The sequence below is a fragment of the Pseudomonas capeferrum genome (assembly GCF_000731675.1).
GTDB classification, from domain to species: Bacteria; Pseudomonadota; Gammaproteobacteria; order Pseudomonadales; family Pseudomonadaceae; genus Aquipseudomonas; species Aquipseudomonas capeferrum.
The window spans coordinates 448,341-637,391 of record NZ_JMIT01000001.1 but is presented as its reverse complement, the minus strand read 5'-3'; the positions used below and the strand labels follow the sequence as shown (position 1 = coordinate 637,391).

Genomic DNA, 189,051 nt, shown 5'->3' with positions numbered 1-189,051 from the left:
CCCTTTCGCGACGCAAGGCCGCTCCTACAAACCCCGCCGGGCCTGGATGAGGAACACGATCAGCGCCACCCCAGGCAACCCGGCGCCCACCAGCGCTACCCCGTGCCAGCCGAACTGGGCAAACAGCGCACTGGCCACCGCCGAGCCCAACGCCCCGCCCAGAAAGATGCTGGTCATGTACACCGCGTTCAGCCGCCCACGGCTTGCCGGGTCCAGGGCATACACTTCACGCTGGCCTATGACCATGTTCATCTGCACCGCGAAGTCCAACAGCACGCCTGTCAGCGCCAGGCCGATCACGCTGAAGCCAGGCGAAGTCAGCCCGATCAGCAGCGCCACCGGCGCCAGCAGCAAGGCCGCCAGCGAACCGGCACGGGCATGCCCGGCATCGGCCAGGCGCCCGGCCAAGGGCGCGGCCACAGCGCCCACCGCACCGACCAGAGCAAACAGCGCGATCTGGCTCTGCGACAGGCCGTACTGCCCTGCCAACGCCAGTGGCACCGCGGTCCAGTACAGGCTGAAGGCCGCGAACATCAATGCCTGATACAGCGAACGCTGACGCAGCACCGGATAACGGCGCAGCAGCGCGATCAGCGACATCATCAGCGCGGCATAGCTGGCCTTGTGCTCGGGCACTCGCCGCGGCAGGGTCAGGGCCAGCAGCACGATGATCGCCAGCATCACCCCTGCCGCGCCGATGAACACGGTTCGCCAGCCGAAATGGTCGGCCACCAGGCTCGACAACGGCCGCGCCAGCAGAATGCCCAACAGCAGCCCGCCCATGATGTTGCCGACCACACGCCCACGCTGCTGCTCGGGTGCCAGGTGCGCCGCCAGCGGTATCAGCATCTGCACCGCCACCGAACTGAACCCGATCAACAGCGCATAGCCCAGAAACAGCTGGCCCTGGCCACTGCCGCTGGTGCCTGCCAGTAGCAGGCTGATGCAGGCCAGCACCGCAGTGGCGATCATCAGCCAGCGGTTTTCCAGCAGGTCGGCCAGCGGTACCAGCAACAGCAGGCCCAGCGCGTAACCCAGCTGGGTCAGGGAAACGATCAGGCTAGCGTGCTCGTTGGAAAGCCCCAGGTCTGGCGCGATCAGCCCGACGATGGGCTGGGCATAGTAGATATTCGCGACGATGGCGCCGCAACAAAACGCCAGCAGTGTCACCAGGGCCCGGCTCAGGCCGATGGCCGAGGGCTGCTCTGCAGCTAGGGAGGGGTTCATGCGATGTACCTCGACAAGGGACGGAATATGCCGCACACCTTACCCAGGCGTGCCGCAGGCGAGAATCCGGCCAGCACGCAACAGGGCTTTGCACCCTGCGCAACGCTGGTGTTTCAGGGGGCCAGCAAGCCTTCACAGAAGCCGATGAACGCCTGCACCCGACGCGAGCCGCGGTGGTTGGGCAAGTACAACGCATTGATGCTGTCATTGGCGGTGCCGGGGCTGACCTGCCAATCAGCGAACACGCGCTGCAGCGCGCCGCCAGCCACATCCTCACGCACCAGCCAGTCGGCCAGCAGGGCAATCCCGCTACCCGCCAGCGCGGCTTCACGCAACAGGTCGGCATTGGCGCTGCGCAGCGGCCCGCTCACGTCCAGCTCCAGCACCTGCTGCCCGCGGGACAGGCGCCAGGGGCGAGCTTTTTGCCCATAGCGAAAACGCAGGCAGGCGTGCTCCATCAACTGTTGCGGGTGGGCCAGCGTTTCGCGACCGCGCAGGTAGGCGGGGCAGGCCACCAGCCAACGCTCGAACCGACCCAGAGGGCGGCACACCAGCTCATCATTCGGCGCAGGGTCGCCCAGGCGGATCGACAAGTCGTAACGGCCATCGAGCAAGTCATCCAGGCGATCGCTCAGGTCGATGTCCAGCTCCAGGGCCGGGTGCCTGGCCAGAAACGCCCCCAGGTGCGGCGCGATCACCCGGCGCCCGAATTCCACTGGCAGGCACAGGCGCAGTACGCCGACCGGCTCCTCGCCCCGGTCGGCGACACTGGCATCGGCTTCGTCCAACGCTTCGAAGATGCCCCGGGCACGCGCGTAGTAGCGGGCGCCCGCCTCGGTCAGGCTGACCTGGCGGGTCGAGCGGTTCAACAAGGTCGCCCCAAGCTCCGCCTCCAAGGCATCGACCAGGCGTGTCACCGACGATGTCGCCAGCCCGAGCTTGCGCGCTGCTGCAGAAAACCCCTGAGCATCGACGGTCGCCGCGAACATCTTCATGGCCAGGAGTTTGTCCATTTTTCGTCCATCGTTGAAAACTCGGAACGGTCCTACAATCTAGTGGGCGGGTCAAGAAGCGCGCGGCCCGGCAATCACGTCCATATTGGAAGCACCTCCCTTTGAACGAGATGACACATGGTGCCCCTCAACGTGCTCAGCCCCCTCCCGCCCTGCGACCCGACCTCTGCCGAGCGGGTCGACGAGCTGCTCAGCCGCCCCGGCGTGCGGATAGAGCGCATTGTCTCGAGCGGCCAATGCAGCCCGCCGGGGTACTGGTACGACCAGGCCGAAGGTGAATGGATCGTGCTGCTGAGCGGCGCAGCCGGCCTGCGCTTCGAGCATGAAAAGCATACCCGGCTGCTGGAGCCTGGCGATTGTTTGGACATCCCGGCGCATTACCGCCACCGCGTGGAATGGACCGCACCCGGTACCCCGACTGTCTGGCTCGCGGTGTTCTACAGCAGCACCAACCCGTGGCCCGACTGAGGCTGTGCGGTGCAATCGGGGCCTGCAGGTGCTGCAGGCTTTCGCGGGTAGCGACTCGACCAAAGTATGAGTACCGATTGCATAGCCCGCATGAACGCCTTGTTTACTGCAATTTTCAGCGCCTGATCTAAACTTTTGCCGACACCTTGGCAAGTTCAGCCCTGCGACAATCAGCCTCACAAAACTTTGTACTAACTTGTTAATTAGCTTGCTAAGGGCTTAAACTGCGCACATTCCACCTGCTGAGATCCCTGGCATGAAAGAAACACCGCGCGCCTCTGGCGCCACAACCCTCATTCTGGTCGGCCTGGGCGTTATCGTCGCCCTGCTCGGCCTGCTCCTGGCCGCTGGCGGCATCAAACTGGCCGGCCTCGGCGGCTCCTGGTATTTCCTGGTCGGCGGGCTGGCCATGGCCATCGCCGGTATCCTCATCGCCCGTCGCAAGGTCGCTGGGGCCTGGCTGTATGCCGTGTTCCTGATCGGCACCGCGATCTGGGCACTGATCGACGCGGGCCTGGTGTTCTGGCCGCTGTTCTCCCGCGTGTTCATGTTCGCCGCGATCGGTATGGTGGTGGCGCTGGTCTACCCGCAGCTGGTCCGCGCCAACGGCGGCACCACCGGGCGTGGCGCCTACGGCATCGCCGGTGTGCTGGCGGTGGCGCTGGTGGTTGCTGCAGGCAACATGTTCGTCGCCCACCCAAGCGTCGCCCCTACCGGCAAAGGCCCTGGCATGACCCCGGTCGAAGCGGGCAAGGAGCAGAAGGACTGGGCCCACTACGGCAACACCGAAGGTGGCAGCCGCTTCGCTGCGCTCGACCAGATCAACCGTGACAACGTCAACAAGCTGAAGGTGGCCTGGACCTACCACACCGGTGACGTCGCCATCAGCGACGGCAACGGCGCCGAGGACCAACTGACCCCGCTGCAGGTTGGCAACAAGGTGTTCATCTGCACCCCGCACAACAACCTGATCGCACTCGACGCCGACACCGGCAAAGAGCTGTGGAAGAACGCAATCAACGCCCAGTCCAAGGTCTGGCAGCGTTGCCGCGGCATGGCCTACTTCGACGCCACCGCGCCGCTGGCCCAACCGACCCAGCCGAACAGCTCGCCGATTGCCGCGGCCACTGTGGCGGCCGGTGCCAACTGCCAGCGCCGCTTGCTCACCAACACCATCGACGGCCGCCTGATCGCAGTCGACGCCGACACCGGTGAGTTCTGCCAGGGCTTCGGCAACAACGGCCAGGTCAACCTCATGGCCGGCCTGGGTGACGTGCCGGACTCCTTCTACCAACTGTCGTCCGCACCGCTGATGGCCGGTACCACCGTGGTGGTTGGCGGTCGCGTTGCCGATAACGTCCAGACCGACATGCCAGGCGGCGTGATCCGTGGCTTCGACGTCATCACCGGGGCCATGCGCTGGGCGTTCGACCCAGGCAACCCGGAAGACCGCAACGCCCCGGCCGACGGCAGCAGCTACGTGCGCAGCACCCCGAACAGCTGGGCACCGATGTCCTACGACCCGGCCATGAACACCGTGTTCCTGCCGATGGGTTCGTCGTCCACCGACATCTATGGCGTTGAACGCAACACGCTGGATCACACCTACGGTGCGTCGGTACTGGCGCTGGATGCCACCACCGGCAATCAGAAATGGGTCTACCAGACCGTACACAACGACCTCTGGGACTTCGACCTGCCGATGCAGCCAAGCCTGATCGACTTCACCAAGGACGACGGCAAGACCGTGCCTGCGGTGGTGATCGGTACCAAGGCCGGGCAGATCTACGTGCTTGACCGTGCCACCGGCAAACCGCTGACCCAGGTCGACGAAGTACCGGTCAAACCGAGCAACATCCCCAATGAGCCGTACTCCCCGACCCAGCCGAAATCGGTAGGCATGCCTCAGATCGGCGCGCAGACCCTGACCGAATCGGACATGTGGGGCGCTACCCCGTATGACCAGTTGCTGTGCCGCATCGACTTCAAGAAAATGCGCTACGACGGACTGTACACCGCGCCAGGCACCGACCTGTCGCTGAGCTTCCCGGGCTCGCTGGGTGGCATGAACTGGGGCAGCATTTCCACCGACCCGGTGCATGGTTTCATCTTCGTTAACGACATGCGCCTAGGCCTGTGGATCCAGATGATCCCGTCGCAGAACAAAGGCGATGCCGCTTCGGGTGGCGAAGCACTGAACACCGGCATGGGCGCCGTACCCCTCAAGGGCACGCCTTATGCGGTGAACAAGAACCGCTTCCTGTCGGTTGCCGGCATCCCCTGCCAGGCACCGCCGTTCGGCACCCTCACCGCCGTCGACATGAAAACCCGCCAGATCGCCTGGCAGGTACCGGTCGGCACCGTCGAGGACACCGGCCCGCTGGGTATCCGCATGCACCTGCCGATCAAGATCGGCCTGCCCACCCTGGGCGGCACGCTGTCGACCCAAGGCGGCCTGGTGTTCATCGCCGGCACCCAGGACTTCTACCTGCGCGCCTACGACAGCAGCAACGGTAATGAAGTGTGGAAGGCCCGCCTGCCGGTAGGCAGCCAGGGTGGCCCAATGACCTACGTTTCGCCGAAAACCGGCAAGCAGTATGTGGTGATCACCGCCGGTGGCGCGCGTCAGTCGACTGACCGTGGCGACTACGTGATTTCTTACGCACTGCCATAAACCGCGTCACCCCCCTCGCTGGCAAGCCGGCTTCCACAGGCCCTACACGGAACCTGTGGGGGCCGGCTTGCCAGCGATGAGGCCCTGAAAGATCAATCGAGACCCCGCAATGCCATCCGCAATTCGCATCACGTCTTCCCTGCTGCTTGCCTTGGCCAGCAGCAGTGCCCTCGCCGACGGCGACCTCATGAACCGCAGCACGATGACCGGTGACTGGGGTGGCCTGCGCCATCAGCTCGAAGAAGACGGCGTCAAGTTCACCGGCGACTACAGCGGTGAAACCGCCTACAACGCCCACGGCGGCCTGCACCGTTCGGCCCGTTACTCGCAGAACCTCAAGCTTGGCGTGCAGTTCGACCTGTCGAAACTGTATGGCCTGGAGAACGGCGGCAAGGTTCAGTTGACCATCAACGACCGCCGCGGCAACAGCGCCTCGGAAGACCTGGTGGGCAACCGCCTGCCGATCCAGGAGAACTTCGGTGGCCTGTACACCCGCCTGACCGAACTGAGCTACGAGCGCACCCTGTTCACCCCGGCCCTCAACGTCAAGCTCGGCTACATGGCCATGGGCAACGACCTCGGCGGCCTGGACAGCGGCATTCTGTGCAACTTCATGAACGCCGGTTTCTGCGGCCACCCGCTGAACATGTCCGGCGGCAGCGGCTGGACCAACTACCCCAACGCGCACCTTGGCGTGCGGGTCAAATACGACCTGTCACCGTCCTGGCAGCTGCGGGTGGCGGCGTTCAACGTCGACCCCGAAAGCAACGGCAACTCCAGCCGTGCCTGGCACCTGGGGCCCAAGCACACCACAGGCACCGTGGTGCCGGTGGAGCTGGTGTACAAACTGCAAGGCGAGCTGCCAGGCGAGTACAAGCTGGGCTACTACTACGACAGCTCCGACGTGAAACGTATCGGCAGCGACAAGGACGTGTCCGGCCGTGGCGGCCATTACGTGTTGATCGACCAGGCCGTGTGGAACGACCAGGGCTCGCCGGGCCGCAGCCTGCATGCCTTTGGCCAGTACTCGGCATCGAGCAAGGCCGCTTCGCCGTTCACCAAGTGGTATGGCGCTGGCGTGGTGCTGTACAAGCCGTTCGAAGGCCGCCCGCGCGATACCGTGGCCCTGGGCTATGGCCGCGCCGTGCCCAACCCGCGCAGCCGCGATGTGCTGGAAGACGCCGCGTTCGACGCAGGCCAGCAGTTCCCGGACATCGACAGCGCCGAACAGTTGATCGAACTGAGCTACGGCTACCAGGCCACCCCTTGGCTGAACCTGCGGCCGGATGTGCAGTACATCATCGAGCCTGGGGCGTTTTCGGGCAAAGCCATCGACAATGCGTTGGTCGTCGGTTTGCAGGTCAAGGCGACGTTCTGACCTAATTGGCAGTGACATCCTGGGGCCGCAACGCGGCCCCCGTTTTTCAGCCCTGCCGCAGGTAATCCACCAGCCGCAGCAACATGGCATCACACCCCTGCAACTGCTCGACACTGACAAACTCGTCCGGCTTGTGACCCTGCTCCATACTGCCAGGCCCGCAGACCACCGTCGGGATTCCCGCCTGATCGAACAGGCCGCCTTCGGTACCGAACGCTACCGTGCCGAACGCTTGCGAACCACTGAGCAACGCCACCAGCTGCGCCGCCTCGCTGTCAGCCGGCGTGGCCAGCCCCGGGTAGGCACTGAGTGCTTGCAGGCGGATATCGGCGCCCTCGTTGACGGCGCGCATGCGCGGCAGCAACTCGGCCTCGGCGTAGCCCTGCAACTGGTCAGCCACGCCTTGCGCGTCGAAGCCCGGCAAGGCACGCACCTCGAAGTCGAACTCGCACTCCTCGGGCACGATGTTCAGCGCCCTGCCCCCCTTGATCACGCCGGTCTGCACCGTGGAGAACGGCGGATCGAAACGCACGTCATGCTGCTCGGGCTGCGCCAGCCCCTCACCAATCTCGCCCAGCTTGCCGATCAGGCGCGCCGCGTACTCGATGGCATTCACCCCATAAGGCGCATAGGCCGAATGGCAGGCCGCGCCATGGACCTGACAACGCATGGCCAGCTTGCCCTTGTGGCCTAGCACCGGCTTGAGCTCGGTCGGCTCGCCAATCAGGCACAGCCGCGGTTTATGGGGCCGCTGTTCAAGCGCCGCGAGCATCGAACGTACCCCCAGGCAACCGACTTCTTCGTCATAGGAGAACGCCAGGTGCAGCGGCATACGCAAAGGCCGCGCGAGAAACGCCGGGACCGCCGCCAGCACCGAGGCAATGAAGCCCTTCATGTCCGCAGCGCCGCGCCCGTACAAGCGTCCATCACGTTCGCTCAGGGCAAACGGCTCGACCGTCCAGGCCTGGCCGTCCACCGGTACCACGTCGGTGTGCCCCGACAGCACCACACCGCCCACGTCCTGCGGGCCGATGGTGGCAAACAGGTTGGCCTTGGTGCCTTCGGCGTTATGGAACAACTCGCAGTCCACGCCAAGACCCGCCAAGTAGTCACGGATGAAGCCAATCAGCGCCAGGTTGGAATCGCGGCTGACCGTGGCAAAGCCGATCAGCCGGGCAAGCAGCGCGCGGCTGGCGAACTCACTCATTCCCCGGTACCCCGTAGCTTGGCGCTGCCGTGGGGTCGAGGGCGCGGGTCACGTAGTCCTGCATCTGGGGGCGATAGGCCTGCCACAGGCCATCCAGTTGCCCGATCGGGTCCTCATCGGCCCAGTCGACACGCAGGTCCACCAAGGGCCAGGTCAGCTCCCCGGCAATCTTCAATGCCGCAGAGTGCACAGGGCCGGCCTCGCCCCCCGCCGCCATGGCCGCGTGCATGGCCGCCAGCAGGCGGTCGGCCAGATGCCCCTCGGCCTGTTCGAAGGCGTGCACCATGGCCTCGATCACCTGCCGGGAAGACAGCAAGTTACCGGCCGCAGCGCACTGCTCGCCCGCCACGGCATCATGTACACCCAGGGCCTGCTTGCCGGTGAACAGCGCAACTTGGCCATGGCTGTCGATCACCGTGACCTGGCGGTATTCGCTCCAGCCGTTGGCATTGAGCACCCGGTCCAGCGCAGCAGGCGGCAGCTGCCCCTGCTCCAAGGCATCGAGCAGCTGCGGCCCGAGGGCCGGCAAGGTGATGTTCTGGGTCGCGACCGCACCCACACCTGCACGTACCCAGGGGCAGCGTGCCCCTACCGCAATGCTCGACGAACTGATGGCGATACCGACCTGGCCGGTTTCCTGGCAGCGACCGATGATGGAGAAAGTCATGTCATGGCTCCTGTTGTTCTGTCCAATGCACGCCATTCTGGGTGGAAGCATCCAGCACGCGAAACGACCTTTTTCCGAGGGCTTGAGCAGGAAAAAACTAAGCCCCTCGCCCGCGCTGCGAAAAAACGCCAAAACACCGCTGCAAGCCACGCGAATCAAGGCCTTCGCCGTTTTATCGGCAAGCACCAGCTAAATACTATTTTCGCCATTTGTGCTGCATCCCTAGTCTGGCCCCAGGCAACGGCGGTCCTCCAAACCGACCTTACAAAAACCGCCAGAAAAGGGCTCGGACATGACTCTGAACAACATCGAAATCGACACCCTCGTCGTCGGCGCCGGCCAAGCCGGCGTGGCCATGAGTGAACACCTGAACAAGCTCGGCGTGCCGCACCTGGTACTGGAGCGCAACCGCATCGCCGAAGCCTGGCGCACCGGCCGCTGGGACTCGCTGGTCGCCAACGGCCCGGTCTGGCATGACCGCTTCCCGGGGCTCGAATTCAACCTCGATGCCGATGCCTTCGCTGGCAAGGAGCAGGTCGCCGACTACTTCGAACAGTACGTGCGCAAGTACAACCTGCCGGTACGCACCGGCATCGAAGTGAAGAAGGTGGTGCGCAACAGCGACCGCCCCGGCTTCACCATCGAAACCAACGAGGGCGTGATCCGCGCCAACCGCGTGGTCGCCGCCACCGGCCCGTTCCAGCGCCCGGTGATTCCGGCCATTGCGCCGCAAGACCCGCGTCTGCACCAGATCCACTCCGCCGCCTATTTCAACCCCGAGCAGTTGCCCGCAGGCGCCGTACTGGTGGTTGGGGCAGGCTCTTCGGGCGTGCAGATCGCCGAAGAACTGATGCGCGCCGGGCGCCAGGTGTACCTCTCGGTCGGCGCCCATGACCGCCCGCCGCGGGCCTACCGCAACCGCGACTTCTGCTGGTGGCTGGGCGTGCTGGGCGAGTGGGACGCAGAAATCGCCAAGCCCGGCCGTGAGCACGTGACCATTGCCGTCAGCGGCGCACGCGGCGGCCACACGGTGGACTTCCGCGCCCTCGCCCACCAAGGCATGACCCTGGTCGGCCTCACTCAGTCGTTCAGCGAAGGCGTTGCCCGCTTCCAGGACAACCTGGCGGACAACATTCGCCGTGGCGACGAGAACTACCTGGCCCTGCTCGATGCCGCCGACGCCTACATCGAACGCAACGGCCTGGACCTGCCAGAAGAGCCCGCAGCTCGCGAGCGACTGCCCGACCCAGAGTGCGTCAGCAACCCGCTGCTCGAACTCGACCTGATAAAGGCCGGCGTCAGCAGCATCATCTGGGCCACCGGCTATGGCGTGGACTTCAGCTGGTTGCAGGTCGACACCTTCGACGCCAACGGCAAGCCTCAACACCAGCGTGGCGTTGCCCGCGAACCGGGCGTGTACTTCCTCGGCCTGCCCTGGCTGTCACGTCGCGGCTCGTCGTTCATCTGGGGCGTGTGGCACGACGCCAAGCACGTCGCCGGCCACATCGCCACGCAACGGACCTACCTGGCCTACCGCGACAGCGATCAACGCGCAGCGGATGACCAGCAACAACCCACGATCAGCAACGTCAGCACCCTCGGAGCCCACTGATGCCTACCCATACCCGTATCCGCATGTTCAACACCAAGGTCACCTACCCCAACCAGACCCTGGACAACGACCTGTGCCAGGCAGTGCGCGCCGGCAACACCGTCTACGTACGCGGCCAGGTGGGCACCGACTTCGAAGGGCGACTGGTGGGCCTGGGTGACCCACGGGCACAAGCCGAACAGGCGATGAAAAACGTCAAGCAGCTGCTTGAAGAGGCAGGCTCGGACCTGTCGCACATCGTCAAGACCACCACCTACATCACCGACCCGCGCTTCCGCGAGCCGGTGTACAAGGAAGTCGGCAAGTGGCTCAAGGGCGTGTTCCCAATTTCCACCGGGCTGGTGGTGGCAGGCCTTGCCCAGGCCGAGTGGCTGATGGAGATCGATGTGATCGCCGTGGTGCCGGATCAGGCTTGAGCCACCGCCTGCGCACTCAGCCAGGCCTGCGTTACCCGCGCAGCCGCCGTTAGCCGCTGTGCCCCGTGCAACTGGGCTGACGGCACTTCCACGCTGAGGCTGACGCCTTTGGGCAAGGCTGCGAGCAACTGCACCAACGGCAGTTGCCCGTCGCCCGGCAACTGCCGGCCCTGGCGCGCTTCCTGGATGATGCCGCTCTCGGGTGGCGCCTGCAGGGGCGCATCGCATAACTGCACGGCCTGCAAGTAACGCGGGTCGATGTGGGCAAGGTCCGCCACCTGCCCCCCCGCGCGAAACAAGTGCAGGGCATCGACCAGCACACCGCTGTTGCCTTGCCCCGCCCCTGCCACCACGCTGTAGGCCTGCTGCACGGTCGCCACCGGCCGCCAGCGCATGAACTCAAGGTCCACGCGCAGGCCATAACCCCGCGCCAGCACGCACAAGGCCGCGAAGTGCCCGGTCAGCCGCGTGAAATCGGCGTCATCCCCCGACACCGTCAAGCTCACCGCCCCCAGCTCTGCACCTGCCGCCAGCAAAGGCTCGTAATCGGCGACCACCACCTCGGGTGTCAATGACACGAACTCGATGTCAGCGACCCGCACGCCCTCGCCCGCCATCACCGCCTTGAGCTCACGCAGCGCCTGGCTACCCGCCGCTTCCGGGTAAGCCAGTGCACCCGGCAGCACCGGATGCAAGCGCAGCCCCACCGAACTGAAGCCGGCACGGCGCGCCTCGCGCACCAGCACCGCAGGCGCCAGGTCCAGCGCCGTCAGGTGAGCGACGCCGAGGCCACTCAATAGGTCGCCCTCCCGCCGCTGAGGTCGAACACGAAGCCGGTGGTGAAACTGCACTCGGGCCCGGCGATCCAGCTCACCATGTTGGCGATTTCCTCTACCTTCAGGAACCGCCCCATGGGGATCTTGGCCTTGCTCGCGGCAATGTGCTCCGGGGTCATCTCGGCCATCAGCGGTGTTTCGACCATGGCCGGCGCCACGCAGTTGAGCAACACGCCATCCTGCGCCAGCTCCTTGGCCGCGGCCTTGGTGAAGGCGATCACCCCCGCCTTGGCTGCCGAGTACGCCGAGATGTATTGCACGCCATCCTTGCCGGCCATCGAGGCGACATTGACGATGCGCCCGTAGCCGCGCTCACGCATGTGCGGGATGGCGGTGCGGCAGCAATAGAACACGCCGTTCAGGTCAATGGCGATGACCTTGTCCCAGGCCGCTGGCGGGTATTCCCACGCAGGCACCACCGGGCCATTGATACCGGCGTTGTTGACCAGGATCTCGACCTGCCCGACCTGCGCCAGCACATGGGCGAAGGCCGCCTCTACCGAGGCCAGAGACGACACATCAACCGACTGACGCAGCACAGGCTCGAAACCCTGCTCGGCCGCGTCCCAGCCATCGACCGCGAGGTCCCAGATCACCACCTGGGCGCCGGCAGCGTGCAACCGCTGCGCAATGCCCAGGCCGATGCCACGCATGCCGCCGGTGACGATTGCAGTCTGCCCTTGCAGGTATTGGCTCATTGCTTTGCTCCATTATCGAGAGAGGGAACGTCTGGCAGGCGACGCAGGTCGCTCACCATGAACAGGTAACACAGCGCCCCCAGGACGGTGATCGACGACACGAAGACCAGGGCCCAGACAAACGAGCCGGTCATTGACACGATGATGCCGATGGTCAGTGGGGTGACGATGCCCGCCGCGTTGGCGAACAGGTTGAACAGGCCGCCACTCAAGCCCAGCAGGCCTTTGGGCGCGATATCGGAGACGATCATCCAGGCCAGCGCCGACATGCCCTGGGCAAAGTAGGCGATGCAGAGAATGGCGATCACCAGCGCGTCGGACTCGACATAGTTGGCCAACACAATCACCGAGGCCGTGAGCAGGCCGGCAATCACCGGCAGCTTGCGCGCCACGTTCAGGGAGTAGCCACGGCGCAGCAAGGCGTCGGACAACCAGCCGCCGACCAGGGTCCCCAGCGACGCGGCGATGAAAGGCAGCACTGCGACCCAGCCGACCTTCAGCCACGGCATGTGCCGCTCGGTCACCAGGTACGTCGGAAACCAGGTCAGGAAGAACACGTTGGTCGAGTTGCAGGCAAACTGCCCCAGGCAGATACCCAGCATGTTGCGGTGCTTGAGCAACGCCGGGATCTGCGACCAGCGGAACACCGTGGCTTTCTGGCCACCGTCGACCACGCCGCCGCCGGCGGCGATGTAGTCGAGTTCGGCCTGATTAGCCGTGGTGGACTGGTGCGGTTCATGGTATTTGCGCCACCAGACCAGGCCATACAGGATGCCCATCAGCCCGACCGCCATCAGCAGAAAACGCCAGCCGTAGGCATGCAGCACCCAGAACAGCAGCGGCGTTAAAAAGGCCAGCCCGGTGTACTCGGCGAAGGTGTAGATACCGGTCGCCCTGGCCCGTTCACTCTGCGGGAACCAGGTCGCCACCACGCGGCTGTTGGTGGGGAAGCACGGTGCTTCGGTCACCCCCACCAGAAAACGCATGCCCAACAGCGACAGAAAGCCCTGGGCCAACCCCTGCAAGCCGGTGAACAGCGACCACAGCGTCAAGGCCAGCCAGTAGGTAAACTTGGTACCCAGCCGGTCGATGAGGATCCCGCCCGGGATCTGCGCCGCCGCGTAGGTCCAGGAAAACGCCGAAAAAATCACCCCCATCATCGCCGCATTCAGGCCCAGGTCGGCACTGATACTGGGCGCCGCAATGCCCATCACGCTGCGGTCGAGGTAGTTGATCATGGTGCCGCCAGATATCAGCGCCAGGATCATGAAGCGCGTGCGGGTGCGTTGTTGCAGGCGTGCAGGGGTGTCGAACACCCCCAAGCCGATGTTCTGCTCAGTGTTCATGACGGTTGCTCTCTTGTTATTGGAATGGCAAAGGGCGCTGCGTCAGGCGAACCCGAACAGACGTCGCGGCGTGTCCCACATGACCTTGCGGCGCAGTTGCGCATCCGGCATCAGGCGCTCGGCCAGTTTCAGCAAGGGCCCGTAGTCCACGCGCGCGCGCTGACGAATGAACGGCCAGTCGGAGCCCCACACACAGGCATCCGGGCCAAAGGCCTCGATCAGGGCATGGACGTAGGCACTGCTCTGCGCCAGCAGCGCATCGGCCGCGGCAAACTTCTGCATACCGGACAGCTTGACGCTGGCCCGGCCGCTGCCAGCCAACTGCAGCAAGGCCTGGAAGCCCGGCTGCTGGACGCCGGCGCGTACGTCTGGTCGGCCGCAGTGGTCGATCAACAGGCGTGCCGAGGTACGCTGCAGCAGCCCGCGCAACGCCAGTAACTGGTCTTCGCAGACCTGGACCTGGGCAAACAGGTCGAGCTCGGCGAGCTTGCCGAACAAACCGTCGACCGCGTCGAGGCTCGCCACCCCGTACAGCGCCGGGTTGAAAGCCACCCCGACCACCCCTTGGGCCTGCAGCGCGGCCAGCGCATCGAGGGTGATGCCAGGATCGACCACCGCTACGCCCTTGAAACGCCCCTGCCCCACGGCCAGGGCGTGCAACAGGCAACGGTTGTCGGTGTGGTAGCCACTGTTGGGGCCTACCAGCAAGGCATGCTGCACACCGTAGGCTTCCATCACCCGGTTGAACTGCTCGAGGGTGGCGACCTCCTGCCCGGACGGTGCATAGGGCGCGTCGGGGTGATAGGCAAAGCGGGCGGGGTCAAACAAATGGTTATGGCAATCGATCTTGGGTTCGTCAAAGATGTTCACGCAGCACTCCCGTCAAGCGCCGCTGCGCTTGCCTGCAGATCTTGTTATTGTGCGCCGCAAAGGCGGCTCGGCTGGGTTCAAGATACTGCGTGCCCAGCGGATGCGCTCATACCCAGATGGCGAAGACCATAACCAAAGGTAATGCTCATGCCCCTCGAGAACGAAGGCCCCGAAGCCCGCGCGCTGGTGTTCAAACTGCGGCACATGGAGGTGTTTCGTGCGGTGATGCTGACCGGGTCGATCAGCGCGGCGGCGAAAATGCTGTATGTGTCGCAGCCGGCGGTGAGCAAGTTGATCCAGTACATCGAGGGGCGCCTGGCGTACCGGTTGTTCGAGCGCATCAACAACCGCCTGGTGCCAACCCACGAGGCGCAGATTCTCTTTCGCGAAGTCGAGCGGGTGTATCAGGCGGCGCTGGAGGTCAATGAATGTGCGTTGTCACTGGCCAGTGGCGGCCATCGCAACCTGCGCATCTCCTGCAGCGCATCACTGTCGACCGTGGTCATCCCGATTGCGCTGGCCCAGCTCAAGCGCGAGTCGCCCTCGCTGAACATCGAGTGGCAAACCTCGCTGATGGGTGAAATGCCGAACCAGATCCTGTCGAAGAAGGTCGACCTGTCGATTGCCGCCTTGCCGGTGATCCACGATCACCTGCATTCACGGGCGTTCATGCGTGGGCGCATGGTGGTGGTGATGCCGCAGGAGCACGCCCTGGCGCGGCAGGCATCCCTGACCCTGGAGCAACTGCAAGGCCATGACTTGCTGCTGTTCAGGCCCGACATGCCGTTTGGCAAACTGCTGGCCGAACACATCCACCAGCGCGGCCTGCAGCTGCAATCATTGTTGTCGTTCACCAATGCCAACGAAGCCGTGGCCCTGGTCAAGCAAGGCATGGGGCTTACCCTGATCGACGAGTTCGTGGCGCAGGACAGCGGCTTGGCGGTGGTGCCACTGGCCGAAGAAATCCACTTCGACATCAGCTTTGTCTATTCGCGCTTCGAACCGCCCTCGCACTCGGCGCTGCACCTGATGCAGGTGCTGCATGCGCAGGCGTTGAAGCTTGGGCGTGGGGTTGCCGGGTTCGAGCTGCCTACCGCCTGAGGCAGAGAAGCGGCCCGGCAAGGCCGCCTCTGCAGGGAATCAGGCGATGGCGGCGTCCACCAACACCTGCGCTTCCTGCACCAGGCGCTGCAGGTGCGCCTCGTCGATGAAGCTCTCGGCGTAGATCTTGTAGATGTCCTCGGTGCCCGACGGCCGCGCGGCAAACCAGCCGTTGGCGGTCATCACCTTCAACCCGCCAATCGCCTGGCCGTTGCCTGGCGCATGGCTGAGGATCTGCACGATCGGCTCACCGGCCAGTTCGGTCGACTTGACCTGTTCGGGTGCCAGCTTGCTCAGCAACGCCTTCTGCCGTACATCGGCCTTGGCCTCGACACGCGTAGCAAACGGCTTGCCCAGTGCCGCCGTCAGGTCCGCATAGGCCTGGCTCGGATTGCGCCCGGTACGTGCGGTCATCTCTGCAGCCAGCAAGGCCGGGATCAACCCGTCCTTGTCAGTGGCCCAGACCGAGCCATCGCGGCGCAGGAACGACGCCCCCGCGCTTTCCTCGCCACCAAAACCCAACGAACCATCGAACAGGCCCTGGGCAAAGAACTTGAAGCCCACCGGCACCTCATACAGTTCACGGCCCAGGCGTTCGGTGACGCGGTCGATCAGGCCGCTGGACACAACGGTCTTGCCCACTGCCGCGTCGCTGCGCCATTGCGGGCGGTGACGGAACAGGTAGTCGATGGCCACAGCCAGGTAATTGTTCGGCTGCAACAGGCCATCCGGGGTGACGATGCCATGGCGGTCGTGGTCCGGGTCGCAGGCAAACGCCACGTCGAAGCGCTCGCGCAGGCCAATCAGGCCCTGCATGGCGTGGGGCGAGGATGGGTCCATGCGGATCTGGCCGTCCCAGTCGACGGTCATGAAGCGGAAGGTCGGGTCGACCTCGGTGTTGACCACTTCCAGGTTGAGCTTGTAATGCTCGGCGATCGCCGACCAGTAATGCACCCCGGCCCCACCCAACGGGTCAACGCCCAGGCGCAGGTTGGCGCTGCGAATCACATCGAAGTCGATGACATTGCCCAGGTCTGCCACGTAGTGGCTCACGTAGTCGTGGCGATGGGTGGTGGCAGCTTGCAAGGCCTGGGCATGGTCCATGCGCTTGACGCCCGCCAGGTTCGCCGCCAGCAGTTCGTTGGCCTTGGCCTCGACCCACTTGGTCACGTCGCTGTCGGCCGGGCCGCCATTGGGCGGGTTGTACTTGAAGCCCCCGCTTTGCGGCGGGTTGTGCGACGGCGTGATGACGATGCCGTCGGCAAGGCCTTGTTCGCGGCCACGGTTGTAGCAAAGGATGGCGTGGGACACCGCCGGGGTCGGCGTGTACTCGTCGTCTTTGGACAACATCACCTGCACGCCGTTGGCCGCCAGCACTTCCAGCGCACTGGCCGAGGCCGGTGCCGACAGCGCGTGGGTGTCGGCGCCGATGAACAGCGGGCCGTCGATGCCCTTCTCCTGGCGGTACAGGCAGATGGCCTGGGTGATGGCCAGCACGTGGTACTCGTTGAAACTCAACTCGAAGGAAGTACCTCGGTGCCCCGAGGTGCCGAAGGCCACCCGCTGGGCCGCCACCGCCGCGTCGGGGCGGCCGGTGTAGTAAGCGGTGAGCAGTCGGGGAATATCGACCAGCACGCTGGCCGGAGCCAGCTTGCCTGCCAAAGGACTGAGCGTCATGCAGAAACCTCGAGTTCAACGGATGTTGGTGTTGGAGCCTGCAGTGTACTGAGAGTTGCAATGCCGCGCGATGGTCTAGAGTATTTGCCATCACTCCCCGGCAACGAGGCCCCATGGCTGTCCACCGCCTGACCCGCACTCACCCCCGCCTCACGTTCGCTGCCCTGGTCGGCATCATCGGCGCCTGGCTGGTCCCGGCAGGTGACACCGTCCAGCACATCCTCGTCGGCTGGAACCTCGGCGTCTGGCTTTACCTGCTGCTGGTGCTGTGGCTGACCTGGAACGCCAACCCGGATAAAGTCCGCAAGGTCGCCCAGATCGAGGACGAAAACGCCGGGCTGGTTCTGTTTACCGTGTGCATCGCCGCCATCGCCAGCCTGGCCGCGATCACCCTGCAACTGGTCTCAAGCCGCGGCCTGCAAGGTAATGCGCTGGCCCTGCACTACCTCTACACCGGCTTGACCGTGGCCGGCTCCTGGCTGCTGATCGGCTGCATTTTCAGCCTGCACTACGCCCGGCTGTTCTATAACGGGCAAAACCACGAACCCCCACTGCGCTTCGCCGATGGCGAACGCAACCCCGATTACTGGGACTTCCACTACTTCTCGTTCACCATCAGCGTGGCGGTGCAAACGTCCGATGTCGGCGTCGCCGGGCGCGGGCTGCGGCGGGTGGTGCTGGCGCACTCCGTGGTTGGCTTCGTGTTCAACACGGCGATTCTGGGGTTCACCATCAATATTGCGGCGGGCCTGCTGGGCTAGCACCGGTTCAACCCCCACCGCTCGTCAGAAAACGCTGCACGCCTGATAATCGTGAAATTGGCAGAATCTGCCGGGTTGTTCGGCACCGCCGCGCAAGGAAAACGTTTGCCGGGCCTTTTGCCGCCAGCCGCTGTCCGAGACGCTAATGTGACGTGGGTCAAGCCTCATCGCTTTGGTCGGACTCAGCCACTGGGCACTGGCGTGGCAGGTGCTATGGTTACATTCCCGGCGGCCGTGCCTGCGGCCACCCGCTCACCGCGTCCAGGTAAGGACAAGGAGGCTGGCATGAACAAGATGACGTTCCCGAACGCCTGCCAGGTGATGCGCTGGCATTTCCACCCGTTGGGCTTCGAGGCCAGCATGGATGCGCCGCGCAGCATGATCGCGCGCCTGTTCGACCGCGCCACCGGGGAAACCCTGCTGGCCATCGCCGGCATCCCTTGCGCCGCCATCATGGCCGCAGCAGATGTCGAGCGCATCATCGAAGCGGTCGAGGCCGAAATGGACGCCTTCGTACCGGTCTTCGCCTTGCGCGACGCAGGCTAAACCGGCACCTCGGGTTCCTGGCGCAGCGCCTGCAAATTGCCCATGAACTGCTCTGCCGGCACCGGCTGGCCCAGCAGATAACCTTGCAGCGAATCGCACCCCAGGCGGGTGAGGAAGTCTTGCTGTTTGTCGGTCTCTACCCCTTCGGCAACGATGCGCAACCCCAGTGCCTGGCCCAGGGCAACGATTGCAGAGACAATCGCGGCGTCATCGCTGTCCTGCTCCAGATCACGCACGAAACCACGGTCGATCTTCAGTTCGTTGGCCGGCAGGCGCTTGAGGTACATGAGGCTGGAGTAACCAGTGCCAAAGTCATCGATGGACAAGTCCACGCCCATGTCGGACAGGCGTTGCAGCACCGTCAGGCTGGCATCGGCGTCGTGCATGGCGGTGGTTTCGGTGATTTCCAGGGTCAGGCAGTTGGCCGGCAGGCCATTCTCGCTCAAAGCCCGGGCCACGCTTTCGACCAGCCCAGCGTGGCAGAACTGGATGGCCGAAAGGTTGACCGCCATGCGCCAGCCCAGGTGCCCTTGGTCCAGCCACTGGCGCATCTGCCGGCAGGCTTCGTCGAGCACCCATTCGCCAATGGGGATGATCAGGCCGGTTTTTTCCGCCAGGCCGATGAACCGATCAGGCAGCAACAACCCCTGCTGCGGGTGCTCCCAGCGCAGCAGGGCTTCGGCACCGATCGGCTGGCAGGCCTGAGCATCGAACTTGGGCTGGTAATGCAGGCGGAACTGGCCCTGCTCCAGCGCCTGGCGCAGGTCCTGCAGCAACTGCAGCTGCTGCCGGGCGTTGCTGTTCATCGACACGTCGAAGAAGCTGTAGCCATTCTTGCCTGCGCTTTTGGCGTGGTACATCGCGGCATCGGCATTGCGCAGCAACTCGTGCTGGTCCAGGCCATTGCCGGGGTACAAGACGATGCCCAGGCTGGCCGTGAGTTGCAGATCATGCTCGGCGACACGGAACGGCCGCGACACCAGGTTGACCTGCTTGACCGCCACGTCCATGGCATCGTTCGGCTCCCGCAATTCCACCAGCAGCACGAACTCGTCGCCGCCAATGCGCGCCAAGGTGTCCTGGCTGTGCAAGTGGCCACGCAAACGGCCGGCCACGGCCTTGAGCAACAAGTCGCCGACATGATGACCAAAGGCATCGTTGACCGGTTTGAAGCCATCCAGGTCGATGAACATCAAGGCAAAGCACCCGCCCTGCTCCGCCACCTTGCCGATGGCCTGCTCGATGCGGTCGGCCAGCAGGGTACGGTTGGGCAGGTCGGTGAGCGTGTCGTGCAGGGCCAACTGGGTCAGCTCCTGGTTGGCCAGGGTCAGCGAGCGGGCAAGTTCAGCGGTGCGCGCTTCCAGGCGCGCGTCCAGCACCGAGGTCAGCAACGCCACCGCCAATACCGCCAGGGTGGTGATCAGCACCAGGTAGACCAGCCCGTCGCCTTGCAGCCCGCCGCCCAGCGCACCACAGAAGCTACCCGCAGGGAAATTGGCCGCCGCCATGCCGGTGTAGTGCATGCCCACTATGGCAACCCCCATGATCACGGCCGCCAGGCCCCGGATCTGGCGCACGTAAGGGGTGTGCCTGCGCAAGCGAAACGCGATCCACAGCGCCGCCGCCGAGGCGCCAACGGCGATCAACAGCGAAGCGCCGAACAGCGTTGGGTCATAGTCGATGCCCGGTAGCATGCGCAGCGCGGCCATACCGGTGTAGTGCATGCAACTGATGCCTGCCCCCATGATCAACGCACCGAAGCCCAATTGCAGCCAGGGCAGGCTTGGCTGGCTCACCAGCCACAAGGCAAAGCCTGACGACAGCACAGCGATCAACAGCGAAAACGCCGTGAGCCCAAGGTCGTAGCCCAGGTCGATGGGCAGGCTGAACGCGAGCATGCCGATGAAGTGCATCGACCACACGCCGATGCCCATGGCCAGCGCGCCGCCCCCCATCCACAGGTGCACAGCCCTGCCTTTGGCCGTGGCAATACGGCCGGTCAGGTCAAGGGCGGTATAGGACGCCAGGATCGCCACGCACAGCGAAATCAACACCAACGAAGAGGAGTAGCTGCCTGTGAGCATTGGGAGTTCCAGCGACAGGCCAGGGGGCCCGGAAAAAGCTGACGATTGTACTCAAGCTTTGGCGAAACGCACGGGGTTTTTGAGAATGGGAATGGATCCAACATCCCCTTCTTAGGCCCTGCCCAGGCGCGGCCTGTGGTAGCGGGCTTGCCCCGCGAAGCAGGCACCGCGGAGAATGGCACGGGCTTCGCCCGTATTCGCGGGGCAAGCCCGCTCCTACTGGGTCATGCGTGTTTTCTGAATTTCGAGCAAGACAGGTGCTCCCACAGCCCTAGGGCTGGGCGACCTCCTACTCGGCAAACGCCTGCTCGGCATCCCAACCGCCGCCCAGCGCAGCAATCAGCTGCACACTCGCCACCAACCGCCCTTGCAGCAGGTTCAGCACACTGCGCTCGTTACTCAACGCCGTGGTCTGCACGTTCACCACATCCAGGTAGCCGATCAACCCCGCGCGGTACTGATTCTCCGTCAGGCGAAGCGACTCACGCGCCGCGTCCAATGCCTCCTGGCGTACCACCGCTTCATCGCCGTATACCTTCAGCTGCACCAGGTAGTTCTCCACTTCCTTGAAGCCATCGAGCACGGTCTGGCGATACTGCGCTACGGTCTGGTCATACACCGCCACGGTACGGTCCACCTCGGCGCTGCGCTTGCCCGCATCGAACAGGGTCATGGCCAGCGAAGGCCCTACCGACCAGTACCGGTTCGGCAGTTCGATCCAGTTGCTGAAGCTGCTGCTGGAATAGCCCCCACTCAGGCTCAGGCTCAGGTCGGGGAAGTAGGCAGCCCGCGATACGCCGATATTGGCGTTGGCGGCCATCACGTTGCGCTCGGCCGAGGCAATGTCCGGGCGGCGCTCGAGCAATTGCGAGGGCAATGTCACGGGGATGTCCGGCAGCGCCGGGATGCTCTTGCTGTCGGCCAATGCAAAGTTAGCCGGGGCCTTGCCTAGCAACACGGCAATGGCATTCTCGAACTGCGCACGCTGCCAGATCAGGTCGATCAGGTCCGCCTGGGTGCTTTTCAGCTGGGTCCGCGCCTGCGCCACCGCATCCGGGCCGGACACACCGGCGCGATACTGGTTTTCGGTCATGCGCAGCGAGCGCTCGTAGGTGGCCACGGTTGCTTCCAGCAGGCGCTTCTGCTCATCGATCACACGCAACTGCAGGTAGTTTTGCACCAGCTCCGACTGCTGGCTCAGGCGAATCGAGGCAAGGTCGGCAAAGCTGGCTTCGGCACTGGCTTCGTTGGCGTTCAAGGTTTCACGCAGCTTGCCCCACAGGTCGATCTCCCAGCTCACGCCGAGCTGCGTGTTGTAGGTGTTGCGAATGCCGCTGCTGTTGTTCGACAGGCTGGAGCTGGAGCTGCCAGTGCCTTGAGCCGAACGGTTCTTGCTGGCGCTCAGGTCCAGGCTCGGGAACAGCGCGGCGCGGCTGCTGCGCACCAGCGCCTGGGCCTGGCGGTACTGGGCTTCGGACTGCGCGACGGTCTGGTTGCTGCGGTTGAGCTCTTCGACCAAGGCATTGAGCCCGGCATCGCCATAGACCTCCCACCAGGCGCCACGGGCAATCGCGTCCGACGGCTTGGCCTGGCTCCAGCCCTCGGCCTGCTTGTACTGCGCCGGGGTGCTCAGCTCGGGGCGGTGGTAGTCCGGGCTCAGGGTACAGGCACTGAGCAGCGCCACACACAGGCCGGCGCCGAGCAGGCGCGAGCCACGCCCCAGGGTCAACGACTGCAGGGTACGGTGAAGGGGTGTCTGGGCAAAGTTCATAGCGGGGTATCCAGAGCGGCGTCGGTGCGCACGCCGCGCCAATGGTTGAAACGGTGACGCAGGCGGTCGAGGTACAGATAGACCACCGGTGTCGTATAAAGGGTGAGGATCTGGCTGAAGACCAGGCCGCCGATGATGGTCAAACCCAGCGGCTGGCGCATTTCCGCGCCTTCGGCACGGCTGACCAGCAGCGGCAAGGCGCCAAGGATGGCCGCCAGGGTGGTCATCAGAATCGGCCGCAAGCGCAACAGGCAAGCGCGGCGGATGGACTCCTCCGGCGACAGGCCCTGGTGGCGCTCCAGTTGCAGCGCCAGGTCGATCATCAGGATCGCGTTCTTCTTCACCACGCCAATCAGCAGGAACAGGCCCAGCAGCGAGATGAGGCTGAACTCGCCGCCGGTGACATACAGCGCCAGCAAGGCACCGACGCCGGCCGAGGGCAGTGTCGAGAGAATGGTCAGCGGGTGAATGTAGCTTTCATAAAGAATGCCCAGCACCAGGTACACCAGCACCAACGCGCCAAGAATCATGAAGGGCTGGCCTTCCTGGGTCTTGGCGAAAGCGTCGGCGGTGCCGCCGAGCTTGGCGATGACTTCCTCGGGCAGGCCCAGCTTGGCCACCGCCCGCTCCACTGCGGCCATGGCCTGGTCGGGGCTGTAGCCTTCGGCAACGTCGAAGGCAATGTCTTCGGAGGCGAACTGGCCCTCGTGGCTGACCCGGTCATTGGCCAGGCTGTTCTCGTAGTGGGCAATGGTCGACAACGGCACCCGGGCGCCATCATTGGTGATCACCTGCACCTGCTCCAGGGTACTCGGGTCCCAGGCGTATTTCGGGTTGATCTCCAGCACTACCTGGTACTGGTTGAGGCTGTCGTAGATGGTCGAGATCTGCCGCTGGCTGTAGGCGTTGTTGAGCACCGTGGTGACCATGTCCATGTCGATGCCCAGGCGCTTGGCCTGATCACGATCGACCACCAGGGTTACCTGCTGGGTGCCGGCGCCGTCACGGGCGTCGATGGCGGTCAACTCGGGCAAGGCACGCACCGCCGCGACCACTTTCGGGAACCACTCGCGCAGGGCTGCCAGGTCGCCGCTCTGCAGGGTATAGAGGTACTGCGACGAAGTCTGGTCACGCCCGCCGCCACCCAGTTGCAGGTCCTGGTCGGCCATCAGGAACAGGCGCCCGCCGGGCACCTTGGGCATCTCTTTACGCAAGCGCTCGATAACCTTCTGGGCATCGATCTTGCGCTCGTTGATCGGTTTCAGGCGCACCAGCACCATGGCATTGTTGGTGCCACTGTTGCCGCCGATGAAGCCCGCCACACTCTGCACCGCAGGGTCGGCGAGCAAGGCGCGGCGGTAGATTTCCATCTTCGGCTGCATCACGCTGAACGACAGGCCATCGTCACCCCGGATAAAGCCCATCAACTGGCCGGTGTCCTGCTGCGGCATCAGTGTCTTGGGCACCACCACGTACAGGGCAATGTTGATGCCGATAGTGGCCAACAGGCTGAGCAGGGTCAGGCGCTTGTGGCGCAGCGCCCAGCCAAGGCTGCGGTCATAGCCATTGACCATGCGCTGGTGCAGCTTGTCGCTCCAGCGCTGCACGCGCGTCTGCTGCGCCTGGTGCGGCTTGAGCCAGCGCGCGCAGAGCATCGGTGTCAGGGTCAGCGAGACCACCAGCGAGACGATGATCGCCGCCGCCAACGTGATCGAAAACTCCTGGAACAGGCTGCGCACGATGCCGCCCATGAACAGGATCGAGACGAATACCGCCACCAGCGACACGTTCATCGACAACAGCGTGAAACCCACTTCCTTGGCACCCAGGAACGCCGCACGCATCGGCGGCTGGCCATCCTCGATGTGCCGGGAGATGTTCTCCAGCACCACGATGGCATCGTCCACCACCAGGCCGGTGGCCAAAATCAGCGCCATCAGCGACAGGTTGTTGAGGGAGAAACCGCACAGGTACATGACGGCAAAGGTGCCCACCAGCGACACCGGTACCGCCAGGCTCGGGATCAACGAGGCACGCAGGCTGCCAAGGAACAGGTAGACCACCAGGATCACCAGCCCCACCGCGATCAACAGGGTGTGCTCGGCCTCCTTGAGGGTCGCCTTGATCACCGGCGAGCGGTCCATGGCCACATTCAACTGGACGCTGGCCGGCAGCAGCGACTGCAACGCCGGCAACTGCGCCTTGATCTGGTCGACCGTTTCGATGATGTTGGCCCCGGTCTGGCGGTTGACCACCAGCAGCACCGCGCTCTGGTCGTTGAAGAAGCCGCTGTTGTAGCGGTTCTCGACGCTGTCGGTGATGGTCGCCACGTCGGACAGACGCAGGATGGTGCCGTTCTGCTGGCGGATCACCACCGGCTCGTAGTCCTTGGCCGTTTCCAGCTGGTCGTTGGCCCGCACCTCCCAGCTACGCTCGGCATCCTCGACGAAGCCCATGGGCCGGCGCTGGTTGGCGTTGGCCACGGCGGTGCGCACCTCGTCCAGCGACACGCCGTACTGGTTGAGCAACTGCGGCTCCACCGAAATGCGCACGGCCGGCAGCGAACTGCCGCCGATCTGCACCTCCCCTACCCCGGATACCTGGGCCAGGCTCTGCGACAGGATGGTGTCTGCCAAATCGTACAGCTGGCCCTTCTGCAGCACATCGGAGGTCAGCGACAGCACCATGATCGGTGCCTGCGACGGGTTGATCTTCTTGTACGTGGGCATGCTGCGCATGCCGCTGGGCAGCAGGTTGCGGGTGGCATTGATGGCCGCCTGCACCTCACGCGCCGCGCCGTCGATGTCACGGCCCATTTCAAAGCCGATGATCACCCGCGTCGAGCCCTGGTTGGAGCTGCTGGTCAGCGTGGTAACGCCGGCGATACTGCCCAGCTTGCGTTCCAGCGGCGTGGCCACGGTGGCGGCCATGACCTCAGGGCTGGCACCGGACAGGTTGGCCTGCACCACGATCACCGGGAAGTCCATCTGCGGCAGCGGCGCAACCGGCAGCAGGCCGAAGCTGACCCCGCCCAGCAGCATGATGGCCAGGCTCAGCAACATCGTCGCCACCGGGCGTCGAATGAACGGTCCGGACAGGTTCATTTGCAGCTCCAAGCTGCAAGTTGCAAGCTACAAGTGGGCGTGCGAGCAGGCTCGGAACTCCGGCTCACGCCAATCAGCTTGCAGCTTGCGGCTTGATGCTTGAGGCCGCTCATGCCGGCTCCTCCGCAACGTCCTGCCGACCAAAACGACGCGCAAGCCGATCAAAATAAAGGTAGATGACCGGCGTGGTGAACAGTGTCAGCACCTGGCTGACCAGCAGCCCGCCCACCATCACCAGGCCCAGCGGCTGGCGCAGTTCGGCACCGGAGCCGGTTGCGAGCATCAGCGGCACCGCACCGAACAGCGCAGCCAGGGTGGTCATCAGGATCGGCCGGAAGCGTAGCAACGCGGCCTGGTAGATGGCGTCCTGCGGGGTCATGCCCTGATGGCGTTCGGCTTCAAGGGCGAAGTCGATCATCATGATCGCGTTCTTCTTGACGATGCCGATCAGCAGGATGATGCCGATGATGGCGATCATGCCCAGGTCGTTGCCACTGATGAGCAATGCCAGCAACGCGCCGACCGCCGCCGAGGGCAAGGTCGAAAGGATGGTCACCGGGTGGACGTAGCTCTCGTAGAGCACCCCCAGCACGATGTACATGGTCACCACGGCGGCGAGAATCAGCAGCAAGGTGCTCGACAGCGAGGCCTGGAAGGCTTCTGCGGCGCCCTGGAAGCGGGTTTGCACGCCAATCGGCATGCCGATCTCCTGCTGCACCTGCTCGATGACCTTGACCGCCTCGCCCAGCGACGCGCCATGGGCCAGGTTGAACGACATCATCACCGCCGGGAACTGGCCGATGTGCGAAATCGCCAACTGCGCCTGGCGCTGCTCGATCCGCGCCAGCGCCGACAACCGCACCTGGCCGCCATCGGTGGCCTTGACGTGGATCGACTCCAGGGCCTGCGGGCCGATGCTGGCGGCGGCTTGCGACTGCAGCACCACGCGGTACTGGCTGGCCTGGGTGTAGATGGTCGAGATCTGCCGCTGGCCGAAGGCGTCGTACAAGGCGTTGGTGATCTGCGCAACCGTGATGCCGAGGCGGCTGGCCATGTCGCGGTCGATCACCAGGTACACCTGCAGGCCCTTGTCCTGCAGGTCGCTGGCCACGTCGGCAAGCTCCGGGCGCTGTTGCAGCGCCTGCACCAGCTTGCCGCTCCACTGCGCCAGCAGGTCGGCGTCAGGCGAGGACAGGCTGAACTGGTACTGGGTGCGGCTGACCCGGTCCTCGATACTCAAGTCCTGCACCGGCTGCATGAACAGGCGGATGCCCACCAGCTTGTCGAGCTGCGGCTGCAGGCGGCTGATGACCTCGCCGGCGGTGACGTCACGTTCACCGTGCGGCTTGAGGTTGATCAGCAAACGCCCACTGTTGAGCGTGGCGTTGTCGCCATCCACGCCAATGTAGGACGACAGGCTCTGCACGGCCGGGTCCTGCAGGATTACCTTGCTCAGCGACTGCTGGCGCTCGCTCATGGCGGCGAACGAGGTCGATTGCGGCGCTTCGGAAATACCCTGGATCACGCCGGTGTCCTGCACCGGGAAGAAGCCCTTGGGCACCGCCATGTAGAGCACCACGGTAAGCGCAAGGCTGGCCACCGCCACCAGCAGGGTCAGCGGCTGGTGCCTGAGCACCCACTGTAGGCCGCGGCCGTAGTGCTCGATGAGCCAGTCGATCCAGGCGCCACTGGCGCGGTAGAAACGGCCCTGCTCTTCTTCCTTGGGCTCGCGCTTGAGCAAGCGCGCGCACATCATCGGCGTGAGGGTCAGCGACACGACCAGGGAAATCAGGATCGCCACCGCCAGGGTGATCGCGAACTCGCGGAACAGCCGGCCGACCACATCGGCCATGAACAGCAGCGGGATCAGTACCGCGATCAGCGAGAAGGTCAGCGATATCAGGGTGAAGCCGATCTGCCGGGCGCCCTTGAGCGCGGCCTGCATGGGGGTTTCGCCTTCCTCGATGTGCCGGGAGATGTTCTCCAGCATGACGATGGCATCGTCCACCACGAAACCGGTGGCGATGGTCAGGGCCATGAGGGTCAGGTTGTTCACCGAAAAACCGGCCAGGTACATCACGCCAAAGGTGCCGATCAACGACAACGGGACGGCAATCGACGGGATCAGGGTGGCACTGAAACGGCGCAGGAACACGAAGGTGACCATGACCACCAGGACGATGGCGATCAGCAACTCGTGCTGCACGTCCTTGACCGCGGCGCGGATGGTCTGGGTACGGTCGGTGAGCACCGACACGTCGAGGCCGGCCGGCAGGTTGTCGGTGATCGAAGGCAGCAGTTCCTTGATCCGGTCGACCACTTCGATGACGTTGGCCCCCGGCTGGCGCTGAATGTTCAGCAACACGGCCTGGTTTTCGTTGGCCCAGGCGGCGAGGCGCTCGTTTTCGGCACCGTCGACGATCTCGGCCACATCCTTCAGGCGCAGCGGCGCACCGTTGTTGTAGGCCAGGATCAGGTTGGCGTATTCCGCCGGGGAACGCAGCTGGTCGTTGGCGTCGAGCATCGACACCCGGGTCGGGCCGTCAAAGTTGCCTTTGGGCTGGTTGACGTTGGACGCGCCGATCAGCGTACGCACGTCATCGAGGTTGAGGCCGTTGGCAGCCAGGGCATCGACGTTGACCTTGATGCGCACCGCCTGGCGTTGGCCACCGGCGATACTGACCATGCCCACGCCACTGATCTGGGCGAGCTTTTGCGCCACCCGGGTATCGACCAGGTCGTTGAGCTTGGGCAGCGGCATGGTCTTGGAGGAAATGGCCAGGGTCAGCACCGGGGTGTCGGCCGGGTTGACCTTGTTGTACACCGGCGGTGCGGGCAGGTCGCTGGGCAGCAGGTTGCTGGCCGCATTGATCGCTGCCTGCACCTGTTGCTCGGCGACATCCATGTTCATGTCGAGGCTGAAACGCAGGGTCAGCACCGAGGCACCGCCGGAGCTGGTCGAGGCCATCTGGGTCAGGCCCGGCATTTGCCCGAACTGGCGTTCCAGCGGCGCGGTGACCGCACTGGTCATGACTTGCGGGCTGGCGCCGGGGTACAGGGTCATGACCCGGATGGTCGGGTAATCGACCTGTGGCAGGGCCGAAACCGGCAACAACGTGTAGGCAATCAGGCCGGCCAGGACGATAGCCAGCATGCTCAGCGTGGTGGCGACCGGCCGCAGGATGAACAGGCGCGAGAGGTTCATGCGCCCGCCTTGCCTGCTTCAGCAGCCTGGGCGGCGCCCTTGGCGTCCTGGCCTTGCAGGTGCTGACCGGGGGTGGTCGGCACTTGCGAGCTGTCTTCGACCACGTCCACCTTGGTGCCCTCTCGCAGCCGGTCGGTGCCTTCCAGCACAAGGCGGTCGCCGGCAGCCAGGCCTTCGAGAATCACGCTGTTTTCACCATCGCTGGCACCGACCTTGAGCTTGCGCACGTTGACGGTGTTCTCGGCGTTGATCACATAGGCGAAGGTGCCGTCGTTACCGAACTGGATGGCCGCCGCAGGGGCCATTACCACCTGCTTGAGGGTGTCGGCCAGCAGGCGCACGTTGACGAACTGGTTGGGGAACAGGGCCAGGTCCTTGTTCTCGAACCTGCCCTTGAACTTGAGGGTGCCGGTGGTGGTGTCGATCTGGTTATCGATACTGCCCAGTACACCGCTGGACTGCAGCTTGCTGTCGCTGCGGTCCCAGGCTTCGACCGGCAGGCTGGCGCCGCTGCGATAACGTTCCAGTACGGTGCTCAGCTCGGTTTCCGGCAGGGTGAACACGACGTTGATCGGCTCGGTCTGGGTGATGACGACCAGCGCCGTGGTGTCGTTGGCGGCTACCAGGTTGCCCAGGTCGAGCTGACGCAGCCCTACACGGCCATTGATCGGCGCACGGATCTGGGTGAAATCGAGGTTCAGGCGCGCGTCGTTGACCTGCGCCTGGTTGGTCTTGACCAGGCCCTGGAACTGCGCGACCTGGGCTTCGGCGGTGTCGAGGGTCTGTTTGGCGATGCTGTCTTCGGCATACAGGCCTCGGTAGCGCGCGACGTCTACCTGGGCGTTCTTCAACTGAGCCTGGTTCTGCGCCAGGGTGCCTTCGGCCTGCTGCAAGGCGATGCGGTAGCTGCGCGGGTCGATCTCGGCGAGCAGGTCGCCGGCCTTGACCTGCTGGCCTTCCTTGAAGTGGATCTTGACCAGCTCACCGCCCACCCGGCTGCGCACGTTGACGGTGTTGGTCGCGGTGACCGTGCCCAAGGCTTTGTAATAGAGCGGGAAGTCGCCAACCCGTGCCGGCTCGACGCGTACCGGCACCGGGTCGCTGGATGCGCCGAACCCTGGGCGCCCGCCCTTGCCCATGCGCCCGCTGCCGGCCTCTGTGTGGGCCGGCGTTGCGGGCCACAGCCACCAGGCCAGCAAGGCCACCAGCAGCAGGATCAGCAGGCCGACGAGCCAGCGACGGGAGGAACGGGATTTGGACGCTTGCATGGGTTGAACGAACCTTGTTCGGAATAACGATGTGGGGAGGGTGAACGATAAGCACTGGCATCGTTTTAGCAAAGGCCCTTTACCAGAGGTTTACCTTTGGCTGACGTTGCCAAAACGCTGAACTTTAAACGAAAACGGCCCGGAAATCGTTCCGGGCCGTTACAGGGTGTTGCTTGGAGCGGTGGGCGTGGCTGGAGTTCCGTTACCGGTAACCGGCCCCGCCAGAAGCCCTTACTTCAGGACAGCCAGCGCTGCCTCGTAGTTAGGCTCTTCAGCGATTTCAGCTACCAGCTCGCTGTGCAGCACCTTGTCGTTCTCGTCCAGTACCACTACCGCACGCGCAGCCAGGCCGGCCAGCGGGCCGTCAGCAATCGCCACACCGTAGTTCTCGAGGAACTCGGCGCCGCGCAGGGTCGACAGGTTTTTCACGTTCTCCAGGCCTTCGGCACCGCAGAAGCGCGCCTGGGCGAACGGCAGGTCGGCGGAAATGCACAGCACCACGGTGTTGGCCACGTCATTGGCCTGGGCATTGAACTTGCGCACAGAGGTGGCGCAGGTTGGGGTATCGACGCTCGGGAAGATGTTCAGCACCTTGCGCTTGCCGGCGTAGTTCTGCAGCGACTGGTCGGCCAGGCCTTCACCCACCAGCGAGAAGGCTGGGGCCTGAGCACCGGCCTGCGGCAGGTTGCCCTTGACCTGAACCGGGTTGCCTTTGAGAGTCACTTGAGCCATGAACGAAATCCTTATGCGGGGTTTGAAAAGGACACTGAGTTAAGCATGAAGGCGGCCGGGTGCCTATGGGTGAAGTTAAAATTGTTCTATTGCCAGACAATTATTGTGGACAAAAAAAATGCCCAGATCGCGACAAGCGACCTGGGCACTGCTTGCAGCGGTGGTGAATCAGCTCAGCAAGCCGTAAACCACCGAAGTCAGCGCAACCACGCCGATTGTCACGACGAACACATTGGACATCGCGCCGCTGTACTTGCGCATCGACGGTACACGGCGAATGGCGTACATCGGCATCAGGAACAGCAACACCGCGATGATCGGGCCGCCCAGCGATTCGATCATGCCCAGAATGCTCGGGTTGAGGGTGGCGACAATCCAGCAGACCACCAGCATCAGCGCAGCGACCACGCGGTCCAGGGTTTTTGCACCCGGGCGCGCACCGGCCTTGACGATGATGCCCTTGAGGCCTTCGCTGGCGCCGATGTAGTGGCCCAGGAACGACTTGGCGATGGCAATGAAGGCGATCAGTGGTGCGGCAAAGGCGATGGTCGGGTTGCTGAAGTGGTTGGCCAGGTACGACAGGATCGACAGGTTCTGCGCCTTGGCCTCAGCCAGTTGGGCACTGCTGAGGGTCAGCACGCAACTGAAGACGAAGAACAGCACCATGGCCACCATCAGCAGGTGGGCGCGGGCGAGGATCTGGCCGCTGCGCTCATCGGCATGCTCGCCGTAGCGGCGCTTCTGGTCGACGGCGAAGGCCGAGATGATCGGTGAGTGGTTGAACGAGAACACCATCACCGGAATCGCCAGCCACACGGTGTGCAGGAAGGCGGAGCCCGAGGGCAGTTGCGTGGCGCTGTCGAGGATACCCCCGGTCCAGTGCGGGACCAGGTACAGGCCCAGCAACGCCAGGGCAACGATGAACGGGTAGACCAGCAGGCTCATGACCTTGACCGTGGCCTGCTCACCGCAACGCACAATGGCCAGCAGGCCGAGGATCAGCACGAACGACAGCAGCGCCCGTGGCGGCGGCGTCATGTGCAACTGGTTTTCCATGAAGCTGGTAACGGTGTTGGTCAGCGCCACGCTATAGATAAGCAGGATCGGGAAGATGGCGAAGAAGTACAGCACGGTGATCAGCGCACCGGCCTTGATGCCGAAATGTTCCTCGACCACTTGCGTGATATCGCCGCCCGTGCGCCCGGAAAGGACAAAACGGGTCAGCCCGCGGTGGGCGAAGTAGGTCATCGGGAAGGCCAGTACGGCCAGGATCAGCAACGGCCAGAAGCCACCCAAGCCGGCATTGATGGGCAGGAACAAGGTGCCTGCACCGATGGCAGTGCCAAACAGGCCCAGCATCCAGGTGGTGTCTTGACGTGCCCAGCTGCCCAAGGCTGCCGGGGTCGATTCTTCATAGCGCCGTTCGACGCTTGGGGCCTGCTCATTCATTCCGGGTGTAGCTCCACTCGCAAGACTGCAACAGGCTGAGAGTGGCGAAACAGACGTATCGCACCCCTCAACCGAAAAAGAGGGCGCGATTGTGCACTGAAAGGTTGCACTTGCGAAGCCCCGTCCGAGGGACGGTTGCACTTGTCATGACAACAAGGTGAAACCAAGGGGACCGCTTTACGGCCCCCCTGTCACATTACTGCTGAACCGCGGCGAACGCCTCGGCCACCCGTTGCAGGTTGGCCGGCCGCAGGCCAGACATGCACACCCGGCCGCTGTCGATCAGGTACACGCCGAACTCGTCACGCAGGCGACGCACCTGCTCGACGCTGAAACCGGTGTAGCTGAACATGCCGCGCTGGCGCAGGAAGAACTGGAAGTCCTGCCCCGGCAGCAGCGTGCCCAGGGCATCGACCAGTGCCTGACGCATGTCGAGGATACGCTTGCGCATCACTTCGACCTCCGCCGCCCACTGGGCATTGAGCGCGGCATCGCCGAGCACGCCGGCAACCAGCTGAGCACCGAAGTTGGGAGGGCTGGAGTAGTTGCGGCGCACGGTAGCCTTCAACTGGCCGAGTACGCTCTGGGCAGTGGCGTCGTCGTCGCAGACCACCGACAGGCCCCCTACTCGCTCGCCGTACAGCGAGAAGATTTTCGAGAACGAGTTGCTGACCAGGCACGGCACGCCGGCACGGGCCATTTCGCGGATGGCGAAGGCATCTTCGACCAGCCCCTCACCGAAGCCCTGGTAGGCGATGTCGAGGAACGGGATCAGCTGACGCGCCTTGACCACTTCCACCACTTGCTGCCACTGGTTCTGGTCCAGGTCGGCACCGGTCGGGTTGTGGCAGCACGGGTGCAGCAGTACGACGCTGTTGGCCGGCAAGGTCTGCAGCGCTTGCAGCATGCCAGCGAAGTCGACGCCACGGCTGGTCTGGTCGAAGTACGGGTAGCTATTCACCTTGAAACCGGCGCCTTCGAAGATGGCGCGGTGGTTATCCCAGGTCGGGTTGCTGACCCAGACTTCGGACTGCGGGAAATAACGTTTGAGGAAGTCGGCACCGACTTTCAGTGCGCCAGAACCGCCCACGGTCTGCACGGTGGCCACTCGGCCGCCGGTCACCGCCGGGTGATCGGCACCGAACAGCAGTGCCTGAATGGCCTGGCGGTAGCTGGCCAGGCCTTCCATCGGCAGGTAGAGCGAGGCTTCGTGAGCCTGGCCGGCGATGCGTTTCTCGACCGCATCCACCGCTGCCAACTGCGGCACCACGCCGGCTTCATCGTAGTACAGGCCGATACTCAGGTTGACCTTGTCGGCACGGGGATCGGCCTTGAAGGTTTCCATCAGCGAGAGGATCGGGTCGCCGGCATAGGCATCGACATGTTTGAACACAGCGTGCAGCTCCTTGGATCAGGACAGTTCGGAAAGGCTGCCCTGAGGATACCCGGAGTCGCTGCTGAGTAACATCACCTATTGTGCAGGTTGTCTATGCAAGATTGCACAGCCGCCAATCTGCGCCGACAGCCTGGCTCAGCCCAGCAGCGCCTTGAGGCCATGCAGCTCCTGCTCGGTCAGCGCCACGCCCTCCTCCTCGGCCACTTCACGCTCGCGGTAGCGGCGCTCGCCCGGCATCCGCGTCAACCCCACCGCCTGCATCTGCTCCACCAGTTCGCGGCTGCGCTGGGCAAAACGCTCGCCTTCGGCCTTGCTCGGGTCGATGACGATGATCAGCTGCCCGGTCCATGGCGTTTTCGCCCCTGGGTGCCCGGACCAGTCGAACTCCCAGGAAAAGTGCCCGCCGGTCAGCGCTGCGGCCAACAACTCGACCATCATCGACAGCGCCGAGCCCTTGTGCTCGCCAAACGGCAACAAGGCGCCGCCTTCGAGAATGGCCTTGGGGTCGGTGGTCGGCTGGCCATTGGCGTCCACGCCCATACCCTCGGGCAACTGCTGGCCAGCCCTGGCGGCGATCTGCACGTCACCGTGGGCCATGGCGCTGGTGGCCATGTCGAAGACGATCGGGTCGTGTTCGGCGCAGGGCGCGGCAAAGGCGATGGGGTTGGTGCCGAACAGCGGCTTGCGGGCGCCATGCGGGACCACGCAGGTCATGCTGTTGACCACGCTGAGCGCCACCAGGCCCTCGTCGGCGAACGGCTCGACATCCGGCCACAGCGCGGCGAAATGGTGCGAGTTGTGAATGGCCAGCACGGCGATACCGGCGCTGCGGGCCTTTTCCAGCAACAGCGCACGGGCCGCTGCCAGTGCCGGCTGGGCGAAGCCGCCGGCGGCATCGACACGCACATAACCGGAGGCCACGTCGGTCACCTTCGGGGTGGCACGCCCATTGACCCAGCCGCTGGCCAGGGTCGAAACATAGCCCGGAATACGGAACACCCCGTGGCTGTGGGCGCCATCGCGCTGGGCGCTGGCGCAGTTGTGGGCAAGCACCTGGGCCACTGTCTCGCTGCAGCCATGACGCTGAAAAATCGCCTGCAAGAGGGTCTGCAGCTCGGTAAAAGGCACGCGTACGACAGTGCCGGTGGAAGGTGCGGACATCTGAAGCTCCTTGTTGGAATTGGAATGGCTACAGCGTTGCAACGACAAAAACTTTCCTGCATGTGACAGCTATCTGTCAAATGTTGACTTGATGACAGAAAACATTCATTTTCTATCGCAAGCCTCACCCCGGAGATGCAGCATGAGCCAACCGATCAAGCAACGCCTGGAAAACAGCCTGCAAGGGGCTGCCGCCTCAGGCCGCACGATCGCCAGCTACATGCTCGCCAACCTGCACGAACTGCCGTTCCAGACCTCGGCCAGCATTGCTGCCAAGCTCGGCGTCAGCGAATCCAGTGTCGGCCGTTTCTGCCGCTCGTTAGGTTATGCCCACCTCAAGGCGCTCAAGCAAGACCTGCAGAACGACCTGGGCGATGGCCCATGGCTGGTGGGTGACCGCCTGCAAGACTACCGCCAGAACCACGATGCCAGCGACACCGCCGGCAGCCTGGAGCTGGAAATCGCCGCCCTGGTCCGCGTGCACGAGTACCGCCAGAGCGAGCCCTGGCACCGCGCCGCGCAACGCCTGGCGAGCAAGCAGCGGGTATTCGTCGCGGGCTTTCAGACCGAGCGCGGCGTCGCCATGTGCATGAGCCACCTGCTGCAGTACCTGCGCGATGGCGTGCAACTGGTCGACCTCAGCGCCGGGCATTTCGGCGACGTGCTGCTGGGCCGCGCCGAAGACAGCGCACTGGTGGTGTTCGAGGCCCGCCGCTATTCACGTCACGCCCTGCAGCTGTGCCAGAAGGCGCGCGCAGCCGGCATTGCGGTCACCCTGGTGACCGACACCTTCTGTGACTGGGCCGATGCCAACGCCGACGAGGTGTTCCGCATCCCCACCGAGTTCAATCTGTTCTGGGAATCCACCGCGACCATGCTGTCGTGGGTGCACCTGATGGTCAACGAGGTCTGCAAGAAGCTCGGGCCGGATGTTGAAAAACGCTTGGAAGCGACTGCCGCTCTACATAACGAATTCGTCGGCTACACCTCGTGGCCGTCGGCAAAACAACAATAGCAAGAGTGCAAGAGGTGCGAGATGAACAAGACCATGGCTATGGTGGGTGCGTGTGCCCTGCTGCTGACGGGCGCCGCCAGTGCCGAAACCCTGCGCTTCGCCACCGAGGGCGCGTACCCGCCCTTCAACTATGTCGACGCCGATAACCAACTGCACGGCTTTGACATCGACATCACCCACGCCCTGTGCGAACAGATGAAAGTCGAGTGCACGCTGGTGGCCCAGGATTGGGAAGGCATCATCCCGGCCCTGATGGCACGTAAGTACGACGCCGTGGTCGCGTCGATGATCGACACCGAAGAGCGCCGCAAGAAAATCGCCTTCACCGATCATTACTACCGCACCCCGCTGACCGTGGCCGTGGCCAAGGACAGCGAGATCAGCGACGCCCAGAACAATTTCGTCGGCTACACCGTCGGCGCGCAGTCCTCTTCGACCCAGGCCATCTATGCCGAAGACGTCTATGGCAAGGCCGGCGCCGATGTGAAGCTGTACCCGACCATGGACGAAGCCAACGCCGACCTGGCCGCGGGCCGCCTGGACGGGGTGATCGCCGACAAGTTCCCCCTGCACGAGTGGATGAACAAGAACGGCCAGGACTGCTGCAAGATCCTCGGCGACGTGGCCGACACCAAGGCCGACGCCGCCATTGCCGTGCGCAAGGAAGACGAGGCGCTGCGCCAGCGCCTGAACACCGCGCTGCAACAGATCGTCGCCAACGGTACCTACCAGAAGATCGCCAGCAAGTACTTCGCTTTCGATATCTACAACTGATCTGTAGGAGCGGCCTTGCGTCGCGAAAGGGCTGCGTAGCGGCCCCGGGATCTATGCGACGGCACAGATTGCCGGGGACGTTTTGCGGCCCCGGGATGTATGCGACGGCACAGATTGCCGGGGGACGTTTTGCGACCCCGGGATTTATGCAACGGCACAGATTGCCGGGGCCGCTACGCGGCCCTTTCGCGACGCAAGGCCGCTCCTACAGCGACCGCATTACCCGTCCAAGGGGTTTGTCATGCTCGATCAATTGTCCTTGCTGTCTTTTGCCAGCGGAGGCTGGGGCCAGGCGTTGCTGGCCGGTGCCCTGGTAACCGTCTCGCTGGCCCTCGCCTGCCTGCCCATCGGCCTGCCCATGGGGCTGGCCGTGGCCCTCGCGGCGCGCTCGCGCAAGCGCCTGCCCCGGGCCTGGGCCACGACCTTCTCGACCGTTTTCCGCGGCCTGCCCGAACTGCTGACCTTGCTGATCATCTATTACGGCTGCCAGATCGCAGCGCAAAAGCTGCTGGCCGCCATGGGCTACCAGGGCGAGTTCCAAATCAACACCTTCCTGGCCGCGATGATCGCGTTCAGCCTGGTGTTTGCCGCGTTTTCCAGCGAGATCTGGCTGGCCGCCTTCAAGACCCTGCCCAAAGGGCAGCTTGAGGCCTGCTCGGCATTGGGCCTGAGCAAACGCACAGGCTTCTTCAAGGTAGTGCTGCCGCAACTGACGCGCATCGCCCTGCCCGGCCTGTCCAACAACTGGCTGTCGTTGCTCAAGGACACCTCGCTGGTGTCGACCATCTCGCTGGTCGACCTGATGCGCCAGACCAACCTGGCGGTGAGCGTGACCAAGGAACCGATGTTCTTCTATGGCGTTGCCTGCCTGGGCTACCTGCTGTTTTCGGCAGTCTCGGGCCGGGTCTTTGCCTTCATCGAGCGGCGTAGCAGCCGCCACCTGCAAGGAGCCCGGGCATGAACGTCGAACAATGGCTGGCGGTAGTCCTCGACCCCGACCTGCTGGAACGCTACGGCCCACGCTTCGTCGATGGCCTGCTGGTAACAGCCAAGCTGGTGGCGATTTCGTTCACCCTGGGTGCCGTGCTCGGCCTGTTGCTGGCACTGGCACGCCTGTCGCGCAGCCAACTGCTGCAACGCATGGCCGCCGGTTACGTGTACTTCTTCCGCGGCTCGCCGCTGCTGGCTCAGTTGTTCCTGCTTTATTACGGCCTCGGTTCGCTCAAGGGGTTTTGGCAGGACGTCGGCCTGTGGTGGTTCTTCCGCGAGGCCTGGTTCTGCACCTTGCTGGCGTTCACCCTGAACACCGCCGCCTACCAGGCCGAGATCTTCCGCGGCAGCCTGATGGCCGTCGCGCCTGGGCAGTACGAAGCTGCGCGGGCGCTGAACCTGAAACGCTCGACCACCTTCTTCAAGGTGATCCTGCCGCAGTCGTTGCTGGTGGCCATCGGCCCGCTGGGCAATGAATTGATTCTGATGATCAAGGCCAGCGCCATTGCCTCGCTGGTAACCATCTACGACCTGATGGGCGTGACCAAACTGGCGTTCTCGCGCAGCTTCGACTTCCAGATCTACCTGTGGGCCGCCGTGCTCTACCTGGTGATCGTCGAGCTGGTGCGGCGCCTCCTGAAACACCTGGAAGCCCGCCTGGGCCGCCACCTGAACTGACCGAAGGATACCTACCATGCATTGCCAGACCCTCGTCCTCGGCGCCGGCATTGTCGGCGTCAGCACCGCGCTGCACCTGCAGGCGCGTGGGCGCCAGGTGATTCTGATCGACCGTGACGAACCCGGCAGCGGTACCAGCCATGGCAACGCCGGGCTGATCGAGCGCTCCAGCGTCATCCCGTATGCCTTCCCGCGCCAAGCCGGTGCGCTGCTGCGCTACGGCCTGAACCGCCAGCCTGACGTGCGCTACAGCCTCCTGCACTTGCCCAAGGCCGCGCCCTGGCTGTGGCGCTACTGGCGCCAATCGGCGCCGGGGCGCCTGGCGGGCGCCGCTGCCGACATGCTGCCGCTGGTGCAACGCTGCGTCGAGGAGCACGACGCCCTGATCAAAGCCGCCGGCCTTGAAGGGCTGGTACAGGCCAAAGGCTGGATCGAAGTGTTCCGTGACCCGGCCCTGTTCGAGCAGGCCAAGGCCGAGGTCAAAGGCCTGAGCCGCTACGGCCTGCAGTATGAAATCCTTGAATGCGGGCAGCTCCAGGCCCGCGAGCACCAACTGGACAGCACCGTGGTCGGTGGCATTCACTGGCTCGACCCGAAGACGGTGAACAATCCCGGTGGCCTCACCCGGGGCTATGCCGCGTTGTTCGTGCAGCGTGGTGGGCAGTTCCTGCATGGTGATGCGCGCAGCCTGCGCCAAGTGGAAGGGCAATGGCAGGTCGACAGCCGTCGTGGCCCTGTCACCGCAAACGAAGTGGTGGTCTGCCTCGGTCCACAGTCGGCAGACTTGTACGAAGGCCTGGGGTACAAGATCCCGTTGGCGATCAAACGCGGTTACCACATGCACTACAGCACCCGCGACGGTGCGCAACTCGAACACTCGGTCTGCGATACCCAAGGCGGCTACGTGCTGGCGCCCATGGCCCGGGGCGTGCGCCTGACCACCGGCATCGAGTTTGCCGCCAGTAATGCGCCCGGCAACGAGATCCAGCTGCGCCGCTGCGAGGCCTTGGCCAGGCGCTTGTTCCCGGCGCTCGGCGAGCGCCTCGACGATACCCCTTGGCTGGGCCGTCGCCCGTGCCTGCCAGACATGCGCCCGGTAATTGGCCCTGCCCCTCGGCACCAAGGCCTGTGGTTCAACTTCGGCCATGCCCACCATGGCCTCACCCTTGGCCCGGTCAGTGGCCGGCTGCTGGCAGAGCTTCTGACCGGCGAGCGCCCCTTTACCGACCCTGCGCCCTACAGCGCGACGCGTTTCGACTGAACCTTGCGGAGAACAACAATATGACCGCCCCTCTGAGCCTTGCCAGCCTTGCCCCAGAACCCGACCCGCGCCCGGTGCTCATCCGCATCGAGGGCCTGAACAAGCACTATGGCGCGTACCATGTGCTGCACGACATCAACCTGCAGGTACGCGAAGGCGAACGCATCGTCCTCTGTGGCCCGTCCGGTTCGGGCAAGTCGACCCTGATCCGCTGCATCAACCGCCTGGAAGTGGCCCAACAGGGCAGCATCCAGGTTGATGGCACCGACCTGGCTGCCAGCACACGCCAGGCGGCGCAGATCCGCAGCGAAATCGGCATGGTGTTCCAGCACTTCAACCTGTTCCCGCACATGACTGTGCTCGACAATTGCCTGCTGGCCCCTACCAGCGTGCGCGGGCTGTCGCGCAAGGACGCCGAAGAACGGGCACGGATGTACCTGTGCAAGGTCGGCATCGAGTCCCAGGCGCACAAATACCCCAGCCAGCTTTCCGGTGGCCAGCAGCAACGCGTGGCCATTGCCCGCGCCTTGTGCATGAAACCCCGGATCATGCTGTTCGATGAGCCGACCTCGGCACTGGACCCGGAAATGGTCGCCGAAGTGCTGGATGTCCTGGTGCAACTGGCCGGCACGGGCATGACCATGCTCTGCGTTACCCATGAGATGGGCTTTGCCCGGCAGGTGGCCGAACGGGTGCTGTTCCTTGAGGGCGGGCAGATCATCGAGGACAGCCCGCCACAGGTGTTCTTCAACCAGCCCAAGACAGAACGGGCCAAGGGTTTCCTGGCGCAGATTCTGCACTGAGCCCGTTCCTCCCTGTACCGGCTTCCTTTGGCAGCGGGCTTGCCCACCAAGAGGCCGGTACACCCCCCTTCATTGCAGCGGTGCAATGAACCAACTGCGTCGTTAAATATAATTGACCTAACCCCCTGCCAAACCCTTGCCGCTACAGGGCTGCAACGGTTTAACCCCCCTGAATTCGGCGTACCCCCCCCGCTAAAGCCTCTACCAGTCGTTTGACATATCGAACGGCTCTGGCAAGCTATCAACAAGTCCCGACCGGAATCGTCGCCTCTGACGAGCCGGCAGTGCTCGGGGCTTCAGGTCGCACACAAGGCCCCGGCCGTGCGCCTGCACAACAACGACAGGTCGAACCTGTCCCAAGGTGACATATGTCCAACAGCAACATTGGCAACAAGCAACCTTCCCTGCGCAAACCCGTCGTCCTGATGACCATGGGCAGCCAAGAGCGCAAAGGCCATGACTATCAGGTCATGACCCATAAATACATCACGCCGCTGGTCGACTTCGCCGATTGCGTCCCGGTCCTGGTACCCACTTGCTGTGGCACCGAAGACCTCGAGACCTATCTGAACATGGCCGACGGCGTCTACCTGACCGGTGCCGGCAGCAACATCGACCCGGCCCTGTACGGCCAGGACAACGAAACCCCGGGCAAGGGCCAGGATAAAGCACGCGACCTGTTCGACATCCCGCTGGTCAAGGCAGCCATCAAGCGTGGCCTGCCGATTTTCGGCATCTGCCGCGGCATGCAGGAAATCAACGTGGCCCTGGGTGGCGACATCTACCAGAAGGTGTATGCCGAGCCAGGCTTCAACGACCACCGTGAAAACCCCGAAGACCCGGTCGAAGTACAGTACGCCCAGGTCCACAGTGTGAAGGTCAAGCCAGGTAGCTGGCTGCGCGACACCCTGGGCTGCGACGAGATCCGCGTGAACTCGCTGCATGGCCAAGGCCTGCGCAACCTGGGTAAAGGCATCGAGCCTATTGCCCTGGCCGAAGACGGCCTGGTCGAGGCCATCCATGCCCCGAGCATTTCGCCCTTCCTGTTCGCGGTGCAGTGGCACCCCGAGTGGCAAGCCGCGAAGAACCCTGATTCGATCAAGATCTTCCAGGCGTTCGGCGATGCGTGCCGTGCCCAGGTCCGCAAGTCCCAGGTGAAGCACCATCAGGCTGCCTGACACAAAGCTTCGTTAGCTTTGATCGCGGGGCGGCGCAAGGCCGCCCCCGCTTCCCCGGTCACCCTCTGCTGGTCCCAGAACACTTCCCGTGGAAGCGGGCGGCGGGCTTGTGCCTGTCTCCGCGATCCTTTTTTTAGCCTTTCCCCCGCTTAAGAGATACGATGACTGTTCAGGTGGTTGTCGGGGGATTTTCTATGCCTGGAAGATCGAGCGCCGCGCGGGCGGCGCTCGATTTCAGCATCCCCCCAACACCCCAGCCAAGCACCCCAATCATAAAAAATTCTCCTAAGGCACTAGCCATCCCTCTAGTTGTACGATAACTTACCTCCATCGCAACACATCACTCCCTTCACCCCAAGCGCCTCAGGATGCCAACAACAATGAATCCACAAGAACTCAAATCCATCCTCTCCCACGGCCTGCTGTCTTTCCCGGTCACCGACTTCAATGCCCAAGGCGACTTCAACCAGGCTGGCTACATCAAGCGCCTGGAATGGCTCGCCCCCTACGGCGCCAGCGCCCTGTTCGCGGCCGGTGGTACCGGTGAGTTCTTCTCCCTGGCAGCCAGCGAGTACAGCCAGGTGGTGAAGACCGCCGTCGATACCTGCGCCACCTCGGTACCGATCCTTGCCGGCGTCGGCGGCTCGACCCGTCAGGCCATCGAATACGCACAAGAAGCCGAGCGCCTGGGTGCCAAGGGCCTGCTGCTGCTGCCCCACTACCTGACCGAAGCCAGCCAGGATGGCGTTGCCGCCCACGTCGAAGCCGTGTGCAAATCGGTGAAGATCGGGGTGGTGGTCTACAACCGCAATGTCTGCCGTTTGAATGCCGACCTGCTGGAGAAGCTCGCCGAGCGCTGCCCGAACCTGATCGGCTACAAGGACGGCCTGGGTGACATCGAGCTGATGGTGTCGATCCGTCGCCGCCTGGGCGATCGCTTCAGCTACCTGGGTGGCCTGCCGACCGCCGAGGTGTATGCTGCGGCCTACAAGGCGCTGGGCGTGCCGGTGTACTCCTCGGCCGTGTTCAACTTCGTGCCGAAGACCGCGATGGACTTCTACCACGCCATCGCCCGCGAAGACCACGCCACCGTCGGCAAGCTGATCGATGACTTCTTCCTGCCGTACCTGGACATCCGTAACCGCAAGGCCGGCTACGCCGTGAGCATCGTCAAGGCGGGCGCGAAGATTGCCGGTTACGACGCAGGCCCGGTACGCACGCCGCTGACCGACCTGACCGGCGAAGAATACGAAATGCTCGCAGCGCTGATGGACAAGATGGGTCCGCAATAAGCGAACCCCTGCGGCCTGAACTGCCGCCGCCGGAGTGGGAACCCCCCACCCCGGCTACAACTCGTGAGCCCGCACAAAAATAACTAGTGGGAGTATTACCAGCATGCAAGCGACTAAAAAGACGCATGTGCGCTACCTGATCCTGTTCATGCTGTTTCTGGTGACCACGATCAACTATGCCGACCGCGCCACCATTGCAATCGCAGGCTCCAGCCTGCAGAAAGACCTCGGCATTGACGCCGTCACCCTCGGTTATATCTTCTCCGCCTTTGGATGGGCTTACGTGGCTGGCCAGATTCCTGGTGGCTGGCTGCTCGACCGTTTCGGCTCCAAGAACGTCTACGCCTTCAGCATCTTCACCTGGTCGCTGTTCACCCTGCTGCAAGGGTTTGTTGGTGGCATGCCGGTGGCCTGGGCGGTGGTAACCTTGTTCACCCTGCGCTTTCTGGTCGGTTTCGCCGAAGCCCCGTCGTTCCCGGGTAACGCCCGCATCGTCGCGGCCTGGTTCCCCACCGCAGAACGCGGTACGGCGTCGGCCATCTTCAACTCGGCGCAGTATTTTGCCACCGCACTGTTTGCCCCGATCATGGGCTGGATCGTCTTCAGCTTCGGTTGGGAACACGTGTTCGTGGTGATGGGCGTGCTTGGCATCCTGTTCTCGTTCGTGTGGCTGAGAACCATCTACAACCCCAAGCAACACCCGCGCATCAGCCAAAGCGAGCTCGAACACATCGAGCAGAACGGCGGCCTGGTGGACATGGACCAGAAACGCGGCAACGACGGCCCGAAATGGGGCTACATCAAGCAGCTGCTGACCAGCCGCATGCTCCTGGGGGTGTACCTGGGCCAGTACTGCATCAACGCCATCACCTACTTCTTCCTGACCTGGTTCCCGGTGTACCTGGTGCAGGAGCGCGGCATGACCATCCTCAAGGCGGGTGTCATCGCCTCGCTGCCCGCCATCTGTGGTTTCATCGGTGGCGTGCTGGGCGGTGTGCTGTCGGACTGGCTGCTGCGCCGCGGCAACTCGCTGACCTTCTCGCGCAAGCTGCCCATCGTCTGCGGCCTGTTACTGTCAACCACCATGGTCTTCTGCAACTACGTCGATGCTGAGTGGATGGTGGTCGGTTTCATGACCCTGGCCTTCTTCGGCAAGGGCATTGGCGCACTGGGCTGGGCGGTGGTCGCCGACACTTCGCCGAAGCAGATCGCTGGCCTGTCGGGCGGGTTGTTCAACACCTTCGGCAACATCGCTTCGATCACCACGCCCATCGTCATCGGCTACATCATCAGCGCCACCGGCTCGTTCAAGTGGGCCCTGGTGTATGTGGGTGCCAATGCCTTGGTCGCGGTGTTCAGCTACCTGGTGATCGTCGGCCCGATCAAGCGCATCGAGCTGCGTGAAACCCCAAAGGCTGAAGCCGAGCCCGGCGCCAATGGCGAACTGGCAAGCTCCCGTCACTGAGTGAACACGCCCGCCGCCGGCACCTGCCGGCGGCGGGCGGATGTATAAAGCCTGAGCAATCACTAGAAGGGCCCGAACATGCAGTTGATCGAACATTCCGACTCGCCCCGCTACGTCCGCCTGCACGATGACGACAATGTCGTGGTAGTGGTCAACGACGGTGGCCTGGGTGAAGGCGCCCGCTTCCCCGACGGCCTGACCCTGGTCGAAGGCGTGCCACAGAGCCACAAGGTGGCCACCGTGCTGATCGCCAAGGGCGAGCCGGTGCGCCGCTATGGGCAGATCATCGGCTACGCCCTGGAAGACTTGCGCCAGGGCACCTGGGTGCAGGAAAGCCAGCTGGCCATGCCAGAGGCGCCGGCGCTGGACAGCCTGCCGCGTTGCGATGCCGTGCCCGAGGCCCTGCCGCCGCTCGAAGGCTTCACCTTCGAGGGCTACCGCAATGCCGACGGCACCGTGGGCACCCGCAACATCCTTGGCATCACCACCACCGTGCAATGCGTGACCGGCGTGCTAGAGCATGCGGTCAAGCGCATTCGCCAAGAACTGCTGCCCAAGTACCCCCACGTCGATGACGTGGTCGCCATCACCCACAGCTACGGCTGCGGCGTGGCGATCAATGCCCGCGATGCCTACATCCCGATCCGCACCGTGCGCAACCTGGCGCGCAACCCCAACCTTGGTGGCGAAGCGCTGGTCATCAGCCTGGGCTGCGAAAAACTGCAGGCCGGCCAGGTCATGCATGACAACGATCCGTCGGTAGACCTCAGTGACCCGTGGCTGTACCGCCTGCAGGATGCCAGCCTGGGCTTCGGCGAAATGATCGAACAGATCATGGCGCTGGCTGAAACCCGCCTGAAAAAACTCGACCAGCGCCGCCGCGAAACGGTGCCCGCCAGCGAGCTGATCCTGGGCATGCAGTGTGGCGGCAGCGATGCGTTCTCCGGCATCACCGCCAACCCGGCACTGGGCTACGCCTCGGACCTGCTGGTACGTGCGGGTGCGACCGTGCTGTTTTCGGAAGTGACCGAAGTACGCGACGCCATCTACATGCTGACCTCCCGCGCCGAGAACCAGGACGTGGCCGAGGCGCTGGTGCGTGAGATGGACTGGTACGACCGCTACCTGCAACAAGGCGCCGCCGACCGCAGCGCCAACACCACACCGGGCAATAAGAAGGGTGGGTTGTCCAACATCGTCGAAAAGTCCCTGGGCTCAATCGTGAAGTCCGGCAGCGGCGCCATTCAGGGCGTGCTTGGCCCTGGCGAGCGAGTGGCGCGCAAAGGCCTGATCTTCTGCGCCACCCCGGCCAGCGACTTCGTCTGCGGCACCTTGCAACTGGCGGCCGGGATGAACTTGCATGTGTTCACCACAGGCCGCGGCACGCCGTACGGCCTGGCCATGGCCCCGGTGGTCAAGGTCTGCACCCGCACCGAACTGGCCGAACGCTGGCCCGACTTGATCGACATCGACGCAGGGCGCATCGCCACAGGCCGCTCGAGCATCGAGGAGCTGGGTTGGGAGCTGTTCCACTACTACCTGGACGTGGCCAGCGGCCGCAAGCAGACCTGGGCCGAACAGCACAGGCTGCACAACGACATCACCCTGTTCAACCCGGCGCCGATTACGTGAGGCCCTTGGGCTGCTTTGCAGCCCTTCTCGACCGCCTACCCCCCTTCATTCACCTACAGGAGTGCCAAAATGCCTGAGATCCTAGGCCACAACTTCATCGCCGGTCAGCGCAGTGCCGCTGGCGCGCAACGCCTGCAGAGCCTGGACGCCACCACCGGCGAGGCCCTGCCTTACAGCTTCGTGCAAGCCACTGAAAGCGAAGTCGACCAAGCCGCCCAGGCCGCCGCTACCGCCTTTGCCGAGTTCCGCCAACTGGCCCCGGCGCGCCGCGCCGAGTTCCTCGATGCCATCGCCGCCGAGCTGGATGAACTGGACGACGCCTTCGTCGCCATCGTCTGCCGCGAAACCGCTCTGCCTGCAGCGCGGATCCAGGGCGAGCGCGGCCGTACCAGTGGCCAGATGCGCCTGTTCGCGCACGTGCTGCGGCGCGGTGACTACCTCGGTGCACGCATCGACCTGGCCCTGCCCGAGCGCCAACCACTGCCTCGCGTCGACCTGCGCCAGATGCGCATCGGCGTAGGCCCGGTCGCCGTGTTCGGTGCCAGCAACTTCCCGCTGGCCTTCTCGACGGCCGGTGGCGACACGGCTGCCGCCCTCGCCGCTGGCTGCCCGGTGGTGTTCAAGGCACACAGCGGCCACATGGCCACAGCAGACCTGGTCGGCTGTGCAATCCAGCGCGCCGCCGAGCGCACCGGCATGCCCAAGGGCGTGTTCAACATGGTCTTCGGCGGTGGTGTCGGCGAATGGCTGGTCAAGCACCCGGCCATCCAGGCGGTCGGTTTCACCGGCTCGCTCAAGGGTGGCGACGCCTTGTGCCGCATGGCCGCCGAGCGCCCACAGCCAATCCCGGTATTCGCCGAGATGTCCAGCATCAACCCGGTGATCATCCTGCCTGGTGCCCTGGCCAAGCGCGGCGAAGCCATCGCCCGCGAACTGGCGGGCTCGGTGTGCCTGGGTGCCGGCCAGTTCTGCACCAACCCGGGCCTGGTGATCGGCCTGCAATCGCCGCAATACAGCCAACTGCTCGCCGACCTCGGTCAGCACCTCGAGCAACAGGCCGGCCAGACCCTGCTCAACGCCGGCGGCCTGCGCAGCTATGTGGGCGGCCTGGAACACCTGCACGCCCATGCCGGTATCGAACACTTGGCCGGCCAACCGCAAGCAGGCAGCCAGGCGCGCGCACAGCTGTTCAAGGCACAGGCGCGCCTGCTGGTCGACGCCGACCCCTTGCTGCAAGAAGAAGTGTTTGGCCCGACCACCGTGGCTGTCGAAGCCCAGGACAACGCCCAACTGCGCGCCGCGCTGCTCGGCCTGCGTGGCCAGTTGACCGCGACCCTGATCGGCGAGCCTGAAGATTTCGAAGCCTTCGCCTGGCTGGTGCCGCTGCTGGAAGAAAAGGTCGGGCGGATTCTGGTCAATGGCTACCCCACCGGCGTCGAAGTGTGCGATGCCATGGTCCACGGCGGGCCGTATCCGGCTACGTCGGATGCGCGCGGCACCTCAGTCGGCACCTTGGCCATCGACCGCTTCCTGCGCCCTGTGTGCTACCAGAACTACCCACAGGCGTTGCTGCCTGAGGCACTTCGCGATGAGAACCCGCTGGGGTTGCGCCGGTTGGTGAATGGGCAGTGGAGTGACGGGAGGATCTGATCGCCCTGAAATGTAAAAGCCCCGCACACGTCGGGGCTTTTTCTTTTGTCGGTACCGGCCTCTTCGCGGGTGAGAGAGGTCTCAGGCCCCTTGCGCCTCAGCTTCCTCATGCGCCTGGCGCAGGCGCTCGCGGCTGTTGCTCAGGTGCATGCGCATGGCCATCTTCGCCCCTTCGCTGTCTTGCCGGGCAATGGCTTCGTAGATCGCCTCGTGTTCATGCATGAGCCGGCTCATGTAGTGCGCCTGGTCGTCATGGGCCAGGCGCGCCGAGTTGAGCCGGGTACGCGGGATGATACTGGTACCCAGGTGGTTGATGATGTCGGCGAAGTAGTGGTTGCCACTGGCCTGGGCAATGCGCAGGTGGAACTGGAAATCCGCCGATACGGCATCGTTGGCATGGGCCGCGCCTTCGTTGAGCTCATCCAGCGCCGCGCGCATGCCGACCAGCTGTTCATCGCTGCGCCGCTGCGCCGCCAGGCCCGCCGACTCGATCTCCAGGGCAATGCGCAATTCCAGCACCGCCAGCACTTCACGCAGGGTCACCACGGTCGCCGGGTCGATACGGAAACCGCCCGTGGACGGTGCATCCAGCACAAACGTACCGATGCCGTGCCGGGTCTCCACCTGCCCTGCGGCCTGCAGCCGCGAGATAGCCTCGCGCACCACCGTGCGGCTGACGCCCTCTTCGGCCATGATCTGCGATTCGGTCGGCAGCTTGTCGCCACGCTTCAGTTGGCCGCTGCGAATCCGCTCGGTCAGCACTGTGACCAGTTCCTGGGCCAGACTGCGCGGCTTGCGCCGGGTCCTTGCCTGTACCTGCTGCTCTGTCATGCCCTGTATTTCACCTTGAAAGACAATGCCCATGATAGCGCAAGCAGTTGTACGATCACATACACCGTATGCGGTATTTCTGTATGGGTCTGCGCCACGCACCACGCAAAAAATCTGCTTCATGCACTGGTCTATCCCCAATGCGAGGCTGTACTGTGCGCCTTCGCGCTCACTCATCCATGGAAGGAAACGACAGCATGAAACCCCTCGACCGTCTTCTGCTCGCCACTGGCCTGCTGATCCCCCTCTGGCTGCTGGCCGGCGTCTGGCTGACCGCCCAGGCTTACCCAGGTTACGACCACCTGCAACAGGCCATGAGCCAACTCGGCGCCGAGGGTGCACCCACCCAGCTCTGGTCGCCACGGGTCAACAACTTCCCCTTGGCCGTGCTGTTCGCCCTGTTCGCCTGGGGCCTGGCCCGTCGCTGGCAGGGGTCGACCCTGGCACGGGTCAGCGCCGTTCTGGTGCTGCTGCATGGCCTGGGCAGCCTGGGCACTGGCTGGTTCCCCTGCGACCAGGGCTGCGTACCGGCGCAGCCCTCGCTGTCACAGCAACTGCACAACCTCTCGGGCCTGCTGATGTTTCTTTCATTGACCCTGGCCAGTGCCCTGTGGGCATGGCTGGGCAAGCGGGTTGCCGGTTCGCGAACGTTGGCGCTGTTCTCCCTGGCGTGCGTGGTGCTGGCGATCGCCACCGTCGTGCTGATGGGGCAGGCGGCGCAGAGCGGCCATCTGTTCGGCCTGTACCAGCGCCTGAACTACGGCATATCGGTGATCTGGGTGGCTGGCCTGGCCTGGGCCAGCTTGCGCGCGCCAGCCAACGCGCTGCGCATGGCCGCAATCTGACGGCAAATTGCTGGCCCCCAGCGGCTTGAAGCGAAGGCAAACTCCCTTCTCCTTCAGATGCTTAGGACAGCAACATGCGAGTACTTCTAGCAACGATGGCCGGCTGCCTGCTGGCCACGGCTGCCTTCGGCGCCCAGGCCAGGGCGCTGAGCCAGAATGATCGCCACACCTGTGGCTGGGGCGCGCAGATTGCCGCAGAAGCTCAGCAGGCCAAGTTAGCGGGGGTAACCCTGTATGCCACGCGCAAGAAGCTGCAAGTGCGCAGGTTCGCCAAACCGTGGATGCGCATGACCGCCTTCGGCATTACCGAGCAGACCTACAACAGCCGATCGCGGTTGAAGCCGGCGGCGATCAAGCAGACCTACTACGAGCAATGCGTGCAGCATGCTGTGGCAAGAAGATAAAATATTATTTTTCATAAAGTTATAGTCGAAACTTTAAGTAAAACATTGAATACGGATCCTGTCCGAACTATCAAGCCGCTAGACGCTGTTACCGGCGTCCAGCGCCTGGACATCTGTTAGGCTGATCAAACCCCTCTCGCCCAGCCTCGACTATTCGCCCCATGGATGAACTACGCAAGATCGACCTCAACCTGCTCCTGGCCTTGCATGCGCTGCTGACCGAGAAGCACGTGACCCGCGCCGCCCTTCGTCTGCATCGCAGCCAGCCGGCAGTGAGCCATGCATTGGCACAACTACGCAGGCATTTCGACGACCCGTTGCTGATCCGCCAGAACGGCCACATGGCGCTGACCGCACGTGCGCAGTCGCTGGCCAAGCCGCTGCAAGACGCCTTGGGCAACCTCAATGCGCTGCTGGCCGCCCCCCTGTTCGACCCGGCCCAGGCGCAGCGCCGCTTCCGCTTGTCACTGTCCGACTATTCGTCGCGCATCATCCTGCCAGCGCTGGTTCGCCACGTGCGCCAGGTCGCCCCAGGCGTGGACCTGGCGATCAGCCAGGCCAGCCGTGAAACCATGTTGGCTCAGTTGCTCGATGGCGAACTCGACCTGGCCCTGGGCATATTCCCCGACCTGCCGCAGGACATCACCGCACAGCCACTGTTCGAGGAAAGCTTCACCAGCGTCGCCGACCGCCAGGTGTTGCCCGCCAGCGGGGGCCTGACGTTGGCCGAGTGGCTTGCGCGGCCCCATGTGTTGATAGCCATGCGCCCGGATGCCCACGATGAAATCGAACGCGCGCTGGCCGCCCGAGGCCTGCAACGGCGCATTGCCCTGGCGCTGCCGCACTGGAGCGCGGCGGTGGAGGTACTTGCCGGCACCGACCTGATTCTCACAGTGGCCAGCCGTGCGGTCGGTTCATTGCGCCAGCACACAGCATTGCGCCGGTTTGAACCGCCACTGGCCATTCCCTCATTTGCCTATCAACAGGCCTGGCACCAGCGCAAAGACAGCGACCCTGGGCACCGCTGGCTGCGCGAAGCCGTGTGGGCTTGCAGTCAGCCGCTTGATCAGCCTTCTGACTGATTGAGCGCTGGCGGCTTGGCCGCAGCGCTTGTCGCCCAGTTGCCCTGCACCATGAATACCCCGCACAAAATCAGCACCCCCCCGGCCAGCCTGACCAGGCTGATCGGCTTGCCACCCAACCCCATTACCCCGAAATGGTCAGCGATTACCGCCATCAGGATCTGCCCTGCCACCACCAGCGCAAGAAAACCCGCTGCGCCCAGTTTCGGCGTAAGTGCGGCCGCGCCGGCCACGTAAATGGCGCCCAGCACGCCGCCGATCCATAACCACCAGGGCCCTTGCAGGGCCTTGCTTACGTCTGGTACGGGCACCCGGAGGATCAGCAGCGCTGCGATCACCACCAGCGAACTCACCGCAAGTGAGGTGAATGCCCCCCACAACCAATGCCCCAAGGCACGGCCAACCGCCGCGTTGCCAGCCGCCTGAAACGGCAGCAGCGCCCCCGCGAGAAAGGCCATGGCCACCGGGACAACGATGAAAAGCAGGGTTTTGCTGTACATGACCGCCCTCAATATCGGTAGTAAGAGGGTCATGATCCGGACATTTGCCAGGACCATGGAAATCGAAAATATGCACGCGAATTATTCGCGCGATGGATGGCGGGAGACCTAGCGTGATACAGGGCAGCCCCAGAACCAACCCGTTGAGCTAGGATGCTGGCCTTGCGCGCCTACACGCTGTCGGCCGCAGGCGTATTTCCCCTTTTGTGATGGAACACATTCGATGAGCGATGAACGCAAGACGCAACTGGACCACGGCCTGATACCGACCCGCAACCTTGCAGAATGCCTGGCAGTCGACCAACTTGCCCTGGCAACGGCCGTCGCACAGCAACTGCCGCCTGCCGTAGGTGAATGCCTGGTTCAGGCAGCCAGGGAAAAACAGCCCTTGGGGCTGTCGAAAAAAATCGCGGGCATCGGCCTGGCCCTCGGCCAATGGTTGCAACAAGCCCCCGTTGCGATTAGCCAGCAGGTGTTCGAACACTGCGGTGCCCACCCTTCGGATACGGTGCGCAGCTGGGCGGCCTTCGCGCAGGCGCACCTCACCGTCAGCCTTGACCTGCACGCGGCCGTGGCGGCCCAACTGCGCTTCGCCAGAGACCCGCACTTCGGTGTGCGCGAATGGGCCTGGATCGCCTTGCGACCGCGCCTCAGCGAGGACCTCCCTGCGGCCCTCGCATTGCTCGGCAGGCAGGCCAGTAGCGAAGACCCGCTGGAACGTCGGTTCTGCATCGAAGTGCTGCGCCCCCGCGGCGTCTGGTGCGAACACATAACGGCCCTCAAGCAGGCGCCGGAGGCCGCTGAAGCGCTGCTGGTGCCGCACCTGGCGGAAAGCGAGAAATACCCCCAGGACTCGGTAGCCAACTGGCTCAATGACGCCAGCAAAACCCGACCAGACTGGGTACTCGACCTGTTCGAGCGCCATCCACCGGCCTGCAAGGCCTCGCGACGCATCCAGCAAAGGGCCACACGCAGCCTGACGCGCTGAATCCCCCTAAGCGGCCGCCGTCAACGCGACGTCTCGACCCTCAGCACTTCGGTGTAGATGGCATCGACCGTCTGGCCCACCTTGAGGTTTTTCATCCGCGCCTGCAGGTCGGGGTTCTCGACCTTAACCACCTGCAGCTTGCCCTCTGGCGGCAGCAGGCTCACTTCATGCTGCTTGAGGTCGATCTTCTTGATCTGCGAGGTGACCCTGACCTGGCGGAACGCCTCGCCGCCCGGGTTCGGGTTGTTTTCGGTGGCGCGAATGGTGCCGGACTCATCACTGACCTTCGGCGCACCGCCCACATCGGTGTTGAGCACATAGGCCACCGCGCGGGTCACGTAGATGTCGACCGTGTCACCGACTTTGAGGTTGGGCAGCGCCTTGGCCTTTTCCGTCAACTGGAAGGTCACAGGCTTGTCGTTGGCACCCTGCACCGTGACCAGGCGCTTCTCCAGGTCAATGGCCTGGACCTGGGTGGTGACATGGCTTTCAAGCGCTTCACTGCCAATCGGCACGTCGGCGGCCTGGGCTGTGAAGCTGCCAGCGAAGACCAGCGAGGCGATTGCCACAGCGCGAGCGAGTGAACTGATAGGTTTCATAGGCATGCTTCCCTGTAATCGTTTCCGGGTTGGTGCGTGAAATACTCACGCGCCAACAAGCATAGACACTGTCGGGCGCCCGTGCGGCGATGCAAGGGCGCCCGTTGCGCTTAGCGGTTGCGAGTCACCCGCCAGACGGTGTTGGCCAGGTCGTCGGCGATGATCAAGGCGCCACGCGGGTCGACCGTGACCCCCACTGGCCGCCCACGGGTCTTGCCATCCTCACCGCGAAAGCCTGTGGCGAAGTCGACCGGCTCGCCTGCCGGCTTACCCTTGCTGAACGGCACGAACACCACCTTGTAGCCCACCGGGTTCGGCCGGTTCCAGCTGCCGTGCTGCCCCACGAACACACCGTCGGCGAAACGCTCGCCCATGGCCGGAATAGAGAAGTCGACACCTAAGGCGGCCACATGCGAACCCAGGCTGTAATCCGGCTTGATCGCCGCCGCTACCTTGTCCGGGTTCTGCGGCCTGACCCGCTCATCGACGTTCTGCCCCCAGTAGCTGTAGGGCCAGCCATAGAAGCCGCCTTCGCGCACTGACGTGAGGTAGTCCGGCACCAGGTCGGGGCCGAGTTCGTCGCGCTCGTTGACCACCGCCCACACCTGCCCGGTCTGTGGCTGAACAGCCAAGGCCGTCGGGTTGCGCAGGCCCGTCGCGTAGGGCCGGTGCGCGCCGGTCTGGGCATCGACCTGCCAGACCATAGCCCGATCGATCTCCACTTCAAGGCCGCGCTCGGTGATGTTGCTGTTCGAACCAATGCCGACATACAGGAAACGACCATCAGGGCTTGCGGTCAGCGCCTTGGTCCAGTGGTGGTTGATCTCGGCCGGCAGGTCGGTGACCTTGGTCGGCGCAGCACTGGCCTTGGTCTGGCCGTCCTGGTAGTCGAAACGCACCAGCGCATCCTGATTCGCCACGTACAGCTTGCCGTCGGCAAACGCCAGGCCATAGGGCGCATTGAGGTTTTCCGCGAACACCGTCTGCAGCTCGTAGGTGCCATCGCCGTCCGCGTCCCGCAGCAGGGTCAGGCGATTGCCGCCTTTGACCTGGGTATTGCCCTTGGCCTTGATCTGGCTGGCGATCACATCCTTGGGCTTGAGTTTCGCTGCGCTGCCACCGCGGCCCTCGGCCACGAGGATATCGCCATTGGGCAGCACCAGGCTCTGGCGGGGGATCTTCAAGCCGGTGGCGATCGCCGTGACGCTGAAGCCTTCGGGCACGGTGGGTTTCTGTTCACCCCAGGCCACCGGCTCGGCGATTTTCATGCTCGGCAGCAGCCCGCGCTGTGGCTCCGGCAACTTCGGGTCGGGGCCATGGGCCTGGGTAGGCTCCCCTTCCCCGCCACACGCGCTCAGCAATACCGCCACGCTCAACAGGCTCAATGCATGCAAAGGCTTCATGCCACACCTCCCGAACGCAGGTTGCTCAGCCCGGTCCACGCGGCCACAGCTGCAAGCGCGGTCACGATCACCGACAACACCAAGCCTGAGGGCATTACCGCCCAGGCGTCCTTGGCATGTTCGAAGGCATTGACCAGCCCCAGCCCCCAGGTGGCCAGCAACAGTACGAAGTACAGGGTTGCACGCCCACCCTTGTGCTCGGCGCGGACCAGGTTGACCAACGCGAACAGCAGCGCCAGCCCACAGCACAGCAGGCCACCGGCGATCAGCCAGGCAGCGAAGTTGCTCCACTGGATCTGGAAGCTGTTGAAGTAGGCGATATCGCTCAGCAGCGCGCCAAGAAACAACGGAACACTGCCGGCCAGCAGCATGGCGTGCAACGGGCCTGGCGTGCAGCGGTAGAGGGTTTGCTCTGATGCGGTCACGGCGCCTCCTTATCGTTCAGTGACCCTTGGCTGATGGCTGAAGCCATCAGGCGTGCGCGGGGTGCGCTTAGCAAAGGAGCGTCTCTACAACGCGATAGTTCACCGTTTCGCTTGAATGAAATATCCTGACAGGAACCGCCACGGTGTTTCTGTGCGGCATTTTTCAACGAGGAGATCGGCATGAGCAACAACTGGGGGCGCACGAGTGCGCTCTGGGCACTGAACACGCTGCTCATCCTCGGCCTGGGCCTGGCCTCGGGCTGCTCCAGCAAAAACAGCAAGGCCCGCTACGCAGCCACCACAGTCGGCTCCAACTGCTTCGCCAAGGCCGTGCCCAGCACCGGCGAAGGCGGCCTGGCCTGGGGCAATACCTTGAGTATTGCCCGGCAGAAGTCGCTGAATAACTGCGTTCGTTACGCAGGCCGATCGGGGGGGACACCCAAGACTTGCCAGGTGGTGATGGCGAAGTGCAAGAACTGAGGCGTGTGGCTTGAGGCTTGAGGCGCCTGGTAGATCGAGCGCCGCGCGGGCGGCGCTCGATCTACCAGGCACTGAAACACTCCAGGCCTACACCGCCTCAGGCAAACTTGGCCCGAGCGGCATGCAGCTTCTTGTAGCTCTCGATCAAACGCAAATGACGATCCAGGCCTTCCAGCTTCATGCTGGTCGGCGTCAAGCCATGGAACCGCACGCTACCGTCTACCGAGCCCAGCACCGCGTCCATTCGCGGGTTGCCGAACATGCGGCGGAAGTTGGTTTCGTAGTCTTCCATCTCCAGTTCATCGTCCAGCACCACTTCCAGCACCACATTCAAGGCCTGGTAGAACAGGCCCCGCTCGACGGTGTTGTCGTTGAACTGCAGGAACGCCTCGACCAGCTCCTTGGCCTCTTCAAAGCGCTGCACAGCCAGGCAGATCAGCAGCTTCAGCTCAAGAATGGTCAACTGGCCCCACACCGTGTTGTCGTCGAACTCGACACCGATCAGCGTGGTGATGGTCGTGTAGTCATCCACATCGCAGTTGTCCAGGCGCTTGAGCAGCAATTTGAGCGAGCGGTTGTCCAGGCTGTGCAGGTTGAGGATGTCGGCGCGGAACGACAAAGCCCGGTTGGTGTTGTCCCAGATCAGGTCCTCTACCGGGTAGATCTCCGAGTAGCCCGGCACCAGGATGCGGCACGCAGTAGCACCCAGGTTGTCGTACACCGCCATGTACGCCTCTTTGCCCAGGTCTTCAAGAATGCCGAACAGGGTCGCGGCTTCCTGCACGTTGGAGTCTTCGCCGTGGCCGGAGAAGTCCCACTCGACGAATTCGAAATCGGCCTTGGCACTGAAGAAACGCCACGACACCACGCCGCTTGAGTCGATGAAGTGTTCGACGAAGTTGTTCGGCTCGGTCAGCGCGTGGCTTTCGAAGGTTGGCTGCGGCAGGTCGTTCAGGCCCTCGAAGCTGCGGCCCTGGAGCAACTCGGTGAGGCTGCGTTCCAGCGCCACTTCAAGGCTCGGGTGCGCGCCGAACGAGGCGAACACGCCACCGGTACGCGGGTTCATCAAGGTCACGCACATCACCGGGAACTCACCGCCCAGCGACGCATCCTTGACCAGCACCGGGAAGCCTTGCTCTTCCAGCCCCTGGATGCCGGCAACGATGCCCGGGTACTTGGCCAGCACCTCCTGCGGTACATCCGGCAGGCACAGCTCGCCTTCGAGGATTTCGCGCTTCACTGCCCGCTCGAAGATTTCCGACAGGCACTGCACTTGCGCTTCGGCCAGGGTATTGCCAGCGCTCATGCCATTGCTGAGGAACAGGTTCTCGATCAGGTTGGACGGGAAATACACCACCTCTTGGTCCGACTGGCGCACGAACGGCAACGAGCAGATGCCCCGCGCGGTATTGCCCGAGTTGGTGTCGTACAGGTGCGAGCCGCGCAGTTCGCCGTCGGGGTTGTAGATGTCCAGGCAGTTCGCGTCGAGGATCTCGCTGGGCAGCGCATCCTTTGGCCCAGGCTTGAACCACTGCTCGTTCGGGTAGTGCACGAACGCAGCGTTGGCGATCTCTTCGCCCCAGAATTGGTCATTGTAGAAGAAGTTGCAGTTCAAACGCTCGATGAACTCACCCAGCGCCGAGGCCAGCGCGGCCTCCTTGGTCGAGCCCTTGCCATTGGTGAAGCACATCGGCGACTGCGCATCGCGCACATGCAGCGACCATACGTTGGGCACGATATTGCGCCACGAAGCGATCTCGATCTTCATCCCCAACCCGGCCAGGATCGCCGACATGTTGGCGATGGTCTGCTCCAGCGGCAGGTCCTTGCCCGGGATGTAGGTGGTGGTGTCCGACACCGGCATCAACAGCCCTTGGGCATCGGCATCCAGGTTGTCGACCACTTCGATGACGAATTCAGGCCCGGTCTGCACCACCTTCTTCACCGTGCAACGGTCGATGGAGCGCAGGATGCCCTGGCGGTCCTTCTCGGAGATGTCTTCGGGCAACTCGACCTGGATCTTGAAGATCTGGTTGTAGCGGTTTTCCGGGTCGACGATGTTGTTCTGCGACAGGCGAATGTTTTCGGTGGGGATATCGCGGGTCTGGCAGTACAGCTTCACGAAGTAAGCCGCGCACAACGCCGAAGACGCCAGGAAATAGTCGAACGGCCCTGGGGCCGAACCGTCGCCTTTGTAACGGATCGGTTGGTCGGCGATCACCGTGAAGTCGTCGAATTTGGCTTCGAGGCGGAGATTGTCGAGAAAATTGACCTTGATTTCCATGCGGGATTACCGTGATTTAAGCGTGCAAAACGAAATTGGCCGGCATTATCCGGGTTTTTCGCCTGGAAGTCCTGTTTGCCTGGCGCAACGCCGGCCTTGCGCATTTCGCCGGATTACTTGCCTGATCCTCCTGACCTCCCGGCAGCGCCGGCTCACCGGCCGCCGCGCTGTGCTAGCGTTTCTGCACTGGGGGGCAACGTACCCCCCGCTCAAGACAACGACGCGACAGCAAACCGATGATGGGCAGGTGAACCATGGAACTCCGCATCAACCAGAAGACCTATGAGGTCGAAGCCGACGCTGACACGCCGCTGCTGTGGGTGATCCGTGACGACCTCGGGCTGACCGGCACCAAGTATGGCTGCGGCCTGGCCCAGTGCGGCGCCTGTTCGGTGCTGGTGGACGGCAGCGTAGTGCGCGCCTGCGTGACCCCGGTGGCAGGCGTGGTCGGGCGTGAGGTGACCACCATCGAGGCGATCGAGGCCGACAGCGTCGGCAAGCGCGTGGTCGCAGCCTGGGTCGAGCACCAGGTGGCGCAGTGCGGCTACTGCCAGTCGGGCCAGGTGATGGCGGCCACCGCGCTGCTTAAGCACACGCCCAACCCCAGCGACGCGCAGATCGATGCGGCCATGGTCAACCTGTGCCGCTGTGGCACCTACAACGCCATCCATGCGGCCGTGCACGACCTTGCCGCGCAGCAGGAGGGTGCCTGATGAACACGCCTGTCGATAGCCCGCTTGGGCCCTTGGGCGCGCCGGTCAACCTGTCGCGCCGCCGCTTCCTGCTGGCTTCGGCCGGTGCCGCCGCCGGTGCCCTGGTGCTCGGCTTTGGCCTGCCGCTGGGTTCGGCCAGGGCCCAGGCCGCCACCGCTGCTGGCCAGGAGCGCGGCACCCAGGTCCCGGCTTTCCTCGAAATCCGCCCGGACAGCACCGTTCGCCTGCTCTGCCCGTTCATGGAGGGCGGCCAGGGCACCTACACCGCCATGGCGCAGATCGTTGGCGAAGAGCTGGATGCCGACCCTGCCACCTTCCTGGTCGACAGCGCACCGCCCGGCGAGGCCTATGTGGTGATGGAAAATGGCATGCGCATCACCGGCGGCAGCATGTCGGTGCGCATGAGCTACCCGACCATGCGCCGCCTCGGCGCGCTGGCCCGGGCCATGTTGCTGCAGGCGGCTGCCGAACAACTGGGGGTACCGCTCGGCGAACTGTCCACCGAGCCTGGCAAGGTGGTGCACGCCGCATCTGGCCGCTCACTGCCCTACGGTGAACTGGCCGAGCGCGCCCTCGACCTGCCCGTACCAGACCCGGCCAGCGTACAGCTGCGCGACCCCAGCCAGTTTCGCTGGATCGGCAAGCCGGTACGCCGGGTCGACGCCTATGACAAATCCACCGGCAAAGCCTTGTACACCATCGACATCAAGCTCGACGGCATGCTGCACGCCGCCGTGCAGCATGCCCCCCGCCTGGGCATGACGGTGGGCAGCCTGCGCAACGAAGCGCAGGTGAAGGCCATGAAAGGCGTGCACTCGGTGCATCAATTGCCGGGCGCGGTGGCGGTGGTCGCCGAGCGTTGGTGGCATGCCAAGCGCGCAGTAGAGGCCATCCAGGTGGACTGGCAAGAGCCCGGCAATGATTCCCCGCTACGGCCGATGCCGGCGGATTTTTCCAGCGACGCCTACCGGGAGCGCTTGGCCAGCGAGCAAGGCCCGGCCCGCGACGAAGAGAACGAAGGCGATGTGGCTGGGGTGCTGGCCAACGCCAAAACAAAGGTCGAGGCCACCTACCACAACCAGTACCTCAACCACGCCCAGCTTGAACCACCTTCTGCCCTGGCCCGCTTCAACCCCGACGGCTCGCTGGAGGTCTGGCTACCCAACCAGGCTCCAGACATGTTCCGCGACGACATCGCCAAGCGCACCGGCCTGGACGCTGCGCGCATCACCCTGCACTCGCCCTTGCTCGGCGGCTTTTTTGGCCGGCACTTTCTCTACGACTCGGCAAACCCTTACCCTCAGGCCATCGCCCTGGCCAAAGCGGTCGGCCGCCCGGTCAAGCTGATCTGGAGCCGTGAGGAAGAGTTTCTGCGCGACGTGTTGCGCCCACTGGCGGTGGTCAAGTTCCGCGCCGCGCTGGACGCCGATGGGCTGCCCGTGGCCATAGAAGCGGTGAGCGCCACCGAAGGCCCGACCGAGGCACTGGCCGGCAAGCAAGGGGACAAGATAGACCCCACCGCCCTCGAAGGGCTGTCGGGTAAAGCGTACGCCATCGCCAACAAACGCATCGCCCAGATCTACGTCAAAGGCCCGGTCATGCTCGGCTACTGGCGCTCGGTGGGCAATTCGCTGAACGACTTCTTCTACGAAGCGTTCCTTGACGAGCTGGCCGACAAGGGTGGCCAGGACCCCTATGAGCTGCGGCTGCACCTGCTGCGTGACAATCAGCGCCTGACCAACCTGCTGCACGCGGTAGGCGAGCTGTCTGGCGGCTGGAAGCGCGGGCCGTTCACTGCCGAGGACGGCAGCAAGCGGGCGCGCGGCGTGGCCATGGCCTCGCCGTTCGGCTCGGAAGCGGCGGTGATCGCCGAAGTCTCGATCGAAAATGGCCAGGTCAAGGTGCACGACATCTGGCAGGCGATCGACCCGGGCAGCATCGTCAACCCGGCGATTATCGAGGCCCAGGTCAACGGCGCCGTGGCCTTGGGCCTGTCGCAGACGTTGCTGGAAGAGGCGGTGTACATCGACGGTCAGCCCCGCGGGCGCAACTACGACCTGTACCCCATCCTGCCGCCTTCGCGCATGGCACGGGTGCATGTGCGCATCGTCGAAAGCGGCGCGAAGATGGGCGGCATCGGCGAACCGCCGCTACCTGCCGTTGCGCCAGCGGTGGCCAACGCGGTGGCGCGGCTTACCGGCCAGCGCATCCGCAGCATTCCGCTAAGCCGCTACACCTTCACCTGACAGGACAAGGAACGCCCATGACCCACAGCCGATTCGCAAGAACCGCCGGCTGGCTGGCGCTGCCGTGCCTGGTCGCGGCAGGCCTGCTGGCCTGGTACGTCACCCGTGACCCCGCGTCACCTTTCGAGGCCGAGCAGGCTGCCCGTTTCGACCCTGCACTGGTCAGCCGCGGCGAGTATGTGGCCCGGCTGAGTGACTGCGTGGCCTGCCACAGCCTGCCCGGCGGCAAACCGTTCGCCGGCGGGTTGGAGATGGCCACGCCACTGGGGGCGATCCACGCCACCAACGTCACCCCCGACCGCGACACCGGCATCGGTCACTACAGCCTTGCCGACTTCGACCGCGCCGTACGCCACGGCGTGGCCCCCGGTGGCCGGCGGCTGTACCCGGCCATGCCGTACCCTTCCTACGCCAAGCTCAGCGATGACGATGTGCGGGCCCTGTACGCGTTCTTCATGAAGGGCGTGCAACCTGCCCAGCAGGCGAACCTCGCCAGTGACATTCCCTGGCCGCTGAACATGCGCTGGCCCATCGCCCTGTGGAATGGGCTGTTCGCCGCCAACACACCGTATGCCGCCAAGCCTGATCAGGACGCCCAGTGGAACCGCGGCGCCTACATCGTTCAAGGCCCAGGGCACTGTGGCAGCTGCCATACCCCCCGTGGCCTGGCCTTCAACGAGAAAGCCCTGGATGAAAGTGGCAAACCCTTCCTGGCCGGTGCGCTGCTCGATGGCTGGTACGCACCAAGCCTGCGCGCCGACCACAACACCGGCCTTGGCCGCTGGAGCGAAGCGGAAATCGTGCAGTTCCTCAAGACCGGGCGCAACCGGCATGCCGTGGTCTATGGCTCGATGACCGAGGCGTTCAACAACTCCACGCAATTCATGAGTGACGATGACCTGGCGGCGATCGGCCGCTATCTGAAATCGCTGCCCGGCGATCCACAGCGTGACGGCACGCCGTGGCAGTACCAGGCTGAATCGGTAGCCGCGAAGCTCGATAACCCTGGGGCGCATACTTACGTGACCCGTTGCGCGTCGTGCCACGGCCTGGACGGCAAGGGCCAGGCCGAGTGGATGCCGCCGTTGGCCGGGGCCACGTCGGCCTTGGCCAAGGAAAGCGCGTCGGCGATCAACATCACCCTCAATGGCTCGCAGCGCATCGTCGCTGCCGGGCTGCCCGATGCCTACCGCATGCCGGCCTTCCGTGAACAGCTGAGCGACCGGGAAATTGCCGAAGTATTGAGCTTCGTGCGCGGCGCCTGGGGTAATCACGGTGGTGCAGTGGGTGCGCAGGCCGTGGGCACGTTGCGCGGGCACACAGACCCGGCCAGCAGCAGCCCGATTGTGTTGCACATGCGATGAAACCGGCACAAGCATTACGCTTTGGAGAAAGATGATGGAGAGCATCGACCTGCTGGTCCTGCGCACCGCCCGCGACTGGCTTGCCAGCGGCGAGCGCGTCTTGCTGGCCACTGTGGCCCGCACCTGGGGCTCGTCCCCTCGCCCGGTCGGTTCGATGATGGCGCTGCGCAGCGACGGTCGCGTGGTCGGCAGCGTGTCCGGTGGCTGCATCGAGGATGACCTCATCCACCGCTACACCACTGCCTACGGTGGCCCAGGTATGCAGACCGGGCTGCCCGAGGTGGTGCGCTACGGTGTCAGCGCCGAGGACGCTCACCGGTTCGGCTTGCCCTGTGGCGGTACCCTGCAACTGGTCCTCGAGTTCGAACCTTCGGCAGAACACCTCGAACAACTGCTGGCCTGCCTCGACAGCGGCAGCCTGGTGCGCCGTGAACTGGACTTGCACAGCGGCGAAGCCGCGCTCATGGCTAGCAGCACGCCCGAGCAGTTCAGCTTCGATGGCCAGCGCATGCTCAGCACCCTCGGCCCTGGCTACCGCGTGCTGCTGATCGGCGCCGGCGCGCTGGCCGAGTACCTGGCGACCATGGCGCTGTTCAATGGCTTCAACGTTTCGGTGTGCGACCCACGGCCAGAATACATGGGCGGCTGGGGCGTCGCGGGCGTCTCGAAACTGGCCGGCATGCCGGACGATGTGGTGCGTACCTTCGCCCCCGACGTGCGTAGCGCCATCGTTGCCGTCAGCCACGACCCCAAACTTGACGACCTGGCCTTGCTCGAGGCGCTGCACAGCCCGGCGTTCTACATCGGCGCGATCGGGTCCAGGCGCAACAGCCAGTTGCGACGCGAGCGCCTGATCGAACACTTTGGCGAAACCGAAGCCACCCTCAAGCGCCTGCACGGCCCTATCGGCATCTACATCGGCAGCAAGACCCCGGCCGAAATCGCCGTCAGCGTCATGGCCGAGATCCTCGCAGCCAAGAATGACGTGAGCCTGCCTGGGGCAGTCAACGTGACCAAGGCCAAGCTTGCCCGGGAGGCCGAGGCGTGCCAGCACAACCTGTGATCTGCACCGCGCTGGTGCTGGCGGCCGGGCGTGCGCAGCGCTTTGGCAGCGACAAACGCCTGGCACGGCTGCCCTCCGGGCACACCCTGCTGGCGACGGCATTGGCGCGCGCATTCGATCATTTTGCAGATGTGCACGTCGTGCTACGGCCGGGTGACGATGCGCAGCACCTGGGTATCGACCCGCGGGCCCATATCGTGCGGGCCGAGCAGGCAGCGCTTGGCATGGGCACCAGCCTCGCGGCCGGGGTGACGGCGCTGCTGCAGACACAGGCCCAGGCGGTGGCGGTGCTGTTGGCGGATATGCCATGGATCGCACCTGGCAGCTTGCAAACACTTTGCCGGCAAGCAAGCGCAGCACACATCGTGTTGCCGCAGTACCAGGGTCAGCGCGGGCATCCGGTGATTTTCGGCCGTGCGTTCTGGCCGGCGCTGGCGCAACTGCAAGGTGATCAGGGCGGCCGGCAGGTCATTCTGGACAACCCGCACGCCTGTATCACGGTCGCCGTTGACGATGCCGGGGTGGTGCTGGACGTGGATGTCCCTCAGGCCCTCGGTTTACCGATGGGTCATTGAACAATGGCTGCTGTGTGCTGTTGATGCCAGCGCTCCAGGTTCTGGCGCAACAACTGTTCTGGCAATGCGCCGGAAACGATCGCTTTCATCTCCCGTGCCAGGTCTTCGCGCAACTGCGGCTGGTTGCACGGTGATTGATGCGACAGCGCCAGGTACAAGCCTTCGCTGGACACCGGCGGGTCCAGCACCTGCAGGCTGTCTTGCATGCCCAGCGTCTGCGCCAACGCCATGCCTGGATAGTGCTCGAACACCACGTAGTCGCTGCGCTTGAGCAGCAGCTTCTCGAAAGCCTGCTTGGCACTGGGCACCGCTTCGAGCGTGAGGTTGGCCTTGGCATAGTCATCGAACTGCTGGCCGTGGCTGTTATTGACCAGGGTCCCGCCTTTGCGGCCTTGCAGGTCAGCCCATTGATGGTAGACAAAGGCCCCTTGCTGGCGTACCCAGACCACGCTGGGCGTGTGCAGGAAGGCCGGGCTTATGAAGTCCATCATCTGCTGCCGTGCCTGGGTCAGAAAATACCCGGCAAGCAGGTCGATACGGCCGGTGCGCACTTGCTCCTGGGCACGTGACCACGGCCCCCCGTAAACCACTTCGATCTCTAGCCCAAGTTGCTTGCCCAAGTATTTGAGCAGGTCGGCATTGGCACCGATCAACTGGTGAGGGTCATGCGGGTCGCGCCACAAATAAGGGGGGTATTCGGGGTTACCGGTGGCCGTCAGGCGCTGGCAGGCCTCCTGCGCGCCTGCAACCGCGGGCAGCAGCGCGCACAGCAACGACAGCAAGGCGTGGCGAAAGCAACGCTCGATCATCTACAACCCTCGGCACATGGGGCATCTGGCTTCGCGTGGTGTAGACAGTCTGGCCCATCGGCAGCCAGCCGCCAGGGTTTTCATCGACCGGCGAGTTGCCAGGGCCGCTGCGCGTCGTCAGGCGGCCCGCAAAGACCTACGCCGACTGTCGACGGATTGTGAGAATCGCCGCACCAAAGCCGATGAAGGTCGTGCCCACGACCCGGCTCACCCAGCGCGAAAGCGCCGGCCGGGTCAACACGCCCTTGGCCCGCGAGGCCAGCGCGGCGTACAGGGTCAGTGAAATGAGCGACAAGGCGACGAAGATCCCGGTAAGGATCAGGAACTGCGGCAGCAACGCGGCGCCCTGGTCGATGAACTGCGGGAACAGCGCGGTGAAGAACATGGTCGCCTTGGGGTTGGTGACCGCCGTCAGGAATGCTGACTTGTACAGCTTGAGCGGTGTCGGCCGCTCCTTGGCCACCCCGGCGGTGGCGCCCTCCTCCAGCATCGGGCTCTTCTTCAACAACTGCCGTGCGCCGAGGTAGAACAGGTAACCCGCGCCGATGATCTTGACGGCGTTGAACAGCACTTCGGAGCTTGCCAGCAACGCCCCCAACCCGAGCATGGCCGCTGCCGACAGGCAGAACAAGCCCGAGCCATTGCCCAGTGAAGACCAGACCGCGCTGCGTTGCCCATGGGCCAGGCTGTTGTTGATCGCCATCAAGGTCGCAGGGCCAGGGCTGGCGATGGCGATCGCGGCAACCAGGGTAAAGGCAAGAAGCGAGTGAGAATCCATTTTCCAGGCTCGATAAAGTTTCAGGGGACGCGGTTATAACAGCATGCGAAGGTCAGTTGGCATTCTGCCGCTTCGCGCTCTTCTTGACGATGGCTTTCATCCGCGTGGCCGCCCGCTGCACGGTGGCCATCTTCTCCGGGCGCTTCATGCCACGCCACTTGCGGATTTCTTCACGGCTGCGGCCACAGCTGACGCACAGCTCGCTGTTGAGCTGGCATAGCGAAACGCAGGGGTTGTCTATGTCCTTGGCCATTGCACCCTTCAGGCCGGCATTTCAGCGCGCACACGCTCGGCGGCATTTTCAAACACGTTGCACAGCTCTTCGGACTTCACCTTGGTGATCGACTTGGCGGCCAACAGGTCATGCACGACGCGGATGCCCTGCTCCATGGCCGTGGCCAGCTGCTCACGGTCGGAGGCGTCGGCGATATCACCCAGATAAGGAGCAACGAGGTACACGTAACGGTCCTGCAGCTTGAGCGCTTCCAGCGCGTCGAGGGCTGTCTGGAACCGATCGGCAGCAGCCGGGCTCATGCTCAATTTATCGAAATGAATCAGGCTCACACGGTCAGTGGCCATTGACGAATCTCCGTTTCCTGGTAAGGCCAGGCCCGCAGGCAACGCCGCTTCTACGGTGCTCGGGAATGCAGGCCAGGTTAATGCCCATCAGGGTACCAGAACGCAGCGCAGAAAGGGCCATCGCCCCCGGAACTAAAAGTATTAAACAGGTCGTTCAGTGGACGCCCCAGGGCGTTATCGGGACAGGAGCCGCTGTTTGCCAAGCAGGATAATTCGGCCAGCTGCACTTCCCGCCGAGACCGTCACCGACCCCGGCAGCCCACAACAACAAGCCTGCATACGCAGGTAAGCCACAAAGGGGCATCACTATTCATGGCAAAGGAACACATCACCGAAACGCTCGACCTTGGCGTTACGGACCCCTCGAAAACCGCCGAGGCCCGCCAGGACAGGCACTTGGAGGGCAAGCTCGACTGGATCGTCTTCGGCATCACCAGCATTCTGGCCATTGCCTTCGTCATCTGGGGCTTCGTCAGCCAGGCCAGCCTTGCCGCCAGCGCGTCGTCGGCACAGTCCTGGGTCATTCTCAACTTTGGCTGGTTCTTCGTACTCACCTCGACCGTGTTCGTCATCTTCGTGCTGTGGCTAGCCGCCAGCCGCTATGGCAGGATCCCGCTGGGGCGTGATGGCGAAGCGCCAGAATTCCGTACCGTCTCCTGGGTGGCCATGATGTTCAGCGCCGGCATGGGCATCGGCCTGATGTTCTTCGGCGTTGCCGAGCCCTTGTCGCACTATGTGACACCCCCTCCCGGAACGACGACCGGGCAATCGAGCGAGGCGATGCAGGTGGCCATGGCCACCACGTTGTTCCACTGGACCCTGCACCCCTGGGCCATGTACGCCATCGTCGGCCTGGTGATTGCTTACGGCACGTTCCGCCGCGGGCGTTCGCAATTGATTTCCACGGCCTTTCGGCCGCTGATCGGCAAGCACGCCAACGGCCCCGTCGGCCGCGTGATCGACATGATGGCGATTTTCGCCACGCTGTTCGGCTCTGCCGCCTCGCTCGGCCTGGGCGCCCTGCAAATCGCCGGCGGCCTGGAATACAACGGCTGGATCGAGAGCCCCGGCAAGCTGTTCTACATCTCGATCATCACCTTGCTGACCATTGCCTTCGTCACCTCCGCAGTGTCCGGCATCGGCAAGGGTATCCAGTGGTTGTCCAATACCAACATGGTGCTGGCACTGGTGCTGGCGGCCTTCGTCTTCCTGGTCGGCCCGACGCTGTTGATGCTCAACCTGCTGCCCACCTCGATCGGCATCTACATCAAGCTGCTGCCAGAAATGATGGCACGCACCAACGCCAGCGGCGGTGAGCAGATGGACAGCTGGCTGGCCGGCTGGACCGTGTTCTATTGGGCCTGGTGGATTTCCTGGACGCCTTTCGTCGGCATGTTCATTGCCCGCATCAGCCGCGGCCGCACCATTCGCCAGTTCGTCACCGGGGTGCTGCTGGTACCGAGCCTGGTCAGCCTGGTGTGGTTCACCATTTTCGGCGGTGCGGCGATCGATGCCCTGCGCGAGGGCAGCTTCGCGCTGGTCAATGGCGCCGTCAACAGCAACCACGCGCTCTATCAGTTGCTGGACAGCTACCCGCTGGCCTCGTTGACCTCGGTGCTGGTGATGATCCTGGTGGGCATCTTCTTCGTCTCCGGCGCCGATGCCGCCTCACTGGTCATGGGCACCCTGTCGGAACACGGCACCACCGCGCCGTCGCGGCGCACCGTGATCTTCTGGGGGGCGCTGACCGGCACGGTGGCGGCGGTCATGTTGGCGATCGGCGACCCCAGCAACCCCGGCGAGGCACTGACGGGGTTACAGAACCTGACGATCGTGGTGGCGCTGCCGTTTGTCGTAGTGATGGTGCTGTTGTGCCTGGCGCTGTACCGCGACCTGCGCAAGGACCCGATGATGCTGCGGCATCTGCGGGGTACCGAGCTGATCGAAAAGGCCGTGCTGTATGGCGCGGTGAAACATGGCGAGGAGTTCTACATCGTGGTGCAGGAGAAGAAGTCTGCGACCAAGCAGACACAACCCCAGGCCGACGTGGAGTTGAACGACTAAGCAGCAACCCAGGGGCCGCCAGTCGGCCCCTGGGTTGCTCGCCGTCAGCCCTTCAAGGCCGCCTCGATCCCGGCGACATCGATCTTGCCCATTTCCATCATGGCCTCGAAGGCCCGCTTGGCCGCCGCCCGGTCAGGGTTGCCGAGGGCCTCGATCAGGATGCGCGGGCAGATCTGCCACGATACCCCCCATCGATCCTTGCACCAGCCGCAGACGCTCTCTTCGCCGCCATTGCTGACGATGGCGTTCCACAGGCGGTCAGTCTCGGCCTGGTCTTCGGTGCTGACCTGGAACGAGAACGCTTCGCTGTGCTTGAACGCCGTGCCGCCGTTAAGCCCTACGCAGGGCACGCCCATCACGGTGAATTCGACGGTGATCACATCACCCGCCTTGCCCGACGGGTAATCACTGGGGGCCTGGTGAACCGCCACCACGCGGCTGTCGGGGAAGGTCACGGCGTAGAAGTTCGCCGCCTCCTCGGCATCATTGTTGTACCAGAGGCAAACCGTATTCTTGGCAGTCATGGTGTAGCTCCATGAACAGGTGTGAACCCTTCAGTCTAGATCGTGAGCGTGGCGCGGCAAAAAAACGAAACCCTTGCCACCCTGCCCCGGTCACACCCTATGAGCATGCAACATGGACTGTAATCCAAAGGAGACTGGACATGCCCTACCCTTACAACCCGATCGCCCTCCGCATCCGTAACCTGGCCTTGGCTGGCGCACTACTGGCCTGCGCGTCGCTGGTTCAGGCGCAGGATGTGCTGCTGGTGGGCAACAAGGCCGATGCCAGTGTCTCGGCACTGAACATCAGCAACGGCAAGGAACTGGTCCGCCTGCCCGTGGGCACCGGCCCGCATGAGGTGGTAGTTGCCAGCAATGGCCGCTTGGCCGTGGTGGGCAACTATGGCGCCCACGGCACCGCCAACAACAGCCTGAGCGTGATCGACTGGCCGTCACGCAGCGTGGTGCGCACTATCGACCTGGGCAAGGACTCGCGCCCCCATGGCATCCGCTTCCTGCCAGACAGCCAGAGGGTGGTGGTTACCACCGAGGACAGCGAGCGCTTGCTGATTGTCGACCTGGCCCAGGGCCAGGTCCTCGACCGCATCGACGTCGGCGGCGGCAAGCCGCACATGGTCGCCCTGTCGCCCGGTGCGGACCGCGCCTACGTGACCCATGTAGACTCCGGCACGTTGTCGGTCATCGACTTGCTGCACAAGAAGAAGATCGCTGACATCCCCACCGGCAACGGCAGCGAGGGCGTTGCGGTGACCCAGACGGGCGCCCAGGTGTGGGTCAGCAATCGCGAAGGCAATGAAGTGGTGATCGTCGATGCCGAACGCCTGGAGGTCACCGACCGCCTCCGTACCGGCCTGTTTCCGATACGCGTCGTCATGACCCCGGACGGCAAGCATGCTCTGGTCACCTGCGCCAAGTCGGCGGAGCTGGCCGTGTTCGACGTCGCGGCCAAGCGCGAGATCAAGCGCATCAGCCTGGCTCAGGAAGGCGCCGAGTACCGCAAGACACTGTTGGGTGCCGAAGCCCTGCCCATCGGCGCGGTGGTCTCGCCGGATGGCAAACGGGTCTACGTGGCCATCAGCGGCGGTGACCAGATAGCCGTCATCGATACCGCTGACTGGCGCGAGAAGGCACGCTGGCAAACCGGGCCGGAGCCTGATGCACTGGCCATTGTGCCGCAGCCAGAGAGCTGATCGCCACGCGCCTGTCGCGGTGTTTCAACCACCATCGCGACAGGCCGTACACCTCGGCTTTTGCAACATTCTGCAGACATTTCCGATATCAGGTAGTGAACCTGCTTACATAAAAACGGTCTTTCGCTGACGGTCAACTCACCGACCGGTTCATCGGCCCAGTCATCGGGCCTACTTTTGTCCTGTTTCAGCGAAGACTCAACATGCCCGACTCCCGTCCAACATTTTCCGCCCTCCCAGCCCTGCGCGGCGGCTTGATCGCAGCCCTGGTGGCTCTAGCCGCCCCGGTGCATGCCGAAGCGCCTGCCAGTGATGCGCGCTGGGTCAGTGACAGCCTGAGTACCTATGTGCGCAGCGGGCCGACCGATGGCCACCGCATTGTCGGCACGCTCAAGTCTGGGCAAAAGCTGACTCTGGTCGGCAGCCAAGGCAGCTACAGCCAGGTACGCGGGCAGAATGGTGACCTGGTGTGGATCCTCAGCAGCGACCTGCAGGACGTGCCTGGCCAGGGCGAGCGGCTGCCGCAGCTCGATGCCCAAGTGGCGGACCTGTCCGGGCAGCTCAAGAGCATCGATGACAGTTGGAAGAACCGCGTGCAGGGCATGCAGGAAACGCTGGATTCGCGCAAGCAATTGATCGATGAGCTGGAGGCGCGCAACCAGGCGCTGAATGAGCAGCTGGACCAGAGCCAGTCGACCCTGCGCGACACCCAGGCGCGCCTGGGGGACGAGAACAAACAGGTGATGATGCGCTATATGGTGTATGGCGGCAGCATTGCGGGCGCGGGTTTGTTGGTGGGGTTGATCATGCCAGCGCTGACCCGCGGGCGGAAGAAGAACGACCGCTGGTTCTGAGGTTGGTTAGGCGTTAGGGGTGGAAGGTGCATGCCTTGGGAGTTTTAGCGCCTGTGAGATCGAGCGCCGCCCGCGCGGCGCTTCGCGGGGCAAGCCCGCTCCCACATCTGTTTCGGGCCAATTATTCCTGAGGCATTGGCGCGCGGCCCTTTGGTGCTCGCCTCGATATCGCGTCGTACAAACAAGGGGGCGCGCGCCTATTTAACAGGACTCACTGGCCCGAAACAGATGTGGGAGCGGGCTTGCCCCGCGAAGCGCCGCGCGGGCGGCGCTCGATCTCACCGGCGCTGAAAGCATCAAGGCATGCACCCGCCAGCCCTGATGCTTTCCAAAGTCCTACTGCCAGGACCCTTGTTACAGCAGGTGCCCTACAACAACCGCTCCAGCGCCTCCAGCACATACCCCGTGGCCCGCTCGACCTGCCCCTCTCGGCAGGCAATCCCCAACTGCCGCCACAACCCCGGACGCAACGGCCGGCGGGCAATACGCCGGTCCAGCTCCGCCGCGTCGCCCTCCTGCGGCAGCAACGTCGCACCGTACCCCGCCCCCACCAGGCTCTTGATCGCATCGTTGTAGTTCAGCTCGATGCGCGGTGCGGGGAACAACCCCGCCGCCGCGAACCACTCCCCTGTCACCCGCGACAACTGCGTGCTGCTGTCATTCAGAATCAACGCCCGCTGCGCCAACCATGCCGGCGTTACCTTGGCCGGCGGCTGCCAGTCGGCCGGCACGTAGGCCAGGATCGGGTCGCGCCGCCAAGGGGTGACCTTCAGCCCCTTGCCCGCAACTTGCGGCAAGGCCACCAGGCCAATGTCCAGAGCCCCCTCGCGCAGCCGCGCCAGTGACGCCTGGGAGGTCAGTACCTGGACCTGCACGTCGATCCCCGGGTGAGCCACACGCAAGTGTTCCAGCGCCTTGGGCAACAGGTGGGCGATGGCGCCGGTCGAGGCGCCCAGGCGTACCCGGCCGGTCAGGCCCTCGACCTGGCGGCGAACCTCTTCCAGGGCCAGGTCGGCGTCGGCCAGCAGGCGTCGGGCGCGGGCCAGTAACGTCTCACCAATGGCCGTAGGGCGCACCTGGCCACGGTTACGGGTGAGCAAGGGGGCGCCCACCCGGGCCTCCAGCTCGGCCACGTGCAGGCTGATGGTGGGCGGGGCCAGGTTGAGCCGGCGTGCGGCCTCGGCAAAAGAACCCAGGTCGGAGATTTCGACCAGGGTGCGGAGGCGGTCAAGGCTGATTTCGCGCATGGCATGCTTCAGTAAAAATGAACATCAGCATCATGATATTCAAATTTCCTTTAGTCCAGCCGCAGGCGAGCATAGGCCATCTCTCCCCCGACCGGACCCCGACCATGCACACCCCTGTTGTCTTCATCGACGGTGACCAAGGCACCACTGGCCTGCAGATTCACGCCCGCCTGCACGGGCGCAGCGACTTGCGCCTGCTGACCCTGCCCGAAGCCGAGCGCAAGCACCCACAACGCCGCGCCGAAGCGATCAATAGCGCCGACATCGCCGTGCTCTGCCTGCCCGATGACGCAGCGCGCGAAGCCGTGGCGGCGATCCATAACCCGCAGGTACGGGTTATCGACGCCAGTTCCGCCCACCGCACCAGCCCAGGTTGGGTCTATGGCCTGCCAGAACTGGATGAACAGCAAGCCGAACGTATCGCCCACAGCAAACGTGTCAGCAACCCTGGCTGCTACCCCACCGGAGCAATCGCCTTGCTGCGCCCGTTGGTCAGCGCCGGGCTGCTGCCAGCCGATTACCCACTGAGCATTCATGCCATCTCGGGCTACTCCGGCGGCGGCCGCGCGGCGGTCGAGCGCCATGAGCAGCCAGGTACCGAGAAAACCCCGACCTTGCAACTGTATGGCCTGGAGCTGGCGCACAAGCATGTGCCGGAGATCCAGCAGCACGCCGGGCTGTCGGCGCGGCCGGTGTTCATGCCCGGCTACGGCGCCTATCGCCAGGGCATCGTCCTCAGCATCCCGCTGCAACTGCGCTTGCTGCCAGGCAAGGCCAGCGCCGAACAGCTGCATGCCTGCCTGCAACAGCACTATGAAGGGGCTCGCCACGTGCACCTGATGCCCCTGCATCAGCAAGGCCTGGCGGCGGCGCTCGACCCCGAAGCACTGAACGACAGCAATGACCTGCGCCTGGCGCTGTACGCCAACCCGGAGCATGGCCAGGTACTGCTGACTGCGGTGTTCGACAACCTTGGCAAGGGCGCCTCCGGTGCGGCGGTACAAAACCTAGAGCTGATGCTCGCGGCGCTACACGCGCAAGGCTGATTCGGCAAAACCGGTTAGACTGTACTACCCGCGTCAGCCAGGCGCGGGTTGTATTCCTACCCGCCGGAGCCCGCCCCCCGATGTTCATCCTGAGCCGCCTCGACAGCGTGCCGCCCGAGTCTTTCCAGAACCAGATCCGTGAGCTGGTGATCAACCACGTCGGCGAATTGAGCAGCGTTGCCATTCTTGCCGACAACCCGCTGTATCCGCTGTACCAGTACGGTGTCGGGATGGAGGTGCACCAGTACCTGCAGGCCATGGACGGTACCGGTGGCCTGTCGGTGACGCTGACCTTGGCGCTGGATGCCGAGGCCCCGGACCAATTGCTCGGCTTTGCCCTGGCGTTGCCGGCCGATGACGACCCGGACACCTGCGCGCTGGCATTTCTCGCCGTGCGCGCCAGCCATCGCCGCCAAGGTATCGCCCGCGCCCTGCTGGGTGATTTGCAGGCCCGCCATGCCTGCGTCGAATTGAACACCTTTGCCGGCCAGGTACCGTGGTTCGAAGCGATGGGCATGCAGGTGGTGGCGGCCAACGGGCCGCAGGTGCTGATGAGCAGCACCGGGCAAGCCAGCGGGGCGTTGATTGGCCGGCTGGATATCGGGCCGATCTACCAGACCACCGAGGTACATCAGATCCATACCTACCTGCTCAACCAGCAGGGCGAGGATGCGATGATCGAGGCCGAGCAGATGCGCGACGAGCGGCTGGACGAGCTGGCTGTTCAGGCGCAGGCCTGTGTAAGGCAGCGCAAGACCGTGCATTGATACGGGGGGGCCGCACAGCGGCCCCTACTGTTTTCAGCCATGCACCCAGCGCCGATGCAAGCCACGCGCCAGGGCATCGAGCATGAAGCCCAGCACGCCGATCAGCAGCACCATCGCCATCAGCTCCGAATACGCCAGCCGGTCGCGGGTGTCGAGAATGAAATACCCCAACCCCGCACTGACCCCTAGCATCTCGCACGGCACTAGCACGATCCACAGGATGCCGATGGCCAGGCGCACACCGGTCAGCACATGGCCGATCACCCCCGGCACGATCACCTTGCACAACGTCTCCCAGCGCGTGGCACTCAAGCTGCGGCTCAGTTGCAACCAGCGCGGGTCGAGCTGGCGCACGCCCGCAGCGGTGTTGAGCAGAATCGGCCACAGCGCGGCGAAGGCCAGCAGGAAATAGATCGGCTGGTCGCCCACCCCCATCAGCATCACCACCACCGGCATCCACGACAGCGGCGAAATCATCCGCAGAAACTGGAAGGCCGGCGTGGTCGCCGCCTCCAGGTGCCGGTAGCTGCCTACCAGCAAACCGAGGGGTACGCCGATCAACAGCGCCAGCAGCAGCCCGATCAAAATACGTTTGAGGCTGACCCACACGTGGCCGTAGACCTCGCCCTGCCCCAACAGCTCGACCAGGCTGGCCAGGGTGGCCTCGGGCGAGAAGCGCGCCGACAGGCCGTCGGCCTCGCCAAACAGCGCCACACCCGCCCACCACGCCAGCAGCAACAGCAACAGCCCGGCCAAGCCCAGGCCGGTATGAACCACATGCTTGCCCATCAGACCGCGAACTCCTCGCTACGCTCGAAACTGTCGGCAATACCGAACACCGATGGCCCGCCAACGGCCGCGATGGCGTTGCGCACGAAGCGGTCGTCGACCAGGTCGCGGGCGGTTTGCGCCGGGTCCAGGCCTGCGAGAAAACCACTGTCGCCTTCGATCAACGTGCGCTGAAGGCGCTTGACCAGCTCCTCGGTGTAGCTGGGGAACGGGTAAGGCTGGAAGTCGATACGCCGCTCGTCCCATTGCTGGTGCTGGATCGCACCACTGGCGATATAGGCTGCGCGGTCCTCGGCGGCTGGGGCCAGGACTTTGCTCAGCACCGCAGGCTCGTGCGGGGTGTACTTGTTGGGGCCGGCCTTGGACAACAACGCGGCGGCTTCGGCGCGGTGCTCGCGGGTCCATTGCTGGGCCTTGACGATGGCGTTGACCACCTTCTGCGACCACTCCGGGCGGTTGTTGAGGTCGTGCTCGTGCATGAACACCACGCAGCAGGCGTGGTTGCGCCAGACATCGCCGGTAAACCGCTGCACACGGCCAACCTTGAGGTTTTCGGCCAGGGCGTTGAACGGTTCGGCGACGATATAACCAGCGATACGCTTGCTGGCCAGTGCCGGTGGCATGTCGGACGGCGGCAGCACCAGCAGGTTGACTTCGTTGGCCGCAAGCTGCGTATTGACCGGTTTGGACACCGGGGTCAGGCCGTTGTCGTTGAGCATCTGCTGCAGCACGACGTTGTGGATCGAGTACCAGAACGGGATGGCGACGGTCTTGCCGCCCAGTTGCTTCATGTCGGTGATGTCGGGCGCCACGGTCAGGCCCGAACCGCCGACATGGTTCCAGGCCACAACCTTGGCCGGCACCTTGCTGGCGTAGCGCGCCCATACGGTCATTGGCGACAACAGGTGGATGACGTTGACCTGACCGGAGATGAACGCCTCGATCACCTGCGCCCAACTGCGCAGCAGCACCGGGCGCTCGGCCTTGATGCCTTCGGCCTCGAACAGACCATTGTTGTGCGCCACCAGCAACGGCGTGGCGTCGGTGATCGGCAAGTAGCCGATGCGCACCGGCGCGTCCGGTTCGGCGGCCGCGCGGGCTTGCAAGCTCGACAGCAACGGCAAGGCACCGGCGGCAGTGAGCATGGCGCCAAGCTTGAGAAAGTCGCGACGCGACGAAGCAGAACAGCAGTCATCCATGCACATGGACAGCCTCCGAGGGCAAGGGGGTGGGGGAAGGTTCGACTGTGCGGCTTGCCCGCCGAAGGGTTTTGACGATCTCGATGCGCAGGGCGCCCAGTTCCTCGACCCGGTGCGTGCGCGGCTGCGGCAGGTCGATACACCACTGGCCGAGGATATGCGCTGGGTGGTTGCCCAGTAGCAGGACCCGGTCGGACAGCAGCAGGGCTTCGTCGATATCGTGGGTGATCAGCACCGCCGCAGTATTGTGGGTGGCGATCAGTTGCAGCAGCAGTTGCTGCATGTCGGCCCGGGTCACCTCGTCGAGGGCGCCAAACGGCTCGTCAAGCAACAGCACTTCAGGTTGGCGTGCCAGGCAGCGGGCCAGCGCGGTGCGTTGGGCCATGCCACCGGACAATTGCGCCGGGTACTGGTTGCGCGCATGGGCGAGGCCCACGTCGGCAATCGCATGGTCGATGCGCGCACGCCGCTCGCTGGCCGCCAATTTGGGCTGGCGGGCGAAGTCCAGGCCGAAGGCGACGTTCTTCTCAAGGCTCAACCAGGGCAGCAGGCTGGGATCCTGGAAGGCCACCGCCAGGCGCGGATGCGGCCCTTGCAGCGGCTCGCCGCGCAGCGTCACGCTACCGCCACGCGGCGCCTGCAAGCCCGCCAGCACCCGCAACAGGCTGGACTTGCCGACACCACTGGGGCCCAGGATGCTCACCACCTCGCCCGGCGCCAGCTGCAGGTCGAACTGTGCCAGCACCTCTTGCCAGCCCCCCTCGCGGGGGTAGCCCAGGCTGATGGCACGGGCGTCGAGCAGTACCTCGCTCATGCGGCGCCCGCCTGGCGTTGCAGTTCGGCGCGCAGTTGCACCAGGCTCGGCGTCACGATCGGCACGAACGCCGACTCGCGCCAACGGCGGGCGAAGCCTTCGCCATACTCGCTCAGGTAGGCCTTGCCACCACTGGCCTGCAGCTCCAGCTGCACCGCGTCGGCAGCGCATTCGGCGAGGGTGATGCGCAGTTTGAACAGCGCCGCTGGCTGCTGCAGGAAGCGCTCGTCGAGCAGGCCCTGCTTGAGTTCGCTCACGGTGTTTTCCAGGCGCGCCTTTAGCACCTGGCCGGCCTCGTCGAGGAACGAGCCACGGCCTTGCAGGTGTTCCGCCACCTCATCCAGTGCCCGCCGGGCCAGGCCGATGGCCATGCCGCATTGCAGTGCCAGGAAGGCCGGGCGCACCTTGGGCAGGAACGCGCGAGCATTCTCGTGCAGCAGCCACTCGCGGCCCAGCTCGACTTGGTGGAACGCCAGCGCGGCGGTATTGCTCGATTGCAGCCCCATCAGTTGCAGGTCGTCCGAGCGCTCCAACCCTTGCGCCTCGGACGGAATGGCCACCACGAACGGTGCCCCTTCGGCATCACCTTCGATGGCTGCCGCCACCACAAAACCGCTCTTGCGCAGGTTGGTCACCCAATGCAGCCGGCCTTCAAGCTGCCATCCGTCGCGGCTCTGGCGGCCTCGCACCTGCAGGCTCTCGATGCCGGAGAGAAACTTCATGGCATTGGACAGCCCGGTTGCACCGGCCAGCTCGCCCGTCAACAGGCGTGGCAACAGGCGCTCGCGCAGCGGCTGGTTGGGGCTTTGCAGCAGGTATTCGATGAAGGCGCGCTGGCCCCAGCAGACGAACGCCGCCGCCAATGAACGGCTGGCAATGGCCGCGATCGCTTCGACCGCGTCGGTCACCTGCCCGCCCGTGCCGCCCAGGGCCGCATCGACGCCGATGCGCAGCACTTGCGCTTCGGCGATGTGCGCCAGGACCAGGTGCGGGTCGCACACGCCCTGGTCGATTGCCTCGGCGTTGGCATCCAGCCATTGCCGAAATGCGGGATCAAGCATGTCTCTACTCCTTTGAAAACGCCGGCGTGGCCGGCACCACACTTGGCTTACGCAGACGGCTGCCAGCGGTACTTGCTGAGTTCGTCGTTGAGCGGTGTCTGGGCGAAGACATTAGCAAAGTTGCACAAGGTTGCGAGGCTCACGCCAAGAATCACCTCCAGGGCATTGCCTTCGCTGAAGCCGGCATCGCGAAATGCCTGGTAGGTGGGCTCGCTGACGTTGCCACGGGTGGCGATCACTTCACGGGCAAACGCGGCCAGGGTTTCGTAGCGGGCATCGGGCAGTTCGCCACGGGCGCGCAGCGCGTCGACCACGGCCTGGGGCAGCTTGGCCTTGTTCAGGGCCACCGCAGTGTGACCGGCGACGCAGAAATCACAGCCATGCTGGGTAGCGGCAATCAGCTGCACCACCTCTCGCTCGGCCAGGGTCAGCTCCGACTTGCCATTGAGCGCCGACACGGTCACGTACGTTTCCAGGGCGGCCGGGGCGTTGGCCAGCACGCCTAGCAGGTTGGGGATGAAGCCAGAATTCTTCTGAGCGTTCTCGAGGAATGGACGGGCCGCTTCCGGGGCGCTCTGCAGCGTGTGTAAAGTAATGCGCGAGGACATGGAGTGGTCTCCTGTGGTGGGTGTCCTTACAGTCTGTTGGTTATAAGAATTCGCCTCCATATTCATCAGTCGCCTTTCCTTGCTCCTGAGTCTTTGCATTAGATGATTTCGTCCAGCCCCCTTGTCGATTGGTTATTAGAAGGCCTGGAGCTCGATGCCAGCCTGTTTCATGTCGGCCGCTATTGCGGTGGCTGGCACGCCAGCACCCAGGGTATGGGCCGCGCCAGCTTCCACTTGGTGGTGCAAGGATATTGCTGGCTGCACATCGACGGTCAGCCGCAACCGGTGCGCCTGAAGAAGGGAGATGCAGTATTCCTGTTGCGCGACCTTGCCTATCGCTTCTCCAGCGAGCAGGACCCGGTCGACGCCTGCGCCCAACCGCGTCAGGCCATGCAGGCACTGGATAGCGAAGCCCGCGACGGCGTCGGGCTGGTTTGTGGCTTCTTCCATTTCCAGTCCGGCCTTTCTTCACTGATTGTCGAAGGCCTCGCCGACTGGATCCTGCTGCGCGCCGAAGACCCCGCCGGCAGTGCAGCGCGGGCGCTGTTCGAGCTGATTCTGGAAGAATGTCGGCGCACCGCCGGCCCGTCACAGACGTTGCTGGAGCGGCTGACGCACCTGTTGTTCCTGTACGTGCTGCGCCAGCAGGTCAATGTCGGGCAGTCACTGGGCGGGCTGGTCGCCCTCGCCCGCCAGCCGGCGTTTGCCGGGCTGCTGGAACAGTTGATCGAGCAACCGGGGCAAGCCTGGACACTGGAGAGCATGGCCGCCTGCACCGGCTTGTCGCGGTCGGCGTTTTTCAAGCGTTTCAATGAACTGGCCGGGCAATCTCCGGGGCAAGTGCTGCTGGCGCTGCGCATGCGCCATGCCAGTCAGCTGCTACGGGCGGGCAATACCGTGGAGCAAGTGGGCGCGCAGGTGGGGTACCAATCGGTGGCGGCGTTTACCCGGGCCTTTGCCAAGGCGGTGGGCCAGCAGCCGGGGGCCTATCGGCGGCAACACGTGAGCCGCTGAACGTACAGGCCCTATCACTGCGCCAGGTCGGGACGGACCTGCTGCGCTGCATGTTCGAACTCGATACATCGCGCTTGGCAATCAAAGCGCGTCTACGCCCATCGATAGATGGGCGATTGCCGGCGGCCGGATGTAGCGCTTATTTAACTTATTGCCACTGACATTTTTACCAGTTGTGTGTCATCCGGGCCGGCCATAGCCTTTCTCAGCAAACCAACGAATCGTCCCGCCCGTGCGGCGAACACGACATGTGCGCGCGGCAACTTGAACTTTTTATCTCGACCAGGATGAAAGCCCATGACCTCTTCAAGTAAGCCAACGACAAGCTTCACCAGGGACACGGTAGAGAAATATTATAAAAAGGGTGACGCGCTTGAAATTGATGGGAAAAAGTGCATATGGGTCACGGGCGGTGAAACCTCAGTCACCGTAGAGATCGATGGCAAGTCCGAAAGAATAGCATGGTCAGACATAAACAATATTCCCGGGCTCGGCAGCATGCGGCTACGCGCCGGCATGGCGTTACGATCACTTCTAGATGCAGGCTGGATCAAAGTTGCACGCCCAAGTCCGGGGATAAATAAGTTATCACCTAACCCCTTCCTTATAGAGTTTGCTCCGTCAAATAAAAATTTAAATATTTATTATGGCTACGGCAGTATACCGTATAACAGAACATGGGTCGGCGAGTACCAGCTCAAGGCGACAGAAAGCCTCACCAACCTCCCTGCTTACGCCGACAACGCCCTTGTTCACCGCGCCATTGAGGAGCAACAGTCTATCCGCGCAGGGGACCGCGCTATTCCTTTTCAAGGCTCTATCAGTTTTTACTATTATGTAGGCGACACTTCGGCACTCCCCGACGGTATCAACGAGGACACCGTAGAGGAATATCAGAACGCGTTCAAAAGCGCCTGATGGGTGACTCCTATCAGGCCGATGAGTGGAAGTTTGTTGCCGACGAGTATGGGCGCATAAAAATAGAGCCGAGCACTGAAAAACCTGCGGGCGGCCAGAAACCCGAATTGCCCGCGACCGATCAGAGCAATATCGGTTGGCGCCGCTGCAACACGCACTTGAAGCTGGACAGCAGGGATGCCACCACTGAACGTTTGCTCTTTGTCCATGATGATGAGACCGGTATGCCAGTAGGCCCAAGGTTGAGCTTTAAATTCGGGGAACACACCACGAAGGAAGCATCGTCCGCCTATTTCCGCGAACAACTGGAGGCGTCAGAACTAGGTAAATACGTGCGCCTGGGTACCCACACTGCAGTCGATGGCGATATCGAAGCCGAAGGTACCGTCGACCTCTGGCAAGTCGACAAGCCCCTGCGGATTTTGCTGGGTAATTTCGCGGAGACGCACAAATACATAACCCACGCTTGCGTCCTGCATGAGGGAGTGCGATCCATGAACCCCACCTATCCATAACTTGATCTGCTCTTTCAGGTCGTCGATGTGTGTCGCATAAGCCTCCTTGACCTCCTGCGCGCGCACACGGGCAGCCGATTGCTCACACGCACGAGCAGCGTAACTCTCAAGCAGCATTTGCTTGAGCAGAACAGGGTCATCCGGGAGGTTCGGGCACTGAAATCATGGCCCGGATTACCGGGTCAGGCGACGAAACGGGGCGTCAGAACCTGATGCGGACGGTTGCGCCAGAGGTCGAAACCGTCGAGTAGCCAGTTCAGTTCTTGGACGGTCAGGACAATCGCTTCGTCGCTGGCGTCGGGGGAGGTTTTGAAACGTTCGGCTTCGAGGCGTTTGAGCCAAAGACAGAAGCCGTTGCGCTCCCAATACAACACCTTGATGCGATTGCGAGCTTTATTGAGGAAAACGAACAGTACGGGGTCGAACACGGCGACCTTGATATCCAACTCGACCAGCGCGGTGAGGCCGTCGATGGACTTTCGGAAGTCTACGGGCTTGGGATAGAGGTACACCTTTTCGACTTTGCTGTCGGGTCGCATCATGGCGGGCGGGCTCCAGAAAGAAATCGGGAGCGCAGCATCGGGCATCCGGTGGACGCTTGGAATGTGGGGATGATGGATCCCTTACATTTAAACGGCAGTAATTGGATTTGCGGGATTTAGGTTCTGTACTAAAAGTAGGGTCATTCATCGTTGTGGGAGCGGCGGTGCGGCGATCCGACTTGCCCCGCGATCTGCCGCAACGCGGCAGCAAAGCCTGAGTTCGCGGCTTCTTTGACACCATTTGATATCGGGTACAGGAGCGCTTCGCACTCCATCGCGGGACAAGTCGGATCGCCGCACCGCCGCTCCCACAAAACTTTTCGTGCAGAGCCTAATACAGAACTCGGCAGTATGGGCGCACGCCTCTATTGGTTTGAGGTGTGTCTGGAGAGCCGTGGCCGCAAGCTAGAGCGTTGCTGAGGCTTCACAAGCCAAAATACCCGAGGGACGACGAGTGGTTTACTGAGATTTGAATTGCCCCTATGACCTGACATTTTTACCAGTTTCAATAGGATTAGTGTGCCTGCATAATCAAGCCTGAAGACCTCAGAAAAAATCCACGCTGGAAGATAGAACAACGTCCATCAACACGGGCGCCGGTCGCCCGGTCAAAAGCAGGACAAACGTACCAAACGCAAAGCGGTATTAACGGAAGATCGTCATACATGAGCAATGGCTTACGCAGTATAAGTCTCGCCGATGGCCCGCCTGCATAATTCCGGCGCAGCCCCGTTATGGATACGGCCGTCAGCTACCAGGATAAATGCATAAACTGAGGATACCCCATGGAACTTTATCAGCAGTTCGGCCCTTCCCATAGTGGGAATGAAAGCCTTAACGTGAGCGATTTCGCAAAAGATAGTCATGTGAGGCTATGGATAAAAGCTGAAAACACTATCAACCCTGTCTTGGAACAGGGCACCATCAAAGAGATCAACTGGAAGACAGGAAAAATAAAAATATTTAACGACACCAACAAAAAAACCATATCAGTAGACCTGAAAAAAACGCACAGCTTTAATGAAAAGCCATTTCATTTTGATGACTTCGTAAAAAACGATTTGGAAGGACTATTTATAGCCTCTGCACCATCCATCTTAAGTACGCACATCTTTCTACCCAATGAACCAATGGCAAAAATCTCAGTCCTAAATGTTGGCATATCGCCTGACAAAAATCTCATCGTGACTGGAAATAAAAAGTTTATCGACAAATTCAACACACTCTGCGACACCCTCAACGACCTCAAAGTTATAGTTGACACGACATCAACGACGGACGACGCGTTGCACACGCTCATATGCGAGCATGCACAGCTTGACCCTGAAACAGAAATGATTTTACAAAGCGTCATCATGCATTCGGATGACTTACCGCTAGAAAGCCACGATGAGGCCGCAGAACTGAATGAGGGCACCGTCGAACAGCAAGAAGTCGACATCATCGACGAGGAGGCTGAGGATACTGAGGAGGAAATAAGCGCCGGCGAGACACTTCCATATGGATGCAGCAAGCCATACGCGCTTGACATTCATATTTATCACCCATTGAAAAACAGCGAAATAAACAGACGACACATAACCCTTAAAGGAAACGCCCCAGCAAATACACGTATTTGGCTATGCCATAACGGCTGGAAGGAAAAAAAGATACATTTCTTTGCTTTAACCACCTCGGACAGCGAGGGTAAGTGGAAAGCATCCTTAACTGTGAAAAATGGTGATCACAAAATCGCCGCGAAATACAACAAGGGCAAATCCAATGTCTGCACATGGGGCCACGACTTCAAAGTCGTTAGCTTATGGCTCAAATATTATCCAAAACAAGATAGCGAAGCAGGTTTCCGCATTGCCGAATATCGATACAGCGCTTTCGAGCCGCCTAAAAACGATGAAGGTGTTTGGGTTGAGGTCAGAGGACATATCCCATTGCACCTGAGAAACAATCTTTACTATCACCCATTAGCAGACAGCCTGACAACTTCACGTCTAAATGGCACTTTGACAGTCAGCCGATACAAGCGACAAGCAAATCCTGAGATACCCCTTCACGCTGTCTATACAGAAGCTGATTTTCAAAAAATCAACGATAAAATAACCACCGTTTCTGAAATGGATTTTATTGGCACCTTATACAGTTCATTCAATTGGGCGAAAGCCGCTTATGTAGCCGCCGAAGCTTTAAAAAACCCTGTGGGCGTATTTGCAACGCTCATTACCCTGCCTTTCACCTCCAACCGTGAAAGTGTTGCCATCGCCTATAATATCGGCACCTCCATCGGCTTTATCTTACAAATCCTGCTTATGCGAGCACCTGTAGTGGGCCCGGTAGTTGCAGGATTAGCCATGGCTGGCACTGTGATTCAGGAAGTTATCAAAGTAACTGAACAAGGTACCATCACACACGACAACCTTCTTGACATTAGCAATATCATGAAGGACTTTATAGATCTGGGCAACCTTGCAACACCTAAATATGGAAATCTAATTGATGAAAAAAAATTAATAGAAAATACAACCATCGACAGCAGGGGATCTCGCGACTTCATCATAACACCCAAACCATTAACTCCACTGTACGGTAATTTTTCACATGAAGCCAAAATTGTTGCAGACGATTTGGAGCTCAGAGGCATTACCTATCAAGGCGGCGGTTATTACAGAAACTTGACCACCAACAAAGACTATATCTATGTCGATGGCAGATGGGTAAGGATTAATGGTTTCAGGAAAAATGGCTCACCCGTCCCGGCAGATAAAAACGGCACATCCGTGACCAACTTGCCGACCGACATTGTAAAAGACAGTAATGGAAACTGGACCGTACTTAAATTAAGGGGAGGCGTAGGCGAACGGACCATTCCTCTTTATCAAGACATCCGTTCTGGGTACAACCCCGAGCCACAGTTATCCTACGACCCTAATTATGTGGGTCAAGGCGCCATCCGACTTAAACTCCCTATAACTTTTGAAGAGGCCGATAATAGTGCCTTGCCGATCGCTATCGGTGCTGATGCAAGACTCCCGTCAGATCCGAGGTGGATGGGCAATGACCGAGAGCCAGGTATTTTATTGTTTGAAACGCGACGTTTTATGGTTGATTCCCCAAGGAACAATACGTTACACGATTTTATTAATGTCACACCCACGAGCACTGAACGAGCCAGTGACAACAACAAACTCATTTCAGCGTACTGGGTGCCTCAGAACAGGCATTATGATATTCCGATTCACCCCACGGGCACGGAGCCAACCACTCTATTCACAGATAATTTCAGCGGCTGCAGTTTTGTTGTGGACCAGATAAATGACACGCACTATCGTGTTTATCACGTCTTCAGTAAAAAAGAAAACGAACAGTACAATTTACTGGAAGAACACGGGAAAGGGCAGGTCGCGTACATACCACATACAGAATACAGCTTCTTGCACCGGCCAACAGCTGATAGCTTGCATCCCTCGCAGGACGCATGTGGCTTTATATCCATGCGATATAAAAAATACCCAAACGAAGCCCAAGGCAATTGGGTTATTACTGTCAGAAGTCAAAGCTTGCCCGTGCAAATTACGGCATCAGGTTATCATGGACAATTTAACGGCGCTCCGCCACGGCTTAATATGCATACTCCGATAACCGTCAGACCCATTTAGCCATAATGAGACGTATGACCAGCAATGATGCACACAGCGTTTTTTTGCGCCACACAGCAGCGCAAGAGCCTGTGTAACTTTCGCCACATTGGCGGCGGTGCCCTGGACGTGATAAGCCATCACCGGCCTCGACACCGGCGCCAATGTGGGAATCAAAATCAAAGCTGATCCACCGCAATATCCCCAGCCCCTTTACTCTCTCGCCGCTCGGCCATCCAGGCATCGACCTGCTGCCCGAACTCGGCCGGTGCCTTGCGCCCGAAGCGCGTTGCCAATGCCAGAACAGTCTGCTGCGCCAACGCCTCTTCCATGCGCTTCTGCGCCCCCAGCGTTACGGCATGAATCGCACAGGTGCCTTCCGTCGCCCAAGCGGGCGGCGAGCCCTCGAACAGCGTGCAGCGTTCGCGAATCTCGCGGCAATCGAAAATCTTTTTCGGCCCGTCGATGGCGTTGACGATATCCAGCACGTTGATTTCAGCCGCCGGTCGCGCCAGGCGAAAACCACCGCGCACGCCTTCGGTGGCGGCCACCAACCCGGCACGTGCCAGCTTGGTGAAAACCTTGGCCAGGTATTCCTGCGGCACGCCCTGCAACTCGGCCAGGTCGCGCACGCTGGAATCACGGCTCTCACTGCCCTCGCCTACCAGAAACAGCAGGCAATGGATGCCGTATTCGACGCCAGCACTGTAAAGCGACATATCAATCTCCGACCAACCATGTCGCAAATGATACGCGGGGAGCGTCGGTGCGGCAAAACACTTCCCCGCTTGCACGCATCCTGATCGTGCTGGCCGTTCCGGCAGCTACCCGCGCAGCACCTTCACCTCGCCTTGCTTGCCATCCGTTTCGCGCAGGTACTCCTGCAGCGAGTCGTCCATCGCCTGCATCCAGCGGGTGTGGTGTGGTACCGCTTTGGTGCCGGTAATCACCGAGCGGTATGATTTGTCGCGGTAGCCCATGATGTCGTGCTTCTTGTCGGTCTTCCATTGCAGGAAGATGCGGTTGACCGCATCGATGTCGAAGCGCGGGTAATCCGTCTGCTCGATCAGGTGCTTGATGTATCGGCCCTGGAACTCATACATCGAAGCTGTGGTTACCAGCTGCTCCTCATCCTCGCGCCAGCGCGCGCTGTCGGCCTGCATGGCCGCCTTGGCCGGCAGCTTGATGCGCCCCAGCATGTAGTCGCGCGCAAACCATGCCTGGGCGTCGAACAGGTTGAAGCTGTACCAGAGGTCCTGCATGCCCAGGTACAGCAACTGCGGGTTTTGCTCCCACACCACGCCTTGGTACAGTCCGGCTGGCCACAGGCGGTTGTTGGTCTTGAGGGTGAGTTCATCGGGCAGGAACGGGAAGTGATGTTGGTAGCCCGTGCACAGGATGATCGCATCCACACGCTTGTTCGAGCCATCGGCGAAGAACGCCAGGTCGTTCTCGACGCGGACCAACTGCGGGCGCTCTTCCCAGCCCTTGGGCCATTTGTAGCCCATCGGCTGGGTGCGGTAGGCCGTGGTGATCGAGCGCGCGCCGTACTTGTAGCACTGCGAGCCGATGTCTTCGGCCGAGTAGCTGCTGCCGACAATGAGCAGGTCCTGGCCGTTGAATTCCATCGCTTCGCGAAAGTCGTGGGCGTGCAGGATACGCCCGGTGAACCGCTCGAAGCCTTCAAACTCCGGCACGTGTGGGGTAGAGAAGTGCCCGCTGGCCACCACCACGTAATCGAACACCTGCTCGATGCCAAGCCCCGCGCTGTAGTCGTGGGCGCTCACGGTGAACTCGCGGGTGTTTTCATCGAAGCTGACGTTTTTGACTGCGGTATTGAAGCGGATGTAGTCGCGCACCCCGGCCTTCTTCACGCGGCCTTGGATGTAGTCCCACAGCACCTCGCGCGGCGGGTACGAGGAAATCGGCCGGCCAAAATGCTCATCGAAGCTGTAGTCGGCGAACTCCAGGCATTCCTTGGGGCCGTTGGACCACAGGTAGCGGTACATGCTGCCGTGCACCGGCTCGCCATGCTGGTCGAGGCCGGTGCGCCAGGTGTAGTTCCACATACCGCCCCAGTCGGCCTGCTTTTCGAAGCATACGATTTCGGGCATGGGTGCGCCCTGGGCATGGGCGGATTGGAAGGCACGCAGTTGCGCAAGGCCGGACGGGCCGGCACCGATGATTGCGACACGAAGAGTCATAGTGATTCCTGAACAGTTGAACGCTGAAAAAATGCAAAGGCTCCCCAACCCCGAACGGCAAAAGGCCGGGGGTGGTGGAATTCAGGCGCTACGGTGCAGGTGGAGGGACGGGGCGTTTGCGCATCTGGGTCAGCAGAAGCTTGACCGGCGGGATCGACAACACGTGGAACAGGCTCGAAAGCGGAGAAGGCGTCATTGAGGTCGGCCCGTATCCATCTGCGCAGGGCGCGAAATGGGGGCCTGAGGGGCGGAAGATACGTGTGATCTCGTGCATGGGGGCTGAAATGGCCTCTTTTCTTTATGGTTTCCTTTTTATCTATAACGGATGGGGGTGGGGATATCAAGGACAATGCGGCCGCCGACCTGCTCGGCGTCGAACCTGTTATCTACCGCCAGCCCAAATATGTCACCTGCCTCGACCTGGGTGACTGGGGCGCGGCCTACAGCGAGGGCTGGGAACGGGAGCTGAAGCTGCACGGCCAGGAGGGCAAGGCGCTGAAACGCCAGATCAACTCGGTATGGATCTACCCGCCAGCCGCTGACCGCGCGCAGGCACTGGCCGCTGCCGACCCGTTGATCCCGATCGTATGACGTCTGATTGCGGGCAAAACCGTCAGTAAACGACGGATTTGCCCGCACACGTCGTTACATTGAATGACTGGTCAATAATGATGGCACTGTGACATCATTTAAATAAAAACGTAAGAGGGTGAGGCACACACACTAAATCCGCAGCGCATCGAGAGCTGGCACCCCCCTGGTGAGCCGGCCTTCCGTCCATGCTCTTGACGCCTGCACGCCACCGTCAAGGAGCATTCCATGCAATTACGGAATATGAAGATCGGCATTCGCGCAGCCAGCGTATTCGCCCTGTTGGGCGTATTGGTACTGGCCATGGGCATGATAGCCCTCTATGAAACCCGGCAAATGGATGAGGCCACGGATGAAATCCGTGTCACCTGGATGCCGGCCGTGGTAGCCCTCAGTGAAATCAGCAGCAACCTCGGCCGAGCGCGTGCCATCACCCTGCGCGCAGCGCTGGAAGAAACCGACCTGGAGCGTGCGCGCAGTCTGGACATGCTCAAAAGCATCAATGCGCAACTCAAGGACGGCCTGAAGGATTATGACAACACCATCGTCGCCACCGATGACCGCGCCCTGTTCAACCGCTTCAATACCGCCCACGAGCAATACGTCAGTCTTCAGGCGCAGGTCATCAGCGACATCGCTGCCGGGCGCCTCGACCAGGCCAAACTGCAGATCAACGGCCCGCTTTCCGAGCATGCCGACAACATGATGAAAGCCATGGCCGCGCTGATCGCCTACAACGGCAAGGGCGCCGAAGAGGCTTCGCAACGCAGCAGCGACGTCGCTGACCAGGCGTTGACCGCCATCATCGGTTCATTGCTGGTCATCATGCTGGTACTGGCCGCCATCGCCACACTGCTCACCCGCAGCATCGTGGTGCCCCTGGCCGATGCCGTGGCCGTGGCCGAGCGCGTGGCCACCGGCGACCTGACCCAGAACATCCATGTCACCGGCCGCGACGAGCCTGCCCTGCTGCTGCGCGCCTTGGGCCGCATGCAAGAGAGCCTGCGCGACACCTTGCGCAAGATCGCCGCCTCGTCCGACCAACTGGCCTCGGCCTCAGAAGAGCTGCATACCGTCACCGAAGACACCAGCCGCGGCCTGCATCAGCAGAGCGCCGAAATTGACCAGGCAGCCACCGCAGTCAACCAGATGACCGCCGCCGTGGAAGAAGTGGCCAACAATGCAGTGAGTACCGCTGACGCCTCCAAAGGCGCCGACCGCACCACCCGTGACGGCCGCGACCAGGTCAACCAGGCGCTGGCGTCGATCCAGCACCTGGTCGACGACGTGACCGGCACCTCGGCCGAAATCGAACAGCTGGCCAGCAACGCCAACGAGATCAGCCGGGTGCTCGATGTGATCGGCGCAATCGCCGGGCAAACCAACCTGCTGGCGCTCAATGCCGCCATCGAAGCCGCCCGCGCGGGTGAGGCCGGCCGCGGCTTTGCGGTGGTGGCGGATGAAGTACGCGCCCTCGCCCACCGTACCCAACAGTCGACGGCAGAGATCGAGCAGATGATCGTGGGCATCCAGACCGGCACCGAGCGTGCGGTGACGGCCATGCACAGCAGCCAAGGGCGCGCTGCGGGTACCCTGGAAGTGGCGCAGGGTGCGGGCCAGGCGCTGGAGGTGATTGCCGAGGCCATCGCCTCGATCAACCAGCGCAACCTGGTAATCGCCAGCGCCTCTGAAGAACAGGCACAGGTGGCGCGCGAGGTGGACCGTAACCTGGTGAACATTCGTGACCTGGCGATGCAGACATCGGCGGGGGCAAACCAGACCAGTGCAGCGGCGCAGGACTTGTCGCAGTTGGCAGTGGACCTGAATGGCATGGTGGCGCAGTTCAAAGTCTGATCAGGAATAACCGGGCTGCTTTGCAGCCCATTCGCGGGACAAGCCCACTCCCACAGGTTGATTCAGTTTTTTGAGTGATCCTGTGGGAGCGGGCTTGCCCCGCGAATGGGCCGCAAGGCGGCCACCCGTTGCAACTGTCAGTCATTGACCCTGATAACCCGCGCACTATTGACCGCCTGCCCTCGCGTGGCCAGGCAGTAATACAGCGGCACCGTCACCAGCAAGCCGATCAACCAGGACAAATCAGCCCCTTCGACAAGGTTCGAATACGGCCCCACATACAGCGCGGTATTGGCAAACGGCAGCTGCACCGCAATCCCGCAAGCATAGGCAATGATCGCGTGGTGGTTGAAGCGGCCATAGATGCCGCCGTCGGCACTGAAGATAGACGCGATGTCGTACTGGCCCTTCTTGATCAGGTAGAAGTCGATCAGGTTGATCGAGGCCCACGGCACCAGCACCAGCAACAGCGCCAGAATCAGGCCGATGAACTGGCCGATGAAGTCCGCCGATGCATTCAGCGCCACCAGGCCACAGCCCAGCAGAATTACCGAGGCCAGGGCCACCCGCACCTTGATGCTCGGCGTCCACTTGGCGAAGAAGGTCTGGATGGCCGTGACGATCGACAGCACCGCGCCATACAGGTTGAGCGCGTTGTGGCTGATGATGTTGAGCAGGAACAGCACCATCAGGATCGGCCCCAGCCAGCCGGTGGCTTGCTTGACCGCGTCCATCGCGTCGGTGCCTTCTGGCACGCACAGCACCGCCACTGCACCAAAGCTGAAGCACAGGATGGTGCCCAGGGTGGCGCCGAAGTAGGTCGCCCAGAACGGCTTGGCAATGCCGACTTCCTTCGGCAGGTAGCGCGAGTAGTCCGAGGTGTACGGCGAGAAGCTGATCTGCCAGATCGTGCCCAGCGACACGGTGGCGATGAAGCCGGACAGGTTGAACGCCCCACGGCTGAAGAAATCAGCCGGCAGCTCCTGGGCGAACATCATGATGAAACCGGCCAGCAGCGCCGAGCCCATGACCCAGGTACCGATGCGGTTGAGGATATGGATGAAGCGGTAGCCGATCACGCCGATGGCCGTCGCGCTGAGGGCGCCGATGACGATGGCACCGGGCATCGGCACGCTCGGGGCGATGCCGTGGATGGTCTTGCCCGCCAGCACGATATTGGAAATGAAGAAGCCGACGTAGATCAGCGCCGTGAAGAACACGATCAGCAACGCACCATAACGGCCAAACTGCCCGCGGCTCTGGACCATCTGCGGAATGCCCAACTGCGGTCCCTGCGCAGAAGCCAGCGCGATGACCACGCCCCCGGCAAGATGGCCAAGCACGATGGCGACCAGGCCCCACAACAGGTTCAGGTGGAACACCTGGACCACCATGGCGCCGGTGACGATGGGCAGTGGCGCAATGTTGGTGCTGAACCAGAGGGTGAACAGGTCGCGCGCCTTCCCATGGCGCTCGGCAGGTGGAACGTAATCGACCGTGTGATTCTCGACAAACTGGTGTTGCGATGACGGTTGGGACATGGTTTTCAGCTCGAAAGGTCGTTTTTATCGTTGTAAGGAAACCGCGTCTAGGCGGCCTCTCAGCTGCGGACCATATTATGGTATTCCAAACTTTTGACAACACTGATTCGGTCTAAAAATCTTTAACTGATCCGGTTCAGCAGCCGCGCCCAGGCCGTCTCGCTTTCGCCAAACCCCCTATTCACGCGGCTTTGCGCCATTCATCGCGAATTTTGTGCGCTAGAAAATTCCGCTTGCAAATCGAGTATTACGGTATACCATCAGACACATCAACGATAAAAAGCGGCCCACCGCTACCCCTTTCGAGGAACACGCCATGATCGACGCAACCGTCTATAAGAACGTCCTGGGCTCCTTCCCCTCAGGCGTCACCGTCATCACCACCCTGGACGACGACGGCTCGATCGTCGGCCTCACCGCCAGCGCCTTCTCTTCGTTATCGATGGACCCGCCGCTGGTGCTGTTCTGCCCCAACTACAGCTCCGACTCCTACCCTGTGCTGATCAAGCAAAAGCGCTTCGCCATTCACCTGCTGTCCGGTGAACAGCAAGCCGAAGCCTATGCCTTCGCGAAAAAGGGCAAGGACAAGGCCACCGGCATCGAGTGGACCCTCAGCGCCCTGGGCAACCCGTTGCTGGCCAATGCCACCGCCATTATCGAATGCGAACTGTGGCGTGAATACGAAGGTGGCGACCACGCCATCATGGTCGGCAAAGTGCACAACCTCATCGTCCCCGAGCAAGCCCCGCAGCCGATGATCTACTGCCGCGGCAAGATGGCCAGCCTGCCCGCCTTCGCCTGAAGCACCTAGCCTTATTACTGACGCCTGGTGCGCCAGGCGAGACTTTCAAGCTCCGAGGAAAGCCCCATGAAATTTTCGTTGTTCGTACACATGGAACGTTGGGATGAACAGGTCAGCCATCGCCAGCTGTTCGAAGACCTGACCGAACTGACCCTGATGGCCGAGCACGGCGGTTTCAGCACCGTGTGGATCGGCGAACACCACGCCATGGAATACACCATCTCGCCTAGCCCGATGCCGCTGCTGGCCTACCTCGCTGCGCGCACCGAGAAGATTCGCCTGGGCGCCGGCACCATCATCGCGCCGTTCTGGAACCCGATCCGCGTGGCTGGCGAATGCGCCCTGCTCGACGTGATCAGCAACGGCCGCATGGAAGTGGGCCTGGCCCGTGGCGCCTACCAGTTCGAGTTCGATCGCATGGCCAATGGCATGCCCGCCACCGACGGCGGCAAGGCCCTGCGCGAAATGGTGCCGGTGGTGCGCAAGCTGTGGGAAGGCGACTACGCCCACGACGGCGAGGTGTACAAGTTCCCCACCTCCACCAGCGTACCGAAACCTTTCAACGCCGAACCGCCGATGTGGATCGCCGCCCGCGACCCGGACTCGCACAACTTCGCCGTGGCCAACGGCTGCAACGTCATGGTCACCCCGTTGATGAAGGGTGATGAAGAAGTGCTGGACCTGCGCAACAAGTTCCAGGCGGCCCTGGACAACAACCCGGATGTGCCACGCCCGCAACTGATGGTGCTGCGCCACACCCACGTGCACAGCCCATCCGACCCTGAAGGCTGGAAGGTCGGCGCCCAGGCCATTTCGCGCTTCTACCGCACCTTCGATGCCTGGTTCGGCAACAAGACCGTACCGGTCAATGGCTTCCTTGCGCCAAGCCCGGAGTCGAAGTTTGCCGAAGTGCCGGCGTTCCAGCTGGAGAACATCCGCAAGAACACCATGATCGGTACACCCGAAGAGATCATCGCGCGCATCAAGTACTACCAGGAACTGGGCGTCGACGAGTTCAGTTTCTGGTGCGACAACAGCCTGCCCCACGCCGAGAAGAAGAAGTCGCTCGAGCTGTTCATCAACGAAGTGGTGCCGGCATTCGCCTGAATTCCCTTTGCCTGAAGTAGTTGCGGGATCAGCCCGCTCCCGGGGGTCCTCGTGGCCCTCGCGAGCGGGCATTTTTTTGAGTTTTAGGCCGGTACAGATGCCGCGCAAATCAAGGGATCAAGACGCCTTTCGTCCCCCGGCAAGAGATTTTTCCAGCCCCCTCTTGCACAACAAATATTATGGTATACCATCAGACAACAAGAGCTGATAACCCTCACCAGGAGCCACCCATGAGTTTCGAAATCCGCAAGATCGTCACCTACTCCGAAGAGACCCGCATCGAAGGCGGCAAGGCCACCGACAAACCGGTGACCATGGTCGGCCTGGCTGTGGTGATCAAAAACCCATGGGCAGGTCGCGGTTTTGTTGAAGATCTGAAGCCGGAAATCCGCGCCAATTGCTCCGAGCTGGGTGCGCTGATGGTCGAGCGCCTGATTGCCGCCATCGGCGGTGCCGACAAGATCGAAGCCTACGGTAAAGCCGCAGTGGTCGGCGCCGACGGCGAAATCGAGCACGCCTCTGCCGTGATCCACACCCTGCGCTTTGGCAACCACTACCGCGAAGCGGTGCAGGCCAAGAGCTACCTGAGCTTCACCAACAAGCGCGGCGGCCCAGGCACCTCGATCCAGATCCCGATGATGCAGAAGGACGACGAAGGCCTGCGTTCGCACTACATCACCCTGGAAATGCAGATCGAAGACGCCCCACGTGCCGACGAAATCGTCGTGGTCCTGGGCGCCGCCGACGGTGGCCGTCTGCACCCGCGCATCGGTAACCGCTACATCGACCTGGAAGAACTGGCTGCCGAAAAAGCCAACGCTCAATAACAACAACCAAGACGGGCCGGGGCGTGGCGTGCTTACCCGCCGCGCCCGACCTTCAAGGAGCGCCCTCCATGATTCAGCCTGTCGCTGAACGCACACCGGCCGGGACCAGTTACCTGGTTCAAGGCCAGGGCCAGGCTGTGGTACTGATCCACGGCGTGGGCCTTAACAAAGAAATGTGGGGTGGTCAGTTCGTTGGCCTGGCCAACGACTACCGCGTCATCGCCTATGACATGCTCGGCCACGGCCAGAGCGCGCTGCCAGCCGCCGACACCAGCCTGGAAGGCTACGCCGCCCAACTCGCCGAGCTGCTCGACCACCTGCAGATTGCCCAGGCAACCGTCATCGGCTTCTCCATGGGCGGCCTGGTAGCCCGCGCCTTCGCCCTCGCCTACCCGCAACGGCTGGCGGCGCTGGTGGTGCTCAACAGTGTGTTCAACCGCACCCCCGAGCAAAGTGCCGGGGTAATCGCCCGCGCCGCCCAGGCTGCAGAACTGGGCCCCGACGCCAACGTCGACGCCGCCCTCGACCGCTGGTTCAGCCGCGAATACAAGGCCGCCAACCCGGCCCAGGTCGCCGCCATTCGCCAGGTACTGGCGAGCAACGACCCGCAGGGCTACCACACCACCTATTCGCTGTTCGCCACCCAGGACATGTACCGCGCCAGCGACCTGGGCAGTATCCAGGTGCCGACACTGATCGCCACCGGCGAACTCGACTCGGGCTCCACCCCGGCCATGACCCGCCAGCTTGCCGCCAGCATTCCGGGCGCGCACAGCGTGGTCCTCGCCGAGCAACGGCATATGATGCCGGTGGAAGCACCGCGTGAAGTCAACAAGATGCTGTTGGACTTCCTCAAGCAAGCCCGCACCCTCACCGAATCCGCCAAGGGGATTGTTGCATGACCCTCGTACGTTTCCAGATGTGCATCGACGGCCAATGGCTCGATGCCCAGAGCGGCAAGACCTTCGACAGCCTCAACCCGGCCACCGCCCGGGCCTGGGCGCAACTGCCCGACGCCGACGAAGCCGATGTGGAACTGGCCGTGCAGGCCGCCCAGCGCGCGTTCGACAGCAAAGCCTGGCGCAGCATCACCGCCACCGCGCGCGGCAAGCTGCTGCGCCGCCTGGGTGACCTGATCGCCGAGAACAAGGAGCGCCTGGCCCAGCTGGAAAGCCGTGACAACGGCAAGCTGATCCGCGAAACCCGCGGCCAGGTCGGCTACCTGCCAGAGTTCTTCCACTACACCGCAGGCCTTGCCGACAAGCTCGAAGGCGGCACCTTGCCGCTGGACAAGCCGGACCTGTTCGCCTACACCGTGCACGAGCCGATCGGCGTGGTCGCCGGGATCATCCCGTGGAACAGCCCGCTGTACCTGACCGCAATCAAGCTGGCCCCGGCCCTGGCCGCCGGCAACACCATCGTGCTCAAGCCGTCCGAACATGCCTCGGCGACCATCCTCGAACTGGCCCGCCTGGCCCATGAGGCCGGCTTCCCGCCGGGCGTGGTCAACGTGGTCACCGGCTACGGCCCAAGCACCGGCGCGGCGCTGACCCGTCACCCGTTGGTGCGCAAGATCGCCTTCACCGGCGGCGCCGCCACCGCCCGCCACGTGGTGCGCAGCAGCGCCGAGAACTTCGCCAAGCTGTCGCTGGAGCTGGGCGGCAAGTCGCCGAACATCATCTTTGCCGACGCCGACCTGGACAGCGCCATCAACGGCGCCGTGGCGGGCATCTATGCCGCCTCCGGGCAAAGCTGCGTGGCCGGTTCGCGCCTGCTGGTGCAGGACGAGATCTTCGACGAATTCGTCGCCCGCCTGGTCGAGCGTGCCAAGCGCATCCGCATCGGCAACCCGCAGGACGAGGCCAGTGAAATGGGCCCGATGGCCACCGCCCAGCAACTGGCCGTGGTCGAAGGCCTGGTCGCCGCAGCCAAGGCTGAAGGCGCCAAGCTGCACCTGGGCGGCAAGCGTGCCGAGGTCGAGGGTGACGGCTGGTTCTACGAGCCGACCCTGTTCGAGTGCGACAGCAACGCCATGACCATCATGCAGGAAGAGGTGTTCGGCCCGGTGGCTGCGGTCATCCGCTTCAAGACCGAGGAAGAAGCCCTGGAAATCGCCAACGACTCGCAGTTCGGCCTCGCCGCCGGCATCTGGACCCGCGACCTGGGCCGCGCCCACCGCCTGGCCCGCGACGTGCGCTCGGGCATCATCTGGGTCAACACCTACCGCGCGGTATCGGCCATGGCGCCGATCGGCGGCTTCAAGAACAGCGGCTACGGCCGTGAAAGCGGCATCGATTCGGTGCTGGCCTATACCGAGCTGAAGACCGTGTGGATCAACCTGTCCACCGCGCCCATGCCCGACCCGTTTGTGATGCGTTGAGAGGTAGCACGAGATGATCGAACCAGGCATCTACAAAGACGTGATGGGCTCGTTCCCGTCCGGCGTTACGGTGGTCACCACCCTGGACGCCGACGGCGGCATCGTCGGCATCACCGCCAGCGCGTTCAGCGCGCTGTCGATCGAGCCGGCGCTGGTGCTGTTCTGCCCCAACTACGCCTCCGACACCTACCCGATCCTGCGTGACAGCAAACAGTTCGCCATTCACCTGCTGTCTGCCGACCAGACTGCCGAGGCTTATGCGTTTGCCGGCAAGGGCAAGGAGAAAGCCAAAGGCATCGACTGGCACCTGAGCGAGTTGGGCAACCCGTTGCTGGCCAAGGCCACGGCGATCATCGAGTGCGAACTGTGGCGCGAGTACGACGGCGGTGACCACGCGATCATCGTCGGCGCGGTGAAGAACCTGGTGCTGCCGGCTGCGCCGGTGACGCCGATGGTTTATCACCGGGGCAAGCTGGGCGCCCTGCCGCCACTTGGCTGACAGACACCGACCGTCCTGCTTTTAGGGGCCGCGCTATCGCCTCACCCTCGGTAGCGGCCCCTGTTTTCTTCCGGAGTACAGTGCATGAGCAACGAAAAGTACGAGAAAGGCCTGCAGATCCGCACCCAGGTGCTGGGCGAGGAGTACGTCAACCGTTCCATCCAGAACGCCGACGAGTTCACCAAACCGCTGCAGGAGCTGGTCACCGAGTACTGCTGGGGCCATGTCTGGGGCCGCGATGGCTTGTCGCTCAAAGAGCGCAGCATGATAAACTTGGCCATGATTTCCGCGCTCAACCGGCCCCACGAACTCAAGCTGCATATCCGCGGCGCATTGCGTAATGGGCTGAGCCGTGAACAGATTCGCGAGATCCTGCTCCAGGTCGGCATTTATTGCGGCGTACCCGCGGCGGTGGACAGTTTCCGCCTGGCCCGCGAAGCGTTCGCCGAAGCCGATGCGGAGTCAACCCGTTAACAACGGGCTGTTCGAACCACTGCAAGGAGTGCCAAGGTTCCAGGCACTCCGCGATGTTGGCGCAACAGCCTCATAAAGAGCGCACCTGATGAAACGCCAGCCACTCGACGACAGCTTCAAGGTCAACCGCAACCCCGTTACCCTGCGCGAAATCGTGCTCGACAAGCTGCGCGCCGCGATCATGAACTTCCATCTGCTGCCGGGTGACCGCCTGGTAGAACGCGACCTCTGCGACCGCCTCGGGGTCAGCCGTACCTCGGTGCGAGAAGCGCTGCGCCACCTGGAATCCGAAGGCCTGGTCGAATTCGCCGATGCCAAAGGCCCGCGCGTGGCAATCATTACCCTGGAAGATGCCCGCGATATCTACGAGCTGCGCTGCGTGCTCGAAGGCCTGATCGTCCAGCTGTTCACGCTCAATGCCAAGGCCAAGGACATCCGCGCCCTGGAACGCGCGCTGGAGGTCAACCGCGAAGCGCTGGAAGAAGGCGAGCTGCAACAGGTGCTCGACTCGGTGCAAGGCTTCTACGACGTGCTGCTGGAAGGCTCCGGCAACCAGGTCGCCGCCCAGCAGCTGCGCCAGTTGCAGGCACGCATCAGCTACCTGCGTGCCACCTCGGTCTCGCAAGAGAACCGCCGGGGTGCCAGCAACCGGGAGATGGAAAAGATCGTCGAGGCGATCAAGGGCGGCGACCCGCTGGTTGCCCACCAGGCCTCGGTCGATCACGTCCGCGCTGCCGCCAAGGTAGCCCTGGACTACCTGCGCCAGAAGCAGGATGACAACACCAAGGTGCGCGACATGGTCGAGCCCCTGGCCCTCAAAGAGCCCCGTATAGAACCCCGCATAGGCCGCTGACCATGCCCAACGCCCCGCGCTACTGCCCGCACTGCACCACGGAACTGGCTCGGGGCGTTCCCACAGGCGACACCCACGAACGCCTGCGCTGCACCGCCTGCGGCTACATCCATTACATCAACCCGAAGATAATCGCCGGCTGCATCATCGAGCGCGATGGCAAGTACCTGTTGTGCCAGCGCGCCATCCCGCCGCGCCCTGGCACCTGGACCTTGCCTGCAGGCTTCATGGAAGCGGGCGAAACCACCGAGCAGGCGGCGTTGCGGGAAGTGTGGGAAGAAAGCGGCGTGCACGCCGAAATCGTCTCGCCCTATTCGATCTTCAGCGTGGCCAAGATCAGCGAGGTGTACATCATCTTCCGCGCCATCGCCACCCAGGAGACCGGGCAGTTCGGGCCGGAGACCCTGGCCTACAAGTTCTTCGAACCGGGGGAAATCCCCTGGGACGAAATCTACTACCCGGCGATCCGGCAGATTCTCGAGCGCTACATTCTTGAGCGCCAGGCGGGGGTCTACGGCATCTACATGGGCAACGACGATACCGGCAAGGTGCACTTCATTCGCTGAGCCTGGTCCGGCCTTTTCGCGGGGCAAGCCCGCTCCCACAGGCCACCTTTGAATCCGAATGCAGAGGGGCACCTGTGGGAGCGGGCTTGCCCCGCGAAAAGGCCGGACCAGGCGACATAAAGGCCTCGCCAATTGGCCATTCTCGGTGCACCCTTATGCTCCCAGGCGTAAGGATCGGCAGAGCACATGGCGAAATGGCTAGATGGCGGCGGGCTGATGGCCGAACACATCCGCCAGCATGATTGGCACAGCACCCCACTTGGCCCGCTGCAGGCATGGCCCAGTGCACTCAAGACGACGGTGGCCCTGTGCCTGGGCTCGCGGTTCCCGCAGGCAGTGCTGTGGGGCAATGACCTGATTACCCTGTACAACGACGCCTTCGCCGAGATTCTCGGCAGCAAGCCTCAGGCCCTGGGCCGCCCGTTCAGCGAGGTGTGGCAGGAAGCCTGGGGCGAGATCGGCGCCATGGCCGGTCGCGCCATGGCCGGTGAAGCGGTGTTCATCGAAGACTTCCCGCTGGTCATCGACCGCAACGGTGGCCCCGAGCGCGCCTATTTCACCTTCTGCTACAGCCCCATCCGTGGCGAGGACGGCAGCGTGCTGGGCATGCTCGACACGGTGACCGAAACTACCACCAGCGTGGTCAACAGCCAGCGCCTCAACTTCCTCGACGGCCTGGGCCGGGAGGTGGCCAACGCCACCGACCCCGAGCGGATCATGGCCATCACCACGCGCATGCTGGTTGAGCACCTGCAGCTTTCCAGCTGCGCCTACGCGGTCATGGATGCCGACCAGGATGGCTTCAACATCTGTGGCGACGCCGTGGTAGCCGGTTCACCACGGCTGATCGGCCAATACCGCCTGGCCGACTTCGGCCGCCTGGCAGTCAGCCAATTGCGCGCTGGCGAGCCGCTGGTGATCAACGACAACCTCAGCGAACTGGCCGCCGAAGAAGCGGCGACCTTCCAGGCCATCGGCATCACCGCGACCATCTGCATGCCGCTGATCAAGGACGGCCGCCTGACCGCACTGATGGCCATCCACGACAAGGCGCCCCGGGTGTGGACCGGCTACGAGCTGCGCTTGATCGGCGAGGTGACCGAGCGCTGCTGGTCGCATATCCAGCGGGTCCAGGCCCATGCCGAAGTGCGCGAGGCAATGGCGGCGCTGGAGGCACTCAATGCCACGCTGGAACAGCGCGTCGACCAACGCACCAGCCAACTGCTGCACACCGAAGCCGTGTTGCGCCAGGCGCAAAAGCTCGAAGCCATCGGCCAGCTCACCGGTGGCGTGGCGCACGACTTCAACAACCTGCTGACCATCATTCGCTCGTCGCTGCACTTCCTGCAGCGCCCCGACCTTGAGCAAAGCCGTCGCGAACGCTACATGAAAACCATGGCCGACACCGTCGACCGCGGCGCCAAACTGACCGGCCAGTTGCTCGCCTTCGCCCGCCGGCAGGCATTGAGCCCGCAAGTGTTCGAGGCCGGGCCCCGCCTGGAGGCCATGGCCGAGATGCTCGATACCGCCACCGGGGCGCGTATCAAGGTGGAACTGCAACTGCCAGACGCGCCTTGCCATATCCGCGCCGACCTCAGCCAGCTGGAAACGGCGGTGATCAACCTGATGCTCAACGGCCGCGATGCCATGGCCGGCCAAGGCACCTTGCGCCTGCGCCTGTTGGCCGATCAGCACATGCCGGCGCTACGGGGCCAGCCGGCGCCGGCGGGCACCTTTGCGGCCATTTCGGTGGTGGACAGCGGCGTCGGCATTGCCGCGCAGTTGCTCGATCGCATTTTCGACCCCTTCTTCACCACCAAGGCGCCCGGTGAAGGGACCGGGCTTGGCCTGTCCCAGGTGTTCGGTTTCGCCAAGCAGTCCGGTGGCGATGTAGCCGTGGTCAGCGTCGAGGGCGAAGGCACAACGTTCACCCTGTACCTGCCGCAAGAGGCCCCGCCTGCCGAACCGGCCGACGTCACCGCCGCCCCCACCCAACCCGAGGTCGGCAAGGCGCGAGGGCGGATACTGGTGGTGGAGGACAACCCCGATCTCTGCACGTTCACCGCGCAGATCCTTGAGGACCACGGCTACCGGATCAGTTGGGCAAACTCGGCGGAAGAGGCGCTGGCACAGCTGGCCGGCCCGGCGGGCGATTTCGATGCCGTGTTTTCCGATGTGCTCATGCCCGGCATGGGAGGCTTGGCGCTGGCCCGCGAACTGCGGCGCCAACGCCCGCAACTGCCGGTGATCCTCACCTCGGGCTACAGCGATGCGATTGCCGAAGGCGGCCACCAGGGCTTTGCCTTCCTGGCCAAGCCGTACTCGGCCGAGCAGGTGTGCCAGATGCTGGCCAAGGTGCTGGGCAGCTGAGCAGCGGCTAACGCGGGGCGGCAAGCAACCGCGCCACACTCTGCGCCAGCTCGGCGCGCCGGTACGGCTTGCGCAACACCTCGAAGCCCTTGAGCTCGCGGGGTGTAAGGTTGGCATAGCCGGTGATGATCAACACCGGCAGGTCAGCCTGGCGCTCGCGCATCTGTTGGGCAAAACGCACCCCGGTCATGTCGGCCATGACGTGGTCAGTCACCAGCACGTCCGGCTGCCAGCCCTGCTCCACCTGCTGCATCGCTGCTGCGGCACTGCTCGCTTCGCACACCTCGTAACCCAGGTCGCGCAACTGCAAGGCCGTGGCATGGCGCACGATCTCCTCATCATCCACCAACAGAATTCGGCTGGCGTGGTCGGCCAGGGGCGCCTCTGCACTGTCACTGTCACGGCCAACTGCGGTGACATCGCTGATCGGCAACCACAGCGTGGCCACAGTCCCCTCCCCCTGCTGCGAGCGAATCGCGAAGCCACCACCCGACTGCACCGCCAGCCCCTGCACCATCGGCAAGCCAAGGCCGGTGCCTTTGCCCACGCCCTTGGTGGAATAGAATGGCTCGACGCAGCGGCGCAGCTGCTCATCGCTCATGCCGCTGCCACTGTCGCGAACCTGCAGCCAGACCAACGGCGCGCCCGCAGTGCCTGCCGGGTGCGGTGGGCCGTCGGCATCGAGCCCGGCGACGATGCTCAGGGCACCGCCGCCGGCCATGGCGTCGCGGGCATTGACCACCAGGTTGAGCAGCGCCAGCTCCAGTTGATGCGGATCGACCAGCACGGCGGGCAGCAACGGGTCGACTTGCACCTGCACGGCAATGGTCGGCCCAAGCGAGCGCGCCATAAGTTCGCGCATGTCCTCCACCAAGGCAGCCAGCGACACGGCTTGTGGCTTGAGGGTTTGTCGACGGGCGAAACTCAGCAAGCGCCCCACCAGATTGCGCGCCCGCTCGGCGGCCTGCAGGCCACCGTCGATCAAGCGGGGAGCTCGCTCGGATTGCGGGTGCCGACGCATCAATTCGAAGGAGGCGATAATTGGCGTGAGCATGTTGTTGAGGTCATGGGCGATGCCACCGGTCAACTGGCCGATCATCTCCAGCTTGTGCGCTTCATGCAGTTGCAGAATCGCCGCCTCGCGCTCGGCCAGCACGGCCGCGACGCGCTCCTCCAGGCTTTCGTTGAGCAGGTGCAGGGCACGCTCTGCACGGGCATGGGTAATGGCCGCCCAGGCTTGCTTGGCGGCATCCTCGACCAGTTGGCACTCGTCTTCGAAGCAGTGATGTGGCGTGTGAAAGTGCACGGCAAGCATGGCTTCCAAGCGGCCGGCGCGCAGCACCGGCACATGCAGCGTACTACACAAGCCGCTCAGCGGCGCCGATGCGCTGTCATAGGCCTGCTGTACCACCTTACCCGCCACCAACTGCTCACGTAGCGATGTTCCGAACGTGGTGTAGCGGTGCTGGCCGACCCTCGAAGGCAGGCCGTCAGCCCAGTCATGCGCAACCTTGTAACCTGCGCCGTCGCCCAGGTCCTCGCCGAAACACACCTGCGTCGCCCCCAGGTGCTGGGCGAGGCGTGCCACCACATAGGCCTCGATACGCTCCGCTTCACCCAGCCCAGGCAAGGTGCGGCCCAGCTCCAGCAAAAACGCCTGGCGCTGTTGGAAACGAACCCGTTCGGTGGTTTCAGTCACGAGGCACAACACCCCGCCAACGCTGCCATCGGCTTCGCGCACGGCGGAATAGGAGACATCGAAGTACACGGTCTCACCCAGACCGCGACGCTCTATATAGAATGGGCGGTCCTTGGCTGAAAACGTCTGGCCGGTCTCACGCACGCCACGCAGCAGCGGCTCAAGGTCGTCCCACAGCTCACGCCAGTTGTCCTCAGCCGGGCGCCCCAGTGCCTGGGGATGCTTGGTACCAATGGTCGGTGCATAGGCATCGTTGTAGAGCGCTACGTAAGTTTCGCCCCAGAACAGCACGAACTGCGCCTGGGCCGGCAGCAATGTAGCCATTACCGCCTGCAGGTGGGGCGACCAGTGCTCGGGAGGGCCGAGCGGCGAACTGCTCCAGTCCATCGACTGCAGCAGGCCACCGATGGTGCCGCCGTTGAGCAGAAAATGCAGTGGCGGAGTGTGCGCATCGCGTTGCTGTAACAGGTTCATGTCTGGGAAGCCCCGGGCACCTTGCTATCCATCTTACGATAGGAGCGTTGCAATCAACGGTTCGTTCCACAGAAATCAGCGGTTGTTCAGCGGCGCCCTTCGGCCAGCATGCGCAGGGCCAGGCCGGCCAGTACGGTGCCCATCAGCCAGCGCTGAACCTGCTGCCACACGGGCCGGCCGCCGAGAAACACGGCGATGGAACCGGCCATCACGGCGATCAGCGCATTGACCGATACGCTGATGGCGATTTGCGTGCAGCCCAGCACCAGCGACTGCACCAGTACACTGCCGTGACCGGGCTCGATGAACTGCGGCATCAGCGACAGGTACATGACCGCGATCTTGGGGTTCAGCAGGCTGGTGGCAAAACCCATGGTGAACAGCCGCCGCGGGCTGTCGGCAGGCAGTTCACGTACCTGAAATGGCGAGCTACCGCCGGGCCGCAGCGCCTGCCAGGCCAGGTACAGCAAGTACAGTGCGCCACCGATGCGCAGCACGTCATAGGCAAACGGCACCGCCATCACCAGCGCGGTGATACCCAGCGCCGCGCAGAGCATATAGATGACGAAGCCCAGGGCCACGCCGCCAAGGGATATCAAGCCGGCGTTACGGCCTTGGCAGATCGAACGAGAAATCAGGTAGATCATGTTCGGCCCGGGCGTCAGCACCATGCCCAGGCAGATCAGCGCGAATGTCAGCAGTTGGGCGGTTTCGGGCATGGGGCACATCCTGGCTGTGCGAAGAGAAGCGGCAAGTGTATCCGAGCCACGTCAGCGCCGGTAGATTCAGCCCAACTGCCCGGCAATCAGCCCCAGGGCCACCGCGATCATGGCAAGGCCCGATACCCGCCCGACCCTCTTCGCTGCCCCAGGCCGGGTACTCAGTACGGCCTTGGCGCCATAGCCCACCAGCGAATAGATCACCAGCGAGCTGCACAGGTGCACCAGCCCGAGCAACAGGATCTGCAGCGGCACGGGCCAGCTGGAGTGTGGGTCGGTGAATTGCGGCAACAGGGCAAGAAACAGCAGGAACACCTTCGGGTTCAGCCCACTCACGCAAAAGCCCTTCAATGCCCAGCGCGAACCGGAGTCCCCCACGCCGTCCTGCCCCGCCTGCGGCACACCCGGGCTCAGCAGCAGGTTGCCGCCCAGCCACAGCAAGTAGGTACAGCCCGCCAGCGTCAGCAACATCAGCGCCAGCGGGTGCCCAGCGAGCAGGCTGCCCACGCCAGCAGCCACCACCAGGGTTGCCAGGAAGTGCCCCGACAACATGCCTGCCACCGCAGGCATCACCCAGCGCCCGCGCATGCCCGCGGAGATGGCATACGCCCAGTCCGCCCCTGGGGTGATCACGAACAGCAACGACACGGCCCAGAACGCCGTCAGCACACTGATTGCCACTTGAATCTTCCTTAGTGTTGTCTTGGTGTGCAGAAAGATTACGGATTCCGTCGGGGCATTTTCTTTCGTATATTCCCCACCAACATATAAATACTGGAAGATTCTTCTCAATGGACCGGACAGATCGAAAAATCCTTGCCGAGCTGCAAAAAGATGGGCGCCTGTCGGTGACCGAGCTGGCTGACCGCGTAGGGTTGAGCTTGTCGCCCTGCCATCGTCGCCTGAAGGCGCTGGAAGACGCCGGCGCCATTCTCGGGTACCACGCGCGCCTGGCACCGGCCGCGCTGGGGCTTAACTTTGCCGCGCTGGTGTTCGTCACCTTGCGCGAGGTGACGCGCCAGCCGGTGGCGGACTTCGAGGCGGCGCTAGCCGAGATCCCCCAGATCGTCGAGGCGCAGCGGTTGTTCGGTGACCCGGATTACCTGCTGCACGTGGTGGCGAAGGACCTGCCAGCGTTTCAGAAGCTGTATGACGAGCACCTGACCAGCATTCCCAATGTGAAGCGGCTGAGTTCGACATTGGTGATGAAGGAAGTGATTCAGGATCGGCTGTTACCGATGTAGTGACAATTTCTGATTATCTACCGCCTGTTCACCTGCACTGGAAACGCGCACGCCGCACCACGCCGGCTCACCTGTGCTGTTTCCCGACAGCCTGCAGCCCCCACGCTCAAGGCTTTCAGCGCGGTGGCCCGCTCCTTGCTACCACTCGTCCCTTAACCTTTTGTCAGCCTTAGGTTTTTTAAGGTTTATGGGCACATATTTACTAATTTCTCGTTATCCCGACTCCCCGCATCATCCCTCCAACAAGAACGCGTTGCCCTTCGCCGGCACGCCCCCGGGCAGTACCCCCTGCCCCACCTTGCCTTGGAGTCAGTCATGACCAGTGCAGCCAACACGGCACCCCTTATAGAAAAACACACGATCGGCTACGTGCCCCCGCAAGACCGCCATGGAAAGGTAAGGGATCTGTTCACATTGTGGTTCGGCGGCAACATCGCGCCGCTGCCCATCGTCACCGGCGCGCTGGGCGTGCAGTTGTTTCACCTGAACCTGGTGTGGGGCATCATCGCCATCCTGGTCGGCCACCTGGTCGGCGGGGTGTTGATGGCGCTGCACTCGGCCCAGGGCCCGCAGATGGGCATCCCGCAGATGATCCAGAGCCGCGCCCAGTTCGGCTCGCTCGGCGCGCTGCTGGTGGTGGTGATCGCCGGGGTGATGTACATCGGCTTCTTCGCCTCCAACATCGTCCTGGCCGGCAAGTCGCTGCATGGTGTGGTCGAGGCCGTGCCGGTACCGGTGGGTATCGTCATCGGTGCGCTGGGGTCGGGCATCATCGGCATCATCGGCTACCGCTTCATCCACGTGCTCAACCGCATCGGCACCTGGGTGCTCGGCATCGGCATCGTGGTCGGCTTCGGCTACATCTTCAGCCATGTGCAAAGCGACGACTTCCTGACCCGCGGCGGCTTCAACCTGGCCGGCTGGCTGGCCACCGTGTCGCTGGCGGCGCTGTGGCAGATTGCCTTTGCCCCTTACGTGTCGGATTACTCGCGCTACCTGCCGGCTGACGTGAAGGTCTCATCGACCTTCTGGACCACGTACCTGGGCTCGGCCCTGGGTTCGAGCCTGTCGTTCATCTTCGGCGCCGTGGCGGTGCTGGCGATCCCGGCCGGCATGGACACCATGGACGCGGTCAAGCTCGCCACCGGCACCCTCGGCCCGATCATGCTGGTGCTGTTCCTGCTCAGCGTGATCAGCCACAACGCCCTCAACCTGTACGGCGCGGTGCTGTCGATCATCACCCTGATCCAGACCTTCGCCCACCGCTGGATCCCCACCGCCAAGAGCCGCGCGGTGCTGTCGCTGATCGTGCTGACGGCTTGCAGTGTAGTAGCCGTGTTCGCCTCGAAGGACTTCATCGGCCACTTCGTCGACATGGTGCTGGTGCTGCTGGTGGTGCTGGTGCCCTGGACCGCGATCAACCTGATCGACTTCTATGTGATCCACAAGGGCGACTACGACATCCAGTCGATCTTCAAGGTCGATGGCGGCATCTACGGGCGCTACAACCCCCAGGCGCTGATTGCCTATGCGGTGGGCATCGTGGTGCAGATCCCGTTCATGAACACGCCGCTGTACGTCGGGCCGATCTCCGAGCACATCAACGGCGCCGACCTGTCGTGGGTGGTCGGGCTGCTGGTCACCTCGCCGCTGTACGGGTGGCTGGCGAGCCGCGACAGTGCCTATCGTCGTCGGCAGACCAGTGCCAAGCTGGCGGTGGGCGTGTGATCGCCCGCTGAGCCAACCGGCATCACCTGCAGCCGGCCCGTGGCGACACGGGCCGGCTTGTTTCTGACCCCCGCACGGCGTTTTTAGCCGCCCCGCCATTTTTCCAGCAGGATCGACACGAACTTTTCTGCAGCCGGCGACAGCGAAGCCCCGCGCCGATAGACCAGGCCCAGAGTGCGCGTCACCTGTGGGTCGGTCAGGGGCACGCTGACCAGGGTCGGGTGGTCCGCTGCCGGCATGGCCAGGCTGGGCATCGCAGACACACCAAGCCCTGCCTCGACCATGCCGAGCGAAGTGGACAGGTGCTGCACCTCATAAAACCATTTGGGCCGTATGTTGAGCCCCGACAAGGCGTGGTCCAGCAGCATGCGGTTACCACTCAGGCGCCCCACGCCGATCAGGCGGTGGTCAGCCAGCTGCGTCCAAGTCACCGATTCGCGGCTTGCCAGTTCATGATCGCGGCGGCAGGCCAGCACGAAATGCTCGTTGACCAGCGGCACAAACTCGATGTCCGGGTGCTGGCCACTCATCATGTTGATGCCGAAATCGGCCTCGCCGCGCAAGACCGCTTCAAGGCCATCGTTGGCGCTGAGGTCGAGCAGGCGGATGCGGATTTTCGGGTATTGCTCGTTGTACTGGCGAATCACGGTGGGCAGGAAGTAGAACGCCGCCGTCGGGATGCACGCCAGGGTGACTTGTCCGGTCTGGCGCTCGGCCAGTTCGCGAATACTCAGGATCGAGTCTTCGAAATCATCGAGCAGGCGCCGCGCCTTGGGCAGGAAATCACGGCCGACACTGGTCAGGCCAACCCGACGCGTGGTGCGTTCGAGCAAAGGCGTGCCCAGGCCCTCTTCCAGCTTCTTGATCCGCCGGCTGAGTGCTGGCTGGGAAAGGTGCAGGGCCTCAGCTGCTTCATGAAAGCTGCCGAGTTCGGCGATTTTCACGAAAGAACGGATATCTTGCAGCTCATATTCCACAGGTTTGGCTCCACGTCATAGCGTCGGCAATTATTCAACTGCATGCATCAATCGCTACGATATTTGCATTGGATTGATTTATCAACGCCTGTCACTCTTTCTCTCAACACATCAATGATGCCAATTGATCAACGAGAGTCAGTAGTCATGCAACGAATCCCTTGTGTGCTCATGCGCGGCGGTACCTCCAAAGGCCCTTTCTTCCATGCCTGGGACCTGCCGGCCAATGTGGTGGAACGCGACGAAGTACTGATCAGCCTGATGGGGTCTGGCCATGAGCTGGAAATCGACGGCATCGGTGGTGGCAGCCCGCAAACCAGCAAGGTGGCGATCGTCAGCCCCTCGCTGCACCCTGACGCCGACGTCGATTACCTGTTCGTGCAGGTCATGGTCGCCGAGCGACGCGTCGACACCGCGCCTAACTGCGGCAACATGTTGTGTGCGGTCGGCCCATTTGCCATCGAACAGGGGCTGGTGAAAGCCCAAGGCGACAAAACCCTGGTGCGCATTCGCAACCTCAATACCCAGACCTTCGTCACCTCGCTGGTGCAAACCCCTGGCGGCACCGTCAAGTACGAAGGCCGCACCGCTATCGACGGCGTACCCGGCACGGCCGCGCCGATCCACCTGACCTTCCTTGATGCGGTCGGCAGCAAGACTGGAAAACTGTTCCCCACCGGGCAGGCCCGCGATGTGTTCGATGGCACGGCCGTCACCTGCATCGACATGGCCATGCCGCTGATGATCATCGAAGCCAGCCAGCTGGGCCTGGCCGGTAACGAGCGCCCTGCCGCCCTGGATGCCGACAGCGCACTGCTCGAGCGCCTGGAAGCCCTGCGGTTGCAAGCGGGCCGGGCCATGGGCCTGGGTGATGTGCGTGGCATGGTGATCCCGAAACCGGTGGTGGTGTCGCCGCCAACCAGCGACGGCACGCTGCAGGTGCGCTACTTCATGCCGCACAACTGCCACCGTGCGCTGGCGATCACTGGCGCGATTGGCCTGGCCACGGCCTGCGTGACCCCCGGCACCGTGACCGCCCAACTGTTGGGCGAGCACGCCCTGCAACTGTCCGAAGTACGGCTGGAGCACCCCAGCGGCGTCATCGATGTGGCCTTGAGCCGCGATGGCGGCAAGCTGCAAGCGTCGGTGATCCGCACTGCCCGCCGGCTCTTCTCAGGTTACGTGTATGCCCCGACAATGCGCCGCCTTGCCAGCTAGCGCGTACTGCACATGTTCAACCCAAAGCGCATCCGCACAATTTCAACAATGGGTGATGCCTCATGAAACTCATCAAATCGTTGTACTTTCAGATCCTCTGCGCCGTGCTGCTGGGTGTACTGGTCGGCCACCTCTGGGCCGAGCAGGCCGTGGCGCTGAAGCCGCTGGGGGATGCCTTCATCAAGCTGATCAAGATGATGATCGCGCCCGTGGTGTTCTGCACCATCGTCACCGGCATTGCCGGCATGACCGACAAGCGCTCGCTGGGGCGCCTGATGAGCAAGACGCTGCTGCTGTTCCTGGTGCTGACGGTGATCAGCCTGGTAATCGGCCTGGTGGCCGTGCATGTGTTCCAGCCTGGCGTGGGCATGAACATCGACCCTGCCACGTTGAGCACGGCGGGCCTCAGCCAGTACACCGCGTCGGCGGCCAAGCTGGGCGTGGTCGACTTCTTCATGCACATCATCCCTGACACCTTCATGGGCGCTTTCAACAAAGGTGAAGTGCTACCGGTGCTGTTCATCGCGGTGCTGTCGGGGTTTGCCCTGTCGGCCATGGGCGAACATGGCCAGCCTGTGCTGAACGTGCTGGAGTCCGCCTCGCAGATGGTGTTCCGCATCTTCGGCTACCTGATGCGCTTTGCCCCGGTCGGTGCGTTCGGCGCGCTGGCCTTTACCGTGGGCCAGTACGGCATTACCTCGCTGGGCGCCTTGGCCAAGCTGGTGATGACCCTGTACATCGCCTGCGCATTCTTTGTGCTGGTGGTACTGGGTGGCCTGTGCCGGCTGCACGGCTTCAGCTTGTGGAAGCTGTTGCGGTTCTTCCGCGAGGAGTTCCTGGTGGTACTCGGCACCTCGTCTACCGAGCCGGTATTGCCACGGATGCTGGAAAAGCTGCAGGCGCTGGGTTGCAGGAAGGGCGTGGTCGGGCTGGTGCTGCCCACGGGCTACTCCTTCAACCTCGATGGCACTGCGATCTACCTGTCGCTCGCCGCCGTATTCATCGCGCAAGCGTGCAACATCGACCTGAGCCTGGGCCAGACGCTGACCATGCTGGCGATCATGCTGTTGTCGTCCAAAGGCGCCGCCGGTGTGACGGGCAGCGGTTTCGTGGCGCTCGCTTCGACGCTGACGGTGATCCACGATATCCCACTGGCCGGCCTGGCGCTGCTGATCGGTATCGACCGTTTCATGTCAGAGGCACGCGCCCTCACCAGCCTGGCCAGCAACGCCGTGGCCACCGTGGTCATCTCGCTGTCCGAAGGTGCTTGCGACCGGCAGGTACTCAGGCAAATGCTGGCAGACGGGAAAATGCCGTCAACCGCCGTCGCCGAGCCGAACGCCCCCTGGCCGGCCGCTGAGCCTACCCGCCAAAGCTGACCCCCGCTGCACCTACGTTAACCGCACCGCCCGGCAGGCATGACGCCGGGCGGCAAGACCGCCGTTTGCCTTGCGTTCGGCCACACTGACAATAACAACAAGAGAGAAAACCATGCTGGCATTGCTGGGTTTGACCATGGTGGTGGCATTCACCTACCTGATCATGAGCAAACGCTTGTCGCCTATCGTCGCCCTGACCTTGGTGCCGATCGTGTTCGCCGTGATCGGAGGCTTCGCGCCCGACCTTGGCAAAATGATGCTCGACGGCCTGAAAATGGTCGCACCCTCGGCAGCATTGCTGCTGTTCGCCATCCTGTTCTTCGGCCTGATGATCGATGCCGGCCTGTTCGACCCGCTGATCCGCATGATCCTCAAGCGTGTCAACGGCAACCCGGTAAAGATCGCCATCGGTACCGCCCTGCTCTCGCTGCTGGTGGCGCTGGACGGCGATGGCACCACCACCTACATGATCACCTGCGCAGCCATGCTGCCGCTGTACAAACGCATCGGCATGAACCCGATGATCCTCGCCACCGTAGCCATGCTGTCGCTGAGCATCATGAGTGGCTTGAGCCCTTGGGGCGGGCCGGCGACGCGGGCGATTGCGGCACTGGGCCTGGACGCGTCCGAGTACTTCATCCCCATGCTGCCGACCATGGTCGGCGGTGCCGCCTGGGTGGTGTTCACGGCATTTCTGCTGGGGCGCGCCGAGCGCAAGCGCATCGGCAACATCCAGCTGCAAGCAGGCGGCGGCAACTGCTACATCAAGGCCATTCTGGAAGAGACCCCGCACAAGCGCCCACGGCTGGCCTACGTCAACCTGGTGCTGGTGGTGGCAGTGATGATCGCCCTGGTAGCCGGGGTGATGCACGCCGCGATTCTGTTCATGATCGGTTTTGTCGCCGCGCTGATGATCAACTACCCACAACTGAATGTGCAGAAGGAGCGGATACTGGCGCACTCCGGCAATGCCATGACCGTCGTACTGCTGGTATTTGCCGCAGGCATCTTCGCGGGCATCTTCTCCGGCACCAAGATGGTCGATGCGCTGGCGCAGACCTTGGTCGACTGGATTCCGCCATCCTGGGGCCACTGGTTCCCGCTGGTGGTGGCCATTACCAGCATGCCGCTGACCTTCGTGCTCTCCAACGATGCCTATTACTTCGGTGTGGTGCCGATCCTGGCCAATGCCGCCGCAGCGTATGGCATCGACCCGGTAGAGATCGCCCGCGCCTCGGTGCTCGGCCAGCCGGTGCACCTGATGAGCCCGCTGGTGGCCTCGACCTTGCTGCTGGTCGGCATGGTCGACCGGGATATCGGCGACTTCCAGAAAGCCACGGTCAAGTGGGCCGTGCTCACCTCGCTGGTCATTACTGCGATTGCGCTGCTGACCGGAGCGCTGTCGTTCTTCGTCTGAATGCCCAACCCACAATAACAAGAGAGTATCCGGACCATGACCCAAGTCATTCTCCGCAGGGCTGCGTGCGGCCTGCTGTTTGCCCATGTGCCCCTGACCCACGCTGCTGGTTTCATCGAAGACAGCGCACTCAAGCTGCAATTGCGCAACGTGTACTTCAACGAGAACTTTCGCGACGAGCAAGGCCTCAGCGCACGTGCTGCTGCTACGGCAAAAAGTGAACGGGTGGAATGGGCGCAAGGGTTCTTGCTGGATTACGCATCCGGGTTCACACAAGGCACGCTAGGGGTAGGCCTGGATGCCATGGCGCTGGTGGGCGTCAGGCTGGACTCGGGCCGCGGGCGCAGCGGTACCGGCTTGTTGCCGGTGCATGACGATGGCCGCGCGGCCAATGAGTTTGCCAGTGCCGGGGTCACCGCCAAGGCCCGGCTGGGCAAGACCGTGATCAAGCACGGTACGTTGCTGCCCAAGACACCGGTATTGGTGTACAACGACGCGCGCCTGCTGCCGCAGACCTACCAGGGCACCCAGCTGGTCTCCAGCGATATTGACGGGTTGACCTTGACCGGTGGCCATCTGCAGCGATTCAAGCAGCGCGATTCGTCCGACAGCACTGGCCTGTTCGCCGATGGCTACAGCGGCGATGCATCAGCGGATTTCAACTATGCCGGTGCCGATTACGCAGTGAGCAAAACCCTGCGGTTGAGCTACTTTCGCGGCGAGCTGAACAACTTCTACCGCCAGGACTTTGCCGGCATTGCCCATGAGCTGCCGCTGGCAGGGGGCGTGTTGGCCAGTGATGTGCGTTACTTCAAAAGCCGCGACGATGGCGCAGCACAGGGTGGCCCCATCGATAACGACATGCTCAGCGGCCAGCTCAGCTATGCCCACAGCGGCCACACCGTGGGTGCGGGTTATCAGGTGCTCGATGGGGTTGCCGGGCTGCCCTACATCAGCGGCGCCACCGTGTACTCGTTCAGCAACGTCGGTATCGGCAAGTTCATTGAAGAAGACGAGAAGACCTGGATGATCAGTTACGCCTACAACTTCGCAGCAGCCGGTGTGCCTGGGCTGACCTTCATGAGCCGCTACCTGAGCGGTGACAACGACAAGGCAGGTGATGCCGGGGCACGTGAATGGGAGCGCGACAGCGAACTGGCCTACGTCGTGCAGGCGGGCACATTCAAGGGGCTGGGGGTGAAGCTGCGCAACTACGTCTACCGCGCTGATTATTCCCGGGGGCGGGACAGTAACCGGGTCTACCTGACCTATGACATCGCGCTCTGGTAGGGCCTGATTTGCAGCCATTCGCGGCACAAGGCCGCTCCCACAGGTACGGGCACTGCGCGGTCCCTGTGGGAGCGGCCTTGTGCCGCGAAAGGGCCGCATCAGTACTGCGTTTGCCCGGGCACCCAGGCGGTGCCCGCCAGTGGTACCCGAGCCATCGCCGCCGCCTCCACAGTCAACGCCACCAGGTCCTCCGGGTCGAGGTTATGCAGGTGCGACTTGCCACAGGCGCGGGCCATGGTCTGCGCCTCAAGCACCAGCACGCGCAGGTAGTTGGCCAGCCGCCGGCCGGCCTCCTCCGGGTTCAGGCGCTTGGCCAGTTCCGGGTCCTGGGTGGTGATGCCCGCCGGGTCACGGCCGTTCTGCCAGTCATCGTAAAAACCAGCTGCAGAGCCGATCGCCTTCAACTGCTCATCCAGCCGCGGGTGGTTGTCACCCAGGGCGATCAGCGCGGCGGTGCCGATGGCCACGGCGTCAGCCCCCAGGGCCATGGCCTTGGCCACGTCGGCACCGTTGCGGATACCACCCGAGACGATCAGTTGCACCTTGCGGTGCATGCCCATCTCCTGCAGCGCCTGCACCGCCTGCGGGATGGCCGGCAAGATGGGAATGCCGACATGCTCGATGAACACCTCCTGGGTCGCGGCGGTACCGCCCTGCATGCCGTCGAGCACGATCACGTCGGCGCCGGCCTTCACCGCCAGCTTGACGTCGTAGTACGGGCGGCTGGCGCCGATTTTCACGTAGATGGGTTTCTCCCAGTCTGTGATCTCGCGCAGCTCGGCAATCTTGATCGCCAGGTCGTCCGGGCCGGTCCAGTCTGGGTGGCGGCAGGCGCTGCGCTGGTCTACGCCGATCGGCAAGGTGCGCATGCCGGCCACCCGCTCGGTAACCTTCATGCCCAGCAACATGCCGCCGCCGCCCGGTTTGGCGCCCTGGCCGAGGACGATCTCGATGGCATCGGCCTTGCGCAGGTCGTCGGGGTTCATGCCATAGCGCGACGGCAGGTACTGGTACACCAGGTGCTGCGACTGGCCACGCTCTTCCGGGGTCATGCCGCCGTCGCCGGTGGTGGTACTGGTACCTGCGATGGTCGCACCCCGGCCCAATGCTTCCTTGGCATTGGCCGACAGCGCGCCGAAGCTCATGCCGGCAATGGTCACCGGGATCTTCAGGTGGATCGGCTTCTTGGCAAAACGGTTGCCGAGCACCACATCGGTGCCGCACTTTTCGCGGTAGCCCTCGAGCGGGTAGCGCGACACGCTGGCGCCCAGCAGCAGCAAGTCGTCGAAGTGCGGCACACGGCGCTTGGTGCCGCCGCCGCGGATGTCGTAGATGCCGGTTTCGGCGGCACGCTGGATTTCCTGAATGGTCAGGCGATCGAAGGTGGCCGATTCACGCAGTACCGGGGGGAATTGTTCGCTCATGGGTAGGCTCCTGGATCAGTACGCGCTGGCGTTGTCGACTTTGAAGTTGTACAGCTGACGGGCCGAGCCGTAGCGTTTGAAATCGGCGGCCTTGTGCTCCAGGCCCGCCTCGTTGAGCAACGCCTGCAGCTCTTGCAGGTGCTCGGCACGCATCTCTTTTTCGATGCAGTCCGAGCCTAGCGACTGCACCGAGCCCTTGACGTAGATGCGCACCTCGTACAGCGAGTCGCCCAGCGCATCGCCGGCATCGCCGCACACCACCAGGCGCCCGGCCTGGCCCATGAAGCAGCTCATGTGGCCGATGCTGCCGCCGACCACGATGTCCACGCCCTTCATCGAAATGCCGCAGCGTGCCCCGGCATCGCCCTCGATCACCAAGAGCCCGCCGTGGGCCGTGGCGCCGGCTGCCTGCGAGGCACTGCCCTTGACCCGCACCGAGCCGGACATCATGTTCTCGGCCACCCCCACGCCGACGTTGCCGTGCACGGTGACGCTGGCCTGTTGGTTCATGCCGGCGCAGTAGTAGCCGGCGTGGCCGTCGATATCCACCGACAACGGCTGGTTGATGCCCACGGCCAGGTTGTGCTTGCCGTCCGGGCGGCTGACCCGCCACTCGCGGTCCTGCACGTCGCCGTGCAGGGCCTGGTTGAGTTCGCGCACCGAGGCGCTGGAAAGGTCGATCGTTTTCATGAGGTGCTCCAGTGAGTCGGTGACAGGTCAGGCGCTTTCGCGCTCCCAGACGTACAAGGTGGCCGGTGCTGGTTCCCAGACCTTGGCGTTTTCAATGCCTGGCAGGCTGGCCAGGGCCTGGTACTCGGAGGCCATGGCCACGTAGTCGTCGGTTTCGGCGAGCACCGCCGGCTTGCAGGCAATCGGGTCGCGGATCACGGCAAAGCCGTTGCGGGTGCCGATGGCGAAGGTAAAGAAGCCGTCCAGGTCTTGCAGGGCGCCATCCAGGGCCTGCGCCAGGCTGTCGCCCTGCTGCAGGCGCCAGGCCAGGTAGCCAGCCGCCACTTCGGTGTCGTTGTCGGTCTCGAAGCTGATGCCTTCGCGTTTCAGCTCCTGGCGCAGGCGGAAGTGGTTGGACAGCGAGCCGTTGTGCACCAGGCACAGGTCGGCGCCGGTGGAAAACGGATGGCTGCCTTCCAGGGTCACTGCACTTTCAGTCGCCATGCGGGTGTGGCCGATGATGTGGCTGCCTTGCATGCCGGCCAGGCCGAAGCGACTAGAGATCTCGGCCGGCAGGCCCATGCCCTTGAGGATTTCGATGCTCTGCCCGGCGCTCATGATGCGCACGTCGGCGGCCAGCTCGGCCAAGGCTGCACGGGCGGCCGCTTCGTGGGTGTGCACCTTGAGCACGGCGGCGCTGGCGTTCTGGAACCAGTCCAGCGAGCAGCCCAGGCGCCCTTCCAGTTGCCCCATCAGCGCCGCCCACGGATAGTCCACAGCGCTTGCCTGCAAGGTCAGCTTGACCCAGCCATCGGCCACTTCATCGCCATAGATGGCAAAGCCGGCGCTGTCCGGGCCACGGTCGGTCATGGCCTGCAGCATGGGTTCGAAGAGTTTGCCGAGCTGGGCTTCCAGCGCCGGCTTTTTCAGGTACAGGCCTACGATTCCACACATGGTGTTGCTCCTTACTGGGCAGTGGGCGACCGCTGTCTTGCTGGCCGCGCCAAGGATGGGGGCGGTCAGAAGAACTCGGTGTAGCGCTGGATTTCCCAGTCGGAGACGTGGCGGCAATACTCCACCCACTCCATGCGCTTGAGCTTGATGAACTCGTCGACGATCTCGGCGCCGAGCACCTCGCGGAACAAGGGGTCGGCCTCCAGCGCGTCGGCGGCTTCCTTGAGCGACTGCGGCAAGGTCTTGATGCCGCGTGCGGCGATTTCTTCCAGGCTCAGGTTGTAGAGGTTCTCGTTGCACATCTGGCCAGGGTCCAGTTCACGGTCGATACCATCCAGGCCGGCGGCGATGATCGCGGCGGTGACCAGGTAGGGGTTGCAGCCGGCATCCGGCAGGCGAAACTCCAGGCGGCCATAGGGGATGCGCACCATCGCCGAGCGGTTGTTGGCGCCATAGGCCACGAAGGCTGGCGCCCAGGTAGCACCGGACAACGAGCGGCCGACCACCAGGCGTTTGTACGAATTGACCGTGGGCGCGGCGAACGCGCACAGCGCCGGGCCATGGGCAAGCAAGCCCGCAGCAAAGTGGTAGGCCAGCGTGGACAGGCCCATGCCGCTGCTGTCGGAGGGGTCATGAAACAGGTTCTTGTGTGTGCTGCTGGCCAGCGACAGGTGGAAGTGCATGCCATTGCCGGCACGCTTGGGGTCGGGCTTGGGCATGAACGAGCAGATCATCCCCAGGTCGTTGGCGATTTCGCCGGCCGCCATGCGGAAGAAGGTGAAGCGGTCGGCCGACTCCATGGCATCGCTGTAGGTGTAGTTGATCTCGAACTGGCCGTTGGCGTCCTCGTGGTCGATCTGATAGATGTCGAAGCCCACCGGCTGCAGGGCTTCGGTCAGGCGTTCGAGGAACAGCCGCGAGCGCGACAGGCCCTTGTAGTCGTAGCACGGCTTGTCGAGGTTGTCGGAGGCATCCACCACCTGCAGCTTGCCGGCTTCGTCCCGGCGGAACAGGCTGAACTCGGGCTCAAGCCCGGTGTTCAGCGTCCAGCCCTTGTCGGCCAGGCGCTGCACCTGCTGCTGCAACACGTAGCGGCTGTCGTAGGGCCAAGGTTTACCGTTGACGTGGCCGACGCACACCACCCGGCCATAACCAGGCTGCCAGGGCACCGGGATCAGCGTGGCCAGATCGCCACGGGCCATGAAGTCCGGGCCGTGCGGCTCCATGCCCATGCCGCAGATGGCGAACCCGGCGAAACCGGCGCCCTCCTCGGCCACCATCTTCAGGCCCGAGATCGGCACCGATTTGGTCTTCGCCGCGCCATGGATATCGACGAACTGCGCCAGCACGTACTTGATGCCGTGCTGGTCGAGCGTGCGCTGGGTTTCTGCTGGCAACATGGGTTGAGCACTCCGGGTAAGGGGCGGCATGTAATTCCGCATGGGAAACTTACTTTCATCACAGGAATGCAATGTGCTTGCCAACTTACCGAGTGCTACCGCTTAGCGGGCACGTCCCCTCCCACAATCCCTTGTCACAGGGGGCTTGCCCGCGACAGGAGCTGGTGCCATGACGGAGACATTTTCGTTATAGATATGGGAAACTCGTTTTCACCCCAGGAAACCGACGGCCATCGCAGCCGCCTGGCGCACTTTCCCAGTGCGAAATCTTTATTCTTGAACTGAAACCGTGCAGGACTCTTGATGCCGACCGAAACCGAACCCCGCCTTCGCCTGGAGCAGTACCTGGGCCTGCAGATCAAGCGCCAGCGCCAGGCCCAGTCGCTGAAGCTCGCCGACGTGGCGCGCATCGCCGGGATCAGCCAGGGCATGCTGAGCAAGATCGAGAACGCCCAGGTGTCGACCAGCCTCGATACCCTCAGCCGCCTGTGCGACGTGCTAGGCATGCCGATGGCCAAGCTGTTCAGCCAGTATGACCAGCCCGATGGCAACGCGCTGCTGGTCAAGGCCGGTGAAGGGCTGGAGGTGGTGCGCCGCGGCACCGATAAGGGCCATACCTACCACTTGCTCAATCACGCCAGGGGCCCGAAAAAGAACTTCGAGGCGTACATGGTGAGCATGGACGATGCCAGCGAGGAGTTTCCGACCTTTGCCCACCCGGGCACGGAGTTCCTGCATTTGCTGGAGGGTGAACTGGTGTACCGCCACGGTAACCAGCTCTACCACCTGCATGCCGGCGACAGCCTGACCTTCGATGGCGAAACCCCACACGGGCCGGAGCAACTGGTGCAGGTGCCGATCCGGCTGTTGTCGATCATGAACTACGGCGAAGAATGACACGGCGCGGTCAAGCAACAAGCGATGTCGCGATCTGACATGTATGCGTCGCCCGCAATCGGCCTCGCATCCCTGTATACAAAAATAATACACACATCGACCAGCCCCGCGCCGTGGGCTGGTTGACGCGGTATTTGCGAGTAAGCAGCCTCGCTTCACAATTCCAACGCTGTGGCGCCTTTTTGCACCGGGCAATTCGCCCGGGCTCATAACGATAAAACTCCCAGATTTAGAGATCCCCGCCGCGCCAGCAGGGAGTGTTTGCGCGCGCCACTTTGTGAAAATTTGACTGCCATGATCGCGACTTCAATCCCCGTAGCCGGTGCTGCCACCGGCCGGCGCAACGCCCTGCTCGTTGCACACCTCGCCGCTGTGCTGTTCGGCCTGACCGGTATCCTCGGCCACTTGATCGAGGCCGACGCCAGCATCATCACCTTCGGCCGTGCCACCTTCGCCTTCATTGCCCTGGGCTTCGTCGCCGGGCTCAAGGGCACCCGCCTGCTCGATGCGCTGACCCTGCGCAACCTGCCCATCCTGGGCCTAACCGGCGCGTTGCTGGCGACGCACTGGGTGACCTTCTTCATCGCCGTCAAGGTCGGCGGCGTGGCCGTGGCCACGCTGGGCTTCGCCAGCTTCCCTGCCTTTATAGCCATGATCGAACGCGGCGTGTTCGGCCAGCGCATCGGTGCCGTGCAGGGCTTGCTGTTGCTGATGGTGACTGCGGGCCTGGTGATGGTGGTGCCGTCCTTCGACCTGCTCGACAGCGGCACCCTTGGCCTGATCTGGGGCCTGGGCTCGGGCCTGGCGTTCGCCGTGCTGACCGTAGCCAACCGCCGCAATGCGTCGAACATGAATGCCTTGCAGGTAGCCTTCTGGCAGAACGTGGTGGTAGCCGCGCTGGTTGCGCCGTTCGCCTTCACCCACCTGGCCAGTACCAGCCTGGGCGGCGACGACTGGGTCAACCTGGCGCTGTTGGGGGTGTTCTGCACCGGGCTGTCGCAGTTTCTGTTCGTCAAGAGCCTCGAAGGCCTGGAGGCACGTACCGCCGGCATGATCATCGCGCTGGAGCCGGTGTATGCGATCCTCGGTGCCTGGTGGCTGTTTGGTGAGCAGCCGAGCCTGCGCATGGCGGCGGGGGCAGCGTTGATTGTGTTGGCGACCCTGCTGGCTGCGGCGCGCAAGGCGCCGGCGGAGCATGGTGATACCAGCCGGTGTGGGCGGTAAGAATGGCTGCGGGTTGCTCGTCGGGAGATCGAGGGGCTTGCGCGAAGCGCATGCCTTGGTTTATCTGGCGCCTATAAGATCGAGCGCCGCCCGCGCGGCGCTTCGCGGCGCAAGGCCGCTCCCACATCTGTTTCGGGCCAATTATTCCTGAGGCATTGGCGCGCGGCCCCTTGGTGCCCCCCTCAATATCGCGTCGTACAAACAAGGCGGTCGCGCGCAAATGCCACTGGCCGCACTGGCCCGAAACAGATGTGGGAGCGGCCTTGCGCCGCGAAGCGCCGCGCGGGCGGCGCTCGATCTCATAGGCGCTGAAAATGCCAAGCCTGGCACCTGCGGCGCTCGATCTCATAGGCGCCAGATAAACCAAGGCATGCGCTTCGCGGACGCCGCTCGATCTTCGCCCTCCTGAAGAAACCAAGACAAGCAAGCTACTGCCCGCCCTCCGGCAACAGGCTGCGGTCGAACATGAACGGCCGCGGCCCCTGCGGTGTGTATTGAAACAACTGCTGCGGCCTGCCCAGCCGTGGCTGGTTCTTCTCCCCGGTGTCCCTCACCCACCCCTGCTCGCGCAAACGCTCCAGGCGCTTGCGCAGCGAGGTGCTGTTCACAGCCTGCCCCAGGCACGCCTGCACTGACGCCAACGCATCGAGCACCGTGAACTTCTCTGCCAGCAAGTACAACGGCAGGCTGCTGTACACCGTCTTCGCCGCCAGTCGCTCGCGGGCGCGCTCCACCAGCAGTCTGTGATCGAAGGGCAACAGCACCCTGCGCTCCAGCACGCTGTCCACATCAAAAAACGCCAGCTGCTCACCCTCAACGGCCTGCCCAGGGGCGAGCAGGGCCAGGTAGTAGGTGCTCAGCGACCAACCGCGCGGGTCACGGAAAGCATTGCCTTCGGTGCCTATCTGTTCCATGTAGCACGGTACGATACGGGCCTTTTCGCGCAAGGCGCGCTCGGCGGCGCCTTCCAGGCTGGTGTCGGCAATACGGCCGTTGACGATGACACCCGGCAACGCCCACTGGCCGACGTGCGGTTCGCGCTCACGGCGGTGCAACAACACTTGCAGGTGCTGGGCTTCAGGGGCCATGCGCAGAGCGACGATATCGACGCTGGCCAGGACTTCAGTGCTACTCACGCAAAGGCTCCACTCTTCAATCCTGCAATATTCCACCAGAGCGCTTTAGTAGTACAAGCTTCTTTCCTACCTGCTCTGGTGCTTGACACACTTAATACACCAGGTGGAATATATAGCAACACCCGCGAGGAGAGCACCATGAAGATCGCCAGTTTCGACGTCGACGCGCAAAACGGCTTCACTGCCTACGCCCCACACGAACTGCCGGTACCCGAGGGCAATGAAATTGCCGCCGACCTCAACACCATGGCCCTTCGTGCCGACCTGCGCCTGGGCAGCAAGGACGCACACCCGGCCAATGCCGCCTGGGTGGTGGCCGAACCTGGGCAGATGCTGCAACCGCTGACGCTGGCCAATGCTGACCTGACCTGGGTCAGCCACTGCGTGCCAGGCACGCCCGGCTTCGAGCTGCTGCCCGGCCTGCCCGCCCCCATCGACTACGACTACTTCGTATGGAAAGGCGTCGAACCCGACCTGCACCCCTACGGCGCCTGCTACCACGACCTGGCCGAACGCCGCTCCACCGGGGTTATCGAATACCTCACCGTGCAACAGGTGGGCGCCGTCATCGTCGGCGGCCTGGCTTTGGACTACTGCGTCAAGACCACTGCCCGCCAACTGCGCCAGGCCGGTTTCCAGGTGCTGCTGTACCTGCCCGCCTGCCGCGCCCTGACCCAGGAAGGCGCCATCAGCGCCTGCGGGGCGCTGGCTGCCGAGGGTGTCATCCTCTGCGGCGACGAGGCCGCACTCGACCACCAGCTCGCTTTGATCAAGGAAGACCGCCCATGAGTGACAGCGTATTCGGCCCACGGATCATCCAGAACCTGCTGGACACCGACTTCTACAAGATCACCATGATGCAGGCCGTGCTGCATAACTACCCCAATGCCGAGGTGGAATGGGAGTTCCGCTGCCGTAATGGTGAAGACCTCTCCCCTTACCTGGCAGAAATCCGCTACCAGGTCGAGCAACTGGCCGAGGTCACCGTCACCCACGACCAACTGGCGTATCTGGAGCAGATTCCGTTCATCAAACCGGACTTCATCCGCTTTCTCAGCCTGTTCCGCTTCAACTTGCGTTATGTGCAGGTGGGCCTGGATGACGCCGGGCAGCTGGCGATTCGCGTGCGTGGGCCGTGGCTGCACGTGATCCTCTACGAGATCCCGCTGCTGGCGATCATCAGCGAAGTGCGCAACCGCTACCGCTACCGCGAGGTGGTGATGGAGCAGGTGGGCGAGCGGCTGTACCAGAAGCTCGACTGGCTCAAGGCCGAGGCCAGCGCCGCTGAGCTGGCAGGCTTTCAACTGGCCGATTTCGGCACCCGGCGGCGCTTCTCGTACCGCGTTCAGGAGGCCGTGGTGCACACCCTCAAACGCGACTTCCCGGGCCGCTTCGTCGGCACAAGCAACGTGCACCTGGCCCGCGAATACCAACTCAAGCCCATCGGTACGATGGCCCACGAATGGTTCATGGCCCACCAGCAACTTGGCCCGCGGCTGGTCGACAGCCAGGCGGCCGCGCTGGATTGCTGGGTACGCGAATATCGCGGGTTGCTGGGCATCGCGTTGACCGATTGCATCACCATGGACGCGTTCATGGGCGATTTCGATTTGTACTTCGCCAAACTGTTCGATGGTTTGCGCCACGACTCTGGCGACCCGCTAGCCTGGGCAGAGAAGGCCATTGCCCACTATGAAAGACTGGGCATCGACCCGCAGGGCAAGACGTTGATCTTTTCCGATGGGCTGGACTTTGCCAAGGCACTTGGCCTGTACCGCGCGCTGCATGAACGGATCAATGTGAGCTTTGGCATCGGCACCCATCTGACTTGCGATATCCCTGGGGTCGTGCCGATGAACATCGTGATCAAGATGACGGCCTGCAATGGTGCGCCGGTGGCGAAGATCAGTGATAGCCCGGGCAAGACGCAGTGCCGGGATGAGAACTTCGTGGCTTATCTGAAGCATGTGTTCAAGGTGGCTTGAGCCCTGTCACTGTGAGCGCCTACTAGAGTGGAAGAGGTGTATGCGAAGCGGTCAAGCGAAACGATTATTGGAGTCCAACCCATGAAAGATCAGATCACTAAGCTGGGTGAAACCCTAGAGGGGCTCGCTCAGATCGCAGATGAACTCGAACGCCAAGTAGCCCCATGTCCAGTGACTCGCCTTTTGCTTATCGCATGGTTAACCGAGTGGGTGCGAGGCCCGGAAACCCAGGCTGCGTTGAAGCGAGATCTTCCTTGCTTGCCTCAATCATTGAAATCGGCCTATGCGGTGTGGATTCACCACAGCGGTGGCCGCTAACGAGGAAAACGAATGGTATCTTTCGACCTTCAACGGATGCTGCTGGGCGATCTGCCTGTGACCTTTCTTCTGGAGGTCGCCCTTAGGGTTTTGGCCGCATTTGCAGCCGTGTTCTTCTTCCTCAAATTCAGTGGCCGACGCGGAATCAAACAACTCTCCCGCTTCGAGCTGGTGGTTATTCTGACCCTCGGCTCCGCTGCCGGCGATGTGACCTTCTATGAAGATGTTCCGCTGCTGCCGGTGGCCCTGGTCTTCTTGACGCTCCTGTTGCTGTATCGGGGTACGGTCTACCTCATGAAGCGGAGCAAGACGTGTGAAGCCTGGATTGATGGATTGCCGATAACGGTGGTGAAGGACGGAATGTACGAGATCCATTCGCTGCGCAATATGAACATTTCCTCGAATGAACTCTTCATGGAACTACGCCAGCGCGGTGTAGAGCACTTGGGACAGGTACGTTTGGGCCTGTTGGAAACTGACGGTGAGCTCAGTTTGTATTTCTATGAGCCGGAGGACACCAAGGCGGGCTTGTCAGTGCTCCCTTTCGAGCATCGTCCGCAATACTCCTCACCACCTTCTGCCGGCCTTTACTGTTGCGTGGGCTGTGGTTTTCCGACCTACCATGGGGCGCACGACTCGGTCGCATGTGAGCGCTGTGGCCATGTCGTTTGGTCCCCAGCGCTGGACACGCTACGCAATCGTTAGGCAACGTGCTCAGCCTCGACCTTGGCCCGACGCTATTGACTGCCGTGGAAGCCGGGCGGCGCGCGAAATGCATTGGGCGCCCGCAAGACCTAACCCACTTCAAGCTCCCCAACGCACAACGCCATAAACCGTGCCGCCGCCCGCGAAGGCGTGGCGGCATGGGGCATCAGGATGGAAAAGCGCCTCACCAGTGGCTGCGGCGCAATCCGCAGCCGCCGCAACGCGCCATCCTCATGGCGAATCGACATGGCCGACACAAAGCCGATGCCCATCCCCGCCCGCACCGCTTCCTTTACCCCCTCCACGCCAGCAATTTCCAGCCCCACGCGCATTGCCACGCCACTGCGGGCAAACGCGCGTTCGACAATCTGCCGCACCCCTGACCCACTCTCGCGCAGCACCAAGGGGTAGGCCCCCACAGCCTCCAGGGTCTGCGGCTCGTCACCTGCCAACGGATGGCCACTGGGCACGATGGCGACGATCTCGTCTTCACGCCACGGCGTCACCCCCGTGCCCAGGGGCAGCTCCTGCCCGGGGGGGCCTTCGATCAGGGCGATGTCGACACTGCCCAGCGCGGCGACGATTTCTGCGGTATTGCCATTGGAGGTACTCACCGACACGTCGGGGTAGCGTGCATGGAAGTCGGCGATCAGGTACGGCAACAGGTAGCTGGCCGGGGTGGTACTGGCGCCGATGCGCAGTGTGCCGCGCTCCAGGCCGCGCATAGCCTCGCGCAGGGCTTGCGCCTGGCGAAAGGTGTCGCGCAGTCGCTCGGCATGGGCCAGCAGCTGCTCACCCGCAGCTGTCAGCCGCACGCCACGGCCGGCGCGTTGATAAAGCGGTTCGCCGAACGCCTCCTGCAGCAACTTCAGCTGCCCGGACACAGCCGGCTGCGACAGGTGCAACGCCTGGGCCGCATGGCTGATGTTGCCGTGCTCGGCAACCGTGGCGAACGTTATCAGTTGTTCTGGGGTCATGAATTGAAAATATCAGAAAAATGGATACTTCACATCCTAAATTACGATTTTTTATAAGCTTATAACCAGATTAACGTAGGCCTTGTCGAAACACCTTTTCCGGAGGACTCACATGGCCACGGCTCCGTCCCACCCCGCCTATACGCCTACCCTCTCTACCCGAGGGCGGCTCAATGGCATCCTGTTCGTCGCGCTGTTCGCGCTTGCCGTCACCCAGCTGGCGGCCTTGCCCGCCATCGCCAGCCTGGGTATCAGCCCCTTGATCGTCGGCATCGTTGCCGGTGCCTTGTATGGCAATGCACTGCGCGATGGCGTGCCGGCCAGTTGGGCGGCGGGCATCAATTTTTCGGCGCGCGGGCTGCTGCGCATCGCCGTGGCCTTCTTCGGCCTGCGGGTCAGCCTGCAGGAAATCGCCGAAGTCGGCTGGTCGGGGCTGACGGTGTCGCTGCTGGTGGTGGTCAGCACCCTGCTGATCGGCCTCTGGTGTGGCATGAAGCTGCTCAAGCTGGACCGCGACACCGCGCTGCTCACCGCCGCCGGCAGTGCCATTTGCGGCGCGGCTGCGGTGCTGGCCTTCGAGTCGGCGCTGCGCAGCGCTCCGCACAAGAGCGCCATGGCGGTCGGCAGCGTGGTGCTGTTCGGTACCCTGTCGATGTTCCTCTACCCACTGGCGATCAATGCCGGCTGGCTGCACCTCGATACCCTGGGCGCCGGGCTGTTCCTGGGCGGCACTATCCATGAAGTAGCCCAGGTGGTCGGCGCCGCGAGCAACGTCAGCCCCGAGGCTACGCACATTGCGACCATCGTCAAAATGACCCGGGTGATGCTGCTGGTGCCGGTGTTGCTGGTGGTGGGCTTGTGGATCAGCCGCGCACGCCAGCCTGGCCAGGGGCAAGGCAACGGGCGCATCGCCATGCCCTGGTTCGCCTTCGGCTTCCTGGCGCTGGTGCTGGTGAACTCGCTGCAGGTGCTGCCTGGCAGTGTGACCCAGGTGGTGAATACGCTCGACACCTTTGCCCTGACCATGGCCATGACAGCGCTGGGCATGGAGACGCGCTTCAGCCAGATCCGCCAGGCGGGGCCACGGGCGCTGATTACCGGGGCAATACTCAACCTGTGGCTGGTGGGCGGTGGGCTGGCCATTACCCTCGGGGTGCAAAAACTGCTCGGCTGAACATGCAAGCTCGGAGTGGGCGGCTTCGCGGGTTTACCCGCGAAGCCGCCCACTCCGTCTGCAGAATCTTTCCACGGTGCCCCCTCGTTGTCGCGTGCATTTCTCGGTATGGTGGTGTCAAAGAAGGATGTTTTACCCGCACAGGAAAGACTTAGATGCCTCAACGCCATGTCATAAATGCATCCGTCAGCCCCAAAGGCAGCCTGGAGACGCTGTCGCAACGTGAAGTGCAGCAACTGAGTGAAGTCGGTACCGGTAGCCTTTACACCCTGTTCCGCCAGTGCGCCCTGGCCATCCTCAATACCGGCGCGCATGTCGACAATGCCAAGACCATCCTCGAGGCCTACAAGGACTTCGAGGTGCGCATCCACCAGCAAGACCGCGGCGTACGCCTGGAGCTGCTGAATGCCCCAGCCGATGCCTTCGTCGATGGCGAGATGATCGCCAGCACCCGCGAAATGCTCTTCAGCGCCTTGCGCGACATCGTCTATACCGAAAGCGAGCTGGCCAGCCAGCGCATCGACCTGGAAAGCTCCCAGGGCATCACCGATTACGTGTTCCACCTACTGCGCAACGCCCGCACCCTGCGCCCCGGCGTAGAGCCGAAGATGGTGGTGTGCTGGGGCGGCCACTCGATCAGCACCGAGGAATACCAGTACACCAAGAAGGTCGGCCACGAGCTGGGCCTGCGCAAGCTGGACGTCTGCACCGGCTGCGGCCCTGGGGTGATGAAGGGCCCGATGAAGGGCGCCACCATCGCCCATGCCAAGCAACGCATGCACGGCAGCCGCTACCTGGGCCTGACCGAGCCGGGCATCATCGCTGCCGAGGCGCCGAACCCGATCGTCAACGAACTGGTGATCCTGCCGGACATCGAGAAACGCCTGGAAGCCTTCGTCCGCGTCGGCCACGGCATCATTATCTTCCCCGGCGGCGCCGGTACTGCCGAGGAGTTCCTCTACCTGCTCGGCATTCTCATGCACCCCGACAACCAGGGCCTGCCCTTCCCGGTGGTGCTGACCGGCCCGCGCAGTGCCGAGCCGTTCCTGATGCAGTTGCACGCGTTCGTCGGCGCCACCCTGGGGGACGCCGCCCAGCGCCACTACCAGATCATCATCGATGACCCGGCCGAAGTGGCGCGGCAGATGGTCGAAGGGCTCAAGGAGGTGAAGCAGTTCCGCCGCGAGCGCAACGATGCCTTCCACTTCAACTGGCTGCTGAAGATCGACGAGGGCTTCCAGCATCCGTTCGACCCGACCCATGCCAACATGGCCGAACTGGCCCTGCGCCGCGAGCTGCCGCCGCATGAACTGGCCGCCAACCTGCGCCGGGCGTTTTCCGGGATTGTGGCGGGCAACGTCAAGGACAAGGGCATCCGCCTGATCGAGGAACACGGGCCGTACCAGATCCGTGGTGACAGTGCGGTATTGGCGCCGCTGGGGCACCTGTTGCAGGCGTTTGTCGACCAGCACCGGATGAAACTGCCGGGTGGCGCGGCGTATGTGCCTTGCTATCAGGTTGTGACCTGAGTGTTTGGGGGCCGCTTTGGCGGCCCCCAGCGTCAAGCGTTGCTAGCTACCCGAGCTGACCAGCGTCCGGTCAACCAGGCGAATGCTGTCGCGCCCATCGCGCTTGGACTGATACAGCGCTACATCTCCCTGCTCGATCAACGCCGCCAGGCTCGCGGGCGGCTGGTCGAACAGGTTGGCACCGATGCTCAAGGTCACGGCCTGCGGCGTGGGCACCGTTTGCAGCGCAAACTGCTGAAACTGTTCACGCAACTGGCTGCCCAGCGCCACCACGCGCTCGCTGGTCGCCGCACTGAGCAGGATGACAAACTCGTCGCCGCCAAGCCGCGCCGCCAGTGACCGCTCCGGCAACACCGCACGCATCATCTCGCTCAAGGCGATCAACAGCCGATCACCGGCAATGTGCCCGTGCAAATCGTTGACCAGTTTGAAATTGTCGATGTCGATCAGCAGCAAGGCGCCTGGCCGCGCCGGGCTCACCTCTTTGAAAAAGTGCGTCGCCCGCACTTCCAGCGCGCGGCGGTTGTATAACGCCGTCAGCGGGTCCCGTGCCGCCAGCCGGGCGATGCGCTCTTCACGGCGATAACGCACCGTACCGGTCATCGACAGCGCAATCAGCATGATTGCCATCGCCCCCTCGACCAGGGAAACCTGGATGATCAGCCCGCCAAACGTCGCCAGGTCAATCAGCGTGCCCGGGGCAATCGCAATGATCGCCTTCGCCACATAGAACAGGCCATGAATCAGCAGCACATAACGCAACTGCACCGCGCCCACGCTCAACGACCTGCCGTGGGGCTTCAACAGGAAACTGGCTTTGAGCGTCAGCAACGCCACCAGCAACGAGTTGACCATCAGCATCACCTTCGACCACTCCGGGCCGGCGGGCAACAGCAGCAAGGCGAACCACACCCCCACCATCAGCAGCCAGGCGCGCGACAGGCGGTGCTGGGTGAAGCGCAACACCCCCAGCAGGAAAAACCCGTGCGCCACCACCAGCAAGCCATTGGCGAACCAGATACCGATCAGCAGCAAGCCGATGCCCCGCAACAGGGCCAGGGTGGAGCCGACGGTGATCGTGGCGAAGCCGGCGCTCCACAACAGCAGCGAAGGCTCGCGAACACTGCGCCACTCGATCGCCAGGTACAAGGCAGCCGCAGCTGCCAGGGCGATGGTGATTGTCAGCATCGTTGGGGGGTCAAGCGCCATGGACGGTTTGGCCTATCTGGTTAACGTGGAAAAGGCCTGATTGTATGCGCTTGCAAGACTTTTTCAGAGCCCTCTCACCAGCGTTACAGCACCCGCTTGATCAACGGTTCCAGGCGGCTGTAGCGCAACCGCCGCAAGAGCTTGCGCACTTCCTTGGGGTGCTCGGCCTTGACCCCCAGCTCGGCAGCTGAATCGATCCTGCGCGCATGCTGGCGCAACCCCGCCAACTCGGCTTCGCGCGGCACTAACCACTGTGCCTCGGGGTCATCGATCAGCAAGCCGTTTTCCAGGTCCAGGTTGAACCCTCGGGGGTTCAGGTTGTTGCCGGTCAACAGCGAGTAGCGCTGGTCGACCCACAGCCCCTTGGCATGGAAGGTGTGCCCTGGGTCGTTCCAGATACGCACTTCAAGCTGGCCACTGGCAAGAGCGGCCTGGCGACGGCGGGTGAAGGCGCGCAGGTTGTCTTCGTACAGGTAAGGCAACGCGCCGCTGGCACTGAACGGCTCGCCGGGCGCGATATAGAAGTCATTGGCGGTACGATCGCCGACAATCAGCTCCACCCGCACGCCTCGGTCGAGTGCATGGTCGATCTCGCGCATCAATACCCGTGGCGGGTTGAAGTACGGCGTGCTGATGACGATTTGCGTGCGCGCAGCGCCCAGCAGTGCGCAAAGCACCCGGTTGAGCAGATTGCCGCGCCCGACACCCAGCAGCGGGATCACCCGCAGGCCCTGCCCCGACGCGCTGGCAGGCACGTCATAGGCCATGCGCCGCAGCCGCGCGCGCAAGCGCCGGATGTCGCCGCGCAGGCTGCGGGTCGAGGGCGGTGCCGGCAGGTCGAGGCGCGGCGTGGCAGTGTGGTGCAGCAGGCGACGCACCAGATCGACCATGGCATCGGCCAGGGCCGGTGAGTGGAACAGGTGGTAGCGATCCAGGCGGTAGCGGTCGAAACGGTGCAGGTAGACGTTGTTGAGACTGGCGCCGGTGTAGATCACGCAATCGTCGATGATGCTGCCTTTAAGGTGCAGTACACCAAACAGCTCGCGGGTTTGCACGGGCACGCCATGGATGACGATGTCCAGGCCATGGTGCTGGCGCTGGGCCTGATACCAGGCAGCGTTGCCCGGCTGCCGCCCGCCCCCCAGCAGGCCGCGCCGGGCACGGAACCAGTCGACCACGATGGTGATCTCCAGGCCTGGCCGCGCGGCTTTGGCCTGGTACAAGGCATCCAGCACTTCCTGGCCGGCTTCGTCTTCCTGCAGGTACAACGCGACGATGACGATACGCCGGGTCGCCGCCCTGATGCGCTCGAGCAGGCAGGCGCGGTAGGCCCTGGCATCGGGCAGCACCTCGATCGACGCGGGTGTCATGGCGAAACCTGGCAATGCCGCCAGCATGGATTCGGGGTTCACTGAACGTTCACCTTCTATAGGCAATCACTGTTGGCAGCCGCCAGCCGGCGGAGCCATTCCTGGCCGCTGCGCCGGGGGTGTAAGATCGACCCGGCAACGACCCATAACAACAAGAAACACGCGAGGCTTGGATTTTTCACTGCCCCTGACCAACTATGCCTCAGCTTGCACAGGAAGATCGCAATGGTCCACCCCGCTACAGCACCCGTATCACCCTGCACCGTCAAGACCTTCGGCTTTCTGATCCTGCCCAACTTCACCACCATCGGCCTGGCGTCGGCGGTGGAGACCCTGCGCATGGCCAACCTGGCCGCCCGCCGCCCGATGTTTCGCACTGTGCTGATCGCCGCCAGCCACGAGCCGGTAATGGCCAGCAACGGCATGCGCGTGCTGCCTGACCACAGTATCGACAACGCCCCTGCGCTGGACGCCCTGCTGGTGGTCGGTGCCAACCCGATCGACCGCAGCCGTGGCACCCGGCCACTGATCGACTGGCTACGCCAACTGGCCCGTCAACGCCTGCCGCTGGGCGGCATCTGCACCGGCAGCTACCTGCTGGCCAAGGCCGAGCTGCTCAAAGGCTACCGCTGTACCATCCACTGGGAAGACATGCAGACCTTGCAGGAGCAGTTCCCCGGTATCGTCATTTCCGGCCAGCTGTTCGAACTGGACCGCGACCGCTATACCTGCTCGGGCGGTGTGGCGGCCATGGACATGATGCTGCAACTGGTGGCCCGTGAGGAAGGTGGCCAGGGCATCGCCGCCAAGGCGGCCGAGCTGCTGCTGTGCGACCGGGTGCGTGGCGAGCGGGAACGCCAGCGGGTGCCGCTGCGCACGTTGCTCGGCAGCGCCCAGCCCAAGCTGAGCCAGGTGGTGGCAATCATGGAGGCCAACCTGGAAGAGCCACTGGGGCTGGAGGAGCTGGCCAGCCTCAACGAAGTGACCGTGCGCCAGTTGGAGCGGTTGTTCCATAAATACCTGCAGCGGACACCCAGCCAGTACTACCTGGAGTTGCGGCTGTCGCGCGCGCGGGAGCTGCTGCTGCGCAGCGATGTGCAGGTACGTGAGGTGGCGCTGGCGTGCGGCTTCAGCTCGCCGGCGCATTTCTCCAAGAGCTACAGCCGCTTCTTTGGGCTGTCGCCGTTGGGGGAGCGGCGCCAGGCTTCGTTGCACTGAGTGAGGGGATGCCGCTTCGCGGGTAACCCCGCGAAGCGGCCGGCAAAGCCCGCTAGTCTTTCAAGGCCGCATGCGCCGTCTCCCGGCACATCAACATCGCCACCAGCGCCACCAGTGCCGCCGCCAGCAGGTACCCGGCCGGCGCCAGCTTGCTGCCGGTCACTTGTATCAACCAGGTGGCAATGAACGGCGCCGTCCCGCCAAACAAGGCATTGGCCACATTGAAGCTCAGGGCAAAGCCGCTGAAGCGTACCCGGGTCGGGAAGATCTCCGCCAACAGGCACGGCAAGGTACCGTCGTTCATCGCCAGCATCGCGCCGAAGAGGATCTGGATGGCCAGGATCACCAGCAGTGGCTGCCCATCTAGCAGGGTGAACAGCGGCACGGTAAGCCCCAGAAACAACAGCGAGGCGATCACCAGCATGGTCTTGCGGCCGAAATGGTCAGACAGCCGCCCCATCAGGAAGATCAGGCCGATGTAGGTGGCCAGCGAGACGGTCGAGGCGATGAAGGCATCCCGCTCGCCCATGCCCAGCTCGGTGGACAGGTACGTGGGCATGTAGCTGAGCAGCAGGTAGAACGCGACCGCGTTGAGGCAGGTGACGCCGATACCGATGGCCAGGCTGCGGCGGTGGGCGGTCAGCAGCTCACGGATCGGCGCCGGGGCCATGCAGGCCTTGTTCTCCAGGCGCTGCTCCATCTCCAGAAACTTGGGGGTGTCCTGCAGGCTCATGCGGATATATCGGCCTACCAGGCCGAAGGGTGCCGCGAGCAGAAACGGCAGCCGCCAGCCCCAGCTGTGCAGGTCTTCGCTGCTAAGCACCTCATGCAGCACCGCCACGAACGCCGCGCCGAACAACAACCCCGCCGCCGTACTGGCCGGCACGATGCTGGTATACAGCCCGCGCCGGCCCTGCGGTGCGTACTCAGCCAGAAACGCCGACGCCCCCGCATACTCGCCCGAGGCCGAAAAGCCCTGTACCAGGCGGATCAACAACAACAGGCACGGCGCCCACACGCCGATTTGCGCGTAGCCGGGCAGCAGCCCGATGCAGAAGGTCGAAATCGACATGATCAGGATCGACAACGACAGCGCGTTGCGCCGCCCGTGGCGGTCGCCGAAATGGCCCCAGACCACACCGCCCAAGGGGCGAACGAGAAACGACAGGGCAAACACCGCGAAGGTTGCCAGCAAACCGCTGGTCTTGTCGGTTTGCGGGAAAAACGTAGCGGCAATGATGGTTGCAAGGTAGCCGTAGGCGGCGTAATCGAACCATTCGACGAAGTTGCCCATGAAACTGGCGCGCGCGGCCTTGCGCAAGGCCTGGCGTTCGGCGCTGGGCGCGGAGCCGTCGAGAGTGGAAGCGTTCAGGGTGGTGCTGGACATGACGGGTACCCTCTGATTCTTCTAATTGGAGGCAGGGTCTAATGGTCATTCAGTAATTATTGTGGTGTGCGTGCCGGCCTCTTTGCGGGGCAACCCCCCGCCCAAAAAGGCCGGCACCGGGCGTTATTTGCGAATGATGTTGTGCTCCGGGCCATACGGGAAGCGCGTGATGTTCTCGGCACCGTTGTCGTTGACGATCAGGATGTCATGCTCGCGGTAGCCGCCAGCACCCGGCCGACCCTCGGGCAGCATGATCATCGGCTCGATCGACACCACCATGCCGGGCTCCAGCACGGTGTCGATGTCTTCGCGCAGCTCGAGCCCCGCCTCGCGGCCGTAGTAGTGGCTGAGGGTGCCGAACGAATGGCCATAGCCGAACGTGCGGTACTGCAGCAGGTCGTGACGCAGGAAGATCTCGTTCAGCTCACGGGCAATGTCGCTGCAGCGCATGCCCGGGCGCACCAGTTTCAGCCCTGCTTCGTGCACCTCGACGTTGGCCTGCCACAGGCGCAGGTGATCATCCGGGCAATGGTCAAGGAACAGGGTGCGTTCAAGCGCCGTGTAATAGCCGGCGATCATCGGGAAGCAGTTGAGGCTGAGGATCTCGCCCTTGCCGACCTTGCGGCTGGTAACCGGGTTGTGCGCGCCATCGGTGTTGAGCCCGGACTGGAACCAGGTCCAGGTGTCCATCAGTTCGCCGTCGGGGAAGCGTTTGGCAATTTCACGCACCATGGCCTGGGTAGCATGCAAGGCCACTTCGTACTCTGGCACATGCTCACGCAGGGCCTCGACCACCGCAGCGCCGCCGATATCGGCCACCTGGGCACCGTGGCGGATCAACGCCTGCTCTTCGGCGGACTTGATCATGCGCATGCGCATGCACGGGGCGCCGATGTCCAGCAGCTCGGCCTTGGGGTAGCAGGCAGCGAGCTTGCCATGGTTTTGCAGGTTGAGGTGGTCGTACTCCACGCCGATGCGCGAGGCCAGCGGCAGCGCCTGCTGGATGGCAACGAAGTAGTTGTCGCGTTGCCAGTCGGTGTAGACGATGTTGTCGGTACCGACCGTGCGCCGCCAAGGTTGGCCGCCATCGATATTGGCGCTGATCGAGACGACCTTGTCCTGGGTCACGACCAGCGCGTACGGGCGGCCGAACGAGCAATAGAGGAAGTCGCTGTAGTAATTGACGTTGTGGTACGAGGTGAAGATCGCCGCCTCGATGTCCTGCTCGGCCATGTAGGCCCGCAGACGGGCGTGGCGGGCTGCGTATTCCTGTGCGGAGAAAGTCGCTTTGACCTTTTCGCCGTTACGGATCTTCAGGGTCTTTGGCATTTGCATGGTCGGGTTCCTTGTCGTTGTGAGCACGCTGTTCAGGCCGGCCGCCTGAGAAGCATTGCAACAGAACGAACGAGGACACTTTTGTATCTATCCGACCTGGAATTGGCGCGATGGCCAGGGCTGCTTTGCCGGCCATTTGCGACAAAAGGCCGCCCCCACACCCTGTGGAAGCGGCCTTGCGCCGCGAATGGGGCGCACAGCGCCCCCACGTACTGATGGCGTTACTTCAGATCAAAGCGATCAAGCTCCATGACCTTTACCCAGGCAGCAACGAAGTCCTTGATGAACTTGGCCTGGCCATCGCTGCTGCCGTACACCTCGCTCAGCGCGCGCAACTGGGCATGCGAGCCGAACACCAAGTCGACGCGGCTGCCGGTCCATTTCACCTGCCCGGTCTTGCGGTCCCGGCCTTCGAAGGCTTCGTTGTCGGCCGAGGTCGGCTTCCACTCCACGCCCATGTCCAGCAGGTTGCGGAAGAAGTCGTTGCTCAGGGTACCGGGCCGGTCGGTGAACACGCCGTCCTTGCTGCCACCCTGGTTGGCGCCCAGTACGCGCAGGCCACCGATCAGCGCGGTCAGCTCGGGGGCGGTGAGGGTCAGCAGTTGCGCCTTGTCCAGCAACAGCTTCTCGGCCTTGACGCTGTAACGGTCCTTGGTGAAATTGCGGAAGCCATCCGCCAGCGGCTCCAGCACCGCGAACGACTCGACGTCGGTCTGTTCCTGGGTCGCGTCGACGCGACCGGGGCGGAACCCCACGCTGCCCGTGTAACCGGCATCCTTGGCGGCCTTTTCCACCGCTGCAGTACCGGCCAGCACGATCAGGTCGGCCAGGGAGACCTGCTTGCCGCCGTTGTTGAACTCGCCCTGAATTTTCTCCAGCGCCGCCAGTACCTTGTCCACGCCCTGGTTGGCAGCCCAGCCTTTCTGCGGCGCCAGGCGCAAGCGCCCGCCATTGGCGCCACCGCGCTTGTCCGAACCGCGGAAAGTGGAAGCCGACGCCCAGGCGGTCGACACCAGTTCACCCACGCTCAAGCCCGAGGCCAGCACCTTGGCCTTGAGCGCAGCGATGTCCTGCTCATTCAGCGACGAGGGCTCGGCTTTGGGCAACGGGTCTTGCCACAGCAGTACCTCGTTGGGCATTTCCGGCCCGAGGTAACGCGCAAGCGGGCCCATGTCGCGGTGGATCAGCTTGTACCAGGCGCGGGCGAAGGCGTCTGCCAACTGCTCGGGGTTGTCCTTGAAGCGCCGGGCGATCGGCTCGTAGATCGGGTCGAAACGCAGCGCCAGATCGGAGGTGAGCATCGAGGGTGCGTGTTTCTTGCCCGGGTCATGGGCATCCGGCACGGTGCCGGCGCCCTTGCCTTCCTTCGGCCGCCACTGGTGCGCGCCGGCCGGGCTCTTGGTCAGTTCCCAGTCGAAGTTGAACAGGTTGTTGAGGTACTCGTTGCTCCAGCGCGTCGGCGTCGAGGTCCAGGTCACTTCGAGGCCGCTGGTGATGGTATCGGGGCCTTTGCCGGTGCCGAACGTGTTCGCCCAGCCCAGGCCCTGCAGCTCAAGCCCGGCGGCCTCGGGTTCGGCGCCGACATTGTCGGCGGGGCCGGCGCCGTGGGTCTTGCCGAACGCATGGCCACCGGCGATCAGGGCCACGGTCTCTTCGTCGTTCATGGCCATGCGGCCGAACGTCTCGCGGATATCCTTGCCCGAGGCGACCGGGTCGGGGTTACCTTCCGGGCCTTCCGGGTTGACGTAGATCAGGCCCATCTGCACGGCGGCCAGCGGGTTTTCCAGGTTGCGCTCGGCCTGCAGGTCGCGGCTTTGCTCTTCGCCATGCTTGGCAGGCTCGGCCACCAGATCACCCTGGCCGGGCGGCTGGGCCTTGAGCTGTTCCTTGCCGTAGCGGGTGTCGCCGCCCAGCCAGACCTTTTCCGAGCCCCAGTACACGTCTTCGTCCGGTTCCCACACATCGGCACGCCCGCCCGAGAAACCGAAGGTCTTGAAGCCCATGGACTCCAGCGCGACGTTGCCGGTGAGCACGATCAGGTCGGCCCAGGAAATCTTGTTGCCGTACTTCTGCTTGATCGGCCATAGCAGGCGCCGGGCCTTGTCCAGGCTGACGTTGTCCGGCCAGCTATTGAGCGGCGCGAAGCGCTGCTGACCAGAGCCTGCGCCACCCCGGCCATCACCAATACGGTAGGTACCGGCGCTGTGCCAGGCCATGCGGATAAACAGCGGGCCATAGTGGCCGAAGTCGGCGGGCCACCAGTCCTGCGAGTCGGTCATCAGGGCCGTCAAGTCTTGCTTGAGGGCCTGGAAGTCGAGGCTCTTGAAGGCTTTGGCGTAGTCGAAGTCCGGGTCCATCGGGTCGGACTTGGACGAATGTTGGTGGAGGATTCTCAGGTTGAGCTGGTCAGGCCACCAGTCACGGTTGGTGGTGCCGCCACCTGCGGTTTGATGGAACGGGCATTTCGATTCGTTCGACATCTGTGGGTACCTTTGGGTCGGTTATCCAGATTTCCGGTCTATGCCAGGTGTTCTATCAGCCGAGCACTGGGGCTCGTGCCTACCCCTCATCAGGTCGGGTCGGTCTTTTGCCGACACGGGGCTTGCAACGCTGTCACGCCATGGCGGCAGGGTCTTGAATACAGGTGCTCAGACGCCGCCCACATGGGCAATTCGCAGGGCCAGAGGAAAGACTAGTCGAGCTTGGGCAGACTTCTAATAGAGCCAGTATTCCGGCGTAATAGGCTGGCTCTGTCAGCGCCGATCCGGCCCGCCATAAGGCCGGCACATCCATACAAGGCACAAGGGCCGGCGCCGTGCTTCAATGCACCGCGAACCTTCCAGCCAACGTGAGCCAAGCCCCATGAACCGCAACGACCTGCGCCGCGTCGACATGAACCTGCTGGTGCTGTTCGAAGCCCTGATGATCGAACGCAACCTGACCCGCGTCGGTGAAAAGCTGTTCATCACCCAGCCCACCGTCAGCGCCGCCCTCGCCCGCCTGCGCGAGCTGTTCGACGACCCACTGCTGATCCGCAATGGCCGGGCCATGGAGCCCACGCCGCGGGCGATGCAGATTTTCACCGAGCTGGGGCCGGCGATGGATGTGATCTCCTCGGCCATCAGCCGTGCGCGGGCATTCGACCCGGCCAACAGCTGCAATGTATTCCGCCTCGGGCTGTCGGACGATGCCGAGTTCGGCCTGTTCCCCGCCCTGCTCCAGGCCCTGCGCGAAGAGGCGCCGGAGATCAGCGTGGTGGTGCGGCGGGCCAACTTCCTGTTGATGCCTGGGCTGCTGGCCAGCGGCGAGATTTCGGTTGGGGTGAGCTATACCACCGACCTGCCCGCCACCGCCAAGCGCCGCAAGTTGCGCGACATTGGCGTACGGGTGCTGCGCGCAGACGATCGACCGGGGCCACTGACCCTCGACGAGTACTGCGCCCGGCCGCATGTGATGGTGTCGTTCTCTGGCGACATGAGCGGCAATATCGACCTCGACCTGGCGCGCATCGGCCGTTGCCGCAAGGTGGTGCTGGCCGTGCCGCAGTTCGGCAGCCTGCGTGCCCTGCTGCGTAACACCGAGCTGATCGCCACGGTACCGGACTACGCCGCCTGCGCCCTGGCCGATGACGGCAGCCTGCGCGCCGACCCGGCACCCTTCGAGATCACCGAAGCGGAGCTGTCCATGGTCTGGAGTGGCGCCCAGGACAACGACCCGGCCGAACGCTGGTTGCGCGAGCGTATCCTGCAGTTCATGGCGTTGCCGTGAACACGGGCAATTTCACTTGCGCCGCTGCATCCAGGCGGCGCCCAGGCCACTGAGGCAGATGATCGAGATGCCCACCAGGCTCAGGCTGTCCGGCACCTGGCTGTAGAACAACATACCGAGCAGCCCGGCAAACACGATCTGGCAATAACTGAACGGCGCCAGCAGCGCGGGGGCGGCATGGCGAAACGCCTGGGTCAGCAGCAGGTGGGCGGTCATGCCGAACCCGCCGAGCGCCAGCATCAACAGCGCGTGGTCCCAACGCGGCACCTCCCAGAAGAACGGCACCAGCGCACTCATCGCCAGGGTGTTGCACAGCCCTGCATAGAAGTTGCTGGTGGTAGGGCTGTCGTGAGCGGCCAGAATCCGCGTCAGCAACTGATAGAAGCAGAAGCCCAGCGCCGAGCCGAAGGGGTACAGGATTGCCGGCGTGAACATCGCGCCGCCGGGGTGCACCACCACCAGCACGCCGATAAAGCCCATCACCACCGCCACCCACTGCCCCACCGTCACCCGCTCCTTGAGCAGCGGGGCCGACAAGGCCGTGACCAGCACCGGCGCCAGGAAGTTGACCGCAGTGGCTTCGGCCAGCGGCAGATACTGCAGGCCGGTAGTGAACAACAGGCTGGTGCTCAACAGGCTCAGGGCACGCAGGGTCTGCAACAGCGGGCGGCGGGTGCGCAGCACATTGAGGCCCGACTTGGGCAGGAAGATCCCGGCCATCAGCAAGGTGTGCACCAGATAGCGCGCCCATACCACCATGATGATCGGGTACAGGCCACCGAGGAATTTTGACAGGGCATCGTGACTGGCAAACAGGAACGTCGCCACCACCACCAGGGCGATGCCACGCAGTGGTTGGTTGACTCCGGACAGCGGTGTGCTGGAACTCATGGCGTTCTCGACGGCGGCGCGGCTGGATGCAACGCCCAGGGAAAGCCGCACAGGGCTGGCCTGGCGGATGTAACAGCTGGAATTCTAGAAGAGATGCACGAGCATAAGGAAGTTCAATTGCCGCCTGTCCAGGCCAAAAGCAATTTCCGTTCGCTGATCGACCACTTTCCGCATGCCGCGCATGGTTCGCACCGGGCTGATCGTAGACCATCCGTTACGGACTCTGTAACCACTACAAGGAATCGTCATGCGAAGGCTCACCACTCACAACGGCCTGGACCTGCCCTGCATCGGCCTGGGCACCTGGCCGATGACCGGCACCGAGTGCACCCACGCCGTGCGCCAGGCCCTGGAACTGGGCTATCGACACATCGACACCGCCACTGCCTACGACAATGAATCCGCCGTGGGCCAAGCCCTGCGCGACAGCGACGTGCCACGCGAGCAGATCCACCTGACCACCAAGGTGTGGTGGGATCGCCTTGAACCCAAGGCCATGCGTCAGTCACTGGAAGACAGCCTGCGCGCCCTGGGCACCGACCAGGTAGACCTGTTTCATATCCACTGGCCCGGCAAGGACTGGGACCTGGCCCGCAGCATCGAGACCCTGGTAGCGCTGCGTGACGAAGGAAAGGCGCGCAGCATCGGCGTGGCCAATTTCCCCCTCGGCCTGCTGCGCCAGGTGATCGAGACGCTGGGCGCGCCGTTGTCGGCTATCCAGGTGGAGTACCACGTGCTGCTCGACCAGCAACCGCTGCTCGACTATGCCCGCAGCCATGACCTGCTGCTTACCGCCTATACCCCGCTGGCCCGTGGCCAGGCGGCGCAGCAACCGGTGATCCAGTCGATTGCGCGCAAGCACGGCGTACTGCCAAGCCAGGTGGCGCTGCAGTGGCTGCTCGACCAGGACGGCGTCGCAGTGATCCCCAAGGCCAGCAGCCGCGAAAACCAATTGGCGAACCTGGCGGCGCTGGAGGTACGGCTGGATGATGAAGACCGGGCGTTGATCGCAGGCTTGCCGAAGGATCAGCGCGTGGTAAGCCCCGATTTTGCACCCGACTGGAACAGCTGATAAGGCGCTGTAGCCATGCGCTGTCGACGCGTACTGCACCCTTTGCTGAACAGGCTAAGCTCATGGGCACCGCCCTTCTGCCAAGGAGCCGCCCATGCCGCTGGTACGCATCGACAGCAAGAGACACCCAGACCCCACGCACCTGCCGAGGGTCGGTCAAGTGGTCTACGCCGCGCTCAGGGCAACGATCAACGTCCCTGAGCACGACAACTTCCAGGTACTGACCGAGCACGACGACGACCGCCTGGTGAACGACCCACAGTACCTGGGCATCGCCCGCACCGACGGCCAGGTTTTCATCCAGATCACCTTGAGCGAAGGGCGCACGGTAGATCAGAAGAAGGCGCTGTACCTGGCCATCGCCGAAGGGCTCAACCGCGAGGCCGGTGTGCGCAAGGAGGACGTCTTCATCAATCTGGTCGAAGTGCGCAAGGAGAACTGGTCGTTCGGTAACGGCATCGCTCAGTATGCTATCTGACAGGGGGGCTCAAGTCACAGCCCCCTCGGGGACGCGAACGAACACGCTGTACTTGCCCCCCTCCATCTGCTCGAAGGCAATCAGCTTTTCCACCAACGCCGTACTCAGCACCTTGCCGGCATTGAGCAAGAGCATGCCGTTGTCCGCATTCAGATTGCGCACCAGGACCATGCCGGCGGCCAGGTCGCGGGTACCCAGGGCCTGCACCGTCGGGTCGGCCAGGGTCACATCGCTGAGAAACTCCGCGCAGACGTTTACAAAGTCTTCCACAAGCGCCGGGTCATACAGCTTGCCTGCGTATTTGCGGATGTACATCAAGGCCTCATCGCTGTTCATCTGCCGCTCCAGCACCAGGCCGCGTTGCAACTCGATGAAGTCCACGGCCAGCTTCAACCAGCGCGCCCCAAGGGGGATGGCCTCGCCCTTGAGATGGTCGGGGAAGCCGCTGCCATCCCAACGTTCCTGATGGTGCAAGATCAGTTGCGCCGCTTCTTTCATCGGCTCCAGGGTCATCACCAGCGATTCGCTCTGTTTCGGGTACGACCGATACAGGTCGCGCTCGGTATGCGGCAGCAGGTCCACCGGGCAGGTCAGCATGCTGTCGGTCCAGCTCATCTTGCCGATGTTGTACAGGGCGGCAGCCATGGTCAGGTCGCGGCGGCTGGCTTCGTCCAGGCCATGGCGGGTGCAGTACACACGAATCAGTTCGATGACCTGGCGGTTGGTCTGCTTGGGCTTGGGCAGGCGCAGGTTGGCCAGCAGCGAGAACACCTCGGTGCCGGTGACGTAACTGTGCTTGAGCTCTTCGTAGGCAAGGTCGAGCATGTCGGCCGTTTGCTGCAGCTCGGCGGTGCGCGCCGCGACACGCTGTTCGAGGCTGGCATTGAGCACCTTCAACTGCTGGTTCTGTGCCTGGGTCAGCGCCTCCAGGCGCCGTCGCTCGCTTTCCGAGTGTTGCAAGGCCAGGGCCTGGCGCACGGTCACCAGCATCTCTTCGTCATTCCAGGGTTTGCTGATGTAGCGGTGAATCTGGCCGTCATTGATCGCCTTGGTGATCGTGGCCATGTCGGCATAACCAGTCAGCAGGATGCGCAAGGTGCCAGGAAAGCGCTGGTGCACCTGGGCCAGCAAGGTCGCGCCATCCATGCCGGGCATGCGGGCATCGCTGATCACCAAGTTGACGGGCTGCTGTTCAAGCAGCTCAAGGGCCTGAGCGCCGCTTTCGGCCAGCAACACATCATAGGGCTGGCCACGCAGCAGCCGGCGCAGGCTGTTGAGAATCGAGGCCTCGTCGTCTACCAGCAGCACGACGGCTTTCTCACAGGCGCTGTCGGCCACATCATCCATTACCGGTTGTTCCATGGTCCCCTCCGTGCACCGGGTAATCAAACGGGTCCTTGGTTACAGGCTAGATGACATTTGCCCCATCGGTTAGCGCTGGCGCACGGCACTGACTATTCTCAGCGGCATAGCGCGTTGTCACCAGGGAGGGTTGCCCGATGCCTATCCACCCGCCGTTTCGCACGTGCGCGGGCGTGCTGTTGCTCCTGGTGCCTTCGATTGGGTTGGCACAGGCCATTGGCGGGCCCCTCACCCCATTGCCCGCGGTGCCTGCATTAGCGCCTGAGCGGGTCGAACTGGGCCGCAAACTGTTCAATGACCCGCGCTTGTCGAGCAACGCCAGCCTGGCCTGTGCCAGTTGCCACCGGCTTGACCAAGGGGGCGCCGACGGCCAGGTGCGCTCGCTCGGCGTCGATGGCAAGCCCTTGCCGGTCAATACCCCCAGCGTGTTCAACGCCAGCCTGAACTTTCGCCAGTTCTGGGATGGCCGTGCGCAAACCCTCGAAGAGCAGGCCCACCTGGTGGTCCAGCGCCCAGGCGAAATGGGCAGCGACTGGCAAGTGGTTGTGCAGCGCATCGCCGCAGACCCAAGCTACCGCGCAGGGTTTGCCAAGGCTTATGGCAAGGCGGTGGATGAACATACCCTTCAGGACGCGCTGGCCACCTTTCAACGCACGCTGTTGACCCCGGATTCACGCTTTGACCGCTACCTGCAGGGCGACACCGAGATCCTCAGCAAGGACGAAAAATACGGCTACGCGCGGTTTCAGGAATACGGCTGCATTGCCTGCCACCAAGGCGTCAATATCGGCGGCAACATGCTGCAGAAGTTCGGCGTGCTGGGCGATTTTTTCGCTGACCGCGGCAACCCCACGCCTGCCGACCTGGGGCGCTTCAACGTCACGGGCGATGAAGAAGACCGGCATGTGTTCAAGGTGCCCAGCCTGCGCAATGTCGCGGTCACCGCCCCGTACTTTCACGATGGTTCGGCGCCGACCCTGGAAGCGGCGGTGGACGTCATGTTCCGCTACCAATTGGGGCGCACGCCAAGCACCGACGACAAAGCGCTGATCATTCAGTTTCTAAAGACCCTGACCGGTGAATGGGAGGGCAAACCCCTATGAGACTGACCCGCCGCCGCAGCTTGCTGTTGTTGACGACCAGTGCCGTGTTGCTGGCCTCGGTGCTGGTCTACCTGTACCTGATGTCCAAGGCCGACGAGAGCGGTACCTACACCCAGGCCCGTGACCTGATCCGGCAGATCAAGCAAAACGACTCGCAATGGGAAAACGAAATACTCAAGGCCCGCACCAGCATCAACTACAACTACGACCCCTTGGTCTGGCCAGTGGTCGAGATGAAGCGCCTGTGGCGGGCTTTCGAAAGCATTGAAACCCGCAACCAGCACGGTAACTCCCCGGCATGGCGCCAGGCCTACGCAGACTACCAGCAGGCGTTCGAGGAAAAGGCAAACTACGTCGAGCGCTTCAAGTCGCATAACGCCGTGCTGCGCAACTCCCTGGCGTTTCTGCCCGCCGCCGCCGACGGTATCCAGGCACAACTGGGGCAGTTGGCCGATGCCGACGCACTGCGCTTGCACAACATTTCTACCGACACCTACGACCTGATGCTCAGCAGCCTTGAGTTCGCCCAGATGACCACGGATGACAAGGCGGCTGACATCCTCGTCGGCCTGAACAAGCTGGCGGTCAACAAAGAGCGCCTGCCGCTGGAGTTTCATGCGCCCATCGACACCCTCAGCAACCACATTGCGTTGATCCTGCGCGAGCAGCCCAAGGTCAATCAGTTGCTTGAGCAGATCGGCGCCTTGCCGGTCGCCGCGCACCTGGATGCCATTGCCATGATGCTCGACCGTGACGAACGCACGGCGCTGCTGGTCAATCAGCGCTACCACTTCTACCTGCTGGTGTTCTCTACCCTGTTGGTCTTGCTGTTGCTGTACATGGCGGTGTGGCTGTTGCGCAGCTTCGGCGAGATAAACCGGGTCAACCGCGCGCTTGTAGTCGCCAACGATGAACTGGAACAACGGGTCGCGCGCCGCACCCAGGCACTGACCCAGGCCAGCGCGGCGCTGCAGCGCGAGATCGATGAACGCAAGCTGCTCGAAAGCCAGCTGGTGCAATCAGAAAAACTCGCCTCCCTTGGCCAACTGGCGGCGGGCATCGCCCATGAGGTCAACAACCCAATCGGCTTCGTCTCCTCCAACCTGGGGGCGCTGGGCACCTACTTCGCCCGCTTGCAGGACATGCTCAAGGCCTACCGTGACGCAGAGCCGGCCATCGGCCCGGCGACGCTGCAGGCGAGCTTGGTGAAACTGCGCAGCGAAATGGAGCTGGCATACATTCTCGACGATATTCCGTTGCTGATCAGTGAGTCCAAGGACGGCATCAGCCGCGTCGGGCAGATCGTCAGGGACCTCAAAGACTTTTCGCGGGTGGACAGCAGCCAGGATTGGCAATGGGCCAACTTGCACCAGGGCATCGACTCGACCCTGAACATCGCGGCCAGCGAGCTCAAGTACAAGGCCGACCTGGTCAAGCAATACGGTGTGCTGCCAGAGGTCGAGTGCCTGCCGTCACAAATCAACCAGGTGATCATGAACCTGGTGGTCAATGCAGCCCACGCCATGGGCACCGAGCGCGGCACCATCACCGTGCGCACCGGTTGCGCCAACGACGACAAGGTGTGGATCGAAGTGGCCGACAACGGCTGCGGCATTCCTGCACAGAGCCTGCAGAAGATCTTCGACCCCTTCTACACCACCAAGCCGGTCGGCCAAGGCACCGGGTTGGGGTTGTCGCTGTCGTACGGCATCATCAAGCGCCACTGCGGCGAGATCCATGTGCACAGCGAGGTCGGCGTGGGCACCACGTTCAGGGTCGAACTGCCGGTGCGCCAGGCACAAGCGGCCATTCGTTGATCAAGGCAGGCGCTTTTCCATCGGCTGGTAGATCAGCCCGGCAATCTCGCCTACATCCCCTGCCAGTGCGAATCCGTAGCGTTGGTAGGCGGCCACCGAGCTCAACGATGCGCTGACCGTCACTACCGCCGCTCTCGCCTGCTCCAGCGCTGCGTTCATCAGGCGCGTGCCCACGCCCCGACGCTGCCAACTTGGCGCGACAAACAGCATCGCCACGTGGCGCCCTTTCTTGAGTTCGATCAGCCCGGTGATCACTCCCTCTGCGACACAGACCAGCATCAGGTTGTCGCCGGCCATGCGTTCGGCAAACGCCTGCGCCGCAGCTACCTTGGCGAAGGTTTCCACCCCCTGTGCCGACAGCGAGGGCGCAACGGCCTGGGTGAATGCACCCAGGCAGAGGGCGCTGGCGTGGGGCAGGTCATCGTGGGTCAGCTTGCGTACTTGCACGGTCGTCTTCCTTGTCTTGTCGAAACCGGATAATGCACGCATTCACGGGTGCGGCGCACGCCCTACCTGTGGCTCAGCCTTGGCCGTTGGCCTCATGCACGTGCCTGCGGTAGTGGGACAACGAAACTCCGGTCAGGCGCTTGAAATAACGGCACAAGAATGGTTCTTCACGGAATGTTGGGGAAGTGGGGTTGCTAGGTACGTGTCGGGAGATAGGCGATGGCGGCTAGGTGCCTGTCTTGGTTTTGGAGGTGGCGCGGAAATCGAGCGCCGCCCGCGCGGCGCTTCGCGGGACAAGCCCGCTCCCACATCTGTTTCGGGCCAGTTACTCCTGAAGCATTGGCGCGCGCCCCTTTTGGCGCCCGCCTCAATATCGCGTCGTACAAACAAGGGGGGCGCGCGCCTATGTCACAGGCATGACTGGCCCGAAACAGATGTGGGAGCGGGCTTGTCCCGCGAAGCGCCGCGCGGGCGGCGCTCGATCTCATGGGCGCTGCAAAACCCAAGACGGGCACCGAGTGGCCCCGAATACAACCTCCAGGCATCCACAACCCCCTTAAAAAATACCCTGACGCTGGCGACCGACGCTTGAGCAAGGCGGTATGCATGTACCAATTAAGCACCACCCATTACCCTGTCACCCCGAGCCAACCCAGGATGAGTCCAGGATATGCAACTTGAAACAGAACGATTGCTGCTGCGCCCTTGGCAAGACACAGATGCCGCGGACTTGTACGAATATGCCAAGGACGACCGCGTCGGCCCCAGGGCCGGGTGGCCCCCGCACACCAGCGTGCAGAACAGTGCCGAGATCATCCGCACGGTTTTCAATCACCCCGAAGTCTATGCGGTGGAGCTGAAGGAGAATGGCCGTGCGGTAGGGTGTGTCGGCATTCTCATTGGGGCCAACAGCCATTTCGAGATCAGTGAGCAGGAAGGCGAAATCGCCTACTGGATCGGTGTGCCGTACTGGGGCCAAGGCCTGATTCCGGAGGCCGTGCGGGAAGTGATGCGGCACGCGTTTGAAACCCTGAAACTCAAGGCGCTGTGGTGTGGCTATTTCGCGGAGAACACTCAGTCTCATGCTGCCCAGTCGAAGTGTGGGTTCCGTTATCACCACACCGAGGAAAACAAGTACAACGCGTTTTTGCAGGGCTATCGGACCGAGCACATCAGTTGCATCACCTACCCGCAGTGGCTGGAGTGCAGCGAGCAGTAGATGGGTAGGGTGTGAGGCGCCTAGGTGCCTGTCGTGGTTTTTCGGGGGGGCGGGCTGCCCTCGATCTCCGCCCCACCGCCAACCCCAAGCCAGGCGCCGCATACGTATGAACTGGCCTGCGTCACGCGCGCAGCTGATACCAAGTGGTCTTGAGCTGCGAGTATTTGTCGAACGAATGCAACGACAGGTCGCGACCAAACCCCGACTGCTTGCCCCCACCAAAGGGCACCGTGACATCCAGCGCATCCACCGTATTGACCGAAACGGTGCCCACCTTCAACGCCCGCGCCACGCGATGCACCTGGTTGAAGTCATCGCTCCATACCGACGCGGCCAGGCCATAGACACTGTCGTTGGCCAAGCGCACGACCTGCTCCTCGCTGTCGAACGCGCTGACCGCCAGCACCGGCCCGAACACTTCCTCCCGGGCCAGGCTCATGCTGGCCTCGACCCCGGCAAAAATGCTCGGCTCGATGTAGTTGTCCGACCCGCCCAGGGTCAGGCGCCGGCCACCGCACACCAGCCGAGCGCCCTGCTCGTGCGCATGGTCGATGGCGGCCTTGATGCGGCCGGTCTGCTCGGCATCGACAATTGCACCCGCGCGGCTCGCAGGGTCCAGCGGGTTGCCTGGCATCCATTGGTGGGCCTTGGCTTGCAGGCGCTCGATGAACTCATCGTGGATCGAACGCTGCACGTACAGGCGCGAATTCGCCGAGCACACCTCACCCTGGTTGAAGAAAATGCCGAATGCCGCTTTTTCCGCCGCCAGGTCCAGGTCCTGGCAGTTTTCGAACACCAGGTTAGCGCTCTTGCCGCCACACTCCAGCCAGACCTGCTTGAGATTGGACTGCGCCGAGTACTGCATGAAGTATTTACCGACCTGGGTAGAGCCGGTGAACACCAGGCAGTCGACGTCCGGGTGCAACCCCAGCGCCCGACCCGCCTGTTCACCCAGGCCGGGCACCACATTCAGCACGCCTTCCGGCAAACCGGCCTCCAGCGCCAGTTGCGCCAGGCGCAGCGCTGAGAACGGTGACTGCTCGGCAGGCTTGAGCACCACGCTGTTGCCGGCGGCAAGCGCCGGCGCAAGCTTCCACGCGGCCATGTCGAGCGGGAAGTTCCACGGCACCACGGCGGCGACCACGCCCAGCGCTTCGCGGGTGATCGTGGCCAGCGCGCTGGGCGCCGTGGGGGCCACCTGATCGTACAGCTTGTCCAGCGCCTCGCCATACCAGGCGAAGACATGCGCCGAGCCAGGCACGTCGAGGGTGTAGGCATCCATCACCGGTTTGCCCATGTTCAACGAGTCCAGCAGTGCCAGCTCTTCGCGATTGGCCATGATCAGCTCGGCCAGGCGCAGCAGGACTTTCTTGCGGTCGACCGGGGCCATGCGCGACCACGCGCCCTGTTCGAAGGCCCGCCGTGCGGTGGCCACCGCGAGGTCGACTTCGGCCTCAGCGCAGGCGGCAACCTGCGCCAGCACCTGCTGGGTGGCCGGGTTGATGGCCGCGAAGGTGGCGCCGGAGTTGGCGCTCACCTGCTGGCTGCCGATCAAGGCCTTGTCGAGAAAACGCAGGCCTGCGGCGCGGGTTTGCCAGTATTCGAGACTTTTCATTTGCGCTCCATACGACTGTCTTGGATTTTGCGGCTGCCTTGCGGCCCCAGATACTCAGAGCCTGCCCACCAACTTGGCAGTGCGGTCCACGGCAATGCGGGTCTTGTCGACCAGCTCGTCCAGCTCGGCGCGGTTGGCCACCAATGCCGGCGCCATGATCATCCGCCCCAACGTCGAGCGAATGATCAAGCCTTCCTCGAAACCGAAGGTGCGGCATTGCCAGGCCAGGTCGTTCTCGTTGGCAAAACGCTTGCGGCTGGGCTTGTGCTCGGCAAACTGCAGCGCCGCCACCAGGCCGGCACCCTGCACCTGGCCAATCAGCGGGTGGTCGGCGAACACTTCGCGCAGGATGCGCTGCAAGTACGGCCCGGTGTCGTCCTTGACCTGACGCACGATGCCTTCGTCACGCAGCGCCTTGAGGTTGGCGATGGCCACCGCCGCCGCCACAGGGTGGCCCGAATAGGTCAGGCCGTGGGCAAACACCCCGCCGCGCTCCACCAATGCCTCGGCGATGCGCTTGCTCAACACCAGGCCACCCATGGGCACGTAGCCGCTGGTCAAGCCCTTGGCGATCGACAGCGTGTCCGGCTCGAAACCGAAATACTCATGGGCAAACCACTCGCCGGTGCGACCAAAGCCGCCGATCACTTCGTCGGCACACAGCAACACGTCGTACTGGCGGCAGATGCGCTGGATCTCGGGCCAGTAGCTTTCCGGCGGGAAGATCATGCCCCCAGCGCCCTGGAAGGGTTCGGCGACAAAGCCTGCGACGTTTTCCGCGCCCAGTTCGAGGATCTTCTCCTCCAGCTGCAGGGCGCAACGCCGGCCGAACTCGGCCGGGGTAAGGTCACCGCCCTCGGCGTACCAGTACGGTTCGTCGATGTGCGCCACGTCCGGAATCAGCCCGCCCATCTCGTGCATGAACTTCATCCCGCCCAGGGCCGTGGCCGCCAGGGTCGAGCCGTGGTAGCCGTTCCAGCGGCCGATCATGACCTTCTTGTTCGGCTGGCCGACCACCTGCCAGTAACGGCGCACGGTACGGATCAGCACTTCATTGGCCTCGGACCCGGAGTTGGTGTAGATCGCGTGGCTGTAGTGGCCTGGCAGCAAGCTGAACAGCAGTTCGGACAGTTCGATCACCGCCGGGTGGGTGGTGTGGAAGAACATGTTGTAGTAGGCCAGCTGGTCCATCTGTGCGGCGGCCGCGGCGGTCAGGTCCTTGCGCCCGTAACCCAACTGGGTGCACCACAGGCCCGACATACCGTCCAGGTAGCGCTTGCCCTCGCTGTCCCACAGGTGCAGCCGTTCGCCACCGACCATGACCCGCGGGCCTTCGGCATTGAGCGCCTTCTGGTCGAGGAAGGCATGGATGTGGTGCGCCGCGTCAGCGGCCTGGTAGTCACGGGTCTGGCGTTTGGGGGCAAAAGGCGCGTTCATTGGCGGGTTTCCTTGTGGTTATAGGGGCGGGCGAGGCGGCTGCGCTTAGCGAAGCTTGCCCATGTAGCTTTCCAGCGGGTCCTTGCCCAGCACGCCCTGGGCATTGGCCAGCGCGTCGATGAACAAGGAGAACAGCTCGGACTGCGTGCCGATGTCGAGCTTGGCGTAGACATGCTTGCGGTGTGACTTGATGGTGTCTTCCGAAACCCCCAGGCGCTCGGCCAGGGACTTGGTCGAGTGGCCACGCAAGATGAGCTGGGCAATGCGGCATTCGCGCATCGTCAGCAACGAACTGCCGAAGTTGTTGAGGGCGGCATGGATGCGTTGCTCCAGCACATTCTCGAAACGCCCACCGCGGCTGCCCAGCCCGGCAAAGTGCTTGCTGAGTACCGCCAGCACCCAGGGCGTGATGCGCCCGAACAGGTCGCGGCTTGGGGCGTCCAGCTTGTCGGTGAAGGCCAGCGACACTGCCAGGCTCTGGCCGGGCGCGACCTGCAGGATGTAATTGAGCTCATCCTCCAGGTGTGAATGGCGGTAGAACGACTGGTAGTACTCACTCACTTCGAAGTGGTCGGGCGCCACGTCGAACAGGCCATAGCAGCCCGACGCGACCTGCTCGACGCAGGCGCCGTAGAACGGGTCGAGCAGATAGAAGCCGGAAAGGTAGCGGCTGACGTTGCCTTCTGGCTGCCAGGGTGCCTTGTCATCCTGCTCGAACAACGCGCATGGCATGCCGTCATGCGGGTAGAGGTAGACCGTGGTGGCCTGGATGGGCCGGATCACCCCGAGCGCTGCGAACAAGGTGGCGGCAAAGCCCGGTTGGCCGATCATGTCGGTAACCCTGGCAATGTGCTCGAACCACTGTGTTGAAGCCAATTGATCACTGGTCACTGGAAATCTGCCGGTAGCGGGAAAACGGTATCGCCGTCGGGGCGGCGCGTTGTTTCCAGATACTCCCATGGCCAGGCGAAGACCGAAATCACCCTTTGGGGTGAGCGTTTTCAGGCGACCAGCGGCTCACCCCAAAGGGTGATTTCGAGCGGGCCCGGGGTATGGGAGCATCGTCCGGCCCCACCCCTGAGGGCTGCGCAACCCAAGCTGGCCCAGCCTCCTTTCATGGCCCCTCAACAGTATCGAGCCCGCTCGCATACTGCGGCGTCCTGCATCCGATTTCAGGAGTTCGCAATGCATACAACAACAACTACGGCCCAGACCCACTCCGCCAACGCCTCGTCACCCTCCGCGTCTTCCGGCCGCTTCAGAAAGTCCATGGGGCTCAGCGCCCTGGTGCTGTTCGGCCTTGCCTACATGGTGCCCCTGGCGGTGTTCACCACCTATGGCCTGGTCACCCAGATGACCAAGGGGCACCTGCCCACCGCCTACCTGCTGACCCTCGCCGCCATGCTGTTGACTGCCTACAGCTACGGCCGCATGGTGCAGGCGCACCCCTACTCCGGCTCGGTGTACACCTACACCCGCAAGGCATTTGGCACCCACATCGGCTTCATGGCCGGCTGGACGCTGCTGCTCGATTACATCTTTTTGCCGTTGCTCAGCTACCTGCTGATCGGCATCTACATGTCGGAGTACTTCCCGGCCATCCACGCCTGGGTATGGGTTGCCGGCTCCATCGCCCTGGTGACCTTCCTCAACCTGATTGGCATCGAGTCGATTACCCGGGTCAACTGGATCCTGGTGGTTGTGCAACTGGTGTTCATCGTCCTGTTCGTCGGCTTGTCGATCAACAACCTGGCGGGTCAATCGGCGCCGGTGTCACTGCTTGCCCCCTTCCACCACGAAGGGTTCAGCGTGCCGCTAATCATGACCGGTGCCGCGGTGCTGTGCCTGTCATTCCTTGGTTTCGACGCGGTTTCGACCATGGCCGAGGAAACCAGCAACCCGACGTTTCGCATCCCACTGGCGATCATGGCCGTGTCGCTGATCGGTGGCCTGCTGTTTCTGGTGGTGTCGTACTGCGCGCAGATGGTCTTCCCCGAGTGGGGCGCCTTCTCCGACCCCGATTCGGCCTCGGTGGACGTGATGCGCCGGGTCGGCGGTGAACTGCTGGTGACGGCGTTTACCGCCACCTACGTGGCCGGCTGCTTCGCCTCGGCCATGGTCTCCCAGGCAAGCGTGTCGCGGGTGCTGTTCGCCATGGGCCGCGATGGTGCGTTGCCAGGGGTGTTTGGCCAGTTGGTGACGAAAAAACGCGTACCGGCTGCGGCCATCATGCTGGTCAGCATCCTCTCGCTGATCGCCCTGGTCATCACCTTGGACACAGTCGCCAACATGATCAGCTTCGGTGCGCTGTTCGCCTTTTCGGCAGTCAACCTGGCGGTGGTCAAGCACTACCTGGTCGACCAGAAGCTGCGCGGCACCCGCAATTACCTGCTGTATGGCGCGCTTCCGGGGTTGGGGTTTCTCAGCACGCTCTGGCTGTGGAGCAGCCTGTCGAGCCTGTCGTTCACCATCGGGCTGTGCTGGATGGCCGTGGGCTTCCTCTGCCTGCTCGGGCTGACCCGGGCGTTTCGGGTGAAACTGCCCGAGTTGCAGATGGCCGAATGACGCTCAGAGCGTCATGAGCATTTCGTGCCAGGCCATGCCGCCGTGGTCGGACGGCGACGGTTTAACGTAGGCGTAGCCGAGCTTGGCGTACAGCGCGACATGCTGCTCCTTGCACATCAGGTGGATGGTCTGCTTGCCTTGCGCCTTCATGCGCTGGATGAACGCGCCCATCAGCAGCTTCGCATAGCCTTTGCCCTGATGGGCGGGGTCGACCACGACCGACATGATCACCACGTTGGGCGCCGCCGGGTCATGGCCGACCAGTTCCTTGAAGGCTTCGTCGGACATGACCACGTCATGGGCACAGCCACTGTTGATGAAGCCGACGGTTTCACCCTCGGCTTCGAGCAGTAGGAACCCTTCGGGGTACTGCGCGATGCGGGTGCGGATTTTTTCCAGGGTTGCCGCTTCATCCCCCTCATAGGCGCCGATTTCGATCGCGTAGCAGCGTTCAGCGTCGGTGGGTTCGGGGTTGCGGAACTGGGGGGCGCTCATGCGCTGACTCCTTTGGGACATGACAACAGGCTGCATGATAAATCACTGCCGTTTATTTTCGGCATGACAGGATCGTTTCCTAGGCTGAGTGATCTTATTACCATGCCCTTTTGCCACTTCGACATGGAAATCCCCGATGACTGCAACCGCCACGCGCCTCACCGTCCCCGGCCGCTGCGCGCGCCTGAAGGCGTCCAGCAGCCGCGACCACGACAGTGTCGATGAACTGGTCATGGCCGCACGCCCCTTCGAAGACCGTGAGCGCTATGCGCGCTTTCTGCAGGTGCAACACCGCTTCCATGGCAGCCTGCTGGCGTTGTACCACGATGAGTTGCTCAACGATCGCCTGCCGGGGCTGATGCAATTGTCGCGTTTCGCGGCGGTCGAGCGCGATCTGCTTGACCTGGGCCTGGCGCTGCCTTCGGCGCCGCCGACGGTCAGTGCCAGCCCGGCCCAGGCTTTGGGTTGGCTGTATTGCAGCGAGGGGTCGAACCTTGGGGCGGCGTTTTTGTTCAAGCAAACCCAGCGCCTGGGCCTGGACGGCAACGAGGGGGCTCGGCACCTGGCGCCACATCCCGACGGGCGTGCCCTGCACTGGCGGGAGTTTGTTGCCAGGGTTGATGGCCTGGCGCTTGATGCTGGGGAAGAGGTTGAGGTGATTGCGGGGGTGATTGCGGCGTTTGACAGTTATCGGGGGCATTTGCGTGCGGTGTTTGCCGGGGGGTGATGGTGTGGGGGGCTGGCTGGTGCCTGGCATTGGATCTTCAGCGCCTGTGAGATCGAGCGCCGCCGTGCATGCCTTGGGAGTTTCAGCGCCTACAAGATCGAGCGCCGCCCGCGCGGCGCTCGATCTCACAGGCGCTGAAAACCTCAAGCCAGGAACCCCCAAAACACCGCGCGAGCACCCGAGCCCAAGACAACCATCAAACCTACCCCACCAGAACTTTTCCCAATTAAAAGGTCTATGTGCTCAGGAAAAATGGTTTACCAGAGGTTGCCTTCGCTGATGAAAATGCATGTCGCACGGTTGATGCTTCTCGGCCTGTTCACCTTCGCGGCGGTGGGCTCGGCATCCGCATCACAAATGAAAACCCCGAACACTGCCTCGCCTGTCGCAGCCCCTGCCGAATCCCCCTGGCCCAGCGTGGCCAGCCTGGCTGGCGAGCACTCAGCGCCCTTGCTCGCCCATGATGACCGCTACCGGCACGACGACCGTTGGCACGATCACCGAGGCGACTGGCGCCGCGACCAGTGGCGCCGGGAACAAGCCCGCCGCGAAGCCGAGCGCCGTCGCGACTGGGAACGCCGGCGAGACTGGGAGCGTCATCATGAGCGGGCGATGCATCACCGCTACCAGGACGACCATCGTTACTATCGCCGTTGATACGCCAGCCCCCACCCGCTCAGCTCTGGGCGTCTGAAACCGTACCCTCGGCAGCTTCGGCTGCCAGCTTCAACCGGTCGGCTTTACTGATGTACTTGGGCTTGCTCTTGGGCGCCAGCTTGGCACTGGCCTTCTTGGCATGTGCCTGCATCAACTGTTTGATCTTTTTACGACGGTTCATATTCCACTGCGCCTGTAGGTCTGGTTACGCTGCCGACATCATACCTGCACGCGTGGCGGGGACCACGGGTTAAGTTATCGCACCCATTACAGGACAAGCGTTGGCGCCCTTGACAGTTCGCGCAATGGCGCAATACGGCTGGGCCTCCTTGCCAACGGCATTGACGTTATTTTCACAGCCATCAGATTAGCGTCACGCCCTTTCCGGCCGCCCGCACATTGGGTGGCTGCCAAGGTTCAACGAGGCATACGTGTCAGACACTACAACAACCCCCTCCCCGCGCAAACGGGTGGACTGGGCCGGCCTGGGCTGGCTCCTGCTGTTCTTCTGGTATTTTTCCGGCGTTACCCAAGCGCTGCTGCTGTTCAGCGGCACCACAGGGTTTGCCGGTTTTCGCGATGCGCTGTTCCTCAGCAGCCTGTGGCTGGCCCCGGTGCTGCTGCTGCCGCGCTTCACCCGGGCCACTTCGGCGGTCATCGGCCTGGTGCTGTGGGGCGCTTCGCTGGTAGGCCTGAGCTACTTCGGCATCTATCGCCAGGAGTTCTCGCAAAGCGTCATCTTCGTGATGTTCGAGTCCAACACCGCCGAGGCCGGCGAATACTTCAGCCAGTATTTCAGCCTCTGGCTGGGCCTGGCGCTGCTGCTGTACAGCCTGGTTGCCGTGGTGCTGTGGAAACGCGTGCGCCCGGTCACCTTGCCTATGCGCAGCCGAATCCCGGTAGTTGTCCTGCTGTTGCTGGCCAACCTGGTCTACCCCTTCTACAAGCAGATGGTTACCCAGGAACGCAACTTCCTCGACGCCGCAGAAAAGGTCCAGCAGCGCATGGAGCCCGCCGTGCCCTGGCAACTGCTGGTTGGTTACAGGCAATATCGCCAGCAACTGAACAACATGCAGCAGCTGCTGGCACAGAACGCCGCGCTGCCGCCCTTGCAGAACCTGCGCAACAGCAGCGGGGACACACCGCGCACGCTGGTATTGGTGCTGGGCGAATCGACCACCCGCGAGCACATGCACTTGTATGGCTACCCGCGCGATACCACACCGAATCTCGACGCGCTGGCGGCCAGCGACAAGGGCCTGACGGTGTTTCAAAACGTCGTTTCGCCGCGCCCCTACACCATCGAAGTGATGCAGCAGATCCTTACCTTCGGTGACGAACAGCACCCGGACCGCTTCCTCACCGACCCGTCGCTGATCAACCTGATGAAACAGGCGGGGTACAAGACCTTCTGGATCACCAACCAGCAGACGATGACCAAGCGCAACACGATGCTGACCACCTTCTCCCAGCAAACGGATGCACCGGTCTACCTGAACAACCAGCGCAACCAGAATGCCAGCCAGTACGACGAGGTGGTGCTGGACCCGTTCCAGAAGGCGTTGCAAGACCCTGCACCGAACAAGTTCATCATCATCCATCTGCTGGGTACGCACATGGATTACCGCTACCGTTACCCGAAAACCTACCAGCACTTCACCGATCGCCAGGGCGTACCGGCCAAGCTGACGCAGAGCCAGGCAGAAACCTACAACTTCTACGACAACGCGGTGCGTTACAACGACCACGTCGTCGCCAGCCTGATCAAGCGTTACTCGGCCAGTACCCCCAACGGCTTCCTGCTGTACCTCTCCGACCATGGCGAAGATGTCTACAGCTCTGGCGATCATGACCGCCTGGGGCGCAACGAAGGTGCCCCGACCCGGCCGATGTACACCATCCCGTTCCTGCTCTGGACCTCGCCGAGCTGGCAGGCGGCCCACCCACGCGACCTGCAGGCCATGGCCAACCGCCCCTACAGCAGCTCGCACTTGATCCACACCCTGTCCGACCTGGCCGGGCTCAGCTATGACCACTACGAGCCGGCAAAAAGCATCGTCAACTCGCAGTTCGTGGTGGCGCCGCGCTGGATCGGTGACCCTTACCGCAACAACGGCCTGCGCGAGTTCGACAAACTGCCCCAGGACAAGGCCGCACGGGTGCAGGAGACTGCCAGTAGCGCCAAGGCGCAGCCAGGCAACAACCTCAACTGATCGACCGGTGCTATCAACCGGTGCAAGCGCCTGGCAGTGCCGCACCGGCCACCGCGCCCAGGCGCCGGTAACTGCACAGCGCAACCAGTGCAACGGCAACCCCTGCGGCCACGGCCACCTGGTAGCCCGCCGTGGCCCCCAGCAGGTCGACCACCTGCCCTGAGGCCAAAGCCCCCAGCGCGACGCCGACATTCAGCCCGGCCAACAGCCAGGTCATGCCTTCGGTGAGCTGGTGCGCGGGCACGCTGCGCTCCACCAGCGACATCGCCACGATCAGGGTCGGTGCGAAGAACAGGCCTGCCAACAGCACGGCGCCTGCAAGCGCGAAAACGCTGCCCGCCAGCAGCAACGGCAGGGTCGTCGCCGCCGTCGCCAGGCCGCCGAGCAGCAACAGCCGGTGCGGCGGCATTGGCAATTTCAAGGCACCGAACACCAGCCCCGCCGCGCATGAGCCAATGGCGTAGCACGCCAGCACCAGGCTGGCCGCGGCCGGCATGCCGGCCTGTTCGGCGAATGCCACACTGACGATATCGACGCTGCCCACGATCACCCCCATGGCTACCATCAACAGTGCCAGCAACTGTACCTCCAAGCGCCGCAACACCGACCTCTGACCATTCAAAGCGCCTGCGTCTGCGTCCACCGCTGGCTCGGTGCCGGTTTGAACGACCAGCGCGAACACCCCGATCGCCAGCAGCACCGCCGCAGCCAAGGGCCCGGCCTGGGGCGACAGCCCCACGCACAGCCCTACCGACAGCGGTGGCCCGGCGATGAAGGTGAGCTCGTCGAGTACCGTTTCCAGCGAATAGGCCATCTGCAACTGCGGTGTACCCCGGTAAAGCGCCGTCCAGCGCGCACGCACCATCGCCGACAGGCTGGGCATCAAGCCTGCCAGCGCGGCACCGATGAACAGACTCCAGTCAGGCGCCTGCCACCCGCTGCACGCCAACAGCAACAGTATGCCCACCACACTCAAGGCGGCAGCGACAGGCAGCACACGGCGCTGGCCGTGCCGATCGACCAGGGCGGACACCTGAGGCGACATCAGCGCATAGGTCAACACGAACGTCGCCGCCACGGCGCCCGCCAGGCCATAGCTGCCGCGCAGTTGCGCCAGCATGGTGATGATGCCGATGCCCATCATCGGCAAGGGCAAGCGAGCCACCAGGCCAGCCAGGGCAAAACCTGCCGTGCCTTTGGCCTGGAACAGTTGGCGGTAGGGGCTGAGCATGATCGGCTCTCCTTAGGGAAAAAACGTTTTACATACACTCCGTATGATTGCGATCTTATTATCATACGCAATGAATGTAAAACGGCCCGCAAGTCCGAGAGCAGTCGGTGTTTTGTTTCGCACGGACTATCCTGTGAAAGGGGGTCACGCCCACAGGAGGTGTGCCATGCGTTCGTTTACTTGGAGTTACCTGCTGGTGCTGCTATGCACAGCACCTGCCGCCCAGGCGCAGACAGTGGTGCCGCTGAAGGGCCAGAGCAGCCAGCAGGTGCAACAGGACATCAATGAGTGCAATAGCGTCGCAACCAATGCCGCGAACAGCACCGCGACTTCCAGCGATGCCCACGTCGGTGGCCGGGTTCGCGGCGCAGCGGCAGGTGCTGCCGCAGGTGCCGTAGGTGCGCAGGTGCGTGGCAATCAGCATGACGAGGTGTATGACCGGGCCAGTGACGATGCCAAGCAGGCGTACCGGCAGAACCGTGCCGGTGAAACCGCCGCCGCCGGGGCTGCGGTCGGTGGCATGCGCCAGCGCCAGGACCGTCGAGAGGATCGGCGCACGCAGGACCAGGCGCAGAGCTCGGCCCATGCCAGCGCGTACAGTGGTTGCTTGCAGGGGCGCGGGTATCAGCTCAACCCTTGACCCTCAGGCACGGGCCAGCCCAGCGGCGCGCATCAGAATTTGGCCAGTTCTTCACGGCAGAACTCCACGAACAGCTGCGCCGGTTTGGTCAGCTGTACCCGCTTCAAGCGGGCTGCCGCCAGCCCTGACAACGCCACCGGCTCGGCGATGTCCACCATCGCCAGGCGCTGCCCGTCGTAGGTGCACTCCGAATGCGGGCGTGTCACCAGCAACGAAAAGCCGAACCCCTGCCCGACCATGCCGCGCACCATCTCGATCGACGGCGAGCTGAAGACGATGTTGGGGGTCAACCCCATTTCGTTGAACAGGCTGACGAAGTAGGTACGGCTGGGTGCCACGTCCAGCAGAATCATCGGTTCGGGGCAGAGGTCGCGCAGCGACACCTGGCTTTGCCCGGCGAAGCGGTGCTTTTCGGGCAACAGCACATAGGGTTTTTGCGGCGGCATCAGTGGCTCGGCCTCGATCGTGCCATCCAGGTCGTGGTCGTAGAGAAACACCAGGTCGAAGGTGCCGGCGGTCAGGCCCTGGATCAGGTCCTGCTGCTCGCCATCGCGCAGGCGGATATCGACGCCCGGGTAACGCTCGCGAAAACCGGCGATCAGCCGCGGCAGGTACAGCGGGGCCACCGTTTCGAAACAGCCGATGTCGATCTGCCCGGCCACGGTGTCGTTGTCAGCCAGTGCGTTCTGCTCGAACTCGTGGGCCATTTGCAGCAGCGATTTGGTCTTGGCGTAAAAGCGCTTGCCGCTGGGGGTCAATGACACACCTTGGGCGTGGTGGCGGATGAACAACTGCACGCCAAAGCTTTCTTCCAGGCTCTTGATTGCCGTGGAAATCGACGGCTGGGCGATGTACAGCTGGCGCGAGGCCTCGGCGACACTGCCGGCCTCCACGGTGGTGACGAAATACTTGAGTTGTCGCAAGGTATAGGAAGCCACAGGTACCTCTCTGGCGCTGTCTGGGCGCTCGGGGATTTTGCCTGTCACTGTAACGTGCGGCCTGGCTGCCGGGGGATCGGCCGATGAAGGATTTACCTATGGCTTGAGCATGTTTTTTGTAGCCGGCGACTGGCGCCCTGTGAAGCCTGCCACTGGTCAAATAGGCCCGAGCGTCTTTACTAAGAGTGAACGAGCCCCAGCAAACGGTGTGTGCCTATGAAGATCGTGGTCACCAGCATCCTTGTCGACGACCAGGCCAAGGCCTTGGCTTTCTATCACTACGTGCTCGGCTTCATGCCCAAACATGACATCCCCCTGGGCCGGCACCGCTGGCTGACCCTCACCTCACCTCACGACCCCAATGGCGTCGAGCTGCTGCTCGAACCCGATGCCCACCCCGCAGCCAAGGTGTACAAGGCAGCGCTCAAGCAAGACGGCATACCCGCCACTTCTTTCGGCGTGCGCGACATCCAGGCCGAGTACACCCGGTTGTGCGCGGCCGGCGTGCAATTCACCCAACCCCCCACAGTGGTGGGGCCGGTCACTGTGGCAGTGTTCGACGACACCTGCGGCAACCTGATCCAGATCGCCCAGAAACACTAGCGACCGCCCGCCCGGCGGGCACCTGTGGCCCGCCCTCCGCTAGCGTTGCGATTGCTCACTTGCGCACCTGACAAGGAAAACAAATGCGCCACGAATTCAGTGAAGTCCTCAACGACCTGATCGATTACTTCCTGGTCGGCGACATCCAGCTACTCGAACGCTTCAAGCAGGAAAACGGCCTGGCCGACGACCTGGCCCACGCGTTCACCCATGACGACAGCGGCGATCAGGCAGTGCGCGAAGGCGTGGTGCTACCCATGGCGGGCATCGACAACCTGCCCTACCGGATCATCTTCACCCTCGATGGCCACACACCCGCCCTGCGTGAACCGGGCAGCCGGCTGAAGCATCAGCGTTCTGGGTATGTACTGCACGTCGAGCACCGTGCGGTGATGCTTTATACCTGGCGCATCCTGCAGCACTTCACCAACAAGACCCTCGGCGACCTGCTGGCACGCTACCAGGCGCCGGGGAGACCGATCATCGAGCTGGAAAATGGCTGGTACGACGTGGAGGTGCTCGGCGGTGCGGTGGTGCGCGACGAGCTATACGAGCCGGCGTTCGAGTTCGTCTTGAGCAAGCGCTGGAGCAGGGCTGAAGCCGCAGTGGTGGATACCGGGTACGCCTTTACCCTGCGGGGCTATTTCGACTGACGCCACTTCCCGCCATGCGCCCTTGCAGGGGCGCCCGTGCCAGGGCGCTCCTGCATACAGCGACAGGATCAGGTGTGGCTGATGTCCCGGTCCTTGGTCTCCGGCATGAAGAAGATCCCCAGCACCGCCGTCATCAGCGCGATCACGATCGGGTACCACAAGCCGTAGTAGATATCCCCGGTCGCCGCCACCATGGCAAACGCCACGGTCGGCAGGAAGCCGCCGAACCAGCCGTTGCCGATGTGGTACGGCAGCGACATCGAGGTGTAACGGATGCGCGCCGGGAACAGCTCCACCAGCCAGGCCGCAATCGGCCCGTAGACCATGGTCACGTAGATCACCAGGATAGTCAGCAGCAACAGCACCATCGGGTAGTGGATTTTCGCAGGGTCGGCCTTCTCGGGGTAACCCGCCTCTTTCAGCGCGCCGCCAAGGGTGGCGGTGAAGGCATCATTCTGCGCCTTGAAGTCGGCTGCGGCCAGGCTGCGCCCGTCAAAGCTCGGGATCACCCGCTCGCCGATACGGATCTGCGCCACACTGCCAGGCTCGGCCTTTTCGTTGGAGTAAGGGATCGCGCGCTTGGCCAGCACGCTCTTGGCAAGGTCGCAGGAGCTGGTGAATTTGGCCTTGCCCACCGGGTCGAACTGGAACGCGCACTGGCCGGGGTCGGCCACCACCACTACGGGGTTCTGCTCCTGAGCGACGAACACGTCGGGGTTGCCGTACTCGGTCAGCGCCTTGAAGATCGGGAAGTAGGTCAGCGCCGCGATGATGCAGCCAGCCATGATGATCTTCTTGCGCCCGATGCGGTCCGACAGGCTGCCGAAAATGATGAAGAACGGCGTGCCGATCAGCAGCGAACCGGCAATCAGCAGGTTGGCGGTCTGTGGGTCGATCTTCAGTGTCTGCAACAGGAAGAACAGCGCATAGAACTGCCCGGTGTACCACACCACGGCCTGGCCGGCGGTACCGCCGAGCAGCGACATGATCACCACCTTGAGGTTCTCCCAGCGGGCGAACGATTCGGTCAGTGGCGCCTTGGACGCCTTGCCCTCGGCCTTCATCTTCAAGAACACCGGCGACTCGTTGAGCTGCATACGGATGTACACCGAGATGGCCAGCAACAGGATCGACAGCAAGAACGGAATGCGCCAGCCCCAGGCTTCGAAGGCCTCGGTGCCCATGGCCGTGCGGCAAGCCAGGATCACCAGCAGCGACAGGAACAGCCCCAAGGTCGCGGTGGTCTGGATCCAGGCGGTAAAGAAGCCACGCCGGCCCTTGGGCGCATGTTCGGCCACGTAGGTTGCCGCCCCTCCGTATTCACCGCCCAGTGCCAGGCCTTGCAGCAGGCGCAGGGTGATGAGGATGATCGGCGCGGCCACGCCGATCGTCGTATAGCTGGGCAATAACCCGACCAACGCGGTGGACAGGCCCATGATGACGATGGTGATCAGGAAGGTGTGCTTGCGCCCGATCAGATCGCCCAGCCGGCCGAACACGATGGCGCCAAACGGTCGCACGGCAAAGCCTGCGGCAAACGCCAACAGGGCGAAGATGAACGAGGTGGTCTCGTTGACGCCGGCAAAGAAGTGCTTGGCGATGATCGCGGCCAGTGAGCCGTACAGGTAGAAGTCGTACCATTCGAACACTGTGCCCAGGGACGAGGCGAAGATAACCTTGCGCTCCTCCCGGGTGATACCGCGTTGGGGCGCGCTACTGCCCGTGGATGCGCTGTCGATAACCGCCATGGGTTGCCTCCGTCTTGTTGTTATCCCAGGCCGGAGCACCTCACACCCATTTCACCGTCGCACCCAGGCCCTAGGGCTTGCATTGGTTGCGCGAAGCACGACGAGGCGGGCCGCCTCGGATCGCAGCAAGGTATCTGAAGCATAATCGGCTTTACCGGGATATCCACTCGCCGTGATGGCGAACTGGCACACGGGCGCGTCATTGCCTTTTAGGCGCCTCGGGCGACGGAATCGGCCCTTTGAGCTCGACCTGGTTGCCGTCCGGGTCAAAGCAATACACCGACAACCCCTCGCCCTCGGCGCCGTAGCGCTTCTCGGCAGGCTCCACCTGCACCCCCGCAGCGCGCAGGTAAGCGGTCAATGCCTGTTCATCGAAGGGTTCGATACGCAGGCAGAAATGATGCAGGTTGCGCCCCTCTGCGCCCGGGGCAGCGCCACCGGGCTGCCCCAGCACACCGTCCAGCGTAACCAGGTCGATCATCGCCGTACCCGTGGCCAGGTGGACCATGCCCAGGTCCTCACGCACCCTGCTGACCGTGCAGCCGAGCACATCCACATAAAAGGCGATGCTGCGCGGCAGGTCACTGACCCGCAGCACAAGGTGGTCGATGCGCTTGATGGCGAACGGTCGCATGTCGGAGCTCCTTGTGGCGGCTGCGCGAGGTGAACCGCCACCATAGCCCAGTACCCGGCGCGCTGGCCATTGCCCGCTACTCGTTGACCAACCGCGGCAGTACCCCGCCTTCGTGCCGCGCCAACAACCGCAGAAGCTGATCGACCAGGGCCCGATCGGGCGCTTCCAGGTGGAAGTGGTGCCCGCCGGGGTGCCAGGAAACCTTGGCGTGGCTGGGCAAGGCCGCCTCACGCTGGGCAAAGGCGTTACCGCTGAAAGCGCCTTGCCGACCGAACATCAAGTACAGCGGGCAGCGGATCTGGCTGAGCAGGTCACAGGCTTCGCGCTCGGTCAACGGCATGGGCTCGGGCAGCACCAGGCGCGGGTCGTGGCGCCAGCAATAGCCATCGCTGAGCTGCAACAGGTCGCGTTGCGCCAACAGCCGTGCGGCGCCCTCCGACAGCTCGCCATCCAGGCGCGTGCGCCGCTGCTCCAGGGCAGAGGCGAGGCTGTCGAAACGGCTCGCATCGGGCTCGGAGAAACCCTGCAACTGGCTGCGCTGAACCATGCGCTTGAGCCGATAAGCGCGGGCCAGGTGCTGTACGCGGTCATCCTCGGCGACCGTGAACGGCGCCCCCATGCCATCGAGAAAAACCATGCTGGCGATACCGCTGGTCATGGCCGCCAGCAGCGATGCGACGCCGGTGCCCATGCCGTGCGCCAGCACATGAAATTGCGCCAGCCCCAGGGCGTCGGTCACCGCCAGCATGTCCTCGGCGTGCTCCCACAGGTAGTAGCCACTGTCGTGGCGGCGATGGTCCGAACGGCCATGGCCGACCAGGTCGGGGGCCACCACGAAACAGCCATCGAGCATCGGTGCCAGGCGCTCGAACGAGGCGGCGTTGTCCAGCCACCCATGCAGGGCCAGCACGGGAATGCCGTCCTCCGGGCCCCAGCAGCGTATGGCAATCTGGATGCCATTGAGGTCAAGCAGGTGATCCTTGGGTGTTGCACGCATGGGTACGCTTCCTGACTTGAAGCCTGGCACGACCACACCAGGCCGAATACGCCGCCGGCCTCCTTCGAAGCAGATCGCCAGCGACAACCCTTGCGCCGGGCCGCACGGGGCTCCGACAGGTTACCTTGGCGTAACGGCAGGCGACTGATTGGCCCGTCACCGACTGTGACTTAGCCATCACCGACCCTCAGGTTCAAGCCCGTGCACCCATGCACGTCACTGGCCGCGCAGGTCCTCGAAGAAGGCCTGCCGGCCATCCACCTGGCCCGACGCCCGGGGCGCCGCTGGCGCTTCGCTGTTGGCCGCTTCCACATGCCAATAGCAGTGCCTGACCGCACGCGTGACCGCCACGTAGGCCAGCCGCTGGACCTCTTCCTTCTGCGCCGTATCGAATGCCTGGGCATCACCGGGCTTACCAAGGCCGGCCAAGCGATACACCTGGTTCTTGTAGGGCGAACTGGTCAGGTATTGGCAGTCGCCGAGCATGAACACCGCATCGGCCTGCAAGCCTTTGGCGCTGTGATAAGTCAGCTGCCGCAGCCGACGCTGCTCGGCGGGCAATCCAGCCTCGGCGTGCAGCACCGCTTGCAGGTGTTCGTTCATCACGGCTTTATCGCTACCCTTGCGGTACAGCATCATCACCGACTCGCCACGTTGATAATGCTCGATCAGGGTCTCGCCCAGCGCCGCCTCATCACGGTCGAACACCTTGACCGGCGAGCCCGGCAACTCGGCTGCAGGCCCACTGGCCCGGGCCTTCTTGCCGGTGATCGCCGGGGTGCCCTTGACCAGGAACTCGGCAGCGTCGATCACCTGCTGCTGGCAGCGGTAGTTCTCGACCATCATCACCCGGGTGTTGGCCGGCGACACGAATGCCTTGGTGAACTCCATGAAGTACTTCGGCGAACTGCCGCGCCAGCCATAGATCGATTGCCAGTCGTCCCCCACACACAACAGCGAGGAATGCTGGGCATTACGACCGGTGTGCATCGACGGCCCGCGCCGGCGGATCTCGGCAAGGCTGGCACGCAGCCAGCTGACGATCTGCGGCGAAACGTCCTGGAACTCGTCGATCATCAGGTGCGCCAGCGGCCTGAGCAAGGGGTCAGGCAGCAGTTGCAGGTTTTCCGGGTTGTTCTCGCCAAACAGGGCGAACATGCGGTTGTAGCTCATCACCGGTGGCGACTGGCTCAGCAGATGTGCCTCCAGGGCTTTCCAGTACAAGGCCAACGCTTCGAAGAACAGGCCGTCGCTGTCGCCTGCCGGGAAGCTCATCGCCGCCACGGCGCTGTTCACGTCAAGGCCCAGGTTTTCGATGAAGTTGGCGGCGCCGACAAAGGCGTCGAGCAGCGGTGCCGGGGCCAGTTCACCCTTGACCTTGTATTCGAAGCCGGGGCCGGCCACCGCATCACCGGCCAGGGACGCAGCCAAACGCCGGGCGGCTGCATAGTTGTCCAGCCAGATCAGGGGCTTGTCGCAGAACGCCTGCAACAGGGTGCGCTTGACCGCCCACTCGGCACGCACCGCCAGCTTGGCGCCGGGGCGCTGGTACTGCGCGCTCTCTGCGGGGTCGAAGCCCAGCACCACCCAGGCACCCTGCCCCTGCAGGCGGCCATGCACATGGAAGCGGCTGCCGCGGATTTCGAGCGTGTCGCGGCACGGCTCGATGCCCTTGATCGGCCAGGCACCTGCAGCGAACCACAGGTCCTCGATCACATCGCACAGCTCTTCGTCGCGCTGGGCGGCCAACTGCGTCACCTGCGCACGCTTTTGCACATCGGGGTGGTTGGGGTCCAGCGGCTTGAGCTGCAACGCCTCGCTGCGCAACAGGCCAACAAGCTCGGCGAAACGCGGGTTCTCGCCCAGCAAGGTGCTGTAGCAGAGGTTGAGCTGCTGGCGTTGCGCATCGTTCAGGCGCAGGTCGAACGGGTTGCTCTCGGCCTCGGCCTCACGGCCGGCCGGCATCTCGTTGCCCAGCGTCTCGAACGCACGCACCTGGCCAAAGCCTGGCAGGCTGCGTACCAGCGGCAAGATGCGCGAATGGAAGGTGCGCACCAGCTCACGGGCAAGCGCGGGCTGCAGGTCGATCTGCCACAAGGCGAACACCTGCAACAGGCGCTTGATGAAGTCTTTGCGCGACTCGCGGGTGAAGGTGACCACGGTCATCGCATCCAGCTCGTAGCCCAGGTAATGGCGCAGCAGCAGAATCCGCAGTACCAGCGAGGTCGACTTGCCCGCCCCGGCCCCGGCCACCACACAGGTGGAGGGGGTGTCGCTGAAAATCAGCTTCCACTGCGCCGCACTGGGTTGCGCTTCGGCCGGCAGGCGCTGCGCCACATCAGCCTTGAAGCGCTTTTTCAGTTCGGCGGTCAACGGCAGGCGCCAGTCGTCGAAAAGATTGTTGTCCTGGCCGGGCACGGCGGCGGTATCGGGGCGGGTATCGCGAATGACCAGCACCTGTCGCCCCGCCTCGTAGCCTTCTACCCGCCCGCGCTCGAAGCCTTCACGCACACCGTCCTCATGGCCACTGCGCTGCCCCGTGGCATGGCCGAGGAACCAGGAGTCGCGATGCTGGGCTTGCAGGCGGGTCAAGCCTCGGCCCAGCAGGCGGGCGGCTAGGCGGCGAAACCAGGGTAACTGGGCAGGTGGGGTCAGGTCGGCAGGCGCCTGGGGATGCTCGTGGGCCACGGTCACTCCGATGGAAAACAAATCAGCGTGCCATGTTCGCCGCATCCACCAAAAATCACCAGCGAATGCTTGCAGATCAGTGGATTAGGCGATGAAACGGATAAAACACCACACCCAGAGCAATCAATTTAATCGATTATAATTAGCCGATATTTACGCTTATTTTCGATCTTTCTTTGACGCATCATGGCCCCATTCCACCCATTCAAGGAGCACGACCATGCTGCAACTGCGACCCTTCGAAAGCCTCGGCCACGCCAACCACGGCTGGCTCGATGCCCATCACCATTTCTCGTTTGCCGAGTACTACGACCCCGCCCGTATGCACTGGGGCAACCTGCGAGTCTGGAACGACGACCTGATTGCGGCTGGCAGCGGTTTCCCGTCGCACCCGCACCGGGACATGGAAATCATCACCTATGTCCGTGAAGGCGCGATCACCCACCAGGACAGCCTGGGTAACAAAGGCCGTACCGAAGCGGGTGATGTGCAGGTAATGAGTGCAGGCTCCGGCATCGTCCATAGCGAGTACAACCTGGAGGACGTCGATACGCGCATTTTCCAGATCTGGGTGGTGCCTGAGCGGGTGGGCGATGCGCCGACCTGGGGCAGCCGGCCCTTCCCTAAAGGAGAACGTGGCGAAGGCTTCGTGACCCTGGCCAGTGGGCGTGCAGGTGACGAAGACAGTTTGCAGATTCGTACCGATGCACGGTTGGTGGCTGCGACGTTGCAGGCGGGGGAAAGCGCCGAGTACCGCTTTGATGCCGGGCGCCGTGGTTATCTGGTGCCGGCCAAGGGGGTGGTGGAGGTCAACGGCGTGCGCGTCAAGGCACGTGATGGGCTGGCCATCGAGCAAGAAGCAGTGTTGCGGGTTACGGCCATCGAAGACAGCGAGATCGTGCTGGTGGATGTTGCCTGAGTATCTGGGGCTGCGAAGCGGCCCCAAAATTGCTCCTCAACACAATCACCGCAGGGGCATTGGCGCCAAACGCCAGCCTGCACTAGCGTTGTGCTATCCAGCCAACCCCCTGCCGTTGATGCGGAGCAAACACCCAACATGCCGGATATGCGCCCGAACCCGACGCAGAACCTGGAATATCGCGCCGAGCGCCCGATCTTTCACGCCTTTGTGGAGCAAGCAAAGCACTCGCCCGATGCCACCGCCATCATCGCCCACGACGCCACCTGCAGCTACGGCCAGCTAGACCGCATCAGCCAGGGCATTGCCACGTACCTGCTGGAAAACGGCGCCAATGGCAGCGATCGGCTGGTAATTGTCGCCAGCCGTGGTGCCGCGCTGGTTTATGCCATGCTCGGCGCCTTGCGCGCCGGCCTGACCTTCACCGTGGCCGACGCCGCTTACCCTGCTGCGCGCATTGCGCAGATCATCCACACCCTCGAACCAGCCTTTGTCTTGCGCTGTGGCGATACCCAGGTCGAGCCAGGCCTTGCCCGCACCGTCAACGTGCCACCCTGCCCCGACCAAGCACTGCAACACTTCGCCAGCAAGCAGTCGCCCCTGCCTGAGGTTAGCCCCGCGCAGCCGGCCTATATCACCTTCACCTCAGGCAGCACTGGCGAACCGAAGGGCATCGTCACCCACCACGCGCCCCTGGTGCATTTCATCGACTGGCATGTGCAGCAGCAGGGTTTTACCCGGGGCGACTGTTTTTCCCTGCTCTCGGGCCTGGGCCACGACCCGGTCTACCGGGACGTGTTCACGCCGTTGTCGATCGGCGCAACGGTCGTCTGCCCGGCCCAGGCCACCCTGACCGACCCGTCGCGCCTGGCCGCCTGGATACACCACCACGGCCTGTCGGTCATCCACCTGACCCCGCCCCTGGGCAAGCTCATCGAAACCGGCGCGCGCATGAACGGGCAGGTGTTCGAGCGCCTGCGCTACCTGTTCTGGGGCGGCGATGCACTCAGCCCTACGCTGTACCAGCAGGTGCGCGCGATTGCGCCCAACGCCAGCAGTGTGAATTTCTACGGCACCACCGAAACGCCGCAGGCCATGGCGTACCACCCACTCGACCCGGGCGCCGATAACAGCCGCATCCCTTTGGGTAAAGGCATAGACGGCGCGCAGCTGTTAATCATCGATGAAGCCAACCGCCTGGTCGAAGCGGGCGAAGTCGGGGAAATCCTGATCCGCAGCCCTTACCTGTCGCTAGGCTATTGGGGTGACCCGGCACTGACCGCAGAAAAGTTCGTGGCCAACCCCTTCACCGGCGCCCAGGCCGACCGCTGCTACCGCACTGGCGACCTCGGCACTTACCTGGCCGATGGCAGCGCCAGCTTCCTGGGGCGCGGCGACAGCCAGGTGAAAATTCGTGGCCACCGCATCGAACTGGCGGAAATCGAAAATGCCCTGTGCCAGCATCCACGCGTCAAACAGTGCGTGGTGCTGGCCAACCACGACAACGCGACGGTCAGGCTGGTTGCCTATTGCGTTGCCGAGCAACCCGTAGGCACCGCTGAACTGCGCCAAGCCATGGCGGGCATGCTGCCCGACTACATGGTGCCGGCGATGTTCCTGTTGGTGCCCGGCATCCCCCTCACACCCAACGGCAAGGTCGACAAACGCGCCTTGCCAGCGGCGTTCGACGGCAGCGACACCCTCGACAACGCGGCCACGCAGCCACTGTCACCGCTCGCCCTGAAACTGACCGACGCCTGGTCACAGATCCTGCAGGCCTCGCGCATCGATGCCCGGCTCAGCTTCGTGGAGCTCGGCGGCGATTCATTGTCGTTCGTGCGCGCGTCGATGGTGCTGGAAGAACTGATCGGCCACCTGCCGGATCGCTGGGAAATGATCCCGGTCCAGGACCTGGCCGAACTGGCCGAGCAGCGCAGCAAGGCCTCGAAGTGGTCGATGCGGGTCATGGAGGTGCCGGTTTTCCTGCGGATGATCGCCATCATCCTGATTGTGGTTGGCCACCTGGAGGTGTTTTCCGAATGGCGGATCGCAGGCGAAACGTCAGTGCTGTTCCTGATCTCTGGCATCAGCCTGGCCAGGTTCCAGTTCAAGGCCATCGACGAGCGCGGTGACGCCCGTATGCTGGTCAAGTCGGTGGCAGCCATCGCGGTGCCGACCATTGCCTATACGGTGTTGGTTCAGGCGCTGTTCGACCAGGTGCATTGGCAATCGCTGCTGTTGATCTCCAACTGGTTCCCCCCCGACAAGGTCGGCATCTTCGCCTACTGGTACATCGAAGTGCTGGTGCAGATGATCCTGGTCATTGGCCTTGTGTTGTCGTTCAAACGCGTGCGCAAGGCGATCCTTGCCAACCCGTTCCGCTGGCTGACCATGGCCGCCTGCGCGCTGATGGTGGCGGATCTGCTGCTCAGCCATTTCGTCTTCGACGCCACGGCCCTGCTCAACCGCGTGCCCCAGCATTACCTGGCGGTGATGGTGCTGGGCATGGCGATTCACTACGCCGACTCGACGCTGCGCAAAGGCGTCGCCAGTGCAGTGGCGGTACTGCTGATTGCCGAGCTGGACCTGGTGGCCATTGCCGGCATCGGCTGGCAAGCGTTTGCCAGTTACTTCGATATTGCCCTGCCGGCGATGCTCGCCTTGATCTGGTTCCACGCTGTGCCCGTGCCGGGCGTGGTTGCCAGGGCGGGGGCGATGATCGCGTCGTCGACCTTGTTCATCTACCTGACGCACTTCCAGTTCCAGTCGCTGGCGCGCCACATCTACGATCAGCCGTTGTTCGCGGTGGCCCTGGCGCTTGTCGGTGGCGTAGTGCTGAGCTACTGCTGGAACACCCTGCTGCGCAGCGTACTGACACGCTGGCACGTGAGCAGGAAGGCGCGCGCAGCGCAGGCCTTGGAACGCGTGACTTCCTCTTGAACAAGGCAATGCCCGCCCGCTGGTGATTGCCAAGCCTGAAACAGTTTGCATAAAATGCGAACCATTAACATTTGCAACTCTTTTCAGGCGGCATGGATGAGCACCCCGGACGTAGCCCTCAATTCCCAGGTCAGCCAGCTCTACCGTGCGCAGAGCAAATGGCTGCACGGCTGGCTGACACCCCGGGTCAACTGTACCCACCTGGCCGCGGACTTGGTCCAGGACGTGTTCGTTCGCGTGATGACGGCCGCCGATGCGGCGGCCAAGCTCGAAGCGGTCCGTGAACCCAAGGGCTACCTGGCCACGATCGCCCGTCGCCTGATGATCGACCACCTGCGCCGGGTGCACCTGGAGCGGGCCTGGCTGCAGGTACTGGCAGAGCAACCCGAAGCGTTGGATATCTCGGCCGAACAACGCTTGTCGCTGCTGCAAACGTTGTTCGAACTCGATGCGATGCTGGCAGCGCTTGGCGCCAATGTGCGGGAGGCATTCTTGCTGTCGCAGGTCGATGGCATGCCGTACAAACGCATCGCCGCCCAGTTGGGCGTCTCTGAAGTGACGGTGCGCCGCTACATTGCCAAAGCGGCGGAACACTGCATGATCTACAGCCTGACCCACGGCCAGTGAGCATGGCTTTGAGTGCCGAGCAGCGCACAGCCCTGCGTCAGGCCGCGCATTGGTACAGCCAGCTCAACAGCGGTGAAGTGCAGCCCAGCGACCATAGCGCCTGGCAGTCATGGCTGAACGCTGCGCCCGCCAATGCCTGGGCCTGGCAGCAGGCCGAGCGTTTGCAGACCCGCATGAGCGCAACCCCTGCCCCGGCCACCAGCCGTGTACTGTCGCTGGCGGCGCATGGCCGCCACGCCACCCGCCGCCGCGTGGTCAAGGCCGGGCTGGTACTGCTGGGTGGCAGTGCACTGGGCTTGGGTAGCTATCGCGAAATGCAGTATTCACCGTTGCTGGCTGATGAACGCAGTGGCGTGGGTGAACAGCGTTCACTGACCCTGAAAAACGGCAGCACGCTGCTGCTCAACAGTGCCTCGGCAGTTGATATCGATGACACCCGCGAACAGCCGCATGTGCGGCTGCGCCAGGGCGAGATCATGGTCGAGGTGCCAGAGCAGCAACGCTGCAGCGTGGTGACCCGGCACGGCAGCATCGCGGCTGGCCACAGCCGCTTTTGCGTGCGGCTGTTCGATGACGCCAGCAAGCTCGATGTGTTTGGCCAGCAGGCACGTGTGACGCTTGCCTCGGGCCAGGCCATGGAGGTGCACGGCGGCCAGAGCTGCCAGTTCGATGGCAAGGGCTTTTCGGCTGTGCAGACGCTGGCCAACGCCGCAGACGCCTGGAGCAGAGGCTTGCTGATCGTCAATGACCAACGCCTGGACACCTTCGTCACCGAGGTTTCACGGTACCGGCCAGGTTGGCTGCACTGCGCGCCGTCGGTTGCTGGCCTGCGCATCAGCGGCACCTATCGGCTCGATGATACCGAGCAGATCTTGCGGGCACTGGCTACCTCCTTGCCGGTGCAGGTGCAGCGTCGCACGCGTTTCTGGGTGACGATTACTGCGGCTTAAGTGGTATTTTGGGGCACCTCAACATTTCGCTCTCCCCCCAAAAAACCACCATGCCTGATCACTTTCGCGCGGCTCATCCGACTCATAGGTAACCCCAGCTGTGGCTGCCTCTTTACCTTTCCGAGACCTCGACGATGACCTGCCGCTTCACTCTCAGGCCCTTCAGCGCGCCAGACCTGCGCACCTGCCTGCTGTTGACTGCTTTGCTCGGTGGGCCGGGCGCAGCCTGCGCCGCGCAAGCGCATGACTACCACCTGCCGCAAGGGGACCTGGGCGCAACATTGACCCAGTTCGCTGCAGAGTCCGGCATTGTGCTGTCGTTCGACACCCAGTGGACGCGCGGTAAACGCTCGCCGGCCTTGAATGGCCAGTACCCGGTCGACCAGGCCCTGCAGATTCTGCTCAGCGGCACAGGCTTGCAGGCCGTCAAGGAAAGCGACGGCCGCTACTCGCTGCTGCTCACCACCCACCAGGGTGACGTGGTGGAACTGGCCCCCAGCCGCATCGACGGCCAAGGCCTGGGCAACATCACCGAAGGCACTGGCAGCTACACCACCGGTGGCTCGACCACCGCGACCAAGCTACCGCTGACCCTGCGCGAGACGCCCCAGTCTGTCAGCGTGATAACCCGCCAGGCCATCGACGACCACGGCTCGCAAGACATCGGCGAAGTGCTGCGCAACACCCCCGGGGTTTCGGTGCAGGCGTATGACAGCGAGCGCATGGAGTATTCCGCGCGCGGCTTTGCCATCACCAACTACCAGTACGATGGCGTCAACACCATCTATGACGGCGTCTACGACGAGGGCGCGACCCATGTCGACATGGCCGCCTACGACCGCGTGGAAGTCATCAAGGGCGCAACCGGGCTGATGACCGGCTCCGGCGACCCCTCCGCCACGGTCAACCTGATCCGCAAGAAGCCTACCCACGACTTCAAGGCCTCGATCACCGCCAGCGCTGGCTCCTGGGACAACTACCGCACCGAAGGTGACATTTCCGGCCCGCTCAATGCCAGCGGCAGCGTGCGCGGCCGTTTCGTCGGCGCCTACCAGGATCGCAAGTCGTACCTGGATCACTACAAACAGAAGAAGGACGTCTACTACGGCATTCTCGAAGCCGACCTGACGCCCGACACGCTGCTCACCTTCGGCATCGACAACCAGACCACCACCCCGCGCGGCTCCTCCTGGACCGGTAACCCGACGTACTTCTCCGACGGCAGCCGCACCGACTTCTCGCGCTCGCACAACCCCGGGGCCGACTGGAGCCGCCGCGACTTCCAGTCCACCACCTACTTCGGCTCGCTGGAGCAGGCGCTGGCCAACGACTGGAAGGTCAAGCTCAGCCTCAACCACATGATCAGCGACCATGACACCCGTCTGGCATCAGCCAGTGGTGGCAACCCCGACGCCACGACCGGCGAAGGCATGTTCTTCTATTGGGGGCGCTGGGAAGGGCATCGTGTGCAGAACACCGCAGACCTGAGTGTGTCGGGGCCCTTCACCCTGTTCGGCCGTCAGAATGAGCTGGTCGCAGGCTTCATGACCTCGCATTCGCGCCTGACCGGCGACACCTACGACGGCAGTGCCTTCGCCCAAGTACCGGGCTCGATCTTCGACTGGAACGGCAAGGTTGCGGAACAGGACTTCCCGAAGAACGGCGACTACACCACCACCCAGAGCCAGAACGGCGCTTACGTGGCCACACGCCTGAAGCCGACCGACAACCTCTCGGTGATCCTCGGCACCCGGGTCAGTACCTTCAAGTACAACGACGACCAGGACTACTACCCGACCTCGCCCCTGGATGACACCCACGCCAGCTACAAGCAGCACGGCGTCGTCACCCCTTACGCCGGCGTGGTCTATGACCTGGATGACACGTACTCGGTGTACGCCAGCTACACCTCGATCTACCAGCCGCAAGTCTACAAGGACGTCAGCGGCGCCACCCTCGACCCGGTGGAAGGCGATGGTTATGAGGCAGGCCTCAAAGCGGCCTATTTCGATGGCAGGCTGAACGCCACGCTGGCGTTCTTCCGTATCGAACAAGACAACGTCGCCTCTTCGGTGGGCACCAACCCGGTCACCAACGAGGGCATCTACACCGCCATCGACGGTGCCACCACCCAGGGCGTCGAACTGGAACTGGCAGGCGAACTGGCCCCGGGCTGGAACATCACCGCCGGTTACACCTACGCCCGTACGCGCGACGCTGACGACAACCGCCTGTTCGGCTTCCCGCTGGCGACCACCAAGCCTGAGCATGTGGCGCGGCTGTTCAACACCTACCGGTTGCCCGGCGTATTGGACCGCATCACCGTCGGCGGTGGGCTGCGTTGGCAGAGTGGGTTCTACGGCAGCATCTACAGCCCGGCCGCCAACGACTACACACGCATCAAGCAAGGCGGTTACACCCTGGTGGACCTGATGACCCGCTACCAGTACAGCGAGCACCTGAGCTTCACGGTCAATGCCAACAACGTGTTCGACAAGGTGTACCTGACCGGGCTTGGCAACTTCGGCACCACCTACTATGGCGAGCCACGCAACCTGATGGTCACCACCCGCTGGGACTTCTGAGCAAGCCCCCACCTGCAGCGCCCCTCATGAATCAATGGCTACGCATTGATCCATGAGGGGCGCTGCAGGGGCGGCCAGATCGGGCTAGCTGGCCTGTACGATGATCTGGCTCTGCAGGTCCCTGACCATCGCCTCGATGGCCGGCTTCATGGCGGCAAAATCTTCAGGTGAGCAGACCACATCCGGGCGGCTGAACTTGAAATGCCGCTCGATCACTACGGCATTGCCCTCCTGGGCATACTGCGCGCTGTACTCAACGTTGGCGTCCTGCAGACGCACTTGTTTGGGGATCGCCAGCACACTGACCTCAGGCGGGAATTCGAAGCGCGACTTTTCCACGGTGTCATTGGAAATGCACACGAAGCGCTGGCTGCGTTCCTTCTCCATGGCAAAGCTGTAGACGTTCTGTGAGATACCCCCCGCCAGGCTGCTCAAAGCCACCATGCCCACAGGCCCTGGCAGGTTGACGAGGTTTTCCGTGCGCCCATCGACGGCGCTGACAAAGTCGCCATTGGCGTTGCTCGGGCGCACCTCGAAGGTACCGCTGCCACGCTGCCCATAGGCACCGAGTACCTTTTCGACGAGCAGGTCGCGGTCCGCCGGTTTCATCGATTTCACACCGTAGCGGCTGACCTCGCTGGCCCAGCCTTGCACGGTCGCGACGTGGGTGAAGTCTGCGCCACCATCGCCCTTGACCTTGAACTGCAAGTCACTGGAAACCTTGTTGAGCTGGATGGCCGGGGTTCGCCCGAACTCACCCGTCGCGGTCAGCAGCACCCGCTTGTTCAACACGGCCAACGGCAGGTAGCCTGCGGCGATCGACGGGTCGGTGGAGTCCAGGTACAGGTCCAGGCTCGGCACATAGGTGATCACATGGTTCAACACCCCCAGCGCGGGCACCTTGGGGAACACGTAGGCGTTGCCCAGGTTGATCAGGGCCGGCGTGCTTTTGATCCCCGCCGCCGTCAGCAGCGCCTCAAGCAGGGCAACATGGTCCTTGCAGTCACCGTAACGGTTGTCCAGCACGGTTTGCGCCGCGTGCGGCACTACCCCGCCAGCGCCGACATACACGGCGACATAACGGATGTTTTCACGCACCCAGTCACTGAGCGTCAGTGCCTTTTCCCGCGTGGTGGGCAAATGGGCCGTGAGGCGTTGCGCCAGTTCGCGGATCGGTGCCGTGACCTCGACCTTGGCGCGTGCCTGGTAGGCCTGGGCGAACGCTTTGAAATCGGTGAATGTCGACACCGCCAGGTAGTGCCCGTAGTCCAGGTAGGACACCGCACTCGCCTCGATCCGCGCACGGTCCGCCGGCACGTAATCCCAGCGATAGACCTTGCGCCCTGGCGCAGCCGCCGGCAGCGACGCCTTGAAGTTGCGCGCATCAGCCTGCAGGGGCAGGCCCTCAGGCATGTCATAGATGAGCGTGAACTGCCCGACCGGGTGGAATTCCGGCACGGTGATGTCTTCGAACTGGCCAGGGAACAGCGGCGTGAAGCGGTTGCGCTGATAACGCAGCACCAGACGGTCCCCCACCGCAACCTCAGGGAAGATGATCACCTTGTTGACGCTGTCCTGAAACATCGGCGCCTGCGCGGATGCCTGCTCCTGCTGCTCCTTGATGTGCGCGGCGTCCACCATCACCTTGCGCCCATCGGGCTTTTGCGTGTACGCCTCGATCACATCCAGGGTTTCCAGCGACCGGTTGTAACTCACCGGGCGCTGGGCACTGGCCTTGATCGCGCGCTCCTCGTTGATCAACAGCACACTGTCGACATCCAGACGATTACTGCCATCCATCTGCACCACGAAGGTCTGCTCGACCTTTTCCAGGGTCGCGGAGTGGTCGGTGCCGTCGGTGAAGGCGTGCGCCAGGGCGCACCAATTCATGGCAACCGGCAGCAGCACAGCCACAAGGTAAGACTTTTTCAGCATGGAGTTCCTTCTCGATCCAGGTGTATCAAAGTTGCCATCAATCGACAATGATACTCATTGACGAATGCCGATGGCAAAATGATAGCACCGCTAGCGCCTTTTGCCCTCACCCGTGCAGCGAGGCCAGCACTTCAGCAGCGGTCGTCACTTGGCCAAAGTGATGCTTCCACAGGTCGATGCCCAACTGGCCGGACCTGTCCAGCGATGACCCTACCGTCATGTCGGTCACCAGCGTAGGCGCCAGCCCTGCATCGAACAGGGCGAAGCCAGCGGCAAGCACGCAGGTTTCGGTTTGCATGCCACACACCAGTACCCGCTCCACGCCCAGCTGCTTGATGTACTCGAGCGTTTCGACGGTCTGCCCGTAGCCATGCTTGACGAACACCTGGTCCGCCTCGATCAGGCTCTCGTCCTCGGCCGCCGGGTGCCAGCCAAGCTGGCGCTGAAACGGCGTGATCTGCTCATCGTGCAGCTCGACCGAGGCGACGGTCGGGATGTTCGCCGACAACCGCCGCAAACCGTCTACCAACCATTCGGGCGGGCTGAAGGTGGATTGAACATCGACGATAAGCAAAACCTGGCGCATAGGGCTCTCCGGCCACGGGCAAAAGGCGCCAAGTATAACGTGGCGCCCGTGCTGGGGTTTGTTGATAGCACGGGCGCTCTACCCTCATCGAGGCTACCGACGATGCGCCCTGCATCGTATACGGTGCATTTTTCTGAAAACTGCCTTATATGCATCGTATTTGATTCATAAGAACCTGCAGTTTTTACATCGCGCACGCACGCGTAGAGGTGAACAAAAATGGACTTGCGATCAACCATACGACTCGCCCAGCCCGAGGACGTCGAGGCGCTTTTTGCGCTGGACGCGATCGCTCGGGGTGATCGGCAACGGCAAACATTCATTGCACACGCAGTCACCTGCGGCCAGTGCTGGGTGGCCGCCGACGCGCACGATACATCGCAGCTGACAGGGTATGGCGTGCTCAACGATACCTTCTTCGATCAACCGTTCATTGCGCTGGTCGTGGTGAAGGAATCGGCACGCCGCCGCGGTATCGCGGCGGCCATCATGCGCGCACTGGAGTCGCAGTGCCGGGGTGGCAAGCTGTTCACGTCAACCAATGCTTCAAATGCGCCGATGCAGGGTGTGCTGGCTCAACTCGGCTTCATCAGGAGTGGGCAGATCGACAACCTGGATGACGGTGATCCAGAGCTCATCTTTGTCAAATTCCTCTCCTGAAATCGCGCCGGTCACCAATCGTAGGTCATCTCCACCGAGGCCACGCGCTCCTGGCCATAGTAGCAACCGAACGCATAGTTGCAGTCCGACACGTACTCGCGGTCGAAGATGTTCTGCACGTTCACGCTGGCCTGCAGGCCGCGCAGGCTTGGGTCGAGTTTGCCCATGTCGTAGCTGACGGTGGCGTCGTACACCGCATACGCCGGTACGTCGAACGAGTTGGACGAATCACCCGGTTTGCGGCCGGTGTAGCGTGCGCCTGCGCCGAATGTCAGGCCATTGAGCATGGCCTGGGTGAAGTGGTAATCCACCCACAGCGAGGCCGAAACCGGCGCTTGCGATTCGCTGCGGTTACCCTGGTCGCCATAGTTGCTCTTGGTATAGAACGAGTCGATGTAGGTTGCAGCGGCCAGCACATCGATATTGTCGAGGGTGGACTTGAGCTCCAGTTCAATGCCGCGCGAACGCACCTCGCCATCCTGCGCCTGGTACTGGGGGTTGTCGTCGTCCTGGGTAAGCACATTCTTCTGCGTGACCTGGAACACCGAGGCGGTCAGCAATGTGCCCTCGGCCGGCTGGTACTTCACCCCCACTTCGTACTGTTCACCCTCGGTCGGTTCAAACGACTTGCCCGCGGAGTCCGTGCCCAGCGTCGGCAAGAACGACTGCGAATAGCTGACGTAAGGCGCCAGACCAAACTCGGTGACGTAGGTCAGGCCGATACGGCCGGTGAACTTGTTGTCACGCTGTGAGGCGATGCTCTTGGCCAGCAGGTCCTTGTTGTCGATTTCGGCCCAGTCCTGGCGGCCGCCCACGGTCAGGATCCACTGGTCCAGCTTGATCTGGTCCTGCACGTACACACCGGTCTGGCGAACCGTGTTGTCCCATTGGGTGTCCAGCACCGGGGTCACGCTGCTGGTGTCGTAGTTGTTCTTGCCATACAGGTCGACCGGCAACACGTTGTAGGCGTTGTAGCCATCGTATTTGCGCGAGAAGTGGCGGTAGTCCACACCCGCGAGCGTGGTGTGCTGCAGCGCGCCGGTGTTGAACTTGTATTCCAGGTTGTTATCGAGGGTGTAGGCGATATTGTGCTGGCGCCAGTCGAGCTTGACCCGGTTGGCCCGGGTGTAATCGACGCTGTCGCCGTCCGAGACGAAGCTGCGCAGGTAGAACCCTTTGTAGCGATCCCGCACATCGGTGTAACGCGCCGTCGAACGCACGGCCAGGTCATCGCTGAAGCGGTGAGTGAAGTCATAGCCGAAGATGTACTGGTTGCGCTTGTAATCGTTGTAGTGCGAGTCGCCCGAGAAGAAGTCGCGGTCGATGTGCTGGCCCGTCGGGCCACGCTTGAGCGAGCCGATCATCGGCAGCGACTGGTAATCGGCAGCGCCATCGTCACGCTGCACCTGCGCCAGCACGGTGAAGGAGGTGTCCTCGTTCGGCGACCAGGTCAGGCTGGGTGCCAGCAGCAGGCGTTCGCTATGGGCGTGGGCCACCTGTTCGTTGCCCTTGTTGGCAACACCGACCAGGCGATAGGTAAACTCGCCCTGCTCATCCAAGGGGCCGCTGGTGTCGAAAGCACCGTTGGCGCGGTTGTAGCTGCCGGCGCCCAGCTTGACCTGGCTACGCTGTTCGCGGGTCGGGCGCTTGGAAACCATGTTGATCAGCCCGCCCGGCTGGTTTTGCCCATAGAGCACCGACGAGGGGCCTTTGAGCACCTCGATGCGCTCCAGGGTGTAGGGGTCGATCTGCGGTGCACCGCCCAGGCTGCCGGCATACGGCACGTATGCGCCGTCCAGGTACAGCGGGGTCGGGGCAAAGCCACGGCTGGTGATTTCGTCGGCAATGGTGTTGCGGTCGGTGAAGCCGCCCGTGGCCAGCCCCGGCGTGTAGCGCAGTGCCTGGGTCAGGTTGCGTGCGCCCTGGGCCTGCACCTGGTCGGCGGTGATCACGTTGATGGCCTGGGGTATTTCCAGGATCGGTGTATCGGTCTTGGTGCCTGTCGCACTGCGGGTGGCGACATAGCCGTTTACCGGGCCATAGGCCGATTCCACGGCGGTGCCGGTAATGCTGGTGCTGTCCAGTTGCAGCGTCGAGGCATCGCCGACCATGGGCAGCAGCGAGTAGCTGCCATTGGCCTGGCGCAGCACCTGCAATTTGCTGCCCACGAGCAGTTGGCGCAGGCCGGCCTCGGCACTGTAGCGGCCATGCAGGCCCGGCGAGCTCAGCGATTGGACGTAGGACGGCTCGAAGGAGACCGTCACCCCTGCCGCTGCCGCGAACTGGGTGAGCGCCGAGCCCAGCGGGCCGGCCGGGATGTCGAACGCGGCATCGGCGCGGGCCTGGGCGACGGCGGGCTGGGCAATCATCACCGCAGCCAGCGGGGTCGCCAGGGTGATGCTGAACAGTGCGCGATGGACTGAGCGGGCCAGTGCGGTTTTGGCGGCGTTGATGAGGATGACGGGGGTGCGAGTGTCTGTGGGGAGCATGGTATTCCTTTCGCCCTGCGGCAGTTTTTTATGGCGTCAGAGGCGCCTCTACTTACAAGTCGAATGAGAATCGGAATCGGTAACCCCCCTTATGTAAAAAAGGGCGCGTTTATGGAATGGGCTTGGTTGCGATTTTCTGGTTGGGAGATGGGTAGAGGCGACCCTGTGTTTGCCACGGCATTTTCAGCGCCTATGAGATCGAGCGCCGCCCGCGCGGCGCATCGCGACGCAAGGCCGCTCCTACATTTATTTCGGGCCAGTGAGGCCAGTGGCATTTGCGCGCGACCGCCTTGTTTGTACGACGCGATATTGAGGGGGGCACCAAGGGGCCGCGCGCCAATCCCCCAGGACTAATTGGCCCGAAACAAATGTAGGAGCGGCCTTGCGTCGCGATGCGCCGCGCGGGCGGCGCTCGATCTCATAGGCGCTGAAAATGCCAAGCCTGGCACCTGCCGCGCTCGATCTCATAGGCGCTGAAAATGTCGTGGCAAACACATGGCACCCCCTCAATACCCTCACCCTCAAACCGCCTCAACACGCGCCCAATAACGGCTGAACCGACGAACACGCACCGGCAAGGTAGTCGTGAGGTTATCCAGCACAGTGTCGATATTGCCCAAATGAAAAGCCCCAGACAGCCGCAGCTCACTGACCGCCTCATCACACCCAAGGTGCCCAGGCCGATAGCGTTGCAATTCGCTGACAACATCGCCAAGGCGCCAGTCATCCACCAGCAGCATGTCGCGGGTCCAGGCGTCAGGCAGCGCGGTGGCGGGCTGCACCAGCCCTACGCCATCGGCGCGAAAACTCAGTTGCTGGCCGGCCTCGACGCGCGTTGCGGCCAACGCATGCGCGCTGCGCACCTCCACGGCATGCTCCAGCACACAAACCCGGGTGCTATCGGCATCGCTGCGCACGGTGAACCGGGTGCCCAGGGCACGGATGCTGCCTTGATCGGTATGCACGATGAACGCTCGGGCCTGCTCGTCGCGGGCAGTTTCCACCGCTATCTCACCGCCCAACAGGTGCAATGCTCGCCATTGGGCGCTGTAGCGGATATCCACCGCCGTGGCCGTGTTCAACTGCAAGCGGCTGCCATCCTGCAAGCGCAGCGAACGGCGCTCGCCAACCCCTGTGCGCTGGTCGGCCATCAACCGCGCAACGCCCCCCTCGTTCCAGGCCAGCCCCCCTGCCCCGCCCGCAGCCAGCACGATCGACATCACCTTGAGCACCTCGCGGCGCTTGGCCCTGGCACTGCTCAGGGTCGGGCGGGCGATGCCCGGTGCCACCTGCTCGAACGTGCCCTGCAGGCGCGCCAGGCGTTCCCAGGCCTGCAGGTGCAGAGGATGGCTGTGCAACCAGCGCTGGTGCGCCGCGCGCGTGGTTTCATCCGCATCGCAACGCAACTCGACATACCAGCGCGCAGCGGCTTCGAGCACACGCCGGTCCAGGGGCTGAGCCTCGGCCACGGTTCAGTCCTCGGCCAGCATCAGGCAATGGGTCAGCGCACGCACGGCGTGCTTCTTGACGGTGGTGACCGAAACGTCCAGCCGCCGCCCGATCTCGACATAACTCAGCCCATCGAGTTGCGCCATCAGGAAGATTTCACGGGTGCGGGCGCCCAGGCCGTCGAGCAGGCGATCGATCTCCAGCAACGCTTCGATGATCAACGTGCGCGCCTCGGGCGAAACCTCGAACTGCTCGGGGCGGGCGGCCAGCGTTTCCAGGTAGGCCTGCTCAACGGCCCGACGCCGGAACATGTCGATCATCAGGCTGCGCGCGATACTGCTCAGATAGGCCCGTGGTTCACGCAGCTCGGCCGCCTTGCGCAGGGTCAGCACGCGGATGAAGGTGTCCTGGGCCAGGTCTGCGGCATGCTCGACACAACCGAGCTTGTTGCGCAGCCACCCACACAGCCAGGGATGGTGCTCGGCGTAGAGCGTGTGCACGGTTTTTTGCAGGGAGGGGTCAGCGCAGGACATGGAGTGAACCGGCAAGGGCGTCTTTAGTAATGACTCTCATTTAACCTGAGTCGTCTGGGGCTTCGCAACCCTTCATTCATGCCGCTACTGCCACGCCGCCAGGCTGTCTGCCAGACCGGCGGCTGCCCCTCACATCACGCCTTGGTCAACTCACCGATCTTTTCCAGCCGAGCCCGCACGATGTTGCGGCTGATGTTCAACAACCGCCCGGTCTGCAACTGGTTGCCGTGGCAATAGCGGTACGCGGCCCGGAACACCGTCTCCTCGATGTGCTCGTAGAGGTTCGGCACGTTCTGCTCAAACAGCGCCAGCAACGCACTCTCAAGGTTGGCCGGTGGGGCGATCGCCGGTGCTGCGCCGGGATGCGCGGCATACACCTGGGCCGCGCCTTGCGGCCTCATGTCCACCAGGTGCAGGTCCGCAGGTGCCACGACCTGATAACGGCACACCAGCAGCGCATGGTGAATCGCGTTTTCCAGTTCGCGAATGTTGCCCGGCCAGCTATGGGCCAGCAATTTGCGTTCGGCGTCCGGGCTGAGCGCGGCACGCTCGTAACCCAGGCGCCGGCAATGCTCTTCGATGAAAAATTCTGCCAGTGGCAGAATGTCACCCGGCCGCTCACGCAGCGGCGGCAGGCGGATGGTAGCAACGTGCAGGCGGTAGAACAGGTCTTCACGAAAATGCCCCGCCACCACGGCATCGGCCAGGTTGACGTTGGTCGCCGCCACCAGGCGCACATTGATCGGGATCGGCGTGCGCGAGCCCAGCCGCACGACCTCGCGCTCCTGCAGCACGCGCAGCAACTTCACCTGCATGTTCAGCGGCAAGTCACCAATCTCGTCGAGGAACAGCGTGCCGCCGTTGGCAGCCTCGAACCAACCGGCCTTGTTCGAGGTGGCGCCGGTGAAGGCACCTTTCTCATGGCCGAACAGTTCGCTCTCGACCAGGGTTTCGGCAAACGCACCGCAGTTCACTGCCACGAACGGCTCGCGGCCACGACGGCTCAGTTGATGGATATGGCGAGCGACAAGTTCCTTGCCGGTTCCGGTTTCGCCGATGATCAGGGTATTGGCCTCGCTGGGCGCCAGGCGCTCGATACGGCTGAGCAACTCCTGGGAACGAGGGTCCTTGAACACAAGCACGGTGGCACGTACCGACTTGGTCAGCTCTCGGGCATTAGGATGGGTGATCAGCGACATGGGGGCATTCCTGGCAATTGACGCGCACCCCCATAGTGCCCGAAACAAATTAGATCAAAAAATTATTAATTCATCTTTATATATTCTAATTTGAAATATAAAAATTTCCAGCAACCGGCTGCTGCTGGAGCAGCAACCCGTCAACACTCCCCTGCCTGCCGATCAGCAGGCAAGGCTGCCCAACGTACCCTCCATACTCGCTGAAAGCCCCGCCGTTAAAGGCCTGCAGCGCGCTTTGCAAATCATGGCATGTATTTCGCTCTTGGCCTGTCAACGCCTGGTCCGCTGCAACACGCGGCCCAAACCTGTTGAACCCTGCCTGGAGCTGCACATGAACAATCTCTGGCGTCACGGCCTGGCCCTGCTGGGCGGCCTGCTCCTCAGCCTGACCGCACTGGCGGCCGAGCCACCGGCTGCGGTGCGCATCGCCATCGTTGCCTTCACCCAAGGCGGCGCGCCGGTATTCGGTGGCATCCCGGGGCGGGTGATCGAAGATGGTTGGCTCGAACAGCAATTGACCGCCCGCGGCGTGAAACTGCAATGGACCGCCCTGCCCCACGCCGGCGCCGGCCCGCAAATCAACGAAGGCTTCAGCAACAACAGCCTGGACTTCGCCGTGCGCGGCGACCTGCCTTCGGTCATCGCCGGGGCCGGCCAGGTGCCCGGCAAGCTGATCGTGCCTGGCGGCAGCGGCAACAACATCTACCTGGTGGTGCCCAGTGACTCTACGGTAAACAGCATCCAGGACCTCAAGGGCAAGCGCCTGGCCCTGCACCGCGGGCGCCCCTGGGAGTTCGCCTTCAGCAACTTCCTGCAAAGCCAGGGGCTGACGCTCGGCGACTTCAAGGTCGCCAACCTCAACCCGCAGGTTGGCGCCGCCGCCGTGGCAGCCGGCAAGGTCGATGCAGCCGTGCTGCTCAACGAGGCCTATGCCCTGCAAGACAAAGGCGTGGCGCGGATCCTCTGGTCGACCAAGCAAGGCGCCAATGACTGGCGGCTGGTATCCGACCTGTGGGGCACCGACCGCTTCGTGCAGCAGCACGCCGACCTCACGCAGCTGGTCGCCACGGCCTGGGTGCGCGCGGCCTGGTGGATCTCCCAGGAGCAGAACCGCGATGGCTATTACGCGCTGTCCTCGCGCGCGGGCGTGGCCGAAAGCGTGCTGCGCCGTGACGACCAGGACGACCCGGTGGCGTGGAAGGCGCGCTGGGCACCGAAGAGCGATGCCCAGCTCAAGGCCCACTACGACGCGCTGGGCCAGTACGCCCTGGCCAACCGCCTGATCCGCACGCCCTACGACATCACCCACGACCTGGCCACAGGCTTCACCCGCCAGGCACTGATCGACCTGCAGCTCACCCACTATTGGCCGTCCCTGGACGCTCAAATCAGCCAACAACCTTGAGAACATCACCCATGAAACTGCCTGTTTCCGTCATCTTCGGCCTTAGTGCCCTGGCCTTTTCCATTGGCGCCTTGGCCGCCGACACCTACGCCCCCACACCCGACCCACAACAGGGTGACGGCCGCGTTTCGAGCTTCTACACCTGGACCAAGGCGATCCCCGCCACGCCTGGCAAACTGCTGCGTAGCGAAGCACTGGACCCGGCGCTGAGCCTGCCCAACGCCGCCAGTGCCCAGCGCATCCTCTACACCTCGCTGGACGGCATCGACGGCAAGACGCCGATCGTGGTGTCCGGCGCGCTGTTCATTCCCAAGGGCAAGGCGCCGGCCGGCGGCTGGCCGGTCGCCAGCTGGGGCCATGGCACCGTCGGTGTGGCGGATATCTGCGCACCGTCGTGGGCCGGGCGCTCCTACCGCGATGTGCAGTACCTGAACCGCTGGCTCGAAGAGGGCTATGCCATCGTCGCCACCGACTACCAAGGCCTGGGCGTGCCAGGTGGCCACCCGCTGCTGAACAACCGCATGGCCGCCTACGGCATTCTCGATGCAGCCAAAGCCGTGGTCGCGGGCGTGCCTGGGCTTGCCGACAAAGTGCTGATCGTCGGCCAGTCCCAAGGCGGCGCCGGTGCGTTCGCAGCCGGTGCCTACGCGGCAACCTACGCGCCGAAACTGGGGGTCAAGGGCAGCATCGGCACCGGCGTGATCTACACCGTGGGCCAGAAAAACGTCGGCGAACAGGACCCGAACAAGGTCGACCCGGCGCTGGCGTACGGCTTCTACACCCTGCTTGCCGCGCAGCAGTACGACCCGAGCATCAACCCGCGTGATTTCTATACCGACAAAGCCCTGCCGCTGTTCGAGCAAGCGCGCACCAGTTGCCTGTCATCGCTGGTCAGTGACGTGGTCGGCACCGGCCTGACCCCGGCCAACGCCAAGAAGGACTACCAGGGCGATAAGCTCAAGCCATGGCTGGCACAGGTGTCCTACCCCACCCTGAAACTGGCCCAGCCGATCTTCATCGGCACCGGTGCCGAGGACAAGACCCCCGCCGCCGCCACCCAGGTCGCGCTGATGCAGGACGCCTGCAAGGCAGGCTCGGTGGTGCAAGGCCATCTGTACAAGGGCCTGGGGCACAGCGAAACGGTCAACGCCTCGCTCAAGGACTCGATCCCCTTCGCCCGCCAGGTCATCAGCGGCCAGCCGGTCACGCCCAACTGCAGCCCCAGCGTCCAGTAAGGAAGCCACCTCATGAGCCTCGAATTCTTCACCCGCCTGCCGCTGCATGGCGAAACCCAGTACCTCCCAGGCGACCCCCGCAACCGTGGCGACTGGCACGCGGGCGGCGCCAGCAGCGGTGCCGTGTCCGGGTTTGCCGTAGGTGATCACTTCACCTATATCGACTACCTCGGCCAGATCGCCCGCGCAGCGGAAATCAACGGCTTCGGTGGCGCGCTGATGGTCAATGCGCCCACCGGCGAAGAGCCGTGGACCGTGTGCTCGCTGCTGGCGCGAGAAACCCGCACCCTCAAGTTCGTCACCGCGTTCCAGCCCTACCACTACACACCCTGGGTGGCGGTGCAACAGGCCGCGACCTACCAGCGCGCCACGGGCAACCGGCTGGTGTGGAACATCATCAACGGCGGCTCCGATGCCCTCCAGCGCCAGATCGGCGACTTCGAAGACCACGACCAGCGCTACGCCCGCGCCACGGAGTTCATGGACGTGGTGCGCGGCTACTGGCACAACGAGCAGTTTCACTACGAAGGCCGCTACTACCGCGCCGAGGGCGGCGGCCTGCGCGGGCCGCTGAAAAAAGCCGAGCTGCCGCTGATCTGCACGGCTGGTTCGTCGGTGGCGGCGCGCGAGTTCGCTGCCAAGCATGCCGACTTCTACCTGATGCGTGCCGAACACCCGGACGAGATCGCCTCGCTGATCGCCGACATCCGCGCCCGCGCCTTGAAGTGGGGGCGTACCGACATTCGCTTCGGCCTGTCCATCGATGTGATCGCCCGCGACACCGAAGAGGCCGCGCGGGCCGAGGCCAAACGCTTCTTCGACGAAGGCGTGGCCAAGGGCACGGTCAAGGCCCGCGCCGCCCACGCCGGCCTGCGCACGGCACGCAAGCTGAGCTACGAGCACGGCTACAGCGACAACGACGAGCAACAGGCCTTCGACGACTTTTTCATCCACCCCAACGTGTGGACCGGCTTCGGCTACATCGGCATCCCCCCGGGCTGCGCGCTGGTGGGCAGCTATGCCAACGTGGTGGCGCGCATCCGCGAGTACCACGGCATCGGCATCGACCTGTTCTTCCTCGCCGGCTACCCGCACCTGGAAGAAGCCTACCGCATCGGCGAGCACATCCTGCCGCACTTCCGTGACCAGCGGGCCGCCCTCACCCGTCCGGCACCCACCCCTGTGCAACTGCACGCCAGCAACGGAGCCTGATGCCATGGCCTGGGACGGTTACCCACTGAACCGGCGCAGCTTCCTCGGCCATGCCGGCGTGCTGGCCGGCGGGCTGCTGGCCGGCTGCGGCCCAAGCGACAGCCCCGGCCACGCGGTTGCCGACCTGCCGCGTCATGGCGGGCGCCTGCGCCTGGGCATCATCGATGGCAACCAGAGCGGTAACCTCGACGCCCACAAGCCGGTCGGCAGCGGCATCGTGCGGGGCTTTGCCCTGTACAGCAAGCTGTGGGAGTGGGACGAGCAGATGCAGCCGCGCCTGGCCCTGGCCGAACTTGCCGAGCCCAATGCCGACGCCAGCGGCTGGACCCTGCGGCTCAAACCGGGGCTGGAGTTTCACCACGGCAAGACCATCGACGCCGACGACCTGATCTTCTCCATCCGGCGCCTGACCGACCCGCAGCTGGCCTCACCCTACGCGGCGCTGCTGCACTGGGTCGACCGCGACAACCTGGTCAAGCTCGACTCACGCACCGTGCGCCTGGGTTTTCGCGAAGGCCGTAGCTACCTGCCGCTGCCCGAAACCTGGGTCAACTTCGGCGGCATCGTGCCGGTCGATTACCACCCCGTCACCAACCCGGTCGGTGCCGGGCCTTACAAACTCAAGAGCTTCACCCCGGGCCAACGCTCGCTGTTCACCCGTTTCGACAACTACTACAAGCCCGGCAAGCCCTACGCCGATGAACTGGAAATCATCGACTTCAAGGACCAGACCGGCCGCCTGGCGGCCTTGCGCGCCGGGCAGATCGACATGGCCAACGTGATGTCCACCGAGCACCTTCAGGTGCTGCAGGCCGACCCGCGCCTGCGCCTGTTGAAATCGGTGAGCGGCAACTGGTTGTCGTTCGACATGAACACCGCCAAGCCGCCGTTCGACGACCCACGGGTGCGCGAGGCGTTTCGCCTGCTGGCCGACCGCGAAGAGCTGGTGCGCCGCGCGCTCAATGGCCAAGGCCGCGTGGCCAACGACCTGTACGCACCCTTCGACCCCACCTTCGACCACAGCCTCGGGCCACGCCCGCATGACCCACAACGGGCGGCGCAGCTGCTCAAGGACGCAGGCCAGGAAGGCCTGCAGGTGGAACTGGTGACGACCCCAGGGCCGGGGCTTGCCTCAGCGCTGGTGCTGGCCGAACAGGCGCGGCGCATCGGCGTGACGATCACGGTGCGTCAAGTGGACCTGGCAACGTTCCAGGGCCCGCAACGCGACGACTGGACCTTGAGCACCGGTGGCAGCATCGGCGCGCCGTTTCTGGCCAGCGCCATTCACACCGACGCGCCGTTCGCCGTGGCCAACAAGACCCACTTCCACGACCGCGCCTTCAGCGAAGCCTTCCTCGCCGCCATGGCTCAGCCTGACCTGGAGAAACGCAAGGCGCTGGTGCACCGCGCGCAGCGCATCCAATACGAACGCGGCGGCATGCTGATCTGGGGCTTTGCCGATTTGCTCGACAGCGTCAGTACCCGGGTGGGTGGGGCGCAGGCGGAGCAATCGCTGTTCAGTACCTGGAGGTTCGAGAGCCTGTGGCTGAGAAGTTGAGCATCAGGGGCGCTTAGCGCCCCCGGCAATCCGCCGATAAACCCATCAACCGCAGGCGCGGCTGCGCCCCTCGCTTTTCCCATTCCCCGAATAGTACGAGGCCCAGCCCCATGCCCCGCGTTGCCTTGCTGCCCCCCAAATTCCAGCCCAGCTCGCTGGCCCTCGCCATCCTGGCCGCTACCGTGCCCATGGCGTATGCCGAAGACACCCCCCTGCAAACGGTCACCGTGCAAGCCGAACAAACTGACGACGACGCCCTGCCTACGCGCCCACCCGCCTCGATCTACGGCGGCCTGGAAACCAAGGTCCTCGACACCCCACGCTCGGTCACCCAGATCAACGCCGAGCAACTGGCCCGCGACCCGATCCAGAGCGCTGATGACCTGGTCAAGTACGCCCCCGGCATTACCCGCGGTGGCGGCCAGAACGCTGGTATCGCCCCGCAGATGCGCGGGCAGAACTCCGAGGTGTTCCAGGATGGCCAACGCGCCTACGGCGTACGCCACCCCGCCAACTTCAACGCCTACGAGGGTGCCGACATCGTTGCCGGGCCCTCCTCGGTCACCTACGGTTCGGTCAGTGGCAGCGGCGGCTACGTCAACTACCTGAGCAAGAAGCCTGACTTCAACCGCTTCCGTACCCGCCTCAGCGGCGAAGTCGGCAGTTGGGTCCCCGACGGCGAATCGCGCGATGCCAGCAAATTCAGTGTCGACCACACCGGCCCCATCAGTGACAGCCTGGCCTACCGGGTCAGCATCACCCGCCAGCGCCAGCAAACCTTCTACGACAACGTCGACAACAACTTCGACGCGTTCTACGGCGCACTCGCCTGGCGCAACGACAACCTGCGGGTGGACTGGAACGCCGCCTACGACGACTACTACGACTACAACATCACCCACGGCTGGAACCGTGCCACCCAAGACCTGGTAGACCACGGCAAGTACAACGCCGGCCGTGCCACGCCGATCATCCAGAACGGCAACAACCTGTGGTCGCCGGTGCTGTCGTCCGCTGCCAGCGACGCCCAGGTGCTGGGCTGGGTGCAGCGCCAGCGCAACGCGCAGGGCCAGTACCAGGTGGTCGATGGCAGCTTCCAGGGCGCCTCACCCAACACCCAGGCCAACCCAGGCAGCCTGCGCGGCTGGGTGTACGACCCGGCGCTGGCAGGCAATGGCCAGACCTCGCTGTCGGCGCAGACCGGCCAGCGCGCCGAGGACCAGAACCGCTCGCGGCGCTTCACCACACAACTGCGCGTCGAGGGTGACCTGACCCCGTCGATCACCCTGGCCAACAGCACCTTCTATCAGCACTCGACCGACACCACCGATGCTGTGGGCGCGTTCCAGGTGCAAGGCAAGGACGACATCTTCGACAACCGCTTCGAGTTCCGCGCCCGCGGGCAATGGCAACTGGGCGGCCTGACGCTGGTCGACGACAGCAACAACGGGCTGATCTACCGCCGCGAAAGCAACGAGTCGATCGCTGCCAAC

General features: G+C 63.4%; 163 protein-coding genes and 1 pseudogene (1 of these 164 cut by a window edge). 90 read left to right on the top strand and 74 right to left on the bottom strand.

Annotated features, from left to right (window positions below):
- Positions 1-24: 24 nt before the first annotated feature.
- Together PC358_RS03010 and PC358_RS03005 are read right to left on the bottom strand one after the other, a co-directional pair.
- Positions 25-1,227, bottom strand: coding sequence for an MFS transporter (locus tag PC358_RS03010; protein ID WP_033697428.1), 1,203 nt, complete (start codon positions 1,225-1,227; stop codon positions 25-27).
- A 113-nt stretch (positions 1,228-1,340) separates the two neighbouring features.
- Positions 1,341-2,240, bottom strand: coding sequence for a LysR family transcriptional regulator (locus PC358_RS03005; protein WP_033697426.1), 900 nt, complete (start codon positions 2,238-2,240; stop codon positions 1,341-1,343).
- A gap of 117 nt (positions 2,241-2,357) precedes the next feature.
- Here PC358_RS03005 and PC358_RS03000 point away from each other — a divergent pair, with 117 nt between their 5' ends.
- The 3 genes from PC358_RS03000 to PC358_RS02990 all read left to right on the top strand — a co-directional run bounded on the left by PC358_RS03000 (position 2,358) and on the right by PC358_RS02990 (position 6,760).
- On the top strand, positions 2,358-2,708 hold the full coding sequence (locus PC358_RS03000; RefSeq protein WP_033697425.1) for a cupin domain-containing protein: 351 nt from the start codon (positions 2,358-2,360) through the stop codon (positions 2,706-2,708).
- A 256-nt stretch (positions 2,709-2,964) separates the two neighbouring features.
- Positions 2,965-5,382 (top strand): glucose/quinate/shikimate family membrane-bound PQQ-dependent dehydrogenase, encoded by a 2,418-nt coding sequence (locus PC358_RS02995; protein WP_033697424.1) that lies wholly within the window; start codon positions 2,965-2,967, stop codon positions 5,380-5,382.
- Positions 5,383-5,491: 109 nt separating this feature from the next.
- Positions 5,492-6,760, top strand: coding sequence for a carbohydrate porin (locus tag PC358_RS02990; RefSeq protein WP_033697423.1), 1,269 nt, complete (start codon positions 5,492-5,494; stop codon positions 6,758-6,760).
- Between the two features lie 46 nt (positions 6,761-6,806).
- Here PC358_RS02990 and argE read toward each other — a convergent pair whose 3' ends face one another.
- On the bottom strand, positions 6,807-7,967 hold the full coding sequence (argE, locus tag PC358_RS02985; protein WP_033697422.1) for an acetylornithine deacetylase: 1,161 nt from the start codon (positions 7,965-7,967) through the stop codon (positions 6,807-6,809).
- Positions 7,960-8,634: a DUF1028 domain-containing protein gene (locus tag PC358_RS02980; protein WP_033697421.1), complete on the bottom strand. Its 675-nt coding sequence runs from the start codon at positions 8,632-8,634 to the stop codon at positions 7,960-7,962. The genes argE and PC358_RS02980 overlap by 8 nt, the downstream gene beginning before the upstream one ends.
- Between PC358_RS02980 and PC358_RS27670 the strand changes: the two genes are divergently transcribed.
- The 3 genes from PC358_RS27670 to PC358_RS02970 all read left to right on the top strand — a co-directional run bounded on the left by PC358_RS27670 (position 8,633) and on the right by PC358_RS02970 (position 10,662).
- Positions 8,633-8,827 carry a hypothetical protein gene (locus tag PC358_RS27670; protein WP_156056739.1) on the top strand — a complete coding sequence of 65 codons (195 nt, stop codon included), beginning with the start codon at positions 8,633-8,635 and terminating at the stop codon, positions 8,825-8,827. The two genes, PC358_RS02980 and PC358_RS27670, sit on opposite strands and share 2 nt — an antisense overlap.
- A 99-nt stretch (positions 8,828-8,926) precedes the next feature.
- The gene (locus PC358_RS02975; protein WP_033697419.1) at positions 8,927-10,246 is read left to right on the top strand and encodes a flavin-containing monooxygenase; all 1,320 of its coding nucleotides are present in this window, start codon (positions 8,927-8,929) and stop codon (positions 10,244-10,246) included.
- Positions 10,246-10,662: a RidA family protein gene (locus PC358_RS02970; RefSeq protein WP_033697417.1), complete on the top strand. Its 417-nt coding sequence runs from the start codon at positions 10,246-10,248 to the stop codon at positions 10,660-10,662. Before PC358_RS02975 ends, PC358_RS02970 begins: the two co-directional genes overlap by 1 nt.
- On the opposite strand, the gene PC358_RS02965 is transcribed toward PC358_RS02970, so the two are convergent.
- The 4 genes from PC358_RS02965 to PC358_RS02950 are packed head-to-tail and all read right to left on the bottom strand — an operon-like array spanning position 10,653 to position 14,412.
- Positions 10,653-11,459: a sugar phosphate isomerase/epimerase family protein gene (locus tag PC358_RS02965; RefSeq protein ID WP_033697415.1), complete on the bottom strand. Its 807-nt coding sequence runs from the start codon at positions 11,457-11,459 to the stop codon at positions 10,653-10,655. The genes PC358_RS02970 and PC358_RS02965 overlap by 10 nt on opposite strands.
- A complete protein-coding gene (locus tag PC358_RS02960) occupies positions 11,456-12,196 on the bottom strand; it encodes an SDR family NAD(P)-dependent oxidoreductase (protein WP_033697414.1) in 741 nt (246 codons plus the stop codon). The genes PC358_RS02965 and PC358_RS02960 overlap by 4 nt, the downstream gene beginning before the upstream one ends.
- Positions 12,193-13,542: an MFS transporter gene (locus tag PC358_RS02955; RefSeq protein WP_050506041.1), complete on the bottom strand. Its 1,350-nt coding sequence runs from the start codon at positions 13,540-13,542 to the stop codon at positions 12,193-12,195. Before PC358_RS02955 ends, PC358_RS02960 begins: the two co-directional genes overlap by 4 nt.
- A gap of 42 nt (positions 13,543-13,584) precedes the next feature.
- A complete protein-coding gene (locus PC358_RS02950; protein ID WP_033697412.1) occupies positions 13,585-14,412 on the bottom strand; it encodes an amidohydrolase family protein in 828 nt (275 codons plus the stop codon).
- A 147-nt stretch (positions 14,413-14,559) separates the two neighbouring features.
- Between PC358_RS02950 and PC358_RS02945 the strand changes: the two genes are divergently transcribed.
- Positions 14,560-15,513 (top strand): LysR family transcriptional regulator, encoded by a 954-nt coding sequence (locus PC358_RS02945; RefSeq protein WP_033697411.1) that lies wholly within the window; start codon positions 14,560-14,562, stop codon positions 15,511-15,513.
- A gap of 39 nt (positions 15,514-15,552) precedes the next feature.
- Here the strand turns inward: PC358_RS02945 and pgm are convergent, their stop codons facing one another.
- Entirely contained in the window at positions 15,553-17,190 is a 1,638-nt protein-coding gene (pgm, locus tag PC358_RS02940) for a phosphoglucomutase (alpha-D-glucose-1,6-bisphosphate-dependent) (protein WP_033697410.1), read from the bottom strand.
- Positions 17,191-17,303: 113 nt separating this feature from the next.
- Between pgm and PC358_RS02935 the strand changes: the two genes are divergently transcribed.
- Together PC358_RS02935 and PC358_RS02930 are read left to right on the top strand one after the other, a co-directional pair.
- Positions 17,304-17,951 (top strand): DUF1345 domain-containing protein, encoded by a 648-nt coding sequence (locus PC358_RS02935; RefSeq protein WP_033697408.1) that lies wholly within the window; start codon positions 17,304-17,306, stop codon positions 17,949-17,951.
- Between the two features lie 285 nt (positions 17,952-18,236).
- On the top strand, positions 18,237-18,497 hold the full coding sequence (locus PC358_RS02930) for a DUF1652 domain-containing protein (RefSeq protein ID WP_027593589.1): 261 nt from the start codon (positions 18,237-18,239) through the stop codon (positions 18,495-18,497).
- Here PC358_RS02930 and PC358_RS02925 read toward each other — a convergent pair.
- The 9 genes from PC358_RS02925 to PC358_RS02885 all read right to left on the bottom strand — a co-directional run bounded on the left by PC358_RS02925 (position 18,494) and on the right by PC358_RS02885 (position 34,667).
- Complete coding sequence (locus tag PC358_RS02925) at positions 18,494-20,581, bottom strand: putative bifunctional diguanylate cyclase/phosphodiesterase (protein WP_033697407.1); 2,088 nt, start codon at positions 20,579-20,581, stop codon at positions 18,494-18,496. The two genes, PC358_RS02930 and PC358_RS02925, sit on opposite strands and share 4 nt — an antisense overlap.
- 289 nt (positions 20,582-20,870) lie before the next feature.
- Complete coding sequence (locus PC358_RS02920) at positions 20,871-22,352, bottom strand: efflux transporter outer membrane subunit (RefSeq protein ID WP_033697406.1); 1,482 nt, start codon at positions 22,350-22,352, stop codon at positions 20,871-20,873.
- Positions 22,349-25,456 (bottom strand): efflux RND transporter permease subunit, encoded by a 3,108-nt coding sequence (locus tag PC358_RS02915; RefSeq protein WP_033697405.1) that lies wholly within the window; start codon positions 25,454-25,456, stop codon positions 22,349-22,351. The genes PC358_RS02920 and PC358_RS02915 overlap by 4 nt, the downstream gene beginning before the upstream one ends.
- A gap of 109 nt (positions 25,457-25,565) precedes the next feature.
- Complete coding sequence (locus tag PC358_RS02910) at positions 25,566-28,661, bottom strand: MdtB/MuxB family multidrug efflux RND transporter permease subunit (protein WP_033697403.1); 3,096 nt, start codon at positions 28,659-28,661, stop codon at positions 25,566-25,568.
- Positions 28,658-29,929 (bottom strand): MdtA/MuxA family multidrug efflux RND transporter periplasmic adaptor subunit, encoded by a 1,272-nt coding sequence (locus PC358_RS02905; RefSeq protein WP_033697402.1) that lies wholly within the window; start codon positions 29,927-29,929, stop codon positions 28,658-28,660. The genes PC358_RS02910 and PC358_RS02905 overlap by 4 nt, the downstream gene beginning before the upstream one ends.
- Positions 29,930-30,160: 231 nt before the next feature.
- Positions 30,161-30,661: a thiol peroxidase gene (gene tpx / locus PC358_RS02900; protein ID WP_033697401.1), complete on the bottom strand. Its 501-nt coding sequence runs from the start codon at positions 30,659-30,661 to the stop codon at positions 30,161-30,163.
- A gap of 168 nt (positions 30,662-30,829) precedes the next feature.
- Positions 30,830-32,110: a serine/threonine transporter gene (locus PC358_RS02895; protein ID WP_033697400.1), complete on the bottom strand. Its 1,281-nt coding sequence runs from the start codon at positions 32,108-32,110 to the stop codon at positions 30,830-30,832.
- A gap of 196 nt (positions 32,111-32,306) precedes the next feature.
- Positions 32,307-33,503 (bottom strand): amino acid aminotransferase, encoded by a 1,197-nt coding sequence (locus PC358_RS02890; protein ID WP_033697399.1) that lies wholly within the window; start codon positions 33,501-33,503, stop codon positions 32,307-32,309.
- Positions 33,504-33,641: 138 nt separating this feature from the next.
- Positions 33,642-34,667, bottom strand: a complete 1,026-nt coding sequence (locus tag PC358_RS02885; protein ID WP_033697397.1) for an Ldh family oxidoreductase — start codon at positions 34,665-34,667, stop codon at positions 33,642-33,644.
- Between the two features lie 142 nt (positions 34,668-34,809).
- Between PC358_RS02885 and PC358_RS02880 the strand changes: the two genes are divergently transcribed.
- From PC358_RS02880 to PC358_RS02830, 11 genes are all read left to right on the top strand, one after another.
- Positions 34,810-35,682 (top strand): MurR/RpiR family transcriptional regulator, encoded by an 873-nt coding sequence (locus PC358_RS02880; RefSeq protein WP_033697396.1) that lies wholly within the window; start codon positions 34,810-34,812, stop codon positions 35,680-35,682.
- Between the two features lie 21 nt (positions 35,683-35,703).
- A complete protein-coding gene (locus PC358_RS02875) occupies positions 35,704-36,456 on the top strand; it encodes a transporter substrate-binding domain-containing protein (RefSeq protein ID WP_033697395.1) in 753 nt (250 codons plus the stop codon).
- A gap of 241 nt (positions 36,457-36,697) precedes the next feature.
- Entirely contained in the window at positions 36,698-37,417 is a 720-nt protein-coding gene (locus PC358_RS02870) for an ABC transporter permease (protein ID WP_033697393.1), read from the top strand.
- Positions 37,414-38,124 carry an ABC transporter permease gene (locus tag PC358_RS02865; protein ID WP_033697392.1) on the top strand — a complete coding sequence of 237 codons (711 nt, stop codon included), beginning with the start codon at positions 37,414-37,416 and terminating at the stop codon, positions 38,122-38,124. The genes PC358_RS02870 and PC358_RS02865 overlap by 4 nt, the downstream gene beginning before the upstream one ends.
- Before the next feature lie 16 nt (positions 38,125-38,140).
- Positions 38,141-39,385: an NAD(P)/FAD-dependent oxidoreductase gene (locus PC358_RS02860; protein ID WP_033697391.1), complete on the top strand. Its 1,245-nt coding sequence runs from the start codon at positions 38,141-38,143 to the stop codon at positions 39,383-39,385.
- A gap of 20 nt (positions 39,386-39,405) precedes the next feature.
- A complete protein-coding gene (locus PC358_RS02855; RefSeq protein ID WP_033697390.1) occupies positions 39,406-40,188 on the top strand; it encodes an amino acid ABC transporter ATP-binding protein in 783 nt (260 codons plus the stop codon).
- A 368-nt stretch (positions 40,189-40,556) separates the two neighbouring features.
- On the top strand, positions 40,557-41,366 hold the full coding sequence (locus tag PC358_RS02850) for a gamma-glutamyl-gamma-aminobutyrate hydrolase family protein (RefSeq protein ID WP_033697389.1): 810 nt from the start codon (positions 40,557-40,559) through the stop codon (positions 41,364-41,366).
- Positions 41,367-41,746: 380 nt separating this feature from the next.
- Positions 41,747-42,658, top strand: a complete 912-nt coding sequence (gene kdgD, locus PC358_RS02845) for a 5-dehydro-4-deoxyglucarate dehydratase (RefSeq protein WP_033697388.1) — start codon at positions 41,747-41,749, stop codon at positions 42,656-42,658.
- Between the two features lie 103 nt (positions 42,659-42,761).
- Positions 42,762-44,123, top strand: a complete 1,362-nt coding sequence (locus PC358_RS02840; protein ID WP_033697387.1) for an MFS transporter — start codon at positions 42,762-42,764, stop codon at positions 44,121-44,123.
- A gap of 78 nt (positions 44,124-44,201) precedes the next feature.
- Positions 44,202-45,755 carry a galactarate dehydratase gene (gene garD, locus PC358_RS02835; protein ID WP_033697386.1) on the top strand — a complete coding sequence of 518 codons (1,554 nt, stop codon included), beginning with the start codon at positions 44,202-44,204 and terminating at the stop codon, positions 45,753-45,755.
- Between the two features lie 69 nt (positions 45,756-45,824).
- A complete protein-coding gene (locus PC358_RS02830) occupies positions 45,825-47,405 on the top strand; it encodes an aldehyde dehydrogenase (NADP(+)) (RefSeq protein ID WP_033697385.1) in 1,581 nt (526 codons plus the stop codon).
- An 81-nt stretch (positions 47,406-47,486) separates the two neighbouring features.
- On the opposite strand, the gene PC358_RS02825 is transcribed toward PC358_RS02830, so the two are convergent.
- On the bottom strand, positions 47,487-48,236 hold the full coding sequence (locus PC358_RS02825; protein ID WP_033697384.1) for a FadR/GntR family transcriptional regulator: 750 nt from the start codon (positions 48,234-48,236) through the stop codon (positions 47,487-47,489).
- Between the two features lie 197 nt (positions 48,237-48,433).
- On the opposite strand from PC358_RS02825, the gene PC358_RS02820 reads away from it, so the two are divergent.
- The 3 genes from PC358_RS02820 (at position 48,434) to PC358_RS02810 (ending at position 50,567) form a co-directional block, all read left to right on the top strand.
- Positions 48,434-49,081 (top strand): DUF998 domain-containing protein, encoded by a 648-nt coding sequence (locus PC358_RS02820; protein ID WP_033697383.1) that lies wholly within the window; start codon positions 48,434-48,436, stop codon positions 49,079-49,081.
- Between the two features lie 74 nt (positions 49,082-49,155).
- Positions 49,156-49,485, top strand: a complete 330-nt coding sequence (locus PC358_RS02815; RefSeq protein ID WP_033697382.1) for a hypothetical protein — start codon at positions 49,156-49,158, stop codon at positions 49,483-49,485.
- Between the two features lie 161 nt (positions 49,486-49,646).
- Positions 49,647-50,567, top strand: a complete 921-nt coding sequence (locus PC358_RS02810) for a LysR family transcriptional regulator (protein WP_033697381.1) — start codon at positions 49,647-49,649, stop codon at positions 50,565-50,567.
- On the opposite strand, the gene PC358_RS02805 is transcribed toward PC358_RS02810, so the two are convergent.
- Positions 50,552-51,067: a DMT family transporter gene (locus tag PC358_RS02805; protein ID WP_033697380.1), complete on the bottom strand. Its 516-nt coding sequence runs from the start codon at positions 51,065-51,067 to the stop codon at positions 50,552-50,554. The genes PC358_RS02810 and PC358_RS02805 overlap by 16 nt on opposite strands.
- 223 nt (positions 51,068-51,290) lie before the next feature.
- Between PC358_RS02805 and PC358_RS02800 the strand changes: the two genes are divergently transcribed.
- Positions 51,291-52,055 carry a DNA alkylation repair protein gene (locus PC358_RS02800; protein ID WP_033697379.1) on the top strand — a complete coding sequence of 255 codons (765 nt, stop codon included), beginning with the start codon at positions 51,291-51,293 and terminating at the stop codon, positions 52,053-52,055.
- Between the two features lie 20 nt (positions 52,056-52,075).
- On the opposite strand, the gene PC358_RS02795 is transcribed toward PC358_RS02800, so the two are convergent.
- The 3 genes from PC358_RS02795 to PC358_RS02785 all read right to left on the bottom strand — a co-directional run bounded on the left by PC358_RS02795 (position 52,076) and on the right by PC358_RS02785 (position 54,428).
- Positions 52,076-52,654 (bottom strand): hypothetical protein, encoded by a 579-nt coding sequence (locus tag PC358_RS02795; RefSeq protein ID WP_033697378.1) that lies wholly within the window; start codon positions 52,652-52,654, stop codon positions 52,076-52,078.
- Between the two features lie 110 nt (positions 52,655-52,764).
- The gene (locus PC358_RS02790; RefSeq protein ID WP_033697377.1) at positions 52,765-54,057 is read right to left on the bottom strand and encodes a PQQ-dependent sugar dehydrogenase; all 1,293 of its coding nucleotides are present in this window, start codon (positions 54,055-54,057) and stop codon (positions 52,765-52,767) included.
- Entirely contained in the window at positions 54,054-54,428 is a 375-nt protein-coding gene (locus PC358_RS02785) for a DUF2231 domain-containing protein (RefSeq protein ID WP_095065156.1), read from the bottom strand. Before PC358_RS02785 ends, PC358_RS02790 begins: the two co-directional genes overlap by 4 nt.
- Positions 54,429-54,662: 234 nt before the next feature.
- Here PC358_RS02785 and PC358_RS02780 point away from each other — a divergent pair, with 234 nt between their 5' ends.
- Positions 54,663-54,962, top strand: a complete 300-nt coding sequence (locus PC358_RS02780; protein ID WP_033697374.1) for a hypothetical protein — start codon at positions 54,663-54,665, stop codon at positions 54,960-54,962.
- A gap of 97 nt (positions 54,963-55,059) precedes the next feature.
- Here PC358_RS02780 and PC358_RS02775 read toward each other — a convergent pair whose 3' ends face one another.
- Entirely contained in the window at positions 55,060-57,246 is a 2,187-nt protein-coding gene (locus PC358_RS02775; protein ID WP_033697372.1) for an OsmC domain/YcaO domain-containing protein, read from the bottom strand.
- 254 nt (positions 57,247-57,500) lie between these two features.
- On the opposite strand from PC358_RS02775, the gene PC358_RS02770 reads away from it, so the two are divergent.
- Genes PC358_RS02770 through PC358_RS02750 form a run of 5 tightly spaced genes read left to right on the top strand, consistent with a single transcriptional unit; the run spans position 57,501 to position 63,207 of the window.
- Positions 57,501-57,959: a (2Fe-2S)-binding protein gene (locus PC358_RS02770; RefSeq protein ID WP_033697370.1), complete on the top strand. Its 459-nt coding sequence runs from the start codon at positions 57,501-57,503 to the stop codon at positions 57,957-57,959.
- Positions 57,959-60,205: a xanthine dehydrogenase family protein molybdopterin-binding subunit gene (locus PC358_RS02765; RefSeq protein ID WP_033697367.1), complete on the top strand. Its 2,247-nt coding sequence runs from the start codon at positions 57,959-57,961 to the stop codon at positions 60,203-60,205. The genes PC358_RS02770 and PC358_RS02765 overlap by 1 nt, the downstream gene beginning before the upstream one ends.
- A gap of 17 nt (positions 60,206-60,222) precedes the next feature.
- Complete coding sequence (locus PC358_RS02760; RefSeq protein WP_033697366.1) at positions 60,223-61,569, top strand: c-type cytochrome; 1,347 nt, start codon at positions 60,223-60,225, stop codon at positions 61,567-61,569.
- A 34-nt stretch (positions 61,570-61,603) separates the two neighbouring features.
- A complete protein-coding gene (locus PC358_RS02755) occupies positions 61,604-62,632 on the top strand; it encodes an XdhC family protein (protein ID WP_033697364.1) in 1,029 nt (342 codons plus the stop codon).
- A complete protein-coding gene (locus tag PC358_RS02750; protein WP_033697363.1) occupies positions 62,614-63,207 on the top strand; it encodes a nucleotidyltransferase family protein in 594 nt (197 codons plus the stop codon). Before PC358_RS02755 ends, PC358_RS02750 begins: the two co-directional genes overlap by 19 nt.
- Here PC358_RS02750 and PC358_RS02745 read toward each other — a convergent pair.
- The 4 genes from PC358_RS02745 to PC358_RS02730 form a co-directional block, all read right to left on the bottom strand.
- Positions 63,201-64,016 (bottom strand): substrate-binding periplasmic protein, encoded by an 816-nt coding sequence (locus PC358_RS02745; protein WP_033697361.1) that lies wholly within the window; start codon positions 64,014-64,016, stop codon positions 63,201-63,203. The two genes, PC358_RS02750 and PC358_RS02745, sit on opposite strands and share 7 nt — an antisense overlap.
- 136 nt (positions 64,017-64,152) lie before the next feature.
- Positions 64,153-64,794 carry a LysE family translocator gene (locus tag PC358_RS02740; RefSeq protein WP_033697360.1) on the bottom strand — a complete coding sequence of 214 codons (642 nt, stop codon included), beginning with the start codon at positions 64,792-64,794 and terminating at the stop codon, positions 64,153-64,155.
- Positions 64,795-64,846: 52 nt separating this feature from the next.
- Positions 64,847-65,047 carry a DUF1289 domain-containing protein gene (locus PC358_RS02735; RefSeq protein ID WP_033697358.1) on the bottom strand — a complete coding sequence of 67 codons (201 nt, stop codon included), beginning with the start codon at positions 65,045-65,047 and terminating at the stop codon, positions 64,847-64,849.
- An 8-nt stretch (positions 65,048-65,055) separates the two neighbouring features.
- Positions 65,056-65,373: a hypothetical protein gene (locus tag PC358_RS02730; RefSeq protein ID WP_033697356.1), complete on the bottom strand. Its 318-nt coding sequence runs from the start codon at positions 65,371-65,373 to the stop codon at positions 65,056-65,058.
- 312 nt (positions 65,374-65,685) lie between these two features.
- Between PC358_RS02730 and PC358_RS02725 the strand changes: the two genes are divergently transcribed.
- Entirely contained in the window at positions 65,686-67,437 is a 1,752-nt protein-coding gene (locus PC358_RS02725; protein WP_033697355.1) for a BCCT family transporter, read from the top strand.
- Positions 67,438-67,481: 44 nt separating this feature from the next.
- Here PC358_RS02725 and PC358_RS02720 read toward each other — a convergent pair whose 3' ends face one another.
- Complete coding sequence (locus PC358_RS02720) at positions 67,482-67,961, bottom strand: VOC family protein (RefSeq protein ID WP_033697354.1); 480 nt, start codon at positions 67,959-67,961, stop codon at positions 67,482-67,484.
- Between the two features lie 140 nt (positions 67,962-68,101).
- Between PC358_RS02720 and PC358_RS02715 the strand changes: the two genes are divergently transcribed.
- Together PC358_RS02715 and PC358_RS02710 are read left to right on the top strand one after the other, a co-directional pair.
- The gene (locus PC358_RS02715; protein WP_050506040.1) at positions 68,102-69,151 is read left to right on the top strand and encodes a YVTN family beta-propeller repeat protein; all 1,050 of its coding nucleotides are present in this window, start codon (positions 68,102-68,104) and stop codon (positions 69,149-69,151) included.
- A 203-nt stretch (positions 69,152-69,354) separates the two neighbouring features.
- Positions 69,355-70,005 (top strand): TIGR04211 family SH3 domain-containing protein, encoded by a 651-nt coding sequence (locus PC358_RS02710; RefSeq protein WP_033697353.1) that lies wholly within the window; start codon positions 69,355-69,357, stop codon positions 70,003-70,005.
- A gap of 368 nt (positions 70,006-70,373) precedes the next feature.
- On the opposite strand, the gene PC358_RS02705 is transcribed toward PC358_RS02710, so the two are convergent.
- Complete coding sequence (locus tag PC358_RS02705) at positions 70,374-71,252, bottom strand: LysR family transcriptional regulator (RefSeq protein ID WP_033697352.1); 879 nt, start codon at positions 71,250-71,252, stop codon at positions 70,374-70,376.
- A 104-nt stretch (positions 71,253-71,356) separates the two neighbouring features.
- Here PC358_RS02705 and argC point away from each other — a divergent pair, with 104 nt between their 5' ends.
- Together argC and PC358_RS02695 are read left to right on the top strand one after the other, a co-directional pair.
- Entirely contained in the window at positions 71,357-72,298 is a 942-nt protein-coding gene (gene argC / locus PC358_RS02700) for an N-acetyl-gamma-glutamyl-phosphate reductase (protein WP_033697351.1), read from the top strand.
- Between the two features lie 80 nt (positions 72,299-72,378).
- A complete protein-coding gene (locus tag PC358_RS02695) occupies positions 72,379-73,065 on the top strand; it encodes a GNAT family N-acetyltransferase (RefSeq protein WP_033697350.1) in 687 nt (228 codons plus the stop codon).
- Between the two features lie 33 nt (positions 73,066-73,098).
- Here PC358_RS02695 and PC358_RS02690 read toward each other — a convergent pair whose 3' ends face one another.
- From PC358_RS02690 to PC358_RS02670, 5 genes are read right to left on the bottom strand one after another with little or no spacing between them, the layout of a single operon-like run.
- Positions 73,099-73,854, bottom strand: coding sequence for an ABC transporter permease (locus tag PC358_RS02690; protein ID WP_033697348.1), 756 nt, complete (start codon positions 73,852-73,854; stop codon positions 73,099-73,101).
- Positions 73,854-75,059, bottom strand: a complete 1,206-nt coding sequence (locus PC358_RS02685) for an ABC transporter substrate-binding protein (protein WP_033697347.1) — start codon at positions 75,057-75,059, stop codon at positions 73,854-73,856. The genes PC358_RS02690 and PC358_RS02685 overlap by 1 nt, the downstream gene beginning before the upstream one ends.
- Positions 75,046-75,867 (bottom strand): ABC transporter ATP-binding protein, encoded by an 822-nt coding sequence (locus PC358_RS02680; RefSeq protein ID WP_033697346.1) that lies wholly within the window; start codon positions 75,865-75,867, stop codon positions 75,046-75,048. The genes PC358_RS02685 and PC358_RS02680 overlap by 14 nt, the downstream gene beginning before the upstream one ends.
- Positions 75,864-76,928: an acyl-CoA dehydrogenase family protein gene (locus PC358_RS02675; RefSeq protein WP_033697344.1), complete on the bottom strand. Its 1,065-nt coding sequence runs from the start codon at positions 76,926-76,928 to the stop codon at positions 75,864-75,866. Before PC358_RS02675 ends, PC358_RS02680 begins: the two co-directional genes overlap by 4 nt.
- Before the next feature lie 47 nt (positions 76,929-76,975).
- Positions 76,976-77,536 (bottom strand): carboxymuconolactone decarboxylase family protein, encoded by a 561-nt coding sequence (locus PC358_RS02670; protein WP_033697343.1) that lies wholly within the window; start codon positions 77,534-77,536, stop codon positions 76,976-76,978.
- A gap of 102 nt (positions 77,537-77,638) precedes the next feature.
- On the opposite strand from PC358_RS02670, the gene PC358_RS02665 reads away from it, so the two are divergent.
- The 3 genes from PC358_RS02665 (at position 77,639) to PC358_RS27835 (ending at position 79,983) form a co-directional block, all read left to right on the top strand.
- Positions 77,639-78,550, top strand: a complete 912-nt coding sequence (locus tag PC358_RS02665; RefSeq protein WP_033697341.1) for an AraC family transcriptional regulator — start codon at positions 77,639-77,641, stop codon at positions 78,548-78,550.
- A gap of 297 nt (positions 78,551-78,847) precedes the next feature.
- Complete coding sequence (locus PC358_RS02660; RefSeq protein WP_033697340.1) at positions 78,848-79,468, top strand: hypothetical protein; 621 nt, start codon at positions 78,848-78,850, stop codon at positions 79,466-79,468.
- The gene (locus PC358_RS27835) at positions 79,468-79,983 is read left to right on the top strand and encodes a hypothetical protein (RefSeq protein WP_033697338.1); all 516 of its coding nucleotides are present in this window, start codon (positions 79,468-79,470) and stop codon (positions 79,981-79,983) included. Before PC358_RS02660 ends, PC358_RS27835 begins: the two co-directional genes overlap by 1 nt.
- A 182-nt stretch (positions 79,984-80,165) precedes the next feature.
- Here the strand turns inward: PC358_RS27835 and tnpB are convergent, their stop codons facing one another.
- Positions 80,166-80,525: an IS66 family insertion sequence element accessory protein TnpB gene (gene tnpB, locus PC358_RS02650; RefSeq protein WP_033697337.1), complete on the bottom strand. Its 360-nt coding sequence runs from the start codon at positions 80,523-80,525 to the stop codon at positions 80,166-80,168.
- A gap of 785 nt (positions 80,526-81,310) precedes the next feature.
- Here tnpB and PC358_RS27665 point away from each other — a divergent pair.
- Complete coding sequence (locus PC358_RS27665) at positions 81,311-84,175, top strand: hypothetical protein (protein WP_156056737.1); 2,865 nt, start codon at positions 81,311-81,313, stop codon at positions 84,173-84,175.
- A gap of 158 nt (positions 84,176-84,333) precedes the next feature.
- Here the strand turns inward: PC358_RS27665 and PC358_RS02645 are convergent, their stop codons facing one another.
- Positions 84,334-84,873: an RrF2 family transcriptional regulator gene (locus PC358_RS02645; RefSeq protein ID WP_033697335.1), complete on the bottom strand. Its 540-nt coding sequence runs from the start codon at positions 84,871-84,873 to the stop codon at positions 84,334-84,336.
- A 105-nt stretch (positions 84,874-84,978) separates the two neighbouring features.
- Positions 84,979-86,358: an NAD(P)-binding domain-containing protein gene (locus PC358_RS02640; RefSeq protein WP_033697334.1), complete on the bottom strand. Its 1,380-nt coding sequence runs from the start codon at positions 86,356-86,358 to the stop codon at positions 84,979-84,981.
- A 345-nt stretch (positions 86,359-86,703) separates the two neighbouring features.
- Between PC358_RS02640 and PC358_RS02635 the strand changes: the two are divergent.
- Positions 86,704-86,949, top strand: a pseudogene (locus PC358_RS02635) (NAD(P)/FAD-dependent oxidoreductase); the annotation flags it as partial.
- A gap of 228 nt (positions 86,950-87,177) precedes the next feature.
- Complete coding sequence (locus PC358_RS02630; protein ID WP_033697330.1) at positions 87,178-88,803, top strand: methyl-accepting chemotaxis protein; 1,626 nt, start codon at positions 87,178-87,180, stop codon at positions 88,801-88,803.
- Positions 88,804-88,940: 137 nt separating this feature from the next.
- Here the strand turns inward: PC358_RS02630 and PC358_RS02625 are convergent, their stop codons facing one another.
- Entirely contained in the window at positions 88,941-90,344 is a 1,404-nt protein-coding gene (locus PC358_RS02625; RefSeq protein ID WP_033697329.1) for a purine-cytosine permease family protein, read from the bottom strand.
- A 316-nt stretch (positions 90,345-90,660) separates the two neighbouring features.
- Between PC358_RS02625 and PC358_RS02620 the strand changes: the two genes are divergently transcribed.
- The 10 genes from PC358_RS02620 to PC358_RS02575 all read left to right on the top strand — a co-directional run bounded on the left by PC358_RS02620 (position 90,661) and on the right by PC358_RS02575 (position 100,222).
- Complete coding sequence (locus tag PC358_RS02620) at positions 90,661-91,146, top strand: flavin reductase family protein (RefSeq protein WP_033697327.1); 486 nt, start codon at positions 90,661-90,663, stop codon at positions 91,144-91,146.
- Positions 91,147-91,212: 66 nt separating this feature from the next.
- Entirely contained in the window at positions 91,213-92,253 is a 1,041-nt protein-coding gene (locus PC358_RS02615) for an LLM class flavin-dependent oxidoreductase (RefSeq protein WP_033697325.1), read from the top strand.
- Positions 92,254-92,483: 230 nt separating this feature from the next.
- Positions 92,484-93,080, top strand: a complete 597-nt coding sequence (locus PC358_RS02610) for an amino acid synthesis family protein (RefSeq protein WP_033697324.1) — start codon at positions 92,484-92,486, stop codon at positions 93,078-93,080.
- A gap of 68 nt (positions 93,081-93,148) precedes the next feature.
- A complete protein-coding gene (locus tag PC358_RS02605) occupies positions 93,149-93,982 on the top strand; it encodes an alpha/beta fold hydrolase (protein ID WP_033697323.1) in 834 nt (277 codons plus the stop codon).
- The gene (locus PC358_RS02600) at positions 93,979-95,460 is read left to right on the top strand and encodes an aldehyde dehydrogenase (RefSeq protein WP_033697322.1); all 1,482 of its coding nucleotides are present in this window, start codon (positions 93,979-93,981) and stop codon (positions 95,458-95,460) included. Before PC358_RS02605 ends, PC358_RS02600 begins: the two co-directional genes overlap by 4 nt.
- Before the next feature lie 13 nt (positions 95,461-95,473).
- Complete coding sequence (locus PC358_RS02595) at positions 95,474-95,959, top strand: flavin reductase family protein (protein WP_033697321.1); 486 nt, start codon at positions 95,474-95,476, stop codon at positions 95,957-95,959.
- Positions 95,960-96,043: 84 nt separating this feature from the next.
- Positions 96,044-96,433: a carboxymuconolactone decarboxylase family protein gene (locus tag PC358_RS02590; protein WP_033697320.1), complete on the top strand. Its 390-nt coding sequence runs from the start codon at positions 96,044-96,046 to the stop codon at positions 96,431-96,433.
- Between the two features lie 88 nt (positions 96,434-96,521).
- On the top strand, positions 96,522-97,286 hold the full coding sequence (locus PC358_RS02585; protein ID WP_033697319.1) for a GntR family transcriptional regulator: 765 nt from the start codon (positions 96,522-96,524) through the stop codon (positions 97,284-97,286).
- 2 nt (positions 97,287-97,288) lie between these two features.
- Entirely contained in the window at positions 97,289-97,852 is a 564-nt protein-coding gene (locus tag PC358_RS02580; RefSeq protein WP_033697318.1) for an NUDIX hydrolase, read from the top strand.
- 186 nt (positions 97,853-98,038) lie between these two features.
- Complete coding sequence (locus tag PC358_RS02575) at positions 98,039-100,222, top strand: GAF domain-containing hybrid sensor histidine kinase/response regulator (RefSeq protein WP_033697317.1); 2,184 nt, start codon at positions 98,039-98,041, stop codon at positions 100,220-100,222.
- Positions 100,223-100,229: 7 nt separating this feature from the next.
- On the opposite strand, the gene PC358_RS02570 is transcribed toward PC358_RS02575, so the two are convergent.
- The 3 genes from PC358_RS02570 to PC358_RS02560 form a co-directional block, all read right to left on the bottom strand.
- On the bottom strand, positions 100,230-102,395 hold the full coding sequence (locus PC358_RS02570) for a response regulator (RefSeq protein WP_033697316.1): 2,166 nt from the start codon (positions 102,393-102,395) through the stop codon (positions 100,230-100,232).
- 86 nt (positions 102,396-102,481) lie between these two features.
- Complete coding sequence (locus tag PC358_RS02565) at positions 102,482-103,114, bottom strand: LysE family translocator (protein WP_033697315.1); 633 nt, start codon at positions 103,112-103,114, stop codon at positions 102,482-102,484.
- Positions 103,115-103,180: 66 nt separating this feature from the next.
- Positions 103,181-103,795: a LysE family translocator gene (locus PC358_RS02560; protein ID WP_033697314.1), complete on the bottom strand. Its 615-nt coding sequence runs from the start codon at positions 103,793-103,795 to the stop codon at positions 103,181-103,183.
- Between the two features lie 110 nt (positions 103,796-103,905).
- Between PC358_RS02560 and PC358_RS02555 the strand changes: the two genes are divergently transcribed.
- Both PC358_RS02555 and PC358_RS02550 read left to right on the top strand, forming a co-directional pair.
- Positions 103,906-104,358 carry an Lrp/AsnC family transcriptional regulator gene (locus PC358_RS02555; RefSeq protein ID WP_033697313.1) on the top strand — a complete coding sequence of 151 codons (453 nt, stop codon included), beginning with the start codon at positions 103,906-103,908 and terminating at the stop codon, positions 104,356-104,358.
- A gap of 315 nt (positions 104,359-104,673) precedes the next feature.
- Positions 104,674-106,086 (top strand): purine-cytosine permease family protein, encoded by a 1,413-nt coding sequence (locus PC358_RS02550; RefSeq protein WP_033697312.1) that lies wholly within the window; start codon positions 104,674-104,676, stop codon positions 106,084-106,086.
- An 83-nt stretch (positions 106,087-106,169) separates the two neighbouring features.
- On the opposite strand, the gene PC358_RS02545 is transcribed toward PC358_RS02550, so the two are convergent.
- Entirely contained in the window at positions 106,170-107,063 is an 894-nt protein-coding gene (locus PC358_RS02545; RefSeq protein ID WP_033697311.1) for a LysR family transcriptional regulator, read from the bottom strand.
- 147 nt (positions 107,064-107,210) lie between these two features.
- Here PC358_RS02545 and PC358_RS02540 point away from each other — a divergent pair, with 147 nt between their 5' ends.
- The 4 genes from PC358_RS02540 (at position 107,211) to PC358_RS02525 (ending at position 112,367) form a co-directional block, all read left to right on the top strand.
- Positions 107,211-108,281 carry a 4-oxalomesaconate tautomerase gene (locus tag PC358_RS02540; protein ID WP_077068377.1) on the top strand — a complete coding sequence of 357 codons (1,071 nt, stop codon included), beginning with the start codon at positions 107,211-107,213 and terminating at the stop codon, positions 108,279-108,281.
- A gap of 62 nt (positions 108,282-108,343) precedes the next feature.
- Positions 108,344-109,660, top strand: a complete 1,317-nt coding sequence (gene dctA, locus PC358_RS02535) for a C4-dicarboxylate transporter DctA (protein ID WP_033697310.1) — start codon at positions 108,344-108,346, stop codon at positions 109,658-109,660.
- Positions 109,661-109,751: 91 nt separating this feature from the next.
- The gene (locus PC358_RS02530; protein ID WP_328286657.1) at positions 109,752-111,077 is read left to right on the top strand and encodes a CitMHS family transporter; all 1,326 of its coding nucleotides are present in this window, start codon (positions 109,752-109,754) and stop codon (positions 111,075-111,077) included.
- Positions 111,078-111,113: 36 nt separating this feature from the next.
- Positions 111,114-112,367 carry an OprD family porin gene (locus PC358_RS02525; protein ID WP_033697308.1) on the top strand — a complete coding sequence of 418 codons (1,254 nt, stop codon included), beginning with the start codon at positions 111,114-111,116 and terminating at the stop codon, positions 112,365-112,367.
- Between the two features lie 98 nt (positions 112,368-112,465).
- On the opposite strand, the gene PC358_RS02520 is transcribed toward PC358_RS02525, so the two are convergent.
- From PC358_RS02520 to glnT, 4 genes are all read right to left on the bottom strand, one after another.
- The gene (locus PC358_RS02520) at positions 112,466-113,791 is read right to left on the bottom strand and encodes an FMN-binding glutamate synthase family protein (protein ID WP_033697307.1); all 1,326 of its coding nucleotides are present in this window, start codon (positions 113,789-113,791) and stop codon (positions 112,466-112,468) included.
- Positions 113,792-113,806: 15 nt separating this feature from the next.
- The gene (locus tag PC358_RS02515; protein ID WP_033697306.1) at positions 113,807-114,481 is read right to left on the bottom strand and encodes a GltB/FmdC/FwdC-like GXGXG domain-containing protein; all 675 of its coding nucleotides are present in this window, start codon (positions 114,479-114,481) and stop codon (positions 113,807-113,809) included.
- A gap of 27 nt (positions 114,482-114,508) precedes the next feature.
- On the bottom strand, positions 114,509-115,414 hold the full coding sequence (locus tag PC358_RS02510; RefSeq protein ID WP_033697305.1) for a class II glutamine amidotransferase: 906 nt from the start codon (positions 115,412-115,414) through the stop codon (positions 114,509-114,511).
- Between the two features lie 65 nt (positions 115,415-115,479).
- Positions 115,480-116,814, bottom strand: coding sequence for a type III glutamate--ammonia ligase (glnT, locus tag PC358_RS02505; protein ID WP_033697304.1), 1,335 nt, complete (start codon positions 116,812-116,814; stop codon positions 115,480-115,482).
- 303 nt (positions 116,815-117,117) lie between these two features.
- Here glnT and PC358_RS02500 point away from each other — a divergent pair, with 303 nt between their 5' ends.
- Positions 117,118-117,711 carry a helix-turn-helix domain-containing protein gene (locus PC358_RS02500; protein WP_033697303.1) on the top strand — a complete coding sequence of 198 codons (594 nt, stop codon included), beginning with the start codon at positions 117,118-117,120 and terminating at the stop codon, positions 117,709-117,711.
- Positions 117,712-118,005: 294 nt separating this feature from the next.
- Entirely contained in the window at positions 118,006-118,935 is a 930-nt protein-coding gene (locus PC358_RS02495) for a DMT family transporter (RefSeq protein ID WP_033697302.1), read from the top strand.
- A gap of 428 nt (positions 118,936-119,363) precedes the next feature.
- On the opposite strand, the gene PC358_RS02490 is transcribed toward PC358_RS02495, so the two are convergent.
- The gene (locus PC358_RS02490) at positions 119,364-120,071 is read right to left on the bottom strand and encodes an NUDIX hydrolase (protein WP_033697301.1); all 708 of its coding nucleotides are present in this window, start codon (positions 120,069-120,071) and stop codon (positions 119,364-119,366) included.
- 138 nt (positions 120,072-120,209) lie between these two features.
- Between PC358_RS02490 and PC358_RS02485 the strand changes: the two genes are divergently transcribed.
- The 4 genes from PC358_RS02485 (at position 120,210) to PC358_RS02475 (ending at position 123,079) form a co-directional block, all read left to right on the top strand.
- Entirely contained in the window at positions 120,210-120,860 is a 651-nt protein-coding gene (locus PC358_RS02485; RefSeq protein WP_033697300.1) for an isochorismatase family protein, read from the top strand.
- On the top strand, positions 120,857-122,056 hold the full coding sequence (gene pncB / locus PC358_RS02480) for a nicotinate phosphoribosyltransferase (protein WP_033697299.1): 1,200 nt from the start codon (positions 120,857-120,859) through the stop codon (positions 122,054-122,056). Before PC358_RS02485 ends, pncB begins: the two co-directional genes overlap by 4 nt.
- A gap of 81 nt (positions 122,057-122,137) precedes the next feature.
- The gene (locus PC358_RS26805) at positions 122,138-122,374 is read left to right on the top strand and encodes a hypothetical protein (RefSeq protein ID WP_077068376.1); all 237 of its coding nucleotides are present in this window, start codon (positions 122,138-122,140) and stop codon (positions 122,372-122,374) included.
- A gap of 12 nt (positions 122,375-122,386) precedes the next feature.
- Positions 122,387-123,079, top strand: coding sequence for a DUF421 domain-containing protein (locus PC358_RS02475; protein ID WP_033697298.1), 693 nt, complete (start codon positions 122,387-122,389; stop codon positions 123,077-123,079).
- Between the two features lie 89 nt (positions 123,080-123,168).
- On the opposite strand, the gene PC358_RS02470 is transcribed toward PC358_RS02475, so the two are convergent.
- The gene (locus PC358_RS02470; RefSeq protein ID WP_033697297.1) at positions 123,169-124,056 is read right to left on the bottom strand and encodes a LysR family transcriptional regulator; all 888 of its coding nucleotides are present in this window, start codon (positions 124,054-124,056) and stop codon (positions 123,169-123,171) included.
- A gap of 112 nt (positions 124,057-124,168) precedes the next feature.
- On the opposite strand from PC358_RS02470, the gene PC358_RS02465 reads away from it, so the two are divergent.
- Both PC358_RS02465 and ppnN read left to right on the top strand, forming a co-directional pair.
- The gene (locus tag PC358_RS02465) at positions 124,169-125,230 is read left to right on the top strand and encodes a YeiH family protein (RefSeq protein ID WP_033697296.1); all 1,062 of its coding nucleotides are present in this window, start codon (positions 124,169-124,171) and stop codon (positions 125,228-125,230) included.
- 155 nt (positions 125,231-125,385) lie between these two features.
- Complete coding sequence (gene ppnN, locus PC358_RS02460) at positions 125,386-126,759, top strand: nucleotide 5'-monophosphate nucleosidase PpnN (RefSeq protein ID WP_033697295.1); 1,374 nt, start codon at positions 125,386-125,388, stop codon at positions 126,757-126,759.
- Positions 126,760-126,801: 42 nt separating this feature from the next.
- On the opposite strand, the gene PC358_RS02455 is transcribed toward ppnN, so the two are convergent.
- Entirely contained in the window at positions 126,802-127,968 is a 1,167-nt protein-coding gene (locus PC358_RS02455; protein ID WP_033697294.1) for a GGDEF domain-containing protein, read from the bottom strand.
- 83 nt (positions 127,969-128,051) lie between these two features.
- Positions 128,052-129,380: a CDP-diacylglycerol--serine O-phosphatidyltransferase gene (pssA, locus tag PC358_RS02450; protein WP_077068375.1), complete on the bottom strand. Its 1,329-nt coding sequence runs from the start codon at positions 129,378-129,380 to the stop codon at positions 128,052-128,054.
- A 183-nt stretch (positions 129,381-129,563) separates the two neighbouring features.
- Here pssA and PC358_RS02445 point away from each other — a divergent pair, with 183 nt between their 5' ends.
- Positions 129,564-130,556: a GlxA family transcriptional regulator gene (locus PC358_RS02445; RefSeq protein WP_033697293.1), complete on the top strand. Its 993-nt coding sequence runs from the start codon at positions 129,564-129,566 to the stop codon at positions 130,554-130,556.
- A gap of 52 nt (positions 130,557-130,608) precedes the next feature.
- Here the strand turns inward: PC358_RS02445 and PC358_RS02440 are convergent, their stop codons facing one another.
- From PC358_RS02440 to katG, 3 genes are all read right to left on the bottom strand, one after another.
- Complete coding sequence (locus PC358_RS02440) at positions 130,609-131,943, bottom strand: MFS transporter (RefSeq protein ID WP_033697292.1); 1,335 nt, start codon at positions 131,941-131,943, stop codon at positions 130,609-130,611.
- 123 nt (positions 131,944-132,066) lie between these two features.
- Positions 132,067-133,278, bottom strand: coding sequence for a M24 family metallopeptidase (locus PC358_RS02435; RefSeq protein ID WP_033697291.1), 1,212 nt, complete (start codon positions 133,276-133,278; stop codon positions 132,067-132,069).
- 221 nt (positions 133,279-133,499) lie between these two features.
- On the bottom strand, positions 133,500-135,758 hold the full coding sequence (gene katG, locus PC358_RS02430; RefSeq protein ID WP_033697290.1) for a catalase/peroxidase HPI: 2,259 nt from the start codon (positions 135,756-135,758) through the stop codon (positions 133,500-133,502).
- A 382-nt stretch (positions 135,759-136,140) separates the two neighbouring features.
- Here katG and PC358_RS02425 point away from each other — a divergent pair, with 382 nt between their 5' ends.
- On the top strand, positions 136,141-137,046 hold the full coding sequence (locus PC358_RS02425; protein WP_033699993.1) for a LysR family transcriptional regulator: 906 nt from the start codon (positions 136,141-136,143) through the stop codon (positions 137,044-137,046).
- Between the two features lie 12 nt (positions 137,047-137,058).
- Here PC358_RS02425 and PC358_RS02420 read toward each other — a convergent pair whose 3' ends face one another.
- Positions 137,059-137,937 carry a DMT family transporter gene (locus tag PC358_RS02420; RefSeq protein WP_033697289.1) on the bottom strand — a complete coding sequence of 293 codons (879 nt, stop codon included), beginning with the start codon at positions 137,935-137,937 and terminating at the stop codon, positions 137,059-137,061.
- Positions 137,938-138,184: 247 nt separating this feature from the next.
- On the opposite strand from PC358_RS02420, the gene PC358_RS02415 reads away from it, so the two are divergent.
- Both PC358_RS02415 and PC358_RS02410 read left to right on the top strand, forming a co-directional pair.
- The gene (locus PC358_RS02415) at positions 138,185-139,009 is read left to right on the top strand and encodes an aldo/keto reductase (protein ID WP_033697288.1); all 825 of its coding nucleotides are present in this window, start codon (positions 138,185-138,187) and stop codon (positions 139,007-139,009) included.
- A gap of 94 nt (positions 139,010-139,103) precedes the next feature.
- On the top strand, positions 139,104-139,487 hold the full coding sequence (locus PC358_RS02410; RefSeq protein WP_033697287.1) for a tautomerase family protein: 384 nt from the start codon (positions 139,104-139,106) through the stop codon (positions 139,485-139,487).
- Positions 139,488-139,496: 9 nt separating this feature from the next.
- Here the strand turns inward: PC358_RS02410 and nosR are convergent, their stop codons facing one another.
- A complete protein-coding gene (nosR, locus tag PC358_RS02405; protein WP_033697286.1) occupies positions 139,497-140,849 on the bottom strand; it encodes a response regulator c-di-GMP phosphodiesterase, NosR family in 1,353 nt (450 codons plus the stop codon).
- A gap of 137 nt (positions 140,850-140,986) precedes the next feature.
- Here nosR and PC358_RS02400 point away from each other — a divergent pair, with 137 nt between their 5' ends.
- Together PC358_RS02400 and PC358_RS02395 are read left to right on the top strand one after the other, a co-directional pair.
- Positions 140,987-141,952 (top strand): cytochrome-c peroxidase, encoded by a 966-nt coding sequence (locus PC358_RS02400; protein WP_050506039.1) that lies wholly within the window; start codon positions 140,987-140,989, stop codon positions 141,950-141,952.
- Complete coding sequence (locus PC358_RS02395; protein ID WP_033697285.1) at positions 141,949-143,769, top strand: DAHL domain-containing protein; 1,821 nt, start codon at positions 141,949-141,951, stop codon at positions 143,767-143,769. The genes PC358_RS02400 and PC358_RS02395 overlap by 4 nt, the downstream gene beginning before the upstream one ends.
- Here PC358_RS02395 and PC358_RS02390 read toward each other — a convergent pair whose 3' ends face one another.
- Entirely contained in the window at positions 143,770-144,216 is a 447-nt protein-coding gene (locus PC358_RS02390) for a GNAT family N-acetyltransferase (RefSeq protein WP_033697284.1), read from the bottom strand.
- 670 nt (positions 144,217-144,886) lie between these two features.
- On the opposite strand from PC358_RS02390, the gene PC358_RS02385 reads away from it, so the two are divergent.
- Positions 144,887-145,435 (top strand): GNAT family N-acetyltransferase, encoded by a 549-nt coding sequence (locus tag PC358_RS02385; RefSeq protein ID WP_033697283.1) that lies wholly within the window; start codon positions 144,887-144,889, stop codon positions 145,433-145,435.
- 121 nt (positions 145,436-145,556) lie between these two features.
- Here the strand turns inward: PC358_RS02385 and PC358_RS02380 are convergent, their stop codons facing one another.
- Genes PC358_RS02380 through PC358_RS02370 form a run of 3 tightly spaced genes read right to left on the bottom strand, consistent with a single transcriptional unit; the run spans position 145,557 to position 149,318 of the window.
- A complete protein-coding gene (locus PC358_RS02380) occupies positions 145,557-147,050 on the bottom strand; it encodes an aldehyde dehydrogenase (protein ID WP_033697282.1) in 1,494 nt (497 codons plus the stop codon).
- 54 nt (positions 147,051-147,104) lie between these two features.
- Positions 147,105-148,487: an aspartate aminotransferase family protein gene (locus PC358_RS02375; RefSeq protein WP_033697281.1), complete on the bottom strand. Its 1,383-nt coding sequence runs from the start codon at positions 148,485-148,487 to the stop codon at positions 147,105-147,107.
- 45 nt (positions 148,488-148,532) lie between these two features.
- A complete protein-coding gene (locus PC358_RS02370) occupies positions 148,533-149,318 on the bottom strand; it encodes a helix-turn-helix transcriptional regulator (protein WP_050506037.1) in 786 nt (261 codons plus the stop codon).
- Between the two features lie 354 nt (positions 149,319-149,672).
- Here PC358_RS02370 and PC358_RS02365 point away from each other — a divergent pair, with 354 nt between their 5' ends.
- The gene (locus PC358_RS02365) at positions 149,673-151,052 is read left to right on the top strand and encodes an APC family permease (RefSeq protein WP_033697280.1); all 1,380 of its coding nucleotides are present in this window, start codon (positions 149,673-149,675) and stop codon (positions 151,050-151,052) included.
- Between the two features lie 3 nt (positions 151,053-151,055).
- Here PC358_RS02365 and PC358_RS02360 read toward each other — a convergent pair whose 3' ends face one another.
- Positions 151,056-151,547, bottom strand: a complete 492-nt coding sequence (locus PC358_RS02360; RefSeq protein WP_033697279.1) for a GNAT family N-acetyltransferase — start codon at positions 151,545-151,547, stop codon at positions 151,056-151,058.
- Positions 151,548-151,683: 136 nt separating this feature from the next.
- Between PC358_RS02360 and PC358_RS02355 the strand changes: the two genes are divergently transcribed.
- Positions 151,684-152,274, top strand: a complete 591-nt coding sequence (locus PC358_RS02355; protein ID WP_033697278.1) for a biliverdin-producing heme oxygenase — start codon at positions 151,684-151,686, stop codon at positions 152,272-152,274.
- A 279-nt stretch (positions 152,275-152,553) separates the two neighbouring features.
- Positions 152,554-152,931 (top strand): hypothetical protein, encoded by a 378-nt coding sequence (locus PC358_RS02350; RefSeq protein ID WP_050506036.1) that lies wholly within the window; start codon positions 152,554-152,556, stop codon positions 152,929-152,931.
- 19 nt (positions 152,932-152,950) lie between these two features.
- Here PC358_RS02350 and PC358_RS26800 read toward each other — a convergent pair whose 3' ends face one another.
- Positions 152,951-153,112: a DUF2986 domain-containing protein gene (locus PC358_RS26800; RefSeq protein WP_077068373.1), complete on the bottom strand. Its 162-nt coding sequence runs from the start codon at positions 153,110-153,112 to the stop codon at positions 152,951-152,953.
- 250 nt (positions 153,113-153,362) lie between these two features.
- Here PC358_RS26800 and PC358_RS02345 point away from each other — a divergent pair, with 250 nt between their 5' ends.
- Complete coding sequence (locus PC358_RS02345) at positions 153,363-155,144, top strand: phosphoethanolamine transferase CptA (RefSeq protein ID WP_077068372.1); 1,782 nt, start codon at positions 153,363-153,365, stop codon at positions 155,142-155,144.
- A 13-nt stretch (positions 155,145-155,157) separates the two neighbouring features.
- Here PC358_RS02345 and PC358_RS02340 read toward each other — a convergent pair whose 3' ends face one another.
- Positions 155,158-156,375: an MFS transporter gene (locus PC358_RS02340; RefSeq protein ID WP_033697276.1), complete on the bottom strand. Its 1,218-nt coding sequence runs from the start codon at positions 156,373-156,375 to the stop codon at positions 155,158-155,160.
- 166 nt (positions 156,376-156,541) lie between these two features.
- On the opposite strand from PC358_RS02340, the gene PC358_RS02335 reads away from it, so the two are divergent.
- Positions 156,542-157,015, top strand: coding sequence for a YMGG-like glycine zipper-containing protein (locus PC358_RS02335; protein ID WP_033697275.1), 474 nt, complete (start codon positions 156,542-156,544; stop codon positions 157,013-157,015).
- A gap of 32 nt (positions 157,016-157,047) precedes the next feature.
- Here PC358_RS02335 and PC358_RS02330 read toward each other — a convergent pair whose 3' ends face one another.
- Positions 157,048-157,953, bottom strand: a complete 906-nt coding sequence (locus PC358_RS02330) for a LysR family transcriptional regulator (protein ID WP_033697274.1) — start codon at positions 157,951-157,953, stop codon at positions 157,048-157,050.
- 216 nt (positions 157,954-158,169) lie between these two features.
- Between PC358_RS02330 and PC358_RS02325 the strand changes: the two genes are divergently transcribed.
- Positions 158,170-158,556 (top strand): VOC family protein, encoded by a 387-nt coding sequence (locus tag PC358_RS02325; protein WP_033697273.1) that lies wholly within the window; start codon positions 158,170-158,172, stop codon positions 158,554-158,556.
- A gap of 83 nt (positions 158,557-158,639) precedes the next feature.
- The gene (locus tag PC358_RS02320) at positions 158,640-159,209 is read left to right on the top strand and encodes a hypothetical protein (RefSeq protein ID WP_033697272.1); all 570 of its coding nucleotides are present in this window, start codon (positions 158,640-158,642) and stop codon (positions 159,207-159,209) included.
- 68 nt (positions 159,210-159,277) lie between these two features.
- Here PC358_RS02320 and PC358_RS02315 read toward each other — a convergent pair whose 3' ends face one another.
- The 4 genes from PC358_RS02315 to PC358_RS02300 form a co-directional block, all read right to left on the bottom strand.
- On the bottom strand, positions 159,278-160,957 hold the full coding sequence (locus tag PC358_RS02315; protein ID WP_033697271.1) for an MFS transporter: 1,680 nt from the start codon (positions 160,955-160,957) through the stop codon (positions 159,278-159,280).
- Between the two features lie 199 nt (positions 160,958-161,156).
- Complete coding sequence (locus tag PC358_RS02310; protein WP_033697270.1) at positions 161,157-161,591, bottom strand: VOC family protein; 435 nt, start codon at positions 161,589-161,591, stop codon at positions 161,157-161,159.
- Positions 161,592-161,667: 76 nt separating this feature from the next.
- Positions 161,668-162,588 (bottom strand): alpha/beta fold hydrolase, encoded by a 921-nt coding sequence (locus tag PC358_RS02305; protein WP_033697269.1) that lies wholly within the window; start codon positions 162,586-162,588, stop codon positions 161,668-161,670.
- A 216-nt stretch (positions 162,589-162,804) separates the two neighbouring features.
- Positions 162,805-165,321: a UvrD-helicase domain-containing protein gene (locus PC358_RS02300; protein ID WP_050506034.1), complete on the bottom strand. Its 2,517-nt coding sequence runs from the start codon at positions 165,319-165,321 to the stop codon at positions 162,805-162,807.
- A gap of 175 nt (positions 165,322-165,496) precedes the next feature.
- On the opposite strand from PC358_RS02300, the gene PC358_RS02295 reads away from it, so the two are divergent.
- From PC358_RS02295 to PC358_RS02275, 5 genes are all read left to right on the top strand, one after another.
- Positions 165,497-166,195 carry a pirin family protein gene (locus tag PC358_RS02295; protein WP_033697268.1) on the top strand — a complete coding sequence of 233 codons (699 nt, stop codon included), beginning with the start codon at positions 165,497-165,499 and terminating at the stop codon, positions 166,193-166,195.
- A 138-nt stretch (positions 166,196-166,333) separates the two neighbouring features.
- Positions 166,334-169,135, top strand: coding sequence for a non-ribosomal peptide synthetase (locus PC358_RS02290; protein WP_033697266.1), 2,802 nt, complete (start codon positions 166,334-166,336; stop codon positions 169,133-169,135).
- Positions 169,136-169,231: 96 nt separating this feature from the next.
- On the top strand, positions 169,232-169,762 hold the full coding sequence (locus PC358_RS02285) for a sigma-70 family RNA polymerase sigma factor (protein WP_033697263.1): 531 nt from the start codon (positions 169,232-169,234) through the stop codon (positions 169,760-169,762).
- Between the two features lie 2 nt (positions 169,763-169,764).
- Positions 169,765-170,712, top strand: coding sequence for a FecR domain-containing protein (locus tag PC358_RS02280; protein ID WP_033697261.1), 948 nt, complete (start codon positions 169,765-169,767; stop codon positions 170,710-170,712).
- A gap of 134 nt (positions 170,713-170,846) precedes the next feature.
- Positions 170,847-173,297, top strand: coding sequence for a TonB-dependent siderophore receptor (locus tag PC358_RS02275; RefSeq protein WP_033697259.1), 2,451 nt, complete (start codon positions 170,847-170,849; stop codon positions 173,295-173,297).
- 84 nt (positions 173,298-173,381) lie between these two features.
- Here the strand turns inward: PC358_RS02275 and PC358_RS02270 are convergent, their stop codons facing one another.
- Complete coding sequence (locus PC358_RS02270; RefSeq protein WP_033697257.1) at positions 173,382-175,232, bottom strand: DUF3857 domain-containing transglutaminase family protein; 1,851 nt, start codon at positions 175,230-175,232, stop codon at positions 173,382-173,384.
- Positions 175,233-175,338: 106 nt separating this feature from the next.
- A complete protein-coding gene (locus PC358_RS02265) occupies positions 175,339-175,818 on the bottom strand; it encodes an isochorismatase family protein (protein WP_033697255.1) in 480 nt (159 codons plus the stop codon).
- A 219-nt stretch (positions 175,819-176,037) separates the two neighbouring features.
- On the opposite strand from PC358_RS02265, the gene PC358_RS02260 reads away from it, so the two are divergent.
- Complete coding sequence (locus PC358_RS02260) at positions 176,038-176,478, top strand: GNAT family N-acetyltransferase (RefSeq protein ID WP_033697253.1); 441 nt, start codon at positions 176,038-176,040, stop codon at positions 176,476-176,478.
- 11 nt (positions 176,479-176,489) lie between these two features.
- Here the strand turns inward: PC358_RS02260 and PC358_RS02255 are convergent, their stop codons facing one another.
- The 4 genes from PC358_RS02255 to PC358_RS02240 form a co-directional block, all read right to left on the bottom strand.
- Positions 176,490-178,967, bottom strand: coding sequence for a TonB-dependent siderophore receptor (locus PC358_RS02255; RefSeq protein ID WP_081874701.1), 2,478 nt, complete (start codon positions 178,965-178,967; stop codon positions 176,490-176,492).
- Between the two features lie 521 nt (positions 178,968-179,488).
- Complete coding sequence (locus PC358_RS02250) at positions 179,489-180,436, bottom strand: FecR domain-containing protein (protein WP_033697251.1); 948 nt, start codon at positions 180,434-180,436, stop codon at positions 179,489-179,491.
- Positions 180,437-180,439: 3 nt separating this feature from the next.
- Entirely contained in the window at positions 180,440-180,949 is a 510-nt protein-coding gene (locus PC358_RS02245) for a sigma-70 family RNA polymerase sigma factor (RefSeq protein WP_033697249.1), read from the bottom strand.
- Between the two features lie 134 nt (positions 180,950-181,083).
- Positions 181,084-182,148: a sigma-54 interaction domain-containing protein gene (locus PC358_RS02240; protein WP_033697246.1), complete on the bottom strand. Its 1,065-nt coding sequence runs from the start codon at positions 182,146-182,148 to the stop codon at positions 181,084-181,086.
- A 331-nt stretch (positions 182,149-182,479) separates the two neighbouring features.
- Between PC358_RS02240 and PC358_RS02230 the strand changes: the two genes are divergently transcribed.
- The 5 genes from PC358_RS02230 to PC358_RS02210 all read left to right on the top strand — a co-directional run.
- Complete coding sequence (locus PC358_RS02230; RefSeq protein WP_033697241.1) at positions 182,480-183,553, top strand: ABC transporter substrate-binding protein; 1,074 nt, start codon at positions 182,480-182,482, stop codon at positions 183,551-183,553.
- Between the two features lie 11 nt (positions 183,554-183,564).
- Complete coding sequence (locus PC358_RS02225; RefSeq protein WP_033697239.1) at positions 183,565-184,788, top strand: lipase family protein; 1,224 nt, start codon at positions 183,565-183,567, stop codon at positions 184,786-184,788.
- A gap of 12 nt (positions 184,789-184,800) precedes the next feature.
- On the top strand, positions 184,801-186,000 hold the full coding sequence (locus tag PC358_RS02220) for an LLM class flavin-dependent oxidoreductase (protein WP_033697236.1): 1,200 nt from the start codon (positions 184,801-184,803) through the stop codon (positions 185,998-186,000).
- Positions 186,001-186,004: 4 nt separating this feature from the next.
- The gene (locus PC358_RS02215; RefSeq protein WP_033697235.1) at positions 186,005-187,558 is read left to right on the top strand and encodes an ABC transporter substrate-binding protein; all 1,554 of its coding nucleotides are present in this window, start codon (positions 186,005-186,007) and stop codon (positions 187,556-187,558) included.
- A 110-nt stretch (positions 187,559-187,668) separates the two neighbouring features.
- Positions 187,669-189,051: the 5' portion of a TonB-dependent receptor gene (locus PC358_RS02210; RefSeq protein WP_033697233.1), read on the top strand. Its footprint extends 1,194 nt past the window's final position; the window shows 1,383 of its 2,577 coding nt (coding positions 1-1,383); its start codon is at positions 187,669-187,671; its stop codon lies off the right edge, out of view.

Excerpts from the sequence above, each read along its gene's own strand:
- PC358_RS03010 (WP_033697428.1), bottom strand. The coding sequence starts at position 1,227 with ATGAACCCCTCCCTAGCTGCAGAGCAGCCCTCGGCCATCGGCCTGAGC.
- PC358_RS03005 (WP_033697426.1), bottom strand. The coding sequence starts at position 2,240 with ATGGACAAACTCCTGGCCATGAAGATGTTCGCGGCGACCGTCGATGCT.
- PC358_RS03000 (WP_033697425.1), top strand. The coding sequence starts at position 2,358 with ATGGTGCCCCTCAACGTGCTCAGCCCCCTCCCGCCCTGCGACCCGACC.
- PC358_RS02995 (WP_033697424.1), top strand. The coding sequence starts at position 2,965 with ATGAAAGAAACACCGCGCGCCTCTGGCGCCACAACCCTCATTCTGGTC.
- PC358_RS02990 (WP_033697423.1), top strand. The coding sequence starts at position 5,492 with ATGCCATCCGCAATTCGCATCACGTCTTCCCTGCTGCTTGCCTTGGCC.
- argE (WP_033697422.1), bottom strand. The coding sequence starts at position 7,967 with ATGAGTGAGTTCGCCAGCCGCGCGCTGCTTGCCCGGCTGATCGGCTTT.
- PC358_RS27670 (WP_156056739.1), top strand. The coding sequence starts at position 8,633 with ATGTCATGGCTCCTGTTGTTCTGTCCAATGCACGCCATTCTGGGTGGA.
- PC358_RS02980 (WP_033697421.1), bottom strand. The coding sequence starts at position 8,634 with ATGACTTTCTCCATCATCGGTCGCTGCCAGGAAACCGGCCAGGTCGGT.
- PC358_RS02975 (WP_033697419.1), top strand. The coding sequence starts at position 8,927 with ATGACTCTGAACAACATCGAAATCGACACCCTCGTCGTCGGCGCCGGC.
- PC358_RS02970 (WP_033697417.1), top strand. The coding sequence starts at position 10,246 with ATGCCTACCCATACCCGTATCCGCATGTTCAACACCAAGGTCACCTAC.
- PC358_RS02960 (WP_033697414.1), bottom strand. The coding sequence starts at position 12,196 with ATGAGCCAATACCTGCAAGGGCAGACTGCAATCGTCACCGGCGGCATG.
- PC358_RS02955 (WP_050506041.1), bottom strand. The coding sequence starts at position 13,542 with ATGAACACTGAGCAGAACATCGGCTTGGGGGTGTTCGACACCCCTGCA.
- PC358_RS02945 (WP_033697411.1), top strand. The coding sequence starts at position 14,560 with ATGCCCCTCGAGAACGAAGGCCCCGAAGCCCGCGCGCTGGTGTTCAAA.
- pgm (WP_033697410.1), bottom strand. The coding sequence starts at position 17,190 with ATGACGCTCAGTCCTTTGGCAGGCAAGCTGGCTCCGGCCAGCGTGCTG.
- PC358_RS02935 (WP_033697408.1), top strand. The coding sequence starts at position 17,304 with ATGGCTGTCCACCGCCTGACCCGCACTCACCCCCGCCTCACGTTCGCT.
- PC358_RS02930 (WP_027593589.1), top strand. The coding sequence starts at position 18,237 with ATGAACAAGATGACGTTCCCGAACGCCTGCCAGGTGATGCGCTGGCAT.
- PC358_RS02925 (WP_033697407.1), bottom strand. The coding sequence starts at position 20,581 with ATGCTCACAGGCAGCTACTCCTCTTCGTTGGTGTTGATTTCGCTGTGC.
- PC358_RS02920 (WP_033697406.1), bottom strand. The coding sequence starts at position 22,352 with ATGAACTTTGCCCAGACACCCCTTCACCGTACCCTGCAGTCGTTGACC.
- PC358_RS02915 (WP_033697405.1), bottom strand. The coding sequence starts at position 25,456 with ATGAACCTGTCCGGACCGTTCATTCGACGCCCGGTGGCGACGATGTTG.
- PC358_RS02910 (WP_033697403.1), bottom strand. The coding sequence starts at position 28,661 with ATGAACCTCTCGCGCCTGTTCATCCTGCGGCCGGTCGCCACCACGCTG.
- PC358_RS02905 (WP_033697402.1), bottom strand. The coding sequence starts at position 29,929 with ATGCAAGCGTCCAAATCCCGTTCCTCCCGTCGCTGGCTCGTCGGCCTG.
- tpx (WP_033697401.1), bottom strand. The coding sequence starts at position 30,661 with ATGGCTCAAGTGACTCTCAAAGGCAACCCGGTTCAGGTCAAGGGCAAC.
- PC358_RS02895 (WP_033697400.1), bottom strand. The coding sequence starts at position 32,110 with ATGAATGAGCAGGCCCCAAGCGTCGAACGGCGCTATGAAGAATCGACC.
- PC358_RS02885 (WP_033697397.1), bottom strand. The coding sequence starts at position 34,667 with ATGTCCGCACCTTCCACCGGCACTGTCGTACGCGTGCCTTTTACCGAG.
- PC358_RS02880 (WP_033697396.1), top strand. The coding sequence starts at position 34,810 with ATGAGCCAACCGATCAAGCAACGCCTGGAAAACAGCCTGCAAGGGGCT.
- PC358_RS02875 (WP_033697395.1), top strand. The coding sequence starts at position 35,704 with ATGAACAAGACCATGGCTATGGTGGGTGCGTGTGCCCTGCTGCTGACG.
- PC358_RS02870 (WP_033697393.1), top strand. The coding sequence starts at position 36,698 with ATGCTCGATCAATTGTCCTTGCTGTCTTTTGCCAGCGGAGGCTGGGGC.
- PC358_RS02865 (WP_033697392.1), top strand. The coding sequence starts at position 37,414 with ATGAACGTCGAACAATGGCTGGCGGTAGTCCTCGACCCCGACCTGCTG.
- PC358_RS02860 (WP_033697391.1), top strand. The coding sequence starts at position 38,141 with ATGCATTGCCAGACCCTCGTCCTCGGCGCCGGCATTGTCGGCGTCAGC.
- PC358_RS02855 (WP_033697390.1), top strand. The coding sequence starts at position 39,406 with ATGACCGCCCCTCTGAGCCTTGCCAGCCTTGCCCCAGAACCCGACCCG.
- PC358_RS02850 (WP_033697389.1), top strand. The coding sequence starts at position 40,557 with ATGTCCAACAGCAACATTGGCAACAAGCAACCTTCCCTGCGCAAACCC.
- kdgD (WP_033697388.1), top strand. The coding sequence starts at position 41,747 with ATGAATCCACAAGAACTCAAATCCATCCTCTCCCACGGCCTGCTGTCT.
- PC358_RS02840 (WP_033697387.1), top strand. The coding sequence starts at position 42,762 with ATGCAAGCGACTAAAAAGACGCATGTGCGCTACCTGATCCTGTTCATG.
- garD (WP_033697386.1), top strand. The coding sequence starts at position 44,202 with ATGCAGTTGATCGAACATTCCGACTCGCCCCGCTACGTCCGCCTGCAC.
- PC358_RS02830 (WP_033697385.1), top strand. The coding sequence starts at position 45,825 with ATGCCTGAGATCCTAGGCCACAACTTCATCGCCGGTCAGCGCAGTGCC.
- PC358_RS02825 (WP_033697384.1), bottom strand. The coding sequence starts at position 48,236 with ATGACAGAGCAGCAGGTACAGGCAAGGACCCGGCGCAAGCCGCGCAGT.
- PC358_RS02820 (WP_033697383.1), top strand. The coding sequence starts at position 48,434 with ATGAAACCCCTCGACCGTCTTCTGCTCGCCACTGGCCTGCTGATCCCC.
- PC358_RS02815 (WP_033697382.1), top strand. The coding sequence starts at position 49,156 with ATGCGAGTACTTCTAGCAACGATGGCCGGCTGCCTGCTGGCCACGGCT.
- PC358_RS02810 (WP_033697381.1), top strand. The coding sequence starts at position 49,647 with ATGGATGAACTACGCAAGATCGACCTCAACCTGCTCCTGGCCTTGCAT.
- PC358_RS02805 (WP_033697380.1), bottom strand. The coding sequence starts at position 51,067 with ATGTACAGCAAAACCCTGCTTTTCATCGTTGTCCCGGTGGCCATGGCC.
- PC358_RS02800 (WP_033697379.1), top strand. The coding sequence starts at position 51,291 with ATGAGCGATGAACGCAAGACGCAACTGGACCACGGCCTGATACCGACC.
- PC358_RS02795 (WP_033697378.1), bottom strand. The coding sequence starts at position 52,654 with ATGAAACCTATCAGTTCACTCGCTCGCGCTGTGGCAATCGCCTCGCTG.
- PC358_RS02790 (WP_033697377.1), bottom strand. The coding sequence starts at position 54,057 with ATGAAGCCTTTGCATGCATTGAGCCTGTTGAGCGTGGCGGTATTGCTG.
- PC358_RS02785 (WP_095065156.1), bottom strand. The coding sequence starts at position 54,428 with ATGCTGCTGGCCGGCAGTGTTCCGTTGTTTCTTGGCGCGCTGCTGAGC.
- PC358_RS02780 (WP_033697374.1), top strand. The coding sequence starts at position 54,663 with ATGAGCAACAACTGGGGGCGCACGAGTGCGCTCTGGGCACTGAACACG.
- PC358_RS02775 (WP_033697372.1), bottom strand. The coding sequence starts at position 57,246 with ATGGAAATCAAGGTCAATTTTCTCGACAATCTCCGCCTCGAAGCCAAA.
- PC358_RS02770 (WP_033697370.1), top strand. The coding sequence starts at position 57,501 with ATGGAACTCCGCATCAACCAGAAGACCTATGAGGTCGAAGCCGACGCT.
- PC358_RS02765 (WP_033697367.1), top strand. The coding sequence starts at position 57,959 with ATGAACACGCCTGTCGATAGCCCGCTTGGGCCCTTGGGCGCGCCGGTC.
- PC358_RS02760 (WP_033697366.1), top strand. The coding sequence starts at position 60,223 with ATGACCCACAGCCGATTCGCAAGAACCGCCGGCTGGCTGGCGCTGCCG.
- PC358_RS02755 (WP_033697364.1), top strand. The coding sequence starts at position 61,604 with ATGGAGAGCATCGACCTGCTGGTCCTGCGCACCGCCCGCGACTGGCTT.
- PC358_RS02745 (WP_033697361.1), bottom strand. The coding sequence starts at position 64,016 with ATGATCGAGCGTTGCTTTCGCCACGCCTTGCTGTCGTTGCTGTGCGCG.
- PC358_RS02740 (WP_033697360.1), bottom strand. The coding sequence starts at position 64,794 with ATGGATTCTCACTCGCTTCTTGCCTTTACCCTGGTTGCCGCGATCGCC.
- PC358_RS02735 (WP_033697358.1), bottom strand. The coding sequence starts at position 65,047 with ATGGCCAAGGACATAGACAACCCCTGCGTTTCGCTATGCCAGCTCAAC.
- PC358_RS02730 (WP_033697356.1), bottom strand. The coding sequence starts at position 65,373 with ATGGCCACTGACCGTGTGAGCCTGATTCATTTCGATAAATTGAGCATG.
- PC358_RS02725 (WP_033697355.1), top strand. The coding sequence starts at position 65,686 with ATGGCAAAGGAACACATCACCGAAACGCTCGACCTTGGCGTTACGGAC.
- PC358_RS02720 (WP_033697354.1), bottom strand. The coding sequence starts at position 67,961 with ATGACTGCCAAGAATACGGTTTGCCTCTGGTACAACAATGATGCCGAG.
- PC358_RS02715 (WP_050506040.1), top strand. The coding sequence starts at position 68,102 with ATGCCCTACCCTTACAACCCGATCGCCCTCCGCATCCGTAACCTGGCC.
- PC358_RS02710 (WP_033697353.1), top strand. The coding sequence starts at position 69,355 with ATGCCCGACTCCCGTCCAACATTTTCCGCCCTCCCAGCCCTGCGCGGC.
- PC358_RS02705 (WP_033697352.1), bottom strand. The coding sequence starts at position 71,252 with ATGCGCGAAATCAGCCTTGACCGCCTCCGCACCCTGGTCGAAATCTCC.
- argC (WP_033697351.1), top strand. The coding sequence starts at position 71,357 with ATGCACACCCCTGTTGTCTTCATCGACGGTGACCAAGGCACCACTGGC.
- PC358_RS02695 (WP_033697350.1), top strand. The coding sequence starts at position 72,379 with ATGTTCATCCTGAGCCGCCTCGACAGCGTGCCGCCCGAGTCTTTCCAG.
- PC358_RS02690 (WP_033697348.1), bottom strand. The coding sequence starts at position 73,854 with ATGGGCAAGCATGTGGTTCATACCGGCCTGGGCTTGGCCGGGCTGTTG.
- PC358_RS02685 (WP_033697347.1), bottom strand. The coding sequence starts at position 75,059 with ATGTGCATGGATGACTGCTGTTCTGCTTCGTCGCGTCGCGACTTTCTC.
- PC358_RS02680 (WP_033697346.1), bottom strand. The coding sequence starts at position 75,867 with ATGAGCGAGGTACTGCTCGACGCCCGTGCCATCAGCCTGGGCTACCCC.
- PC358_RS02675 (WP_033697344.1), bottom strand. The coding sequence starts at position 76,928 with ATGCTTGATCCCGCATTTCGGCAATGGCTGGATGCCAACGCCGAGGCA.
- PC358_RS02670 (WP_033697343.1), bottom strand. The coding sequence starts at position 77,536 with ATGTCCTCGCGCATTACTTTACACACGCTGCAGAGCGCCCCGGAAGCG.
- PC358_RS02665 (WP_033697341.1), top strand. The coding sequence starts at position 77,639 with ATGATTTCGTCCAGCCCCCTTGTCGATTGGTTATTAGAAGGCCTGGAG.
- PC358_RS02660 (WP_033697340.1), top strand. The coding sequence starts at position 78,848 with ATGACCTCTTCAAGTAAGCCAACGACAAGCTTCACCAGGGACACGGTA.
- PC358_RS27835 (WP_033697338.1), top strand. The coding sequence starts at position 79,468 with ATGGGTGACTCCTATCAGGCCGATGAGTGGAAGTTTGTTGCCGACGAG.
- tnpB (WP_033697337.1), bottom strand. The coding sequence starts at position 80,525 with ATGATGCGACCCGACAGCAAAGTCGAAAAGGTGTACCTCTATCCCAAG.
- PC358_RS27665 (WP_156056737.1), top strand. The coding sequence starts at position 81,311 with ATGGAACTTTATCAGCAGTTCGGCCCTTCCCATAGTGGGAATGAAAGC.
- PC358_RS02645 (WP_033697335.1), bottom strand. The coding sequence starts at position 84,873 with ATGTCGCTTTACAGTGCTGGCGTCGAATACGGCATCCATTGCCTGCTG.
- PC358_RS02640 (WP_033697334.1), bottom strand. The coding sequence starts at position 86,358 with ATGACTCTTCGTGTCGCAATCATCGGTGCCGGCCCGTCCGGCCTTGCG.
- PC358_RS02630 (WP_033697330.1), top strand. The coding sequence starts at position 87,178 with ATGCAATTACGGAATATGAAGATCGGCATTCGCGCAGCCAGCGTATTC.
- PC358_RS02625 (WP_033697329.1), bottom strand. The coding sequence starts at position 90,344 with ATGTCCCAACCGTCATCGCAACACCAGTTTGTCGAGAATCACACGGTC.
- PC358_RS02620 (WP_033697327.1), top strand. The coding sequence starts at position 90,661 with ATGATCGACGCAACCGTCTATAAGAACGTCCTGGGCTCCTTCCCCTCA.
- PC358_RS02615 (WP_033697325.1), top strand. The coding sequence starts at position 91,213 with ATGAAATTTTCGTTGTTCGTACACATGGAACGTTGGGATGAACAGGTC.
- PC358_RS02610 (WP_033697324.1), top strand. The coding sequence starts at position 92,484 with ATGAGTTTCGAAATCCGCAAGATCGTCACCTACTCCGAAGAGACCCGC.
- PC358_RS02605 (WP_033697323.1), top strand. The coding sequence starts at position 93,149 with ATGATTCAGCCTGTCGCTGAACGCACACCGGCCGGGACCAGTTACCTG.
- PC358_RS02600 (WP_033697322.1), top strand. The coding sequence starts at position 93,979 with ATGACCCTCGTACGTTTCCAGATGTGCATCGACGGCCAATGGCTCGAT.
- PC358_RS02595 (WP_033697321.1), top strand. The coding sequence starts at position 95,474 with ATGATCGAACCAGGCATCTACAAAGACGTGATGGGCTCGTTCCCGTCC.
- PC358_RS02590 (WP_033697320.1), top strand. The coding sequence starts at position 96,044 with ATGAGCAACGAAAAGTACGAGAAAGGCCTGCAGATCCGCACCCAGGTG.
- PC358_RS02585 (WP_033697319.1), top strand. The coding sequence starts at position 96,522 with ATGAAACGCCAGCCACTCGACGACAGCTTCAAGGTCAACCGCAACCCC.
- PC358_RS02580 (WP_033697318.1), top strand. The coding sequence starts at position 97,289 with ATGCCCAACGCCCCGCGCTACTGCCCGCACTGCACCACGGAACTGGCT.
- PC358_RS02575 (WP_033697317.1), top strand. The coding sequence starts at position 98,039 with ATGGCGAAATGGCTAGATGGCGGCGGGCTGATGGCCGAACACATCCGC.
- PC358_RS02570 (WP_033697316.1), bottom strand. The coding sequence starts at position 102,395 with ATGAACCTGTTACAGCAACGCGATGCGCACACTCCGCCACTGCATTTT.
- PC358_RS02565 (WP_033697315.1), bottom strand. The coding sequence starts at position 103,114 with ATGCCCGAAACCGCCCAACTGCTGACATTCGCGCTGATCTGCCTGGGC.
- PC358_RS02555 (WP_033697313.1), top strand. The coding sequence starts at position 103,906 with ATGGACCGGACAGATCGAAAAATCCTTGCCGAGCTGCAAAAAGATGGG.
- PC358_RS02550 (WP_033697312.1), top strand. The coding sequence starts at position 104,674 with ATGACCAGTGCAGCCAACACGGCACCCCTTATAGAAAAACACACGATC.
- PC358_RS02540 (WP_077068377.1), top strand. The coding sequence starts at position 107,211 with ATGCAACGAATCCCTTGTGTGCTCATGCGCGGCGGTACCTCCAAAGGC.
- dctA (WP_033697310.1), top strand. The coding sequence starts at position 108,344 with ATGAAACTCATCAAATCGTTGTACTTTCAGATCCTCTGCGCCGTGCTG.
- PC358_RS02525 (WP_033697308.1), top strand. The coding sequence starts at position 111,114 with ATGACCCAAGTCATTCTCCGCAGGGCTGCGTGCGGCCTGCTGTTTGCC.
- PC358_RS02520 (WP_033697307.1), bottom strand. The coding sequence starts at position 113,791 with ATGAGCGAACAATTCCCCCCGGTACTGCGTGAATCGGCCACCTTCGAT.
- PC358_RS02515 (WP_033697306.1), bottom strand. The coding sequence starts at position 114,481 with ATGAAAACGATCGACCTTTCCAGCGCCTCGGTGCGCGAACTCAACCAG.
- PC358_RS02510 (WP_033697305.1), bottom strand. The coding sequence starts at position 115,414 with ATGTGTGGAATCGTAGGCCTGTACCTGAAAAAGCCGGCGCTGGAAGCC.
- glnT (WP_033697304.1), bottom strand. The coding sequence starts at position 116,814 with ATGTTGCCAGCAGAAACCCAGCGCACGCTCGACCAGCACGGCATCAAG.
- PC358_RS02500 (WP_033697303.1), top strand. The coding sequence starts at position 117,118 with ATGCCGACCGAAACCGAACCCCGCCTTCGCCTGGAGCAGTACCTGGGC.
- PC358_RS02495 (WP_033697302.1), top strand. The coding sequence starts at position 118,006 with ATGATCGCGACTTCAATCCCCGTAGCCGGTGCTGCCACCGGCCGGCGC.
- PC358_RS02485 (WP_033697300.1), top strand. The coding sequence starts at position 120,210 with ATGAAGATCGCCAGTTTCGACGTCGACGCGCAAAACGGCTTCACTGCC.
- pncB (WP_033697299.1), top strand. The coding sequence starts at position 120,857 with ATGAGTGACAGCGTATTCGGCCCACGGATCATCCAGAACCTGCTGGAC.
- PC358_RS26805 (WP_077068376.1), top strand. The coding sequence starts at position 122,138 with ATGAAAGATCAGATCACTAAGCTGGGTGAAACCCTAGAGGGGCTCGCT.
- PC358_RS02475 (WP_033697298.1), top strand. The coding sequence starts at position 122,387 with ATGGTATCTTTCGACCTTCAACGGATGCTGCTGGGCGATCTGCCTGTG.
- PC358_RS02470 (WP_033697297.1), bottom strand. The coding sequence starts at position 124,056 with ATGACCCCAGAACAACTGATAACGTTCGCCACGGTTGCCGAGCACGGC.
- PC358_RS02465 (WP_033697296.1), top strand. The coding sequence starts at position 124,169 with ATGGCCACGGCTCCGTCCCACCCCGCCTATACGCCTACCCTCTCTACC.
- ppnN (WP_033697295.1), top strand. The coding sequence starts at position 125,386 with ATGCCTCAACGCCATGTCATAAATGCATCCGTCAGCCCCAAAGGCAGC.
- PC358_RS02455 (WP_033697294.1), bottom strand. The coding sequence starts at position 127,968 with ATGGCGCTTGACCCCCCAACGATGCTGACAATCACCATCGCCCTGGCA.
- PC358_RS02445 (WP_033697293.1), top strand. The coding sequence starts at position 129,564 with ATGGTCCACCCCGCTACAGCACCCGTATCACCCTGCACCGTCAAGACC.
- PC358_RS02440 (WP_033697292.1), bottom strand. The coding sequence starts at position 131,943 with ATGTCCAGCACCACCCTGAACGCTTCCACTCTCGACGGCTCCGCGCCC.
- PC358_RS02435 (WP_033697291.1), bottom strand. The coding sequence starts at position 133,278 with ATGCAAATGCCAAAGACCCTGAAGATCCGTAACGGCGAAAAGGTCAAA.
- katG (WP_033697290.1), bottom strand. The coding sequence starts at position 135,758 with ATGTCGAACGAATCGAAATGCCCGTTCCATCAAACCGCAGGTGGCGGC.
- PC358_RS02425 (WP_033699993.1), top strand. The coding sequence starts at position 136,141 with ATGAACCGCAACGACCTGCGCCGCGTCGACATGAACCTGCTGGTGCTG.
- PC358_RS02420 (WP_033697289.1), bottom strand. The coding sequence starts at position 137,937 with ATGAGTTCCAGCACACCGCTGTCCGGAGTCAACCAACCACTGCGTGGC.
- PC358_RS02415 (WP_033697288.1), top strand. The coding sequence starts at position 138,185 with ATGCGAAGGCTCACCACTCACAACGGCCTGGACCTGCCCTGCATCGGC.
- PC358_RS02410 (WP_033697287.1), top strand. The coding sequence starts at position 139,104 with ATGCCGCTGGTACGCATCGACAGCAAGAGACACCCAGACCCCACGCAC.
- nosR (WP_033697286.1), bottom strand. The coding sequence starts at position 140,849 with ATGGAACAACCGGTAATGGATGATGTGGCCGACAGCGCCTGTGAGAAA.
- PC358_RS02400 (WP_050506039.1), top strand. The coding sequence starts at position 140,987 with ATGCCTATCCACCCGCCGTTTCGCACGTGCGCGGGCGTGCTGTTGCTC.
- PC358_RS02395 (WP_033697285.1), top strand. The coding sequence starts at position 141,949 with ATGAGACTGACCCGCCGCCGCAGCTTGCTGTTGTTGACGACCAGTGCC.
- PC358_RS02385 (WP_033697283.1), top strand. The coding sequence starts at position 144,887 with ATGCAACTTGAAACAGAACGATTGCTGCTGCGCCCTTGGCAAGACACA.
- PC358_RS02380 (WP_033697282.1), bottom strand. The coding sequence starts at position 147,050 with ATGAAAAGTCTCGAATACTGGCAAACCCGCGCCGCAGGCCTGCGTTTT.
- PC358_RS02375 (WP_033697281.1), bottom strand. The coding sequence starts at position 148,487 with ATGAACGCGCCTTTTGCCCCCAAACGCCAGACCCGTGACTACCAGGCC.
- PC358_RS02370 (WP_050506037.1), bottom strand. The coding sequence starts at position 149,318 with ATGATCGGCCAACCGGGCTTTGCCGCCACCTTGTTCGCAGCGCTCGGG.
- PC358_RS02365 (WP_033697280.1), top strand. The coding sequence starts at position 149,673 with ATGCATACAACAACAACTACGGCCCAGACCCACTCCGCCAACGCCTCG.
- PC358_RS02360 (WP_033697279.1), bottom strand. The coding sequence starts at position 151,547 with ATGAGCGCCCCCCAGTTCCGCAACCCCGAACCCACCGACGCTGAACGC.
- PC358_RS02355 (WP_033697278.1), top strand. The coding sequence starts at position 151,684 with ATGACTGCAACCGCCACGCGCCTCACCGTCCCCGGCCGCTGCGCGCGC.
- PC358_RS02350 (WP_050506036.1), top strand. The coding sequence starts at position 152,554 with ATGAAAATGCATGTCGCACGGTTGATGCTTCTCGGCCTGTTCACCTTC.
- PC358_RS26800 (WP_077068373.1), bottom strand. The coding sequence starts at position 153,112 with ATGAACCGTCGTAAAAAGATCAAACAGTTGATGCAGGCACATGCCAAG.
- PC358_RS02340 (WP_033697276.1), bottom strand. The coding sequence starts at position 156,375 with ATGCTCAGCCCCTACCGCCAACTGTTCCAGGCCAAAGGCACGGCAGGT.
- PC358_RS02335 (WP_033697275.1), top strand. The coding sequence starts at position 156,542 with ATGCGTTCGTTTACTTGGAGTTACCTGCTGGTGCTGCTATGCACAGCA.
- PC358_RS02325 (WP_033697273.1), top strand. The coding sequence starts at position 158,170 with ATGAAGATCGTGGTCACCAGCATCCTTGTCGACGACCAGGCCAAGGCC.
- PC358_RS02320 (WP_033697272.1), top strand. The coding sequence starts at position 158,640 with ATGCGCCACGAATTCAGTGAAGTCCTCAACGACCTGATCGATTACTTC.
- PC358_RS02315 (WP_033697271.1), bottom strand. The coding sequence starts at position 160,957 with ATGGCGGTTATCGACAGCGCATCCACGGGCAGTAGCGCGCCCCAACGC.
- PC358_RS02310 (WP_033697270.1), bottom strand. The coding sequence starts at position 161,591 with ATGCGACCGTTCGCCATCAAGCGCATCGACCACCTTGTGCTGCGGGTC.
- PC358_RS02305 (WP_033697269.1), bottom strand. The coding sequence starts at position 162,588 with ATGCGTGCAACACCCAAGGATCACCTGCTTGACCTCAATGGCATCCAG.
- PC358_RS02300 (WP_050506034.1), bottom strand. The coding sequence starts at position 165,321 with ATGCGGCGAACATGGCACGCTGATTTGTTTTCCATCGGAGTGACCGTG.
- PC358_RS02295 (WP_033697268.1), top strand. The coding sequence starts at position 165,497 with ATGCTGCAACTGCGACCCTTCGAAAGCCTCGGCCACGCCAACCACGGC.
- PC358_RS02290 (WP_033697266.1), top strand. The coding sequence starts at position 166,334 with ATGCCGGATATGCGCCCGAACCCGACGCAGAACCTGGAATATCGCGCC.
- PC358_RS02285 (WP_033697263.1), top strand. The coding sequence starts at position 169,232 with ATGAGCACCCCGGACGTAGCCCTCAATTCCCAGGTCAGCCAGCTCTAC.
- PC358_RS02280 (WP_033697261.1), top strand. The coding sequence starts at position 169,765 with ATGGCTTTGAGTGCCGAGCAGCGCACAGCCCTGCGTCAGGCCGCGCAT.
- PC358_RS02275 (WP_033697259.1), top strand. The coding sequence starts at position 170,847 with ATGACCTGCCGCTTCACTCTCAGGCCCTTCAGCGCGCCAGACCTGCGC.
- PC358_RS02270 (WP_033697257.1), bottom strand. The coding sequence starts at position 175,232 with ATGCTGAAAAAGTCTTACCTTGTGGCTGTGCTGCTGCCGGTTGCCATG.
- PC358_RS02265 (WP_033697255.1), bottom strand. The coding sequence starts at position 175,818 with ATGCGCCAGGTTTTGCTTATCGTCGATGTTCAATCCACCTTCAGCCCG.
- PC358_RS02260 (WP_033697253.1), top strand. The coding sequence starts at position 176,038 with ATGGACTTGCGATCAACCATACGACTCGCCCAGCCCGAGGACGTCGAG.
- PC358_RS02255 (WP_081874701.1), bottom strand. The coding sequence starts at position 178,967 with ATGCTCCCCACAGACACTCGCACCCCCGTCATCCTCATCAACGCCGCC.
- PC358_RS02245 (WP_033697249.1), bottom strand. The coding sequence starts at position 180,949 with ATGTCCTGCGCTGACCCCTCCCTGCAAAAAACCGTGCACACGCTCTAC.
- PC358_RS02240 (WP_033697246.1), bottom strand. The coding sequence starts at position 182,148 with ATGTCGCTGATCACCCATCCTAATGCCCGAGAGCTGACCAAGTCGGTA.
- PC358_RS02230 (WP_033697241.1), top strand. The coding sequence starts at position 182,480 with ATGAACAATCTCTGGCGTCACGGCCTGGCCCTGCTGGGCGGCCTGCTC.
- PC358_RS02225 (WP_033697239.1), top strand. The coding sequence starts at position 183,565 with ATGAAACTGCCTGTTTCCGTCATCTTCGGCCTTAGTGCCCTGGCCTTT.
- PC358_RS02220 (WP_033697236.1), top strand. The coding sequence starts at position 184,801 with ATGAGCCTCGAATTCTTCACCCGCCTGCCGCTGCATGGCGAAACCCAG.
- PC358_RS02215 (WP_033697235.1), top strand. The coding sequence starts at position 186,005 with ATGGCCTGGGACGGTTACCCACTGAACCGGCGCAGCTTCCTCGGCCAT.